This window comes from Streptomyces sp. CA-278952 (assembly GCF_028747205.1).
Classification (GTDB): domain Bacteria; phylum Actinomycetota; class Actinomycetes; order Streptomycetales; family Streptomycetaceae; genus Streptomyces.
This window is the reverse complement of sequence record NZ_CP112880.1, coordinates 3,264,141-3,488,745: the sequence shown is the minus strand read 5'-3', so window position 1 is coordinate 3,488,745 and position 224,605 is coordinate 3,264,141. Positions and strand designations below refer to the sequence as shown.

220 protein-coding genes and 6 pseudogenes (2 of these 226 only partly in view) are annotated in these 224,605 nt (G+C 72.1%); 115 read left to right on the top strand and 111 right to left on the bottom strand.

Annotated elements, in window-relative coordinates:
- On the top strand, positions 1-217 hold the 3' end of the coding sequence (locus N7925_RS15545) for a hypothetical protein (protein ID WP_274344180.1). It extends 272 nt beyond the left edge of the window; only the last 217 of its 489 coding nucleotides appear in the window; its start codon lies beyond the left edge, outside the window; the stop codon is at positions 215-217.
- A gap of 195 nt (positions 218-412) precedes the next feature.
- Positions 413-1,687 (top strand): mannosyltransferase family protein, encoded by a 1,275-nt coding sequence (locus N7925_RS15540; RefSeq protein ID WP_274344179.1) that lies wholly within the window; start codon positions 413-415, stop codon positions 1,685-1,687.
- An 89-nt stretch (positions 1,688-1,776) separates the two neighbouring features.
- Here the strand turns inward: N7925_RS15540 and N7925_RS15535 are convergent, their stop codons facing one another.
- Positions 1,777-2,709: an NAD(P)-dependent oxidoreductase gene (locus N7925_RS15535; RefSeq protein WP_274344178.1), complete on the bottom strand. Its 933-nt coding sequence runs from the start codon at positions 2,707-2,709 to the stop codon at positions 1,777-1,779.
- A gap of 144 nt (positions 2,710-2,853) precedes the next feature.
- Here N7925_RS15535 and N7925_RS15530 point away from each other — a divergent pair, with 144 nt between their 5' ends.
- A complete protein-coding gene (locus N7925_RS15530; protein ID WP_274344177.1) occupies positions 2,854-3,180 on the top strand; it encodes a winged helix-turn-helix transcriptional regulator in 327 nt (108 codons plus the stop codon).
- Between the two features lie 37 nt (positions 3,181-3,217).
- Here the strand turns inward: N7925_RS15530 and N7925_RS15525 are convergent, their stop codons facing one another.
- Positions 3,218-3,550, bottom strand: a complete 333-nt coding sequence (locus N7925_RS15525) for a cupin domain-containing protein (RefSeq protein ID WP_274346479.1) — start codon at positions 3,548-3,550, stop codon at positions 3,218-3,220.
- A 124-nt stretch (positions 3,551-3,674) separates the two neighbouring features.
- On the opposite strand from N7925_RS15525, the gene N7925_RS15520 reads away from it, so the two are divergent.
- Entirely contained in the window at positions 3,675-4,625 is a 951-nt protein-coding gene (locus N7925_RS15520) for a GlxA family transcriptional regulator (RefSeq protein ID WP_274344176.1), read from the top strand.
- A gap of 127 nt (positions 4,626-4,752) precedes the next feature.
- Here N7925_RS15520 and N7925_RS15515 read toward each other — a convergent pair whose 3' ends face one another.
- The 5 genes from N7925_RS15515 to N7925_RS15495 form a co-directional block, all read right to left on the bottom strand.
- A complete protein-coding gene (locus tag N7925_RS15515; protein ID WP_265600203.1) occupies positions 4,753-6,948 on the bottom strand; it encodes a tetratricopeptide repeat protein in 2,196 nt (731 codons plus the stop codon).
- Positions 6,945-7,343, bottom strand: a complete 399-nt coding sequence (locus tag N7925_RS15510; RefSeq protein ID WP_265600202.1) for a hypothetical protein — start codon at positions 7,341-7,343, stop codon at positions 6,945-6,947. Before N7925_RS15510 ends, N7925_RS15515 begins: the two co-directional genes overlap by 4 nt.
- 44 nt (positions 7,344-7,387) lie before the next feature.
- Complete coding sequence (locus N7925_RS15505; protein ID WP_274344175.1) at positions 7,388-7,996, bottom strand: DUF6879 family protein; 609 nt, start codon at positions 7,994-7,996, stop codon at positions 7,388-7,390.
- Positions 7,989-8,258: a hypothetical protein gene (locus tag N7925_RS15500; RefSeq protein ID WP_265600200.1), complete on the bottom strand. Its 270-nt coding sequence runs from the start codon at positions 8,256-8,258 to the stop codon at positions 7,989-7,991. The genes N7925_RS15505 and N7925_RS15500 overlap by 8 nt, the downstream gene beginning before the upstream one ends.
- Before the next feature lie 128 nt (positions 8,259-8,386).
- Positions 8,387-9,061 (bottom strand): TetR/AcrR family transcriptional regulator, encoded by a 675-nt coding sequence (locus tag N7925_RS15495; RefSeq protein WP_274344174.1) that lies wholly within the window; start codon positions 9,059-9,061, stop codon positions 8,387-8,389.
- A gap of 115 nt (positions 9,062-9,176) precedes the next feature.
- Here N7925_RS15495 and N7925_RS15490 point away from each other — a divergent pair, with 115 nt between their 5' ends.
- From N7925_RS15490 to N7925_RS15480, 3 genes are all read left to right on the top strand, one after another.
- Entirely contained in the window at positions 9,177-10,133 is a 957-nt protein-coding gene (locus N7925_RS15490) for an NAD(P)-dependent alcohol dehydrogenase (RefSeq protein ID WP_274344173.1), read from the top strand.
- 120 nt (positions 10,134-10,253) lie between these two features.
- The gene (locus N7925_RS15485) at positions 10,254-11,378 is read left to right on the top strand and encodes a hypothetical protein (RefSeq protein WP_274344172.1); all 1,125 of its coding nucleotides are present in this window, start codon (positions 10,254-10,256) and stop codon (positions 11,376-11,378) included.
- 181 nt (positions 11,379-11,559) lie between these two features.
- The gene (locus tag N7925_RS15480; protein WP_274344171.1) at positions 11,560-13,023 is read left to right on the top strand and encodes an MFS transporter; all 1,464 of its coding nucleotides are present in this window, start codon (positions 11,560-11,562) and stop codon (positions 13,021-13,023) included.
- Positions 13,024-13,185: 162 nt separating this feature from the next.
- Here the strand turns inward: N7925_RS15480 and N7925_RS15475 are convergent, their stop codons facing one another.
- From N7925_RS15475 to N7925_RS15455, 5 genes are all read right to left on the bottom strand, one after another.
- Entirely contained in the window at positions 13,186-13,782 is a 597-nt protein-coding gene (locus N7925_RS15475) for a DUF417 family protein (protein WP_265600195.1), read from the bottom strand.
- An 896-nt stretch (positions 13,783-14,678) separates the two neighbouring features.
- Positions 14,679-16,103 (bottom strand): GH1 family beta-glucosidase, encoded by a 1,425-nt coding sequence (locus N7925_RS15470; RefSeq protein ID WP_265600194.1) that lies wholly within the window; start codon positions 16,101-16,103, stop codon positions 14,679-14,681.
- A 156-nt stretch (positions 16,104-16,259) separates the two neighbouring features.
- Positions 16,260-17,171 carry a carbohydrate ABC transporter permease gene (locus N7925_RS15465; protein WP_265600193.1) on the bottom strand — a complete coding sequence of 304 codons (912 nt, stop codon included), beginning with the start codon at positions 17,169-17,171 and terminating at the stop codon, positions 16,260-16,262.
- Positions 17,168-18,145: a carbohydrate ABC transporter permease gene (locus N7925_RS15460; protein ID WP_018958775.1), complete on the bottom strand. Its 978-nt coding sequence runs from the start codon at positions 18,143-18,145 to the stop codon at positions 17,168-17,170. The genes N7925_RS15465 and N7925_RS15460 overlap by 4 nt, the downstream gene beginning before the upstream one ends.
- 301 nt (positions 18,146-18,446) lie before the next feature.
- Positions 18,447-19,751: an ABC transporter substrate-binding protein gene (locus N7925_RS15455; RefSeq protein WP_274344170.1), complete on the bottom strand. Its 1,305-nt coding sequence runs from the start codon at positions 19,749-19,751 to the stop codon at positions 18,447-18,449.
- A gap of 233 nt (positions 19,752-19,984) precedes the next feature.
- Here N7925_RS15455 and N7925_RS15450 point away from each other — a divergent pair, with 233 nt between their 5' ends.
- A complete protein-coding gene (locus N7925_RS15450) occupies positions 19,985-22,798 on the top strand; it encodes a glycosyl hydrolase (RefSeq protein WP_274344169.1) in 2,814 nt (937 codons plus the stop codon).
- A gap of 198 nt (positions 22,799-22,996) precedes the next feature.
- On the opposite strand, the gene N7925_RS15445 is transcribed toward N7925_RS15450, so the two are convergent.
- Positions 22,997-24,040: a LacI family DNA-binding transcriptional regulator gene (locus tag N7925_RS15445; protein ID WP_274344168.1), complete on the bottom strand. Its 1,044-nt coding sequence runs from the start codon at positions 24,038-24,040 to the stop codon at positions 22,997-22,999.
- Positions 24,041-24,300: 260 nt separating this feature from the next.
- On the opposite strand from N7925_RS15445, the gene N7925_RS15440 reads away from it, so the two are divergent.
- The 3 genes from N7925_RS15440 (at position 24,301) to N7925_RS15430 (ending at position 26,555) form a co-directional block, all read left to right on the top strand.
- Positions 24,301-25,983 (top strand): FG-GAP-like repeat-containing protein, encoded by a 1,683-nt coding sequence (locus N7925_RS15440; protein ID WP_274344167.1) that lies wholly within the window; start codon positions 24,301-24,303, stop codon positions 25,981-25,983.
- Between the two features lie 103 nt (positions 25,984-26,086).
- The gene (locus N7925_RS15435; protein ID WP_265600188.1) at positions 26,087-26,329 is read left to right on the top strand and encodes a hypothetical protein; all 243 of its coding nucleotides are present in this window, start codon (positions 26,087-26,089) and stop codon (positions 26,327-26,329) included.
- Positions 26,319-26,555 carry a hypothetical protein gene (locus tag N7925_RS15430; protein ID WP_265600187.1) on the top strand — a complete coding sequence of 79 codons (237 nt, stop codon included), beginning with the start codon at positions 26,319-26,321 and terminating at the stop codon, positions 26,553-26,555. The genes N7925_RS15435 and N7925_RS15430 overlap by 11 nt, the downstream gene beginning before the upstream one ends.
- An 87-nt stretch (positions 26,556-26,642) precedes the next feature.
- Here the strand turns inward: N7925_RS15430 and N7925_RS15425 are convergent, their stop codons facing one another.
- Together N7925_RS15425 and N7925_RS15420 are read right to left on the bottom strand one after the other, a co-directional pair.
- Positions 26,643-26,996 (bottom strand): PRC-barrel domain-containing protein, encoded by a 354-nt coding sequence (locus N7925_RS15425; RefSeq protein WP_265600186.1) that lies wholly within the window; start codon positions 26,994-26,996, stop codon positions 26,643-26,645.
- A 167-nt stretch (positions 26,997-27,163) separates the two neighbouring features.
- The gene (locus tag N7925_RS15420) at positions 27,164-27,334 is read right to left on the bottom strand and encodes a DUF5670 family protein (protein ID WP_265600185.1); all 171 of its coding nucleotides are present in this window, start codon (positions 27,332-27,334) and stop codon (positions 27,164-27,166) included.
- 236 nt (positions 27,335-27,570) lie between these two features.
- Between N7925_RS15420 and N7925_RS15415 the strand changes: the two genes are divergently transcribed.
- Positions 27,571-28,185: a Uma2 family endonuclease gene (locus N7925_RS15415; RefSeq protein ID WP_274344166.1), complete on the top strand. Its 615-nt coding sequence runs from the start codon at positions 27,571-27,573 to the stop codon at positions 28,183-28,185.
- On the opposite strand, the gene N7925_RS15410 is transcribed toward N7925_RS15415, so the two are convergent.
- From N7925_RS15410 to N7925_RS15385, 7 genes are all read right to left on the bottom strand, one after another.
- Complete coding sequence (locus N7925_RS15410) at positions 28,182-28,817, bottom strand: NADPH-dependent F420 reductase (protein WP_274344165.1); 636 nt, start codon at positions 28,815-28,817, stop codon at positions 28,182-28,184. The genes N7925_RS15415 and N7925_RS15410 overlap by 4 nt on opposite strands.
- Before the next feature lie 127 nt (positions 28,818-28,944).
- Entirely contained in the window at positions 28,945-29,280 is a 336-nt protein-coding gene (locus N7925_RS15405) for a helix-turn-helix domain-containing protein (RefSeq protein ID WP_265600182.1), read from the bottom strand.
- Positions 29,277-29,495, bottom strand: a complete 219-nt coding sequence (locus N7925_RS36090) for a type II toxin-antitoxin system RelE/ParE family toxin (protein ID WP_331618201.1) — start codon at positions 29,493-29,495, stop codon at positions 29,277-29,279. Before N7925_RS36090 ends, N7925_RS15405 begins: the two co-directional genes overlap by 4 nt.
- Positions 29,471-29,653: a hypothetical protein gene (locus tag N7925_RS36085; protein WP_322784788.1), complete on the bottom strand. Its 183-nt coding sequence runs from the start codon at positions 29,651-29,653 to the stop codon at positions 29,471-29,473. Before N7925_RS36085 ends, N7925_RS36090 begins: the two co-directional genes overlap by 25 nt.
- A gap of 231 nt (positions 29,654-29,884) precedes the next feature.
- The gene (locus tag N7925_RS15395) at positions 29,885-31,468 is read right to left on the bottom strand and encodes a PTS transporter subunit EIIC (protein WP_274344164.1); all 1,584 of its coding nucleotides are present in this window, start codon (positions 31,466-31,468) and stop codon (positions 29,885-29,887) included.
- A 50-nt stretch (positions 31,469-31,518) separates the two neighbouring features.
- Positions 31,519-32,490 (bottom strand): N-acetylmuramic acid 6-phosphate etherase, encoded by a 972-nt coding sequence (gene murQ / locus N7925_RS15390; RefSeq protein WP_274344163.1) that lies wholly within the window; start codon positions 32,488-32,490, stop codon positions 31,519-31,521.
- Between the two features lie 116 nt (positions 32,491-32,606).
- Positions 32,607-33,524, bottom strand: a complete 918-nt coding sequence (locus N7925_RS15385; protein WP_265600179.1) for a MurR/RpiR family transcriptional regulator — start codon at positions 33,522-33,524, stop codon at positions 32,607-32,609.
- A gap of 93 nt (positions 33,525-33,617) precedes the next feature.
- On the opposite strand from N7925_RS15385, the gene N7925_RS15380 reads away from it, so the two are divergent.
- Positions 33,618-33,989, top strand: a complete 372-nt coding sequence (locus N7925_RS15380) for a hypothetical protein (RefSeq protein WP_265600178.1) — start codon at positions 33,618-33,620, stop codon at positions 33,987-33,989.
- Entirely contained in the window at positions 33,986-34,267 is a 282-nt protein-coding gene (locus N7925_RS15375) for a DUF4031 domain-containing protein (RefSeq protein ID WP_265600177.1), read from the top strand. The genes N7925_RS15380 and N7925_RS15375 overlap by 4 nt, the downstream gene beginning before the upstream one ends.
- On the opposite strand, the gene N7925_RS15370 is transcribed toward N7925_RS15375, so the two are convergent.
- From N7925_RS15370 to N7925_RS15360, 3 genes are all read right to left on the bottom strand, one after another.
- The gene (locus N7925_RS15370; protein WP_265603891.1) at positions 34,200-35,480 is read right to left on the bottom strand and encodes a Cmx/CmrA family chloramphenicol efflux MFS transporter; all 1,281 of its coding nucleotides are present in this window, start codon (positions 35,478-35,480) and stop codon (positions 34,200-34,202) included. The two genes, N7925_RS15375 and N7925_RS15370, sit on opposite strands and share 68 nt — an antisense overlap.
- A gap of 160 nt (positions 35,481-35,640) precedes the next feature.
- A complete protein-coding gene (locus tag N7925_RS15365; protein WP_274344162.1) occupies positions 35,641-36,873 on the bottom strand; it encodes an outer membrane protein assembly factor BamB family protein in 1,233 nt (410 codons plus the stop codon).
- Positions 36,874-37,088: 215 nt separating this feature from the next.
- Positions 37,089-37,820 carry an HD domain-containing protein gene (locus N7925_RS15360; protein WP_265600176.1) on the bottom strand — a complete coding sequence of 244 codons (732 nt, stop codon included), beginning with the start codon at positions 37,818-37,820 and terminating at the stop codon, positions 37,089-37,091.
- A gap of 104 nt (positions 37,821-37,924) precedes the next feature.
- On the opposite strand from N7925_RS15360, the gene N7925_RS15355 reads away from it, so the two are divergent.
- From N7925_RS15355 to N7925_RS15345, 3 genes are read left to right on the top strand one after another with little or no spacing between them, the layout of a single operon-like run.
- Entirely contained in the window at positions 37,925-38,674 is a 750-nt protein-coding gene (locus N7925_RS15355; protein ID WP_274346478.1) for a LamB/YcsF family protein, read from the top strand.
- Positions 38,671-39,414: a 5-oxoprolinase subunit B family protein gene (locus tag N7925_RS15350; protein WP_274344161.1), complete on the top strand. Its 744-nt coding sequence runs from the start codon at positions 38,671-38,673 to the stop codon at positions 39,412-39,414. The genes N7925_RS15355 and N7925_RS15350 overlap by 4 nt, the downstream gene beginning before the upstream one ends.
- Positions 39,411-40,289 carry a biotin-dependent carboxyltransferase family protein gene (locus tag N7925_RS15345; RefSeq protein ID WP_265600174.1) on the top strand — a complete coding sequence of 293 codons (879 nt, stop codon included), beginning with the start codon at positions 39,411-39,413 and terminating at the stop codon, positions 40,287-40,289. The genes N7925_RS15350 and N7925_RS15345 overlap by 4 nt, the downstream gene beginning before the upstream one ends.
- A 54-nt stretch (positions 40,290-40,343) precedes the next feature.
- On the opposite strand, the gene N7925_RS15340 is transcribed toward N7925_RS15345, so the two are convergent.
- Positions 40,344-42,653 carry a heavy metal translocating P-type ATPase gene (locus tag N7925_RS15340; protein ID WP_274344160.1) on the bottom strand — a complete coding sequence of 770 codons (2,310 nt, stop codon included), beginning with the start codon at positions 42,651-42,653 and terminating at the stop codon, positions 40,344-40,346.
- 293 nt (positions 42,654-42,946) lie between these two features.
- Between N7925_RS15340 and N7925_RS15335 the strand changes: the two genes are divergently transcribed.
- Entirely contained in the window at positions 42,947-43,636 is a 690-nt protein-coding gene (locus tag N7925_RS15335; protein ID WP_274344159.1) for a copper homeostasis protein CutC, read from the top strand.
- 53 nt (positions 43,637-43,689) lie between these two features.
- On the opposite strand, the gene N7925_RS15330 is transcribed toward N7925_RS15335, so the two are convergent.
- Positions 43,690-45,855, bottom strand: a complete 2,166-nt coding sequence (locus N7925_RS15330; protein WP_274344158.1) for a HelD family protein — start codon at positions 45,853-45,855, stop codon at positions 43,690-43,692.
- Positions 45,856-46,265: 410 nt separating this feature from the next.
- On the opposite strand from N7925_RS15330, the gene N7925_RS15325 reads away from it, so the two are divergent.
- A complete protein-coding gene (locus N7925_RS15325) occupies positions 46,266-46,457 on the top strand; it encodes a hypothetical protein (protein WP_274344157.1) in 192 nt (63 codons plus the stop codon).
- 22 nt (positions 46,458-46,479) lie between these two features.
- Here N7925_RS15325 and N7925_RS15320 read toward each other — a convergent pair whose 3' ends face one another.
- Complete coding sequence (locus N7925_RS15320; RefSeq protein ID WP_274344156.1) at positions 46,480-48,123, bottom strand: DNA repair helicase XPB; 1,644 nt, start codon at positions 48,121-48,123, stop codon at positions 46,480-46,482.
- 91 nt (positions 48,124-48,214) lie between these two features.
- Positions 48,215-48,916 (bottom strand): YqjF family protein, encoded by a 702-nt coding sequence (locus N7925_RS15315; protein ID WP_274346477.1) that lies wholly within the window; start codon positions 48,914-48,916, stop codon positions 48,215-48,217.
- A 301-nt stretch (positions 48,917-49,217) separates the two neighbouring features.
- On the opposite strand from N7925_RS15315, the gene N7925_RS15310 reads away from it, so the two are divergent.
- Together N7925_RS15310 and N7925_RS15305 are read left to right on the top strand one after the other, a co-directional pair.
- A complete protein-coding gene (locus N7925_RS15310) occupies positions 49,218-50,582 on the top strand; it encodes an AAA family ATPase (RefSeq protein WP_274344155.1) in 1,365 nt (454 codons plus the stop codon).
- Complete coding sequence (locus N7925_RS15305; protein ID WP_274344154.1) at positions 50,563-51,153, top strand: RloB family protein; 591 nt, start codon at positions 50,563-50,565, stop codon at positions 51,151-51,153. The genes N7925_RS15310 and N7925_RS15305 overlap by 20 nt, the downstream gene beginning before the upstream one ends.
- 60 nt (positions 51,154-51,213) lie before the next feature.
- Here the strand turns inward: N7925_RS15305 and N7925_RS15300 are convergent, their stop codons facing one another.
- Positions 51,214-53,688, bottom strand: a complete 2,475-nt coding sequence (locus N7925_RS15300) for a helicase C-terminal domain-containing protein (RefSeq protein ID WP_274344153.1) — start codon at positions 53,686-53,688, stop codon at positions 51,214-51,216.
- A 54-nt stretch (positions 53,689-53,742) separates the two neighbouring features.
- On the opposite strand from N7925_RS15300, the gene N7925_RS15295 reads away from it, so the two are divergent.
- Positions 53,743-55,155: a hypothetical protein gene (locus N7925_RS15295; RefSeq protein WP_274344152.1), complete on the top strand. Its 1,413-nt coding sequence runs from the start codon at positions 53,743-53,745 to the stop codon at positions 55,153-55,155.
- Between the two features lie 82 nt (positions 55,156-55,237).
- Here the strand turns inward: N7925_RS15295 and N7925_RS15290 are convergent, their stop codons facing one another.
- Genes N7925_RS15290 through N7925_RS15275 form a run of 4 tightly spaced genes read right to left on the bottom strand, consistent with a single transcriptional unit; the run spans position 55,238 to position 59,229 of the window.
- Positions 55,238-56,218: an ABC transporter substrate-binding protein gene (locus N7925_RS15290; RefSeq protein WP_274344151.1), complete on the bottom strand. Its 981-nt coding sequence runs from the start codon at positions 56,216-56,218 to the stop codon at positions 55,238-55,240.
- Position 56,219: 1 nt separating this feature from the next.
- Complete coding sequence (locus N7925_RS15285) at positions 56,220-57,098, bottom strand: ABC transporter ATP-binding protein (RefSeq protein ID WP_265600161.1); 879 nt, start codon at positions 57,096-57,098, stop codon at positions 56,220-56,222.
- Positions 57,095-58,192 carry a FecCD family ABC transporter permease gene (locus N7925_RS15280; protein ID WP_274344150.1) on the bottom strand — a complete coding sequence of 366 codons (1,098 nt, stop codon included), beginning with the start codon at positions 58,190-58,192 and terminating at the stop codon, positions 57,095-57,097. The genes N7925_RS15285 and N7925_RS15280 overlap by 4 nt, the downstream gene beginning before the upstream one ends.
- Positions 58,189-59,229 carry a FecCD family ABC transporter permease gene (locus tag N7925_RS15275; RefSeq protein ID WP_265600159.1) on the bottom strand — a complete coding sequence of 347 codons (1,041 nt, stop codon included), beginning with the start codon at positions 59,227-59,229 and terminating at the stop codon, positions 58,189-58,191. Before N7925_RS15275 ends, N7925_RS15280 begins: the two co-directional genes overlap by 4 nt.
- Positions 59,230-59,395: 166 nt before the next feature.
- Here N7925_RS15275 and N7925_RS15270 point away from each other — a divergent pair, with 166 nt between their 5' ends.
- Complete coding sequence (locus N7925_RS15270; RefSeq protein ID WP_274344149.1) at positions 59,396-60,079, top strand: HAD family hydrolase; 684 nt, start codon at positions 59,396-59,398, stop codon at positions 60,077-60,079.
- A gap of 41 nt (positions 60,080-60,120) precedes the next feature.
- On the opposite strand, the gene N7925_RS15265 is transcribed toward N7925_RS15270, so the two are convergent.
- On the bottom strand, positions 60,121-60,360 hold the full coding sequence (locus N7925_RS15265) for a hypothetical protein (protein ID WP_274344148.1): 240 nt from the start codon (positions 60,358-60,360) through the stop codon (positions 60,121-60,123).
- A 176-nt stretch (positions 60,361-60,536) separates the two neighbouring features.
- Here N7925_RS15265 and N7925_RS15260 point away from each other — a divergent pair, with 176 nt between their 5' ends.
- On the top strand, positions 60,537-60,920 hold the full coding sequence (locus N7925_RS15260; RefSeq protein WP_015610403.1) for a cold-shock protein: 384 nt from the start codon (positions 60,537-60,539) through the stop codon (positions 60,918-60,920).
- A 47-nt stretch (positions 60,921-60,967) separates the two neighbouring features.
- Here the strand turns inward: N7925_RS15260 and N7925_RS15255 are convergent, their stop codons facing one another.
- From N7925_RS15255 to N7925_RS15235, 5 genes are read right to left on the bottom strand one after another with little or no spacing between them, the layout of a single operon-like run.
- Positions 60,968-61,594 (bottom strand): hypothetical protein, encoded by a 627-nt coding sequence (locus N7925_RS15255; protein ID WP_274344147.1) that lies wholly within the window; start codon positions 61,592-61,594, stop codon positions 60,968-60,970.
- Positions 61,595-61,620: 26 nt separating this feature from the next.
- Positions 61,621-62,481: a 1,4-dihydroxy-6-naphthoate synthase gene (locus N7925_RS15250; RefSeq protein ID WP_274344146.1), complete on the bottom strand. Its 861-nt coding sequence runs from the start codon at positions 62,479-62,481 to the stop codon at positions 61,621-61,623.
- A complete protein-coding gene (locus N7925_RS15245) occupies positions 62,471-63,190 on the bottom strand; it encodes a futalosine hydrolase (RefSeq protein WP_274344145.1) in 720 nt (239 codons plus the stop codon). The genes N7925_RS15250 and N7925_RS15245 overlap by 11 nt, the downstream gene beginning before the upstream one ends.
- A gap of 53 nt (positions 63,191-63,243) precedes the next feature.
- Positions 63,244-63,720, bottom strand: a complete 477-nt coding sequence (locus N7925_RS15240) for a DUF2771 domain-containing protein (protein ID WP_265600154.1) — start codon at positions 63,718-63,720, stop codon at positions 63,244-63,246.
- A 27-nt stretch (positions 63,721-63,747) separates the two neighbouring features.
- A complete protein-coding gene (locus N7925_RS15235; protein ID WP_265600153.1) occupies positions 63,748-65,187 on the bottom strand; it encodes an MFS transporter in 1,440 nt (479 codons plus the stop codon).
- A 416-nt stretch (positions 65,188-65,603) separates the two neighbouring features.
- Here N7925_RS15235 and N7925_RS15230 point away from each other — a divergent pair, with 416 nt between their 5' ends.
- The 3 genes from N7925_RS15230 (at position 65,604) to N7925_RS15220 (ending at position 71,313) form a co-directional block, all read left to right on the top strand.
- Complete coding sequence (locus N7925_RS15230) at positions 65,604-66,536, top strand: DUF3027 domain-containing protein (protein WP_265600152.1); 933 nt, start codon at positions 65,604-65,606, stop codon at positions 66,534-66,536.
- A gap of 450 nt (positions 66,537-66,986) precedes the next feature.
- Positions 66,987-70,193: a sacsin N-terminal ATP-binding-like domain-containing protein gene (locus N7925_RS15225; RefSeq protein WP_274346476.1), complete on the top strand. Its 3,207-nt coding sequence runs from the start codon at positions 66,987-66,989 to the stop codon at positions 70,191-70,193.
- Positions 70,194-70,431: 238 nt separating this feature from the next.
- Complete coding sequence (locus tag N7925_RS15220; RefSeq protein WP_265600150.1) at positions 70,432-71,313, top strand: calcium-binding protein; 882 nt, start codon at positions 70,432-70,434, stop codon at positions 71,311-71,313.
- 79 nt (positions 71,314-71,392) lie between these two features.
- On the opposite strand, the gene N7925_RS15215 is transcribed toward N7925_RS15220, so the two are convergent.
- Both N7925_RS15215 and N7925_RS15210 read right to left on the bottom strand, forming a co-directional pair.
- Positions 71,393-73,960 (bottom strand): HAD-IC family P-type ATPase, encoded by a 2,568-nt coding sequence (locus N7925_RS15215; protein WP_274344144.1) that lies wholly within the window; start codon positions 73,958-73,960, stop codon positions 71,393-71,395.
- A gap of 124 nt (positions 73,961-74,084) precedes the next feature.
- Positions 74,085-74,417: a DUF2530 domain-containing protein gene (locus N7925_RS15210; protein ID WP_265600148.1), complete on the bottom strand. Its 333-nt coding sequence runs from the start codon at positions 74,415-74,417 to the stop codon at positions 74,085-74,087.
- 212 nt (positions 74,418-74,629) lie between these two features.
- On the opposite strand from N7925_RS15210, the gene N7925_RS15205 reads away from it, so the two are divergent.
- Entirely contained in the window at positions 74,630-76,084 is a 1,455-nt protein-coding gene (locus N7925_RS15205) for an NCS2 family permease (protein WP_265600147.1), read from the top strand.
- Between the two features lie 30 nt (positions 76,085-76,114).
- Here N7925_RS15205 and N7925_RS15200 read toward each other — a convergent pair whose 3' ends face one another.
- Positions 76,115-76,324: a hypothetical protein gene (locus N7925_RS15200; protein WP_073740655.1), complete on the bottom strand. Its 210-nt coding sequence runs from the start codon at positions 76,322-76,324 to the stop codon at positions 76,115-76,117.
- A gap of 134 nt (positions 76,325-76,458) precedes the next feature.
- On the opposite strand from N7925_RS15200, the gene N7925_RS15195 reads away from it, so the two are divergent.
- Together N7925_RS15195 and N7925_RS15190 are read left to right on the top strand one after the other, a co-directional pair.
- On the top strand, positions 76,459-76,899 hold the full coding sequence (locus N7925_RS15195; RefSeq protein ID WP_265600146.1) for a MarR family winged helix-turn-helix transcriptional regulator: 441 nt from the start codon (positions 76,459-76,461) through the stop codon (positions 76,897-76,899).
- Positions 76,900-77,034: 135 nt separating this feature from the next.
- Positions 77,035-78,369: an MFS transporter gene (locus tag N7925_RS15190; RefSeq protein ID WP_265600145.1), complete on the top strand. Its 1,335-nt coding sequence runs from the start codon at positions 77,035-77,037 to the stop codon at positions 78,367-78,369.
- Positions 78,370-78,466: 97 nt separating this feature from the next.
- On the opposite strand, the gene N7925_RS15185 is transcribed toward N7925_RS15190, so the two are convergent.
- The gene (locus tag N7925_RS15185; RefSeq protein WP_274344143.1) at positions 78,467-79,051 is read right to left on the bottom strand and encodes a Uma2 family endonuclease; all 585 of its coding nucleotides are present in this window, start codon (positions 79,049-79,051) and stop codon (positions 78,467-78,469) included.
- Positions 79,052-79,153: 102 nt separating this feature from the next.
- Between N7925_RS15185 and N7925_RS15180 the strand changes: the two are divergent.
- Positions 79,154-79,369: pseudogene (locus N7925_RS15180) on the top strand (RNA 2',3'-cyclic phosphodiesterase); the annotation flags it as partial.
- Between the two features lie 206 nt (positions 79,370-79,575).
- Entirely contained in the window at positions 79,576-80,565 is a 990-nt protein-coding gene (locus tag N7925_RS15175) for an aldo/keto reductase (protein WP_265600143.1), read from the top strand.
- Between the two features lie 91 nt (positions 80,566-80,656).
- Here N7925_RS15175 and N7925_RS15170 read toward each other — a convergent pair whose 3' ends face one another.
- Positions 80,657-80,899: a DUF6411 family protein gene (locus N7925_RS15170; protein WP_265600142.1), complete on the bottom strand. Its 243-nt coding sequence runs from the start codon at positions 80,897-80,899 to the stop codon at positions 80,657-80,659.
- Positions 80,900-81,164: 265 nt separating this feature from the next.
- Between N7925_RS15170 and N7925_RS15165 the strand changes: the two genes are divergently transcribed.
- Complete coding sequence (locus tag N7925_RS15165) at positions 81,165-81,671, top strand: hypothetical protein (protein WP_274344142.1); 507 nt, start codon at positions 81,165-81,167, stop codon at positions 81,669-81,671.
- Here N7925_RS15165 and N7925_RS15160 read toward each other — a convergent pair.
- From N7925_RS15160 to N7925_RS15150, 3 genes are read right to left on the bottom strand one after another with little or no spacing between them, the layout of a single operon-like run.
- Positions 81,665-82,501 (bottom strand): phosphatase PAP2 family protein, encoded by an 837-nt coding sequence (locus tag N7925_RS15160; protein WP_274344141.1) that lies wholly within the window; start codon positions 82,499-82,501, stop codon positions 81,665-81,667. The two genes, N7925_RS15165 and N7925_RS15160, sit on opposite strands and share 7 nt — an antisense overlap.
- Position 82,502: 1 nt before the next feature.
- Positions 82,503-83,456: a YihY/virulence factor BrkB family protein gene (locus N7925_RS15155; RefSeq protein ID WP_265600139.1), complete on the bottom strand. Its 954-nt coding sequence runs from the start codon at positions 83,454-83,456 to the stop codon at positions 82,503-82,505.
- Positions 83,456-85,246, bottom strand: a complete 1,791-nt coding sequence (locus N7925_RS15150) for a diacylglycerol kinase family protein (RefSeq protein WP_274344140.1) — start codon at positions 85,244-85,246, stop codon at positions 83,456-83,458. Before N7925_RS15150 ends, N7925_RS15155 begins: the two co-directional genes overlap by 1 nt.
- A 205-nt stretch (positions 85,247-85,451) precedes the next feature.
- On the opposite strand from N7925_RS15150, the gene N7925_RS15145 reads away from it, so the two are divergent.
- From N7925_RS15145 to N7925_RS15135, 3 genes are all read left to right on the top strand, one after another.
- A complete protein-coding gene (locus N7925_RS15145; protein WP_265600137.1) occupies positions 85,452-85,625 on the top strand; it encodes a CsbD family protein in 174 nt (57 codons plus the stop codon).
- 220 nt (positions 85,626-85,845) lie between these two features.
- Complete coding sequence (locus tag N7925_RS15140) at positions 85,846-86,301, top strand: VOC family protein (RefSeq protein WP_274344139.1); 456 nt, start codon at positions 85,846-85,848, stop codon at positions 86,299-86,301.
- A gap of 10 nt (positions 86,302-86,311) precedes the next feature.
- On the top strand, positions 86,312-86,803 hold the full coding sequence (locus N7925_RS15135; protein WP_274344138.1) for a hypothetical protein: 492 nt from the start codon (positions 86,312-86,314) through the stop codon (positions 86,801-86,803).
- A 114-nt stretch (positions 86,804-86,917) separates the two neighbouring features.
- On the opposite strand, the gene N7925_RS15130 is transcribed toward N7925_RS15135, so the two are convergent.
- The 3 genes from N7925_RS15130 to N7925_RS15120 all read right to left on the bottom strand — a co-directional run bounded on the left by N7925_RS15130 (position 86,918) and on the right by N7925_RS15120 (position 90,719).
- On the bottom strand, positions 86,918-89,020 hold the full coding sequence (locus N7925_RS15130; RefSeq protein WP_274344137.1) for a serine/threonine-protein kinase: 2,103 nt from the start codon (positions 89,018-89,020) through the stop codon (positions 86,918-86,920).
- Positions 89,021-89,133: 113 nt separating this feature from the next.
- Positions 89,134-89,946, bottom strand: a complete 813-nt coding sequence (locus N7925_RS15125) for an SDR family oxidoreductase (protein WP_274344136.1) — start codon at positions 89,944-89,946, stop codon at positions 89,134-89,136.
- A gap of 155 nt (positions 89,947-90,101) precedes the next feature.
- Positions 90,102-90,719: a TetR/AcrR family transcriptional regulator gene (locus tag N7925_RS15120; RefSeq protein ID WP_274344135.1), complete on the bottom strand. Its 618-nt coding sequence runs from the start codon at positions 90,717-90,719 to the stop codon at positions 90,102-90,104.
- A gap of 36 nt (positions 90,720-90,755) precedes the next feature.
- Between N7925_RS15120 and N7925_RS15115 the strand changes: the two genes are divergently transcribed.
- Entirely contained in the window at positions 90,756-91,556 is an 801-nt protein-coding gene (locus N7925_RS15115) for an alpha/beta fold hydrolase (protein ID WP_274344134.1), read from the top strand.
- 36 nt (positions 91,557-91,592) lie between these two features.
- On the opposite strand, the gene N7925_RS15110 is transcribed toward N7925_RS15115, so the two are convergent.
- The 3 genes from N7925_RS15110 to N7925_RS15100 all read right to left on the bottom strand — a co-directional run bounded on the left by N7925_RS15110 (position 91,593) and on the right by N7925_RS15100 (position 94,866).
- Positions 91,593-93,140: a PucR family transcriptional regulator gene (locus N7925_RS15110; protein ID WP_274344133.1), complete on the bottom strand. Its 1,548-nt coding sequence runs from the start codon at positions 93,138-93,140 to the stop codon at positions 91,593-91,595.
- Between the two features lie 75 nt (positions 93,141-93,215).
- On the bottom strand, positions 93,216-94,022 hold the full coding sequence (locus N7925_RS15105) for an SAM-dependent methyltransferase (RefSeq protein ID WP_274344132.1): 807 nt from the start codon (positions 94,020-94,022) through the stop codon (positions 93,216-93,218).
- Complete coding sequence (locus tag N7925_RS15100; RefSeq protein WP_265600128.1) at positions 93,997-94,866, bottom strand: helix-turn-helix domain-containing protein; 870 nt, start codon at positions 94,864-94,866, stop codon at positions 93,997-93,999. Before N7925_RS15100 ends, N7925_RS15105 begins: the two co-directional genes overlap by 26 nt.
- Before the next feature lie 344 nt (positions 94,867-95,210).
- Between N7925_RS15100 and N7925_RS15095 the strand changes: the two genes are divergently transcribed.
- The 4 genes from N7925_RS15095 to N7925_RS15080 all read left to right on the top strand — a co-directional run bounded on the left by N7925_RS15095 (position 95,211) and on the right by N7925_RS15080 (position 99,170).
- Entirely contained in the window at positions 95,211-95,654 is a 444-nt protein-coding gene (locus tag N7925_RS15095; protein ID WP_274344131.1) for a hypothetical protein, read from the top strand.
- A 411-nt stretch (positions 95,655-96,065) separates the two neighbouring features.
- Positions 96,066-97,586 carry an FG-GAP-like repeat-containing protein gene (locus N7925_RS15090; protein ID WP_265600126.1) on the top strand — a complete coding sequence of 507 codons (1,521 nt, stop codon included), beginning with the start codon at positions 96,066-96,068 and terminating at the stop codon, positions 97,584-97,586.
- A 215-nt stretch (positions 97,587-97,801) separates the two neighbouring features.
- Complete coding sequence (locus N7925_RS15085; protein WP_265600125.1) at positions 97,802-98,434, top strand: DUF1707 SHOCT-like domain-containing protein; 633 nt, start codon at positions 97,802-97,804, stop codon at positions 98,432-98,434.
- Positions 98,435-98,507: 73 nt separating this feature from the next.
- Entirely contained in the window at positions 98,508-99,170 is a 663-nt protein-coding gene (locus N7925_RS15080) for an HAD family hydrolase (protein ID WP_274344130.1), read from the top strand.
- On the opposite strand, the pseudogene N7925_RS15075 reads toward N7925_RS15080, so the two are convergent.
- The 3 genes and pseudogenes from N7925_RS15075 to N7925_RS15065 form a co-directional block, all read right to left on the bottom strand.
- Positions 99,154-99,394, bottom strand: a pseudogene (locus N7925_RS15075) (IS5 family transposase); the annotation flags it as partial. The gene N7925_RS15080 and the pseudogene N7925_RS15075 sit on opposite strands and share 17 nt — an antisense overlap.
- Positions 99,373-99,612: a DUF397 domain-containing protein gene (locus N7925_RS15070; protein WP_274344129.1), complete on the bottom strand. Its 240-nt coding sequence runs from the start codon at positions 99,610-99,612 to the stop codon at positions 99,373-99,375. The gene N7925_RS15070 and the pseudogene N7925_RS15075, both read right to left, overlap by 22 nt.
- Complete coding sequence (locus N7925_RS15065) at positions 99,609-100,427, bottom strand: helix-turn-helix domain-containing protein (protein ID WP_274344128.1); 819 nt, start codon at positions 100,425-100,427, stop codon at positions 99,609-99,611. Before N7925_RS15065 ends, N7925_RS15070 begins: the two co-directional genes overlap by 4 nt.
- Before the next feature lie 82 nt (positions 100,428-100,509).
- Here N7925_RS15065 and N7925_RS15060 point away from each other — a divergent pair, with 82 nt between their 5' ends.
- Positions 100,510-100,935: a hypothetical protein gene (locus N7925_RS15060; protein WP_265600122.1), complete on the top strand. Its 426-nt coding sequence runs from the start codon at positions 100,510-100,512 to the stop codon at positions 100,933-100,935.
- 29 nt (positions 100,936-100,964) lie between these two features.
- On the opposite strand, the gene N7925_RS15055 is transcribed toward N7925_RS15060, so the two are convergent.
- The 4 genes from N7925_RS15055 to N7925_RS15040 form a co-directional block, all read right to left on the bottom strand.
- Positions 100,965-101,657 (bottom strand): HNH endonuclease family protein, encoded by a 693-nt coding sequence (locus N7925_RS15055; RefSeq protein WP_443032346.1) that lies wholly within the window; start codon positions 101,655-101,657, stop codon positions 100,965-100,967.
- 140 nt (positions 101,658-101,797) lie between these two features.
- Entirely contained in the window at positions 101,798-102,586 is a 789-nt protein-coding gene (locus tag N7925_RS15050) for a hypothetical protein (protein ID WP_274344126.1), read from the bottom strand.
- A 190-nt stretch (positions 102,587-102,776) separates the two neighbouring features.
- Entirely contained in the window at positions 102,777-103,055 is a 279-nt protein-coding gene (locus N7925_RS15045; RefSeq protein ID WP_274344125.1) for a type II toxin-antitoxin system RelE family toxin, read from the bottom strand.
- A 3-nt stretch (positions 103,056-103,058) separates the two neighbouring features.
- Positions 103,059-103,301 carry a type II toxin-antitoxin system Phd/YefM family antitoxin gene (locus N7925_RS15040; protein ID WP_274344124.1) on the bottom strand — a complete coding sequence of 81 codons (243 nt, stop codon included), beginning with the start codon at positions 103,299-103,301 and terminating at the stop codon, positions 103,059-103,061.
- Positions 103,302-103,520: 219 nt separating this feature from the next.
- Here N7925_RS15040 and N7925_RS15035 point away from each other — a divergent pair, with 219 nt between their 5' ends.
- A complete protein-coding gene (locus tag N7925_RS15035; RefSeq protein ID WP_274344123.1) occupies positions 103,521-104,678 on the top strand; it encodes a hypothetical protein in 1,158 nt (385 codons plus the stop codon).
- On the opposite strand, the gene N7925_RS15030 is transcribed toward N7925_RS15035, so the two are convergent.
- Positions 104,651-105,436, bottom strand: coding sequence for an SAM-dependent methyltransferase (locus tag N7925_RS15030; protein WP_274344122.1), 786 nt, complete (start codon positions 105,434-105,436; stop codon positions 104,651-104,653). The genes N7925_RS15035 and N7925_RS15030 overlap by 28 nt on opposite strands.
- A 378-nt stretch (positions 105,437-105,814) precedes the next feature.
- On the opposite strand from N7925_RS15030, the gene N7925_RS15025 reads away from it, so the two are divergent.
- Positions 105,815-106,717: a CPBP family intramembrane glutamic endopeptidase gene (locus N7925_RS15025; protein ID WP_265600117.1), complete on the top strand. Its 903-nt coding sequence runs from the start codon at positions 105,815-105,817 to the stop codon at positions 106,715-106,717.
- A 70-nt stretch (positions 106,718-106,787) separates the two neighbouring features.
- Here the strand turns inward: N7925_RS15025 and N7925_RS15020 are convergent.
- A pseudogene (locus N7925_RS15020) lies at positions 106,788-106,958 on the bottom strand (ABC transporter permease); the annotation flags it as partial.
- Between N7925_RS15020 and N7925_RS15015 the strand changes: the two are divergent.
- Positions 106,951-107,223, top strand: a pseudogene (locus tag N7925_RS15015) (GerMN domain-containing protein); the annotation flags it as partial. The pseudogenes N7925_RS15020 and N7925_RS15015 sit on opposite strands and share 8 nt — an antisense overlap.
- Positions 107,224-107,293: 70 nt before the next feature.
- Here N7925_RS15015 and N7925_RS15010 read toward each other — a convergent pair.
- Complete coding sequence (locus tag N7925_RS15010; protein ID WP_265600116.1) at positions 107,294-107,893, bottom strand: TetR/AcrR family transcriptional regulator; 600 nt, start codon at positions 107,891-107,893, stop codon at positions 107,294-107,296.
- A 258-nt stretch (positions 107,894-108,151) separates the two neighbouring features.
- On the opposite strand from N7925_RS15010, the gene N7925_RS15005 reads away from it, so the two are divergent.
- Positions 108,152-110,449 carry a glycoside hydrolase family 3 N-terminal domain-containing protein gene (locus N7925_RS15005; protein ID WP_274346475.1) on the top strand — a complete coding sequence of 766 codons (2,298 nt, stop codon included), beginning with the start codon at positions 108,152-108,154 and terminating at the stop codon, positions 110,447-110,449.
- On the opposite strand, the gene N7925_RS15000 is transcribed toward N7925_RS15005, so the two are convergent.
- A complete protein-coding gene (locus N7925_RS15000; protein WP_265600115.1) occupies positions 110,439-111,149 on the bottom strand; it encodes a hypothetical protein in 711 nt (236 codons plus the stop codon). The two genes, N7925_RS15005 and N7925_RS15000, sit on opposite strands and share 11 nt — an antisense overlap.
- Before the next feature lie 380 nt (positions 111,150-111,529).
- Here N7925_RS15000 and N7925_RS14995 point away from each other — a divergent pair, with 380 nt between their 5' ends.
- Both N7925_RS14995 and N7925_RS14990 read left to right on the top strand, forming a co-directional pair.
- Entirely contained in the window at positions 111,530-112,171 is a 642-nt protein-coding gene (locus tag N7925_RS14995) for a TetR/AcrR family transcriptional regulator (protein ID WP_265600114.1), read from the top strand.
- 176 nt (positions 112,172-112,347) lie between these two features.
- Positions 112,348-113,079 (top strand): N-acyl homoserine lactonase family protein, encoded by a 732-nt coding sequence (locus tag N7925_RS14990; protein WP_274346474.1) that lies wholly within the window; start codon positions 112,348-112,350, stop codon positions 113,077-113,079.
- A 51-nt stretch (positions 113,080-113,130) separates the two neighbouring features.
- Here the strand turns inward: N7925_RS14990 and N7925_RS14985 are convergent, their stop codons facing one another.
- Entirely contained in the window at positions 113,131-113,850 is a 720-nt protein-coding gene (locus tag N7925_RS14985) for a GDSL-type esterase/lipase family protein (protein ID WP_274344121.1), read from the bottom strand.
- Between the two features lie 58 nt (positions 113,851-113,908).
- Here N7925_RS14985 and N7925_RS14980 point away from each other — a divergent pair, with 58 nt between their 5' ends.
- The gene (locus tag N7925_RS14980) at positions 113,909-114,949 is read left to right on the top strand and encodes a WD40 repeat domain-containing protein (protein WP_274344120.1); all 1,041 of its coding nucleotides are present in this window, start codon (positions 113,909-113,911) and stop codon (positions 114,947-114,949) included.
- A 42-nt stretch (positions 114,950-114,991) separates the two neighbouring features.
- Here N7925_RS14980 and N7925_RS14975 read toward each other — a convergent pair whose 3' ends face one another.
- Both N7925_RS14975 and N7925_RS14970 read right to left on the bottom strand, forming a co-directional pair.
- Positions 114,992-115,396, bottom strand: coding sequence for a PPOX class F420-dependent oxidoreductase (locus N7925_RS14975; RefSeq protein ID WP_274344119.1), 405 nt, complete (start codon positions 115,394-115,396; stop codon positions 114,992-114,994).
- 31 nt (positions 115,397-115,427) lie between these two features.
- Positions 115,428-116,336 carry a TetR/AcrR family transcriptional regulator gene (locus tag N7925_RS14970; protein ID WP_274344118.1) on the bottom strand — a complete coding sequence of 303 codons (909 nt, stop codon included), beginning with the start codon at positions 116,334-116,336 and terminating at the stop codon, positions 115,428-115,430.
- 127 nt (positions 116,337-116,463) lie between these two features.
- On the opposite strand from N7925_RS14970, the gene N7925_RS14965 reads away from it, so the two are divergent.
- The 5 genes and pseudogenes from N7925_RS14965 to N7925_RS14935 all read left to right on the top strand — a co-directional run bounded on the left by N7925_RS14965 (position 116,464) and on the right by N7925_RS14935 (position 121,582).
- On the top strand, positions 116,464-117,609 hold the full coding sequence (locus N7925_RS14965; RefSeq protein ID WP_274344117.1) for an ATP-binding cassette domain-containing protein: 1,146 nt from the start codon (positions 116,464-116,466) through the stop codon (positions 117,607-117,609).
- Positions 117,606-118,448: an ABC transporter permease gene (locus N7925_RS14960; RefSeq protein WP_274344116.1), complete on the top strand. Its 843-nt coding sequence runs from the start codon at positions 117,606-117,608 to the stop codon at positions 118,446-118,448. The genes N7925_RS14965 and N7925_RS14960 overlap by 4 nt, the downstream gene beginning before the upstream one ends.
- A 71-nt stretch (positions 118,449-118,519) precedes the next feature.
- Complete coding sequence (locus tag N7925_RS14955; protein WP_274344115.1) at positions 118,520-119,041, top strand: GNAT family N-acetyltransferase; 522 nt, start codon at positions 118,520-118,522, stop codon at positions 119,039-119,041.
- Between the two features lie 644 nt (positions 119,042-119,685).
- Positions 119,686-120,108 (top strand): annotated as a pseudogene (locus N7925_RS14940) (class I SAM-dependent methyltransferase); the annotation flags it as partial.
- Between the two features lie 436 nt (positions 120,109-120,544).
- Positions 120,545-121,582, top strand: a complete 1,038-nt coding sequence (locus N7925_RS14935) for a MarR family transcriptional regulator (RefSeq protein ID WP_274346473.1) — start codon at positions 120,545-120,547, stop codon at positions 121,580-121,582.
- A 74-nt stretch (positions 121,583-121,656) separates the two neighbouring features.
- Here N7925_RS14935 and N7925_RS14930 read toward each other — a convergent pair whose 3' ends face one another.
- The 3 genes from N7925_RS14930 to N7925_RS14920 form a co-directional block, all read right to left on the bottom strand.
- The gene (locus N7925_RS14930) at positions 121,657-122,538 is read right to left on the bottom strand and encodes an NAD(P)-dependent oxidoreductase (protein ID WP_265600107.1); all 882 of its coding nucleotides are present in this window, start codon (positions 122,536-122,538) and stop codon (positions 121,657-121,659) included.
- A 190-nt stretch (positions 122,539-122,728) separates the two neighbouring features.
- Positions 122,729-123,190 (bottom strand): hypothetical protein, encoded by a 462-nt coding sequence (locus N7925_RS14925; RefSeq protein WP_274344114.1) that lies wholly within the window; start codon positions 123,188-123,190, stop codon positions 122,729-122,731.
- Positions 123,191-123,288: 98 nt separating this feature from the next.
- Positions 123,289-124,215, bottom strand: a complete 927-nt coding sequence (locus N7925_RS14920) for a hypothetical protein (protein WP_274344113.1) — start codon at positions 124,213-124,215, stop codon at positions 123,289-123,291.
- 330 nt (positions 124,216-124,545) lie between these two features.
- Here N7925_RS14920 and N7925_RS14915 point away from each other — a divergent pair, with 330 nt between their 5' ends.
- From N7925_RS14915 to N7925_RS14860, 12 genes are all read left to right on the top strand, one after another.
- Positions 124,546-125,223 (top strand): class I SAM-dependent methyltransferase, encoded by a 678-nt coding sequence (locus N7925_RS14915; protein WP_274344112.1) that lies wholly within the window; start codon positions 124,546-124,548, stop codon positions 125,221-125,223.
- 235 nt (positions 125,224-125,458) lie between these two features.
- Entirely contained in the window at positions 125,459-125,782 is a 324-nt protein-coding gene (locus N7925_RS14910; RefSeq protein ID WP_265600103.1) for a gas vesicle protein GvpO, read from the top strand.
- A 35-nt stretch (positions 125,783-125,817) separates the two neighbouring features.
- Positions 125,818-126,312, top strand: coding sequence for a gas vesicle protein GvpJ (gene gvpJ, locus N7925_RS14905; protein ID WP_274344111.1), 495 nt, complete (start codon positions 125,818-125,820; stop codon positions 126,310-126,312).
- A 1-nt stretch (position 126,313) separates the two neighbouring features.
- Entirely contained in the window at positions 126,314-127,099 is a 786-nt protein-coding gene (locus N7925_RS14900; protein ID WP_274344110.1) for a GvpL/GvpF family gas vesicle protein, read from the top strand.
- Between the two features lie 2 nt (positions 127,100-127,101).
- The gene (locus N7925_RS14895) at positions 127,102-127,368 is read left to right on the top strand and encodes a gas vesicle protein GvpG (RefSeq protein ID WP_265600101.1); all 267 of its coding nucleotides are present in this window, start codon (positions 127,102-127,104) and stop codon (positions 127,366-127,368) included.
- A complete protein-coding gene (locus tag N7925_RS14890; protein WP_274344109.1) occupies positions 127,361-128,356 on the top strand; it encodes a histone protein in 996 nt (331 codons plus the stop codon). The genes N7925_RS14895 and N7925_RS14890 overlap by 8 nt, the downstream gene beginning before the upstream one ends.
- Before the next feature lie 6 nt (positions 128,357-128,362).
- Positions 128,363-129,544 carry an SRPBCC family protein gene (locus N7925_RS14885; RefSeq protein ID WP_274344108.1) on the top strand — a complete coding sequence of 394 codons (1,182 nt, stop codon included), beginning with the start codon at positions 128,363-128,365 and terminating at the stop codon, positions 129,542-129,544.
- On the top strand, positions 129,541-129,930 hold the full coding sequence (locus N7925_RS14880; RefSeq protein WP_265600098.1) for a gas vesicle protein: 390 nt from the start codon (positions 129,541-129,543) through the stop codon (positions 129,928-129,930). Before N7925_RS14885 ends, N7925_RS14880 begins: the two co-directional genes overlap by 4 nt.
- Complete coding sequence (locus N7925_RS14875) at positions 129,927-130,769, top strand: GvpL/GvpF family gas vesicle protein (protein WP_274344107.1); 843 nt, start codon at positions 129,927-129,929, stop codon at positions 130,767-130,769. Before N7925_RS14880 ends, N7925_RS14875 begins: the two co-directional genes overlap by 4 nt.
- A gap of 2 nt (positions 130,770-130,771) precedes the next feature.
- Positions 130,772-131,008 carry a gas vesicle protein gene (locus tag N7925_RS14870; protein ID WP_274344106.1) on the top strand — a complete coding sequence of 79 codons (237 nt, stop codon included), beginning with the start codon at positions 130,772-130,774 and terminating at the stop codon, positions 131,006-131,008.
- Positions 131,005-131,301: a gas vesicle protein K gene (locus N7925_RS14865; protein WP_265600096.1), complete on the top strand. Its 297-nt coding sequence runs from the start codon at positions 131,005-131,007 to the stop codon at positions 131,299-131,301. Before N7925_RS14870 ends, N7925_RS14865 begins: the two co-directional genes overlap by 4 nt.
- A gap of 106 nt (positions 131,302-131,407) precedes the next feature.
- Positions 131,408-131,884 carry an Asp23/Gls24 family envelope stress response protein gene (locus tag N7925_RS14860; RefSeq protein WP_274346472.1) on the top strand — a complete coding sequence of 159 codons (477 nt, stop codon included), beginning with the start codon at positions 131,408-131,410 and terminating at the stop codon, positions 131,882-131,884.
- A gap of 23 nt (positions 131,885-131,907) precedes the next feature.
- Here N7925_RS14860 and N7925_RS14855 read toward each other — a convergent pair whose 3' ends face one another.
- The 8 genes from N7925_RS14855 to N7925_RS14820 form a co-directional block, all read right to left on the bottom strand.
- A complete protein-coding gene (locus N7925_RS14855) occupies positions 131,908-132,519 on the bottom strand; it encodes a Uma2 family endonuclease (protein WP_265600095.1) in 612 nt (203 codons plus the stop codon).
- A 170-nt stretch (positions 132,520-132,689) separates the two neighbouring features.
- Positions 132,690-133,808, bottom strand: coding sequence for a phosphoserine transaminase (serC, locus tag N7925_RS14850; protein WP_274344105.1), 1,119 nt, complete (start codon positions 133,806-133,808; stop codon positions 132,690-132,692).
- 106 nt (positions 133,809-133,914) lie between these two features.
- The gene (locus N7925_RS14845) at positions 133,915-135,144 is read right to left on the bottom strand and encodes a cytochrome P450 family protein (protein WP_274344104.1); all 1,230 of its coding nucleotides are present in this window, start codon (positions 135,142-135,144) and stop codon (positions 133,915-133,917) included.
- Positions 135,141-136,403, bottom strand: coding sequence for a cytochrome P450 (locus N7925_RS14840; protein ID WP_274344103.1), 1,263 nt, complete (start codon positions 136,401-136,403; stop codon positions 135,141-135,143). Before N7925_RS14840 ends, N7925_RS14845 begins: the two co-directional genes overlap by 4 nt.
- Positions 136,400-137,044 (bottom strand): GTP-binding protein, encoded by a 645-nt coding sequence (locus tag N7925_RS14835; protein ID WP_018961871.1) that lies wholly within the window; start codon positions 137,042-137,044, stop codon positions 136,400-136,402. Before N7925_RS14835 ends, N7925_RS14840 begins: the two co-directional genes overlap by 4 nt.
- Complete coding sequence (locus tag N7925_RS14830; RefSeq protein ID WP_003967208.1) at positions 137,025-137,396, bottom strand: DUF742 domain-containing protein; 372 nt, start codon at positions 137,394-137,396, stop codon at positions 137,025-137,027. The genes N7925_RS14835 and N7925_RS14830 overlap by 20 nt, the downstream gene beginning before the upstream one ends.
- Entirely contained in the window at positions 137,393-137,812 is a 420-nt protein-coding gene (locus tag N7925_RS14825) for a roadblock/LC7 domain-containing protein (RefSeq protein WP_006126641.1), read from the bottom strand. The genes N7925_RS14830 and N7925_RS14825 overlap by 4 nt, the downstream gene beginning before the upstream one ends.
- Positions 137,809-139,389: a sensor histidine kinase gene (locus N7925_RS14820; RefSeq protein ID WP_265600091.1), complete on the bottom strand. Its 1,581-nt coding sequence runs from the start codon at positions 139,387-139,389 to the stop codon at positions 137,809-137,811. The genes N7925_RS14825 and N7925_RS14820 overlap by 4 nt, the downstream gene beginning before the upstream one ends.
- Positions 139,390-139,730: 341 nt before the next feature.
- On the opposite strand from N7925_RS14820, the gene N7925_RS14815 reads away from it, so the two are divergent.
- Positions 139,731-142,619, top strand: a complete 2,889-nt coding sequence (locus N7925_RS14815) for an FAD-binding and (Fe-S)-binding domain-containing protein (RefSeq protein WP_443032155.1) — start codon at positions 139,731-139,733, stop codon at positions 142,617-142,619.
- Positions 142,620-142,634: 15 nt separating this feature from the next.
- Here N7925_RS14815 and N7925_RS14810 read toward each other — a convergent pair whose 3' ends face one another.
- Positions 142,635-143,525, bottom strand: coding sequence for a LysR family transcriptional regulator (locus N7925_RS14810; protein WP_274344102.1), 891 nt, complete (start codon positions 143,523-143,525; stop codon positions 142,635-142,637).
- Positions 143,526-143,684: 159 nt separating this feature from the next.
- Between N7925_RS14810 and N7925_RS14805 the strand changes: the two genes are divergently transcribed.
- Positions 143,685-144,644: an EamA family transporter gene (locus tag N7925_RS14805; protein WP_274344101.1), complete on the top strand. Its 960-nt coding sequence runs from the start codon at positions 143,685-143,687 to the stop codon at positions 144,642-144,644.
- 15 nt (positions 144,645-144,659) lie between these two features.
- Here the strand turns inward: N7925_RS14805 and N7925_RS14800 are convergent, their stop codons facing one another.
- The 3 genes from N7925_RS14800 to N7925_RS14790 all read right to left on the bottom strand — a co-directional run bounded on the left by N7925_RS14800 (position 144,660) and on the right by N7925_RS14790 (position 146,368).
- Complete coding sequence (locus N7925_RS14800; protein ID WP_265600087.1) at positions 144,660-145,094, bottom strand: type II toxin-antitoxin system VapC family toxin; 435 nt, start codon at positions 145,092-145,094, stop codon at positions 144,660-144,662.
- Positions 145,091-145,333, bottom strand: a complete 243-nt coding sequence (locus tag N7925_RS14795) for a CopG family transcriptional regulator (RefSeq protein ID WP_265600086.1) — start codon at positions 145,331-145,333, stop codon at positions 145,091-145,093. The genes N7925_RS14800 and N7925_RS14795 overlap by 4 nt, the downstream gene beginning before the upstream one ends.
- 78 nt (positions 145,334-145,411) lie before the next feature.
- Complete coding sequence (locus N7925_RS14790; RefSeq protein WP_274344100.1) at positions 145,412-146,368, bottom strand: oxidoreductase; 957 nt, start codon at positions 146,366-146,368, stop codon at positions 145,412-145,414.
- A 90-nt stretch (positions 146,369-146,458) separates the two neighbouring features.
- Here N7925_RS14790 and N7925_RS14785 point away from each other — a divergent pair, with 90 nt between their 5' ends.
- Positions 146,459-147,088 carry an acyl-CoA-like ligand-binding transcription factor gene (locus N7925_RS14785; RefSeq protein WP_265600084.1) on the top strand — a complete coding sequence of 210 codons (630 nt, stop codon included), beginning with the start codon at positions 146,459-146,461 and terminating at the stop codon, positions 147,086-147,088.
- Between the two features lie 187 nt (positions 147,089-147,275).
- On the opposite strand, the pseudogene N7925_RS14780 reads toward N7925_RS14785, so the two are convergent.
- Positions 147,276-147,590 (bottom strand): annotated as a pseudogene (locus N7925_RS14780) (NUDIX hydrolase); the annotation flags it as partial.
- Between the two features lie 752 nt (positions 147,591-148,342).
- Here N7925_RS14780 and N7925_RS14775 point away from each other — a divergent pair.
- From N7925_RS14775 to N7925_RS14720, 13 genes are all read left to right on the top strand, one after another.
- Entirely contained in the window at positions 148,343-150,565 is a 2,223-nt protein-coding gene (locus N7925_RS14775; RefSeq protein ID WP_274344099.1) for a glycoside hydrolase domain-containing protein, read from the top strand.
- 13 nt (positions 150,566-150,578) lie between these two features.
- A complete protein-coding gene (locus N7925_RS14770) occupies positions 150,579-151,046 on the top strand; it encodes a hypothetical protein (RefSeq protein WP_265600082.1) in 468 nt (155 codons plus the stop codon).
- Positions 151,043-151,786 carry a hypothetical protein gene (locus N7925_RS14765; protein ID WP_274344098.1) on the top strand — a complete coding sequence of 248 codons (744 nt, stop codon included), beginning with the start codon at positions 151,043-151,045 and terminating at the stop codon, positions 151,784-151,786. Before N7925_RS14770 ends, N7925_RS14765 begins: the two co-directional genes overlap by 4 nt.
- 378 nt (positions 151,787-152,164) lie before the next feature.
- Positions 152,165-152,668: a hypothetical protein gene (locus N7925_RS14760; RefSeq protein WP_274344097.1), complete on the top strand. Its 504-nt coding sequence runs from the start codon at positions 152,165-152,167 to the stop codon at positions 152,666-152,668.
- A 150-nt stretch (positions 152,669-152,818) separates the two neighbouring features.
- Positions 152,819-153,097: a transposase gene (locus N7925_RS36170; protein WP_443032345.1), complete on the top strand. Its 279-nt coding sequence runs from the start codon at positions 152,819-152,821 to the stop codon at positions 153,095-153,097.
- Positions 153,098-153,686: 589 nt separating this feature from the next.
- Positions 153,687-154,493, top strand: a complete 807-nt coding sequence (locus N7925_RS14755; RefSeq protein ID WP_274344096.1) for a TIGR03084 family metal-binding protein — start codon at positions 153,687-153,689, stop codon at positions 154,491-154,493.
- Complete coding sequence (locus tag N7925_RS14750; protein ID WP_274344095.1) at positions 154,490-156,223, top strand: acyclic terpene utilization AtuA family protein; 1,734 nt, start codon at positions 154,490-154,492, stop codon at positions 156,221-156,223. Before N7925_RS14755 ends, N7925_RS14750 begins: the two co-directional genes overlap by 4 nt.
- Complete coding sequence (locus tag N7925_RS14745; RefSeq protein WP_274344094.1) at positions 156,220-157,818, top strand: acyl-CoA carboxylase subunit beta; 1,599 nt, start codon at positions 156,220-156,222, stop codon at positions 157,816-157,818. Before N7925_RS14750 ends, N7925_RS14745 begins: the two co-directional genes overlap by 4 nt.
- 7 nt (positions 157,819-157,825) lie before the next feature.
- Positions 157,826-159,805, top strand: a complete 1,980-nt coding sequence (locus N7925_RS14740) for an ATP-binding protein (RefSeq protein WP_274344093.1) — start codon at positions 157,826-157,828, stop codon at positions 159,803-159,805.
- Positions 159,802-160,995 carry an acyl-CoA dehydrogenase family protein gene (locus N7925_RS14735; protein WP_274344092.1) on the top strand — a complete coding sequence of 398 codons (1,194 nt, stop codon included), beginning with the start codon at positions 159,802-159,804 and terminating at the stop codon, positions 160,993-160,995. Before N7925_RS14740 ends, N7925_RS14735 begins: the two co-directional genes overlap by 4 nt.
- A 163-nt stretch (positions 160,996-161,158) precedes the next feature.
- Positions 161,159-162,742 (top strand): 4-coumarate--CoA ligase family protein, encoded by a 1,584-nt coding sequence (locus N7925_RS14730; RefSeq protein WP_274344091.1) that lies wholly within the window; start codon positions 161,159-161,161, stop codon positions 162,740-162,742.
- Positions 162,743-162,779: 37 nt separating this feature from the next.
- Positions 162,780-163,514, top strand: a complete 735-nt coding sequence (locus tag N7925_RS14725) for an enoyl-CoA hydratase family protein (protein ID WP_274344090.1) — start codon at positions 162,780-162,782, stop codon at positions 163,512-163,514.
- The gene (locus tag N7925_RS14720; RefSeq protein ID WP_274344089.1) at positions 163,502-164,113 is read left to right on the top strand and encodes a TetR/AcrR family transcriptional regulator; all 612 of its coding nucleotides are present in this window, start codon (positions 163,502-163,504) and stop codon (positions 164,111-164,113) included. The genes N7925_RS14725 and N7925_RS14720 overlap by 13 nt, the downstream gene beginning before the upstream one ends.
- A 24-nt stretch (positions 164,114-164,137) precedes the next feature.
- Here N7925_RS14720 and N7925_RS14715 read toward each other — a convergent pair whose 3' ends face one another.
- The 5 genes from N7925_RS14715 to N7925_RS14695 all read right to left on the bottom strand — a co-directional run bounded on the left by N7925_RS14715 (position 164,138) and on the right by N7925_RS14695 (position 167,677).
- Positions 164,138-165,412, bottom strand: a complete 1,275-nt coding sequence (locus N7925_RS14715) for a serine hydrolase domain-containing protein (RefSeq protein ID WP_274344088.1) — start codon at positions 165,410-165,412, stop codon at positions 164,138-164,140.
- Between the two features lie 216 nt (positions 165,413-165,628).
- Positions 165,629-166,045, bottom strand: coding sequence for a nuclear transport factor 2 family protein (locus tag N7925_RS14710; RefSeq protein ID WP_274344087.1), 417 nt, complete (start codon positions 166,043-166,045; stop codon positions 165,629-165,631).
- Between the two features lie 62 nt (positions 166,046-166,107).
- Positions 166,108-166,491, bottom strand: coding sequence for a VOC family protein (locus N7925_RS14705; protein ID WP_265600069.1), 384 nt, complete (start codon positions 166,489-166,491; stop codon positions 166,108-166,110).
- Between the two features lie 97 nt (positions 166,492-166,588).
- Positions 166,589-167,179, bottom strand: coding sequence for a dihydrofolate reductase family protein (locus N7925_RS14700; RefSeq protein ID WP_274344086.1), 591 nt, complete (start codon positions 167,177-167,179; stop codon positions 166,589-166,591).
- Positions 167,180-167,269: 90 nt separating this feature from the next.
- Positions 167,270-167,677, bottom strand: a complete 408-nt coding sequence (locus tag N7925_RS14695; RefSeq protein WP_274344085.1) for a hypothetical protein — start codon at positions 167,675-167,677, stop codon at positions 167,270-167,272.
- 286 nt (positions 167,678-167,963) lie between these two features.
- On the opposite strand from N7925_RS14695, the gene N7925_RS14690 reads away from it, so the two are divergent.
- The 3 genes from N7925_RS14690 (at position 167,964) to N7925_RS14680 (ending at position 169,170) form a co-directional block, all read left to right on the top strand.
- On the top strand, positions 167,964-168,200 hold the full coding sequence (locus N7925_RS14690) for a DUF6243 family protein (protein WP_274344084.1): 237 nt from the start codon (positions 167,964-167,966) through the stop codon (positions 168,198-168,200).
- A gap of 116 nt (positions 168,201-168,316) precedes the next feature.
- A complete protein-coding gene (locus tag N7925_RS14685; protein ID WP_274346609.1) occupies positions 168,317-168,487 on the top strand; it encodes a hypothetical protein in 171 nt (56 codons plus the stop codon).
- A gap of 260 nt (positions 168,488-168,747) precedes the next feature.
- On the top strand, positions 168,748-169,170 hold the full coding sequence (locus N7925_RS14680; RefSeq protein WP_274344083.1) for a hypothetical protein: 423 nt from the start codon (positions 168,748-168,750) through the stop codon (positions 169,168-169,170).
- A gap of 115 nt (positions 169,171-169,285) precedes the next feature.
- Here N7925_RS14680 and N7925_RS14675 read toward each other — a convergent pair whose 3' ends face one another.
- On the bottom strand, positions 169,286-170,575 hold the full coding sequence (locus N7925_RS14675; RefSeq protein ID WP_274344082.1) for an MFS transporter: 1,290 nt from the start codon (positions 170,573-170,575) through the stop codon (positions 169,286-169,288).
- A gap of 88 nt (positions 170,576-170,663) precedes the next feature.
- On the opposite strand from N7925_RS14675, the gene N7925_RS14670 reads away from it, so the two are divergent.
- The 3 genes from N7925_RS14670 to N7925_RS14660 all read left to right on the top strand — a co-directional run bounded on the left by N7925_RS14670 (position 170,664) and on the right by N7925_RS14660 (position 172,727).
- Positions 170,664-171,647: an ArsR/SmtB family transcription factor gene (locus N7925_RS14670; protein ID WP_274344081.1), complete on the top strand. Its 984-nt coding sequence runs from the start codon at positions 170,664-170,666 to the stop codon at positions 171,645-171,647.
- A gap of 145 nt (positions 171,648-171,792) precedes the next feature.
- Entirely contained in the window at positions 171,793-172,383 is a 591-nt protein-coding gene (locus tag N7925_RS14665; RefSeq protein ID WP_274344080.1) for a DinB family protein, read from the top strand.
- A gap of 89 nt (positions 172,384-172,472) precedes the next feature.
- Positions 172,473-172,727 (top strand): DUF6332 family protein, encoded by a 255-nt coding sequence (locus N7925_RS14660; protein WP_274344079.1) that lies wholly within the window; start codon positions 172,473-172,475, stop codon positions 172,725-172,727.
- Positions 172,728-173,002: 275 nt separating this feature from the next.
- Here the strand turns inward: N7925_RS14660 and N7925_RS14655 are convergent, their stop codons facing one another.
- Together N7925_RS14655 and N7925_RS14650 are read right to left on the bottom strand one after the other, a co-directional pair.
- Positions 173,003-173,308, bottom strand: coding sequence for a YrhB domain-containing protein (locus N7925_RS14655; RefSeq protein WP_274344078.1), 306 nt, complete (start codon positions 173,306-173,308; stop codon positions 173,003-173,005).
- A gap of 38 nt (positions 173,309-173,346) precedes the next feature.
- On the bottom strand, positions 173,347-174,525 hold the full coding sequence (locus N7925_RS14650; protein WP_274344077.1) for a MarR family transcriptional regulator: 1,179 nt from the start codon (positions 174,523-174,525) through the stop codon (positions 173,347-173,349).
- A 580-nt stretch (positions 174,526-175,105) separates the two neighbouring features.
- Between N7925_RS14650 and N7925_RS14645 the strand changes: the two genes are divergently transcribed.
- From N7925_RS14645 to N7925_RS14625, 3 genes are all read left to right on the top strand, one after another.
- Positions 175,106-175,849, top strand: a complete 744-nt coding sequence (locus tag N7925_RS14645) for a DUF6879 family protein (protein WP_265600057.1) — start codon at positions 175,106-175,108, stop codon at positions 175,847-175,849.
- Positions 175,846-176,688 carry a helix-turn-helix domain-containing protein gene (locus N7925_RS14640; RefSeq protein ID WP_274344076.1) on the top strand — a complete coding sequence of 281 codons (843 nt, stop codon included), beginning with the start codon at positions 175,846-175,848 and terminating at the stop codon, positions 176,686-176,688. The genes N7925_RS14645 and N7925_RS14640 overlap by 4 nt, the downstream gene beginning before the upstream one ends.
- A gap of 922 nt (positions 176,689-177,610) precedes the next feature.
- On the top strand, positions 177,611-178,729 hold the full coding sequence (locus N7925_RS14625; protein ID WP_443032344.1) for a methyltransferase domain-containing protein: 1,119 nt from the start codon (positions 177,611-177,613) through the stop codon (positions 178,727-178,729).
- 73 nt (positions 178,730-178,802) lie between these two features.
- On the opposite strand, the gene N7925_RS14620 is transcribed toward N7925_RS14625, so the two are convergent.
- Complete coding sequence (locus N7925_RS14620; protein WP_274344072.1) at positions 178,803-179,969, bottom strand: alanine--tRNA ligase-related protein; 1,167 nt, start codon at positions 179,967-179,969, stop codon at positions 178,803-178,805.
- Between the two features lie 343 nt (positions 179,970-180,312).
- Entirely contained in the window at positions 180,313-180,957 is a 645-nt protein-coding gene (locus N7925_RS14615) for a helix-turn-helix domain-containing protein (protein ID WP_265600051.1), read from the bottom strand.
- Between the two features lie 118 nt (positions 180,958-181,075).
- On the opposite strand from N7925_RS14615, the gene N7925_RS14610 reads away from it, so the two are divergent.
- Positions 181,076-181,741: an SAM-dependent methyltransferase gene (locus tag N7925_RS14610; RefSeq protein WP_274344071.1), complete on the top strand. Its 666-nt coding sequence runs from the start codon at positions 181,076-181,078 to the stop codon at positions 181,739-181,741.
- A 42-nt stretch (positions 181,742-181,783) separates the two neighbouring features.
- Here the strand turns inward: N7925_RS14610 and N7925_RS14605 are convergent, their stop codons facing one another.
- Positions 181,784-182,380, bottom strand: a complete 597-nt coding sequence (locus N7925_RS14605; RefSeq protein WP_274344070.1) for a DM13 domain-containing protein — start codon at positions 182,378-182,380, stop codon at positions 181,784-181,786.
- Positions 182,377-182,715: a hypothetical protein gene (locus N7925_RS14600; protein ID WP_274344069.1), complete on the bottom strand. Its 339-nt coding sequence runs from the start codon at positions 182,713-182,715 to the stop codon at positions 182,377-182,379. Before N7925_RS14600 ends, N7925_RS14605 begins: the two co-directional genes overlap by 4 nt.
- Positions 182,716-182,838: 123 nt before the next feature.
- On the opposite strand from N7925_RS14600, the gene N7925_RS14595 reads away from it, so the two are divergent.
- Positions 182,839-183,036, top strand: coding sequence for a hypothetical protein (locus N7925_RS14595; protein WP_274344068.1), 198 nt, complete (start codon positions 182,839-182,841; stop codon positions 183,034-183,036).
- A gap of 7 nt (positions 183,037-183,043) precedes the next feature.
- Positions 183,044-184,168 (top strand): sensor histidine kinase, encoded by a 1,125-nt coding sequence (locus tag N7925_RS14590; RefSeq protein ID WP_274344067.1) that lies wholly within the window; start codon positions 183,044-183,046, stop codon positions 184,166-184,168.
- On the opposite strand, the gene N7925_RS14585 is transcribed toward N7925_RS14590, so the two are convergent.
- On the bottom strand, positions 184,143-184,652 hold the full coding sequence (locus N7925_RS14585) for a VOC family protein (protein ID WP_274344066.1): 510 nt from the start codon (positions 184,650-184,652) through the stop codon (positions 184,143-184,145). The genes N7925_RS14590 and N7925_RS14585 overlap by 26 nt on opposite strands.
- 155 nt (positions 184,653-184,807) lie before the next feature.
- Positions 184,808-185,908, bottom strand: coding sequence for a citrate synthase 2 (locus N7925_RS14580; RefSeq protein WP_274344065.1), 1,101 nt, complete (start codon positions 185,906-185,908; stop codon positions 184,808-184,810).
- Positions 185,909-186,239: 331 nt separating this feature from the next.
- On the opposite strand from N7925_RS14580, the gene pdxH reads away from it, so the two are divergent.
- Positions 186,240-186,881 carry a pyridoxamine 5'-phosphate oxidase gene (pdxH, locus tag N7925_RS14575; RefSeq protein WP_265603880.1) on the top strand — a complete coding sequence of 214 codons (642 nt, stop codon included), beginning with the start codon at positions 186,240-186,242 and terminating at the stop codon, positions 186,879-186,881.
- Between the two features lie 282 nt (positions 186,882-187,163).
- Here pdxH and N7925_RS14570 read toward each other — a convergent pair whose 3' ends face one another.
- Positions 187,164-188,654, bottom strand: coding sequence for a phytase (locus tag N7925_RS14570; protein WP_443032152.1), 1,491 nt, complete (start codon positions 188,652-188,654; stop codon positions 187,164-187,166).
- 549 nt (positions 188,655-189,203) lie between these two features.
- Here N7925_RS14570 and N7925_RS14565 point away from each other — a divergent pair.
- Entirely contained in the window at positions 189,204-190,622 is a 1,419-nt protein-coding gene (locus N7925_RS14565; RefSeq protein WP_265600044.1) for a PAS domain-containing protein, read from the top strand.
- 220 nt (positions 190,623-190,842) lie between these two features.
- Here the strand turns inward: N7925_RS14565 and N7925_RS14560 are convergent, their stop codons facing one another.
- Positions 190,843-191,598, bottom strand: coding sequence for an SIS domain-containing protein (locus N7925_RS14560; RefSeq protein ID WP_265600043.1), 756 nt, complete (start codon positions 191,596-191,598; stop codon positions 190,843-190,845).
- 266 nt (positions 191,599-191,864) lie between these two features.
- On the opposite strand from N7925_RS14560, the gene N7925_RS14555 reads away from it, so the two are divergent.
- Complete coding sequence (locus tag N7925_RS14555) at positions 191,865-192,557, top strand: metal-dependent transcriptional regulator (RefSeq protein WP_265600042.1); 693 nt, start codon at positions 191,865-191,867, stop codon at positions 192,555-192,557.
- A 669-nt stretch (positions 192,558-193,226) separates the two neighbouring features.
- The gene (locus tag N7925_RS14550) at positions 193,227-194,093 is read left to right on the top strand and encodes an alpha/beta fold hydrolase (RefSeq protein WP_265600041.1); all 867 of its coding nucleotides are present in this window, start codon (positions 193,227-193,229) and stop codon (positions 194,091-194,093) included.
- Positions 194,094-194,107: 14 nt separating this feature from the next.
- Here N7925_RS14550 and N7925_RS14545 read toward each other — a convergent pair whose 3' ends face one another.
- The 3 genes from N7925_RS14545 to N7925_RS14535 all read right to left on the bottom strand — a co-directional run bounded on the left by N7925_RS14545 (position 194,108) and on the right by N7925_RS14535 (position 197,352).
- Positions 194,108-195,745: a transporter gene (locus N7925_RS14545; protein ID WP_274344064.1), complete on the bottom strand. Its 1,638-nt coding sequence runs from the start codon at positions 195,743-195,745 to the stop codon at positions 194,108-194,110.
- Positions 195,742-196,581 (bottom strand): ABC transporter ATP-binding protein, encoded by an 840-nt coding sequence (locus tag N7925_RS14540; RefSeq protein ID WP_265600039.1) that lies wholly within the window; start codon positions 196,579-196,581, stop codon positions 195,742-195,744. Before N7925_RS14540 ends, N7925_RS14545 begins: the two co-directional genes overlap by 4 nt.
- Positions 196,582-196,665: 84 nt before the next feature.
- Positions 196,666-197,352, bottom strand: coding sequence for a bifunctional DNA primase/polymerase (locus tag N7925_RS14535; RefSeq protein ID WP_274346469.1), 687 nt, complete (start codon positions 197,350-197,352; stop codon positions 196,666-196,668).
- A gap of 290 nt (positions 197,353-197,642) precedes the next feature.
- On the opposite strand from N7925_RS14535, the gene N7925_RS14530 reads away from it, so the two are divergent.
- Both N7925_RS14530 and N7925_RS14525 read left to right on the top strand, forming a co-directional pair.
- Positions 197,643-199,025, top strand: coding sequence for a transcriptional regulator (locus N7925_RS14530; protein WP_265600038.1), 1,383 nt, complete (start codon positions 197,643-197,645; stop codon positions 199,023-199,025).
- A 187-nt stretch (positions 199,026-199,212) separates the two neighbouring features.
- Positions 199,213-200,895 (top strand): hypothetical protein, encoded by a 1,683-nt coding sequence (locus N7925_RS14525; protein WP_274344063.1) that lies wholly within the window; start codon positions 199,213-199,215, stop codon positions 200,893-200,895.
- Between the two features lie 63 nt (positions 200,896-200,958).
- On the opposite strand, the gene N7925_RS14520 is transcribed toward N7925_RS14525, so the two are convergent.
- Entirely contained in the window at positions 200,959-202,230 is a 1,272-nt protein-coding gene (locus N7925_RS14520) for an ABC transporter substrate-binding protein (protein ID WP_265600036.1), read from the bottom strand.
- Between the two features lie 174 nt (positions 202,231-202,404).
- Between N7925_RS14520 and N7925_RS14515 the strand changes: the two genes are divergently transcribed.
- Positions 202,405-202,851, top strand: coding sequence for an SCO4402 family protein (locus N7925_RS14515; RefSeq protein WP_265603877.1), 447 nt, complete (start codon positions 202,405-202,407; stop codon positions 202,849-202,851).
- A 28-nt stretch (positions 202,852-202,879) separates the two neighbouring features.
- Entirely contained in the window at positions 202,880-203,776 is an 897-nt protein-coding gene (gene purU / locus N7925_RS14510) for a formyltetrahydrofolate deformylase (RefSeq protein WP_265600035.1), read from the top strand.
- Between the two features lie 42 nt (positions 203,777-203,818).
- Here the strand turns inward: purU and N7925_RS14505 are convergent, their stop codons facing one another.
- Positions 203,819-205,210, bottom strand: a complete 1,392-nt coding sequence (locus N7925_RS14505; protein ID WP_274344062.1) for a zf-HC2 domain-containing protein — start codon at positions 205,208-205,210, stop codon at positions 203,819-203,821.
- Complete coding sequence (locus tag N7925_RS14500; RefSeq protein ID WP_274344061.1) at positions 205,207-205,800, bottom strand: RNA polymerase sigma factor; 594 nt, start codon at positions 205,798-205,800, stop codon at positions 205,207-205,209. The genes N7925_RS14505 and N7925_RS14500 overlap by 4 nt, the downstream gene beginning before the upstream one ends.
- A gap of 353 nt (positions 205,801-206,153) precedes the next feature.
- On the opposite strand from N7925_RS14500, the gene N7925_RS14495 reads away from it, so the two are divergent.
- Both N7925_RS14495 and N7925_RS14490 read left to right on the top strand, forming a co-directional pair.
- Positions 206,154-206,528, top strand: coding sequence for an STAS domain-containing protein (locus tag N7925_RS14495; RefSeq protein WP_265600032.1), 375 nt, complete (start codon positions 206,154-206,156; stop codon positions 206,526-206,528).
- Between the two features lie 84 nt (positions 206,529-206,612).
- On the top strand, positions 206,613-207,134 hold the full coding sequence (locus tag N7925_RS14490; protein WP_265600031.1) for an EF-hand domain-containing protein: 522 nt from the start codon (positions 206,613-206,615) through the stop codon (positions 207,132-207,134).
- A 103-nt stretch (positions 207,135-207,237) separates the two neighbouring features.
- Here N7925_RS14490 and N7925_RS14485 read toward each other — a convergent pair whose 3' ends face one another.
- Positions 207,238-208,809 (bottom strand): class I adenylate-forming enzyme family protein, encoded by a 1,572-nt coding sequence (locus N7925_RS14485; protein ID WP_274344060.1) that lies wholly within the window; start codon positions 208,807-208,809, stop codon positions 207,238-207,240.
- Between the two features lie 198 nt (positions 208,810-209,007).
- On the opposite strand from N7925_RS14485, the gene N7925_RS14480 reads away from it, so the two are divergent.
- The 4 genes from N7925_RS14480 (at position 209,008) to N7925_RS14465 (ending at position 213,286) form a co-directional block, all read left to right on the top strand.
- Positions 209,008-210,207 carry an amidohydrolase family protein gene (locus N7925_RS14480; protein ID WP_265600029.1) on the top strand — a complete coding sequence of 400 codons (1,200 nt, stop codon included), beginning with the start codon at positions 209,008-209,010 and terminating at the stop codon, positions 210,205-210,207.
- Positions 210,208-210,220: 13 nt separating this feature from the next.
- Positions 210,221-211,378, top strand: a complete 1,158-nt coding sequence (locus N7925_RS14475; protein WP_274344059.1) for an acyl-CoA dehydrogenase family protein — start codon at positions 210,221-210,223, stop codon at positions 211,376-211,378.
- 7 nt (positions 211,379-211,385) lie between these two features.
- A complete protein-coding gene (locus N7925_RS14470) occupies positions 211,386-212,381 on the top strand; it encodes an acyl-CoA dehydrogenase family protein (RefSeq protein WP_274344058.1) in 996 nt (331 codons plus the stop codon).
- Positions 212,382-212,788: 407 nt separating this feature from the next.
- Positions 212,789-213,286 (top strand): ATP-binding protein, encoded by a 498-nt coding sequence (locus N7925_RS14465; protein ID WP_265600026.1) that lies wholly within the window; start codon positions 212,789-212,791, stop codon positions 213,284-213,286.
- Between the two features lie 85 nt (positions 213,287-213,371).
- Here N7925_RS14465 and N7925_RS14460 read toward each other — a convergent pair whose 3' ends face one another.
- Positions 213,372-214,298: a cyclase family protein gene (locus N7925_RS14460; protein WP_274344057.1), complete on the bottom strand. Its 927-nt coding sequence runs from the start codon at positions 214,296-214,298 to the stop codon at positions 213,372-213,374.
- An 84-nt stretch (positions 214,299-214,382) separates the two neighbouring features.
- Here N7925_RS14460 and N7925_RS14455 point away from each other — a divergent pair, with 84 nt between their 5' ends.
- The 3 genes from N7925_RS14455 (at position 214,383) to N7925_RS14445 (ending at position 217,796) form a co-directional block, all read left to right on the top strand.
- On the top strand, positions 214,383-215,354 hold the full coding sequence (locus tag N7925_RS14455; RefSeq protein WP_265600024.1) for an SDR family oxidoreductase: 972 nt from the start codon (positions 214,383-214,385) through the stop codon (positions 215,352-215,354).
- 271 nt (positions 215,355-215,625) lie between these two features.
- Complete coding sequence (locus N7925_RS14450; protein WP_274344056.1) at positions 215,626-216,750, top strand: acyl-CoA dehydrogenase family protein; 1,125 nt, start codon at positions 215,626-215,628, stop codon at positions 216,748-216,750.
- Positions 216,747-217,796: a Zn-dependent alcohol dehydrogenase gene (locus N7925_RS14445; protein WP_265600023.1), complete on the top strand. Its 1,050-nt coding sequence runs from the start codon at positions 216,747-216,749 to the stop codon at positions 217,794-217,796. Before N7925_RS14450 ends, N7925_RS14445 begins: the two co-directional genes overlap by 4 nt.
- A gap of 10 nt (positions 217,797-217,806) precedes the next feature.
- Here N7925_RS14445 and N7925_RS14440 read toward each other — a convergent pair whose 3' ends face one another.
- The gene (locus tag N7925_RS14440) at positions 217,807-218,832 is read right to left on the bottom strand and encodes a GlxA family transcriptional regulator (protein ID WP_274346468.1); all 1,026 of its coding nucleotides are present in this window, start codon (positions 218,830-218,832) and stop codon (positions 217,807-217,809) included.
- A 73-nt stretch (positions 218,833-218,905) separates the two neighbouring features.
- Between N7925_RS14440 and N7925_RS14435 the strand changes: the two genes are divergently transcribed.
- A complete protein-coding gene (locus N7925_RS14435; protein WP_274344055.1) occupies positions 218,906-220,315 on the top strand; it encodes an MFS transporter in 1,410 nt (469 codons plus the stop codon).
- Positions 220,312-220,767, top strand: a complete 456-nt coding sequence (locus tag N7925_RS14430) for a ribosomal maturation YjgA family protein (RefSeq protein WP_274344054.1) — start codon at positions 220,312-220,314, stop codon at positions 220,765-220,767. Before N7925_RS14435 ends, N7925_RS14430 begins: the two co-directional genes overlap by 4 nt.
- Positions 220,768-220,920: 153 nt before the next feature.
- Here the strand turns inward: N7925_RS14430 and N7925_RS14425 are convergent, their stop codons facing one another.
- Positions 220,921-222,810: an ATP-binding cassette domain-containing protein gene (locus N7925_RS14425; protein ID WP_443032151.1), complete on the bottom strand. Its 1,890-nt coding sequence runs from the start codon at positions 222,808-222,810 to the stop codon at positions 220,921-220,923.
- Between the two features lie 265 nt (positions 222,811-223,075).
- The gene (locus N7925_RS14420; RefSeq protein ID WP_265600020.1) at positions 223,076-223,459 is read right to left on the bottom strand and encodes a winged helix-turn-helix transcriptional regulator; all 384 of its coding nucleotides are present in this window, start codon (positions 223,457-223,459) and stop codon (positions 223,076-223,078) included.
- Between the two features lie 101 nt (positions 223,460-223,560).
- Here N7925_RS14420 and N7925_RS14415 point away from each other — a divergent pair, with 101 nt between their 5' ends.
- Both N7925_RS14415 and N7925_RS14410 read left to right on the top strand, forming a co-directional pair.
- Entirely contained in the window at positions 223,561-223,962 is a 402-nt protein-coding gene (locus N7925_RS14415) for a RidA family protein (RefSeq protein WP_274344053.1), read from the top strand.
- An 82-nt stretch (positions 223,963-224,044) separates the two neighbouring features.
- Positions 224,045-224,605, top strand: partial view of an MFS transporter gene (locus N7925_RS14410; RefSeq protein WP_274344052.1) — the 5' end (the start) only. It continues 807 nt past the right edge of the window; only the first 561 of its 1,368 coding nucleotides appear in the window; its start codon is at positions 224,045-224,047; the stop codon falls past the right edge of the window.

The following is a 224,605-nucleotide window of genomic DNA, read 5'->3' as shown; positions in this document are numbered from 1 at the left end:
GCTGCGGACGCAGCCGCCGTCCCTGCCGCCGACGCCGGCCACCACGCTGCCGGAGGGCCGGTCCACCGGGCCGGGCAGAGCGCCCACGAGTACCGGCACGGGCACGGGCACGGGTACGGGTACGAGTACGGGCAGGGAGACGACCGCGAGCACGACGCGGCTGTCGCCGACGTCCACACCGTCGGCGACGACCGATGGGACGACGTCGATGCCCTGACACCGACCGACACCGACTGGCACCGACGGACACCGACTGGCACCGACTAATGCCGCGCCGCCGTCGTACCCGAGTCGGCCCGAGCCCCCACGCCTTCCTTCCTCTCTCCCATCCCGCCCCGGCGACCTCACCGGGCGATCCCTTACGCCTCGACGTATCCGCGTATCCGCGAGGCACGCCCGAAAGGCGCCTCAGTTGTCCACGCTCTCTCCCGGGCTGCGGCCTCCCGCCGGCCACCCCGTACCACCCGAGCCCCGGACGCCCTCGCGCTCCGGGCGCCGGATCGCCGAACCGGCCGAGCCCCCGGCGGGGCGGCTCCGCCGGGCGGCGGCCCGCCTGACCCCGGACGACCGGGCGGTGCTGTGGCTCTACCTCCTGACCCGAATATCCCTGTGGATCACGGCCTACTTCGCCCGCTGGCTGTTCCCCGCCCGCCCCGGCACGCGAGAGGCGGCGCCCGTACTCGCGTCCTTCCAGCGGTGGGACGCGAACCACTACCTCCACATAGCGCGCGACGGCTACTTCCCCGCCGACACGGGCCCGTGGACGAGCGGCTGGGACAACCGGGAGGCGTTCTTCCCCGGCTACCCCTTCCTGCTCCGGGCCGTGCACACGGTGGTGCCGGACTGGACGGCGGCCGGGCTGCTGATCTCGTTCGTCGCGGGGGCGGTGGCCGTACTGGCCCTGGCCCGTATCGCGCGGGCGTATCTGCCCGAGGACGCGGCGGGCCGCCGTACGGCTGTTCTCTTCCTGCTCTCGCCCTGCGCGGTGTTCCTGGCCGCCGGCTACACGGAGGCGCTGTTCCTCGCGTTCGCCCTGCCCGCCTGGCTCGCCGCCGTGCGGCACCGCTGGGCGCTCGCCGCCGTGCTGACGGCGCTGGCGACGACAGTGCGCGTCAGCGGCCTGTTCCTCGCCGCCGCCATCGCCCTGCTCTTCGTGCTGACCGCCCGGGAGAAGCGGGACCGGCGGAGCTGGCGAGCGGCGGGCTGGACGCTGCTTCCGGCGCTGCCCCCGGCCGCGTACAGCTGGTATCTGCATGCGCGGACCGGCGACTGGATGGCGTGGACGCACGCCCAGGAACGCGGGTGGCACCGGACGTTCCACACCCCGTGGGAGGCGTGGGCGAACACGTGGAGCGGGGCGTTCGGCCACACGCAGACGACCGGCTACGCGCTCATGTTCCAGGCGGAACTCCTGGCGATGCTGGTGGGGCTCGCGCTGGTGGCCGTGCTCCTGTATCGCCGCCGCTGGCCCGAGGCACTGTACGTGGCCCTCAGCCTCTGGGCCCTGGGCACCTCGTACTGGTACACGTCGATCCCGCGCGCGACGCTGCTGTGGTGGCCGCTGTGGATCGGCCTGGCGGCGCTGAGCCTGCGGAGGCCGTGGTTCAGGACGGCGTACCTGAGTGTGGCCGCGCCGGTGACGACGCTCGTCGCGCTGACGTTCCTGACGGGGAGGTGGGCGGGGTGAGCACGTCCGGCCTGCGGCACCCGTGCCGATGACGCGCCCCGGGGTGGGCCTCTGCGGCCCGCCGGGGCTCTATGCGGCCCGATGGGGCTCTACGCGGCGGGCCGGGGATCCTTGAGGATCTCCGTCAGCGCTGCGATGCTCTGTGTCCCGTAGCCGGCCTCCACCGCCCGCTCCAACAGCTCGTGGAACGGCTTGTGCCACTCCACGTCGAGCCCCGCCTCCTTCCCGAGCTCCGCATCGTGCGCTGCCCCGGCCACGAAGACGTTCACCGACGACAGCGGCTCGCTGTAGTCGCCGCTGTCGATCTCCCGGGCCAGCACGGGCAGCACCGAAGCGATCATCTGCAACCACTGTTCGCTGAACCGCACCATCGAAGCCGCCTCCAGGCCACGTGCCCGCAGCGCCGCCGCCCCCTGGAAGAAGCCGACGAGGGCGGGCAGCAGCGTGCCGCCCACCGCCATCTCGTACAGGGCGGCGAGGTCCGGGTCCGCACCGAGATACACGGTGTCCCCGCCCAGCACCCGCAGTACCGGCTCGTGCGTGGTGAAGACCGTGGCGTCGCCGCTGTAGTAGAGGAGCGTGTCCTCGGCGCCCACCGCCGGCGGTACGTTCTTGATCGCACCGCCGAGGTACCGTGCGCCGTGCCCTCGCGCCCACTCCGCCGTGCGGCGGGCGCCGGCCGGGGAACCGCTGTTGAGCGTCACGAGGTCCCGGCCCTCCAGCGCGGCGGCCGCCGGCCCCAGGGCCTCGATGGTGTCCTCGTACGTCGTCAGGCAGGTGATCACCAACGGGCCCGCCGCGACGGCCTCCGCCACGGTCTCCGGATGCGCGGCGCCCTTGGCGACGAGCGGGGCAGCCCGCGACGCGGTTCTGTTCCACACCGTGGTCGGGTGCCCCGCCGCCAGGAAGGCCGCCGCCAGTGCGCTGCCCATCGCGCCCAGGCCGATGACGGTCACGGGGGTCGGGCGCTGGTGCTGGTTCTGCTTCTGCTTCTCGTTCTGGCTCTCGTTATGCATGGGCATCTTCCGCTCCTGTAAGGGGAGTTGCGGGAAGCTCGGACGTCCCGGGCTTCGGTGATCTCCATGCTGTGGCGGCACGATAGATTGCACAAGTACCGACATTTTTGTTCGGTACCCACACTCTTGTCAGGGGAAGTGGGAGGGGCCGTGCGGAAGTACACCTGCGGATTCGACGCCGCCATCGCCGTCATGGGCGGAAAATGGAAAGGGCTGATCCTCTTCTGGCTCGGTGAGGAAGAGCGCTTGCGCTTCGGGGAGTTGCGGCGGACGGTCGCCGGGATCAGCGAGCGGATGCTGACGCTGCAACTGCGCGAGCTGGAGGCGGCCGGGCTCGTCCACCGAGAGGTGCACGAGCAGGTGCCGCCCAAGGTGGAGTACTCGCTGACCGACTTCGGCCGCTCACTGGTCGCCGCGCTGATGCCGCTCGGCGAGTGGGGCGAGGAGCACATGGAGCGCCTCGAAGACCTGCCGTGACCGGCCGCAGCAAGCGCGGCACCCGGGTCTCGGGCGCTCAGCCTTCGGGGTAGAAGACGAAGAGCGTGCAGCCCGACGTCGTCTGCGGGATGTGCCACGAGCCGGCGGGAGCGTGGATGAACGAGCCTGCGGGGTAGTCCCGTTGGCCGTCGTTGAAGACACCGGAGACCACGAAAACCTCTTCCGGCCCCGGTTCGTGCACGTCGATGCCCTCCCAGCACGTGTGCGGATCCATCTCCAGCAGCTGTGCCTTCGCGCCGTTCCCGCCGCTCCACAGGGGGCGCAGGCGAATGCCGGGGAAAAGCTCATGCGTGGGAGCGTCGTGCGCGGTGGACCAGACATAGCCGGGCAGCTGTCCGCTCGCCCGCATCGAAGTGTCTTCTGCCTGAGTCTTCTGTGCCGTTCGTGGCTTCTGCTTCGTCATGGGGCAAGCCTCGTCGACTGCCGACGCCCCGCCCAGTGTCTCGATTGACGTTCTCCGGTACTTTCCTGCCATGCACCGTGTAACGGCACTCGTCCACGCACCCCAATCGACCTTCGAACTCGCCTGTGCCGCCGAGGTGTTCGGCATCGCGCGACGCGAGCTGGCCACCCGTTACAGCTTCGGCGTATGCGCCGAGACCCCGGGCCCTGTCGCCACGCGCGCCGGATACGACATGCTCGTCACGGAGAGCCTTGACGCCCTGGACCGGGCGGCCACCGTCATCGTCCCTGGCTGGCTGCCCACCGACGAACCCCCGTCGCCCGCTGTCGTACGGGCTCTGCGCCGTGCGCACGAGCGGGGCGCACGCGTGGTCAGCATCTGCTCCGGCGCGTTCGCCCTGGCCCACGCCGGTCTGCTCGACGGCCGCTCGGCGACCACTCACTGGGCCCTGGCGGACGAGTTCGCCGCGCGGTTCCCGGCCGTCCGCCTCGACCCGGACGTACTGTACGTGGACCACGGCGACGTCGCCACGAGCGCGGGCGCCGGGGCCGGGATCGATCTGTGCCTGCACCTGGTACGGGCCGACCAGGGCGCCGAGTACGCCGCACACGTCTCCCGGAACATGGTCATGCCGCCCCACCGCGAAGGGGGGCAACTCCAGTACGCCGCGCCGCCCCACTCCTCCCAGGTCGACGGCTCGCTCGCGCCGCTGGTCGAGTGGGCGACGGGCCGCCTCGACGCACCGCTGGCCGTCGAGGACCTGGCCGCACAGGCCGGTTGCTCCACGCGCACCCTGGCCCGTCGCTTCACCGAGCAGCTCGGCACCAGCCCGGGACGGTGGCTGCTCGCACAGCGGGTCACCGCCGCCCGGGAGCTGTTGGAATCCTCCGATCTTCCGGTGGACACCGTCGCCCGCCGCGTCGGGCTCTCCTCGGCCACCAACCTCCGCAGACGTTTCCTCGACGCCCTGGGCACGACGCCGGGCGCCTACCGCCGGGCGTTCCGGGCAGAGCCGAGATGACGGCCTGCTGGGCGCAGCCGACTGGCCGCTGTTGTGGGTGGCCGGACCGGTGGCGACGCTCGTCGCGCTGACGTTCCTGACGAGGAGGCGGGCGGGGTGAGCGGCTGGACTCGGCGGACGAGGCAGGCTACGGCGTCTGTCCTTCGTCTCCACCGCCAGTGCTTCGGCCGTCGTCCAGGGCGTGCCGGCGCTCTGCGAGACGATCCAGCGACCACTGGGTCCATGGATGCCCGGCCCCCAGTACGCGCGCCCGTGCTTCCGCCACCAAGCCTGCCTGCTCTGCCGCCTCCTGGAACTGTCCGAGCTCGCCGAGTACGCGACTCAGCAGGGAACGGGCGGCGAGCGTCTTCGGATGTTCGATCCCATAGGTGTGCTCGGAGCCCGTGACCACGCCGCGGACGAGAGGAAGAGCCTGGGACTGGCGGCCGGCGGTGACGAGGGCGAAGCCGTGGTTCAGCTCGGCGTCCAGGGTGATGGGGTGCCCGGGACCGACCTCGCTGCGACAGTCCGCCACCAAGGCGGCTCCGGCGTCCGGATGTGTCTCAGGACCGGCAGTGAACTCCAGCAGGTACGTCCGCGCGATCAGCGTGGACGGGTGGGTCGGGCCGAGCAGGGCGGTGCGGCCCTCGACCGCGCGCCGCACCAGCGCCACCGCCTCGTCCTTCTGGTCGAGAACCCAGACGAGCACCGGTGACAGCCCCGCGCAGCTCTCCAGTGTCTCGACGGCGCTCGCACCGAACACGGCGGTGCAATCCGCCAGGGCGAGGCGATGGGCCGCCTCCGCCTCTTCATACCGCCCGAGCCGGTAGAGGGAACGGCCCGCGCGTTGGCGGATGGCGATCACCGCGGGGTGGCTCGCCTCCAGTACCTGCGTCCCGCGTGCCACCGCATCCTGCGCCACAGACAGGGCGGACGCGTAGTCCCCGGCTCGGTGGAGTGCGACCGCCAGTCGCAACGTGCATTCCAGTACGCGTGCCAGGGCCGCCGGCCCCACCCCCGCCCACTGGGTCGCCCGCCGCAGCAACGCCAGCGTGTGCGGTACGTACGGGGCGAGGGTCGGGTCCTCACGCGCCCACGGCCGCGACACGTCCGGAACGACCGCGCCGAGCAGCTCCGCGGCGGTCCTCACCAGCACGTCGTGCTGATCGGCCGGGGTGCTGCGGGCGATGCTGTCCAGCAGCACGCCGTGGGTTCGCAGACAGCGGGGCGGGCCGGGAGCCAGACGGGTGAGGGAGTGGTCGAGCAGGCCCCGGAGCGCCGACTCCACCCGCGCCCGGGGCACGACCGTATCGATGTCCGACCCTGTCAGCAGCTGGAGGGGCAGCGGGTCGTGGGACCAGCAGCTGAGCAGGCGGACCAGCATCGTGGCTTGCGGCAGCCCTTGAGCACGCAGAGCGTCCAGCGACAGTTCCCAGGTGGTGCTGGCGAGATGGCGGGAGGCGTCGCCGCCGCTGTATGCGGCCCCCTGATCAAGAAGCTCGATGTGGTCCACCTCGTTGCCGCGGTCGAGGGCCTGTCCGTACTCCGCCATGCTCCAGGGACTGATCACCTGATGTGCCAGAAAGCCGCCCGCGAGGGTGAGCGCCAGTGGCAGCCGGCCCAGCCGATCGGCGATCTCGGCCGCCTCCTCCGCGGTGCCCCTTTCCGGCGCCAGATCGCACAGCACTTGAGCCGCGTCCTCGCGCGGCAGTACCCCGACGTGATGAAGGGTCGCACCGGGCCACCAATGGGCGGCGACCTGGCGGGTGGTGACCAGAGTGATGCCGCGCGGACTGGTGCGCAGCCAGTTGCCTTCGCGCAGGATGGCCGGGGCGTCGGCGTTGTCGATCACCAGTAACCACGGCTGGTCGGAGCGGTCCAGCCTCTCCCACACCAGGTCCGCAGCCGCACGCAGCCCGTTGCGGGCAGCGGCGAGCTCGCCTTCGCCCGCACCTCGGTCGGCGGCGACGGCGAGCATTCCCGCGCGCAGTGAGGCCAGGTCGGGAGCGTTGACCCACAGGCCGACGCGGTCGCCTTCGCCGGTCGCGATACGAAAGGCCTCCGAGGCGACGGCGGTCTTGCCGCATCCGCCCAGGCCGTGAAGTACGTAGACCTGCTCCGCTCCGCCGTCCTCCAGGGCCGACCGCAGTTGTGTCATCAGCTCCAGCCGGTCGCGCAGGACGACCGGTGCGCGCCCTACCGCCGGTCGCCGCACGGAGTCGGGAGCGGGCCCGGGCGGGAACGCCCGTTGTCCATGGTGGTGGTGCTCGGTGATGTGCTGGTCACCGGCGCTCTGGAAGACGCGGCCGTTGCCCTCCGCCCGACCCTCGGTCGATCCGTTCACCGTTCGGTGATGTGCTGGTCCCGGCCGGCCTGGTAGACCCTGGAGTGCCCGGCGGCTGTGGCGCGTTGGGAGACGGTCGTGGAGGGCGCTGCCCCACCGGGGGCGAGCTCGTCGAGCAGCCCTCGGAGCTCCACCGCGATCTGAGGTCGGTCGATCAGCAAACGCCGGATCCGGCCCTGCCACTCGGCCGCCAGTTCGTCCTCGACGGTGGCGTCCGCTGCCAGATCCTCCCGGGTGTTGTCGAGTTCGGCGGCCACCGCGTCAGCGCGCTCGGGCCGGGCCCGCCGCCAGAGGGTGACGAAGCCGTCCCTGGTGTGCTCCCAAGCGTCGGTCGCCATCAGACCGACGAGCGTCACGCTCGCGCTCTGCGCGAGCGTGACCAGCTCCGGGTTCATGACGCAGGCTCCTTCCGTTGCGGTCGGCGTTGGCGTGCGCGCGGTCAGCGGACGGTGGGCGGGGCGAGCGGGGCGATCTCCCGCTCGAAGAACTCCGGGAACCCCTCGCCCATCGCGTACAGGGCCTCGAACTCCCGGGTCGTCCGGCTGATCTGGCCGGGGTCGGTGAAGCGACGGGCCCCCGCCCCCTGCAGTTCGTCGTCGTAGATCACGGCGTACATCACCGAATGCCCGAGGACGATGACCTCGGGCAGGGGCGCCTCCCGTTCCAGGTCGGAGATCTTCCGGGCGTCCAGCACGCGGATCTCCTCGCCCAGCTCCGATCTGAGCCGGAAGACGTTCATCTCCCACTGCAGATAGGGAGACACCGGGAACTCCACGACACGAACCCTGCGGAAGACGAGGCCGCGTTGGGAGGTATCCCGGAAGTAGGCGGCAATCGCATCCCGCTCGTTCTCGATCAGCCGGAGGGCCCCGGCCCAGTCCCCGGAGGCGAAGGCGTCCCAGCTGGGAGAGCCTTGCTCCTTGAACGTCTGGCCGCGCTCGATCTTGGCGAGCAGGTTGATGTCGCCCTGGTGGACCCGACTGAACTCGGCGAGGTAGTCGGCTCGTGTGAGGATTTCGCCGGCACCGCTGCGGAAGCATTCAAACATCAGGGATGTCCGCCTTCGCCGCGACGAGCATTCTGCGGGGGATGACCACGAGCCGCTCATCGGGGCCGATGGAGACCCCATCGGGCAGGCGCGTCCCCAGGGAGCCGGTGAGATCGCGTCCGATCACGGCGATGTCGCCGTTGTCCAGCTCCCAGATATCCGGGCATTCGGGTCCGGTGCTGGTGGCGCGCAGCTCCAGGGCCGACTTTCCGAGGCGTCTCTTGAAGCCGGTTTCAGGATCGGCTTCCCAGGGTCTGACCACGCTGCCGACCTCCCCTCCTGGGTGGTCCAACTTACCAGTGACGCCCAGGCCAACAACGGTGTCACGTCGGCTATTTGGCCAGTACGGGTGCGCTGTGAAGTACTGGAGTTCGATCGAGGGAAGGGTGTTTACCCCGGTGTTTGATAGAGCCGGTCCAACTCCAGCTCCGCGACCGGTGGGAGCGAGTGGTTCAAGGGCGTCGCCCGGAAGGATTCCAGCAGGTAGCCGACCAGTCGGCGGGACGCTGCGGCGGCCTCCGGGCCTGTCCCGTTCACCACGCCGCTGTTGGCCAGCAGTACCAGCACCACGTCGGAGACGTCGAAGTCCGGGCGCAGCGCTCCCGCCTCCTGTGCCCGCCGCACCAGCAGCGCGAGCCCTTCCTCCGCCCGGTCGCGCTCCCCGGCGTAGGCCGTCTCGCCCGGGAAGCGGGACAGGAACGCGTGGGTGAAGCCCCGGTCGGCGGCCTGCATCGCGCATACCTTCCGGAGCACCGTGCAGAAGCCGCGCCACGGGTCCGGGTCCTCCAGTGCCTCGTCCAGTACGCCCGCGCACTCGGCGAGCTGCTCGGCGAACGCCTCGGTGATCAGCAGGCCCCGGCTGGGGAAGCGCCGGTAGAGGGTGGCGACACCTACTCCCGCCCGCCGCGCGATCGCGCTGATCGGCACGTCGATGCCGTGCAGCGCGAACGCTTCGCGGGCGGCCCGCAGGATGCGTTCCCGGTTCTCCCGGGCGTCCGCCCGGAGGGCGTCGGTGGCAGGGCCCGAACCGGTCGGTGGCGGGTTGTGAGAAGGCTGAGCCAGCATGTCTCTCACTTTAGGGTAAATGGAGGGGGTCTTCCGTTTAGCCGCCTACCGTGGAACGCGAGGAAGGCGAAGAGGACGTACGACACACCGACGGAACAGGACAGGAACCTCCATCGTGAACGACATGCGCGCTGCGCTCTACGACAGCTATGGACCGCCCGAGGTCCTCTACGAGGGCCGGGTGCCGGTGCCGGTACGCGGGCCGGGCGAGGTGCTGGTCCGGGTCCACGCGGCGAGCGTCAACGGCGGCGAGCTGCACGGCCGTGCCGGGAAGATCCGCCTGGTCACCGGCCGCCGCTTCCCGCAGCGGGCCGGCCTCGACTTCGCCGGCGAGGTCGCCGAAGTGGACGCGTCGGTCACCGGTCTGCGAGCTGGAGACCGGGTGTGGGGCCTCCTGGGGCGCACCTTCGGCAGCGCGGCCGAGTACGTCTCGGTCCGCCCGCGCCAGATCGCGTACGCCCCCGAGAACGTCACCCTGACCGAGTCCGTCTCGCTCGTGGCCGGCGGCACCACTTCCCTCACCGCCCTGCGCGACAAAGCCCGTCTACGGGCGGGTGAACGCCTCCTCGTGCGCGGGGCCTCCGGCGGCGTGGGCAGCGTCGCCGTACAGCTCGGCAAGGCCCTCGGCGCGCACGTCACCGGCCTCGCGAGCGCGAAGAACCTCGGCTTCGTCCGTGACCTGGGCGCGGACGAGGCCGTGGACCACCGGGCGACTCCCCTGGCCGGCCTGGACCGTTTCGACGTCGTCCTGGACACGGTCGGCACCGAACACCGCGCGCTGCAGCAGCGGTTGGCGAGCGGCGGTCGGCTGGTGTCCATCGCGTTCGACATCGATCGTCCGGTCCGGAGCATCGGCTATATCGCAGGCTCGGCCGTTCAAGGCCGCCGGCGGGTCCGCTTCTTCAGCGGCAATCCGAAGCACGACCTGCTCGCCGAGCTGGCCGGGTACGTGGAACGAGGGGACCTGCGCCCCGTCGTCGACACGGTCCACCCGCTGGCGGACATCGCCGCCGCCCACCGCGCACTGGAGGCGGGTGGGGTGCGGGGCAAGCACGTGATTCACCTGACGTGAAGGACGCCACCGGCCTTTTCGCGAAGGGGGCCGGTAGGACGAGGGCGGATCACCGTGCGGGGGAGGCGGCTCGTTCCGGCGGTTGATGGCACACGGCTCTGCCGGTGCGATGTTCGGTCCATGGAGGCCGAAGCAGTAGCGGAGACAGGGGCCGAGGCGCGTACGAGGGCGCTCCGGCGCGCGGGGTGGCAGCGGTGGCGGTGCCGGGTGGACCGGGCCACGACCGTATGGGCGGTGGCGTACGCGGGCTTCGGCCTGGTGTGCGCGCTGGGGGGAACGCCACTGTTCTCCATGGGCGACACTCCGGCCTCCCCGGCGCTGAGCTGGGCGGTCGTGGTGGTGGGGATGCTGGCCGCGGCGGCCTCCGGCGCGGTGACGCGGTACGGGGTGCGGCCGGGCCTGCGCGCACTGCTGTGGGTGACCTGCGTACTGGCCGGGATCGCCGCGTTCGGCCTGCTGATGGACGTCATCACGCTGATGTTCGGCCAGGGGGTGGACAGTGCGCCGGCCGCCGCGAACCACGCCCTGGCGGCGACCGGGTGCCTGCTGCTCGCGACCACTGCCCGGGCCGCCGGCGGCCCTGGCGCCGCGACCGTAGCGGTCGAGGCCGAGCCACCGGCCCCGTCCGCTGCCACCCGGCCGGTGCAACTCGCCGCCTGCGCGGGCACGGTGGCCTTCCTGCCCTACGTGGCCATGAAGCTCGTATGGGTGTCCGGCGGCACCTTCGCCGGCAACACCGGCGAGCAGATGCTCGCGATCTCCGAGCACAACGGAGCCTCGGGGATCTGGCTCACCCTGGAGTCCTGGGGCCTGGACGGCACCGTGCTGCTGGCCGCGCTCGGCGTCTTCCTGCTGTGGGGTCTGGTCCGGCCATGGGGCCAGGTCTACCCGCGCTGGACACCGTGGCTGCGCGGCAGGCGCGTCCCCCGCAGGCTCCCTCTCGTCCCGGCCCTGGTGGGCGCCGCCACCCTGGCCCCGTACGGGGTGCTCGGCGCCGGCTACCTGGCTCTGGCCACCGCCGACGTGGTCACGGTGCGCCAGGGCGACTTCTCCTCGCCCGGCGACGCGCTGCTGGTCGGCTGGATCGGCATGGTCGCGTTCGGCGTCTACGGATGCGCCCTGGTCGCCGCCACCCGCTCGTACTGGGCCCGCACCCGCCCCGTCCCCGTCGCGACGGAGCGCGACAGGCCCGCCCCGGCCTCGGGGTGCGCTGTGCGGACCAGGACGGCCACACCGGAGGTATGAACGGCCTCACCGGAAGTATGAGACGGATCACGGCCGTACATGGCGCGGACCAGGCGGAGACCGGTGGTTAGATTGTTGGGCTCGGCCCCGTGGTCGAGGTGGTCGGACCCCGCCTTCCGGTGTCCGGTCCGAGGCTTGAAACCTCCGGCGCTCATCTGGACAGAACCCCGGAGGTTTCTTCATGTCTGTCCCCCTGCCCTCCCAGCCCTCCGCCCCCGATCCCCGCCGATGGTGGGCGCTCGCGGTGATCGCCCTGACACAGCTGGTGGTCGTGCTCGACGCGACCATCGTCAACGTGGCCCTGCCCCAGGCCCAGCTCGAACTGGAGCTGAGCGACACCGAGCGGCAGTGGGTCATCACCGCCTACGTCCTGGCGTTCGGCGCGCTGCTGCTGCTCGGCGGACGCGTCGCCGACTACTGGGGGCGCAAGCGCAGCTACATGGTCGGGATGCTCGGGTTCGGCGCAGCCTCCGTCTGGGGCGGTCTCGCGCAGAGCGGGACCGAGCTGATCGCGGCGCGCGGCCTCCAGGGCGCCTTCGCGGCGCTGCTGGCCCCCGCCGCGCTCGCTCTGCTGACGGTCACGTTCCCGGCCGGGCGCGAGCGCGGAACGGCGTTCGCGGTCTTCGGCACCGTCGCCGGCACCGGTGCCGCGGTGGGCCTGGCGCTGGGCGGCGTCCTGACCGAGTACGCCGACTGGCGGTGGTGCCTGCTGGTCAACATCGTCTTCGCCGTCGTCGGCCTGATCGGCGCGCTGCTGTTCGTCTCCGAGAGCCGGGTCGAGGGCGACAACCGGTACGACATCTGGGGCACCCTCGCCGTCACCCTCGGCCTGGCCGCCCTGGTCTACGGGTTCACCCTGGCCGAGTCCGGATGGACCGAGCCGGACACCATCGGCTTCCTCGCCGCCGGCCTGGTGCTGCTCGTGGTGTTCGTGTGGATCGAGTCCCGCGTCGCGCAGCCGCTGCTGCCGCTGCGGGTCGTGCGTGACCGCGCCCGGGCCGGAGCGTTCCTCATCCAGGCGGCCATCGGCGCCGTCTACATCGGGATGACTCTCTACCTGATGTTCCACCTCCAGATCGTGCTCGGGCTCTCCCCGCTGCTCGCCGGACTCGCGAGCCTCGCGATGACCTTCGCGACGATGATCACCGCGCCCGTGGCCGCCAGGCTGCTGCCCACCCGGGGGCCGCGTGTCCTGATGACCGGTGGGCCGCTGATCGCCGCGGCCGGGATGGTGTGGCTGACCTTCGTCACGGCCGACGGGAGCTACTGGACGGAGGTGTTCGGCGGCCTCGTGGTCGTGGGCATCGGGATCGCGTTCGTGATCATCCCGGTACAGAACGTCGCGCTCGCCGGCGTCGGCCACCACGACGCGGGCGCGGCATCGGCCCTGGTCAACTCCGCCATGCAGATCGGCGGATGCGTGGGTCTCTCGGTGTTCACCACGATCTACCTCGGCGCCGTCGAACGGTCCGCCGCGGCCGGCTCCGGCCGGGGAGCCGCCCTCACCGAGGGCTATTCCGCGGTGTTCCTCGCCACCGCCGTCACCCTGGTGGTCGCGGCGATCGTCGCGGCGACCATGCTCCGCGGCCCGCGCCCCTCGGTCACCCCGCAGCAGCTCGCCGAGGTGCCGGTCCACGCCGGCTGATCGCCGGCCCCGTCCCTGCCCCAGTCCCCGTCGCCGCCCCCCTGCCCCGTCCCCGTTGCTGTCGCGGGGGCGGGGCAGGGGCGGGGCTGGTGCTGGTGCTGCCATGGGTGCTGACACTGTCGTGCCGGAGCAGTCCGAGGGTGGGGGGGGGCCGGGCTCCCTTCACCCCGGCGGTGTTCGGTCGGTACCGTCCGGCCGCCGTGACGAGCTGGACCCGCTGCCCCACGCGTCAGCGGCCACGATCAGGCACACGGCCACCAGGACCACGTTCTTGACGACGTACTGCCCTTCCATGGTCGGCGCGGGGGAGTGGGGCTGCCACATCGCGTCGGGCAGGAGGACGAGCGTCGAGAACACGCCGCCCATGTGGAGGAAGAACGCGACGAGGGCAGGGCGCAGCAGGCGGCCCCCGGCGATCAGACCGATCCCGATGGCCGTCTCCACTGCCGCGAGGGAGAGCAGCAGCACTGTCTCCGGTACGAGGCCCAGGGTCATCTTCGTGGCCGCGTCGACGGCCAGTTGCTCGGCGGGGCTGGCCGAGGGGAACAGCTTCAGGACGCCGAAGCCGAGGAAGACGATCCCGACGGTCACCCTCAACAGGACGACGGCGCGCGCGTTGACGTGGTCGGCCAGCCGTTGAAGGGCTGCTCGGGCTCCGGTGGTCGCCGGGCGTTCGCGGGCGAACCGGGGCCGGTGGGACAGAGGTTCAGGTGCGCTGCCGGGCGGGGGAAGGCTCGGCTCGGCGGTGTGGCTCCTCATGTGCGATCTCCCGCTGTGTCCGTGGGGGTGGGAAAGCGTGCATGGGCGGTCCGCGCGGGTGCGCGGGCGCCTGTGGGGCGTTTGCGGGAAGCGTCGGCTCTTGTCGCTTCGGCGCACGGGGTGTCGGGCCTCTCGCTGTGCCCTGGGGTTCTCCTCGGCTGGAGGATCTGGGGGATCTGGGGGATCTGGAGGATCTGGAGGATTCGTAAGGTGAGGTCGAACGCGCCTGGCCGGGTATGTGGCCGAGGCAGGGGCGGCGCGTGACCACCACCGCCGACTGCCTCTCACTGCTTGGTCTAGACCATACGGACGGGGGTCCGGAGGTCAAGAGGCGTACGGAGCGGCCTCTGTCAGAGGCAACGGATTCGCGCCAAGTTGCACCGGGGCCAAGGGAGTTGGTTGGCCGCGCGCCCGACGCCCGCCAGATCAGCCGCGGAGACGATCGGAGCCGGCCGTGCCGATGGGGCCGCCACCCGGCTCACCGGCACGGACGGGCTCCGGTCCGCCCCTCGGCTGAGCAGCCCCGTTTCTCCCGGCTCCTGGTCCCGTCGCGAGCCGGGGGCGTCGGTCGGGCCCTGCTCCCACGGCCTCTTCGGGCCATGCGGGTGCGCCGTCGCCCTCCACACCTGCTACCCGCCCGTGCGGGGGACTTCACCGGTGCTTCATCCGGCCGAAATTAGCCCGGCCGATTCCGGGAGAAAATTCTCATCGCCCGTACTGTTCGGCCGGGCACACCGCCCGCAGGACCCGGGCGCACCCCGAGCAGCCCCCCGACACGCGTCGGGGCCCGGAGCGCATGCCGCCCCGAGCCCCTACGCAACCCGTACCCGTACCCGTAAGCCGTGACCGGCAGGCAGCAGGCGGCCGTCAGCCGCCCCGCACTCCCCGTCCCCGGTTCAGCGCTCCAGGCCGCCCCGCGCGATCACCTCCGCGTACCACCGCGCGCTGTCCTTCGCCGTGCGGCGCTGGGACGCGAAGTCCACGTGCACGATGCCGAACCGCTTGCTGTAGCCGTACGCCCACTCGAAGTTGTCCAGCAGCGACCACAGGAAGTATCCGCGTACGTCCACCCCGTCCGCGATCGCCCGGTGCACCGCCGCCAGGTGGGCGTCCAGGTACGCCACCCGCTCCGGGTCGTGGACCTCGCCCTCCGGGTCGGCGTAGTCGTCGTACGCCGCCCCGTTCTCCGTCACCAGCAGCGGCACGGAGGGGAGTTCGTCGCGGAGGCGGGTCAGCAGCTCGTACAGGCCGTTCGCGTCGACCGGCCAGTCCATCGCGGTGCGCGGGCCGGCCGCCGGGGTGAACGCCACGTGCTGTTCCGCGCCCGCCCACGGCGACGGGGACTCCGACGTGCCCGACGAAACCACGCTGGGGGAGTAGTAGTTGATGCCCAGCGAGTCGATCGGCGTCGACGTCACCTCCAGGTCGCCGTCCCGGACGAACGACCAGTCCGTCACCTCCGCCGTGTCCTCGACCAGGTCCTGCGGCAGCCGGCCGTGGAAGACCGGGTCCAGGAAGATCCGGTTCGCCACCGCGTCGATCCGGCGCACCGCGTCCCGGTCCGCCTCCGTGTCCGCCAGCGGGCGCAGCGCGTGGAGGTTCAGGGTGAGGGAGATCTCGGCGGTGTCCGGCAGGAGGTCGCGCAGGACGCGGGCGCCCGCGCCGTGCGCCAGGTTCAGGTGGTGGGCGGCGCGCAGGGCCGCGAGGTCGCTGGTCCGGCCGGGGGCGTGGACCCCGTTCCCGTACCCGAGGAAGGCCGCACACCAGGGCTCGTTGAGCGTCGTCCAGGTCGGCACCCGGTCGCCCAGCGCCCCGGCCACCAGGCCCGCGTACTCCGCGAACCGGTGCGCGGTGTCCCGCTCCGGCCAGCCGCCCGCGTCCTCCAGCTCCTGCGGCAGGTCCCAGTGGTAGAGCGTGGCGACCGGTCTGATCCCGGCCGCCAGCAGCTCGTCCACCAGGCGGCGGTAGAAGTCCAGGCCGCGCTCCACGGCCGGGCCCCGGCCGGTCGGCTGGACCCGGGACCAGGAGACGGAGAACCGGTAGTCGGTGACGCCCAGTTCCTTCATCAGGCGTACGTCGTCCGGCATCCGGTGCAGATGGTCGGCGGCGATGTCCCCGGTGTCGCCGTTGCGCACCTTGCCGGGCGTCCGGCTGAAGGTGTCCCAGATGGACGGCGTACGGCCGCCCTCGGTGGCTCCGCCCTCGATCTGGTAGGCGGCGGTGGCGGTCCCCCAGCGGAACGCGGTGGGGAAGCGGAGTTCCGCCACGGTGTCGGGGCGGGGACCCGCGGAGTTCGCCGGACGGGCATCGACAGCGGTCATGGACTGACACTCCAGAGGTGAGGGAGGGGGCGGGGGCCCGCAGGAGGGGCGGGGCCCGCAGGGAGAGCCGGGGCCCGCAGGGAGAGGCGGGGCCCGCAGCAAGGGCGGGCGGCCCCGCAGGGAGGGGGGTCCCGCAGGGCGGATCGGCGTTCGGCGTCAGCCCTTGACCGCGCCCTGCATGATGCCGCCGACGATCTGCCGGCCCAGCAGGCCGAAGACCAGCAGCACGGGCAGTGTGCCGAGCAGCGTGCCGGCCATGATCACCGACTGGTCGTTGACGTAACCACCGCCGAGCTGACGCAGCGCGACCTGCACGGTCGGCTCCTGCGAGGACAGCGCGATGATCGGCCAGAAGAAGTCGTTCCACGCCGTCATGAACGTGAGCATCCCGAGCACCGCCATCCCCGGCCGCGCGATCGGGATCACGATCGACCAGAAGATCCGGGCCGTCGACGCCCCGTCCACCCGGGCCGCCTCGATCAGCTCGTCCGGCAGCGACTGCACCAGGTACTGGCGCATGAAGAACACCCCGAACGCCGAGACCAGGCCCGGCAGGATCACCGCCTGGAGCTGGTTCACCCACTGGAGCTCGGCGATCAGCATGAAGAGCGGGATCACGCCGAGCTGCGGCGGGATCATCATCGTCCCGATCGTCAGCGTCAGCAGCGCGCCCCGGCCCCGGAACTTCAGCTTGGCGAAGGCGAATCCGGCCAGCGTGCAGCACAGGACCGTGCCGAGCGTGATCGAGCCGGACACGATCAGCGAGTTCAGCAGGGCCTTGCCGATGTCGGCCTCTTCGAGGACCGCGTCGAAGTTCTTGATGAGGTTCGGGCCGGGCAGCAGGCTCGGCGGCACCTGCGCCAGGTCCGCGTTGGACCGGCTGGCCGCGACGATCGTCCAGTAGAACGGGAACGCGGAGATCAGCAGCGCGACACCGAGGATGAGGTAGGAGAGCCAGCCGCCCTTCATCGTCCGGCCCGCGCCCTCCTTACGGATCCGCTTGCGCGGCGGGTCCTGCGGCGGGCGGCCCTTCCCGGGCGCGGTCGGCGGTGCGGCGAGCGCGGTCATCGGCCGGCCTCCTTGCGTGCGCGGCGGCGCACGAGCAGGGCGTTGGCCCCGACGAGCACCACGATCAGGACGAACATCACCCAGGCGATGGCCGCGGCCCGGCCCAGGTGGAAGAAGCCCCAGCCCTGTTCGTACATGTACAGGCCGAGGGTCTGGTACTGGTGCGAGATGCCGCCGGAGATCGATCCCTCGAACAGCAGCGGCTCGCCGAAGAGCTGGGTCGCCCCGATCGTCGAGATGATCACCGTGAAGACGATCGTGGGGCGGAGTCCGGGAAGGGTGACGTGGATGAACTGCCGCCAGCGCGACGCCCCGTCCATCTCCGCCGCCTCGTACAGCTCGTGCGGGATCGACTGCATGCCCGCCAAGTAGATCAGCGCGTTGTACCCGGTCCAGCGCCAGATCACGATGGTGGAGACCGCGATCTGCGAGGCGACCGTGCCCGTCTGCCAGTCCACCGGATCGAAGCCGACCAGCCCGATCACGTAGTTGATCAGCCCGAAGTCGCGGCCGAAGAGCTGTGCGAAGACGAGCGTGGCCGCGGCCACCGACGTGGCGTACGGGAGCAGGATCGCGGTCCGGATGAAGGTCCGGCCGCGCAGCTTGTAGTTGAGCAGGTGCGCGAGGCCGAGTGCCATCGCGAGCTGCGGGACGGTGGACAGCACGCCGATCGTGAACGTGTTGCGCAGCGAGATCCAGAAGTACTCGTCGGTGAACAGCGCCGTGTAGTTGGCGATGCCCCGCCACTCCATCTCGCCGCTCGTCTGGAGCTCGACCCGGTAGAGCGAGACGAACGCCGTGTAGAGGAGCGGGAAGAGTCCGAAGGCCAGGAAGAGGGTGAAGAAGGGGGCGATATAGGCGTACGGGGAGGCCTTGCGCCAGGTCCGCCGGAGGGCGGCGGCCCGGCCGTCGTCGGGGCCGGGCCCGGTTCCGGACGGGCGGGGCCCGGCCTTCGCGGTGGCGGTGAGGGACACGGTGCGGCCCTTCGGGATCGGGAGCGGGCTGGGGGCGGAGGAGAGGTACGGGGGTGGCGCGGAGGAGAGGTACGGGGGTGGCGCGGAGGAGAGGCGGGGAGAGGCGCGGGGGCGCGGCCGGCCCGTCCCCGCCCTGTGCGGGCGGGGAGAGGTGCGGGGGCGGTGCCGGCCCGTCCCCGCCCTGCGCGGGCGGAGAGAGTACGGGGGCGGGGCCGGCCCGTCCGCCGTGCGCGGGCGGACCGGCCCCTGGCCGGCGGGGGTGAGGCGGTGGGGCGGTGGGTTGGTGGGTCGGTGAGCGGCGTCAGCCGATCACGTTGTCCACGCCCTTCTTCGCCGTCTGCCACGCCTTGTCCGACGACACTCCCTTGCGCTCGACCTCGCTCAGCGCGTTCGTGATCTGCTGCATCACGTTCTGGTCGTGCACACCCAGCACCTGGACCGGGGACTCCTTGGCCGCCTCACCGAAGATCTGGCCGATCGGGGCGCCCGAGAAGTACTCGTCCTTCGCGCCCGCGATCGTCTCGATGGCGCCCGTCGAGGACGGGAAGTTGCCCTGCTTCTGGAAGACCGTCGCCTGCTGCTCGGGGGCGGTCAGCCACTCGATCAGCTTGTACGCCTCTTCCTTGTGCTTGGCCGCACGCGGGATGGACAGGTACGAGCCGCCCCAGTTGCCCGCGCCGCCGGGGAGCTTGGCGATGTCCCACTTGCCCTTGCCCGCGTCGCCGGCCTGGCCCTTGACGTAGCCGAGCATCCAGGCCGGGCACGGGATCGTCGCGAACGAACCGGCCGCGAACGCCTGGTTCCACTGCGGGGACCACTGGTCCAGCTTGGCGCTCAGGCCCGCCTCGGCCGCCGCCACGGAGGTGTCCCAGGCCTCCTTGACCGCCGGGTTCTTCTCGTAGATCAGCTCGCCGGAGGCGTCGTAGTACCGCTCCTTCTCCTGGCCGATCATGATCCCGTAGAGCGAGCCGACGCTGTCCAGCCAGGCGCTCTTGGCGGGGGCCTTCTTCTTGTACTGCTTGCCCAGCTCCAGGTAGCCGTCCCACGTGGCCCACTTCTTCGCGAGCTCCTCGCGGTCCGTGGGCAGCCCGGCCTGCTCGAAGAGGTCGGTGCGGTAGCACATCGCCTCGGGGCCGACGTCCGTGCCGAGGCCGAGGATCTTGCCGTCCTTCGTGGTCGCCGCCGACCACTTGGCCTCGGCGAACTCGCCCTTGAGCTTGTCGGCCCCGAACTCCTTCAGGTCCTGGAACTTGTCGGACTGCTGCTGGGTGACCGAGGCGATGCGGCCCACCTCGACGCCCTGCACGTCGGCGAGACCGCCGCCGCCCGCCAGCCGGGTCTGGAGCGACTTCCAGTAGTCCGCCTCGTCCTGGGTGTCGCTCTGCTTGATCGTGATGTCCGGGTTGAGCTTCTGGTACTCCTCGTACAGCCCGGCCTCCTTGAAGCCGAACGACCCGAAGAGGTCGACGTTGAGCGTGACCTTTCCGCCCGCGCTGTCGGAGGAGTCCGACGAGTCGCTGGATCCACAGGCGGCGAGGAGCGCCCCGGCGAGGACGACCGCGCCGAGGCGGGCGGTGGCTCTCTTGGCGGCTCGGGCGATGGGCATGGGAAGCCTCCCTTGGCTTCGGGATGAACCGAGCGCTTTGAGAGCGCTCTCAAACCTGCGTCTGGAGCGTCCCCCACCGCCCCCGCCCCGTCAAGACTCGAACGCATAACAGCTTGGGGTCGCACGCGACGCCCATCCAATTGCCGTCTGTGCGCGATCTATTGACACTTACGTTTCAGGAGTTTTACGTTCCTTGGCACCTGAGAGCGCTCTCGGAAGCGCTCGTCCCCCCCATGATCGAGGTGCTGCTCGTGCGAACCTCCCTCTCCAGACTCGCCTCCAGACCCGCTGCGGCGACGCTCCTCGCCATCGCCGTGGCCGCTGTGGGCCTGGGCCCCGCCGCATCGCCCGCAGCCGCCGCCACCATCCCCGCCGGCGCCGGCAGCTACTCCGACTCCCGCCCCGCCGGTACCTCGGGCCCGACCACCAACACCGGCGCGCCCGTCACCCCCAAGCTCACCGCCGCCGCCCGGGACAAGCCGGTCCCGACCAACGACTGGTGGTCCTCGCTCGCCTACCAGCGCTACGGCGACAACCCGTACAGCACCCCCATGTACGGTCACCCGCTCACCTACCAGGCCAAGGCGTCCGGCCTGGAGGTCGGCTATCCGACCACGCCCGCGATCGTCGGCGACGGCCGCCAGTACGAGTACGCCCACAAGGCCGACCTCACCGTCGGCCTCAGCGGCCTGAACTCACCCGACACCAAGGCCGACGCCTGGTCCGACTGGACGGTCACGCCCTACTGGGCCGACGGCTCCCGCACCTTCCGGGCCACCATCGGCCACGGCATGCCCTTCGTGTACGCCAAGGGCTCGGGAGGCGACGCCCGCATCACCACCGCCTCCACGCCCACGGTCTTCTCCGACCAGGGCAACGTCCTCGGCATCACCGTCGCCGGGCACCACTACGCCCTCTTCGCACCGACCGGCAGCGACTGGAACGTCTCCGGCACCGCGATCACCGCGGGTCTCGGCGGGAAGGACTACTTCTCGCTCGCCGTGCTGCCCTCCACGGACGCGCTCGCGACCTACAAGAAGTACGCCTTCAGCTTCGTCACCGGCTCCCAGGTGGCCTGGCAGTCCACCGGCGGCAACGTACGGGCGACCTACAGCCTGACGACCGAGGCCAAGGAGGGCACCGAACGCGGCACGCTCCAGGCCCTCTACCGCCACCAGTGGCTGCACACCACCGACGCGCTGACCCCTTACACGTACGTGTCACCGCGCGGCACGATGAAGGTGCGCGAGTCCGCCTCCTTCACCACCAGCCAGAAGAACAACGGCGTCGTGCCCGCGCTGCCCGCCTCCAGCGGCGTCGACAAGGCCCGGCTGGCCGGTTACCTCAACGAGGTCGCGAACGCCTCCGACCCGTTCTCGGGGGCCGCCGACACCTACTGGACCGGCAAGGCCCTCGGCCGCCTCGCCCAGCTGGTGCCCGTCGCCGATCAGATCGGCCAGACCGCCACCCGCGACAAGCTCCTCGGCCTGATGAAGGGCCGGCTCCAGGAGTGGTTCACGGCGGGCGGGGCCAGTGAGTTCAGCTACGACAAGGACTGGAAGACCCTCACCGGCTACCCGGCCTCGTACGGCAGCGACACCGAGCTGAACGACCACCACTTCCACTACAGCTACTACGTCTACGCGGCGGGGATCATCGCCCAGTACGACCAGGCCTGGGTCGCCGACTCCGCCTGGGGCACGATGATCAAGCACCTGATCCGCGACACCGCCAACGCCAGCCGCACCGACTCCGCCTACCCGTTCCTGCGCGGCTTCGACGTGTACGCGGGCCACAGCTGGGCCTCCGGCCACCAGGGCTTCGCGGCGGGCAACAACCAGGAGTCCTCCTCCGAGTCCATCAACCTCAGCGCGGGACTCGTCCTCTACGGCGCGGCCACCGGCGACACCAACCTCCGCGACCTCGGCAGCTATCTGCTGACCACCGAGTCCGAGGCGATCACCCAGTACTGGTTCGACGCCGACCAGCAGGTCTTCCCCGGCTCCTTCGGCCATGACACGGTCGGCATGGTCTGGGGCAGCGGCGGCGCGTACTCCACCTGGTGGACCGCCAACCCGGAGGAGATCCACGGCATCAACGTCCTTCCGGTGACCGGTGGTTCACTCCACCTGGCCCGCGAGAAGGCGGCCATCAAGCGGAACATCGCCGAGATGGAGCGCGAGAACGGCGGTCCCGCACAGGAGTGGCGCGACCTGCTCTGGCAGTTCGAGTCGCTGTCGGACCCGGCGGCGGCGAAGGCCAAGTGGGACGGGGTGAACGGGAACTACGAGCCGGAGCAGGGTGAGTCCAAGGCGCACACCTACCACTGGATCAACACCCTGAACACGGTCGGCGCGCCCGACATGACGGTCAGCGGCGACCTGCCGACCTCCGCCGTCTTCTCGAAGGACGGCGTCCGCACCTACACCGCCCACAACCACGGCTCCACCGCCCGTACGGTCACCTTCTCCGACGGGAAGAGCCTGTCGGTTCCGGCCCGTTCGACGGCCACGAGCACGGGCCCCGGCGGCGGCAACCCGGACCCCGACCCGGACCCGGACCCGCCGACCGGCAACACCTTCCGCCTCAAGACCGGCGGCGTCCTCACCACCGCCACCACCGACCCGGCGGGCGCGGACACCATCGCCTCGGCCGACGGCGTCAACCGGGACGGCACCCCGTACCGGCCGACCGCCTACGAGGTGAAGCAGGTCAACGGCAAGGTCGCTCCCGGCGCGGCCACCGCGTTCCGCCTCCGGGTCGACGCGGGCACGAAGGTCGGGCTCGCCCCGCAGGTCCGGGTCAGCTACGACCTCACCGGCGACGGCACGTTCGACCGGACCGAGACCTTCCGCTACTTCGCGACCGACCCGGTCAACGGGTGGGAGGAGTACACGCAGGCGGTCGGTGCGAAGGCTGTCACCGGGAGCCTGGGCGAACTGAAGAACGGCACCGTCCGCCTGGAGGTCTGGAACGCGCTCGGCAGCGGCACGTCCCAGGTGCAGACCGGCACGGACGCGGCCGTCCTGAAGATCCCGTACGTGTAGGTCGCGCGGGATCCCGTGAGCCCGGGTCGCGCGGGATCCCGTATGTCCGGGTCGCGCCGCCCCATCCGGACAACCGGACAGGTGGCGGGATCCGTACGTGTAGGGCGTGACCCGTACGGGAACGATGCGTGCGGCGGGTCTCCGGCTCCTCAGGGCGGAGGCCCGCCGCACTTCGGTGCGTCCGCGCTCACGTGGCGGTCAGGCCGAGGCCCGTCGCACCAGGGTCGTCGGGGTGATCACGGAGGCGGGCGCCGGGCCGCTGCCCGTACGGTCCCGGTCCAGTCCGCGCAGCAGCAGGCGGGCCATCAGCCGGCCCTGCCCCTCGATGTCCTGGTTGACCGTGGTCAGCGGCGGATCGGTGGTCCCGGCCACCGAGTCCATGTCGTCGAACCCGACGATCGCCACCTGCTCCGGCACGGCCACCCCGCGCTCCCGCAGCACGCGCAACGCACCCGACGCCATCAGGTCGTTGGCGGCGAACACCGCGTCCAGGTCGGGCCGTCGCTCCAGCAGCTCCGCCATCGCCCGGGCCCCGCTCTCCACGGTGAACGCGCCCTCGGCGACGAGCGTCGGGTCCACGTCCAGCAGGACGTCCCGGTAGCCGTCGAAGCGGTCCACCGCCGAGGTCTGGTCGGGCGGTCCGCCGATGTGCGCGATCCGCTGCCGCCCGAGGTCCTTCAGATACCGCACGGCCACCCTCGCGCCGCCCCGGTTGTCCGCGTCCACATAGAGGACGGCCTGATCCCCGGGATCGGCGGTCCAGCTGGGCCGGCCCCCGTACACCGTGGGAATCCCGGCCCGCCGGGTGATCGCGGGCAGCGGGTCGTCGGTGTGCAGCGAGAACGCGAGCGCCCCGTCGACGTGTCCGCCGGACAGATAGAGGGCGATACGGTCGAAGTCTCCGGGCCCCTCCACCAGCAGCAGGACGAGCTGGGTGTCGTGGGCGGTCAGCTCCTTGCTGATGCCCCGGATCTGCTGGGAGAAGAAGGGGTCGGAGAAGATCCGTATCTCCGGCTCCGCGATGACGACGGCCACCGCTCCCGTCCGCCGGGTCACCAGGGTCCTGGCCGCGTGGTTCGGGATGTAGCCCAGCTCGTCGACCGCCTTGAGCACCTTGTCCACGAGCGGCTTGCGGACTCCGTCACCCCCGTTGACGACCCGCGAGGCGGTGGCCCGCGACACCCCCGCACGTGTCGCGACGGCTTCCAGGGTGGGCCGGGACCCGGGGGGCTGCTCGGGCAAGGCGGTCGCTCCTCGTCGACGGGGGCGGCGATACGCGGGCTGGTGCGCGGGGTGCTGTGCGCGTACTCGGTGTCGCCGCCGGATCGCCTACAGCCTAGCGCCGGGAACTGACAGGCCTGAGAGCGCTTCCAGGGGAGGGCCGGAAGGTGCGAGGGGAGCCAAGGCACGCTACTGGGCCGTGAAGTGTGGGGATGCCCCCGCTCCGCTCTGGGCGACCTCCATACTTCATACGATCATCACATTTGACGTTAGGGGAACCCATGGGAGTCCTGCGAGGAGTTCGCGGCAGCGCGGCAGCCCGGGCGACCGTCGGCATGGCACTGCTCATGGGCCTGGTGGCGGCGGGGGGCCGGCACGAGGTGGCGGCCGACCCGGCGCCGCCCCAGCCGGTGCGCACCGTCTCGTACAACGCCTGCGGCGCGCACACCTGCCAGAACACCGTGGACAGCGCCGACACCTGGGCGGCGAAGTTCCTGTCGCGGATGAACGCCGAGGGCGGTCCCGCCGACGTGATCGCGCTGCAGGAGATGTGTACCGGCCAGTACGAGGCCCTGCAGAAGGTGTTGACCGGCTACAGCGCGCACTGGGCCGGCGAGCAGGAGCCCGCGGGGTGCGGCCGGTGGGGCGGCAGCTCGACGAAGTTCGGGCAGGTGCTGTTCGTCAAGGGCGCGGCCGCGGACTTCACCGCGTACCGAGCCCTCGCCAACCCCGCTGAGACCTCCATCGCCCAGCAGCGGTGGATGCTGTGCCTCAGGGGGCCGGTCGGTGGCCGGACCACTCTGGCCTGCGGCACGCATCTGTCCCCTTCGCTGCCGTTGAACGGGACGCCGGTGGTGCTCGCGAACATGGAGCGGTGGGCGGCGGGCGCACCTGCCCTGATCACCGGCGACTTCAACGCCATACCCGGCCACTCCGGGCTCGTGCCGATGCGGACGGGGCTGTGCGGCACGGGTCCGTTCGTCGAGGCGGACGCGGGGAAGAACGCCCCGACCGCCTATGCGAGCGCGGCGCCCTTCAGCTACCGCCTCAAGTACGACCACGCCTTCTTCGGCAGCAGGGATTTCACGGAACTACGCGCCAGGACCGCCGACATCGACCTGACGCCGGGCGAGGACCACAAGCTGGTGTGGGCGGAGGCGAAGCCCCTGGAGCGGGGCGCCACGCAGGTGCCGGGCGATCTGACCGGCGATCTCTGCCCCGACATGCTCGCCGTCCGCAAGGACGACACGCTCCGCCTGTATCCCGGAACGGGCCGGGGCGCCTTCGGGTCCCCGCGCGTGATCGGCAGCGGGCCCGAGTGGAGCGGCGCGGTGGTCAGCCACCGCGGGGACTGGGACGGCGACGGCGACGAGGATGTGGTCGCCCGCAAGGGCGACCAACTGCTGCTCCACCGGAACACGGGCACGGGCGACCTCGAACCGGGCGTGGTGATGAAGGTTTCGGAGACCGGCTGGGCCCACGCCTCACCGGTTGCGGCGGGCGACATCGACGGGGACGGCGGCCCCGACGTCCTGGCCACCAGTTCCACCGGACTGTGGCTCCACCGAGGGCGGGTGGCGGCGGACGGTGGTTGGCTGTCCTTCAGTGCCGTACGGATCGGCCCGGCGGAGTGGAAGGACCGGGAGGTTCTCGTCCCCGGTGACACGGACGGGGACGGAAAGGCGGAGGTCTGGGCCCGCGACACCGCGGGGACGGTCGAGCGGTACGCCTACGACAGCGGTACGCGGACCCTGGGCGCTCCCATCACGCTCGGCAGCCTCCCCAAGGAGTCCCGCCCGCTGGGGCTCTCGCTCGGTGACGTCGACGGCGACGGGCACGCCGACCTCTGGACCACTACAGTCGCCGCCGACCTGGTGTTCCACCCGGGCGGAACACCGTTCGCGGAGGCCGGCGGGGTGGCGGTGGGGACCGGCGGCTGGGGGTACTTCTCCCGGCTGGGCTGATCGCCCCGCGGTCCGGTTGCTCGAACTGCGCCTCTTCGGGGCCAACTGCGCGTTGGACACGCTGGGTATGCATGACCATCACTCAGAGTGGAAGGTGTGCGGCATGGAAGCGATGGAGCGGCGCAGGGCGGCGGCGGACCGGGTGCGGGTGGCGGAGGACGCCGTGGAGCGGTTGAAGGAAGGGCTTGCGGAGTTCGGGATGAAGCTGCCGTCCCTGCGGATCGATCCGGTCTCGTGTGCGGGTGACGAACCGGCGCCCCTGGTCGACCTGGGCCGCTGCAACATCGACACGGCGTTGCGGCTGTGCGAGGTGCTGGCGGAGAAGGAGAGCGGTCATGACGGGTGACGGGTGCGGGCCGGGTGTGCCCGAGGCGGGCGGATTCGTGGTGGACGCGCGGGACGGGCGGGTCGGCCGGGTGACGGGCCGGTCCGGGCCGAACGTGCGGCTGCGGCCGCCCGGTGGCGGGCCGGAGTGGGAATGCCCGCCGGAGGCGGTGCGGCCGGCGTCACCGGGAGTGGTGCTGCGGGCCCGGGTGACGGAGATCAACAGGGAGGGGCAGCTGCCGCGTTGAGGGCGGGCGGATCACCACGCGCGAGGCGGCGGGGCCGGCCCCTCCTCGGGGTCGGGCCCGCCGCCGCTCGGGGGGGCGCACGCCGGGTCACATGATGCGGTACGCCAAGTAGTACGCGGACAACTGCTCGTGGTAGCCCGGGTCGTCCGCCTGTCGGTGGCGGTCGAACTCCGGGGAGTCCTTGACCTGTTCCTTGGTGAGGTCGACGTAGACCTTCCGGTCCTCGGTGTCGATGCGCTTCACCGTGCCCGCGGGCAGCAGGACGTCCTTGCCGAAGATCCAGACTCCGGTGTCGACGAGCAGATAGGCCGAACCCACCTCGTCGGAGTACTTGTCGACCTTTCCGATACCGCCGTCGGTGGCCTCGACCGCATAGCCGGTCAGGTCGGCGCCCACGGTGTGACCGCTCGACGGCTGATAGCCCCACAGGGAGTCGCTCATTGTGGCTCCTTTCGTGAAGGTCGCCCAATTCATTAGTGTCGCGTATCGGCAATGCGTTATCGAGCGATCGCCGAACGATTACTTCCGCTGAACTCCGTGTGCCCGGGGAGAGACGGCGTACACCTGGGCGGTGCCGCCGGTCAGCGGCGGATGCTGGTCAGAGGTGACTACCAGCGGTACCACCGGCCCCGTCGGCCGCCGCTCGCGGCGGGACGGACGAAGAACCCTACGAGCCACAGCACCAGGACGATCACGGCTATCCACCAGAGAGCTTTGATCGCGAAACCGATACCGAAGAGAACCAGGGCGAGCAATAGAACGAGAAGCAGGGGAACCATGATGATCAACCTCCGGACATTCAGGTTCCCGCTTACATTTCTCCTACACATGAAGGGTGCCGATGAATTCCCCCCGACCGGTCAGGGAACGGGGCGCGATATCACTCGTGACCGGTGGTCGCCGCGCGCTTCCCTGCGCGGGGCCACTCGTTCGTGGGACGCTGGGAGGAGCGGCGGACAGCCGTGAACGCCCCGATCTAGCCTCGTCGGCAAGGCCACGGAAGAAGGGACCCGCGATGACCGCAGCGTTCGTCGAGAACGGCCCGGCTTCGGATGGGCGCGCGTGGGACTACCTTCTGCGGACTTGGCGTGAACTGGACGTGCCCGAGGGATGGCGCGCCGAGATCGACGACGAGCGGATCGTCTTGGGGCCACCGCCGCACGCGCACCACAACGGCATCGCCGCCAAGGTGCAGCGCAGGCTCTACGCGACGCTGCCCGATGACCTGGGGATCTACCAGACCCTCGGCGTCCACGTCGCCCCGCTCGGCAAGCTGTACGTCCCCGACCTGGTCGTCATGCCGACCGAGCTGATCGCGGCGGCCGATCCGGAGATCAGCGATCCGATGGACGCGGCGGAGGCGTTGCTCGTCGTCGAGATCACCTCGCGGGGGAACGCGCGGGAGGACCGCACCAAGAAGTACCGCGCGTATGCCCGCGCGGGAGTCCCGATGTACCTGCTGATCGACCGGTTCGACACCCGGGGGCCGATGGCCACGCTGTTCACGGAACCGAACGAGGACGGCACGTACAAGCACACGGACGCGGTGCCGTTCGGCAAGCCGCTGGCCCTGCCGTCCCCGTTCGACGTGCAGCTGATGACGGGGGAGTTCCCGGGGCCCGCCGTCTAGCGGGTGCCCGCCGGCGGGCGGGTGACCACCTTGATGTTGAAGGTGTGGGATCCCACCCCGCCCGCGATCCCCATGAAGAGGAACGCGAAGTGCTCCTGGCCGCGCGCCGTGGTGATGCCGCCGATGTCGAGCTGGGAGGAGTCCGGCCACCCGAGGTCCGTGAGCAGCCTGCCGGTGGTGCGCTTGGCCTCGGCGTCGTCGCCGGAGAGGAAGACCGTGCCCGGCTCGGTGAGGTCGCCCGGGGCGGTCATGGTGGTGGAGTCCATCGTGCAGAGCGTCTTGACGACCGGAGTCAGCGGGAACGCCTCCTGGATCAGTTCGCCCAGGCTGCTGTTGGGGTGGGTGAGCGCGCTGAAGTCGTCGGAGAGGCCGACGCCGACGTCGATCAGCAGCGTGCCGGCCAGGGCCGGGGCTCCGATGGAGTGCAGCAGGTCCACGGAGACCCCGCCAGGTGTGGCGTTGACGAGCACCTCCGCATGCGCGGCCGCCTCGTCGAGGCCGGCGACGGGCAGTCCGAGGCCGGTGCGTTCTTCGGGCCGACGTGATCCGAGGAGGACGTCGTGTCCTGCGGCGCGCCAGCCGTGGGCCAGGGCGCGGGCGACATTTCCGGTACCGAGAAGTCCTATACGCATGGGGGAGACGCTAGCCAGCGGGGCCCCGGGGCGTATCGGGCTGGAGACCGGGGCGGGGCGGCACCTGAGGCCTAGTCCGCAGGACGCCCCTGTGCGTGGGGCGACCCCGGGGCCCGCCCCGCACCGGTCACGCCGCTGTACGGGCCACGAAGGCCACCTCTTCCTGTTCCTCGTCGAGGGCGATGCTGAGGGAGGCGTCCAGGGCGAGCGCCAGTCGCCGGAGCAGGAGCAGGGTGGGCACCGCGTCGGCACCCTCGACGCGGGAGATCTTCGCCTGGGTCAGGCCCGCTCGCTCGGCGACATCCTGCTGGGACAGGCCGAGTTCCTTGCGACGGTCGTACACCGCCTTGGCGAAGGCCATGGCGAGCCGGACTTCCGCGCGCTCGGCGCGGGTCTCCTCGGACTCGTCGGGCCTGGAGGCGAGTTCCTGTTCGCGCTGCAGCTTCCAGCGGCTGTGGTTCATGAGGTCTCCCTGCTCTCTCCGCGTGTGTACGTCGTGTGGGCCGGTTCGTGTTCGGCCTCGCACAGCGCCCGGGCCCGCACGGCTCGAGCCACTTGGGCCGCCTCCCGCATCCGCGTCTTGCGGAAGACGGTCAGGAGCACGATGCGGCGTTCCGAGGCGAACCAGTACGTGCTTCTTGTGGCCTCGCCGTTCAGCGTCGGCCGAAGTTCGTACAGTCCGTCCCGAGGGGGCGACTGAACGGCATCGGAGTGCTTGTTCCCATCGAAGCGAGCAGGGCCGCGTACTCCTCCACTTTGACGTAGTGCTTCTCGGGGAGAAGCTCCAGCCAGTCACGAACTTCGGGCTCTACCTCGATGACGTGCATGTATGTCACGCCCGGCACCATAATATGTCGTGGACGACATGATAGTTCGATCCCGTTGGCTTCGCCTTTCCGGGTGGGCGCGGAACGTCAGGTTGACGCTTCCGTGGTCTCCCTGTGCTCCCGGCCCTCTTAGGCATACGGGAGGCGGCGCAGGACGCCCCCGGTCCTCCCGTCCGCCGGGAAGGCGGGGGAGGACCGGGGGCAGGTCGGGCAGGCCGGAGGGCGGGGCCGGGGGCGGAGTCAGACTCCCGCCGGAGCCTTGGCCGGGGAGGTGCCGGGGTCCGTGCCGTCGGAGGCGGAGCCCGTGCCGGCGGGGGCGGCCGGAGTGGTGGCGGGGTGGGTGTTGCCCGTGGCGGCGACCGTGGACGGGGTCGGTTCCTGGGAGACGTTGAACTCGGCCAGCAGGTCCTTGCCGAAGCCGAAGAAGTACGTCGCGACGAACCCGGCGACATACCCGACGAGCAGGCCGCCCGCGTAGATCGCGATCGTCGAGCCCAGGCCGTGGTTGCCGTCGAGGAGGGGGAACAGGGCCCAGCCGGACGGGCCGATGGCCGTCGAGCCGACCGTGTCGCCGAGCTGGTTGAACAGGCCGACGAAGCCCGCGCCGAACGCGCCGCCGACGCACGCCGTGACGAACGGGCGGCCGAGCGGGAGCGAGACGCCGTAGATCAGGGGCTCGCCCACACCCAGCAGACCCGCCGGCAGCGCCGACTTGATGGTGCGGCGGATCGACTCGTTGCGGGGGAGGCGGAAGTAGACGGCCACGGCCGCGCCCACCTGGCCCGCACCGGCCATCGCGAGGATCGGCAGCAGGACCGTGTACCCCTGCTGCTCGATGAGCGTGGTGTGGATCGGGATCAGCGCCTGGTGCAGGCCCAGCATCACCAGGGGCAGGAACAGGCCGCCGAGCACGAAGCCCGCGCCCGCGCCGCCGTTGGACAGCAGCCAGTCGGCGAACGTGCCGATCGCGGAGGACACCTCGCCCGCCACGTACATCAGGCCGAAGATCGTCACCAGGCCGGAGATCAGCACCGTCAGGGTCGGGGTGACCAGGACGTCCAGCGCCTCCGGCACCCACCGGCGGCACCACTTCTCCACGTACACCGCGAGGACCGCCGCGCCCAGCGCGCCGAGCACACCGCCCTGGCCCGGGGAGAGCGTCTGGCCGAAGGCGTCGATGTTCGCGACGCCCGGGAAGACGATGATCGCCGCCACCGCACCGCCCAGGATCGGCGTACCGCCGAACTCCTTCGCCGTGTTGTAGCCCACGAACACCGCGATCAGCGCCATGAAACCGGACGCCATCGCCGCCAGCGCGGGTGTCACGGCGGGCAGCCACTGGAGGTTCACCAGCAGGCCGTTGAGGCCCGCGATAATTCCGCAGCCGATGAGCGCCGGGATCAGCGGCACGAAGATGTTGGCGATCTTGCGCAGGAACAGCTTGAACGGGGTGGCGTTCTTCGCCTTCCGCTGGGCCTTGATCGCCGCGCCCTGGGCCGCCAGTTCCTCGGCGGAGACGGGGGCCGTACCGGGCGCGGGGGCCGGTTCGGGCGCGGCCTCGCGGGCCTCGTCGACCAGCTGCTCGAACTCCGGGGTGACCCGGGCGACCGTGCCCGGGCCCAGCACGATCTGGTACGTGTCGTCCTCGACGACGCCCATGACGGCGGGCAGGGCCTTCAGCGCCTCGTCGTCGACGAGGGACCGGTCGTGCAGACCGAGGCGGAGCCGGGTCATGCAGTGGGCGATGGAGGCGACGTTCGCCCCGCCGCCGACGAGCGGCAGGATCGCGGCGGCGGTGGCGCGGTTCTTGTCTTCTGTGGCCATGGTGCTTGGTGCCTTGCTGTGCGGGGGGTGGGGCGGGGTACCCGGATGGGTCAGGTGGTGCGTACGGCCGTGAGTGCGGCGCGCAGGTGGCCGTCCGCCTCGGTGAGGCGGGTGGCGGCGGTGGGGCCGTCGACCTGGCCGAGGATGACCAGGATCGCGTTCTTGACCTCGCCGTCGGTGGCGGCGAGCGCGGCCTCGATCTCGGCGTCGGACGCGCCGGTGGCCAGCGAGACGATGTGCCGGGAGCGGGCCCGCAGCTTCTCGTTGGAGGCGCGGACGTCGACCATGAGATTCCCGTACGTCTTGCCGAGCCGGATCATCGTGATCGTCGAGATCATGTTCAGGACGAGCTTCTGGGCCGTGCCCGCCTTCAGCCGGGTCGAGCCGGTGAGCAGCTCGGGGCCGACGACGACCTCCAGGCCGTGTTCGGCGGCGGCGCCGAGCGCGGAGTCGGCGTTGCAGGAGAGCCCGATGGTCAGGGCGCCCCGCTCGCGGGCGTGCTCGACGGCGCCGATCGCGTACGGCGTGCGGCCGGAGGCGGAGATGCCGACCACCGTGTCGTCGGCGTTCAGCTTCAGCCCGTCGAGGTCGGCGGCGGCCAGCTCCTTGCTGTCCTCCGCGCCCTCGACGGCCGTGACCATGGCGGAGGGGCCGCCCGCGATGAGGCCGATGACCTCGGACGGGTCGGTGTTGAAGGTGGGCGGGCACTCGCTGGCGTCCAGCACCCCGAGGCGGCCCGCGGTGCCCGCGCCCGCGTAGATCAGCCGGCCGCCGCGGGCCATGCGCTCGGCGGTGGCGTCGATGGCCGCGGCGATCTGCGGCAGCCGCTCGGCGACGGCGGCCGGGACGGTGGCGTCCTCGCCGTTCATGATGCGCGCGATCTCCCGCGTGGGCTGCCGGTCGATCTCGGCCAGCTCGGGGCGGAACGCCTCGGTGGTGAGGGTGGCCAGCTGGGCGCGGAGTTCGCCGTAGGTCCCGGAGGCCTCGGGGGTGTCGGTGTTCGCGTCGGTGGTGGAGGTCATGAGGTGCGGCTCAGCTTTCTCGGTGTTCTCGGTCTCGTACGCGTACGGGTGGTGCGTGGCCCTGGCCCTGGCAGTGGTCGTGGCCCTGGCCCTGGCCCGGGTCGTGGCCGGGGCGGTCAGCGGGTGCGCGGGTTGTGGCGGTGGGCGAGCGCCTCGTAGGAGGCGGCCAGGGCGGGCGCGGCGGTCTCGTACGTCCGCTGCGCGACGCCTATGAACAGGCAGTCCACGACGAGCAGCTGGCTGGTGCGGCTCGACATGGCGGCGGGGCGCAGCTCGCTCTCGCGCGCGGTGGACGTGGTCAGCACGTGGTCCGCGTACTGCGTCACGGGTCCGTCGGGCCGCCCGGTGATCGCGATCGTCGTCGCGCCGTGGTCGAAGGCGACCCGCAGGGGTTCGATGACGTCGCCGGTGGAGCCGGAGTGCGTGATCGCGATGGCCACGTCGCCGGCGCGCAGCTGCACGGCGTTGGTCACCGCGAGGTGCGGGTCCATGTGGGCGTGGGCGATCAGTCCGATCCGGAGCAGCTTCTGCGCCAGGTCCTGGCCGACGAGGGAGGACGCGCCGACGCCGTAGACGTCGATGCGGCGGGCGGTCGACGCGGCGGCGACGGCGGCCCCCAGCTGTACGGTGTCGAGCCCGGCGGCGGTGTCGGCGAGGGTCTGCTGCTCGTCGTAGGCGAGCTTGGCGACCACGTCGGCGATCGGGTCGTCCACCGCGATGTCGGCGGTGACGGCCGGGGCCCGGCCGGACTCCTGGTGCGCGGCGAGGCCGGCCAGCGCCAGGCGCAGATCCCGGTAGCCGGGGTAGCCGAGGAGCCGCGCGGTGCGGACGACGGTGGCTTCACTGGTGCCGGTGAGCTCGGCGAGACCGGTGACGGTGAGGGCGGCGCACCCGGCGGGGTCGCCCGCCACGGCTTCGGCGACCAGCTGCATCGAGCGGGTCATGGAGGGGGCGAGGGTCCGGACCTTGGCGGCGAGGGCCGCGGGGGCCGGCGGGGAGTCGCCGCTGAAAATTTCCTTCACGTCACTGGTCACATCTGAAAGATATTTTCAACCTCGGGGTCCGTCAACCCCCCTTTGGTCCCTACCTCTGGCGGGGCCATTCCCGGGCGGGCGCACAATGGGGGCATGGAGTTGAACCCCCTGGAGCAGGCCCTGCACACCGCCCGCGCGCTCGTCATGGCCGACCTGGCGGCGGGCGGCGTCGCCGAGGCGGACATCGTCTCGCTGGTCGAGGACGCGGTGACGCACCGCCGCTGGTGGGTGGAGCAGTGGCCCGAGGGGGCGGAGTTCCTGGCCGGGCTGGTCGCCCAGGACGTGCAGGACGCGCTGCTGGAGCGGTACGGGCGGTGGCCGCTGTGCCCAGCGTGCTCGGCGGAGGAGGAGCCGCACGCGCTGGACGTGGAGCCGGAGCTCGGGCCCGACCCGCACTGGGTCTGCACCAAGGCGGCCGTGGCGGTCGCGCCGGTGGGGGCGCTGGGCGAGGTGCTGCGGCGGTGACGCTCTACATCGACCCGCCCACCTGGCCCGGACACGGCCGCCTCTGGTCGCACCTGGTCAGCGATGTGTCGTTCGAGGAGCTGCACGCCTTCGCCGCCGCGATCGGCTGCCCGCCGCGCGCCTTCGAACGCGACCACTACGACGTCCCCCAGGCGCACTACGCGGACGCGGTGCGCGCCGGGGCGCGGGAGATCGGCTCGAAGGAGCTGGTCAGGCGCCTGACGGATGCGGGACTGAGGAGGCCGAAGGGGCGGCCGGCGCCGGGCGGCCGTCCTTAGGGACGTCCGCCTCACGGGCCGCCGCGCCCTTCGCGATCAGCCGCGACCGAGACCCGCCGCTCTCGCCGCCGCCGCGCTGGAGGCGCAGCGCCACCCCCACCGCCGCGAGGGCCAGGGCCGTCATCGCCGCGCCCGCCCACGCCGTGGACGCGAAGCCGAAGTCCAGGTCGATCACCGTGCCGCCGAGCCACGGGCCGCTCGTGTTGCCCAGGTTGAACGCCGCCGTCGTGGTGGCCCCGGCCAGCGTCGGGGCGGCTCCGGCCACGTTGAACATCCGGGCGTTCAGCGCGGGGGCCGTGAAGAAGGCGGACAGGCCCAGCAGGAACGCCAGCGCGATGACCGCGACCTGGCTGGAGGCGAAGAGGGCCAGCGCCACCAGGAAGACCGTGGAAGCCGTGATGCCGCTCAGCAGCACCCCGAAGAGGTGCGCGTCCGCGACCCGGCCGCCGATCACCGTGCCGATCAGCGCGCCCGCACCGAACAGGCCGAGGATCCACGGCACCCAGCCCGAGTCGAGGCCCGCCACGTCCGTGAGCAGCGGCGCCAGGTAGCTGAACGCGCAGAACACCCCACCCGCCGCGAGCGCCGTGATCACGATGGCCAGCCAGACCTGCCGGTCCCGGTAGATCGCCAGCTCCCGCTTCAGCTCGGGCTTCTTCTCGGGCAGCGGGATGTGCGGGATGCGCGTGGCGACGCCGACCAGGGCCACCGCCGAGGCCGCGCCGACCGCCCAGAACGCCGAACGCCAGCCGAAGTGCTCGCCGAGGAAGGCCCCCAGCGGCACGCCCAGCACGTTCGCGACGGACAGCCCGCCGATCATCACGGCCATGGCCCGCGCCCGCGAGTTCACCGGGACCATCGCGATGGCCACGGCCGCACCGACGGCCCAGAAGCCCGCGCAGGCGAGTGCGCTCAGGACCCGGGAGACGAAGAGGATCTCGTACGTCGGGGCCAGCGCACCGGCGATCTGGCCGAGGCCGAACACCGAGATCAGCGCGATCAACGTGGTGCGGCGTGGCAGCCGGAGCGTGGCGACGGCCAGCAGCGGGGCGCCGACCACCATGCCGATCGCGAACGCGGATATGAGGAGTCCGGCCTGCGGGATCGACACGTTCATGTCGTCGGCGATGGGCGGGAGCAGGCCCGACAGCATGAACTCGCTGGTGCCGAGGGCGAAGACCGAGAGGCCGAGAATGTATACGGCCAGCGGCATGGGTGCGCGGCGGGAGGGAGAGTCGGGCATGACTCGTCCCAACGCCGGAGAGCGCCTCCGCATTCCCGGCGTCGGACGAGAACGTGCCTGTTCACACGTGCTTCACACCCGCGTCATGCGGGAAGGCTTCCTACCCGCGTCATGCGGAAGGGCGTGCGGCTTACGCAGGAAGGGCGTGCAGCTTCTTGCCGTGCAGGGCGAAGACCCGCTTGCCGTCGGTGGCCACCAGCCAGGCGTGGTAATCGCCGGACTTGTCGTTGAACGTCCAGCGGAGTCCGCCGGCCTTCGCGTCGAAGGCGTGGACGCCGCCCTGCTTGTCGAGGTCGGTGGCCCCGTAGAGCGTGCCGCCCACCTTGACGAACTGCCGGGGCACCTGCCCGCCCGCGTCCTTGAGGGCCGTGGACTGCCAGACCTTCTTGCCGGTCCCCGGCTCGACGGCCCACAGCGTGCGGCCGCTGTCCGCGATGTAGAGCACGTCCTCCAGGAGGGTCGGCTCCCGGAAGGTGGTGAACTCCTCGGCCCGCACGGACCACTTCTCGGACCCGTCGGACAGCGCGAAGGCCTGGAGCCGCTGCCCCTGCGGGACGATCACCAGATCCTGGTGGACGACGAACGGCCCGTAGCTCGTCTTCGTCGTCTTCTGTGTCCACACCTGCTTGCCGGTGGCGGTGTCGCGGACCGTGAGGTTGTTCTTGAAGTCGGTGTAGACGAGATAGCGGCCCTGTACGGCGGCGTGGACGCCGTTCTGCTGGGTGCCGAGGTCGCGCTGTTCCTTCCAGGCGACCTTGCCCGTACCGCTGTTCAGCGCGGCGATCACATTGGTGCGGGACGAACCGTCGGCCTCCAGGATCTCGGCGATGACGTACACCTGCTCCGCGTCCACCGCGACCGGCCTCGGCTGCCGGTACTCCTTGCCGAGGCGGCTGCGCCAGGCCTCCTTGCCGGACCCGGGGACGTAGCCGGCGACGCTGCCGTCGTACTTGCCGCTCTCCAGGTACAGCGTGCCGTCGCCGAGCAGCAGCGGCGCCCCGGGCACCGCGCCGCCCGGCAGCGACCACCGCTCCTCGCCGGTCGCACTGTCGAAGGCGGTCAGCGGATCGCCGCTCGCGATCACCACGCCGTCCACGGCCACGAGCTCGTCGTTGTCCCCGTAGGTCTGGGCCGACGTCGACTTCGTCCACAGCGGCTCGGGGGCCTTCCCGTCCTCGGGCGCCTTCCCGTCCTCGGGGGAAGCGCTGGGCGGCGGCGTGCTGTCTTCGCCGCCCGTCGCGAGCTCGTCCTCGCAGCCGGTCAGCCCGGCTCCGAGCGCTGCCATCGTGATCCCGCCGCCGGCCAGGCGCAGTACGCGCCGCCGGGAGGATCTGCCGACCGTCGTGCCGAGTCCCTTGGACATGTCGCTGTACCCCCGTGGAGTCGTGTGTGCATCTGCGATGCGAGACGTTAGCGGTCGCCGGGCCCCACCGGTCGGGCCAGGGCGCGACCGGGACGACACCGTGAACGAACCGGAACATTCACCGGGTGATCGTCACCGGGCGATCGTCACCGGTCGGTCGTCGCCGGGCGGTCGTCACCGGTCGGTCGTCACCGGTCGGCGGGGCGGACAGACGGTCAGCCGGCGCCGGACGACGTCAGCAGGTCCAGCTCCGTCGCCAGGTTGTGCCGGGCCCGGGCCTCCCACTCCGCCGCGCCGTGCGGGGTACGGAACAGCCTCGGCAGGTCGAGGAGTTGCCGCAGCACCGCCGCCCGGCCCTCCCGGAACGCTCCGTCCGGGACGAAGCCGTACTCCTCCCGGACCCGGGCCGCGTACGCCCCGTACTCCTGCGGGCCGCCCGCCAGGACCGCGAGGTCGGCGTCGCACAGCGCCTCGCCGTTGCGGTCGCCGTCCACCGGGTCGTGCGTGACGGTGAGGCGGACCAGCCGGGCGACCTCCGCCACCACCGCCTCCGGCACCCCCGCCTCGGACAGCGCCCGCTCGGCGAGGGCGGCGCTGCGCTCCTCGTTCTCCGTCCGGTCGGGCCGGTACACCGCGTCGTGGAACCAGGCGGCGAGGCGTACCGCGTGCACGTCGTCGGCGTGCCCGGCCAGGGTGTCGATGCCGTCCAGGACCGCGGCCAGGTGGGCGGTCGTGTGGTAGCGGCGCTGCGGCTCGGCCCAGCGGGCGAGGAGGTTCTCGGCGTACGGCAACGGATCGGGGCCGTCCGCCCCGGCGCGCGCGGCGAGCAGCGTGTCGCGCCACCGGGCGCGGAGGCGGGCGTCGTGGGACGAGGCCTTGTCGAGTCCGGTGCCGCCGGGGTCGGCGTCGCGGGAAGGGGAGTCGTGCGGGCGGGGGCTGTCCGTCATGGGACGACTCTAGGACGGGCGGCTCCGGGACGGGGGCCGCCCGTCCGGCCCCCGGATGGCCCCTTGTCGCCCCGCTGGACTGTCATTACCGTGCGCCCGTGATGATGGATCTCAACGCGGACCTCGGCGAGGGCTTCGGCCACTGGACCCTGACCGACGACGACGCGCTCCTCGCCTGTGTCACGAGTGCCAACGTGGCCTGCGGCTTCCACGCGGGCGACGCCTCCGTGATGCGGCGGGTCTGCGACGCGGCGTCGGCCGGCGGGGTACGGATCGGGGCGCAGGTCTCCTACCGGGACCTGGCCGGGTTCGGGCGCCGGTCGATGGACGTGCCGCCCGCCGAGCTGACCGCCGAGATCGCCTACCAGATCGGCGCGCTGCGGGTCTTCGCGGAGGCCGCCGGGTCCACCGTCTCGTACGTCAAGCCGCACGGCGCCCTCTACAACCGGGCGGTCTGGGACGACGACCAGGCCGCCGCCGTCGTCGCGGGCGTCCGGCTCGCGGGCGGAGACCTGGCCGTGCTCGGGCTGCCCGGATCGCGGCTGCTCGACCGTGCGGCCGAGGCCGGACTGCCCGCCGTTCAGGAGGCCTTCGCCGACCGCGCGTACACCCCGCGGGGCACCCTCGTCCCGCGCGGTGAGCCGGGCGCGGTGGTGCACGACCCGGACGACGTCGTACGCCGGAGCGTCGGCATGGCCGTCGAGCGGGCGGTGACCGGGGTGGACGGCACCCGGATCCCCGTCGCGGCGCGTTCGCTCTGCGTCCACGGGGACACCCCGGGCGCGGCGGCCCTCGCCCGCCGGGTGCGGGCCGCGCTGGAGGAAGCGGGCGTCGAGGTACGGGCGTTCACGTGAGCGCCCGCGAGGTCGGCCCCGGGCCCGTGCGCGTGCTTCCGGGGGAGGTGCGGGTCCTTCCCGCCGGGCCGCACGCGCTGCTCGTCGAGCTGGCCGACGGCGAGCACGCCGAGGCCTTCCACGCCGAGCTGCTCCGCCGCCGCGAGCGCGGTGAACTCCCCGCCGTACGCGAGATCGTCCCGGCCGCCCGCACCGTCCTGATCGACGGGATTCACGACGGGATTCACGACGGGATTCACGACGGGGACGGGGCCGGGATCGGGGGGCGCACGCCCGGGGCGCGGGACCGTTTCGCCCGGGACCTCGCCTCGTGGCGGGTGGAGCCGCCGCGCCGGGAGGGGCGCGACCCGGTGGAGATCCCCGTCGTCTACGACGGCCCCGACCTGGACGAGGTCGCCGCGCTCTGGGGCGTCCCTGCCGGGGAGGTGGCCGCCCTGCACTCCCGTACCGCGTTCCGGGTGGCGTTCTGCGGGTTCGCCCCCGGGTTCGGCTATCTCACCGGGCTGCCGGAGCCGCTGCACGTGCCCCGGCGCACGACCCCGCGCACCCGGGTCCCGGCCGGGGCGGTTGGCCTCGCCGGGCCCTACACCGGGGTGTACCCGCGCCCCTCGCCCGGCGGCTGGCAGCTCGTCGGGCGGATGCCGGACCCGGGGGCCCTGTGGGACCCGGCCCGGGAACCGGCGGCGCTGCTGGTGCCGGGTACGCCGGTCAGATTCGTGCCGGTGGGGGCGGGCGCGTGACGCCGCCCGCCGGTTTCCGGCTGTACGTCGTCCGGGCCGGGGCGCTGACCACCGTGCAGGACGCGGGCCGGCCCGGCTGGGCGCACCTCGCGGTCGGGCGCGCCGGGTTTCTGGACGCGCCCGCCGCCCGGCTGGCCAACCGGCTGGTGGGCAATCCGCCGGACGCCGCCGTCCTGGAGACCACGCTCACCGGATGCGCGGTCCGCCCGGACCGGCCGGTCGTGGCCGTCGTCGGCGGGGCGGGCTGCCGGGTGACGGTCGACGGGCGGCCCGTGGCGTGGGGTGCGCCGGTGCGGGTGCCCGCGGGCGCGGTGCTGGACGCGGGCCCCGCCGAGGGCGGTCTGCGCGGCTACCTGGCGTTCGCGGGCGGGCTGGTGCCGGAGCCGGTGCTGGGCAGTCGTTCGGCGGACCTCCTCTCGGGACTCGGCCCCGCCCCCCTCGGCGAGGGCGACGTGATCCCGCTGGGCGATCCGGCGGCGCCGGGCGGTCCGCTGCCGCCCGCCGGCCCCGTTCCCTGGCCGGGGGCCCCCGCCGAGCTGGTGCTCCCGGTCCACCCGGGGCCCCGCCACGACTGGTTCACCGAGGCCGCGCTCCGTACGTTCCACACCGCCGCCTACCGGGTCTCGCCGCACAGCAACCGCATCGGCCTGCGTACGGAGGGCCCGGCGCTGGAGCGGTCCCGTACGGGGGAACTGCCCAGCGAGGGCATGGTCCTGGGCGCCGTCCAGGTGCCGCCCGACGGCCGGCCCGTCGTCTTCCTCAACGACCATCCGACGACCGGCGGCTACCCGGTCGTCGGCGTCGTCCCCGAACGGGCCCTCGCCGGGGCGGCGCAGGCGGTGCCGGGAACCCGGCTGCGTTTCGTACGCGCGTGAGCGCGGCGGGACCGGAAGGTCCCGCCGCGCCCAGGTGTCGTGCTGCTTCGGGCCTCACGCGCCCTTGAAGGTGCGCAGCCGCAGGGAGTTGCCGACCACGAAGACGGAGGAGAAGGCCATCGCCGCTCCGGCGATCATCGGGTTGAGGAGCCCGGCGGCGGCCAGCGGCAGGGCGCCGACGTTGTAGGCGAAGGCCCAGAAGAGGTTGGTGCGGATGGTGGAGAGGGTGCGGCGGGAGAGGCGGATCGCGTCGGCGGCGGCGTTGAGGTCGCCGCGGACGAGAGTGAGGTCGCCGGCCTCGATGGCGGCGTCGGTCCCGGTGCCCATCGCGAGGCCGAGGTCGGCCTGGGCGAGGGCGGCGGCGTCGTTGACCCCGTCCCCGACCATCGCGACCGAACGGCCCTCGGCCTGAAGGCGCTTGACCACGTCGACCTTGTCCTGCGGCATGACCTCCGCGTACACCTCGTCGATGCCGACCTCGGCCGCGACCGACTCCGCCACGGCCCGGTTGTCGCCGGTGAGGAGGATCGGGGTCAGACCGAGGGCGCGGAGCCGGCGGACGGCCTCGGCGCTGGTGTCCTTCACCGCGTCGGCGACCTCCAGCACCGCGCGCGCCTCGCCGTCCCAGGCGACGGTGATGGCGGTGCGACCGGCGGCCTCCGCGGCCTTCTTCGCCTCGGCGAGGTGGTCGGGGAGACGGATCTCCCACTCGGCCAGGAGCTGTTCGCGCCCGACGAGGACGGCGTGGCCCTCGACGACGCCCTGGACGCCGAGTCCGGGGACGTTCTGGAAGTCCTCCGGGGTGGGGAGAGGGCCGGTGGCGTCGGCGGCCGCGGTGGCGACGGCCTGGGCGATGGGGTGTTCGGAGGCGTTCTCCAGCGCTCCGGCCAGCCGCAGGACTTCGGCTTCGGTGGTGGTGTCGGTCGTGTGGGTGGTCTGGAGGGTCATGCGGCCGGTGGTGACGGTGCCGGTCTTGTCGAGGACGATGGTGTCGACGCGGCGGGTGGTCTCCAGGACTTCGGGGCCCTTGATGAGGATGCCGAGCTGGGCGCCGCGGCCGGTGCCGACCATGAGGGCGGTGGGCGTGGCGAGGCCGAGGGCGCAGGGGCAGGCGATGATGAGGACGGCGACGGCGGCGGTGAACGCGGCGGTCAGTCCGGCGTCGTTGCCGAGCCAGAAGCCGAGGGTGCCCAGGGCGAGGGCGATGACGATGGGGACGAAGACGGCGGAGATGCGGTCGGCGAGGCGTTGTGCGGAGGCCTTGCCGTTCTGGGCGTCCTCGACGAGGCGGGCCATGCGGGCGAGCTGGGTGTCGGCGCCGACGCGGGTGGCTTCGACGACGAGGCGGCCTCCGGCGTTGAGGGTGGCTCCGGTGACGGTGTCGCCGACGGTGACCTCGACGGGCACGGACTCACCCGTCAGCATCGAGGCGTCGACGGCGGACGCGCCCTCGACCACGGTCCCGTCCGTCGCGATCTTCTCCCCGGGACGGACCAGGAAACGGTCCCCGACCTGGAGCGCGGCGGTCGGGATCGTCGTCTCGACGCCGTCGCGCAGGACCGTGACCTCCTTCGCCCCCAGCTCCATCAGCGCCTTCAGCGCCGCCCCGGCCTTCCGCTTCGAGCGTGCCTCGAAGTAGCGCCCGGCGAGGATGAACGCCGTCACCCCGGCCGCGGCCTCCAGGTAGATGTTCGCGGCGCCGTCGCTGCGGGCGATGGTCAGCTCGAAGGGGTGCGTCATGCCGACCATGCCCGCGGTCCCGAAGAACAGGGCCCACAACGACCACAGGAACGCGGCCGACGTGCCGACGGAGATCAGCGTGTCCATCGTCGCCGCGCCGTGCTTCGCGTTGGTCCAGGCGGCCCGGTGGAAGGGCCAGGCGGCGTAGACGACGACCGGTGCGGTCAGCGTCAGGGAGAGCCACTGCCAGTAGTCGAACTGGAGGGCCGGGATCATCGCCATCGCGATCACCGGTACGGCGAGGAGGACCGCGGTGATCAGTCGCTGGCGCAGGGAGGTGAGCCCGTCGTCCTCGCTCTCCGCCGCCGCGCCCGCCGTGTCCGTACCCTTGCCCCCGGGGGAGGCGGTGGACGCGGGCGGTGCGGGTGGCCGGGCGGTGTAGCCGGTGGCCTCGACGGTCGCGATCAGGTCCTCGACGGAGACGTCGGCGCCCAGGTAGGTGACCTTCGCCTTCTCGGTGGCGTAGTTCACCGTGGCCTCGACGCCGTCCATCCGGTTGAGCTTCTTCTCGATACGGGCCGCGCACGAGGCGCAGGTCATCCCGCCGATCGCGAGCTCGACCGCGGCGGTGTCGGCATCGGAGCCGGCAGCGGTGGGGGCGGTGGTGGCGGAGTGCGCGGACACGGGGTCCTCCCTGAAGCCGTCCGGATACCCCTAGGGGGTATCTCTTTCTCTCTCATGTATACCCCCCGCCCCTATGAAGCGCAAGGGATGATCGCAGCGAATGCGCCCGTTCTGCGCCGCTGTGCGCCCGTTCCGCCCCGGTGGGCGCGAGGTTACGCGTCACTCGTCTGCGGGGCCGGCTCGCGCGTCGTCGCGGTCGTGCGTTCAGATAGAGGGCTGCGCTGCCCGTCTACCGACCCGTAGGCTGGCCATTGGACTAGACCTATAGCTGCGTATCGGAGGAATGGGGACCCATGAGCAACCGTGCAGTCCTGGAGGTGATCGCTCTCGACGCGGAGGACGCGGTCGCTGCCCAGGCCGGTGGTGCAGACCGCCTCGAACTGGTCACCGACATGGCCGCCGACGGTCTGACCCCGTCGCGGGAGACCTTCGCGGCGATCAGGTCCGCCGTGGACATCCCGCTGCGCGTGATGCTCAGGGTGGCGGACGGCTTCGCCGCCGGTGACATCGATGTACTGGTCGGCAAGGCCCGCGGGATGCGGGAGGCGGGAGCCGACGAGTTCGTGTTCGGCTTCCTCGACGGGGAGGGCCATGCCGACCTCGTCGCCGTCGAGCGGCTCGTCGCCGAGCTGGACGGCTGCCGGTGGACGTTCCACCGGGCCATCGACCGGGCCGCCGACCGCGACGCCCTGCGCAAGCAGCTCGCGGAACTGCCCGGCCTCGACACGTTCCTCACGGCGGGCTCCCCGGACGGGGTGGACTCCGGCATCCCGGTCCTCCTGGCCGAGGCCGCCCGTGCCGGCGAGCCGGGGTACCAGGCGCAGGTCCTGGTCGGCGGCGGCCTCCACCTGCGGCACCTGCCCCGGCTGCGGGCGGCGGGGATCGACGCCGTGCACATCGGCGGCGCCGCCCGGCCCGGGGGCTGGACGGCCCCGGTGGACGCCGCAGCGGTACGGGAGTGGCGCGAGGCGCTGGACGCCTGAGCCGCCGAGTCGGTGGGGCGGGAACCGCAAGGGCCCCGCCCCACCGCGGGTCCTCAGGCCAGCGCCCGCGGCAACGGCGCCGCGTGCAGCACCGTGAGCCCGGAGACCGCACGGGTCAGCGCCACGTACAGCCGCCGCAGCCCGGTCCGCTCGTCCGGCTCGCCGTCGACCACCGCCGCCGGCTCGTCCAGCACCACGTAGTCGTACTCCAGGCCCTTCGCGAGCGACGCGGGCACCAGCGTCAGCCGGGACGCGGCGGTCGTCTCCTCACCAGGGGAGAGATACGCGTGACCCGCCGCCGTCAGGGCCGCCCCCAGCGCCGGGATCCGGGCGTCGGCGGCGATCAGCCCGATCGACCCCAGGTGGCGCAGGGACTCCTCGCAGGCGGCGACGACGGCAGCGTTCAGCGCATCCGACGCGTCGGCCGGGTCGGCCGGGTCGGCCGCGTCCAGACCGTCCGTACCGTCCGCACCGCCCGCCACCTCCCGTACGACCAGCGAACCGGGCGACTCACGCACCGACTCCACCGCCGCGAGCCCCGGCGAGATCACGGGCAGCAGCCGGGAGGCGTACGCGATGACCTCGCGCGGCACGCGGAAACCGGCGGTCAGCTCCTCCACCACCGCGTCCGCCTTGCCCAGGTGGAACAGCGCGTCGCCCCAGCTCTCGGTGGACCACGGGGTCGTCCCCTGGGCGAGGTCCCCGAGGACGGTCGCCGAACCGGTCGAGCACCGCCGCCCCACCGCCCGGTACTGCATGGGGGAGAGGTCCTGCGCCTCGTCGAGCACGACATGGCCGAGGGAGTGCGTACGGGCGACGAGGTCCCCCGCCTCGTCGATCAGCACGGCGTCGGCCGCCGACCACTTCGCGGACTTCACACTGCGGGCGGGCTTCGCCCACAGCAGCCGCTTCTGCTCGTCCCCGTCCAGCAGGCCCTCCGCGTGGGCGGCCAGGAACTCCGCGTCGGAGAGCAGCCGCAGCACCAGCTTTGCCGGGTCCACGGCGGGCCAGACCGCCTTGACGGCCGCCTTCACGGCAGGGCTGCGGGCCACGGCGTTCTGCACCCGGTCGTCGGGCGCCTCCCCGGCCTCCTCCATCCGTACGAGGACGGCGTGCGCGATCCGCTGCGGCAGCGCCTCGTGCGCGGCCCCGTACCGCATGTCGCGGGCCAGCAGCTCGTCGACCATCTCCTGGACCTCGTACGCGGGCACGCGCCAGCGCCGGGACCCGCGCACCACGACGACGGGCTCGGCGGGCGGGGTGACGTGCGAGCGGATGGCCCGCCGCAGGACCTCGGCCATGCGGGCGTCGCCCTTGACGACGGCGGTGGCCGCCTCGTCCTCGCCCCGGACCTCGACGCCGGTACGCACCAGGTCGTCGACGGTGGCCTGCTTCACCTCCAGCTCGCCGAGGGCGGGCAGGACCTGCTCGATGTAGTGCAGGAAGGAACGGTTCGGCCCGATGACGAGCGTGCCGGTGCGGGCGAGCCGTTCGCGGTGCGCGTACAGCAAATACGCCACCCGGTGCAGGCCGACGGCGGTCTTCCCGGTGCCGGGCCCGCCCTGCACGCAGACGGTCCCGCCGAGACCGCTGCGGACGATCTCGTCCTGCTCGGGCTGGATGGTGGCGACGATGTCGCGCATCGGGCCGACGCGCGGCCGCTCGATCTCCGTCTGGAGGAGCCGGCTGGTGTGCTCGGCCTCGGCGGGGTCGGTGAGGTGCTCGTCCTCGTACGCGGTCAGCTCACCGGCGGTGTAGCCGAAGCGGCGGCGGAGCCCCACGTCCCGGGGGTTCTTGCGGGACGCCTGGTAGTAGGGCTGGGAGACCGGCGCACGCCAGTCGATGACCATGGGGTCCCCGACGGCGTCGTGGACGTGCCGGCGCCCGATGTAGAACCGCTCGCCCTCCGCGCCCTCGGCCAGCTCGCCGCCGACGGCGTGCAGATAGTCGAGGCGGCCGAAGAACAGCGGGGTGTGCGAGAGGTCGGCGAGCGCCTTGATGCGGTCGTCGATCTGGGACTGGAGCACGGCGGCGTTGACCCAGTTCGCGGTGACGTCGCGGATGTCGAGGGCCTGAGCGTCCTCGCGCATCCCGCGCAGGGCGGCGCGGGACGCGGCGAGATGGGCGCGCTCGTGCGCCAGGGGGTCGGTGACGCCGGTGGGGTCGGTGGCGCGGGTGGGATCGGGGGTGGAATCGCTCTCTGCTACGTGCGCGGGCACGGTGTTGCCTCCGGCTCTTCAACGCAGGACGGCGGACCGGACGCGCTGCGGTGCCATGGCGTGCGGCACGCGGAGCGGCGGGGTCCGCTGGGAAGGTACGTATCCGTTGGGTGTCGGCCGGTTTCCGTCCGGTCGGCGGCGCTCCCGGGGCCGATGACACGGCGCGGGAGGCGGGCAGATCCGCGATTGTAGCCACGGAGCGGGTCGGCGGCGAACCGGAATACGGCCCGCGCGGGCCGACCGGGCCTCTGACCTCTGGCCCCTGCCGGGCGCTTCCCGGGGCGGAGACGCCCGGGGTACCCGTAGGGGACGCGCGCACCGGGAGCGGTACCGGAGGGCTACCCGCCCGGCCCCGGGGTTCCCTCTGCGGACCGACGCGCCCGAACAGGTGACAGGAGCACCATGGAGGCATGAGCACAGCCACTCTGAACCCACGCAGGACCGGCCCCGCGCACGGCGCGACCGCGGCCACCGGTCACCACCGACCCCACCGCGTCGGCGACGCGGTGCGCGCCGTGAAGGTGTTCGTGATGGCGGCGTTCGGCGTCGTCGTCCTGGGGGAGTACGCGGAGGAGGCGGGCGTCGCACGCCGGGGCCGCTGACCGCCCGCCCCTCCCGGGAGCCTCAGCCGTCGGCGAGCAGCTCGTCCGCGTCGACGATGCGGTACGCGTACCCCTGCTCGGCCAGGAACCGCTGGCGGTGCGCCGCGAAGTCCTGGTCGATGGTGTCGCGGGCGACGACCGAGTAGAACCGGGCCTCGTGCCCGTCGGCCTTCGGCCGCAGGACCCGGCCCAGCCGCTGGGCCTCCTCCTGCCGCGACCCGAAGGTCCCGGAGACCTGGATGGCGACGGTCGCCTCGGGCAGGTCGATGGAGAAGTTGGCGACCTTGGACACGACGAGGACGCTGATCTCGCCCTGGCGGAACGCCTCGAAGAGCTTCTCGCGCTGGGCGTTGCTGGTCTCGCCCTTGATCACGGGGGCGTCCAGATGCTCACCCAGCTCGTCGAGCTGGTCGATGTACTGGCCGATGACGAGGGTCTGCTCGCCCTGGTGCTTGCGCACCAGCGCCTCGGTCACCTTCCGCTTGGTCGCGGTGGTGGCGCAGAACCGGTACTTCTCCTCCTTCTCGGCGGTCGCGTAGGCGAGCCGCTCCGCGTCGGTGAGATTGACCCGGACCTCGACGCAGTCGGCGGGCGCGATGTAGCCCTGCGCCTCGATCTCCTTCCACGGGGCGTCGAACCGCTTCGGCCCGATGAGCGAGAACACGTCGGACTCCCGCCCGTCCTCCCGCACCAACGTCGCCGTGAGCCCCAGCCGCCGCCGGGCCTGGAGGTCGGCGGTGAACTTGAAGACGGGCGCGGGCAACAGGTGGACCTCGTCGTAGACGACCAGGCCCCAGTCGCGGGAGTCGAACAGCTCCAGGTGCGGGTAGACGCCCTTGCGCCGGGTGGTCAGCACCTGGTAGGTGGCGATGGTGACCGGCCGGATCTCCTTCCGCGTCCCGCTGTACTCGCCGATCTCTTCCTCGGTCAGCGAGGTCCGCTTCACCAGCTCGTGCTTCCACTGCCGGGCGGAGACGGTGTTGGTGACGAGGATCAGGGTGGTGGCCTTGGCCTCGGCCATGGCACCGGCGCCCACGAGGGTCTTCCCGGCCCCACAAGGCAGCACCACGACGCCCGACCCGCCGTGCCAGAACCCTTCGACGGCCTGCTTCTGGTACGGCCGCAGCGACCAGCCGTTCTCGGCCAGCTCGATCGGATGGGCCTCGCCGTCGACGTACCCCGCGAGGTCCTCGGCGGGCCACCCCAGCTTGAGCAGGGTCTGCTTGACCTGCCCCCGCTCGGAGGGGTGCACGGCCACGGTGTCCGGGTCGATCCGCGTCCCGACCAGCGGCTGCACCTTCTTCGACCGGAGGATCTCCTCCAGCACGGGCCGGTCGGTGCTGGTGAGCACCAGCCCGTGCACGGGGTGCTTGGACAGGGTGAGCCGCCCGTACCGTGCCATCGTCTCGGCGATGTCGACCAGGAGCGCGTGCGGCACGGGGTAGCGGGAGTACTCGACCAGGGCGTCGACGACCTGCTCGGCGTCGTGCCCGGCGGCACGGGCGTTCCACAGCCCGAGCGGGGTGACCCGGTACGTGTGGATGTGCTCGGGTGCACGCTCCAGCTCCGCGAACGGTGCGATGGCACGACGGCAGGCGTCCGCCTGGTCGTGGTCGACTTCGAGGAGCAGCGTCTTGTCGCTCTGGACGATGAGGGGTCCGGTCACGCGCTTCGGCCCTTTCTGCGGGGTGCGGCCACGGATGCGGCCAAACGTCCAGTGTGCCGCATCGCGGGGCGGGGCGGGGTGGGCCGTGCGGTCAGCCTCCGGCGCGGGGCCTGCGCTGCGGCCCGAAGCGCACCGGGACGCCCGGGGAGTACAGCACGCTCATCGGCTCGCCGACCGGCGCGGGCAGGCCGCCCGCCGCCACCAGGTCCTCGTCGCACTCCAGCAGCTCCGCCCGGTGCAGGGGCCAGCGGGGATGGGCGTTGGGCAGATAGGCGGCCCGCCCGAAGAACGAGCTGTGCAGGGCCCACCGGGCGGTGAGGAAGTGCTCCAGGGGCGTCGGCTCGTCGATCGCGTCCCCCGCCCGCAGCACGATCCTGCTCCGCGCCCCGCGAGGACCGGGCCAACGCCGGGTGCTCGTGTACGTGAGGGTGTCGCCGGAGCGCTCGATGTCCATCCGGGACCAGACGTACGGCAACCGGAACGCGGCCCGCGCCACGAGGACCGGGATGAGCCGCGAGGCGTCGAGCGAGCGGAAGACGACCCCGCGCCGGCCGTGTTCGTCCACGGAGTACAGCCGGACGTTGGTCTCGGGGAAGGTCCCGAGGTACGGAAGCCCCGGCAACCCGAGCCCACCCACCCGGTACATCCGGAACGCCACGAGCCCCACGTAGGTCGCCCCGTCGAAGGTGTCCGGCACCGTCCCCGGCGGCAGCAGCGGTGCCACGTCCGCCGGATCGACCGCCCAGTGCAGGAACGCCAGGTCCAGCCAGGACTGGGTGAGCAGGGGCGGCATCGGGGCGGGGGGCGGATCCGGGGACACGGACTCGGGCGGCACCCGATCGAGGGGGCGCCGGGAGGCGGCGAACATATGCGCAGCATCCCAGACGGGCGGGGTGACCGGTGCGGGTCGCTTCGTGGAACGCAGGAGCAGCAGAGCGAGCGCGCCGGCGGGCGGCGGTGCCTTCGTCAGGACGGACCAGGGGCCCACACGTACGAGTGGTAGCTCTATGCAACGTCGTTTCACTGGCACTATCGTCAGGCTATGACGATATGAGCGCTGGAAAGACATCTTTCGATGCTTGGAGAGGCTGGCCATGCTGCTGCGGTTCCAGGTCACGAATCATGCTTCGCTGCTGGACGAACAGGAACTGTCGCTCGTCGCCGCCGACCGTCACCCGGAGCGGGCCGAGTTCCCGTCACCGGGCGGAGGCGAGTTCGCGGTTCCTGTCGTCGCGGTCTACGGCACCAATGCCTCGGGGAAGTCGAACGTCATCGACTCCATCCGCTGGATGCGTTCAGCGGTTCTCAGCTCGTTCCGCCGCTGGGATCCCAGCGGCGGAGTTCCACGTCGGCCCTTCGCACTCGGTCGCGGTGCTGCCGAACGGCCCAGTTCGTTCGCGGTCGATTTCGTCGTCGGTGGGGTGCACCACCAGTTCGGCTTCTCGGTCGACGGCGAACGGGTCACCGAGGAGTGGTTGTACTACTACCCCGAAGGGCGTCAGCGCCGTCTGTACGAGCGTGGTGCCGACGACCGGGTCACCTTCGGGCGGTGGCTCACAGGCCGGCGCAAACTGATTGCGGAACTGCTCAGGCCCAACAGCCTCTATCTGTCCGTCGCCGCGGCGCAGGGGCACGATCAGCTCGGTGAGGTGTTCCGGTGGTTTCGATCCGGTCTGCGGATGGCCACCGACCATGATTTTTCCCAGCGTCTCGATCACACGGTCCGGCTCTGTCTCGAAGGAAGGGGCGGACAGGAGTCACAGCCGGTGCTGGACCTTCTTCGCTTCGCCGACCTCGGCGTATCCGGGCTGGAGATCCAGGACTGGGACGAAAGTATCCGAGAGGACCATGAGCGGATCACGCAAGCGCTCCGCGAGGCGCTCGGGGACAAGGTGCGCGTCCAGGAGGACGCCAAACACCGGGTCAGGGTGGAGCACCGCACCGCGGAGGGCGTTTACCCTCTCGATCTCGCGTACGAGTCGAGCGGCACGCGTACGTGGATCGGCCTCATCGGCCCCGTCACCACCACTTTGGCCCACGGTGGGGTGCTCTGCGTGGACGAATTGGATGCCCGCCTGCATCCCTACCTGGTTGACGCTCTCGTCGGTATGTTCCAGTCACCCGAGACCAATCGTACGGGGGCGCAACTGGTCTTCAGTACGCACGAGGCAGCACTGCTCGGGCGCAACGTACGTACCGAACTGTTCAGGGATCAGGTCTGGTTCACGGAGAAGGATCCGCTGACGCTGGCCACGAGGCTGTTTCCGCTGACCGACTTCTCGGTGCGGGCTTCGGCCGACAATCTGGAGAGGCGCTATCTGGGAGGGCGCTACGGAGCGGTGCCGCATTTGGACGATGACCTGCTGCGGGAAGTAACCGTGGCGTTCCGGCATGGGGGTGGGCGTGAAGCGGGGAAGGCCGCTGAAGCGGACGAAGGGCGTGCGCCCGGAGCAGCGTAGGTTCCTGATCTACTGCGAGGGGGAGCGCACCGAAGTCCAGTACTTCAAGGGCTTGCGTGCGGATTTGCGGACCCTGCCCGTGTCGATCTGCCTCGGCGGGGAGCACGGAGAACCTCAGTCACTCGTCCGCGCGGCGGTCGAGCACAAGAAGCGTGCCCCTCAGTCCCCTCGCGACCGTCGTACAGCTTACGACGAGGTCTGGTGCGTGATCGATGTCGAAGCGCCGAGGCCCCACGACGGCTTGGACGAGGCGTTGGAACTCGCCCGGCAGCACGAAGTCGAGGTGGCGCTCACCAACCCCTGTTTCGAGCTGTGGGTCATGCTGCACTTCAGAGACGTCACGGGCTACAGCACATCGGACCAGGCGCAGCGAGCGCTGGAGCAACTGAACGCCTGCGGATACGCTGCCCATCGAAAAAACGTGGAGTACGACGCGTTGCGCGATGGCTTCGCTCAGGCGCGAGACCGTGCGGAGGCGCTGAGGCTACGGGCATCGAAGGGGTACCGGCAGAACCCCTGGACAGACGTGGATCGGCTGGTGGCCCTGCTGAGAGCAGCGCGGCATCCATGAGACCGGTGCGGCAGGCACTCCTTCCCGCGCACCCTGCGGAAAACCGCACCCGCGCGGCCCTCAGGGCTTCCCGTCGTCCGCCAGCTCCGCCACCCCCGTGATCCGGTGCAGCGGGTACGTGCGGACCTCGTCGGCCGTGTGGTCGTAGGCCGTGACGAAGCCGCCCTCCACGCGGACCGGGGCGATCACGCGCTGGCTGGCCGCGCCGTCCGCGTTGACGTAGCCGATCCAGACCGCGGAGCCCGTCATCGCGGCCGCCTGGACGGTGGCCAGGGTCTCGGCGGAGGTGGTGCGGGGGAGGGAGCCGGAAGGCGTGGGGGACGACGGGTCCTCGGACGTGTCCTTGCGGATCACCGTGGCGGCCGTGTCGCCCGCGCGGATGGCGCGTACGGCCGCACCGAGCAGGGTGTCGTCCGGGACCGGAGGGCCCTCGGGGACCGGGACCGGGGGCGTGCGGGGCGGGGTGCGGCGGGCGCCGGCGCGGGTGATCAGGACGTCGCCCTCGGCGGATTCGGCGGCCGGCGCGTAGCCCATGTCGCGCAGGGCTTCCAGGAGGGAGCCGGGGTCGGCCTGGGAGGCCAGGACCGTGGGGGCCAGGCGGCGGAGGCGGAGCCCCGTGGAGCGGCGGTCGGCCAGGATCTCGTTGAGGACCGCCTCGTCGTCGCAGCGTACGTACGCGGACGCCGACCCGATCCGCAGGTGGCCGTGGCGGCGGGCCACGTCGTCGATCAGGTAGCTCAGCGGCTGCGGAACCGGCGTACGGCTGTGCGCGGCCAGGAACGCGTGCAGGTCGGTCGCCGCCTGCCCGGCGTCCAGGGCGCGGCGCACCGAACCGGGCGTGAAGCGGTACACCGTCGCCCCGCCCTTCGACTCCACGTCGGCCAGGACCGACAGCGTCTCCGCCAGGGGGCGTTCCAGCGGGCCCGGCGCCACCGCCGTCAGGTCGGCCTGGAGCAGGACGTGGTCCAGGGGCTCGGGGACGAGCGGCGCGAGGAGGGCCGCCGCCGCGTCCGGGCCCTCGTCCAGCAGTGCGCGGGCCTGTGCGGAGAGCGCGCACCGGCCCGTGATGCCCAGCAGCTCCGCCTCGTTGAGCGTCCACAGGGCGAGGCGGGAGCGGAGGTCCGTCCCCTCCGTCGAGGCCCCGGAAGGGGTCGCTCCGCCGCGCAACGGGCGTTCCCAGCGCAGCCTTCGCAGGAGCGTCTCGGCATCCGGCGCGGTGCCCGGCGGCAGTTCGGCGAACAGGGCCAGGACCCGGCGGCGTACGTCGGGGGCGGCCGAACGGTCCAGCTCCGGGCCGAGTGCGGACAGCGCCCGGCCCTTGGCGTCCTGGCCGCCGACCAGGCCCGGGGTCCGGGTGGCGGCGAGCCAGGCGGTGGCGAGGTGCGTCCAGCGGTCCTCGGCGGGCAGGTCGAGCCACTCGTCGGAGGCCGGCGTCGGCGCGTACCGCTCCTCGGGCTCCCCGTCGGAGGCCAGCAGGCCTGCCGCGTAGGCCAGTTCGATCCAGAACGCGGCGATCGGCTCGGTCACGTCGAGGGAGTTCGCGGCGCGCTTCAGCTCCCGTACGCTCAGCCCTCCCGCGCGCAGGATCGCCGGGCCGCCGCCGTTCCAGAGCTTCAGCAGCTCCTCGACCGTGGAGAGTGCGGTGAACGCCTGGCTCGCCGCCGCCCTGTCCACAGCCTGTGGATCGCGTGTCGCGGCCGCCGCGACGGCCGGGGGGACCGGTTCCGGTACGCGGTGCGCGCGTCCGGCGCGCAGATGCAGGGCCGCCTCGCGCGGCAGGACCACCGTACGGGTGGAGACCGGCAGCAACAGGCCCCGGTCGCGCAGCCACTTCACGGGGGGAGTGGGGTTGGGCGTGACCTCCCCGTACGGCGGGCCCCACACCAGCCGGTCCAGGACCGACAGCGCCTCCACCGGGGCGGTGTCCAGCAGTTCCGCCATCCGCGTCCGGTCCGTGAACAGGGCGGCGAGCGCGGCCACCGCGGACACCGGGTCGTGCGTGGCGGGCAGACCGGTCGTCGCCAGGATCTCCTGGAGCCGGCCCGGCGACATCCCGGCCGTCGCCTCGGAGACCGTGGGGCCCAGGCCCGTGGGCGAGGGGTGCTGCGGGGACGGGGCGAGCAGTTCCCGGGCGGTGCGCACCAGCCGCAGCCGGTCGTCCTCGCCCCAGATCAGGGCCTGTTCACGCAGCGTCGAGAGCGCGCCCGGCAGTGCGGCGGTGATCGCCGCCCCCGCGTCGTCGCGCTGGTCGCCGTCGTCCAGGCCGTCGCCGGTGAGCAGGGAGAGCAGCGTGTCGTACGGGGCCGGGTCCGGGGCCACCGCCAGCGCCTCGGCGGTCTGGAGTGCGAACCGGTCCAGGTGTTCCAGCGCCCGGACGACGGACGCCCGCGTGCCGGCCCGCGTGGCGAGCTGGGTGATGTCGTTCGGCACCGGGTTGAGGAGATCGGGGCGGGCACGCAGCAGCCCGGCCAGCGATTCGTCGCCCCGGGCGCGCAGGGCTTCGGCGAGCGTGCGCGGTGGTGTGGTCGTCCCCATCCGTCCCACGGTAGCCGCTGGAACGCTACCGTCGGGGCAGGGCCGGTAGAGGGGATGCACCGCGTGGGGATCGAGAGCGACCAGCTCGTCTACGACTACCTGAGCCGGGTCGGCGACCTGGCCCAGCAGCAACACCTGTCGTCGGGCGCCCGGATGCGCCTGGTTTCGACACTTCGGGGTGAGATCGACCGGCAGCGCGGTATGGAGGGTGCGGACTCCCCGGCGACCGTGCGGCGCATCATCGGCAGGCTGGGCAGCCCGGACGAACTGGTCGCCGCGGCGGCGGAGTCGGCCGACGGCACGGTCACCCTGCCGGCCGCCGGGCCCGGGACGGGGGGCGGCGAGCAGCAGCGGCGGGCCTCCCTCCCCCGGCCCCGGGGCGGACTCCTCCGCAAGGAGCCGAAGGAGCCGAGGGAGCCGAGGAAGCCGAAGGAGCCCGCTCCGGGGGCGGGGGACGGCCGGGCGGCGAAGGCCCTCAGGAAGCCGAAAGCCGGTTTCGGGTGGGGCGCGTCGCGCCGTGATCCCGAGGACGGCGGCAGTGCTCCGGGGGGCGATCACGGCCGCGCGCCCGGCGGTGCTTCCGCCCGCGCATCAGATGATGTTTCCGACCGTGCTTCCGGCGGTGTTCCCGGCCGTGTGTCCGGCGGTTCCGACCGTGCCTCCGGCGGCGAGTCCGGTGCGCGGTCCGCCGCCGTGCCCCGCCCGGCTCCCGCCCCCGACGACCAGGCGGCAGACGACGAAGGCGTCCCCGTCCGCGCCTGGCCCGACCCCTCCGCCCCGCACATGCTCGGCCAGGACCAGCAGGGGGACGCGGACGCGACCGACTGGTGGCGCCTGGAGCCGGGCCCCTTCGACGAGGGGACCGCCGTCCCCGGGTTCTTCGGCGGCATCGAGGCCCCGGAACTGCTCGGGAGGCGGTCGCGGCCCCTCGAGAAGGACGGGCAGGACGGGCAGGACGAGAAAGGCGCGGCGGGCGGGGCCGACGTAGCGGACGGGAAGGCCGGGGCCAAGGGGGAGGAGGCCGGGACCGCCGGGCGCCGCCGTGCCCTGCGCCTCCTGAAGCTCCGCCGCCGCAAGACCGCCGCGGTGGTCGCCGAGCCCGAGGCCGCCGCCTCCGGCCCCCGTGGCGGCTTCACCCACCCGCTGCTGCTCCTGGCCGCCGTCCTGCTCGTCGCCGGTGTGGTCACCGGGTCCTGGCTGCCCCTGGCGGGCGGCTGGCTGATCGCGTACAGCTCGCGCACCCTCTCCCGTACGGAGGCGAAGTGGGCCGCGCTCGGCCTGCCGGGCGTGGTGGCGGCCGGGGCCCTCGCGTGGGTCTGGGGGCGGATGGAGGGGCGCTGGGGCGAGCCGATCCGCGAGGGCGCGATGCGGGACGTCCTGCTGGAGACCTGGCCGGTCGTCGTCCGCATCGCCGCCGTCGCCTCCGCGCTCTACCTGGTGTGGCGGGCGCGGAGGCGGGCCGGCTGAGTCGGCCGCCCACGGCGTGCTCCCGGCGCCGGGCGGGCGGCCGGTTCGGCCGGCCCGCCCCGGCGAGACACCCGACGAGGCGCTACTTCGTCATGCTGGTCTCGAACTCCTCCAGGATCTTGCCGGCGGCCGTGTAGCCGATGCCCGCGATCCACAGCCGGTCGTCGACCTTGAAGACCTTGTCGTTCTTGGCCGCCTTCAGCCCCTTCCACAGGCCGCTGTTCATCGTCTTCGTCGTTCCGGCCTTGCCCGGGTCGCCGTACGTCGACGTGAAGATGACGTCCGCGTCCGCGAGGTCGATCTTCTCGGGCGACACGTCGTACGAGAACCCGTCCTTCGCCTTGTCGGTGATCGCGGGGCGGCCGGTGCCGATGTCGGCGAGGATCGAGCCGATGTAGTTCTGCTTGCCGTAGATGCGGATCTCGGCGCCCTCGACGAAGCGGACGAAGTTGACGTCCGTCGCGGCCGCCTTTTCCTTGCCGCCAAGCGCCTCCGTCACCTTCGCCACCTGGGTGTCGTACGTGGCGAGGATCTTCTCCGCCTCGGCCTGCTTGCCGAGCGCCTCCGCGTGTACCTGGAAGTTCTCCTTCCAGGCGCTGCCGGTCGCCTCCGTCATCACGGTCGGGGCGATCTTGCTGAGCTCCTCGTAGCGCTCCCCGTCACGGACCTTGCTGGTGAGGATCAGGTCCGGCTCGAGCGCGGCGACGGACTCCAGGTTCGCGTTGGCGATCTCGCCGACCGGGGTGATGTCCTTCGTCTCGCTCGCGGGGAGGTAGGAGGGGAAGGCGTCCTCGGACGCCGAGTGCGTCGCGCCGACCGGCCGGACGCCGAGGGTGATCGCGGAGTCCAGCTCGCCGGAGTCCAGGACGACGACCCGCTTCGGTGACGCGGGCACGTCGACGTCCCCGTTCGCGGTGGAGACGGTGCGGGTCTTCGCCGGGGAGCCGGAGGAGGAGTCCGCCGCCGGGTCGGAGGAGCCGCACCCGGCGAGGGTGAGCGCGGCGGTCACGGCGAGGGAGCCGGCGACGAGGGTGCGGCGGCGGTCGCGGAGGAGGGGAGTCATGTCACAGACCTTTCTGGGAGGGGGAAACCAGCGGGGACGGGGCCCAGGGAGCGCTGGGGACGACGAGTGGCGAACCCGTCACCGGGTCCGGGACGATCACCGCCTCCAGGCCGAAGACCTCGGCGACGAGCCCGGCGGTGACGACGTCCCCGGGCCGGCCCTCGGCGACGATCCGGCCCTCCTTCATGGCGACCAGGCGGTCCGCGTAACGGGCTGCCTGGTTGAGGTCATGGAGGACGGTGACGACCGTGCGGCCCCGGGTTCCGTCGGCGGCAGGGGAAGCCAACTGGCGTACCAGGTCGAGGACCTCCACCTGGTGAGCGATGTCGAGATACGTCGTCGGCTCGTCGAGCAGCAGCAGGTCCGTCTCCTGGGCCAGCGCCATCGCGATCCACACCCGCTGGCGCTGACCGCCCGACAGCTCGTCCACCGACCGGTCGGCCAGCGCCGTGACGTCGGTACGGGCCATCGCGTCGGTCACCGCCCGCTCGTCCTCGTCCGACCACTGCTGCCACCAGCTCTGGTGCGGCTGACGGCCCCGCGCGACCAGGTCGGAGACGGTGATCGCCTCGGGCGCGACCGGGGTCTGCGGGAGCAGCCCGATGGACCGGGCGATCTGCTTCGTGGGAATCCGCGCCAGCTCCGTACCGTCCAGCAGGACCGCCCCGCCGCGCGGCTTCAGCAGCCGGCCGAGCGCCCGCAGGGTGGTCGACTTGCCGCAGGCGTTCGGGCCGACGATGACGGTGACCTGCCCGTCGGGCACGGTGAGGTCGAGTTCGTGGACCACGGTGCGGTCCTCGTACGCGAGGGTCAAGGAGCGCGCGGCGAGCCTGCCGGTCCGCTGCGCCGTGTCGTTCGTCGGGCTCGGGCTCGGACTCATGCGGTGCCTCCACTGCGGCCGCGGTGACCGCGGATGATCAGCCAGATCAGGTACGGGGCGCCGACCGCCGCCGTGAGGACGCCCACCGGCAGTTCGGTGGGCGAGAACAGCCTGCGGGCGAGCAGGTCGCCGAGGACGACGATCACCGCGCCCAGCAGGGCCGAGGACAGCAGCGGGATCTGCGCGGTCCGGGTCAGCCGGCGGGCGACCTGCGGGGCGAGCAGCGCCACGAAGTCCACCGGGCCCGCCGTGCCCGTCGCCACGGACGCCAGGACCACACCGAGCGCGACGAGTCCGAGCCGTACGCGCCCCAGGCGCACGCCCAGCGCGATGGCGGTGTCGTCGTCCATCGCGACGGTGCGCTGCGCGCGGGCCGCCCAGGCGATGGCGGGCAGCAGGATCAGCAGCGTCCAGCCGATCGAGGTGGCCTCCGACCAGCCGCGCCCGTTCAGCGAACCGGTCATCCAGATCTGCGCCTGCTGGGCGACCAGGTAGTCGCCCTTGGTCAGGAACAGCTGGGTCACCGACCGCAGCGCGATGGCGAAGCCGATGCCGATGAGGACGAAGCGGGTGGCGTGCAGGCCCCCGCGCCACGCGAAGACGTACACGAGGGCCGCCGCCGCGATGCCGCCGACGACGGAGAGGTAGGGCAGGACGGTGTACGAGGTGATGCCGAAGGTCATCGCACCGACCGTGAGCGCGCTCGCGCCCTGGCTGATGCCGATGATGTCGGGGCTGGCCAGCGGGTTGCGGGCCACCGTCTGGATCAGCGCCCCGGCGATCCCGAACGCGGCGCCCACCAGCAGCCCGACGACCATGCGCGGCAGCCGCAGCGTGCCCACGACCAGCTCGGCCGACGACGGCTGCCCGAGGATCACCTTCACGACCTCGCCGGGTGCGACGAAGCTCTCGCCGACGCAGAGGTAGACGACGCAGACGGCGGCCAGCAGCACGACGAGGGCGGCCGCGACGACGGAGGCCCGCCGGTGCAGCAGGAACCGGCCGCGCGGACCGGCCTTCACGACGGAGTAGCCGGCGGGCCGGACCCGTACGGCCTTCACGGGCGCGGTCACGGCCGTTGAGGTCTCGCTCATGCGGGCACCGCCTTCCGGCGTACGAGGGCGACCAGGAACGGCACCCCGATCAGGGCCGTCATCACGCCCGCCGGGACCTCGCTCGGCGGGAACACGATCCGGCCGACGACGTCCGAGACCAGCAGCATCACGGGCCCGATCAGCGCCGCCATGGGCAGCACCCAGCGGTGGTCGTTGCCGACGACCGCGCGAGCGATGTGCGGGACGGCGAGACCGATGAAGGCGATCGGCCCGGCGGCGGCGACCCCGACCCCGGTCAGCACGGTCGCCCCGAGTCCGCCGACGATCCGGACCGCGGCGACGTTCTGCCCGAGCCCCTTCGCCACGTCCTCGCCGAGCGCGAGCGCGTCCAGGCCGCGGGCGACGGAGAGCACGAGGACCGCCCCGAGGAGGAGGAACGGCCACACCTGCTGGACGACGTCCGCCTCCCGCCCCGCGATCGAGCCGACCTGCCAGAAGCGGAACTCGTCCAGCGCTGCGGCGTTCGTCGTGAGGATCCCCACCGTCACCGACACCAGCAGCGCGTTGATCGCCGCACCGCCGAGCGCGAGCTTCACCGGGGTCGCGCCGCCGCGCCCGCTGGAGGCGATGGCATACACGGCGACCGAGGCGATCGCCGCGCCCGCGAAGGCGAACCACACGTACCCGGTGAGCGTGTGGACCCCCGCGAACGCGATGGCCATCACCACCGCCACCGAGGCGCCCTGGCTGATGCCGAGGATGCCGGGGTCGGCGATGGGGTTACGGGTGATCCCCTGGAGCACCGTGCCCGCGAGGGCCAGCGCCGCGCCGACCATCAGCCCGATGAGCGTGCGCGGCACCCGCATCGTGCGGATCACCTCGGCGGCGTCGGAGTGCCCGCCGTGCAGCAGGACGTCGAACACCTCGCCCGGAGGAATGGAACGCGCCCCGACGGCGAGGCTCAGCAGGACCGCCAGCAGCAGGGCGAGCACGGCCCCGGCGGTCGAGGCGGCGCGTCGGGAGAGGCGGGGTGTACGGGGTGGCGCGGCGGTCCGCACGGGCGCTGACGCTGACATTTCACCCAATCGGGACGGACGCGGACGTGACGGGAGGTGAGGGAACGCTGGGGCGCGGGCCAGGACGGTAAGGCTTGGCTAAGTGCGCGTCTCAGTCTAAGCGGCTGGATTTCGCGGCCGACGGGGGCTTCGGGACCGCCCCCGGCCGGTCGGCACAATGGCAGGCATGGCTTCCTCGGATCAGAACACTCCCCAGCACCCGCTCGAGCACTCCCCTGAGCTCTCTCCCCGACGCCCTCTGACGGTCGGCTTCGACCTCGACATGACGCTCGTCGACTCCCGGCCCGGTATCGCCGCCGCCTTCCGGGTCCTGTCCGCGGAGACGGGGGTGGAGATCGACGTCGACCTGGTGGTGAACCGCCTCGGCCCGCCGCTGGAGACGGAGCTGGCGCACTGGTTTCCGGCCGACGGGGTGTCCGCCGCGGCCGACCGCTACCGGGAGCTCTACCCCGACCACGCGATAGCCCCGAGCACGGCCCTCGCCGGGGCGCGGGAGTCGGTGGCGGCGGTTCAGGCGCTCGGCGGCCGGGCGATCGTCGTCACGGCGAAGTTCGCGACGCACGCGAAGCTGCACCTGGCCCACCTCGGCATCGAGCCGGACACGGTGGCCGGCTGGCTGTGGGCGGAGGCCAAGGGCGAGGCGCTGCGCGAGCACGGCGCGCAGGTGTACGTCGGCGACCACACCGGCGACGTACGGGGGGCCCGGGCGGCCGGAGCGCTGTCGGTCGCGGTGACGACGGGCCCGTGCGACGCGGCGGAGCTGCGGACGGCGGGCGCGGACGTGGTGTTGGAGGACCTGACGGGCTTCCCGGCCTGGCTGGCCCACTTCGAGGCGACCCGGGTGGCGTGACGCGCTTCGAGGCGGCCCGGGTGGCGTGACCCGGAGGGGCGTCAGGCGCGGTTCGCGGCCCGTTTCGGGGAGTTGGACCAGGCCGAGCGCACGACGCCCGCCCCGGCGATCAGGAACCCGACGCCCATCAGCATGCAGACCGCGTACGCGACCGGAGGGAACGGGTCCGTGCCCAGGAACAAGGGGGCCACGGTGACCAGAGTGGCCAGTGCGCCGAGGAAGAAGACGATCGCGCCGACCCGAACGAGCCGGTCACCTGCGCCTGAAGGAGTAGTACTCACGCGACCAGGGTAGTTCCCAGCCCGGAGGAACTCTCCGGCGACGTCTTGTCACCGGCCGGGGGCCCATTAGCCTGGGACCGGGCGGGTCACGGTGACCCGCTGCACTGCTATCCGGAGCCGTTTTCCCTGGGGACCGGCTCTTCCGCACACCGACGAGTACGAGGACGAGGACAGACGTGCCCACCGGCAAGGTCAAGTGGTTCAACAGCGAGAAGGGCTTCGGCTTTCTCTCCCGCGACGACGGCGGCGACGTCTTCGTCCACTCGTCGGTTCTCCCTGCCGGAGTCGACGCCCTCAAGCCCGGCCAGCGCGTGGAGTTCGGCGTGGTCGCGGGCCAGCGCGGCGACCAGGCCCTTTCCGTGGTGGTCCTCGACCCCACCCCGTCCGTCGCGGCCGCGCAGCGCCGCAAGCCGGACGAGCTGGCGTCGATCGTGCAGGACCTGACGACGGTCCTGGAGAACATCACGCCGCAGCTGGAGCGGGGCCGCTACCCCGACAAGGCCTCCGGCGCGAAGATCGCGGGCCTGCTGAGGGCGGTCGCCGACCAGCTCGACGTGTAGCGGGACGCACCCCGCCGAGGCGCTGTCGTAGCGCGGCCCCCGCCGGGTCAGGCCTGGCTCTCCGCGAAGAGCCGGGTGGACCTGCCCAGGGCCGCGCGCACAGCGCCCGAGCGGGTCAGCGGCGCGCGGTCGACACCGGCGAAGAGCGTGACGAGCACGATGTCCGCGGCCACCGCCCGGCCCGTCGCCCGCACCACCAGCCTCTTGCCGCCGCCGAGCCCGGACAGCTTCGCCGTGAGGGACGCACCGGGGCCCTCGGCATCGGCCCGGCGGGTCAGGACGAACTGCTTCCGGTTCACCGCCCGCAGCCGGTAGTGGTCGCCGCCGTACCGGAAGTGCAGGGCGCGGGCCCGGTGGGTCAGCCCGAAGCGGTTGCGGCTCAGGTGCACCGGGGCGTCGCCGACGCGGAGCACCGACCGGTTGAGCGTCGGCAGGTCGGCGGCCTCGGTGTGGATGCCGCGGGTCTCGAACACCGCCGTGGGGACCGACGGGCCGCGCACCTCGGAGACCACGCTGCCCGGGGTGTGCTTCCGGGGCAGCGGGGCGGTGAGGACGATCTCGCCGAACTCCGCCGCCGTGCCCCGGTAGCCCGCCCGCCGCTCGTGGGTGCGGCCTTCCTTCCAGAACACCAGGGTGAACGGGGCGGTCGACGCGGCGGTCGACGTGTTGTGCACCGTGGGTCTCCTTCCGGTCCGCTCGGTCAGGGAAACGCGAGTGCGTCCGGGCCCAGCGGGGGGACGAGTCCCTCGGCCGCCGCGCGGGTCAGCAGGCCGCGGATCGCCGCGTAGCCGTCCTCGCCGAGGTCGGCGGTGAACTCGTTCACGTACAGCCCGATGTGCTGGTCCGCGACGGCCGGGTCCATCTCCTGGGCGTGCTCCAGGACGTACGGCCGGGAGACCTCCGGGTGATCCCAGGCGAGGCGGACGGAGCTGCGGATCGTGTCGGCCAGGCGGCGCAGGGTCTCCTGGCCGAGGGAGCGCTTGGCGATGATCGCGCCGAGGGGGATCGGGAGGCCCGTGGTGTCCTCCCAGTGCCGGCCCATGTCGGCGAGGTTGTGCAGACCGAAGTTCCGGTACGTGAAGCGGGCCTCGTGGATGACCAGGCCGGCGTCGACCTTGCCGTCCCGTACGGCGGGCATGATCTCGTCGAACGGCATCACGACGACCTCGCCGACGCCGCCCGGGACCGTCTCCGCCGCCCAGAGCCGGAACAGCAGGTACGCCGTCGAGCGCTCGCTCGGCACGGCGACGGTCCGGCCGGTCAGGTCGAGGCCCAGCTCCTTGGTGAGGACCAGCGGACCGCAGCCCCGGCCCAGCGCCCCGCCGCACGGCAGCAGCGCGTAGTCGTCGAGCACCCACGGCAGCACCGCGTAGGACACCTTCAGGACGTCCAGCTCACCGCGCTCGGCCATGCCGTTGGTGATGTCGATGTCGGCGAAGGTCACGGCCGGCGCGGGCGCGCCGGGGACCCTGCCGTGCGCCCAGGCGTCGAAGACGAAGGTGTCGTTGGGGCAGGGGGAGAACGCGATCTCGATCGGGTCCGGGGTCGCTTCAGTGGTCATGCCGGTTCCAGCCTTCCAGTACGGGTGCGATCTTCCCGAACGCGTCCGTGAGCGCCGCCAGCGCGTCGCCTATGCGCCAGGCGTCCCGGTCGCGGGGGCCCACGGCGTTCGATACGGCCCGCAGCTCCAGCACGGGCACATCGGCCCGGGCGGCGGCCTCCGCGACCCCGAAGCCCTCCATCGCCTCGGCCAGCGCCCCCGGGTGCGCGGCGAGCAGGTCCCCGGCGCGCTCGGCGGTGCCGGTCACGGTGGAGACGGTGAGGACGGGTCCCGCGGCGGCGCCCGCGGCGGCCGCCACCTGCCGTACGAGCGTGGGCGGGGCGGCGAAGCGGTCCCGGCCGAAGCCGAGCGCGGTGACCGGCAGGAAGCCGTCGGGGGTGTCGGCGCCCAGGTCGGCGGCGACGATGTCGCTCGCCACGACCAGCGAGCCGAGCGGCGTCAGCGGGGTGAACGCCCCGCCGATCCCGGCCGAGACGACGAGTCCGTACGGCGTGGATGTCGGCGTGGATGTCGGTGTGGATGCCGACGCCAGGGCGAAGGCGGTGGCCGCCGCGGCGGCGGCCGGGCCCGCACCGCCCGCCAGGACGTCGAACACACCGGCGCGGTGCAGCTCGCCCCCCGGCAGCGCCACCGTCTGCGGCGTGCCCCCGAACGCACGCGTGACCGCGTCCCGTTCCACCGGGACAGCGGTCACGACCAGCACACGCACGGGTACAGCCTCAGGGTCGAGGACGGGGGGAGGGGCGCTCTCGGTCGAGCGGGTCAGTCCTTCTTGAGCTCGAACTGCCAGATGCCCGTGAGCTTCTTGCCCTTGGTCTCCACGATGGAGATGTTCGTCTTCTCGGCCGGCTTGCCCGTCTGGCTGGCGAAGAAGGCGCTGCCGGGGATCGTCCGGTAGGTCTTGTCGTACGGCTCCTGCTCGGCCTGCTGGCCGTTGATGAAGAGCGTCCAGCCGTTCTCGGCGATCTCCGGGTCGACGCCGAAGCGGACCTTGTCATCCATGGAGACCGTGAGGGACTTCTCGGCCTTCTTGTTCAGGCAGCCCTGGATCAGGGACTCCTTGATCGCCTCGCCGTCGTTGTAGCAGGCGGCCTCGGTGTTCACCGAGTCGCTGCCGACCGTCACGGTGGCGAGCGGCGTCGGCTTGTCGCAGGCGGACAGGACAAGGAGTCCCGCGGACACGGCACCAAGAGCGACGCCGATTCGACGGCCCTTACCGGAGAAGAACGCAACGGTCATGGGCCGAAGGCTATCGGTCGCCCCGGCTCATGCCACGCGGGGGTGCGGCGTGCCGCGCCGCGCGGACCCCAGGAGGCCCCGTACGGACGTGGCCGCGCCGAGCGCGAGAATGCCCGCGGCGACCGACATGCCGAGCACCGCGTTGAGCGGCAGGAGAATGCCGATGGCGCCGCCGACCACCCACGCCATCTGGAGCAACGTCTCGGACCGGGCGAACGCGGAGGTGCGGACCTCCTCGGGCACGTCCCGCTGGATCATCGCGTCGAGCGACAGCTTGGACAGGGCCTGGGTGAAGCCGGCGACCGCGCCGAGCGCGGCGACCAGCACGGTGGAGAAGAAGACCGCGGCCAGGACCGCCACGCTCAGCGCGATCCCCAGCACGGTCGCGATGATCATTTCGGGGCCGCGGGCCCGGAGCCAGGAGCCCACCGCCGTACCGCAGGCGTTGCCGACGCCCGCCGCCACGCCGACGATGCCGAGCGAGACCGCCGCGCTCTGCCCGGCCAGCGGGTGCTCGCGCAGCAGGAACGCCAGGAAGAAGATGAGGAAGCCGGAGAGGGCCCGGTGCGCGGCGTTGGCCTGGAGCCCGTGCAGGACGGACCCGCCGACGGACCGCAGGCCCGGTGGCCGCTCCTTGGCCGGCTTCTCCCCGTTGCCGCCCCTGCGGAGGCCCGCCCGGGTGCTGCCGCCCCTGCCGGGGGCGGGCCGCGGCGTGGCGTCCTCGTGGTGCGGGACGATCAGCCGCGCCCGGCGCTCGCCCTTCGCGGAGTCGACCTTGGGCGGCAGGGTGAAGGCGAGGAACGTGCCCGCGACGAAGATCGCGCAGGCGCCGTAGAGCGGCCAGGGCGAGCCGATGGTCTGGAGACCGGCCCCGATCGGGGCCGCCACCCCGGTGGCCAGCAGCCCCGCCAGGGTGACCCGGGAGTTGGCCTTCACCAGGGAGAACTTGGGTGGCAGCAGCCGTGGCACGACCGCGCTGCGCACCACGCCGTACGCCTTCGAGGAGACCAGGACGCCCAGCGCGGCCGGATACAGCTCCAGACCCCCCGTGGCGACCGCGCCCGACATGGTGATCGCCAGCAGCGCCCGGGCCAGCATCGCGCCCGCCATCGCGGCGCGCCGGCCGTGCGGCAGCCGGTCCAGGAGCGGGCCGATCACCGGGGCGAGCAGAGTGAAGGGGGCCATGGTGATGGCGAGGTAGAGGGCCACCCGGCCCCGCGCCTCGTCCGTGGGCACCGAGAAGAAGACGGTGGAGGCGAGCGCGACCGTGATCATGACGTCGCCCGCGCCGTTCACCGCGTGCAGTTCGATCAGTTTTCCGAGGCCGGATTCCCCCGCGCCGTGGGCGTGCGTCGCCTTGCGGATACCGCGCGCCGTGCCGGTGAACGGGGCGCGCAGGGCATGGCCCGTCGCCCGTCCCGCCCTGCGGAGCGGGCCGGGACCGTCGTGCGACCTGGCGGCAGTCACCCCGTCATAGTGCCCCAACCCTGGCCGGTATGAACGGCGATCGGCCGCGGACGCGCGTGTGACGCCCTGTCGGACGAGCCCGCCGGAACCGTCCGGGGCCCTGCCGCCACCGCCGTCCGATCGGCATCCGCGGGGAGCCGGCGGGAACGGATACGGCACGTTTGGGGCGGGCAGGTGGGCGCAGCGCGGCGGAGAGGGTAGCGTGCGTAACGCGCCACCGGCGGTTGTTCTTGGCCGCGCGCCTCTCGGCGATCCCGCAGAATGGATGGCAGAAGGCGCGCCCGAGGCAGGCACAACGGGTGTGGACGTCGACGCGGCCCCCAGGTCCGCTCCGCCCGCATCTGTCTGGCCGAAACGGCAATCGTGCAGCAGCTGGCGCGCTCGTGAGACTGGCGTATGGAGAGAAGCGAAGACCTGTGAGTGCTGCGACGACGACGCGAAGCCGTACGGCCCGGACCCCCGTTCCCGACCGCCTGTGCGCCGAGGCGGTGGACCTCGCGCGTGCGGCCGCGGAGGAGGCCGCCGCGCCCGGTGTGGTCGGTGAGCACATCGGCGTGGTCTCCGAGGGAGACCGGGTCGTCACGCACTACTTCGAGGCCAAGGAGCCCGGGTACCGGGGCTGGCGCTGGGCGGTGACGGTGGCGCGGGCCTCCCGCGCGAAGAACGTCACCCTGGACGAAACGGTGCTGCTGCCGGGGGACGACGCGATCCTGGCGCCGGAGTGGGTGCCGTGGAGCGAGCGGCTGCGCCCCGGCGACATGGGCCCCGGCGACCTGCTGCCCACCGAGGCGGAGGACCTGCGCCTGGAGCCCGGCTGGACCGGCGAGGACGAGCCGCCGCCGAACTCCGTGGTCTCCCGGGAGCTGGCGGAGCTGGTCGACTCGGAGGACGCCGAGCTCACGGACCGGCCGGTGGCCGCCACCAGCCGCGGGTCCATCGCCGCGGTCGCGGACGAGCTCGGTACGCGGCGGGCGCGGGTGCTGTCCCGGTACGGGCTGTACGCGGCGGCCGACCGCTGGGACGAGGAGTTCGGCCCGAAGACGCCGATGGCCCAGGCGGCCCCGGCGACGTGCGTCAGCTGCGCGTTCCTGATCCCGATGGCGGGCTCCCTGAAGCAGGCCTTCGGGGTGTGCGCGAACGAGTTCGGCCCGGCGGACGGGCATGTGGTGTCGCTGGCGTACGGCTGCGGCGGGCACTCGGAGGCCGCGGTGATGCCGACGCCGCCGAAGCCGGCGCCGCACGCGATGGACACGATGCGGGTGGACACGTACTCGCTGCGGCCGGAGCGCGGCGGGGGCTCCGTGCCGGCCGAGACGGACGGGGCGTCGGAGGACCTGGGCCACTCCTGAGGGGGCGCGCACGTGGTCCTCAATCGCCGGACGGGCTTGATTTCCGAGCGGTGCCCCCACCAGCGGTGTGCGGTGACCCCTGCAGCCCGTCCGGCGTTTGAGGACGGAACCGTTGACGTGGTGACGGCTGCCGCTGCGAGGGTGCTGGGCTCCAGGGACCTTCTTCGTGCACGCCCAATCGGGCAAGGGTTCCGTCCTCAATCGCCGGACGGGCTGGGAATGCCGGGCTTGCCGGTCACCGAGATGCCGGACGGGCTGGGAATGCCGGGGCTTGTCGGTCACCGAGGTGCCGGACGGGCTGGGAATGCCGGGCTTGTCGGTCACCGAGGTGCCGGGCGGGCTGGGAATGCCGGTACGGCGGAGGCGGCGCGCGCGGTACCTTCGGGCGCACACTGGGCCGCACAGGCATACGCGGTCACCCACCCAGCGGACGGAGTCGAGAGCGTGAGCATGAAGGCGACCGAGGGGGCCGATCCGTTCGGGACGGCACGGCTGCGGCGCGGCGTGCTCGACGCGTGGGGGGCCGGGCCCGCCCGGTTCCGGGAGGACGCCAACGCCGAGGAGGACCTCGCGCTCGGCGGCTACCGGGACCGCCTCGTCGTCGAGCTGGCCCAGAACGCGGCCGACGCCGCCGCCCGCGCCCGCGTCCCCGGCAGGCTCCGCCTCACCCTGCACCCCGCGGCCCCCGGCGATCCGGACGACCGCTGCGTGCTGGCCGCCGCGAACACCGGCGCGCCGCTCGACGCCACCGGTGTGGAGTCCCTGAGCACCCTGCGGGCCTCCGCCAAGCGCGAGGGCCACGAGTCCTCCGTCGGCCGCTTCGGCGTCGGGTTCGCCGCCGTCCTCGCGGTCAGCGACGAGCCCGCCGTGCTCGGCCGGCACGGCGGTGTGCGCTGGTCCCTGGCCGAGGCGCGCGAGCTGGCCCGGGAGGCCGCCGTCGGCAGCCCCGGCCTCGGCGACGAACTGCGCCGCCGCGACGGACACGTACCGCTGCTGCGCCTGCCGCTGCCCGCCGAGGGCTCCGCGCCCGACGGGTACGACACCGTCGTCGTGCTGCCGCTGCGCGACGGCACCGCCGAGGACCTGGTGGCCCGGCTGCTGGCCGCCGTGGACGACGCGCTGCTGCTCACCCTGCCCGGTCTGGACGAGGTCGTCATCGAGACCCCGGACGGGACGCGGACCCTCAGCCGTTCGGCCCACGGCCCGTACACGCACGTCGACGACTCCGCCCGCGGTCTGGGCCGCTGGCGCACCGTGCTCCACCACGGGCCCATCGAGCCCGCCCTGCTCGCCGACCGCCCGGTCGAGGAGCGGCTGCGCCCGCACTGGTCGGTGACCTGGGCGGTCCCGGTCGACGAGGCGGGCGCCCCGCTCCACCCCCGTACCGCACCCGTCGTGCACGCCCCGACGCCCACCGACGAGCCGCTCGGCATCCCCGCCCTGCTCATCGCCTCCCTCCCGCTGGACACCGCCCGCAGGCACCCCGCGCCGGGGCCGCTGACCGACTTCCTGGTGGAGCGGGCGGCCGACGCGTACGCGGAGCTGCTGGGCTCCTGGCGGCCGGTGTCGACCGGGACCATCGACCTGGTGCCGGGCCCGCTGGGCAAGGGCGGCCTGGACGGGGCCCTGCGCGGTGCGATCCTGGCCCGGCTGCCCCGGGTCGCGTTCCTGGAGCCCGCCGCGCCCCGGGACGTTGAGGCCGAGCCCGGCTGGGCGGACGACTGGGACCGGGACGGTACGGAGAGCGCTGCCGACACCTCCGCCCTGCGGCCCGTGGAGGCCGAGGTCGTCGAGGGAGTCGGGGCCGAGACCGTACGGGTGCTCGCCGAGGTGCTGCCCTGTCTGCTGCCCGCGGGCCTGGAGCGGCGCACCGAGCTGCGGACCCTGGGCGTCGCCCGCGTCCCCCTGACCGAGGCCATCGACCGCCTCGCCGGTCTGGAGCGCGACCCCGCCTGGTGGCACCGGCTCTACGACAGCCTCGCGGGCACCGACCCCGACCGGCTCACCGGCCTCCCCGTCCCCCTCGCGGGCGACCCGGACGACGGGCGGGCGGGCCGTCCGCCGCGCACCACGATCGGACCGCGCCAGGTCCTGCTGCCGCTCCCGGACGCGCTCACCGGCCCCGTCCTCGCCCGGCTCTCCCGGCTCGGCCTCAAGGTGGCCCACCCGGACGCCGCACACCCGCTGCTGGAGAAGCTCGGGGCCCTGCCCGCCACGCCGCGCGCCGTGCTGAGGACTCCCCAGGTGCGGGCGGCCGTCGCCGGTTCGCTGGACGCGGGGGAGATCTGGGACGAGGATGCGCTCGACGGCGACGAGCTGGCCGAGACCGTGCTCACCCTGGTCCGGGACGCCGAGCTGGCCCCCGGCGACGAGCCCTGGCTCGGCGCGCTCGCCCTCCCCGACGAGGACGGCGAACCGGCCCCGGCCGGTGAACTCGTCCTCCCCGGGAGCCTGTTCGCCCAGGTCATGCGCGAGGGTGAACTCGCCCTCGCCGACCAGGAGCTGGCCGACCGCTGGGGCGAAGGGCCCCTCACCGCCTGCGGGGTGCTCGCCACCTTCGCCCTCGTGCGGGCCACCGACGTCGTCCTGGACCCGGACGAACTGGAGCCCCGCGACAGCGACTTCGCCGAACCCGACGACGCCGGGCTGCTGGACGCCGTCGACGTGTGGTGCGAGGACCTCCTCGACCAGTTGCCCGAGACCCCGGTGCCGCCCGTGGCCACCGAGATCGTCGCCGTACGGGATCTGGACCTGGTCGACGACGACGCCTGGCCGCAGGCGCTCGCGATGCTGGCGCAGCCGCCGCTGCGCGACGCGCTGACGCAGCCGGTGCGGGTGCTGCTCCCGGACGGGACGACGCAGTCGTTGCGCCCGTACACCGCGTGGTGGCTGCGCGACCACCCCGTGCTGGACGGCCGCCGCCCGGCCGGACTGCGCGCGGCGGGCGGCGACCCCCGGCTGGCCGGGCTCTACGACGCGGTGGACGCGACCGGCTTCGACGACGCCCAGGTGCTGCGGGCCCTCGGGGTGCGCACCTCGGTCGCGGCCCTGCTGGACGAGCCGGGCGGTGCGGCGGAGCTGCTGGGCCGGCTCGCCGACGAGGACCGTCCCGTCACCCCCGTACAACTGCACGCGCTCTACACGGCGCTCGCCGAACTGGACCCGGACCAGGTGACGTTGCCCGACGAGCTGCGCGCGGTGGTGGACGGGGGCGTGGCCGTGGTCGACGCGGCGGACGCCGTGATCGCGGACGCCCCCGACGTGCTGCCGCTGACGGAGGGGCTGCCGCTGCTCCCCGTAGCCCCTTCCCGGGCCGCCGAGTTGGCCGAGCTGCTCCAGGTGCGGCGGCTCGGCGAGACGATCGAGGCGGGTGTGACGAGCGAGGGCGAGGAGCACCGCGTACCGGAGCCGGTCCGCGTCCTGCTCGGACCCGGCACCCCGGACACGTACGTCGAACACCCCGAACTCCGCGCGGGCGGCGTCGAACTGGACTGGCGCCGCACCCCGGACGGGATCGTCCACGCCGCGACCCTGGAGGGCGTGGCGGCCGGCCTGGCCTGGGCGGCCGGTCAGTGGCCCCGCCGCTTCGAGGTCGCGGCCCTGCTGGAGGACCCGTCCCGGACGGAGGAGCTGGCCCGGGACCGCTGGTTCGACTGAGGGCCGGAGGTTCCCGGCAGTGAGCTGGTGAGCCGGCTCGCTGCCCAAGTTTCCGGGCAGTGAGCTGCCCAGGTTCCCGGCAGTGAGCTGCGGGTTCACAGAAAAGTCACAGGTTCGCACAACCGTTCACCTTGTTCGCCCGTCTGTTCCTGTGAGCCAAGAGGCTCATGGATCAGATGGGCCCCGCCGGGCTGACGACGCAAGCGCGCCCCGGGGCCCCTTCTCCACTTGGGGACACATGCGTATTCGTGCCACCGTGGCTGCCGTCACCGGCGCCCTGGCCCTTTCCGCTCTCGCAGTACCGGCCGTCCAGGCCGACGAGAAGCCCGACGCCGGTCTGAGCGTGCCGTCCGGCGCCGACGTCTTCGCCTCCGAGCCCGGCGGCGCGCCCGCCGCCAGGGCCCGCGCCGCCAAGGCGGCCGAGACGCCCGTGATCAAGAAGGTCGTCGTCAACGGCGGCAAGGACATCGTGGTCGGCACGCAGTCCAAGAAGAAGTTCACCGTCGCGATCACGGCCTCGTCGCCTTCCGGCATCGCCGACGCGTTCGCCTACCTGTGGCACGGTCACATCGACGAGGTCGACGGTTTCCTCGCTCCCACCCAGGAGTTCGGCAGCTGCAAGGTCTCGGCCGACCCGACCACCTCCACCTGCACCGTCTCGATCACGGTCGACCCGCGATCCGACGACCTCTACACGAGCAGCCTCGCCGGCACCTGGAAGGTCGGCGCCGGAGCGCTCGCGGCCACCGGCAGCGACCAGGACTTCATCTGGAACGACACCCAGGCGAAGACCCGCGTCCAGCGGTTCTCCAAGCTGACCGTCAACGCCTCCCCGGAGCCCGTGAAGAAGGGCAAGACCATCACGGTCACCGGCAAGCTCACGCGCGCCAACTGGGACACCAACACGTACAAGGGCTACACCAAGCAGCCCGTGAAGCTCCAGTTCAAGAAGAAGGGCGCCAAGAGCTACACGACGGTCAAGACCGTCAAGACGAGCTCCACCGGCACCCTGAAGACCACCGTCAAGGCCTCGGCCGACGGCTACTGGCGCTACAGCTTCGGCGGTACGTCCACCACCCCGGCCGTCTCGGCCAAGGGCGACTACCTCGACGTGAAGTAGTCCGGACAGTCGGAAGCGCCCGGAAGCCCCCGGGAGGACAACGGTCCTCCCGGGGGCTTCCGGCTGTCCGCGCCCGCATCTACATCCCGAAGCGCCGCCCCACCCAGCGCCAGACGAACTCCAGCAGGGCGGCCGCCGCCACCGCGATGCCGACCGCCGTCCACGGCATGGTCGTGCCGACCAGCTTCAGCGCGAAGAAGTCCTGGAGCCACGGCACCACGAGCACGATCAGGAAGCCGAGCCCCATCGCCGCCACCAGGCCGACGCGCCACCAGGTGTACGGGCGCGCGATGATCGCCAGGACCCACATCGAGACCAGGAACAGCGTCAGCGTCGCGGCGCTCGTCTCGGCCGCCAGCGCGCCCTCGCCGCTGTAGTGGTGTCGCGCCACGAGGTACGTCGTGAAGGTGGCCGTCGCCGCGATGACGCCCGAGGGGATCGCGTACCGCATGACCCGGCGTACGAAGTGGGGCTGGGCCCTTTCCTTATTGGGCGCGAGCGCCAGGAAGAACGCGGGGACGCCGATGGTCAGCGTCGACAGCAGGGTCAGGTGCCTCGGCAGGAACGGGTACTCCACCTGGGTGCAGACCACCAGGATCGCCAGCAGCACGGAGTAGACCGTCTTGGTGAGGAAGAGCGTCGCGACGCGGGTGATGTTGCCGATCACCCGGCGGCCCTCGGCGACCACCGAGGGCAGCGTCGCGAAGCTGTTGTTCAGCAGCACGATCTGCGCCACCGCCCGCGTCGCCTCCGAGCCCGAGCCCATCGAGACGCCGATGTCGGCGTCCTTGAGGGCGAGGACGTCGTTCACACCGTCGCCCGTCATGGCGACCGTGTGGCCGCGCGACTGGAGGGCGGCCACCATGTCCCGCTTCTGCTGCGGGGTGACCCGGCCGAAGACCGCGTTCTGTTCCATGGCCGTGGCCATCTCGTCCGGATCGGTGGGCAGCCTGCGGGCGTCCAGCGTGTTCTCGGCGCCCGCGAGGCCCAGCTTCCCGGCGACCGCGCCGACCGAGACCGCGTTGTCGCCGGAGATGACCTTGGTGGCCACGTTCTGGTCGGCGAAGTAGGCGAGCGTGTCGCCCGCGTCCGGCCGCAGCCGCTGTTCCAGGACGACCAGGGCGGTGGGGGCGGCTCCGGCCGCCGCGCCGGGAGCGTTCAGCTCGCCCTGGGCGCGGGCCAGCAGCAGCACCCGCAGGCCCTGCTCGTTGAGGTGCTCGATCTCGGTGAGGGTCGCGTCGCCCTCGGACAGCAGGACGTCGGGGGCGCCGAGCAGCCACGCGGAGGCCGTTCCGTCGGCCTCGGCGAACGCCGCGCCGCTGTACTTGCGCGCGGAGGAGAACGGCATCGCGTCGGTGACCGTCCAGCCCTCCACGCCGCCGCCGGCGGCCGGGAGCGCGGCACCGTCGGCCGCCGGGAGCCCGGCGCCGTCGGCCACCGGGAGCACGCCGCCACCGCCCGCCGGGGGCGCGTCTCCGCCTCCCGCCGGATACGCGTCGATGATGGCCTGGAGGCTGGCGTTGGGCCGTGGGTCCGAGGAGCCGAACGCCCCCAGCACCCGCGTCACGTACGCCTCGTCGCTCCCGTTGAGCGGCCGGACCTCCGTGACGTCCATGCCGCCCTCGGTGAGGGTCCCCGTCTTGTCCAGGCAGACGACGTCGACCCGGGCGAGGCCCTCGATCGCGGGCAGCTCCTGCACCAGGCACTGCTTGCGGCCCAGCCGTACGACGCCGATGGCGAAGGCGACGGAGGTGAGGAGGACCAGGCCCTCCGGGATCATCGGGACGATGCCGCCGACGGTCCGGGCGACGGAGTCCTTGAAGTTGTTGTCCTTCACGACCAGCTGGCTGATGATCAGCCCGATCGCGGTCGGCACCATCATCCAGGTGACGTACTTCAGGATCGTGCTGATGCCGCTGCGCAGCTCCGAGTGGACGAGCGTGAAGCGCGACGCCTCCTCGGCGAGCTGTGCGGCATACGCCTCGCGGCCCACCTTGGTCGCGGTGAACGCGCCGCCGCCCGCGACGACGAAGCTGCCGGACATCACCGGGTCGCCGGCCTGCTTGACCACCGGGTCGGCCTCCCCGGTGAGGAGCGACTCGTCGATCTCCAGGCTGTCGGCCTCGGCGACCGTGCCGTCCACGACCACCTTGTCCCCGGGACCGAGCTCGATCAGGTCGCCGAGGACGATCTCGGAGGTGGAGATCTCGGCGGCGGCCCCGTCGCGCCGCACGGTCGGCTTCGCCTCGCCGATCACCGCGAGGCTGTCCAGGGTCTTCTTGGCCCGCCACTCCTGGATGATGCCGATGCCGGTGTTGGCGACGATCACGAAGCCGAAGAGGCTGTCCTGGATCGGCGCGACGAACAACATGATCACCCAGAGCACGCCGATGATCAGGTTGAACCGGGTGAGGACGTTGGCCCGGACGATCTCGGTGACCGAGCGCGAGGAACGTACGGGTACGTCGTTGACCTCGCCGCGCGCGACCCGTTCGGCGACCTCGGCGGTGCTCAGCCCGTCCGGCCGACGGGCCGGCGGTGGCTTCATGGGGTGCACGGGGTCGAGTTCCGCCCCCGCGTCGATCATGGCCGGCCGGGAGGTCCCGGGGGTCTGCTCCCCGGAGGAGTCGAGTGCCCGCTGCGTCATGGTTCCGACGGTACGGGCGGGCGCGCCGAATCACCCACCGGAGGGTCGAAGATCCGACCAGGGGAGGACGAAGACGGTCCCGTGGTCGTACGAGGGCTTCGCGGGGTGTCCTACGGGGACGGAGTCAGGCGGTCCGGTCGGCGCGGCCCGCCGGGTCGCCGCCCAGCGCGCCGTCGGTCGCCGCGGCCCCTGCGGCGTCCTTGGCCTCGACCGCGGCCGCGTGCCGCTTGAGGGCGGCGTCGCGCCCCCGGACGTACCAGATGCCGATCAGGCCGAGCCCGGCGCCGGCCAGCGGGGTCCACACCCACCAGGTGTGGCCGCGGTCGGCGAACCAGCCGTAGAAGGGGAGCTGGGCGAGGAAGAGGACGAACCAGAGGATCGTGCCGCCGACGACGGTGGCGACGACGGGGCCCTCCAGGGGTTCGGGCGCCTCGTGCTTCGGTGTCCACTTCTCCATGAGTTCAGTGTATGGGGCCCACCTGATCGGGGGGTGTACGGCCCGGTCGGCCCAAGGGGCCACGCGGGTCTACGCGCGGAGATAGCGATCTTCGCTTCATGTATTCATACTGAATCTGCTTTGGGTTGGCTCGATTCGTTCGTCTGAACATCCAATTTCGATCGCCTTCTGTCCCATAGCGCCCACCCCTCTACGTACGACTGAGGTCACCCATGCCCCCCTCGGCCACCGCTCCGGTCGACTCCCCGCCCCCCGCGACTCCGCAGTCCCAGGGCAGCCTGGACCGGTTCTTCAAGATCTCCGAGCGGGGGTCGACCGTCGCCCGCGAGTTCCGCGGCGGATTCGCCACGTTCTTCGCGATGGCGTACATCATCGTGCTCAACCCGATCATCCTGGGCAGCGCGAAGGACATGTACGGCAACCAGCTCGACAACGGCCAGCTGGTCACCGCCACCGTGCTCTCCGCCGCCTTCTCCACCCTGCTGATGGGCGTCATCGGCAACGTGCCGATCGCACTCGCCGCCGGTCTCGGCGTCAACACGGTCGTCGCGCTCCAGCTCGCTCCCCGGATGAGCTGGCCGGACGCGATGGGCATGGTCGTCCTCGCGGGCATCGTGGTGATGCTGCTGGTCGCCACCGGGCTGCGGGAACGCGTGATGAACGCCGTGCCCAAGTCGCTCCGCAAGGGCATCGCGATCGGCATCGGCCTCTTCATCCTGATGATCGGTCTCGTCGACTCGGGCTTCGTCTCGCGCATGCCGGACGCCGCGCACACCACCGTGCCGCTCCAGCTCGGCGGCAGCGGCCACCTCGACGGCTGGCCGGTGCTCGTCTTCGTCCTCGGCGCGCTGCTCACGCTCGCGCTGATCGTGCGCAAGGTGCCCGGCGCGATCCTGATCTCGATCATCGCCATGACGGCTCTCGCCCTGGTCATCGACGCGGTGGCCGACCTGCCCGACGGGTCGTGGGGCCTGACGACGCCCGCCTGGCCGGGCAACCCGGTCTCGGCGCCGGACTTCGGGCTGCTCGGCGAGGTCAGCCTGTTCGGCGGCTTCGAGAAGGTCGGCGTCCTGACCGGGGCCCTGTTCGTCTTCACCGTGCTGCTGTCCTGCTTCTTCGACGCGATGGGCACCATTCTGGGCGTCGGCGACGAGGCGAAGCTGATGGACCAGGAAGGCAACTTCCCCGGCATCAACAAGGTGCTGTTCGTGGACGGCATCGCGGTCGCCGCGGGCGGCGGCAGCTCCTCCTCCGCCACCACGTGCTTCGTGGAGTCCACCGCGGGCGTCGGCGAAGGCGCCCGCACCGGACTGGCGAGCGTGGTGACCGGTCTGCTCTTCTCGGTGGCGCTGTTCCTCACACCGCTGGCGACCATGGTCCCGTCGCAGGCGGCCACCCCCGCCCTGCTGGCGGTCGGCTTCCTGATCATCGCGGGCTCGGTGCGGGACATCGACTGGAGCGACTACACGCTCGCGGTCCCGGCGTTCCTCGCGATGGTGATGATGCCGTTCACGTACTCGATCACCAACGGCATCGGCATCGGCTTCGTCGCCTTCTCCGTGCTGCGCCTGGTGGCCGGGCGCGGCCGTGAGGTGCCGGTGGCCATGTACGTGGTCTCGGCGGTGTTCGTCTTCTACTACGCGATGCCGGCGCTCGGCCTGACGTGATCGGTTTCGCCGTGATGCCGCCGGCCGGTCTCACGTGATCGGTGGCGTCACGCTCCCTCGGGCGTCGCCGTAGAACTTCTCCGTCTCCTCGACGGCCGCCGTGAAGCGTTCGTCGAAGTCGTCGCGAATGAGCGTCCGGACCACATAGTCCTGGACGCTCATTCCGCGTTTCGCGGCGTGCTGCCGGAGCCGGTCGAGCAGCTCACCGTCTATCCGCAGGCTGAGCACTGTCGATCCCATGGTCAGCAGGGTCGCCGCCCCGGGGCGTTCTCCGCGTCACTTTCCGCTTCTAACTCACTCGTTCGGGTGATCGGTTTCTCGCGCGTGTACCACCGGGTGGTATTTAGTTTGGGTAATGAGTTACGCTAACAAACATGCCTGACCTGATCCACGACGGCGACAGTGCCGCCGCCGTGAGCTCCCTTCGCTCCGCCGTGATGCTGCTGGGCCGTCGACTGAAGCACCAGCGTGTCGACGAGTCGCTGAGCCCCACCGAGATGTCGGTGCTCGGCACCCTTGCCCGTTGCGGCTCGGCCACCCCCGGTGAGCTGGCCCGCAAGGAGCACGTGCAGCCCCCGTCGATGACCCGCATCGTCGCGCTGCTGGAGGCGAAGGGGTTGGTCAGGCTGGAACCGCACCCCGATGACCGTCGGCAGAAGAGGGTCAGCCAGACCGAGCAGGCCGAGGCCATGCTCGCGGAGAGCCGCGTCAAGCGGAACGCCTGGCTGTCCCACCTCGCCGAGGGCCTGGACGAGGACGAGTGGGAGACGCTTCGGGCCGCCGCGCCCGTGTTGGAGAAGCTCGCCCACCTGTGACCCCGCGGGCGCGCCGACGGTGATCCGCCGCCGGACCGGAAGCACCAGCCGGTCCGCCCCGGATCACCGCCGGAGCGCCCGTCGTCACGTCCTCGTCGGACCGAACGCCGCAGACGCCCGAGGAGGCGAACCCTTTTGAGTACGGGATCCGGAGCAGACTCCGCCCCCGCACCGACTTCCACCCACGAGAGCAAGACCGGCGGGACCTTCTCGTCGCTGAAGATCCGTAACTACCGCCTGTTCGCCACGGGCGCCGTGATCTCCAACACCGGTACCTGGATGTCCCGCATCACGCAGGACTGGCTCGTGCTGAGCCTGACGGGTTCCGCGACGGCCGTGGGCATCACCACGGCCCTCCAGTTCCTCCCCATGCTCCTCTTCGGCCTGTACGGCGGCGTCATAGCCGACCGCCTGCCGAAGCGGCAGATACTGCTCGTCAGCCAGGCCCTGCTCGGCCTGTGCGGCATCGCGCTGGCCGTCCTGACCCTGTCCGGTGTCGTGGAGGTCTGGCACGTCTATCTGGTCGCCTTCCTCCTCGGCATGGTGACCGTCGTCGACAACCCGGCCCGTCAGTCGTTCGTCTCCGAGATGGTCGGCCCCGCGCAACTGCGCAACGCGGTCAGCCTGAACTCGGCGAACTTCCAGTCCGCCCGGCTCATCGGCCCCGCCGTCGCGGGCGTCCTGATCACCACGGTCGGCAGTGGCTGGGCCTTCCTGCTCAACGGCCTCTCCTTCCTGGCCCCGCTCGTCGGCCTGCTGATGATGCGCACCAACGAGATGCACGCCTCGGTGACCGTCCCCCGCGCCAAGGGCCAGCTCCGCGAGGGCCTGCGCTACGTGAAGGGCCGCCCCGAGCTGATCTGGCCGATCGTCCTGGTCGGCTTCGTCGGCACGTTCGGCTTCAACTTCCCGATCTGGCTGACCGCCTACGCCGACGAGATCTTCGACGGCGGCGCCGGCCTGTACTCGTTCTTCAACATCCTCATGGCGGCCGGTTCGCTGGCCGGCGCGCTGCTCTCGGCCCGCCGCCGCTCCACGCGGCTGCGGATGCTGGTGATCGCGGGCACGGCGTTCGGGCTGCTGGAGATCGCCGCCTCGCTGTCCCCGTCGGTCTGGATGTTCTCGATCCTGCTGGTCCCGATCGGCATGCTCGGCCTGACCACGAACATCACCGCGAACACGAGCGTCCAGATGGCCGCCGACCCGGAGATGCGGGGCCGGGTGATGAGCCTGTACATGATGGTCTTCGCCGGGGGTACGCCGGTGGGCGCCCCGATCGTCGGCTGGATCAGCGACACGTACGGCCCCCGAACCGGCTTCGCGGCCGGCGGCGCGATCTCGGTGGTCGCCGCCCTGGGCGTCGGCTTCGCCCTCGCCCGCGTCGGCGGCCTCCGCCTGAAGGTCGACCTCCGCCCGGGCCGCCCGCACGTCCGCTTCGTCCCGCGCGAGCAGCTGGCGACGGCGGCGTGACCCGCACGGAACCGCCCTCCTCCCGGACCGGGAGGAGGGCGGTTCTCGTATGCCCGGGCGGGGTCGGTCGCCAGGGCGGACGCGGGTCAGTCGCGGGTCAGTCGCGGGGGAAGGCGTCGGTCGCGAGGACGAGGCCGACGACGGTCGAGGAGAGGTCGACCGGGGTGCCGAAGTCGAGACTCAGGACACTGCGGTACTCGTCCTCCTTCGGGAGGGTGTGCAGGTGCCAGGTGCCGGTGTACGGATCGACGATGAGGTAGACGGGGACACCGGCGAGCGCGTAGGTGGCCTTCTTGGAGCCGTAGTCGTTGGCGGCGGTGCTCCGGGAGATCACCTCGGCGACGAATTCGATGTCCTGGTAGCGCCAGCGGCCGTCGGCGGTCTTGGCGGCGCCTGCGGCAAGGGCTGCGACATCGGAGGCGAAGCCGTTGAGGAGGCCGGGGAAGTCGATGCGTACGTCGGAAAGGAGCCGGTCCTCCTGATAGCGGGGCAGCAGCTGCCTGATGATGCCCAAGATGATCCGCCAGTGCGTGTCCCGCTGTGGCGACATATAGACGTTCCCCTCGACGATCTCGACCTTGAATCCCTCGGGGACGGGCTCAAGCCACTCGAACATCATGTCCAGGGTGCGCTCGTCGCTGATGTCGGCCATGTCGATCCTGTCGGTGTCTACGACGGTCATCGTGCCGCTCCTCCCCGCTGCCGCACGGGCGTGCGGGCAGCCGCGTAGTACAACGATAGGCCCGGCGCCCCGGACACGCCCGGACCTGCGAGACTCGCGCGCATGAGCAGCCACCGCCGCTGCACCCCGCACCTCACGCCGGCCCGGAGCCGGGGCGAGGCGGACCTGCGGCCCTTCACCGCGGCGCCGGCGGGGTTCGAGGGGGAACGCTGGGAGGCCGGTGAGCTGAGTCTCGTACGGAGCGATCCGCCGGTGTCCGGGGTGCCGGGGGAGCGGCCGCGCTACGAGACGGTGCGGGCCTGGGCGCTCGGCCGGTGAGCGGTGCCGTTACGCTCGAAGGGTGGACCCGAAGACCAGAAACCGCATCATGGCGGCCGTGCTCGTGCTGATGTTCGTCGTCGTCGCCGTCGGGGCCGCCCTGGGCGGCTGATACCGGCGGGCCGCCGGGAAGCCGTGCCCGCACGGCGCGTCCGTCGGCGTACATGCTTGCCTGGAGTGGACTCGAAGGAGTTGGCTGGGGCGTCATGAAGTACACACAGCTCGGACGCACGGGACTCAAGGTCAGCCGGCTCGTCCTCGGGACGATGAACTTCGGCCCGCAGACCAACGAGTCGGACAGCCACGCCATCATGGACTCCGCGCTCGGCGCGGGCCTGAACTTCTTCGACACGGCCAACGTCTACGGCTGGGGCGAGAACAAGGGCCGCACCGAGGAGATCATCGGCACCTGGTTCGCCCAGGGCGGCGGTCGGCGGGACAAGGTGGTCCTGGCCACCAAGATGTACGGGAACATGGCCGCCGACGGCGATGCCTGGCCGAACCACGACAAGCTCTCCGCCGTGAACATCCGGCGCGCGGTCGACGCCTCGCTCAAGCGTCTCCAGACCGACCACATCGACCTGTACCAGTTCCACCACGTCGACCGGAACACGCCCTTCGACGAGATCTGGCAGGCGATCGACGTCCTGGTCCAGCAGGGCAAGATCCTGTACGCCGGTTCGTCGAACTTCCCCGGCTACAAGATCGCCCAGGCCAACGAGCAGGCCGCCCGACGGGGCTCGCTCGGCCTGGTCAGCGAGCAGTGCATCTACAACCTCGCCGAGCGCCGCGCCGAGATGGAGGTCATCCCGGCCGCGCAGGACTACGGCCTCGGTGTCATCCCGTGGTCGCCGCTGCACGGCGGCCTGCTGGGCGGAGTCATCAGGAAGACGACCGAGGGCGGCCGCCGCGCCTCGGGCCGCGCCGCCGACGCCCTGGCCGACCCCGCCACCCGGTCCCAGCTCCAGGCGTACGAGGACCTGCTCGACAAGCACGGCCTGGAACCCGGCGAAGCGGCCCTGGCCTGGCTGCTGACCCGCCCCGGCATCACGGGCCCGATCGTCGGCCCGCGCACCGCCGACCAGCTGGACAGCGCCCTGCGCGCCCTGGAACTGGACCTCCCGGAGGCCGTCCTCACGGGCCTGGAGGAGATCTTCCCTGGCCCGGGGCCTTCGCCGGAGGCCTTCGCCTGGTAGGGGCGTGAGCGGGGAGAAGGGGGCCTCCGGTCGCCGTGCCGGGAGGCCCCCGCTTCTTCCGTTGCCGACCGGACTCGTTCGTCGGCGTCTCTCAGAACGGCATGTGGCCGCGGGTGCGCCGGCCGGCCGAGCCGCTCCGGCCGACGGCCTTGGAGCTGCTGCGGAACGGCTTGCTGAAGAGGCGGCCCAGGACGCCGGGCGCCTTGCCGCCCGCGCGGGAGCCCAGGCCGAGCGTGCGCTGCGTACCGCGCTCCGGACGGCGGGAGAGCCGCGGAACGAAGAAGGCGAGTACGGCGAGAACGACACAGACTGCGACAATCCCTACGACGATCATGGCAACTCCTTTTCACGGTGATGGTGTTCGCGGGTGGTGTCTGCGCCGTGTGCCCCGTCGGCGACTTTCGAACCCGGCGCCACGTCGCCCGGCGCTCTCGGGCGGTGCCGGACGCGTCCTTCCGCGCGAGGTGGCAGAACGGTCTGACGAGGAGATACCCGGGCAGGAGAAGCGGGGTCACCGGGGGAGCCGAGCTTTGCCCGGGGGCCGACCAGCGCCGAGACCGTGACCACGGCCCGGCGGAAGCCGACGAAAGGACGCACCGATGTCTCCGGTGACCGAACAGTGGGACGAAGTTCTCCGCACGCATCTGGCTCTCGGCGAGGAGAGATCGCCGGTCCTGGCCGCCGCGGCGTTCTCGGCCGAGGCGGGGTTCTTCGCCGTCGCGGGGCGCGGCGGTGCGGACGGGTGGCCGTACTTCCGGTCGATGGCGCAGGTCGCGGGAGCCGGCGGCACGGGTCCGGAGCGCGGGGCGCCGGACGACGTCGAGGCCCTGGGCACGGTGTGCGAGGAGGCCGTCCACCCCCGTGGCCTGTGGATCGCGGGCGTGCCCTGGCAGCGCGAGAGCCGGGAGCTGGTCTCCGACGCCGTCACCGGGCGTGACCTGGAGCTCGCGCTGCTGCGCGAGGGCGACCGGGCCATGTGGGTCGTCCGGACGGAACAGAACGTCTGCGCGTTCGTGCTGGTCGACGGGGACAGCGAGGCGCACCTCTCCGAGGCCCGGTCACTGACGCTGGAATTCGACTCGTTCCTGGTCGGCCAGGGCTACTGATCCCGCGCGCCGCGCCGGATGCCGTACGTCTCCGGCTCCGGGTGCTCGTCCACCAGCTCGGGTTCGAGGCCTTCCGACGCGTCCGTGCGACGGCGGCCGGCATCGCTCCGCCAGGCTTCGAAGGCCCAGCCGGTCAGGACGACGACCGCGCCTCCCAGCAGCCATCCGCCGATGACGTCGCTGAACCAGTGCACGCCGAGCGCGATCCGGGTGAAGCCGACGCCCAGGACGGAGATCCCCGCCGCTCCCCAGCACAGCCCCCGCCACCTGCGCGGCACCAGCGGCAGCAGCACCAGCAGGAGTACGGCGCACGACGTGGCGGCCGTCATCGCGTGGCCCGAGGGGAACGAGTAGCCGGGCGCGCGGGCCACCGGGTCCTGGAGCGAGGGCCTGGCCCGCTCCACCACGACCTTGGCGAGCACCCCGGTCAGCGCGCCGCCGATCGCGGTGGTCGCGGCCCACGCCGCCAGCCGCCACGCCCGCCGGTACAGCAGCCACGCCGTGAGCAGGGCGACGGCTGTGCGCAGTGTGGCGGGGTCCCAGACCCAGTCCGACAGGATGCGCAGCGTGGCCGTCCACCCCGGGTGCTCCAGGGCCACCTCGTGCAGCCGGCGGGCCGCACCGGCGTCCAGGCGCTGGAGGGGAGGCCACGTCCCCTCGACGAGGATCACGAGCAGCGCGAACGGCACCGCCGCGACCGCGCCGGCTCCGACCGCCGCCGCCAGTCGTACACCGAGGCGGCGGTCCGCGCGGCGGGTCCGGTTCCGCTCGGACCGGGGCTCCGCGCCGTGCGGCTCCGGGGTGGGTGGTTCGGAGGGGGATCGTGGCACGTCATGCTCCGGGGTCGGCGGTGACCGGTCCGGGCCGGCGGGCCCGGACGGCCTCCAGCTGGGCGGCGAAGGACAGCCCGACGAAGAGGGCTATGGAGGTGAGATAGGCCCACAGGAGCAGCGACATGAACGCGCTGAGGGGCCCGTAGACGGTGTCGAAGGAGCCGCTGATCCCGAGGTAGAGGCTCAGGAGCCAGGTCAGTACCGTCCAGAGGGCGAGGTAGACGGCGGCCCCGAACGCCAGCCAGGTGTAACCGGGCTGGCGGCGGCGCGGGGAGCGGCGGAAGATCGCGCTCGCAGAGATCAGCGCGAGCAGGAAACCCAGCGGCCAGCGCAGCAGGGTCAACGTCTCCCGGGCCGTGTCGCCCAGACCGTACACGGAGTCCGCGGCGGCGACGAGCTCTCCGCCGGCCACCATCATGACGGACCCGATACCGAGCGGGATGCCGGCGCTCAGGGCCATCACCAGCCCACGCGGGTACTTGTGGTGGAAGACGCGGTCCCGCTCCACCCCGTAGATCCGGTTGGCCCCCCGCTCGATCTGGCACATGGCGGTGGTGACGTTGGCGAGGGAGAAGGCCAGCCCCAGCCAGAGGGCGACCTCGGGCCCGTCGCCGTCGCTCCGCCGGTGGCGGTTGAGGGCGTCGTCCACCACCTGGGCGCTCGGGCCCTCGCTGATGCCGCGGATCGTCAGCTCGGCGAGCCTGCCCACGCTCTCGCTGTGCAGCTCGGCCGACAGGCCGACGAAGGCGATCACCAGCGGGACGATCGCCAGGATCGTCTGGAACGCCAGCGCGCGGGCGTGGCTGAAGCCGTCGGCGTAGCGGAAGCGTGCGAAGGCGTCGCGCACGAGCGGCCAGCGGCCGTACCGCCGCAGCGCTGCGAGCGCCTCGTCGCCGGACAGCTCGTCCCCGCTCATGTCGCGGGTCACCGGGACCCGGGTCGCCGTCCCCATCACCGCTCCCGGGCGGGGAGCAGGACGGTGAGGGCGCCGGGCCTGACCTCGGCGGCGAGGCGCAGGCCGGGTCCCACCGGGTCCCCGTCGACCTCGCGCGGCTGCGGCCGGGTGAAGCGCAGTTCGGCGCGGCGGAAGGTGTGGAACTCGACGGGGCCCCGGGCGGAGTCCGCGGCGCGGGAGGTCCCGGCCGTCCGCCGACCGCCCGTCCCCGGGACCGGACCGTTCGCGCCGGGCTCCTTCGCGTCCCGGCCCCCTCCGCTGCCGCGCAGCAGCACCCCGGCCGTGCGCAGCCAGCCGCCCGCGCCCCGGGGGTCGAAGACCGCTAGGTCCAGCGTGCCGTCGTCGGGCCTGGCGGCGGGCACCGGTGCCGCACCCCCCTGGACCGTCCCGATGTTGGCGATGAGGACCATACGGGCGGTGCGGTGCAGCTCCGGGCCGCCGTCCAGGCTGACGGTCAGCCGCATCCGGGGAGCGCGCAGCCCCTTGACCCCGGCCAGCACGTACGCGGGCCAGCCCAGCGCCGACTTGGCGCGGTCGGAGGTCTCCTCCAGCATGGCCGCGTCCAGTCCGGCCCCGGCCATCGCCGTGAAGTGGACGGCGGGGAACCCGTCCCCCTCGATCAGGCCGAGATCCAGGGCGCGGGGCTCGCCGGTCAGACCGGCCGCCAGCGCGTCGGCGGGCCGCAGCGGCAGTCCGAGGTTGCGGGCCAGCAGATTGCCGGTGCCGCACGGTACGAGGACCAGCGGGACGCCGGTGCCGGCGAGCGCGTCCGCGACCGTGCGGACCGTGCCGTCGCCACCGCAGACGACGATCAACTCGGCCCCCGCGCGCAGGGCCCCGGCCGTCTGGCCGCCGCCGGGGTCCTGCGCGGTGGTGTCGATGAACGGGGTGTCGTGGTACCCGTGCTGGGCCAGCACCAGCCGGAGCCGGTCACGGGTCGCGGCGTCGGTCACCGTCGGATTGACGATGACGGCGGCGTGCTTCCGCACGGGGGCGGACCGGCGTTCGGCGGTGGCCACGGCGATGCCCATCGCATCGGCCGGGGGCCGCGCCGCCCAGGAGTGCCCGGCGAGCGCGGCCCGGCCCACGACGAGCAGGGACAGCGAGCCGTTCATCAGCCCTGCGGCCACGTCGGTCGGGTGGTGCATGCCGCGGTAGAGCCGTGCCAGCCCCACGAGGAGCGGAACGAGCAGCAGGAGAGCGGCCAGGGGTGCCCGCCACGGGGAGCGGACCCGGGACAGGACCAGGACGGCGAGGCCGGCGTAGAGGGCGGTGGCGGCCCCGGTGTGCCCCGAGGTGTAGCTGGAGGTCGGCGGTGAGTCGTCCAGGCGCTCCACGTCCGGGCGCGTCCGGTCCACGGAGGCGGTGATCAGCAGGAAGACCGCCGACTGGAGGGACACCGCGGCGGCGAGGAAGACCGTCTCGCGCCACAGGGGCAGCCGCGGCACCAGGACCAGGGCGGCGCACGCCAGGAAGGTGAGGCCCACCACCGTGCCGGTGTCCCCCAGGGCGGAGACGATCGTGGAGGCCGTGGTGAGCGTGGCGGTGCGGGCGCCTACGAGGGCCTCGACGACGGCGTCCTCCTCGGTCATCGGCCACAGCCCACGGGCCGGTCCGGTGACCAGCAGGCCGGCCCCTGCCACGAGGGCCGCCTGGCAGACCGCGAAGGCGGCGACCCGGGCCGCGGCCCGGGCGGCGCCACTGGAGAGGGCGGGGGAGCGGCCGGGGCGCCGAGGGGCGGGTGCCCCTGGCCCGCCGGTCCCTCTCGCCGGAACGGTGGTCTCCATCTGGTCCCCCCACGTCTGCTCCGCCGTGCGGCGGTTCTGCCGGAGCCGTTTCTCCGGGCGCTACGCCGTATGCCCTGCCGTGCGCAGGTCAGGCCTGGGGCCCGGCGGCCGTCGTGGTCGAGTGCCTGGTCGGCATGTTTGAAGCGGCCTGCGGGGGTCAGGCGCTGGGAGACCGCAACGCCGAGCCCAGCGAGAGGTGAGTGACATGGCCGCCGACGAGAAGAGCCGGGCCAAGACCGAGCAGGCCAAGGGCAAGATGAAGGAAGTCGCCGGGCGCACCGTCGGCAACGAGCGCCTCACGGCCGAGGGCAGGGCCGAGCAGGCCAAGGGGGATGGCCGCCAGGCCAAGGAGAAGATCAAGGACACCTTGAAGGACTGACGGCGTCACTGTGCGACGACACCGATGTCGTCACTGTGCGCCGACACCGGGCCCCGCGGAGTCTCTCCTCCAGCGGGGCCCTGTCCTGTCGTGCCGCGTCCGTCCGTCCGTTCCGGGCCCTCCGGGCGAGGCGGGCGGGCGGGTAGTGGGCGGTGGGCAGCGGGCGGTGGGTCACTTTACGTGGATGCGATCGCCCGGGGCCTCCCGTACGGTCCTGCCCATGACGACAGCACGCATCGATCTGACCCTTGACGCCGTCGACGCCCAACTCCTCGCCGCCTTCTGGAAGTCGGCCCTGGGCTATGTGGACCTGCCCCCGCCGCCGCCGTACGCGACCCGGGAGGAGTGGCTCGCCCAGTTCGAGCTGCCGGAGGGTGAGACGGTGGACGACGGGGCCTGGCTCTGCGACCCGGACGGCGTCGGCCCCCGGCTCTCCATCCTCAAGGTCCCCGAGCCGAAGACCGCGAAGAACCGGCTGCACATCGACGTGCGGATCGCGGGCCACGGCACCCCCGCCGAGCGGTGGGCCCGCGTCCGGGCGGAGGCCGCGCGGCTGGTGGCGGCCGGCGGGTCCGTGCTGGCGGAGGTCGACGAGAACCATGTGGTGATGGCCGACCCGGAGGGCAACGAGTTCTGCGTGGCGGCGGCCGGCGCGCCCACCCCGGCGGCCGCGTAGCCTGGACGCCGTGAACGCCGCTCCCCGGATCCTCGCCGTCCTCGATGAACTGCTCGCCTCCGCCGAGCCCGGCGCGCGTGGCGCGCTGTGGCATCTGGCCGAGCAGGGGCGGGAGTTGGACGCCAACCTGGTGCGCCTGCCGGCGGGCGCCGCGGTCGGTGAGCATCAGGAGGACGTGCTCGATGTGCTCCTCGTCGTGCTAGAGGGCCGGGGGAGCGTCAGGACGGCGGAGGGCGGAGGGGCCCTGGAGCTGGGGCCCGGCGCCGTCCTCTGGCTGCCCCGCACGTCACGGCGGGCGCTGGTCGCCGGGCCCGCCGGGCTCGTGTACCTCACCGTCCACCGCCGCCGCCCCGGCCTCGCGATCAAGCCGCCGGCCGGGGCCTACGAGGGCGGCGAGGGGCCCTGCATGCTGGACCGGGTCTGCCCGGAGTGCGGGCGGCTCTCCCAGGACCCCGCACCGGTCTTCTGCAGCCGGTGCGGGGAGCGGTTCCCCGAGCGCTGAGCCCGGGGCGGCCCGGGCCGGAGCCTTGGTGCACCGTCGGCTCGCGGGCCGGAGCCCTGGTGCACCGTCGGCTCGCGGGCCGGAGCCCTGGTGCACCGTCGGTCCCGCGACCCCTCAGAACCCCTCGCACTCCGTCAGATCCGGGCGGCCCGGCGGATTGTCCTTGCCCACCAGGTCGGCCAGGTTCTCCGTGTACATGTCCTCCCAGATCCGGCCGGCCAGGATCGTCCTGAGCGCCGAGCACACCTCGCCCTTCAGGAGCGGGCTCTTCGGCCGCATCGCCACGCCGTAGCCCTCCGCGCCGTTGATGGGCTCCAGCTGCCGCACCTTGCCCGGGTTGGCCTTCACGTATCCGGCGAGAATGATGTCGTCCGAGGCCACCGCGTAGACGTCGGACTCCGGGTCCAGCAGTTTGTCCAGGCAGTCCTGGTAGGTGTTGGGCTGCGACTTCGCCATGGTGAAGCCCCGCTTCGGCAGCTCCGTCTCGTACGTCGACTCCCGCGCCGTGCACACCTCGACGCGCAGGTCCACCAGGTCGCTGGAGTCGTTGATCGTGTACTTGCGCGACTTCTCGCGGACCAGGAAGCTCCGGCTCGCGTCGTAGTACGGGCCCGCGAAGTCGACGCTGTAGCCGCCGGGCGAGGCGGTCTTGCGGTCGTCGGTGATGCTGTACGACGCGATGACCAGGTCCACCTGCTTGGTCTTCAGCGCGGTGCTCCGGTAGTCCGTGGCGACCGTGGTGAAGGCGACCTCGCCCTTGCCGTAGCCCATGCTCTCGGCGATCGCGTACGCCAGGTCGACGTCGTACCCCCGGTACGTACGCGTCTTCTTGTCGAACTTGCTCAGGCCGGGCTGGTCGTCCTTGACGCCGATCTTCAGGGTGGGGTGGGTGTCCTTCCACCGCTCCTTGCTGCCGCTGCCGGCGGCGCCCCCGTCGTCACCCTGGCCCTGCACCGAGCCCGCCCGGTCGTCGCCGCCCCCGCCCTTCTCGCCGTCGCCCTGGGAGACCAGCCAGCCCGCGCCGGCCAGCAGGGCCAGGCACGCCACCGCCGCGGCCGCCTTCCAGCCCCGGTACCGGCCGGGCGGCCCGCCCGACGCCTGCGCCGGTGCGGGCGGCGGGACGGCGGGGCCGGGCGCCGGCACCGGCGCGGGCGTGGGCGTCGAGGGGTTCGGAGTGGAAGGGTTCGGAGGGGAGACGGCCGTCGGCGGGTGCGTCGCCGCGGCGGCGGCCCGGGCCGCGTTCGGCGCGGCGGGGTCCCCGAGCACCTCGCGGAGCATCGCCTCCGCCTCGGCGGCGTCCAGGCGCTCCCGCGGGTCCGTGATCAACAGCCCCTGGATGACCGGGGCGAGAGGCCCCGCGTAGCGGAGGGCCGGGTCGGGGGACTGTCGGATGTTCTCCTGGACCTCCCACACCTCGTGCCCGGCGAAGGGCACGCGGCCCTCGACCATCTCGTACAGGGTGATCCCCAGCGCCCACAGGTCGGAGGCGGGGGTGGGGCCCGGGGAGGCGGGGGCGAAGAGTTCGGGTGCCAGGTAGGAGGAGGTGCCGATGACGCTTCCGGACCGGGTCACCCGGTCCGCGCCCTCGAAGGTGGCGATGCCGAAGTCCACCAGGATCGCGAGGCCGTCGTCGCGGACGAGGACGTTGCCCGGCTTGACGTCGCGGTGGACGACCGATGCCGCGTGGACCGCTTGCAGGCCCTGGAGGACCTGGAGGCCGATGTTCGCGGCCCTCGGCACGGGGAGGACCCCGTCGCCGCTCAACAGGTCCCCCAGGGACCTCGCTTCGAGCAGCTTCATCACGATCCAGACCTGGTTGTCGGTCTCGACCTGGTCGTGGACCGTCACCACGTTCTGGTGCTCGATCTTGGCGATGGCCTCCGCCTCGCGCCGCGCCCGTTGCAGGGCCGCCGTCTGCGTCGCGGCGGTCATCGAGTTCCGGTCGAGGAGGCCCTTCACGGCGACGAACCGGCGCAGCCGCCGGTCGTGGGCCTTCCAGACCTCGCCCATCCCACCGCTGCCGATCGGCTCCAGCAGCTCGTAGCGGCCGTCGATCACGGTCCGGGGGGAGGGCGGATCGTCGTGCGGCGGAGGCGGCGTGCTCGGCCACTCCTGCGGCGCCCCGGCGTCCGGCCGTCGGGGGTCGTCGTCCGACCGGCGGTCCTCGGGACCCCTGGCCTCGTCGCCCGCTCTGCCGGTCCTGTCTTCGTTGTGCATACGACCCCCTGTGCACTACATGGACCACGCCAGATTAGACGTTACGTCCTGCTCGGACGCGCTGGCGCGAGGTGCCGGTTCGCGCCCGGGCGATCGGCGGTACGGAGGGGAGCCTAGGACGCCGCGCCGCCGTTGCTCTTCAGCAACTGGCCGTTGACCCACTGGCCTTCGGGGGAGCACAGGAACCCCACCAGGTGGGCGGTGTCCAGCGGGGTGCCGAGACGGCCGAGCGGGGTGCCCCGCGCCAGGGTCTCGCGCAACTCGTCGTTCATCCAGCCGGTGTCCACCGGGCCGGGGTTGACGACGTTCGCGGTCACCCCGAGGTGGCCCAGCTCGTGCGCGGCGGCCAGCGTGATGCGGTCCAGGGCCCCCTTGCTGGCCCCGTAGGGGAGGTTGCCCACGGTGTGGTCGCTGGTGAGCGCGACGATCCTGCCCGTCGGGGTGCCGGGGACGGTGCCGGGCGTGCTGCGGAAGCGGAGCCCGTACTCGCGGATCAGCAGCCAACTGGCCCGGGAGTTCACCGCGAAGTGCCGGTCGAACGCCTCCACGGTGGTGTCCAGCAGCCCCGAGTCCACCGACTCCGCGTGCGAGAGGACGAGTGCGGTCACCGGCCCGCCGAGGCTCTGTTCCGCCTCGTCGAAGATGCGGGTCGGCGCGTCGGGGTCGGTCAGGTCCGCCTCGATCGCCGCCGTACGGGCCCCTGCCTCCGCCAGCTCCTTCTCGATGGACGCGGCGGCCCCGGGCTCGGCGCCCCAGTCCATGCGGCGGTCGTACGGCGTCCAGTAGGTGAAGGCGATGTCCCAGCCGGTGGCCGCCAGCCGCCGCGCGATGCCCGCGCCGATGCCGATGCTGCGGCCGACGCCGGTGATGAGGGCGATGGGGCGGCCCGGTCCGGAGGCGGGCGGGGGCTGTTCGGTGTTCGTCACGCGGTGATCCTTCGTGACCCGTACGCGTACGTCAATGGCCTTTCCGGACACGCGGGCGACGCTCTTGCGCCTGCGCTGAGCTGCGGGCGGACCGTTCGCCCGGGGGCGTCGCGGTGTGGTGCGACCTCCCCCGTCCGGGCCGGCCGCCGCGCGGGTCACGCGGCCGGCCCCCGGCGCCCGCAGATCAGCTCGTGGGCGAGCCGTGCCGTCGCGAGGAGACTCTCGCGGTCCGTACCGAGGTTGGCCCGCGCCGACAGTCCGTGCCAGAGGGACTGGATGAGTCCTGTCAGGGCCTCCGCGTCCGTGTCGGCGGGGAGTTCCCCTTCCTGGACGGCGCGTTCGACGCGGGCTTTCAGGGCCCGCTCGTTGGAGTGCTGGAGTTCGGCGAAGTAGGCGCTGGTGTCGAGTGTGCCGGTGCTGTCGGCCATGGCGGCGCTGCTGAGCAGGCAGCCGGGGTGTTCGTCGTCGGGCCGGGTGAACTCGTGGACGGAGTCGACGAGGACGCGTTCGACGGCGGCCCGGAAGTCCGTTGTAGCGAGGGCCTGTTGGTAGATCTCGCGGTAGCGCTCCGCGTAGGTCCGTACCGCTTCCTCGAACAGGCCGGCCTTGCTGCCGAAGGTGCCGTAGAGGCTGGAGGTGGAGAGCCCGAGCAGTGCGGTCAGGTCGCGGGTCGAGGTCCCCGAGTATCCGCGTCGCCAGAAGAGGCGGGCGGCGTCCAGGAGGGCGCGGTCGCGGTCGAAGGCTCGTGGGCGTCCACGTTTCGGCTGGGGCACCCTTGCATTGTAGAGCGATCGCACCATAATGAATTTATGGAGCAATCGATTCGGAAAAGGTTCTCGGTGGCCGGCGGCAGCTGGGTCACGGTCGACGTGTACGGGGAGCCGGACGCGCCGGGCCTCGTCGTCGTCCCCGGGGCGATGAGCGATGCCTACGGCTGGCGTACGGTCGCGACCGCCGTGGACGCCTGGCCGTCGGTGGCGGTCGTCAACCGACGGGGCCGCGCGCCTTCGGGGCCGATGACCAGCGCGTACTCCCTGCGGACCGAGGTGGCCGACCTCGGCGTGGTGCTGGACGGACTGGGCGGCGCCCAAGCGCTCTTCGGCTGGAGTTACGGCGGGCTGATCGCCCTGGTGGCCGCCGACGAACGGCCCCTGCGCCAGGTGATCGCCTACGAGCCGGTGATGCGCCCGTTCGGCCTGGACGTGCTGCCGGGACTGAAGGCCGCACAGGAGGCGGCGGACCCGGGCGGGGCGGTGGAGATCGTGCACCGGCGCCTCGCCGGCCTCGACGGGGCGGCCGTCGACGCCCTGCGCGCCGACCCCGAGGTGTGGGCGGCCCTGTGCCGGCTCGCCGGGCCGCTGTACGCCGAGCTGGCCGCGCTGTACGGGGAGCCCGCGCCGGAGGCCCTCGCCCGGCGGGCGGACCGCGTCGACCTGATCGTCGGCGGGACCAGCCGCGGAAGGGCCCCGTACGGCACGTCGTTCGACGACGTCGCGCGGCGCGTTCCCCACGCCGGGGTCCATGAGCTGCCCGGCCAGGGGCACATGGCACACCTCCAGGCACCGGCGGAGCTGGGCCGCCTGATCGGTGGCCTGGCCGCCGCCCGCTAGGCCCTGTCGTGCAACCGGCCACCCGCTCGACGTCCGTCACAGGCGGCGGTAGGTGCGGCCGCCGCGCCGGGGGAGCGCCGTCGGGTCGTCGGGACCGTTCCGGGTGGCCTTCAGCGCGAGGTGGACCTCGGCGCGCACGGTGGCGTCGGCGAGGTTGCGCGCGAGGTGGTCGGCGCACCGGGTGAGCCAGCCGGCCAGGGTGGTGCGGTGGACGTGCAGTTCGGCGGCGGCGGGGGCGGTTCGGGCGTGGTGGCGCAGCCAGCAGGCCAGGGCGATCCGCAGGTGCGGCTCCAGACCGCCGACCAGGCCGGCGGCCCAGCTCCGGGCCGCCTCGGTGTCCAGGAGTTCGTCCGGCAGCGCCTCCAGCCGGGCGGGACCGGCCGGACGGCCGCCGCTGCTGCGGTTACGGCTGCTGCTGAGGCGGATGCCGGCATCGGCGTCGGCTCCGGCCCCGGCGTCGGCGAGGTCCAGGTCGGGGGCGGGGGCTGGGGCGCGGAGGGCGAGCAGCAGATGCGCCTGCACGGTGGCGTCCTCCAGGTCCGCGCCGAGCAGCCGGGACAGGTCGCGTATCCGGGCCCGGACCGTGCCGGCGGACAGGCCCAGCGCGGCGGCGGCGCGGGGCTTGCTGCCGGCGCGGAGCCAGACCAGGAGCAGGTGCTGGTGGGCCGGGGACAGCGGGCGCAGCACGGACGCCGCCCAGCGGGCGTACGGGGCGGCGGGCAGGAGGGGGGCGAGCCGGGAGGTGCCCACGGCGTCGGCGGGGACGATGCGGGAGTCGGGGGTGGCACTGTGCCGGGCGGCGGCGGCGTCGCTGTGGGCGGTGGGCGTCTCGGCCAGGGGCAGGGGCCCGGCCATGCCCGCGAGCAGGTGGTGCCGCTCACACAGCCGGGAGACCAGGCGCAGGATCCGCCCGTCGTCGCCGCCGTGGTGGAGCTCGGCGACGACCAGCTCGCCGTCCGGCCGGCCGATCAGGGTGCAGGCGTCGGCGTGCGGGGCGAGGGAAGGGCGCACGGCCCGCCAGAGCACCTCGTGGGCGGTGGGCAGGTCGGGGCCCGAGAGCCGGTAGACCGTGACATGCGTGAGCCTGTTCCCGCCGAGGGTCTCGGTGACGGCGGCGGTGTGGCCCGCGAGTAGCAGCCGGATGAGGGTGGTGTGCAGCCGCATCTGTTCGCCCCGCAGCTCCGCCGCCCGCTGGCCGCGCACCTCCAGGAGGGCCGCGGTGGTCGTGGCGACGTGGCAGGCGTGCCCCGGGGGCACGGTGGGCGCCGGGGCCAGGACGAGGACGGCTCCGGCCGCCGGGTGCTGCGTGCAGTGCGGGTGTTCCAGTGGCGCGGCGGCCGCGTGCACGCCGTCGGCCGCAGCGGCTGCGGGGGTGCTGTAGACGGCCCCGGCGATGGGGTCGGCCAGTACCGCCCACCCCTGGACCAGGGACGCGGCCTCGGCGATCAGGTGCGCACCGGAGCGCGTCGCTGCCCGCAGCAGCCGGGCCGCAGCCTCCCACTCGTGCCTGGCCGCAGCCTCCCGCTCGTGCCGGGCATCCCGCGGGCCGGTGGCCCCGTGGCCGGTCGTGCCTGTGCTGCTCATGGGCGAGCCTCTGCGGGCCGTGCGCGCGCCGCGCGCGGGAAGTTCCGCGCGCGGCGCGGCAGTTGCGGACGTGGGTCAGGGAATGCGGGCGACCGCGCCCCACCCGGCCCGGGCCGTGGTGGTGCCGGTGTTCGCGTCGGGCCGCCAGTTGGGCCAGGACACCATGCCCGGCTCCACCATCTCCAGCCCTTCGAAGAACGCGATCGTGGTCTCCGGCTCCCGGAAGATGTACGGGATCGCGCCGCTCGCGTTGTACTCGTCCTGGACAGCCCGGTGGGCGTCGTCCGAGGCGGTGGAGTGGCTGAGCGAGAGGTAGCTGCCGGAGGGCAGGCGGTCCACCAGCCGCCGCACCAGGGACAGGGCGTCGTCCCAGTCCACGATGTGCCCGAGGACGTCACTGATCACGAGGGCGACGGGCTGTGTCAGGTCCAGGGTCTTGGCCGCCCCGGTGAGCACGGTCTCGGTGTCGCGCATGTCCGCCTCGACGTAGGCGGTGGCGCCCTCGGGGGTGCTGGTCAGCAGCGCGTGGACGTGCAGGAGCACCAGGGGGTCGTGGTCGACGTAGACGATCCGGGAGTCCGGGGCTATCCGCTGGGCGACCTCGTGCGTGTTGTTCGCGGTGGGCAACCCGGCGCCCACGTCGAGGAACTGGCGGATTCCGGCGTCCCGGGCGAGGTGGGTGACCGTACGGCGGAGGAAGTCCCGCGACTCCTTCGCGAACGTCTCGATCAGCGGGTACTTCTCACGGTAGGCGTCGCCCGCCGACCGGTCCGCCGGGAAGTTGTCCTTGCCGCCGAGCCAGTAGTTCCAGACACGTGCGGAGTGCGCGACGCTCGTATCGATCTGCGCGGGCAGTTCAGGCCCATTTCCGGTCGTACTCATCCTGTAACACCTCTCCTGTTCGGGCCGGCCGCATCGCCATCACGCACGACACGTCCAGCATTCCCTGATACGTCTGCACGGGGTGGGGGCTGTCCCACACCTCCGCCGTGCCGGGGAGTCCGCCCTCCCGCACCACATGGTCGGCGATCTCCCGGATCTCCACCCGGTAGAGGGTCAGCGCCGGGACGCCGGTCAGCGGGTGCGGCGGCGCGTACTCCGGATGCAGCTGTACCGTCACATCGCCCCGCTCCGCCAGCCGTTGGATGCTCCTGAGCTGCTCACGCATCACGTCGTCGCCGCCCACCCGGACGCGCAGCGCGGTGACGGGGAGCACGGCCCAGAGCCGGGTCTGCTGTTCCTGGAGCCGTTTCTGACGCTCGACCAGAAAGTCCGCCCGGCGCCGGCGCCCGGCCGCGTCCCGGTCGGGGCACCTGATCTCGTCCACGGCCATCGCGTAGGCCGGGGTCCGCAGCAGCAGCGGAACCAGCGCCGGGTCCCAGGTGCGTACGACGCCGGCCGCCGACTCCACGCTCATCAGGTCCATCAGCCAGGGTGCCATCGCATCGCGCCACGGATGCCACCAGCCGGGCATGTTGGCCGCGTTGAGCCGCCCCATGATGTCGTCGGCCTCCGCCGCACCCGCCCCATAGGCGGCGAGCAGGGCGGACACCTGCCCCACGTCGAGGGAGGTCTGCGCCTGTTCCAGCCGCCGCAGCGTCGTGGGATGCCACCCCAGCTGCGTGGCGGCCTGGGGGACGGAGAGACCGGCGCCTTCACGCAGTCGCCGCAGGCGGGCCACGAGAACCAGATGCCGCGCCGTCCGCCCCGACCTCTCGCGCGCCACGGCTTCCCCCTCCCCGTTCCGGTCCCGTCCCGATCCCGCTGCCGTACCGCTCCGGTCCCGTTTCGGCTCGATCTACCCGACATTCCGCGCAGTCTGCGCACAGTGCACACAGCGCATCTTGCGACGGTCGCACGGCGCTCTCAAGGTAAGCATGTCCGACTCGACCACACGCCAACTCGGTGAGACCGGACCGATCTTGCCCCCACCGCCAACACCGTACGCAGCCAGCCCCCGTCCTCGGCCCCAGCAGCTCCCGCCCCAGCCCCGCCGCCCGCCCCAGCCGTTCCGTGCACTGCCGTTCCGCGCACCGTCGTTCCGGCGGCCCGTTCTCTGGAGCCCACCGCATGAACAACATGACTGACCTGACCGACCTGACCGACCTGAACCACCTGAACCACCCGTCCCACCTGAACCGCCCGTCCCACCCGAAGCTCCGGTCCGTCGTGGGGATCCCGAGTCCCACCCCGGCCCGCCCGCTCGACCTGCGCGTCCGTGCCCAGCGGATCCAGATCGACGAGCTCGTCGTCGACGACCCCCGCCAGGTACTCGCCCACGCCGGCCAGGCCGCCCTCAACGACCCGGACACGGCCGCCCTGCTCGGGCACAATCCGGCCACCCCGCTGTCGCTGCCCGCCGCGGCGGCGCTCCTGTGCGCGCTCTACGACACGGACGCCCTCACGGCCATGGGGCTGCGCCTCAGCCGCCAGACCACCCGTGTCTCCGCCTCCAACCAGCAGACGGAGCCTGTCTCCCTGGTGCTGTCCACCACTCAGTGCCAGGACGACTGAGATTTCCGGAATAGCCGGATAGCCGGATGGCCGATTGACCGGGAGGGTCGGACAGCCGGACAGCCGGACAGCCGGACGGCCGGACGGCAGCGCTCAGGTCGGAATTCTGTGCAGAATTTCTACAAGCTTTGCGCGAGTGACACAACTCACGTCCGCGAAGCGGTTTTTGCCATGCTTTACTCGTCGGCTTTCACTTGTTCGGATCTCCCAGCGGCTGATTTCATTCGATGATCGGCAATGCCCGGGCCAGGGGGTGGATTTCTTTCGGCGGGATCACGCCGACGCGTCGATCCGTATGACGACGGGAGGGACGTCGGGCGGGTCGGGCACCGAGCAGCTCGTCGCACCAGCCGCAGCGGACGACGCTCCCTCCCCGTCGTCCTTCGTACTACAGCAAGGATGATCCCGCCCGTGCCCCGCAGACGTACACGCACAAGCACCCGCCTCGCCATACTCGGAACGGTTCTGGCAGCCACCGCGAGCTCTGCCGCCTTCACCGGCACGCAGGCCGTGGCCGTCGCCGGTTCCGCGGCCCCCGCTGCTCTTCAGGCATCCACCGCGCGCCTCCACATCGGTGACCGCGAAACCGCCCGCTCCTGCTCCGGCGCGCTGGTCGACCGCCAGTGGGTACTGACCGCGGCAAGCTGCTTCGCCGCCGCCCCCGGCGGATCGGTGGAGATCCCCGCGGGCAAGCCCGCGCTGAAGACCACGGCGACCATCGGCCGCAGCTCGCTGTCGGGCACCGGCGGACACGTCTCCGAAGTCGTCGAGTTGATTCCCTCCGCCGGACGCGACCTGGTCATGGCCCGTCTCGCCGAGCCCGCCACCGGCAGCACGCCCTTCACGGTGAGCGCCTCTCCCGTGGGCCAGGGCGACACCCTGCGGGCGGTCGGCTTCGGCCGCACCAAGACGGAGTGGGTGCCGGGCACGGCCCACGCGGCATCGATGACGGTGGGTTCGGTCTCCGCCACCGAGCTGTCCGTGTCCGGCGCCACCGCGAACGACGCGCTGTGCAAGGGGGACACCGGGGCCCCGCTGCTGAGCGAGACCGCCGGCGGCGTCGAGCTCCGGGGCATCGCCACCCGCTCCTTCCAGGGCGGCTGCCTGGGTGAGACCGAGACCCGCACCGACGCCCTCGCCACGCGCACCGACGACGTGACCGACTGGATCGCGACGACCGTGAAGCGGTCGTGGGCGCTGCTGATGACGTCCACCGACTTCAACGGCGACGGCAAGGGCGACCTGCTCGCCGTCGACGCGGACGACGATCTCCTCTACCTCCACCCCAGTGACGGCCAGGGCGGATTCGGCGCGCCCGCGAAGGTCAGCCCGGGCCGGTGGAGCGGGATGCGCATGCTGAGCACCGCCGACTTCACGGGAGACGGCAAGCCGGACATCCTCGGCTCCCACACCGGCGGCAGCCTCTACCTCTACCCCGGCAACGGGACGGGCGGCGTCACCGGGTCCTCGATCGTCGGCACCGGATGGAACCACTTCCGCCTGCTCGGCGCCGGTGACTTCAACGGCGACAAGAAGGCCGACCTGATGGCCCTCCACACCAACGGCACCCTCTTCTTCTACGCGGGCAAGGGCAACGGCTTCGCCCCCGGCGTCCAGGCCGGTACCGGATGGGGCGGCATGCGCCTGATCGCCGGCGGTGAGTTCACCGGCGACGGCCGGATCGACATCTACGCCGTACACGACAACGGCAGCCTGAACCTCTACGAGGGCAAGGGCAACGGCACCTTCAGCGCCGGCGTCAAGACCGGTGACGGCTGGCAGAACATCCGCCTGCTCGACTCCTCGGACTTCAACGCCGACAAGAGGCACGACCTCGTCGCCCTGCACGCCAACGGCAACATCCTCGCCTACCCGGGCAAGGGCAACGGCAGCTTCGGCACCCCCGTCCTGACCCCGCCGCCGGCCAACTAGTCCCACCGGCACAGCACGTCGTACTCCGTACGAACCGCCTCCGCCACCAGCCTCGAACGGCTGGTGGCGGAGGCGGTTGCGGTAGTCGTCCCTCGGTGCCCTGGGGGCGGCGGCGCGGACGGGGAGAGAGCCGGTATACCCCGGGCAGGGTGCGCCCAGGACCTTCGCGGGTTGTCTCTGCGCAGTCGCCGCGCCGGCTGCCTATCCTTGCGGCTATGACAGCCCAGTATCCGGAGCCCTCCCCGCGCCCGGTTCCTCCAGGTGGAATCCGTGCCTCTCACGACGACCGGGAAGCCGTGGTGGAGCGGCTGCGTGATGCGGCGGCCGAGGGGCGCATCGATTTCGATGAGCTGGACTCACGCCTGGAGCTGGCGCTGACGGCCAAGACGCACGGCGAACTGGCGACCCTCACTGCTGACTTGCCGGTGCCGCACTCCTCCTCGGCCACCGCCTCGGCCTCCGCAGCGGGGAGCCGACCGCCACTGGTGCTGAAGGGCGGCATGTTCGGCGCGTCCCTGGGCCCCGGGCGCTGGGAGGTTCCGGGACACGTGATCGCCCACGGAGGCGTGGGGGGCGTGACCCTGGACTTCACCCGGGTCGAGTGCCGTCTCGCGGAGGTCGTCGTGGAGGCTTACGCGGAGACATCCGGGGTCACGGTCGTCATCCCCGACGGCTGGGTCGCGGACACCAGCGGCATCGACCCCGGCATCGGCGGGCTGACGGACAAGACCACCTCCGACCGGCTCCCGGGAACCCCGCTGATCCGGCTCACCGGGTCCGGCACCATGGGCGGAGTGGTCATCCGCCACCCCAACAAGCGGGAACGACGCAAGCTGGACGCCTCCTAGCTAGGGCGTGTATCGGGAGTACGTGGGGTACCCCCGGATCTGGCGTCTTGCGTGGCGGTGACATCCTTGACCGGTGTTCTCATCCGATCGTGCGGGCGTCGTGTTCTTCGATGTCGACGGCACCCTCGTCCCAGGCACGAGTTCGTCGGTCTTTCTGGCCGGCTTCCTCGGCCATCGGGACGAGTTGGCCAAGGCCGAGGATGCCTACGCCTCCGGTGACCTGGACAATCGACAAGTCTCGGAGCTGGATGCCAAGGGCTGGGCGGGTGTGTCCGAAGAGCAGGTCTCTGGCTGGCTCGTTGGACTTCCCTTGGTCTCGGGCATCGCGGAGACCGTGGGCTGGTGCCGGCGGAACGGGTTGGTGCCCGTGCTGGCCACTCTGGCCTGGTCGCCGGTTGGCAGTTACCTGTCCGACCGCTTCGGCTTCCACGCGTTCAGCGGACCTCGGCTGGAGACAGACGGGGGCCGGTTCACCGGTCGCGTCGCCCGCCACTTCGACGAGTACGACAAACGAGACTTCGCCCTCGAACAGGCCCGAGAGCTCGGGGCGGATCCATCCTCGTGCGGGGCCGTCGGAGACAGCCGCTCCGACCTGCCCTTGTTCGCCTCCGTCCCACTGAGTGTGGCGTTCAACGCCTCGGTAGGAGCACGGGCGGCGGCGACCGTCACGGTGGATGGCGACGATCTGCGCGGTGTACTCCCCGTCCTGAACCGCTTGGTCACAGCCACTCGTTGATGGCCGCTACGAGGACGGTCGCCTCGTAGCGGACCGCGAGTTTGTCGTATCTCGTGGCTAACGGCACGGTGTCTTTTGAGGCGATTGATGCCGCACTCGACTGCGTGAAGGGCTCTGTAGTCCTCGGCGTCGAACGTGGGCGGCCGGCCACCACGCGAGCCCAGGTTCTTGCGGTTGCGGGCCTGGTCCGCCTTGTCCGGAATCAGGAGGCGGCGAACTCCACGAAGGACGTCCAGGAGGTGGGGGAGACGGCGAGCGCGGGGACGGCGAGGTCCTTGGAGTCCCGGATGTGGACGGTGTGGGGGCAGGTGGCGACCTCTATGCAGTCGCCGCCCTCGCTGCCGCTGTAGGTGGACTTGGACCAGGTGAGCGCCACCTCTACGCAGTCGCCGCCCTGGGGGCCGCTGTAGCTGGACTTGAACCAGTGGAGGTCGGTGCTCATAGTTCCTCTGCCATCTTCTCGATCGTCTCCAGCGTCCTCTCCGGAGTGTATGCCTGGGCTCGCGTGACGCCATACGTGCCGAACAGGTTGCCCAGCTCCGGATGTTCGGTGACGAAGAAGCTACCTCCCTGACCCTCGATGTAGGCGAGTTGCTGACGCTTGTCGGTCTCCAACAGGACGAAGGGGCCGTCCAGCGCCGCGTGGTCCTCGCGGTCTGGATCCATCAGCTGGATCCGCACATGCCGGAGCCGCGCCACGTCGGCGAGGTGGTGGAGCTGGGCCTTCATGACCCGGCGGCCACCGATCGGCCGGGTGAGCACGATCATCTCCAGGACGAAGCTGATGTCGGGCAGCGGCCTGCGGGACAGCAGCTTCTGCCGTTCGAGCCGCGCCGCGACCTTCGCCTCGATCTCGTCGTCGTCATAGGTGGGGTAGTGGATCGTGAAGACCGCCCGTGCGTACGCCTCCGTCTGGAGCAGACCTGGCATGACCTGGTTCTCGTACGAGTGCCGGGCCCACGCCTTCTCCTCCTCTTCCGCGAAGGGCGTGAACCACTCCGGCAGCGGGCTGCGCTTCTTCGGCGGCTTCGGTGCCGCGACGATCAGTGCACCTTGTGCACCCAGCACCTCGTCGGCCCGCTGCACGAAGACGCCTGTCGGCGGTCGCGCGCCCCGTTCCACCATCGCCACTTGCGACTTGGAGTAGCCGATCCGCTTGCCCAACTGCTCCTGGGACAGTCCGGACCGCTCGCGGAAGTGCCTGAGCAGCAGGCCGAACATCTCGGCGGTGCTTTCGGGCTGATCACGGGAGTGCACGGGCTCACCTCGTATGTACACCACTGTCCACAACTCGCTTGTGACCCTGGTCACGGTACGTGTTCGGCATAAAGCTGAGCGCATGGAACTGAAGAATTCACCGGATCCGGTGCCCTCCTGGATCCCCGCCGCCGGCCACGCCCTCCGTCACGTCGGCATCCACTTCGACGCCGTCCGTGCCGTCGGCCTGCTCGGCGAGGAAATCGCGTACGAGGTCATGCAGTTCACCGACTTCCACGCCGGGCCCATCGTCCGCTCAGGTATCGGCGAGCGCAGCATGTACTTCCTGCTCGCGCCCGGCACCGCTGCCGGGCACCGGTGGCCCCCCGGGGTGGAGGCGATGAGCAGGAACGCGCGCGGGGCCGCGTTCGTGGGTGTTCCGGCGCTGGACGGGGGGACCTGGCCGCTGGACTGGCGGTCGCGGCCCACCGCCCAGGATCCCTTCGTGGACGGTGGGTTGCTGCACGAGATGGCCTGGCTGCGGGCGGGGTGCGCCGTGAGGGAGTGAGCGAGGCCGGCTTGTCGTTCTCGGGTGGGTCAGACCGCGGGTGCGTAGCGGACGATGGCGTCCTCGCACGGCCCCTCGGCGTACACCTTCAGCGCTTCCAGCTCGCGGTCGTCCGCGGTGAGCTGCCAGCGGAGCTTGGTCGACACCCACTCCGCGGTATACCGGCACTGGACCTCCGGGGACGGCGGCATCCAGTCCGCCGGGTCCTTGTCCGCCTTCTGGCGGTTGGTGCGCGATGTGACCGCGACCAGGGAGACGTCCGACCCCTGGTCGTTCGCGTAGGCCTCCCGCTGCTCCGCGGTCCAGGCGGAGGCGCCGGAATCCCAGGCCTCGGCGGGCGCGACGAGGTGGGCGACGTCCAGGGACCCGGCGTCGGTGACCTCCTGGCCGTCGAAGTAGGACGTCCACCTGCCGCCGGTCAGCTTGCAGCCGGACCCCACGGTCGGTGCGACGACCGCTTCGGCGAGGAGGACCTCGGCCCGGGTGTCGCACCCGTCCGTCGGGTCCTCACCCGCGTTCCAGTGCCGGAAGGACGAAGCGGTGTAGCCGGAGCGGTTCTCCTCGGTCACCTTCAGCAGACCGACCGCGTCGGCCAGGGTCGTCACCTCCGCCACCGGAGCGGCGGGAGCGGCCGGAGCTGCCTGAGCGGCGGGAGATGGGAGAAGGGGGGCGAGGGCGAGGGTGAGCGCGCCGATAGCGCGCGCGAGGTTCTTGATCACCAGCGCGTTCTACCGGCCGCGCTCCGGCTTCGCGTAGCCTGTGCGTCCGCAATCACCCGTACGGGCTCGCGAGTTCACCGGAGGAACGCTTCCGCAGCCCGCGCTCAGCGACCCCGGTCACCTCGCCCCCGACACGCCCCCGTCTACCGGATGGCGACCCGGTCCCCGGTCGACGAACTCGCGCCGGACGTCGTGTTGCCGTAGTACGTCCACCGCCACGTCCCCGCGCCGGTGGCCTTCACCGTGGTCTTCAGCGCCCCTGTCTTGCTCGACGTCGCCTTCTTGACCGTCTTGTACGAGGAGGAGCCCGCCGCCTTGAACTGGAGGCTCACCGAGCGGCCCCCGTACCCCTGGTACGTGTGGGTGTCCCAGTTCGCCCGGCTGACCTTTCCGGTCACGGTGAGCGTCTTCCCCTTCACGATCGGCTCCGGCGAGGCGTTGACCGTGACACGGGTGGCCCGCTTCACCTGCAACGGGAGCTTCTCGTCGTCGATGTCCTCGGCGCCCTTGGGGAGGTACAGCTGCGCGGCCGTCTTCCAGGCGCCGGCGTCCTCGTTCCCGAAGTCGTAGTGCCGCGGGTCGATGGTCAGCCACTCCTCGAAGTCGCAGATCCCTTTCGCCTTGTTCACGACCACGCAGTCGTTGACGAGGATGGAATTCCACAGCGTTTCGCTGGAGCCGAGCTTGCCCCGGTAGGGGAACACCGTCGGGTAGGACTTGTGCTTGAGTTTGGTCGTCATCCGGAAGGTCACGTACAGCTCGACCTCCTTCTTGACCCCGATCACGATCGGCTTCCCGCCGTTCACCGTGACCCGGGAGAAAGCGACCCCGCCCTCCGCCGCCCCGGCCGGCACCGCCGCCACCCCGGTCAACACGGCCGCGGCCGCGCCGGCCACCACCGCTCTCCGCGTCGTTCTCTTCACGCTCTTCACGTCGATCCCGTCCTCTCCCCAGCCGCCCGGGGCTGCGCGCGCAGGCGCGCGCGCCCGAGGTTTTCCTCGCGGCTGACCAGGAGACCAGGGGCGGGGGTGTGCGGTTGTGCGCGGTGCGGCAACGATTTGATCACCAGGGCCCGGCCGCGCTCCCACTCGGTGCCGGGCCAAGGGGGGGCGAACGGTGAGCTCAGCGGGATCGATAGATCTCGCGCTGGTGGCCCACGGCGAGTACCCAGACGATGAGCCGACCGCCCTCCACGGTGTAGACGGCCCGGTAGCCACCTAGTCGGAGGCGCCATCGTGCCTCGTGGCCCTGGAGCGGCTTGACGTCGAACGCCGAGAGGTCTCCCGTGTCCAAGGCTTTTTGGAGGTCTGACAGGCGGCCGAGGACGCGTCGGGCTTCCGGCAGGGGAACCTTGAGAAGGTCACGCTGTGCGTGGGCCGTGAATCGTGTGACGTGGCCCATGGGTCAGTTGGCCGACCGGAGGAGTGCGGCCATCTCTTCGAGGGATACTGATCCATCGGTTCCCTCGGCCTCGGCCTCGTCCGCGAGTCGGTTGAGCCACTCGTCCTCGTACCGCTCGGCGGCCTCGCGCAGGCGCCGGTATTCACTCTTGCCTCGGCGGGTGATGATCGTGGGCGTCTCGTCACGGCGCGCGCGGTCGATGACGTCCGCGAGGTGCTTGCGTACCTCTGCCATGGATTCGGTCACGGGCTCACTTATGCACGCCAATGTGACAGATGTGGCAGATGTACATATGTCTCACCTGGTCGAGCGGAGAGTGTTGGGGGGGGTAACTCTCTGCGGTACGGTGATCGTGACATCACGCTCCGTGCGCGCAGCTTTTCGCAGCGCATAGGGCGGCCCCCGGGGGTGTTTGCGCACCTACCCGAGGGCCTTCACCACTAGTGGATCAGGAGTCCACCCGCGATGCTTTCGCATGTTATCCCGCCCCCTCGGGGCTATACGAAGGCCCCCAACAGCCTCGTGCGTCATCCGCGTCTCGGCAGCGACGCGAAGGTCCTGGTCCTCTACGTCCAGGGGCTGCCCGAAGAGGACCGCGACAAGGCTCTGGGCGAGCACGCCCGCGCTCTCCGTATGACCGGTCGTGCCTACCAGAAGGCCAAGTCCGACCTCGTGACACACGGGTACGTGCATGAGAAGCGGGAGAGCCTCGACGCAGGGCGCTGGCGTACCGTCCAGGTGTTCAGCAACGAGCCGCTGACGGCCGATCAGGCTGCACGGGTCCGCGCCGGTGTTCCCGCCGACGGGTACGGGAACGTGGGCCCTTCCGCCCGCCCGGACGCGTGGCCCGCTCCGAGTACGCACTCTCCGACGGTCGGTGAGCCGACCGGTCGGACGGCCGGTGGTCAATTACCCGCAGACGAAGAACGGGGCGAAGACTCTTCCCACCCACCCACCGAAGTGACCGTGGAGACGGAAAGCGAGTCGCAGGAGCAGGAGCAGGAGCAGGAGCAGGAGCGGGAGCAGGAGCAGGACCCGGGCCAGGGTCGGGACCTGGACCCGGACCTGGTCCAGGACCCGGACCCGGCTGAAGTTCTCCTCGCTGAGCGCGTGTTGCTCTCGCTGCGGCACCAGACGCGTGAGCTCTCGCTCGGGGTGCGCGAGGCCCGCAAGCTCGGCGCGCTCGCCGCCGAGTGGTTGCGGCGGGGCGTCAGCGCCGGAGACCTGCGGCTGGCGCTGAGCAGCGCGCTGCCGGAGGGCGGGGTGCGTTCGGCGTTCGGGTTCCTGGCGCACCGGCTGGTGGAGAAGCTGCCCCCGCACCCGGAGGAGGCGGCGGACCTGTTGGTGGCGGCAGAGCCCGCACCGTCGCCACCGCTGCTCCCGATCGCCTGCGACGGGCCCGGCGGAGAGCACATGTTCCGCCCGCACGCGTCGTGGGTCACCACGTGCGGGCCCTGCCACCGCGAGCAGCAACGTGCCCACTGGGCCGACGCGTTGGCCCGCGCCGAGGCCGACCCCGAACCACCGCGTCCGCCCTGGCGGGAGCTCGTCGCCGCCGAGGCCAGGGCGGGCGGGGGCGTTGAGGGGCCTCCCGGTTACGGGACCCGGGCCACGGCCACGTAGATGCCGCTGAACTCCTGGGTGGGCGCTAGCGTGCCGTTGAACCACTCCGGGGCCTTCACCAGGCCCGGGGCGACGATCTCCAGGCCCTCGAAGAATCGGGAGAACTCCTCGCGGCTCCGCAGGGCCAGCTGGATGCCGCCCTTCTTGTACTCGTCCTCGCTCTGCTGCCCGACCTCCTCGTTCACGTCGGACGCGCCGTGGGACAGCACGACGTAGCTGCCGGGGGCCATGGTGCTCGTGAACGTACGGATGATGCCGATCGGGTCCTCGGCGTCCGGGAGGAAGTGGAGCAGGCCGAGGAGGGACAGGGCGATCGGGCGGTCGAAGTCCAGGGTCTCGCGGGCCGCGTCGAGGATGATCGCGGGCTCGCGGACGTCGGCGTGGACGTAGTCCGTCACGCCCTCCGGGCGGCTGACCAGCAGCGCTTCCGCGTGGCGCAGGACGATGGGGTCGTTGTCGCAGTAGACGACCCGGGCGGAGGGGCGAATCTCCTGGGCCGTCTGGTGCAGGTTCGGCGCGGTGGGGATGCCGGTCCCGATGTCCAGGAACTGCGTCACGCCCTCGCCCGCCAGCCAGGCCGTCGCGCGGTTCATGAAGGAGCGCTGCTGCCGGGCGCCGACCTTCGCCTCGACGGGCAGGAGCTCCGCCACCTGCTGGTCCACGGGATAGTTGTCCTTGCCGCCGAGCAGCGCGTCGTAGACCCGGGCCGAGTGGGGCTTGCTGGTGTCGATCGGGGGGTGGGGCGTCGCTGCCGTCATGCCGGACTCCTGATACACGTGGTGTGGACCAATCGGTCGACGCAGTCTGCCACAGCAATAGCGTTGCAGCGGAAGGGTGTTCGGGCCTCGGTGCGTCCCCGCGCCCGCCCTGCGGTTACGCCCGGCCGCACGCGGGTCCGTCCCGCCGGGCATCCGCGTTGACCCGTCCCCGGGCGGCAACCGAAGATCGCTGGTGTGAACCCGCCTCCTGACGTGCCCCAGCCTCCGAACTCGTCTCCCTCGCCGCCCCCGTCTCCCGCGCCTCCCCCCTCTCACTGGTCCCCGCCGCCGTCCTCGGCCGAACCGCCCCGTCCGCCCGACTCCGCCTGGCAGGGCTGGGACCGGCCCCCGGAATGGAGCCGCCCGCCGACCGGGCCGGTGCGGGCACCCTCGGGCTCCCGCTACGAGGAGCAGGGGCGCAACGGGCAGGGTGGACGGTTCGGCTGGCTGGGCGAACTGGTGTTGGCGGTGCTGCTGGTCGTGCTGGGCGTCCTGGTGGTCAGCTTGGTCGGCGCGATCATCGCCGGGGTGCTGGACGCGGGGCCCGCCTCACCGGACAGCGAACTCTTCTTCGAGGACCCGGTCGCCGAACTGGCCATCTCGCTCGTCGGCATCGCGGTCGGCATACCCATCGTCCTGTGGGTGGCCCACGGTCTCGGCCGACGGCCGGCCGGGACCGTGTCCTCCGTCGTCGGGCGGCTGCGCTGGGGCTGGCTGGGGCGCTGCGCCGCGGTGGGCTTCCCGCTCATGGCCGTCCAGATCGGGCTGCTGATCGCCTGGACGTGGGACGCGGAACCGCTCACGGAGTCCGGTACGGGCTTCCCGGGCTGGCCCTACTTTCTGCTGAGCCTGGCCGTGGTGCTGGCGCTCGTGCCGTTCCAGGCCGCCGCCGAGGAGTACGTCTTCCGGGGCTGGCTGGTCCAGGTGATCGGCCGGGTCGTGCGCTCACCCTGGCCCGCGGTCGTGCTGGCGTCCCTCCTGTTCGCCCTGGCCCACGGGTTCGGCGAACTCTCCGGCTTCCTCCTGCTGCTCTACTCGGCGCTGTGGTGGGGCTGGCTGGTGATCCGTACCGGCGGTCTCGAAGCGGTGATCGTCCTGCACGTCGCCAACAACGTGCTGGCCTTCGGCCTGGCGGCGGGCTTCGGGGAGCTCGACGACACCAGCACCGCCGCCGACGCCCCCTGGCAGGCCCTGGTCCTCGAACTCGTCTTCGCCCCGCTGTACTGCCTGACCATGGCGAAGATCGCGGAGCGTCGAGGCATCGAGCGGGTCAGCCCCTGACGTCTGCCCTCCTGAGGCCCGTCCTCCCGAGGTCTGTCCTCCTCAGCTCCCGTTCTCACGTCTGTCCTCCTCAGGTCGCGTTCAGCGCCACCGTCGGGTGCAGGCGCGAGGCGCGGATCGCCGGGTAGAGGCCCGCGACCACGCCGATCAGCAGGGTCGCGGCCAAGCCGCCCGCCAGGGACCAGGGCGGGACCACCGTCGTCCACCCCTGCGCCCGCGCGAACCCGTACGTGGCCGCCGAGCGGCGCGAAGGGCTGACCACCCTGCTCCACCCTCCCAGCGGCTACACCGTGACCGGGGACGGGACCCGCGTCACCGTGGAGCTGGAGGGCTCGTACTGGGCGGAGGCGCGGGAACAGGTGACGGGGCAGCTCGTCTGCACGCTCGCCAGCTTCCAGTCCGTGCGCGAGGCCGGGGTCCGGGCGGACGAGGTGGAGGTGATCATCCGCCCGGGGGAGGGGCCGGTGCTGGGGCCGCTGCGGTGCGCGGGGTATCTGGGCGGCTGAGGATCGCGGCGGGCGGGCCCGGCCGTGGGGCGGGGCGGGCGGGCCTGACCGTACGGTTCTGAAGCGGGCGTCAGAACCGTACGGTCAGCTGCGTCTGGACGTGCGCCCGCAGCACGGCCGCCATGTCCGTCGCGCAGTCGCTGATCAGCCACTGGATCTGGAGGCCGTCCATCAGCGCGATGAGCTGCTGTGCGGCGGCCGACGGGTCGACGTCCTCCCGGAGTTCGCCCGCCTCCCGGGCCTGACGGTAGGCCAGTTCGGTGTTGGCGAGCGAGGTGCGGTAGCGGGCCTCGAAGTACGCGTGCGCCGGGTGGTCGGGGGAGGTGGCCTCCGCCGCGACCACCGAGAACAGCTCGACGATCCCGCGCCGCTTGGCGTTCAGCTCCGCGAGGTCGGTGAGCCGGCGCAGATGGTCGACGCCCCGGGTCGGGCCCAGGGCCAGCCACGCGTCGTCCACGTCGTCGCGGTGCTGGAGCACGGCGAGGAGCAGAGCCTCCTTCGTCGGGAAGTGGTGGAGGAGACCCGGGTGGGAGATGCCGCAGCGGGTGGCGATCACCCGGAGCGACGCACCCCGGTAGCCGGCCTCGCCGAACAGGGCCATCGCCTGGTCGAGGATCTCGGTCCGCTTGGCCCGGCCCTTGGCGTAGCCGCGCGGCGTCCCGGAGGTCACGCGCGATCACCCGCCGAACTCGCCAGGCTGCCCGCCGGGCCCGTGGAACCCGCCGAACCCGCCAGGCCGGCTGAACCTGGGGAACCCGCTGAACCCGTACTCACCGTCGTCATCGGAATCGGACACCTCTCTCGCACCGCCGCTCCCTCCGCTCCGGCCCAGATTCTCACAGGAGCGAATCCCGGTTCCCTCAATACTTACCAAGCGGTCGGGATTGAGCGTACGGTACGGCGGAGTGCTTTCGTGAAAGGAACTCCTGTGGGCCTCAAGCCGCCGTACCTCGACCCCGCGCTGCCCGTCGCGGAGCGGGTCGCCGACCTCCTGGGGCGCATGACGCTGCCCGAGAAGGTCGGCCAGATGCTCCAGCTCAACGCCAAGGAGGGGGTGCGGCACCTCGTCGAGGACCTGCACGCGGGCTCGATCCTGCACGCTTCGCCGGAACGGGTGAGTGAGGCCGCCGTGCTCACCGGGAAGACCCGGCTGCGCATCCCGCTGCTCGTCGCCGAGGACTGCATCCACGGGCACTCCTTCTGGGAGGGGGCCACGATCTACCCGACGCAGCTCGGGATGGCCGCCACCTGGGACCCGGAGCTGGTGGAGCGGATCGCCCGGGCCACGGCGGTCGAGGTCGCGGCGACCGGGGTGCACTGGACGTTCTCGCCGGTGCTCTGCATCACCCGGGACCTGCGGTGGGGCCGGGTGAGCGAGACGTTCGGCGAGGACCCGTTCCTGATCGGCGAGCTGGCCTCCGCGATGGTGCGCGGCTACCAGGGCGACGGCCTCGGCGACCCGACCGCGATCCTGGCCTGCGCCAAGCACTTCGCCGGGTACTCGGAGACCCAGGGCGGCCGGGACGCCAGCGAGGCCGACATCTCGCGGCGCAAGCTGCGCTCCTGGTTCCTGCCGCCGTTCGAGCGGGTCGCCAAGGAGGGCTGCCGCACGTTCATGCTCGGCTACCAGTCGATGGACGGCGTGCCGATCACCGTGAACAACTGGCTGCTCAACGAGGTGCTGCGCGGTGAGTGGGGCTACACCGGGACCCTGGTCACCGACTGGGACAACGTCGGCCGCATGGTGTGGGAGCAGAAGGTCTACGCCGACTACGCGCAGGCGTCGGCGGCGGCGGTCCGCGCGGGCAACGACATGGTGATGACCACGTCGAACTTCTTCGCGGGAGCCCAGGAGGCCGTGGCGCAGGGCGCGTTGACGGAGGCCGAGATCGACGCCGCCGTACGCCGGATCCTGACGCTCAAGTTCGAGCTGGGCCTCTTCGAGGACCCGCGCCACCCCGACGCGGCCCGGCAGGCCGAGGTCATCGGCAGCGGGGCGCACGCCGTACTGAACCTGGAGGCGGCCCGCCGCTCCCTGGTGCTGCTGACCAATGACGGCACGCTGCCGTTCGCGGGCGGCCTGACGGCGGACGAGGCGGGCCGGGGCAGGCCCCTCGCCTCCGGCAGCCCCCGTCCCCGTACGGTGGCGGTCATCGGCCCCAACGCGGACGACGCGCAGACCCAGTTGGGCGACTGGGCAGGCTCCTCGGGCCAGGCCGACTGGCTGCCGGAAGGCCAGCCGCGCGCCATGATCCGTACCGTCCTCGACGGCTTCCGCGACCACGTGCCCGCCGACTGGACGGTCGCGTACGCGCCCGGGGCCCGGATCCTCGACGTGGGCCCCGATCCGGAGGGCGCGTTCTTCCCGGACGGCCAGCCCCGCCCGGAGGTCGTCGTCCCGGCGGCCCCCGACGTCCGGCTGATCGCGGAGGCGGTCGCCGCCGCCGAGGCCGCCGACCACGTGGTGGCCGTCGTGGGCGACCGGATCGAGCTGATCGGCGAGGGCAAGTCCACCGCCACACTCGAACTCGTCGGCGACCAGGTGGCGTTGCTGGACGCCCTGGCGGCGACGGGCAAGCCGCTGGTGGTCGTGGTGATCAGCTCGAAGCCGCTGGTGCTGCCGCCGTCCGCGCTCGGTGCGGCGGCGATCGTGTACGCGGCCAACCCGGGGATGCTCGGCGGCCGGGCGGTCGCGGAGCTGCTGCTCGGCCTGATCGAGCCGACCGGCCGGCTCCCGCTGTCCTTCGCCCGGCACGCGGGCCAGCAGCCGACGTACTACAACCAGGTGCGCGGCCAGCACGGCTCGCGCTACGCGGACCTCACCCAGCGCCCGGCGTTCGCGTTCGGCGAGGGGCTGAGCTACACGACGGTCGACTACACGGACCTGGAGGTGCTGACGTCGGTGGTCGACGCGTCGGAGACCGTACGGGCCAGGGTCACGGTGACCAACACGGGGACGCGGCCCGCGCTGGAGACCGTGCAGGTGTACGTGAGCGACACGGTGACCTCGGTGACCTGGGCGGAGAAGGAGCTGAAGGCCTACCGGCAGGTGGCGCTGGCCCCCGGGGAGGCGCAGGAGGTCCTCTTCGAACTCCCGGCGGCCGACTGCACCCTCGTGGACGCGGAGGGCCTCCGCGTCGTGGAGCCGGGCCGCTTCGAGCTGCTGGTGGGCCCGTCCTCCCGCGACGGGGCGCTGCTGCGGGGGGAGTTCACGGTCAAGGGCTGAGCCGGGAGCCATGGCCGGCGGGGCTGCACGCGTCGGGTTCGCGGCTACCGCCGTCGATGTCGGCGTCGACGCCGACATCGACAGCGGTGACCCGGCCGTCGGCCGTGAAGGTGAGCGTTCCGCCGCGCCCGTCGGACCAGCATCCGACGAGATCCGCCGAGGTGACCGACGGCGGGCGGTACTCGGGAATCAGTCCCGTCGCCAGACCGACGCCGCCGAGGACGGCGGTGAGGACCACGGCGACCAGACCCCAGAGCGTCACCGGCCCGAAGACCCGCTCCCGGCGCGACCGCCAGAGCAGCGCCGGAACGGTGAGCGCGGCCGTGGTCAGCAGCCAGGCCACCGCGATGCCGGCCGGCCCCGTACCGCCGGACAGAGCGACGACGAGCACGAGGGAGACGGCCGCCGCCACCGCCGGCACCCACCACCACGCCTCCCGCCCGCCGAACCGGCGTCCCAGCACGCCGCTCAGCCAGGCGGTCGGGAAGACGAGGAGCACGGACAGCATGCCCGCGACTGCGAGCCCGAACAGGGCGAGCACAGGCAGGAAGAAGAGGAACAACACCGAACCGCCGCCCGCGTTCGGCGACTCCTGCGTGAAGCCGTACACGACGGACACGATGAGCGCGATGACCGCTTCGATGAACAGGGTCAGCATCGAGAGGAGCAGCGACAGCCCGTACGGACGCTTCTTCTCCACTGTTTCAGTCCCCCTTGCGCACAGCGATGCACGCGGCACGTCCCCATCGGGGCGGCAGCTACGGCCCATGGTGGCAGAGCTGTTTGAACGCGTTCAAGGCGGGGGTGGCGGGGCTCTGCCGGGGCTCGCTGGGCCCTGCCGGGCTCTGCCGGGCTCCGCGAAGCTGTCGCGGGGTGAGTACCGGACGAGTACCGGGCGAGTGCGGGGTGAGTTTGGGGCGCATCCGGGGCGCGTAAAGAAGAAGCGTTTCCGCGTGCGGGTATTCCCCCAAATGGGTGTGGCGTGGCCGTCCGGACGCCGGTGGGGCGAGCACAATGGGGCGGCGGTTCGTGCAGAGGCGCGCAGGCCCCTCTCCCGCACCTTGCGCTCAAGGAGGACCGGTGGCGGAGAGCTGGACGGTTCAACGGACCGGGCCCGGGGATGCCGCGCGCACACAGGCGCGCGAACAACTTCTGGAAGCAGCCAGGGAGTTGTACGGCATCAACGGATACCGGGCCACCGCCGAGCACGATGTGTGCGCGGCGGCCGGTGTGCCGGTGGAGGTGCTGCGTCAGGAGTACGGCTCCCGGGAGGGGCTGCTCATCGCCCTCCACAACCGGGTCACGACGACCGGACTACGGGCTGCGGAGCGCGCCCTGTTGGCCGATGGCATCGAGAACCGCTCGATCGCGGAGCGGGTCCAACTGCTCTTCGACGCGTACGTGGAGGCCGTCACCAGGGACCCGCGCGAGGCCCGGGTGACGTTCGTCGAAGTGCTGGGTGTGAGCGCCGTGGTGGACGAGCACTGCAAGCTCTGGCGGGCCCTGTGGACGGAGTTCCTGACCGGGGAGGCCGAACGGGCGGTGGAGCGCGGCGAGGCGGAGGACCGGGACCACCGGGTCGACGTGATGGTGATGGTCGGCACGGTCCACGAGCTGATGGCCCACCACACCCGCCGCAGCCGCCGGGCCCGCCCCGGGGAGGTCTCGGGGGAGCTGACCCAGCTGGCGCTGTCGATGCTGGGTGCGCAGCGAAGCGGGTGAGCGGGCGGGGTGAGCCCGGGGCGGTTGAAGCCCGGAGCGGTTGAAGCTCGGGGCCCAGCCGTACGCGCCGGGGCGCGGGAGCCGGGGTGGCCGAGGCTCCCGTGGCCGGCGGGAACGTCGGCGGCGCATCGGCGCGGGCCTTGCTCTGGGCCGACCGGGCGGAGAGTCTGGTGGGCATGAAGAGCAACCCGACCGCCGTTCACCGGATGGACCTTGGCTACTTCGTCCGTCCGGCAGCGGAGACCGGAGGCCCGCAGCCGAGGGTGGAGCCGGTACTCGCCTACTTGGTGGAACACGAACGCGGGCGGCTCCTCTTCGATACGGGCATTGGCGCGGGGGACCCCGGGGCCGAAGCGCGTTACCGTCCCCGGCGCCGCCGGCTGGAGGGCGCGCTGGCCGCCGTGGGAGTGGCGCTTGAGGATGTGACCGTCGTGGTGAACTGCCACCTTCACTTCGACCACATCGGCGGCAACCCCCTGCTGGCCGGGGTGCCCATCCTGGTCCAGGAGAGCGAGCCGGCCGTCGCGCGCCGGAGCGGGTACACCATCGACGCACTGGTCGACTTTCCCGGCGCGGTGTACGAGGAGCTCAACGGGGAAGCGGAGCTCTGGCCGGGGGTGTATGTCGTCCCGACTCCCGGGCATACGGCCGGGCATCAGTCGCTGGCCGTCCGCCGGGGCGACGGCACGGTCGTCGTCCTCGCCGGCCAGGCCCACGACTTCGCCTCGCACTACGCCTCCGACGAACTGGCCCGCCGCGCCGCGCTCGATGGAGCGGCACAGCCGCTTCCTCCGTATCGGCCCTGGATGGACCGGATGGCCGACTTCGACCCGGCGCGGGTGCTCTTCGCGCACGACTGCTCGGTGTGGGAGCCGGCGTCGGGGAAGGTCGGCGCACCGACCGAGTAGCACCGCGGCCGCGTCCGGCCCGTGCGGGGCCCTTCAGCCGGCGCCCGCGCTTCAGACCGAGACCGAGGCCGGGGGTGAGGAGGCCGGGAGCGGTGCCGCGTACGGGCCGCCCAGCTCCCACGCCTGGTGCATCGCGTCGGCGAAGGCGGCGGCGAGTTTGTGCTCGCCCGTCGGGCCGGGGTGGGTGCCGTCGTAGGTGTCCGTGCGGATGTCGTACGCCGTGGGGTGCGAGGCCAGCAGGAGTGGTGAGGACGGTTCGTCGAGGTCGGCCACGGACTTGGCGAGGAGCTCGTTGAAGTGAGCGCAGGAGGCGGCGAAGGGGGCGTCCGTCACGGCCCGGATGTTCGGTATCACCGGGAGCAGCACCATGCGCAGGCGCGGGTTGGCCGTGCGGGCCGCCGTGATGAACGCGCGGGCGTTGGCCGCCGTCTGCTCGGCGTCCGTGTAGAACCCGAGGTCTATCAGGCCGAGCGAGACCAGCAGGACGTCCGCCTCCGCCGCGCGCACCGCGTCCGCGATCACCGGGGCCATGTGCAGCCAGCCCTCGCCCCAGCCGGACAGGTGACGGCGGGCGGCGGGCGGGAAGGACGGGTCGGCGTACGCGTGGGAGACCGGGGCGTCCGCCTCGACGTCGTACAGCGTCGCGCGCGGGCCGACGATCTCGTACCGGAGGCCGGGGAACGCCTCGAAGTGCTGCCACATCCGGTAGCGCCAGGTGAAGTCGCCGGTGGCGCCGATGGTCATGGAATCGCCGACCGGGAGAAAACGCATGGCGTCATCATGGCCGATCACGGCTCCGGCCTGCGACGTGACGGTGGACACTTGGGCCATGCCCTCGTATCCGACCGGCCCGGTGGGCCGCGCCGCCGCCACCCTCGCCGCCGCTCTCGCCGTCGCCCTTCCGCTGTTCGCCGGGGCCGGTCCGGCCGTGGCCGACGACGGACGGCCCGACCGTGACTTCACGATCGAGGACCCCCGTATCACCGAGTCCAGCGGCCTCGCCGCCAGCCGCGCGCACCCCGGCGTCTACTGGACGCACAACGACAGCGACGACGGCCCCTACGTCTACGCCGTCGACTCCCGCACCGGGAAGACCCTCGCGACCATCACGATGCGGGGCGTGGGGGAGCCGAGGGACGTCGAGGGCATCTCGATCGGGCCGGACGGCGACCTCTACGTCGGGGACATCGGCGACAATCTCGACGGCACCTGGGACCACGTCTGGATCTACCGTTTCCCCGAGCCGAAGACCCTGCGCGACGCCACGGTCACGGCCGTGCAGTACGACGTGACGTACGCCGACGGGGCCCGCAACGCCGAGGCGCTGATGGCCCACCCGAAGACCGGCCGCGTCTACATCGCCTCCAAGAACGAGGACGGCGGCGGCCTTTATGAGGGCCCCGCGAAGCTCACCGCCGACTCTCCGAACGTGTTCCGGCGGGTCGGCGAGGTGCCGTGGGTCACGGACGGGGCCTTCTCGCCCGACGGGACCCGGCTGGTGCTGCGCTCGTACTTCAGCGCCCGCGCGTACGCCTTCGAGAACGGCCGCCTCGGTGAGGACCGGTCGGTCGCCGCCCCGTTCCAGCGGCAGGCCGAGTCGGTGACGTACACGGCGGACGGATCGGCCTTGATGTTCGGCTCGGAGGGGGCCGGCAGCGAGGTCGTCCGCGTGGAGACGGAGGGCGGGCCGGGGAGGGGTTCCGGGCCCGGCGGTGGGTCCGGCGAGGGTTCCGGGGCTCCCTCGAAGGGCGGCGACCGGAAGGGCGCAGGCGATGCGGGCGAGGGCGGCAGCGGCAATGCGGCCCTCGGGGCCGCCGTCCTCGTCGGGGCCGTGGCCGTCTGGTTCGCGTTGAAGCGGCGGCGTAAGTAGGCGAAGCTTCCAGCGGCCGGGGGGCTCGCGGCTCGCTCGGGCTCAGGTGTCGTCGTCCGTCACCGGCCACACCTCGTAGTGCAGGGTCCGGTCCCGCTTCAGCCGGTGCGCGAACGGGACGAGCACGCCCTGCACCACCGGGTACTTCCGCGACAGCATCCGCGCCGCGTGCGTGTTCTCCTTCGTGCCCGGCCGCAGCAGCCGTGCGTGTGCCCTGATCTGCGGTCCGGTGGGTCTGCCCCGGACCGTGCAGGGGGCGATCTCCACCTGCGGGTGGTTACGCATCCGCTCGACCTTCCAGGCGGAGGAGAACGTGCGGATGAACGCGTGATCGCCCTCGACGGCGATGTTGACCGGTGTGCCGACGGGCGTCCCGTCCTGCCGGTGGGTGCTCAGCAGGACGGCGTACTGCTTGGCGAAAGGAGCGAGCTCCCGGCTGGCGTCCATATATCCATTGGGGCACGGGCCGGTGGCGCTGTCACTTCCGGGCTGCGGTCCGCTTCGTGGTCCCGTCCGTGGTCGCGTCCGTTGTCCCGTCCATAGCCGGGTCCGTGGCCGGGTCCGTGGCCGGGTCCGTGGTCCCGTCCGTGGCCCAGTCCGGAGCCCGCTCCGCGACCAGGGCCTCGAAACCGGCGATCAGCCGTCGCAGCCCGAACGCGAAGTGGTCGAACTCGGCGCTGAAGGCATCCTCCGACAGGCCCGCCATCATCGGGTACGCGCCGCTGAGCATGGCCCGCTCCAGGTAGGGGCGCTGGTTGTCCCAGAACTCCTGGTCGCTCAGCCCCGTCTCCCGTACCGCCTCCGCCGCGTCGGCCTGGGTGCGGGCGAGGCCCTCCACGAAGCTGTTGACCGTGATGATCACGCCGATCAGCTCGGGGTCGCGCAGGCCCATGGACCGCAGGGCGGTGAGGGAGAGTTCGAGGCCGCGCAGGGCGCTGGGGCCGAGCACCGTACGGGCCTGGTTGATCTTCAGCAGCCAGGGGTGGGCGCGCAGGTTGTCCAGGTAGGTGCGGGCCATGGCGTCGATGGACGCCCGCCAGTCGGCGGGGGGCGCTTCGACAGGATGCTCCGTGTCGGTGGGCAGGGGCTCGCCCAGCACCCGGTCGAGCATCAGGTCCAGCAGTTCGGCCTTGCCGGGGACGTACCGGTAGAGCGACATCGTGCCCGTGCCGAGCTCGGTGGAGAGCCGGCGCATGGAGACGGCGGCCAGCCCTTCCGCGTCCGCGACGGCGATGGCGGCGGTGACGATCCGGTCCAGCGAGAGCCCCGGTTTGGGGCCGCGGCTGGGGCGGTCCCCGGTGCCCCACAGGAGTTCCAGGCTGCGCGCGATGTCGCCGCTCCCGGTGGCCGTGCCGTCCGTCGCCGCTGTCGATCCGTCTTTCGCCATGGGGTCAGCGTAGTGCTCCGGAACAGATGTGGGTACGCCGTACTCGTATTGGAGTACGCTGTACCCAATACGGGGTACGGTGTACCCAGTTAGCTTCCGATCGGTTCGAGAAACAGGGGGTTGCGCCATGCTCATGTCTAAAACCGGGTCGGGGTCCGCGTCCGGGTACGCGGTGCTCGCCGAAGGCGTCGTGAAGCGGTACCGGGGGCGGGGCAAGGGCGGGACGGAGAAGCGGGCGCTCGACGGATTCGACCTCGCCGTGCGCCCCGGCACCGTCCACGGCCTGCTCGGTCCGAACGGGGCGGGCAAGACCACCGCCGTGCGGGTCCTCGCCACGCTCCTGCGGTACGACGCGGGCCGGGCGGAGGTCGCGGGGCTCGACGTGGCGCGCGAACCCCGCCGCGTACGGAGCCGGATCGGGCTCACCGGCCAGTACGCGGCCGTCGACGAAGGCCTCACCGGGCGGCAGAACCTGGAGATGTTCGGGCGGCTCTTCCACCTCGGCAACCGCCGGGCCCGGCAGCGCGCCGGGGAACTGCTGGACCGGTTCGACCTGGCCGAGGCCGCCGACAAGGGCGCCAAGGAGTACAGCGGCGGCATGCGGCGACGGCTCGACCTGGCCTCCTCGATGATCCTCCAGCCCGACGTGCTCTTCCTGGACGAGCCGACGACCGGGCTCGACCCGCGCGGCCGGGGCGAGGTCTGGGACGCGGTCCGGGCGCTGGTGGCGGGCGGCACGACCGTGCTGCTGACCACGCAGTACCTGGACGAGGCGGACAGGCTCGCCTCGCACATCACCGTCATCGACCGGGGACGGGCCATCGCCGACGACACCCCGGACGCGCTGAAGAACCGGATCGGCGGCGACCGGATCGAGGTGGTGGCCACCGACGCGGGAGACCTCGGCGCGGTGGCGAGGGCCGTCGACCGGGTGGCCGGCGGCGGGCTCGTCGTCACGGACGCCGCCGCCCGTCGGGTGCACGCCCAGGTTGCCGACCGGGTGGCCGCACTCACCGAGGTGGCCCGGAGCCTCCAGGACGAAGGGATCGCGGTGGAGGACATCGGGCTGCGCCGGCCCAGCCTGGACGACGTGTTCCTGCGCCTGACGGGCCACGGCACGGCACCCGACGCCGGGGGGCCCGACGCCGAGGGGCCCGACGCCGAGGGGCGCGACGCCGAGGGCCGCGACACCGGGCGTCGCGACACCGACAACCACGACACCGACAACCACGACACCGACAATCACGACACCGCGGAGGTGGCGGCGGCATGACCGCACTCGAAACGAACCCCGCCGAGGCGACGGGCCCGGTCCGCGACCGCGCCTCTGTCCTCTGGGCGGTCTCCGACTGCTGGAACATCACCCGCCGCACCCTCACCCACTACCAGCGCCACCCCTCCGCCGTCGTCTGGCAGCTCGGCTTCCCGATCCTCTCCGTCCTGCTGTACGGATACGTCTTCGGCAGCGCGATGAAGGTGCCCGGGGGCGGGGACTACCGGGAGTTCCTGATGCCCGGCATGTTCGCCATGACCATGGCCATGGGCTTCATGAACACCGCCGTGGCCGTCGTCACCGACGCCGCCAAGGGGGTCGTCGACCGCTTCCGGTCCATGCCGATGGCCCCCTCCGCCTTCGCCTCCGGACGCGGAGCGGCCGACCTGGTGGTGGCCGCCGCCGAACTGACCATCCTGGCCGTCACCGCGGTGCTGATCGGCTGGCGCGCGGACGGCGGGGTGCCGGCCGCCCTCGGGGCGTTCGGGCTGCTCCTGCTGCTGCGGTTCAGCCTGATCTGGGTGGGCGTCTGGCTCGGCATGTTGGTGCCCACGCCGGAGGCGGCGGGCGGGCTGTACGCGGTGGCCTTCCCCGTCACGATGATCTCCAGCACCTTCGTGGCCCCGTCCCTGATGCCCGGCTGGCTGGGCACGATCGCCGCCTGGAACCCGATCTCCTCGACGGCGACGGCCGCCCGCGAGCTGTTCGGCAACCCCGTGGCGGGCGGCGGCACCTGGGTCGAGGAGCACGCCCTGCTGATGGCCGTGGTGTGGCCGCTCGTGATCACGCTGGTGTTCCTGCCGCTGGCGGTGCGCCGCTTCCAGCGCCTGAGCCGGTGAGGGCCTGAGGGGCTGGGGGCAGGGGGGCGGGGACGTGCGCGGGGCGGGTCGGGCGCACGTAAGGTCGGGCCGTGTCCACTGTCGCGCCCCTGCCCTTCGCCACCGCCCGCCTCGACGCGCTCCCCCTCGAACCGGCGTACGCCGAGGAGATGGCGGTCGTCCTCGCGGACCCGGCGCTGTACGTGTTCACCGGCGGCGGCCCGCCGGACCCGGCCGCGCTGCGGTCCCGGTACGAGCGGCAGAGCGCCGGTTCGCCGGACTCGGGGGAGCTGTGGTGGAACTGGGTGCTCCGGGTCCGCGCGGACGGAAGCCTCGCCGGATACGTGCAGGCGACCGTACGGGGACCCCGGGCGGAGATCGCCTGGGTGGTCGGGGCGCCCTGGCAGGGCCGGGGCTACGCGAGCGAGGCGGCGAGGGGCCTCACGGCCCACCTGGTCGCGGCCGGAGGCATCCGGGAGCTCGTCGCCCACATCCACCCCGACCACGCCGCGTCCGAGGCGGTGGCCACGGCGGCGGGCCTGCGGCCGACCGGGGAGTGGGAGGACGGCGAGCGACGCTGGGCGGGCAACCCGCCCGTACCGGAGGTCAGTTAAGGCCGGTTCCGATGCGGCACGCCGCGACACCACCGGCCAACTCGGAACGGGTTCTAGGGAGTACGAAGCAGTGGGGCGACCCGACGCCGAACAGTTCTGGCTTACCGTGACCGGCCGGGTACAGCAGGTAGGGCTCCGGTGCCCCGAGGAAGTGGTCCGGCCCACCAACTCCTGCACCAGCAACGGGTACGTAGGGACTCTTGCGCGGTGCTCACGGCTGAGGGAAGCGCTGGGGACGGCTGCCGTCGGTGGACGGCTTTGGCTCCGAAGTCGGCACCGCGTGGCCGAGGTGGACGTCGCGCGAGGTCAGGTCGATGCCATGTGTGATGACAAAACTGGCGCGCCTTCGTCCGCGCGGCCTGCTCCTGGGAGGAGAGGTCGGAGAAATCTAGGGTGCTCCGGGCTGTTGGCTCGTCGAGCAGCTGCGAGACCGTATGGTCCGCACCCAGTCCGCTTCATCGGGCATGCACATGACACCAGTGACGGACCCACTCAAACGGCTTATGGCGGATATAGGCCCAGTACCAGGCCGACATGCCAACCCTTTACAGCAGTGCTGCGTTGAGGTGAGCCTGTACGGGCTCGAACAGTCCGTACGGCACGTACTGCACGATCTCGCCGTGGGTCACCCAGGCGAGCTCTAGATCTTCTCCGAGCACTTCCTGGAACACATCGACTACCCGCGCTCGGCCAAGTCCTACGTCCGCGAGGCCCACCGCGTCCTCGCGGACGGCGGCCGGATCATCACCGGCGTTCCCGACGCCGCCTTCGCCCTAAACCAGTACGCCGGCCCCCTGGGCGCCACCGACGAGACGATCGACCGCTGGTACGCCAAGCGCAACTGCCGCGGTGACATCAACACGCGACTCGACCTCGTCAACATCGTCTTCCGCGACCAGGACGACGACCCCACGTACACCCCACACCTGTGGGCCTACGACCACGAGAAGCTCGTCCAGCTCTTCACCGAGGCCGACTTCACCACCGTCGAGCCCTGGACGTTCGACCCCTCCATTGCCAACCCGAAGCGCCGCTGGGGCAGCGTCTACGTCGTCGCCACAAAGTAGCCCCTCAAACAGCCCGCGAGTCCGGGACGCCCCGCCCGGAGCTCGGGTCCCGAGTCCCGGGCTTCGGGGCGGTCGGGTCACTCTTCCGGGGGTACGTGAATGAAGCCCAGGCCCGAAGCTCGGGTGCCGGGACTCGGGCTTCGGGATACGGGACCCGAGGTTCGAGCGCCTTCTCTAACCGGTAGGTAGAAGAGGAAGGTTGGGGAAACCTCCCCTACCTCCCTGCCCCGTCACGGTCAGCAAGTATGACTAATCGTGACAGCTTGCGGCACAGCGTCACGACTGCTTACGGTGCGAGAACCAAACGACCCCGACCGGTGTTGCCACACCAGGCCGGGGTCTCACCGCAAGATCGATACCCTAGAAAGACGATCCCTTGGCTACCCAGCACACTAGCTCCGCCCTGCCCGCCCCCGCACTCTCCGCCACGTACCCGATGGCCAAGCCCGGCTACGGCAAACGCTCAGCGCCGGACCAGCAGGCCCGTACGCGCCACGACTTCGCTCACCTGCCGACCCGCGAGCGTTACGTCGCCGGGTTCATCGACCACCTCCCCGAGGGCGCGGCGATGAGCGTGAAGACCCTGGCGAAACAGCTCCCGCTCTACGGCCAGCAGGCCGTCTCCACGTCCCTGACCGACCTCTCCGTCGCCGGCCACCTGCGGCGCGTCCGGTGCCCGGTCGGCGTGGGCGACGAGACGCGCTGGGTCTTCCGCACCTTCTGGTCCCGCACCGCCCGCGACAACGAGTGGTGGAACACCTACCTCGCCACCGAACAGGCCGCCCAGGCCGCAGCCCCCGTACCGAAGACGCCTGTCCCCGACACGGCACCGCCGCCACCTTGGGCCCCGGCCGAGGAACCCTCGTTTCCGCCCGCTCCGGAGCGCCCCGGTACCGATCAGGCTCCCGAACCCACCGCCGTACCGAGGCAACGCACCCCGGTTCAGGCCCCGGACACCGAGCCCGCGCCGCCCCCAGCCACCGTTCACGCGAGGTCCCCGGCCTCCGAAGCCGGCCGGTCTCCCGCCTACCTCGCCCTGGCCCGCCTCGGCCGCGAAGACCACCGTCTGGCCCTCTCCGCCGACGACTGCGCCGCCCTGGAAGCACAGGGGGCGGAGTGGCTCGCGCGGGGCGTGAGCGTCGACTACCTGACCAGTGCGCTGACGGCGGGGCTCCCCGCCCAGGTCGACAGTCCTCTCGGCTTCGTCCGCCGCCGCCTCACCGACAAGATCCCACCCCGGCTTCCCACCGAGAACATCCAACCCGCCACCCCCGCCGCCCCAAGCCGCCGCCTCCTCCTCGTGGAATGCACCGACTGCGGACGCCCCGGACGGCCGGAAGCCCTCCCCGACGGCCTCTGCCGCTCCTGCCGCGTCGCCCACTCAGCGGGCGAAGGGAACTCGATCCGCCCAGCCGAGATCCCCGACGTCAAAGCACACATGAGCAACCTCCGCGACCTGCTCAAACCCGTCTGACCTCGCCTTGCCTCGGCGAGCAGGCTCGGCCCGCCGTCCTGGCGCACGGTAGCCATCGGGCAGCAAGTGGCCGGTCAGCGCACCAGCAGGTCGATCACGCCCGTCAGGTCCTCCTCGCCACTGCCCTCGGCCAGGCGGCGCCGCATCAGCTCGAAGTAGGGGTCGAGCAGTTCGGGGCTGACCCCCTGCTGCGCGGCGGTGTCCAGGAAGGTCGGCGTGCCCGCCACCTGCATGGCCAGGTTGGAGACGACACCCTTGGTGTAGTCACCGCTCCGCAGTTGGTCGGCGGTCTGGTGAACCGACGGGGCCATCGCGACGAGCCAGTCGGCGAGCAGCGGGGCGAGCGTCGCGGGGTCGATGTCCTCCTTGCGGATCAGGGCGAAGGCGTGGGCGGCCCCGGCGAACATCCCGTACATGGCGCTGAGCAGGGCCACGTCGTGCAGGGCCGCGAATCCCGCGTCCTCGCCGACGTAAGTCGTGCCGACCGGTACGCCCAGGGCCTGCCGGTGTCGCTCGAAGAGTTCCGGCGAGCCGCTGTAGAAGACGTAGCCGCCGGCCTCGGGGACTCCGATCATGGGCGGGACGGCCATGATCCCGCCGTCCAGGTAGCGGGCGCCACGCTCACGGGCCCACTCGGCGCGGGCGCGGGCCTGGGCAGGGGTGCTGGTGGTCAGGTTGACCAGGTCCTTGCCGGCCAGGTCGGCGCCCGCCAGCGCCTCGGCGACCGAGGCGTCGTCCAACAGGCAGACGACGACGAGGGTGTTCGCCGCGACCGCTTCAGTGACGGTGTCCGCGACCTCTGCCCCCTCGGCGGCGAGCGCCTTGGCGCGGGCCGGGGAACGGTTCCAGACGGTGAGCGGGTGGCCGGCCGCGAGCCAGGTACGGGCCAGTGCGGTGCCCATCGCGCCGAGGCCCAGCAGTGTGACGGGGGTCTTCTCAACAGTGTTCTTTGCCATGCGGATCATGCTGGTCGCAGGCCTGGAGGTGATCAAGTACCCACTTGTTAGTGGGTGGTTACCCCGAGGTGAGCAAGCGCGTCGGAGCCCTGCGGCGGGACTCCGACCCGCTGATCCTCGTGCGCCGCGGACCGGGGCGTGGCCCTCCGTCCTGACCGGCTCAGAGAGTGAGCCGGTCAGGACGGGCGGTTCAGGAGTCGAGGATCCAGTCCCCGCACGACCTCTCCGAGATCCACTGGTGGGAGCTGATCCCGTTGTCGACGCGCTCTCCGCTGCTGAACGTGTAGCCGCCGAGGTCGCTCATGTACTTCTCGCCCTTCGTGAGGCAGGTGTAGCCGCCGCCCCAGTCCTGTCCGGTCCCGTTGATGACCTGTACGGCCAGCCCGGACGTGCCCTTGTGCAGGATCGACTGGGCGTTGTTGGTGTCGCCGCCCTGGAACGGTCCGGAGCTGTTGCCCCAGTCCGAGTCCCAGCTCGTGGTCTTGCCCAGGTAGCCACTGCAGTGGTCGCCGGAGTAGGCGTAGAAGTAGCCGCCCAGGGCCGTCTGGTAGGCCCGGTTGCATGTGTCGGACGCTTGCGCCCCTCCGGCGGGAAGGACAACTCCGAGGCCGGCGAGTGCCAGGGTGGCGGCCGTGGCCAGGGTCTTGCGCATGGTGCATCACTCCTTGTGTGTTCGGGTGTTGTGCGGAACCCGCGGCACGGGGCCGCGGAAGTCGTCATCAGCGGGGCGCCCGCCCCGCGGCCGCTCGGTCAGGCGGTCGCGCCGGTGATGTCCTCGGCCCGTGCAAGAGCGGCGAGACCCATCCGCCGGTGCGCGGCGACGTCGTCGCCGTACTCCGCCAGGAGGGGGGAGCGGTACTCGGCGGTCAGCGCCCGCAGGGTCGCGGCCAGTGGCGTACGCGTCGCGCAGCGGGCCTCGGTGACGGCCAGGCCGTTCTCGACGGCGAACGCCTTGGCGGTGGTCAGCCCTTCGGTGAGCGAGGGAAGGCCGGCGCGGACCGACGGCGGGTCGGCGTAGTCGTGGCCCGCTTCCCGCATGCACGCGGACCACGCCTCCAACGCCGTCGCGGTGCGACCGTCCTCGATGACCTCCGCCGCGTAGAGGCGGGCCAGGTGGGTGACGGTCTTGTCCGCCCGGTACCAGGTCTGGAAGTCGCCGTACAGCCGGCCTTTCGCATCCGACAGGCAGCTGTCCCGTGGGATGCCGACGGTTCCCCCGCCGGGCAGTTCGGCCGTCACCACGCCGTCCGACGAGTCCCCTTCGAGCGCCTTGGCGTAGCGAGCGCGTTCGTGCTCGGGGAGCGCGTTGGCGTAGGCGTGGTTCGGGTCGTCGCGCTGCAGCCGCTGGAGCCTCTCACGGACCCGGCTCCCGTACCCGTTGCGCTTCGCCCAGGCGGCGTCGGTCAGCACGTAACCTCCGCCCCGCAGATCGTCGGGCGTCGGCAGGACACCGGCCCAGTAGCTGAAGCCGGCCTCCTCCATGCACTCCTTCACCATCAGCTGTTCCGCGCGCTGCACCAGAAGCTCTTCGGCGGGGGACAGTTCCCCTCCGGTGACCTGCGCCTCAACCGCCGGGTGGGCGCGCTCCGGTGCGGTACCGGCGTCCGCGTCGCAGCCGGCGAGGAGGGCCGCCATGGCCGCCATCCCGGCGCACGTGGACACGTACACCCTCTTCATCGCCGCTCCCTTCGACACGGCGCCGGTACCTCGGCGCCTTTCCGTCGCCGGGGCGCACGACCGGAGTCGAGTCCTGGAAGTCCGGGGACTCTCCTCCGGTCGGGGCACCCCGTCCACGGGAAGAATCGCCCAGGTGGCAGTGGCCCGGCCATGCTGTTGCGGCTCACCGCAAAAGCCGAGCCACCAAGGGTGGAAGCAGATGCTCCGCTTCTGTTCCGGCGCAGCCGGCCCGCACGGGACAAGAGCCCGGAGCCTCGCGCTGGGAGTTGCAGGTCACGCGCTCAGCCCGTGCGGAGTCGCGGTATCAGGCCTGTCGTAGGGTTCCGGTCCATGAACTCCGAGCCTGACTTCCTGAACGCCACCCGGTCCTCGTACGACGCCATGGCCCCCGCCTACGTCGATTTCGCCCGAGGCGAGTTGGCGGCCAAGCCCCTGGAGCGTGCGCTGTTGAGCGCGTTCGCCGAGCTCGCGGCGGCGGGCGGCGGCGGCCTCCCGGTGGCCGATGTCGGCTGCGGGACGGGGCGGGTGACCGCGCACCTCCACGGACTGGGCCTGGGGCTGGACGTGTTCGGGATCGACCTCTCCCCGCGGATGGTCGCCGTGGCGCGGGAGGAGCACCCGGGTCTGCGCTTCGAGGAGGGTTCCATGCTGGACCTCGGGCTGCCGGACGCCTCGCTGGGCGGGCTGCTCGCCTGGTACTCGACGATCCATGTTCCGGACGCGGAACTGCCGCGCGCCTTCGGGGAGTTCAACCGCGTACTGGCCCCGGGGGCGCACGTACAGCTGGGCTTCCAGGTCGGGGACGAGCCGCTGCGGTTCACGGAGGCGTGGGGCATGGAGGTCTCGCTCGACTTCCACCGGCGGCAGCCCGAGCGGATCGCCGAGCTGCTGCGGGACGCGGGCCTGGAGGTGGTGTCCCGGGTGTGGCGGGAGCGGGAGACGGACGGGCCGTTCCCGGAGCGGGTGCCGCAGGGGTTTGTGCTGGCGAGGAGGCCGCCCGCGGCCTGACCCCGGCTGTCGTCCGTCTCCGCCTGCCTTCTGCCCTGCCGGTCTCTGCCCCCGGCTGTCGTCCGTCTTGGCCTGCCTTCTGCCCTGCCGGTCTCTGACCCCGGCTGTCGTCCGACCTCGCCCGCCTTCTGCCCTGCCCGGCCGCCCTGCCTGCTGACCGGCCCGGGCGGGCGGGATGTCGCACCACCGGCTCACTCAGGATGCGAAGTCCCCCGTGGTGACCAGACTGGTCACCATGGCAGAACAACGTTCAGCGCGCGCCGAACGCTCCTCCCCGGGGACCCGGAAGAAGTCCTCGGCCAGGAAGGGGCCCGAGCACGCGGCCCGCGCCGCCTGTCAGAGCCTGGAATCGCTGATCAGCCACCCGGCCGAGGGCGTCTCCGCGATCCGACGATCCGACGACGACGGCTGGTGCGTCGTCGTGGACGTCCTCGAAGTGCCCCGCATCCCGGACACGACCAGTCTCCTCGCCTCGTACGAGGTGCGGCTCGACGGCGCCTGCGAACTCGTGGAGTACACCCGGGTTCGCCGCTACCGGCGCGGTGCCGCCGACGAGTGACCCCACTTCGTCCGACAGCTGGAAGGACCCCCCCCATGACGACCACGACCTACGTCGACGGCGCCGCTCCGTGCCCGCCCCGCGCCGGCACGCTCTACGACGTGCTGGAGCTCATTCTCGACCGGGGCATGGTGATCGACGTATTCGTACGCGTCTCCCTGGTCGGCATCGAGATCCTCAAGATCGACGCGCGCATAGTCGTGGCGAGTGTCGACACCTACCTGCGCTTCGCCGAGGCGTGCAACCGTCTCGACCTCGAACGTGACTCCGGCAGCACCACCGTCCCCGAGCTGCTCGGCGGCTCCGCCGCCCGCTCCATCGGCAAGCGGAAGGTGCGCAAGGCCGCGGAGTCCGTCGGCGACACCGTGCGCAAGGCGGTCGGGGCCGGCGGCCGCGACGATGACGACGAGTACGACGATTACGACGAGGAAGAGGCGGAGGAACGACCGGCGCGCCCGAAGAAGCGTCGCGCCCCCGTCCGCAGCAGCGGCAGCGGTGGCACGAGCCGTCGCCGCAGGGCAGAGGCCTGACGTGCGCGTGGACGGCCCGGGGACGGGCCAGGCCGCCGGAACGGGGCTGTACGTGTACGCGGTCGTCCGGGCCGGAACGCCGCTGCCCGGGAAGTCCGGAGGCGTCGGCAGCCCGCCCGCCCCGCTGCGGACGGTCGCAGTGGGCCCGGTGGCCGCCGTCGTCAGCGCCGCCCCCGCGCAGTTGCGGGCCCGGCGGCGTGATCTGCTGGCTCACCAGGAACTCCTGACGCGTCTGGCGGACAGCGGACCAGTCCTGCCGATGCGCTTCGGCATGGTCGCACCGGACGAGGATGCGCTGCGCGCCCAGCTGGCCGGGGCGGAGGCGGGCCACCTCACCGCTCTGGACCGGGTCGCCGGGCACATCGAGATGAACGTGAAGGCCCTGCCGGCCCACGACTCCCTCGCCGCACTGGTGGCGGGGGACGCCACCGTACGGCGGCTGCGCGAGGAAACCCGTCGGCGGCCCGGGTACGAGGCCAATGTGCGGCTGGGGGCGGCCGTAGCGTCCGCCCTGGCACGCCGGGCGGGCGAGGCGGGACGGCGGGCGCTGCGCGATCTGGCCCCGATGGCCCGGGCGACGGCCGGGGGCCCCGAGGTTCCCGGCTGCGCGCTCAACGTGTCGTTCCTCGTGGCGCGGGCGGACAGCGACCGCTTCCGTGCAACGGCCGAGCGTTTCGCGGCGGCCCACCGCGACCACGTCGAGCTCCGCCTCGCGGGGCCGCTGCCCTGCTACAGCTTCGTCGACGCCGGGACCACGAGGCCGCCCGCGCCGGTCGGTGGAGGCTGACGATGGGGCTGATCTCCGGACTGCTCATGCTCCCCCTGGCACCCGCCCGGGGCGTGGTGTGGGTCGCGGAGCGGTTGCAGGACGCCGCCGAGCGCGAACTCTACGACCCCGGGGTGATCCGCGCGCAGCTGGCGGCCCTCAACCAGGAGCTCGACGAGGGGCACATCGGGCTGGAGGAGTTCGAGGCGCAGGAAGAAAGGCTGCTCGACCGGCTGTACGCAACACAGGCCGGCCGGACACCGACGACAGAAGGTGACAGACATGGATGATCAGGCAAAGGTGACGCTCGCGGCCGCGGTAGTGGGCGGATATGTGCTGGGCCGGACGAAGAAGGGCCGGGTCGCGCTGAGCGTCGCGACCTATCTGGCGGGGCGCCGGTTCGGACTCGAACCCCGCCAGCTGGCGGCCGAAGGAATGCGCAGGCTCGGTGAAGTCCCGCAAGTCGCCGAGTTGCAGGAGCAGTTGCGCGGCGAGGTCCTCGACGCGGGACGCCAGGCGGTGACGGCCGCCGCCAACCGCTCCATGGCCTCCCTGGCGGACGCCATCGGCGACCGGACGGCCCGGCTCACGGCGACGCCGGACGACGAGGCGGACGAAGAGGACGAGGGCGAGCACGACGGCGAGGGCGAGGAGGAGCCGGAGGGCGAGGAGCCCGAAGAGGACGAGGAGGAGGACGAGGAGCCCGAGGGGCCCGAGGAAGACGAAGAGGACGAGGGCGAGGACGAGGAGCCCGAGGAAGACGAAGAGGAGGAGGACGAGGAGCCCGAGGGAGACGACGAAGACGAAGACGAAGACGAAGAGGACGAAGACGAGCCCGAAGAGGAAGAGGCGGCCCCGCCGCAGCCGTCCAGGGCGCGGAAGTCCTCCGCCAGGAGGGCGTCCCCGGCCAGGAAGCAGGCCGAGAAGAAGGCCGCTCCGGACAGGAAGACAGCAGCGAAGAAGGCCGCACCCGCGAAGAAGGCGGCTCCAGCCAAGAGGGCGGCTCCCGCGAGGAAGGGCCCGGCCAAGAAGGCTGCTCCAGCCAAGAAGGCGGCTCCCGCGAAGAAGGCTCCGGCCAAGAAGGCTCCGGCCAAGAAGGCTGCTCCAGCCAAGAAAGCTGCTTCAGCCAAGAAGTCCGCTCCGGCCAAGAAGACGGCGAAGAAGACCGCTCCGGCCAGGAAGTCCGCAGCCAAGAAGTCCGCCCCTCAGAAGTCTGCCGCGAAGAAGACAGCGACGTCGAAGCGGTCAGCATCCAAGCGCGCCGATCGCCGGAGGTAGTCAGCCATGGCAACGACGGACAGGGACGAATCCGAGGCTCCTGCGGAGTCGGGTGTCGGCCGCATCAAGGAAGAGCTGTCGAAATTCGCCGGTGCTCAGGTCCAGCAGCTTGCCGAGAAGGCGGGCAGCAAACTCTCCGACCTCACCAGCCAGTTGACCGACGCAGCCGAGAACGGCGGCTCACTGCCCGCCATCGGTTCTCGCGTGCTTCAGGGTGAATCGCCGGTGAAGGCGTTCGTCTCGGAGAAGGCCAAGGGCGCGAAGGACGCGGTGGTGGACAAGGCGAAGAGCGCGTTCGGCGGCGGCGGCGGTGGCAAGGGCAACCGCAAGGCCGGCGGCGGCAAGTTCATGAACATCATCGAAGTGATCGACGTCGGTGTGCCGCTGCGTACCGCCTACGACGCCTGGACGCAGTACGAAGAGTTCAGCGGCTTCATGAAGGGCGTCCAGAGCGTCTCCAAGGGCGAGGACGAGGAAAGTGACTGGAAGGTCAAGGTCGGCCCCTCCACCCGCAGCTTCAAGGCCACGGTGCAGGAACAGGTGCCGGACGACCGGATCGTCTGGACCTCCGAGGGCGCCAAGGGCAGCACGCGCGGAGCCATCAGCTTCCATGAGCTGGCCCCGAACCTGACCCGCATCGTGCTGGTCCTGGAGTACTACCCGTCAGGGTTCTTCGAGAAGACGGGCAACCTCTGGCGCGCCCAGGGCCGCCGCGTGCGGCTGGACTTCAAGCATTTCCAGCGCTATGTGACCCTCACCGAGGAAGAGCCCGAGGGGTGGCGCGGCGAGATCCGCGACGGCGAGGTCGTGGTCAGCCACGAGGAGGCCGTCGAGCGCGAGGAGGCGGAAGAGGCCGAGGACGGGGAGGACGAGGACGAGGAGTACGGCGAGGAGGAGCCTGAGGACGGCGAGGAGGAGGACGAGGACGGGGAGGAGGACGAGGAAGAGCCTGAGGAAGGCGAGGAAGAGGAGCCTGAGGAAGGCGAGGAGGAGGACGAGGAAGAGGACTACGACGAGGAGGACGAGGAGCCGGAGGAGGACGAGGAGGAGCCGGACGAGGACGAGGAGGAGCCGGACGAGGAGGAGCCGGAGTCTGAGGAGGACGAAGACGAGGACGAGGACGAGCCGGAGGAGCCGCCCGCCAAGAAGCGCGCGAGCCGCAGGCGCCGGTCCGGGGCCTCGCGGTGACCGACCTCGACTTCCGGCAGGGAGGACCGCCCGCCAACGGCCCTCAGACCACCAACCTCGCCGACATCCTCGAACGCGTCCTGGACAAGGGCATCGTCATCGCCGGGGACATCAAGATCGATCTCCTCGACATCGAACTCCTCACCATCCGGCTCCGCCTCTTCGTGGCATCCGTCGACACCGCGAAGAAGGCGGGCATCGACTGGTGGGAGACCGATCCCGCCCTCAGCTCCCGAGCCTCGCGCAACGCCCTGGAGGACGAGAACCGCCGACTGCGGGAACGCCTCCAGGCCCTCGAACCGGGGGCGGACGCGGACGAGGACCCCGGCCCGCACCCGAACCGAAGCGCCGACAGAAACGACAGCAAGGAGACCGCGCAGAGATGACCTATCGCGCCCAGCGGGACCAGGCGCCGGACACCGGTGTCACGTACGTGTTCGCCGTCTGCCGGGGCACCCGTGCCACGCACACGGCCGATGTCACCGGTCTGGTCGGCATGCCCGGCGGCGCGGCCGTCCGGCTGCTGCCCTCCGGGCCGCTCACCGCCGTCGTCCAGACCGTCCCGGCCGCCGACTTCACGGACGAGGTCTGGCAGGCGCGACTCTCCGACCCGCGGGAGATCGAGCGGTACGCCCGGGCCCACCACGAGGTCGTGTCCGCCGCGGCCGCTCACGGGCCCGCCGTACCGCTGCCCCTCGCCACGCTCTACCACGACGACGACCGGGCCCGCCGTGCTCTCGACGACGAGGCACACCGCTTCCACCGGGTGCTGAAGCGCATCGCGCACCACGCCGAGTGGGGCGTGAAGGTGTACGAGCCCGCGACAGCCTCCGAGGAACCCGCGGCAGCCTCCGAGGAAACGGAACCCGTCACCTCCGGAGGCGGCGGGCGCGAGGCTCCCGCCGCCGGCGCGGGGCTCGCCTATCTGAACCGCAGACGCGGGGTCCAGGAGCGACGCGAGCGGCGCCGGGAACAGGCCCTGTCCGTCGCGGAATCCGTGGACGCCGGACTCCGTGAACTGGCTGCCGCGTCGCGCCGCCTCCGTACGCACGGAGCCGTGCCGGGAGGCGACGGCCCGGTGCACGTGCTCAACGCCACGTACCTCGTGGCCGAGCACAGATCGGAGGAACTGGGCTCTCTGGTACGGGGCTTGGGCGAGCGGACCGGGGCGCGGATCGAGCTGACCGGCCCCTGGGTGCCGTACTCCTTCGTCGGGGAGGTGTAGCCGTGGCAGCGTCTGAGCGCGCGGTGGTCCCCTGGGACAGCCCGGAGCCCCTGAGCGGTCCCATCGGGGTGCCGCTGGTGGACCTGCTGGACCGTGTCCTGGCGACCGGTGTCGTCGTCAGCGGGGACCTGGTGATCGCCATCGCCGACGTACCTCTGGTACGGGTGTCACTGCACGCCCTGCTCTCGTCGGTCAGCGAGCGGGTTCCGGCACCCTGGTCTGACGGGGGGCCGTTGTGACGGGCGCGGGCCGGGCCCCGGGTTCACGGGTCGATCTGGACTCGGAGCAGATGGGGCGGGACCTGGTGGCCCTGGTCCTCACCGTGGTCGAGCTGCTCCGGCAGCTGATGGAGCGGCAGGCGATCCGCCGGGTCGAACAGGGCGACCTCAGCGACGAGCAGGTCGAGGAGATCGGGACCACGCTCATGCTGCTCGACCAGCGGATGAAGGAGCTCTGCGACCAGCACGGTGTGCGACCCGAGGACCTCAACCTGGACCTCGGACCGCTGGGGACGCTGCTGCCCCGCGACTGAGTCCCGGTACCCCGAATGGCGGATGGCCATGGGCGGGCGGAGAGTGAATGAGGGGGCCGCACGGGCGGGAGGAGCGCCCGTGGTCATCACTCTCTGTGAGGCGGACATGGTCGACATCGAATCTCGGAGCGGAAACCCGGCGACGAGCGGCGGGAATCAGGGAAGCGGCGTGCGCGGCAGAACCACCATCGCCGACGGCGTCGTGGCCACCATCGCGGAAATCGCCATCCGCGAGACCGAAGGCGTTCATTCGGTGGGCAAGGGCGCGTCGAAGGCGCTGGGCGCCGTGACGGGCAGGATGCCCGGGTCCTCGGGCAGGGGCCGGACCGTGAAGGTCGAGGTGGGCGAGAAACAGACGGCGCTCGACGTCGACGTCGAGGTGGAGTACGGGGTTCCGATCCATGAGCTGGCCGACCGGATCCGCGCGAACGTCGTCGACGCCGTGGAGACGATGACGGGGCTGGAGGTCGTCGAGATCAACATCAACGTCTTCGACGTGCACATCCCGGGCGAGGACGACGAGGACGACGCGGACGGCTCGGACGACGCCGATTCCGGAAGAGGCGGTTCCCGCGTGCGGTGAGACCGGACCGTGGACCCGCGTCCTCAGCGTTTCGAGCGGCCCGCGCGCACGATCTCGTCGACGTCCAGGGAGACTTCGGCGCCGATCGAGGCGGGGAGCGGGGCCTGCTGGCCGGGGGCGTAGACCTCGTGGCGGTCGTAGCCGCCGGGAAGCGGTTCGGTCAGGACGTGGACGCGGCCGTGCTTGCGGTCGACGATCACGTAGACCGGGATCTTGGCCTGGGCGTAGGCGGTGACCTTGTGGCGCAGGTCGGTCTGGTAGTTCCCGGAGGTGACCTCCAGGACCAGGCGGAAGCAGGCGGGGTCGTAGCTGTTGTTCTCGATCGGGTGCTCGCCGTAGTCGGCGTCGACGACCGCCAGATCGGGGATCACGTAGTCCTCGGGTCCGCTGGGGAGCCAGAGACCGATGCCCTGGAGGACTCTCGACTCCTCGCCGTGCAGACCGGCGGCGAGGAAGGGGACCGTGAGTGTGGTCAGGGCGTCGGCGTGCGGGCCGTCCGGGGGTGGTGCCACGGTGACGAGGCCTCCGATGATCTCGACGCGATGCCCCGGAAGCTGCTCGGTGAGACGGTTGGCCGTTTCCAGCAGCGTTTCCGGCTCATCGTCACAGGGGTGCTCGACTGCTGCTGCAGACATTGCGGGCCTCCTGGAATGGGCTGGTGTCGAGAGCATCATCGTAGGGCGGAGTGGGCCGAGATCGCGCTTCTGGCATATGCCACCCGGTCGAGTGAAGCAGAAACGGCCCGGCACACCGCGTGGGTGCCGGGCCGTCTCCGTACAGCCGCCGAGCCGTGAACCGGTAGGAGCTACAGCTTCTCGATCACGTAGTCGACGCACGCCGTCAGCGCCTGCACGTCCGCCGGGTCGATCGCCGGGAACATCGCCACGCGCAGCTGGTTGCGGCCCAGCTTGCGGTACGGCTCGGTGTCCACGATGCCGTTGGCGCGCAGCACCTTGGCGACGGCCGCCGCGTCGATCTCGTCCGCGAAGTCGATCGTGCCGATGACCTGCGAGCGCTTCGCCGGGTCCGTGACGAACGGGGTGGCGTACTTCGACTCGTCGGCCCAGCCGTAGAGGTGACCCGACGAAGCCGCCGTGCGGCCCGTCGTGAAGTCCAGGCCGCCCTGGGTGTTCATCCACTTCAGCTGCTCGTTCAGCAGGAAGAGGGTGGAGAGCGCCGGGGTGTTGTACGTCTGGTTCTTGAGGGAGTTGTCGATCGCCGTGGGCAGCGAGAAGAACTCCGGGATGTGCCGGCCCGAGGCGTGGATCCGGGCGGCGCGCTCCAGCGCGGCCGGGGAGAACACGGCGATCCACAGGCCGCCGTCGGAGGCGAAGGACTTCTGCGGGGCGAAGTAGTAGACGTCGGACTCGGTGATGTCGACCGGCAGGCCGCCCGCACCGGAGGTGGCGTCCACCAGGACGAGGGAGCCCTCGTCGGCGCCCGCGACGCGCTTGACCGGGGCCGCGACACCGGTGGAGGTCTCGTTGTGGGTGAAGGCGTAGACGTCGACGCCCGCCTCGGCCTTCGGGTCCGGGTGGGTGCCCGGGTCGGAGGCGATCACGGTGGGGTCGGACAGCCAGGGCGCGAGCTTCGCGGCCTTGGCGAACTTCGACGAGAACTCGCCGAAGTTCAGGTGCTGGGACTTCGACTCGATCAAACCGTGCGTCGCGACGTCCCAGAAAGCGGTGGAGCCGCCGTTGCCGAGGACGACCTCGTATCCCTCGGGGAGGGAGAAGAGGCTGCGCACGCCGTCCCGTACCTCGCCGACCAGGTTCTTGACCGGGGCCTGGCGGTGGGACGTGCCGAGGAGAGAGGTGCCGGTGGCGGCCAGCGCGTCGAGCGCCTCCGTCCGCACCTTGGAAGGACCGGCGCCGAAGCGTCCGTCGGCGGGCTTGATGTCAGCGGGAATCTGGATGTCGGCCACGGGACGGAGCGTAGTCCCTCGGTGGCACGGCTCAGCAACCGTGTCCGTCGGATGAGACGCGCGCTCCGGCCCGTGGACGTCACCCATCGTCACTCACGACGAGCGATCAGGACGTGTGGCCGAACGGGCAGCCCAGCTCCACCGGCAGTTCGTGCAGGTCGTTCTGGGTCACGATCGGCTTGTTGCGCAGCTCGGCGGCCGGCACCGCCAGGTCCAGTTCCGGGAACCGCTCGTACAGGGCCGGGAGCGCGATGCCCGCCTCCAGGCGGGAGAGCGCCGCACCGGGGCAGATGTGCGGGCCGTGGCCGAAGGCGATGTGGCGGTTCGGGGTGCGGGTGGCGTCGAACTCGCCGGCCGTCGGGCCGTACTGCTCCTCGTCGCGGCCCAGCGCGCCGAACGAGACGATCAGCCCCTCGCCCTTCGGCAGGACCTTGTCGCCGACCTCGATGTCCTCCGTCGCGAAGCGGATCAGCACGTGTGAGGTCGGGGTGTTCCAGCGCAGTGTCTCCTCGATCACGCCGTCCCACCCGATCTCCCCCTCCAGCACCTTCTTGCGCTGCTCGGGGTGGGTGGCCAGCGCCTCCACGACGTTGACGATCAGGCTGATCGTGGTCTCGTGCCCGGCGGCGATGATCAGTTGCAGCGTGTTGACGATCTCCTCGTCGGAGAGGTGGTCGCCGTCCTCGGAGGCCGCGATCAGGGCGCTGGTCAGATCGTCGCCCGGGTTCGCCCGCTTGGAGTCGACGATCTTCGTGAAGAGGGCCCCGAGGTCCGCCATCATCTGCGGGACCTCCTCCGGCGGCGTCTGCGTCGAGAAGAACTTCTCGAACAGCTCCTTCAGCCGGGGGTGGTCCGCCGCGTCCACGCCCATCAGCTCGCTGATGACGTTCATGGGGAGCGGATAGGCGAACTCGGCCTTCAGGTCGACAGGCTGTCCGGCCGGGAGGGCCGCCAGCCTCTCCAGGCTCGCGTTCGTCAGCGCCTCGATCCCGGTGCGCAGCCGCTCCACCCGCTTCACCGTGAGCGCCTGCGCCACCAGCGTACGGAGACGGCGGTGGTCCGCCCCGTCGACCGTCAGCATCGAGCGGCCCGGGTTGGCCAGGCCGATCAGCGGCCAGTCCATGGGTATCTCGCCGCGCTGCCAGGCGGTCCAGACGTTGATGTCCTTGACCAGGCGGCTGTCGGTGAGCAGTGCGCGGGCCTCCGCGTGGCGGGTGACCGCGTACACGTGTACACCGCCGGGCAGTTCCACCTCGGCCAGCGGGCCGGCGGCCCGCAGCGCGGCGCTCTCGCCGTCGAGGTCGGTGACGAACGGGTCGAGCGCGATGCGGGTCATGCGGGGCCTCCGAGGCTTCCGGGTCTTCCTACGGCGGGGGTGGGTGTGAAGAGCACCGGCAGGTCGGTCAGCCCGCGCAGCCAGGGCGAGGGGCGGCGGGTGAGCTGCTCGGCGGGGACGGCGAGGTCGACGTCGGGCAGCCGGTCGAGGAGGACCTCGATGCCGGTACGGGCGATGACCTCGGCGGTCTCCTGGGCCGGGAACGGGCAGCGGTGCTCGCCGTGGCCGAAGGAGAGGAAGGCGTTGTTGCCGCCGGTCAGCGTCGAGCCGTCGGTCCGCACCTGCGGGTCGCCGTTGGCGGCGGCGAGGCCGAGGAGCAGCAGGTCGCCGGCGCGGATGTGGCGGCCGCCGAGGTGGGTGTCGCGGGCGGCCCAGCGGCCGGCCACGTTCTGGGTGGGGGTGTCCTCCCAGAGGACCTCGTTCATCGCCTCGGCGACGCTGTGCCGGCCGCCCGAGAGCGAGGCGGCGAATCGGTCGTCGGTGAGCATGAGGCGCAGCGAGTTGCCCATCCAGTCGGCGGTCGGCTGGTGGCCGGCCGCCATCATCACCATGAGGTCCTGGGCGACCTCCTCGTCGGTGAAGCCGCCGGGGTCGGCGAGCATCCGGGTGGCGACGTCGTCGCCGGGCTCGGCGTGCTTGTCGGCCAGCAGCTGGAACATCGACGTGCCGAGGTGCTGCTGTCCGGCGAGCGCCCGCTCCCGGCCGTCGATCATGTCGTTGATCGCGCCGACCAGCGGGTGGGCCTTCTCGTCGGAGAAGCCGTAGATCCTGGCCAGCACGAGGGCGGGCAGCAGCTTGGCGTACTCCGCGATGATGTCGACCGAGCCCTTGGTGCAGAACCGGTCGATCAGCTCGTCGGCGAACTCCTCCGCGTACCGCTTCAGGGAGAACGGGTCGACGCCCTCCAGCGCGTTGCTGATCATCATGGCGCGGACGCTGTGGCGCTCGCCGACCGTGTAGAGGATCGAGGGCTGCTTGCGCCCGATCATCGGCAGCAGCGGCCAGTCGTCGGGGATGCGGTCCCACTGGTTCCACAGGTCGGAGTCCCGGCTGAAGAGGACCGGGTCGCCGGTGACCTGGTGCAGTTCGCGGTAGCCGAGGACGAGCCAGGCGGGCACGGAGCCGTCGAGGACGACCGGGGCGATCGCCCCGTGGTCGCGCCGCAGGTCCCGGTAGAGCTGGACGGGGTCGCTCTGGAAGCGGGGCCCGGACAGGGGGACGGACCCGTGGGTGACGGGGCAGCCGGAGACAGGGGTCACGGGGCGGGCTCCGGGGTCGGGGCGGCCGCCGCCAGGGCCGCCTCGGGGGCGCGGAGGCGGGCGGCGGAGAGCGCGGCGAGGTGTTCGACGAGCGTGATGAGCACGTACTTGCTGGACGAGCGGTCGCGCGCGTCGCACTCCACCAGCGGCACGTCCTCCGAGAGGTCCAGGGCCTCACGGATCTGCTGCTCGCTGTGGAGCGGCCCGCCGAAGTCGTTGCACGCCACGATGAACGGTGTGCCGTGGTGCTCCAGGCGGTCGATGGCGTACCAGGAGTCGGCGAGCCGCCGGGTGTCGACGAGGACGACCGCGCCCAGCGTGCCGGAGAACAGCCGGTCCCACAGGAACCAGAAGCGCTCCTGTCCGGGCGCGCCGAAGAGGTACAGCACGGAGCGTGCGTCGAGCGTGATCCGGCCGAAGTCGAACGCCACGGTGGTGGACGACTTGGCCTGGATGCCGTCGAGGTGGTCGACGGCCTCGCCCGCGCGGGTCATGGTCTCCTCCGTGTTGAGCGGACGGATCTCGCTCACGGATCGGACCATGGTGGTCTTGCCGACCCCGAAGCCGCCGACGACAACGATCTTCAGTCCGTTGTCGGCCGTCGCGCTCAGGGCGGCGCGGTCAGAGGTTGCGGAGTCCAACGAGCACCTGTTCCAGGATGTCGGGGTCGGGGAGCCGGTCCGCGACACGGGCTGTACGGGGGTGGCGGGCGCTGATCCGGCCGGTGTCGAGCAGGTCGCACAGCATGATGCGAACGATGCTGACCGGCAGGTTCAGAGTCGCGGCTATCTCGACGACGGCGGTGGGGCCCTGGCACATCCGCAGGATCGCGACGTGCTCGGACTGCATCCCGGGGGCCGGGTCGCACTCGGCGACGACGAGCGTCACCAGGTCGAACGCGGCGGAGTCGGAGCGGCTGCGGCCCCCGGTGAGGGTGTACAGCCGGTCCGGGTCCTCGTCGCGGCCCGGCCGGGGGCGGGGTGCCGTCGTCATACGGCCGGGACCTCGGCGGGTTCGCGCGGCGGCGCGACGAGGTGCTCGCCGAGCTGCTCGACGAGCTCGCTCATGTTGTGGCCGACGAGGCCCACGTCGGAGTCCTCGTCGGCGACGACGGCCAGGTGGGCCCCGGCCCCCGCCTCGACGATGAACAGCACGCCGCCGTAGAACTCGGCCATCGCGGACCGTACGCCGCCGGTGCCGTCGCCGAATTCGATGGACGCGCCGTGCGAGAGGCTCTGGATCCCGGCGGAGATCGCGGCCAGCTGGTCGGCCTGGTCGACGGAGAGCTCGGGGGTGCGGCACAGCTTGAGGCCGTCGCGGGAGAGGACGAGGGCGTGGCGGGTACCGGGGGTGCGGTCGAGCAGCCCCTCCAGCAGCCAGTTGAGCTTCTCGTCGGTGGTCGCGGTCATCGGGTGTTGCCTTCCGGGTGCGTGGAGTTGGCCCGTACCGCCTTGCTGAAGGTGCTGAAGCGCGCTGCCTGGACCTTCGGGTCGGTGGTGCGGGCCCGGGGGGTGTCGGCTCCGCCGGGGGTGGCGTTGCCGGTACGGGACTCGGCGGCGGCCAGCGTGCGGCCCCGGCGGCGCTTGGGCAGGCCGCTCTCGCCGAACGCGGGCACGGCGCCCGTGGTCTCGGACTCGGACTCCGAATCCGCCGAAGAGCCCGAGGGCTCCGACTCCGCCGCCGGGGTCAGGGGCCTGGAGGCGTCGTCCTCGGCAAGGGACCGGGCCGCGGGGGCGGCGCCGGCGGTGTCCGTTCCGGCGGCCGAGGCGTGCGAGGGCTCCGGCTCGGCGGGGGCGGTGAGGGCGGCCGGGGCGGCTGCCGGGGCAGCGACCGACTGGGCCGGGGTCGTCGCGGTCGGTGCGGGCGAGCGGGAGATGAGGTCCTGGGGGAGCATCATCAGCGCGCCGGTGCCGCCCCGGGCGGACGGCCGGAAGGAGACGGTCAGTCCGTGCTTGCGGGCCAGCCTGCCGACGACGGCGAGCCCGAGGCGGGTGCCGGAGAGGTTGGTGAGGTCCTGGTTCTCCGCGGAGACCGCCTTCTCGGCGCGGCGCAGCTGCACCTCGCTCATGACGAGCCCGCTGTCCTCGACGGTGATGACGATGCCCGCCGGGACCTCCTCCACGTACACGTGGACCTCGGCGGTGGGCGGCGAGAAGTTGGCAGCGTTGTCGAGGAGTTCGGCGAGCGCGTGCATGACGCCCTCGGCCGCGTGACCGGCGATGGCGACATCGCTGGTGGAGTGCAGGCGGACCCGCTGGTAGCTGCCGATCCGGCCCATCGCGCCGCGCAGGATCGACTCCATGACGATCGGCTTCGCCCAGCGCCGGCCGGAGCGGGCCCCGGTCAGCACGGCGATGGAGTCGGCGAGGCGGCCCGCCTGGGCGGTGCGGTGGTCCAGGTGGAGCAGGTCCCCGAGGACGGACTCGTCGGAGTGCCGGTGCTCCATCTCGCGGAGGTCGGCCAGCATGCTGGTGGCCAGGGCCTGCATCCGGCCCGCCGCGTTGGCGCAGGCGGCGACGGCCGCGGAGCGCTCGGTCTCGGCGCGGGTGGCACGGGCGGTCAGCCGGTCGACGGAGACGGCGAGCCGGCCCTGCTCGGCGGCGGCGGCCGCGGCGATCCGCTCGTTCTCGGCGCGGGCGTCGGCGACGACCCGGGCGGTCTCGGCGGAGGCGGCGCCCTTGATCCGGGCGGTCTCCGCGGTGAAGCGCTGGGCCTCGACGGCGGAGGCGGAGACCAGGCGCGAGGTCTCGGAGGTGAACCGCTGTGCGTCGGCGGCCCGCAGGGCGCGCAGGGTCCGCGCGGTCCCCAGGGTGTGGACGGTGACGGCCACGCAGACGCTCAGCAGCACGGCGGCTGCGCCCGCGCCCCAGGCCAGCGGGGTCCGTACCGCGTCGGGGGCCGCGGCAACGCCCCACAGGGTCAGCGTGCCGGTTGCGGCTGCCGAGATCAGCAGGGCGAGTGCGGTGGGCCGGTGTGAGGGGCGCAATCGGAGTCCTCGGTGGCGGACGGTGCGGGACGGTATGAGGCGGTGCGAGGCGGTGCGGAGTCTGCGGGGCGGTGCGGCGTCATGCGGGGCGGTGCGGCGTCATGCGAGACAGCTCGGAGTGGTGTGAACCGGGTGAAATCGACCAGTCGAATTCAGGACAGTTCGGCACGGGTGTGGGCGATCCTGCGCAACTGGAGCTGCCAATTCCTGCGCAAGTCTTGGTCACTATAGGAGACTTGACGGTCTGTTTGGGAAGATCTTGTGGGCTTTTTTGTACTGCTTACGTGCTTTGGTCCGCCCGTATCCCAAGAGTTCACCTGTCCCGACGGCATGCTGGGACCATGGCCGAACAGCATCGACCGCGTACCGACACCCGACCGGCGACTCCCCGGGCGGCTTCCCCGGCTTTCGTCGCTGCCCTCCGCTCCGCCGTACGCGGCACGAGCGACTTCGGGGCCGCCGCACGGGCGCTGACGACGATGGACGCCTCCAACTACCGCCGGGTGCCGCTCGGTGTGCTCGCCCCGCGTGACGCCGACGACATCGCCGCCGCCCTGGCCGTCTGCCGGGACCACGGGGTGCCGGTGGTGGCGCGTGGCGGCGGCACCTCCATCGCCGGACAGGCCACCGGCACCGGACTGGTCCTCGACCTCACCCGCCATCTGCGCACGATCCTCGACCTGGACCCCGCCGCCCGCACCGCCGTCGTCCAGCCCGGAGTGATCCTGGACGACCTGCGGGCCGCCGCCGCACCCCACGGCCTGACCTTCGGCCCCGACCCCTCCACCCACAGCCGCTGCACTCTCGGCGGAATGATCGGCAACAACTCCTGCGGCGCCCACTCGGTGGCCTGGGGCACGACGGCGGACAACGTGCGGAAGCTGTCGGTCGTCCGTTACGGGGGCGAGGCCCTGCACCTGGAGCAGGGGAGCGGCGAGGGGCCCGAAGGCGTCGGCGCACTGGTCGCCGCCCACCTCGCCCTGCTGCGCACCGGCTACCCCGGCCTCCCGCGCCGCATCTCCGGGTACGCGCTCGACGCCCTGCTCCCCGAACACCCCGGCGGCCCCGACCCGGTCCGGGCGTTCTGCGGCAGCGAGGGCACCCTCGGCATCGTCACCGAGGCCACCGTCCGCCTGGTCGAGGCCCCGCGCGCCCGCGCCCTGGCGGTCCTCGGGTACGCCGACGAGTCCGCCGCCGCCGACGCCGCCCCGGGCCTCCTCCCGTACCGCCCGCTCACCGTCGAGGGCATGGCCGCCGACCTCGTCACGGCGTCCGCCGGGCTGCCGCGCGGGGCCGCCTGGCTGTTCGTCGAGACCGGCGGCGACACCCCGGCCGAGGCGAGGGCGCACGCCGAACGCGTCCTGCGGGGGGCCGACGCGGTGGACGGGGCGGTCGTCACGGACCCGGCCGGGCAGCGGGCCCTGTGGCGGATCCGCGAGGACGCCGCCGGAACCGCGACCCGGATGCCCGACGGATCCGAGGCCTGGCCCGGGTGGGAGGACTGCGCGGTGCCGCCCGCCCGGCTCGGCGCGTACCTCCGCGACTTCCGGGCCCTCCTCGCCGAACACGGCCTGCGCGGCACCCCGTACGGCCACTTCGGCGACGGCTGCGTCCACGTCCGTATCGACTTCGACCTGATGACCGACGCCGGGGTGGCCCGCTTCCGCCGGTTCTCCGAGGAGACGGCCTCTCTCGTCGTCGCGCACGGCGGCTCCCTCAGCGGCGAGCACGGCGACGGCCAGGCCCGCGCGGAACTGCTGCCCCGGATGTACGGGGACGAGCTCGTCGCCCTCTTCCACCGTTTCAAGGACCTGTGGGACCCGGACGGCGGCCTGAACCCCGGCATCCTCGCCCGCCCCGCCCCCCTGGACGCCAATCTCCGTTTCGCCGTCCTCCCGAAACGCCCGGTGGACGTGGAGTTCGGCTACCCGCAGGACGGCGGGGACTTCGCGGGCGCGGTCCGCCGCTGCGTCGGCGTCGCCAAGTGCCGTACGGCGGAGGCGAGCGGCGCGGGCGTCATGTGCCCGTCCTTCCGGGCGACCGGCGAGGAGGCGCACTCGACCCGGGGCCGGGCCCGGCTGCTCCACGAGATGCTCGCGGGCGAGGTCATCACGGACGGCTGGCGCAGCGAGGAGGTCCGGGACGCGCTCGACCTGTGCCTCTCCTGCAAGGGCTGCCGCAGCGACTGCCCGGTGGGCGTCGACATGGCCACGTACAAGGCGGAGTTCCTGCACCACCACTACCGGGGCCGGCTCCGCCCCGCCGCCCACTACGCCATGGGCCGCCTGCCGCAGTGGCTGCGCCTGGCGCGGCCCTTCGCCCGCCCCCTCAACGCGCTGGCCCGGCTGCGCCCCCTCGCCGCGCTCGCGAAGCGGCTGGCCGGGATCGCGCCCGAGCGCACGATTCCGGTGCTGGCGACGGAGACGTACAGCCGGTGGCTGCGCCGCAGGCAGGGCAAGGGGACGTACGTCCTCTCCACCGACCGGGTGGTGGCGCTCTGGGCGGACACCTTCACCGAGCACCTCTCCCCGCAGGTGGGCCGGGCCGCGGTCCGGGTCCTGGAGGAGGCGACCGGGCGTACGGTGCTGCCGCCCCCGAGCGGGCTGTGCTGCGGCCTCACCTACGTGTCGACGGGACAGCTCGACGCGGCCCGCCGCGTGATGCGCCGCACCCTGGACCGCCTCCACCTCCCGCCCGGCCACCCGCTCGTCGTCCTCGAACCGAGCTGCGCCGCCACGCTCCGCACCGACCTGCCCGAACTCCTCCCCGACGACCCGCGCGCCGCCGAACTGGCCGCTTCGGTACGGACGTTCGCCCAGTACCTGGAGGAGTACGCCCCTGACTGGACCCCGCCCCGCCTGGACCGGCCGGCCGCCGGCCAGACGCACTGTCACCAGCACGCGGTCCTCGGCGACGCGGCGGAACGCGGGCTGCGCGAACGGATGGGCCTCACCGGCGAACTCAGCGGCGGCTGCTGCGGGCTCGCCGGGAACTTCGGCTTCGAGAAGGGCCACTGGGAGGTGTCCGTCGCCTGCGCGGAGGAGCGGCTGCTCCCCGCCGTACGGAACGCGGAACCCGGTACGGAACTCCTCGCGGACGGCTTCTCCTGCCGTACGCAGCTCGACCAGCTGGCCGGGCGGCGGGCCCGGCACCTGGCGGAGGTCGTCGCGGAGGCCATCGAGGAGGTGGCTGCGACGGCCGTCGACGAGGGGCCGGGGGGCGGCGGGTAGGGCCCGGCCCGGGGCTCAGCGCGTCGTGCCCCGGGTGACGATCTCGCGGGCCAGCGCGGCCAGCTCCGGCAGGGCGGGGTGGCCGGGGGCGTCGCGGCGGGCGAGGAGGACCGGGACGCCCGGGGCGTCGTCGAGCGGGACGTAGACGACCCCCGCGTGCGGGTGCAGGGACGCGGTCGAGGCCGTGGACACCCCGCTGCCGCGGCCGGCGGCGATCGCGGTGAGCCAGTCGTCGGTGTTCCCGACGGTGACGGTGGTGGCCGGCCGGGCGTGCGGCGGCCACAGGCCGGCGGTGGTGGTGCCGGAGACGGTGTTCAGGACGACAGGACCTTCCGCGAGGTCGGCGAGGGCGAGCGAGGCCCGTCCCGCGAGCGGCCCGTCCGCGGTCACCGCCGCCACCCGGACCTCGGTGAACAGCACCTCGGCGACGAGTCCCGGCGCGTCCACGGGCCCCCGCAGCAACGCCGCGTCGACTTCGCCCCGGGTCAGGCCGGCGGTGCGGTCGTCGATCCGGAGCAGCTCCAGGGGGGTCCCCGGGTGGCGCTCCTGCCAGGCCCGCAGCAGCGGCGTGGTGTACGGCCCGAACGCGGACCAGGCGTGCCCGAGCCGCAGCGGCCAGGTGCGCAGCCGGCCGGGGTCGAGGGCCTCGTCGAAGGCGGCGACCGCGGCGGCGGCCTTGTCACGGAAGGCGACGCCGTCGGGGGTCAGGGCGAGATGGTGGGTGGAACGGTCGACGAGCCGGACCCCCAGGTGCCGCTCCAGCGCCGCGAGGGTGCGGGACACGGCGGGCTGGGTGAGCCGGAGGCGGGCGGCGGCACGCGTGATGTTCAACTCTTCGGCGACCGCGAGGAAGGCCCGTAGGTGCCGGAGTTCCACGGGGCGGCCGGTGGGGGGCGCTTCGTTCATGCGTGGGGAGCATAACGGGAGCGTGATCGGTATTTCACGGAACGCGCGGGCGTCCTTACGGTGAAGGGAAGCCGACGGCGGAGCAGTATGCCTTGCCGTACCGCTAGTCCATTACAGTGTACTGAGCCGTCTCGTCCCCGTTCCCTCGGAAGGTCCCCCGTGAACGACCAGCGCAGCGCCGCCGAACCGGCCGCCGCAGCCGTCGCCGTACCCGAATCGGTGACGGCACTCGAAGGCGCCGCGCCCGCCGGGCGGACCGGGGCCGAGCGCCGGGCGGCGCTGACGCCGATCGTGCTGGTGGTCGCCGGCGGCCTGTCCGTCCAGTTCGGCTCGGCCGTCGCGGCGCTCCTGATGCCGAAGGCGGGCGCGCTGGGCGTCGTCACCCTGCGGCTGGCGGCCGCCGCGCTGATCCTGCTGGTGATCTGCCGCCCGAAGCTGCGTGGCCACTCGCGTGCCGACTGGGGCACGGTGCTCGCCTTCGGCGTCGCGATGGGCGGCATGAACACGCTCTTCTACCAGGCGTTGGACCGGATCCCGCTCGGCATCGCCGTCACGCTGGAGGTGCTCGGCCCGCTGGCCCTCTCGGTGTTCGCCTCGCGCCGCCTGATCAACCTCGTGTGGGCGGGCCTCGCCCTCGTCGGCGTCGTCCTGCTGGGCGGCGGGGGCTTCGACCGCCTCGACCCGGTCGGCGCGGCGTACGCCCTGGGGGCCGGGGCGATGTGGGCGGCGTACATCGTCTTCAGCGCCCGCACCGGCCGCCGCTTCCCGCAGGCGGACGGGCTGGCGCTGGCGATGGTGGTCGCCGCGGTCCTCTCGCTGCCCCTGGGCATCATCGAGTCCGGCGCGAAGCTCACGGTCCCGTCCACCGTGGCGCTCGGCGCGGCGGTGGCCCTCCTCAGCTCGGTCCTCCCGTACACCCTGGAGCTGATGGCGCTGCGCCGGCTGCCCGCGCCCACGTTCGCCGTGATGATGAGCCTGGAGCCGGCCATCGCCGCCGGCGCGGGCTTCCTGATCCTGGACCAGGCCCTTTCCACCACGGACGCCCTCGCCATCGCCCTGGTCATCGGGGCCAGCGTCGGCGCGGTGCGCAGCCGGACGGGCCCACGCCGCGAGGGGTGAGCCGCGGCGGGGCCCTCAGCCGTCGGCGGGCAGGATACGGAAGGCTTCCAGTCCGGGAGTCAGCGGTGACATGGCGCGGAAGTCGCGCTGGTCCAAGGTGAAGATGCGGTCCGTTCGGTACCGGTCGGCGAGGACCACTCCGACCGCGTCGGCCAGGTCGAGCCGGAGGCCTTCGTACTTCTGACGGACTTCCTGGGCGGTACGCAGGTCCGCGAGCCTCAGTTCGGCGAGGCGGTACTGCCCGTCGTCCATACGGGAATTCAACGCCTCCATCACTTGCATGGCCGCAGGGAACCCCAGGTCCCGGTGGACCAGGTGGTCCAGCTCGGTGACGACCAGGGGGGAGATGGCGAGCCTCTCGTTCTCCAGGATCCGGGCCGCCTCCGAGTGCTCTGCCTGTGCGGCGTCGAAAGCGGCGTAGAGAGCTGAGGTATCGGCAACGATGATCAACGACGTGCCGTCCGGTCCTTGATGTGTTCGTACACCGATTCGTCCATCTCGTCAGGCGTGCGGGAGCGTCCGCTGTCGAAGACGGGCAGTTCCCGGGTGCGTTTCGGCCGCTCCGCGCTGTCCAGCAGCAGGGCGATGCTCCGCCGGATGAGCTCGGCCTTGCTGACGCCGGTCGCGGAGGATTCGGCATCCAGTCGCACTTCCAGTTCTTCCGGAAGGTACACGGTCGTCTTTCTCATGCCGCTGATTTTACCACCCTGCCCTACGTAGGGCAGGGTGACGCCGCGGGTCCTGGGGCACCGGGGCCCCCGGCCCCGTCACTCGGCCGCCGGGAAGGGGAAGCGGACGTCGGTCAGCCGCCCCGAAACCTCCCACAGCCGTTGCCCGGTCGCGGCGTCGACGGCCGCCGGGGCGAGGGCCACCCGGGTCGGTCCGCCGCGCAGCTCGCCGGGGCCGTCCGGGCCGATGAGGTCGCCGCCCCGCGCGTCCGGGGCGGTCGCCGCGTACAGCTGCGGGAGGGCGCCCGCAGCGGGGTGCTGGGCGAGGGGCCGCAGTACGCGGCCGAACAGCAGCTTCACCAGACCGGTCGGCCCGCTCGTCTGGAGGTTCGTCGCGGTGTAGCCCGGGTGTGCCAGCAGGCTCCGGACCGGGCTGCCGGACGCGGTCAGCCGCCGGTGCAGCTCATGCCCGAAGACGGCGTTGGCGAGCTTCGACCGGTCGTAGCAGGCCATCGGCCCGTAGTCGCGTTCGCTGTTCAGGTCGTCGAAGCGCAGGTGCGCCTTACGGTGGTTGACCGAGGTCACCGTGACGACGCGCGGGTCCCGCCGCCCGGCCGCCAGCAGGTCGAGCAGCAGCCCGGTGAGCGCGAAGTGGCCGAGGTGGTTGCAGGCGAACTGGAGCTCGTGCCCCTGCGCGCTGGCCGTGCGGGGCGGTGCCATGATCCCCGCGTTGTTGACGAGCGTGTCCAGTCGCGCGTGGTCGGTGTGCAGGGCGTCGGAGAACGCCCGTACGGAGTCGAGGTCGGCCAGGTCCAGGCGGCGCACCTCCAGCGAGGCCCCCGGCCGGTCGGCGGTGATGTCGGCGACGGCCCGGCGCCCCTTCTCCTCGTCGCGCACGGCGAGGATCACGTGCCCGCCCCGGCGGGCGAGGGCCTGGGCGGTCGCCAGGCCCAGGCCGCTGTTGGCCCCGGTGACCACGGATACCCGGCCGGCCTGGTCGGGGATCCGCTCGGCGGTCCAGCGCGGTTTCTTCTGCTTCCCGTCCTGTTCTGTCATGTGGCACACGTTGTCGTGAGTGTCACTCGGTGTCAAGGCGATACCAGGCGTCAAAAAGGTACCGGGTGTCGAGCGTGGCATGGCGCTACGATGGTGGGCGTGAGCACCCGCCCCGCAGTGACCATGGCCCAGCGCAAACGGCAGCTCGTCACCGACGAACTGACCGAATCGGCGCTCCAGTTGATGGCGCGCGAAGGGTTCGACGCGGTCACGGTCGACGCGATCGCCGCCGACGCCGGCGTGTCCAAGCGGACGTTCTTCCGGTACTTCGCGTCCAAGGAGGACGTGGTGGTCCAGTTCCTGGCCGACATGGGAACGGGCATGCGCGCCGAGCTGGCCGCCCGCCCCGAGGCCGAACCCCTCTCCGCGGCCCTGCGGCACGCCGTCTGGGTCGCCATGGCGGCCTGCGCCGACGGTGCCGAGCACTCCGGCCGGGCCCTGCGGGTCGTCCAGCTGATCCTGCGCACACCTGCCCTGCGCGCCCGCTTCCTGGAGCACCAGGCCCAGTGGCGCGACGACCTCGCCGTGGAGACGGCCCGCCGCCTCGGGCTCGACCCGGAGACGGACCTCTCCCCGCGCCTCGCCGCCGGGGCCGCGCTGGCGGCGTTCGACACCGTGCTGCGGCGCTGGAGCGACAGCGACGGGGTCGAGGACCCCGCCGCGCTCACCGACCGGGCCTTCGCCTTCCTCGCCCCGGCGCTGGACAGCGACAGCCCCTAAGGGCTGTCCCGCAATTCCCGGCGGGCGCACGACGGCAGCTACGGCACCTCGCCGCGTTGTCGGAACGTCCGCATACATCCAGTATGCGGACGTCCCTCCGCCTTGCGATGCACCGCATCTGACGCCGCGCGCTGATCCACCGGGAATTGCGGGACAGCCCTTAGCCAGGAGCGTTTCCGCGGGCCGCTCACCAACTGCACGGCCGGTGCAGTTCGGTGATGGAGTCGGCCAGTTCGGCGGGGCGCCCTGGCCACCCCGTCCGGTGCCAGTGCTCGATGCGCCAGGACAGCCGCCGGGGCCAGAGCGGGGTGCCGGGCAGGTGCTCCACCGGTATCCAGACCGGGGCGCCGCCGTAGTTGTCCAGCGTCTCCGGTGGGCCGATCTCGCCCGTCGTGGACACGGTGAAGTAGTGCTCGCGGCGTCCGCCCTTCCAGACGCGCGCCACCTCGGGCCCCACGGTCCCCGCCAGTCCGGTCTCCTCGTCGAGCTCACGCAGGACGGCCGCCGTCGTCGCCTGGGCCATGGCGAGACTGCACACCGGAGCACTAATCCGCTTGCAGTACGAAGAACAGGAAGCACAGGGCGCGGCTCGGCCGCGATGGCCTCGGGGAACAGCTCGCGGGCGGCGGGATCAGGCTCCGGCTCGCTGATGACCGTAATCCGGAAACCGGCCCCGGTGAAAGCCTCGATCATCGCGTGCAGCGGCCGGTTCCAGCGACTCACCAGGGTGGTCTGGCCGCCCATGCTCCACTCTACGGTCCAGTTGGCGGTGTCGACGTAGTCGCACTCGGCGACTCAACGAACTTCGGCCCGGCCCGGGCGCAGTTGACCCGCACGTGATCACGAAACCACACTGGAGTGCTGGCGGAGTGGCTCGATCCGCCGACAGGGCCCTCACGACGTCGGGAATCAGCCATTCCCCGCGCCCGGAAATGAAAGGCCCCCACCCGCGAATCTCGACGACGGCGCCATCGAAGGCGCCTCACACTCACGTCTTCACGTCAATGGATTTTTTCGGGACATGGAGGAAGTCATTCAGATTTCGCACTCCCCCATGGGTTCGGTCAAACAACTAGGTTGACCGGGCACGCCGCAGCCTCCGCAGAGCCTCGGCGCGCGGCGACGTACGAGCGGGGGCGAGCGTCACGGGGTGAGTCGGCCGGGCCGGAAAAGGCCGGCCACGCACTCCACACCTCTGTGCCTCCTCTCTCGGCCGCCTGCAACGTCTCTCCCAGCGTGACCGAAGGAGCCCCCGTGGCCGACGAGATGGTGCGCACGGCGCAGCAGTTCATCAATGGCGTATATGGAGGAAAGCTAGGCATCGGCCGTCTGCCGGAGACCGGGGAGACCGGATGGTCGACCATGTTCGCCCTGACTCGCGCCCTCCAGTACGAACTGGGCATCACCAGTCTGTCCGACGCGTTCGGGCCCACCACGCTGACGACCCTCACCTCCAAGTACCCGGTGCTCAACGGGGACACGGTCCCGTCGCAGAACTTCACCAAAATCATTCAGTCGGCTCTTTATTGCAAGGGCTACGACGGCGGTGACATCGACGGCACCTACAACTCGCGAGTGGCCTCGTCGATGGCCCGTCTGAAGCAGAACATGGGAGTGGACTTCGTCTACCCCGGCGGCAACCTGGTGCCGAAGGTCTTTAAGGGCCTCCTCAACATGGACGCCTACGTGACCGTCAACGGCGGCACGGAAACCGTGCGGGCGGTGCAGCGGTGGCTCAACGGCTCGTACGTGTCCCGCAGGGACTTCTACATCATCCCGGCCGACGGCAACCACTCGCGCGATGTCGCCAAGTCGATGCTCTTCGCGGTGCAGTACGAGCTCGGAATGGCCGACGGCACGGCCAATGGCGTCTTCGGCCCCGGCACCCAGAGCGGGCTCAAGAGCCACACCGTGTCCACGGGTGACTCCGGCCCCTGGGTACAGCTCTTCTCCGCCGGCATGGTGCTCAACCAGCGTCCGGGAGTGACCTTCTCCGGGACCTTCACCAGCTCCCTGGCCTCGGCTGTCTCCACCTTCCAGTCCTTCGTGAAGCTGGCCGTGACGGGCACCGGCAACTTCTCCACATGGGCTTCGCTCCTGGTGTCCTACGGGGACCAGTCCCGCAACGGTGAGGCCTGCGACGGAGTAACCAAGATCACCGCAGCGCGCGCTGCCACCCTGAAGGCCCAAGGCATCACCTACATAGGCCGCTATCTCACGAACCCGATCCCGGACGACCCCGAGCTCCCGGAGAAGGAGATCCAGCCCGGAGAACTGCAGACGATCGCCGAGAACGGGTTGCGCTGTTTCCCGATCTACCAGACCTTCGGGCGGGCCGCAGCGAACTTCAGCTATCCGCAGGGGCGCGCGGCGGGACAGGCAGCGATCAACGCGGCGCTGGATCACGGTTTCAAGCCGGGCAGCCGGATCTTCTTCGCCGTCGACTTCGACGCCCTGGACGAGGACGTCACCAGGAACGTCCTGCCGCACTTCAAGGGCATCCGGGACGCCATAGCCGACGACGGCAATCGCTTCGGCGTCGGCGTGTACGGGCCGCGCAACGTCTGCACCCGTGTCGGGGAGGCGGGCCACGCCACCGCGTCGTTCGTCTCCGACATGTCCTCGGGCTTCTCCGGCAACTTCGGCTACCCCCTGCCGACGAACTGGGCCTACGACCAGATCGTCACCCGCACCGTGGGCAGCGGGGCCGGATCGATCAACATCGACATCAACATCGCCTCGGGCCGGGACACTGGCCAGGGCTCGTTCGACGCCCCCCGGGGCCAGCTCCCCGACACCTCGCTGGACTCCGACCTCATCACTGCCATGCGGACCGACGTCGGCAAGTACATGGAGTCGATCGGCTTCCCCAACGACGGGGGCCTGCGGTCCCACACTCACGAGGAGTGCTTCCGCAGGGTGGTCCTCGAATACGACAGCGTCACCACCCTCCTCGCCTACCGCTACAACATGCGCAAGGCGCTGATCCAGACGACCGCGTACTGGGAGATGCGGCACATCGACCCGGTCGACCTGTCCTGGGACGCGGAGATCGCCCTCGAGTTCCTGACGACCAGGAGCTTCCGGGACAGTTCCACGGGCCTCGCGCAGATCTTCGGCAAGACAGCGGTGCTGGCCTGGAACAACGCCGTCAGGAAAGGCTACGCGGAGGGCACCATCCGCGATGTCACCAACGACGAGGCCAAGTACAACATCTGGGCCGACTGCCGACACGACGACCAGTTCTCCATGTCGACAGTGCCGCTGATCCATCTGTGGAACGCAGACGGGGCACCGGGCGCGGACCCCGAGGAGACGCCGCTGCGCTCGATGCGCCTGAACTACACCGATTCGGAGGTCTTCCAGATCCTCCGGCGGTACCAGGGCACCAACGCCGAGGCCGTGGAACACGCCAGACAGCGGATGGCTCTCTACCAGATCATGGAGAAGTACAACTCCATCTCCCGGCACAACTGACAGGGCCCGCCGCATGCTGGTGACAGACACCTCGGACGACCTCTACATCGGTCTCGTGTTCCTGCTGACGCCGCTGGGTATCGGTCTGACGCTGTGGATGACCGTCCGCGGTCTGCGGCTGCTGCTCGGGAGACGCGGCGGGCGCGACGCCCGCACCCTCGTCCGGGGCGCCGCAGCCGTCGCGTGGGCCTGCGCGTTCGGTTTCTACACCTGGGGGCTGCTGCATTTCGTGACCCTGGACGAGAGCCGCCAGGCCCAGGCCTGTGAAGAGCGGCTGGGAGCCGAGCGGGCACGGTCCGTCGACGGATACGAATACGCCTTCCTCCCTGTGAAGTTCAGGTGCCACCTCACCGGCGGGCAGACGTACGACGCCGTCGTGCCCGGATATGTGAATCCCGCGGCGGGGCTGTTCGGCGTGACCGCCGCCGCACTGACCTACGCCGCTCGCCCGAAGAACTGGCTCGAGGAGACGAAGAAGTGACCGTGAACATATCCCGCCGGACCGCGCTGACGCGTGCGGCGCTCGTGGTGGCCGCCGCCGCCGTCGGATCGCAGGTGCTGTCCGCTCCCGCCCGCGCCGCGGACCGCGCCCCCGACCCGGAAACGCTGCGCAAGGAGATCGCGGCGGCACAGGAACGCAACAAGCGGGTCCTGAGCGGTATCCCGTCCGAGAACGGCTGGGAGATGGAGAAACTCGCCGACGACCGCGGCAGCGTCTACACCAGACCCGTCCCGGGGACCCCTCTCGAAGGCGTGCGGATGCGCATGGGGGACGTCGAGACGGTTCTCGTCCATGTGGTCACCCGGTTCCACTACGAGATCGACGCCCTGCGCGCCGGGGAGGTGACCGGCTGGCGGGCACCGGGTTCCGTGCGGAAGGGACTCCCGGAGTCCAATCTGGCTTCCGGCACGGCGGTGCAGATCCGGCCCCGGTCCTACCCCTCCGGGGCCCGTGGGGGATTCTTCCCCTTGCAGGAGCTGGTCGTCCGCGACATCCTCGCCGAGTGCGAGGGCGTGGTGCGCTGGGGCGGTGACGACCGCAAGCCGGACGAGTCGCTCTTCTCCATCGACGTGCCGCCGGGTGACGAGCGCCTGAAGAAGACCGCAGCGAAGATCCGCGGCTGGAACCACACTCCGGGGCTCGGCGCCGGGGCTCAGGTGGACCCGGCACAGTCGCAGCGGCGCCGGGCCGCCGAGCGCCTCGCGGCCCGGCAGGCCTGAGCCTGCGCCTACCGGATCATGGAAGGCCATGCCCCTGCCGGGCATGGCCTTCCGCGGCGACGGGCGCCACGACGTCGCCTTCAGCGGCGGGTGAACCGGGGGAGGGCGGTTGAGTAACGCCCCATGGTGACAGGGCTGAACCGACGGTAGCTGCAGCTGCTGCCAACGTTTGCGGATCCGGCTACACCATCTCTGTCGGGGCTGCCCGCTAAAGGACAACTACACTTCCACGCCCGATGTTCAGGACTTCGGTACGTACAGCACCTACGCCGGGCCGGTATACCAGAACAAGGGCTACTGCGGCGTGGTGTACTCCTACATGAAGGTCGGCAGCAAGGTGGTCGTCGACAACACCCTCGGTGTAGGAGCCTGCAACTAGTGCCAGACTTCAACTTGCTGCTGCGCCCCATCTTCTGGGGCGCAGCACTGGTCACTACCGCGCTGGTAGTCACCGGGTGCTCGAACGGCGAGAGCCCTCTTCCTGATTCATCGGTTACTGCCCCTGCCTCTGTCTCTACCGCGCCGAGTAGTGCCCCAAGTGCTCCGACGGCAGCTGAAGTCAGTCAGGAGCCGTCGCCGGTCATCAGCTACCTGGGGAAGACGAAGGTCGTGACGCTCGGCGACACTGAGGTGCGAGCCACTCGCGATGCGATCGGCATCAGAGTTGCCTGCAACGCCACCAATAAGACTGACTTGAATCACAATATTAGGGTCACTGTCAGCATAGGCAACGGAACGGACTGGGTGCAAACCACAAAGTTTGAATTCAAGCAAATAGCGCCAGGCCAAATTGGCAGAGAGTCCGTACTTATGGGAGATGCCTACGAGGGTGTCTTGCCGGATGACCCGAAGATCTACATCGATTCAGTCATCTACTACTGAGCGACTCTTTCGGGGATCTTGGAGTTCTCGGTACGGGGGCTGTTGGCGCTTGGAACCTTTCGGATGGTCCTCCGTAGTTCCGTCCTCCTGGGGTGATCAGTGTCCGTTCGTCCGCGGTCCGGTGCGGTGGCTCCCGAGCTCACAGCCCAGATGGCGCGGGCCAGTAACCCCAGCGGCACCACGGCGATGTGGGTACGTGATCACCTCGATGGTCTCTGGGACGACAGGGACTTCGCTTTTTGGTACCCGCGCGATGGCCGCCCCGGACTCTCGCCGGCCCAGCTGGCCACGGTCTGTGTCCTGCAGTTTCTGCTCAATCTCTCCGACCGGCAGGCGGCCGAAACCGTGCCGCATCGACTTCACGTACGCACACGCCCTGGACCTGGACGACCCGGGATTCCACCACAGCGTGCTGACGGACTTCCGTGATCGCCTGTGCGAGGACGACCGCGCGGACCAGCTGCTCCTCCTGTCGCTGACACGGATGCGGGAAGCCGGCATGGTCCCCGGACGCGGGAGGCAGCGCACCGACTCCACCCGAGTCCCGGCCGCCGCGCGAGACCTCACCCGCCTGGAGCTCGTACTCGAAGCGGTGCGCGCGGCCTTGGAAGAAGCCGCCCAGCGGGCACCGGACATCCTCGATGGCCTGGTGGATGCCGAGTGGGCCACCCGCCACGGGCGTCCAGTCCGACTCCCCAGTCAGCCGAGTCACCCTGTCACCCGGCTCAAGCAGGCGGGAGCGGACGCCCGCCGGCTCCTAGATCGCCTTCCGTACCACGGGCGGGGCCTCGCGCGGAAGCGTTGCGACAGATCGTCGTGCAGAACTTCCTCCTCGACGCCCGTGGCGGATTACGTCCTCGCGCCGAGAAGGACGGACAGCCCACCTGCGCGTCACCCCGCACACCCGCACACCCGCACCCCGCACACCCCGGTCAGAAAATCATGCAAGCGTGCTTGATTGTTTCCTGGTGCGCTGCCATGCTCCTGGGCACCACACCCGGTCCCGAGGGGAGCGCACGTGTCCGCTGTCATAGCCGTGATCGACGATCTGCGCGCAGAGAGCGACGAACTCGACGCACTCGTACGCGAGTTGGACGTGCCCGGCTGGCGCGGGCCGACCCCGGCCGAGCGGTGGACCGTGGCCCACCAGATCGCCCACCTCAGCTGGACCGACGAGGTCGCGCTGCTGGCGGCCACCGAGCCGGACCGGTTCGGGGACGAGGTGGTCAAGGCCCTCGCCGCGCCCGAGACCTTCGTCGACGAGGCGGCCGAGGCGCTGGTCGCCGCCCATGACCCGGACGCCCTGCTCGCCCGGTGGCGGCAGGGGCGGCACCGGCTCGACAAGGCCCTGAGGGACGCCCCGGCCGGCACCCGGATCCCCTGGTACGGGCCGCCGATGAGCATCGCGTCCATGGCGACCGCCCGGCTCATGGAGACCTGGGCGCACGGCCAGGACATCGCCGACGCCCTCGGGGTGACCCGGACCCCCACCACCCGGCTCCGGCATGTGGCGCGGATCGGCGTCCGGGCCCGGAACTACGCCTACGGGGTGCGCGGGATCGCCGCGCCCGAGGAGGAGTTCCGCGTCGAACTGCACACCCCGGGCGGCGAGTTGATCACGTACGGGCCGGAGGAGGCCGTCCAGCGGATCACCGGACCGCTCCTCGACTTCTGCCTCCTGGTCACCCAGCGCGCCCACCGCTCCGACCTCGCGGTCACCGCCGAGGGGCGCGACGCCGACCAGTGGCTCGGGATCGCCCAGGCCTTCGCGGGGCCTCCCGGGCCGGGCCGCCCGCCCCGCGCGGAGCAGGGCGACCCCCAGTGAGCGCCCCCGCGCCCCTCCGGATCGGCAACGCCTCCGGCTTCTACGGCGACCGGTTCGACGCGCTGCGCGAGATGCTGATCGGCGGCCCCCTCGACGTCGTCACCGGGGACTACCTCGCCGAGCTGACCATGCTCATCCTCGGCCGGAGCCGCCTCAAGGACCCGGACAAGGGCTACGCCACCACCTTCCTGCGCCAGTTGGAGGAAGGGCTCGGCCTCGCCCACGAGCGCGGGGTGCGGATCGTCGCCAACGCGGGCGGCCTCAACCCGGCCGGACTGGCCGACGCGGTGAGGCAGTTGGCTGCAAAGGTCGGCGTGCCCGTCACCGTCGCCCACGTCGAGGGCGACAGCCTGCCCGTCCCGGACGGGTTCCTCACCGCCAACGCCTACCTCGGCGGCTCCGGGATCGCCGCCTGTCTGCGGGCCGGGGCGGATGTCGTCGTCACCGGCCGGGTCACCGACGCGGCCCTGGTCACCGGGCCCGCCGCCGCCCACTTCGGCTGGGGCCCGGACGACCTGGACGCGCTCGCCGGAGCCGTCGTCGCCGGGCACGTCCTGGAGTGCGGCACGCAGGTGACCGGCGGGAACTACGCGTTCTTCCGCGAGCACGACGCCCGCCTCCTGCGCCGCCCCGGCTTCCCGCTCGCCGAGATCCACGCCGACGGCTCCTCGGTCATCACCAAGCACGACGGTACGGGCGGGGTCGTCGACGTCGGCACCGTCACCGCCCAACTCCTCTACGAGACCGGCGGAGCCCGGTACGCGGGCCCCGACGTCACCGCCCGCCTCGACACCGTGACGCTGACCCCGGACGGCCCGGACCGGGTCCGTATCGACGGCGTACGAGGCGAGGCCCCGCCGCCCAGCCTCAAGGCGGGGCTCACCCGGCTCGGCGGCTGGCGCAACGAGGTCGCCTTCGTCCTCACCGGCCTGGACATCGAGGCCAAAGCGGGCCTGGTGCAAGCCCAGTTCGCCGATGCCCTGGCACGGGTCGGCGGGCGCCCGCCGGCCGAGGTGCGCTGGGAGCTGGCCCGGACCGACCACGCCGACGCCGACACCGAGGAGCGGGCCAGCGCCCTGCTGCGGCTCGTCGTCCGCGACAGGGACGCCGACGCGGTCGGCCGGGCCGTCTCCGGGGCCGCCGTGGAGCTGGCCCTCGGCAGCTACCCGGGCTTCCACGTCACCGCCCCACCCGGAAGGGGCGCGCCCTACGGGGTGTTCGAGGCCAGGGCCGTGCCGGCGGCGGACGTCGAGCACACCGCCGTACTGCCGGACGGCCGCAGAGAAGTACAGGAACCTCCCTCCCGCACCCAGGAGTTGGCCGAACCCGACGCGCCGCCGCTCACCGAGCCGTATCCCGCCTCCACCCCCACCCGGCGCGCACCCCTCGGTCTGATCGCGGGCGCCCGCAGCGGCGACAAGGGCGGCGACGCCAACGTGGGCGTCTGGGTGCGCGACGACGACGCCTGGCGCTGGTTGGCGCACGAGTTGACCGTCGAGCGGCTGAAGGAACTCCTGCCGGAGACCGCCGCCCTGACCGTCGTGCGCCATGTGCTGCCGGGCCTCCGCGCCCTGAACTTCACCGTCCACGGCCTGCTGGGCGAGGGCGTCGCCGCGCAGGCCCGCTTCGACCCGCAGGCCAAGGCGCTGGGGGAGTGGCTGCGGTCCCGGTCGCTGCCCGTCCCCGTACCGCTGCTGGAAGGCGTCCCCCTCCCGGAGGTGACCGCATGACCGGCCTGCCCACCGGGCTCGACACCGACGGCCCCGAGTACGCGGCCAACCGGGCCACCATGGTGGCCAAACTCGCCGAGCTGGAGACCGAGCACGCCAAGGCGCTCGCGGGCGGCGGCGAGAAGTACGTCGCCCGGCACCGGAAGCGCGGCAAGCTCCCGGCCCGCGAGCGGATCGAGCTGCTCGTCGACCCCGACACCCCGTTCCTGGAACTGTCGCCGCTGGCCGCGTGGGGCAGCGATTACGCGGTCGGCGCCTCGCTCGTCACGGGGATCGGGGTGGTGGAGGGCGTCGAGTGCCTGATCACCGCCAACGACCCGACGGTACGCGGCGGGGCCTCGAACCCGTGGACGCTGAAGAAGGCCCTGCGCGCCAACGAGATCGCCTTCGCCAACCGGCTCCCTGCCATCAGCCTGGTGGAGTCCGGCGGGGCCGACCTGCCGTCCCAGAAGGAGATCTTCATCCCGGGCGGTGCCCTCTTCCGCGATATCACCCGGCTCTCCGCCGCCGGAATCCCCACCGTGGCCGTCGTGTTCGGCAACTCCACGGCCGGAGGCGCGTACGTCCCCGGCATGTCCGACCACACCGTGATGATCAAGGACCGGTCCAAGGTCTTCCTCGGCGGACCGCCCCTGGTGAAGATGGCGACCGGCGAGGAGAGCGACGACGAGTCCCTCGGCGGCGCCGAGATGCACGCCCGCATCTCCGGGCTCGCCGACCACTTCGCCGTCGACGAGCACGACGCGATCCGGCAGGCCCGGCGGATCGTCGCCCGCCTCAACTGGCGCAAGGCACACCCCGATCCGGGCCCCGCCGAACCGCCGAAGTACGACGAGGACGAGCTGCTCGGCATCGTGCCGGGCGATCTGAAAGCGCCCTTCGACCCGCGCGAGGTCATCGCCCGGCTCGTCGACGGCTCGGACTTCGACACGTTCAAACCGCTGTACGGGACGAGCCTGGTCACCGGCTGGGCTCGGCTGCACGGCTACCCGGTCGGGATCCTCGCCAACGCCCAGGGGGTGCTGTTCAGCGAGGAGTCCCAGAAGGCCGCCCAGTTCATCCAGTTGGCGAACCAGCGCGACATCCCGCTCCTCTTCCTCCACAACACCACCGGCTACATGGTCGGCAAGGAGTACGAGCAGGGCGGCATCATCAAGCACGGCGCGATGATGATCAACGCGGTCGCCAACTCGAAGGTCCCGCACCTGTCGGTCCTGATGGGCGCGTCCTACGGGGCCGGCCACTACGGCATGTGCGGCCGTGCCTACGATCCGCGCTTCCTCTTCGCCTGGCCGAGCAGCAAGTCCGCCGTCATGGGACCGCAGCAGCTCGCCGGGGTCCTGTCCATCGTCGCCCGCGCCTCCGCCGCCGCCAAGGGGCAGCCGTACGACGACGAGGCCGACGCCGGGCTGCGGGCGATGGTGGAGCAGCAGATCGAGGCGGAGTCGCTGCCGGTGTTCCTGTCCGGGCGGCTGTACGACGACGGGGTCATCGACCCGCGCGACACCCGGACCGTCCTCGGCATGTGCCTGTCCGCGATCCACACCGCACCGGTCGAGGGCGCCCGCGGCGGCTTCGGCGTCTTCCGGATGTGAGGCCCAGATGACCATCGACACCCTGCTCGTCGCCAACCGGGGCGAGATCGCCTGCCGGATCTTCCGCACCTGCCGCGACCTGGGCATCACCACGGTCGCCGTGCACTCCGACGCGGACGCCGGCGCCCTGCACGTACGGGAGGCCGACCTCGCCGTACGCCTGCCGGGCGCGGCCCCCGCCGACACGTATCTGCGCGGCGACCTCCTCGTGGCCGCCGCGCTGGCCGCCGGGGCGGACGCCGTGCACCCCGGCTACGGCTTCCTCTCCGAGAACGCCGCCTTCGCCGCCGCCGTGCGGGACGCGGGCCTGGTGTGGGTGGGCCCGCCGGTGAAGGCCATCGAGCTGATGGCGTCCAAGACCCGGGCCAAGGAGCTGATGGGCGGGGCCGGGGTCCCGTTGCTGGCCCCCGTGGACCCGGCGACGGCGGACCCCGACGATCTGCCGCTGCTGCTGAAGGCGGCGTCCGGCGGCGGCGGACGCGGCATGCGGATCGTCCGCGAACTCGACGCGCTCCCCGGCGAACTGCTCGCGGCCGCCGCCGAGGCCGCGGCCGCCTTCGGGGACGGAGAGGTCTTTGCCGAGCCGTACGTGGAGCGCGGCCGGCACGTCGAGGTCCAGGTGATGGCGGACGAGCACGACACCGTGTGGGCGCTCGGCACCCGGGACTGCTCGCTCCAGCGCCGCCACCAGAAGGTCATCGAGGAGGCCCCCGCCCCGGGCCTGGACGACGCCCTGCGCACCCGGCTCCACGAGGCGGCGGTGGCGGCTGCCCGGGCGGTCGGCTACCGGGGCGCGGGGACCGTGGAGTTCCTGGTCTCCGCCGAAGGCCACCCCTACTTCCTGGAGATGAACACCCGCCTCCAGGTCGAACACCCGGTCACGGAGGCCGTGTTCGGGATCGACCTGGTCGCCCTGCAACTGCGGGTGGCGGAGGGCGAGCCGCTGGAGCCGGCGCCCCCGTCGCCGTCGGGCCACGCGGTCGAGGCCCGGCTCTACGCCGAGGACCCCGCCCGGGACTGGCAGCCGCAGACCGGCGCGCTCCTCGCCCTGGACGTCCCGCAAGCGCCGGGCCTGCGCCTGGACACCGGGTACACCGGCGGCGACACCATCGGCGTGCACTACGACCCGATGCTGGCCAAGGTGATCGCCCACGCCCCGACCCGCGCCGGGGCCGTCCGGCTGCTGGCCCGCGCGCTGGAGCGGGCCCGGGTCCACGGCCCGGTCACCAACCGCGACCTGCTCGTACGGTCGTTGCGCCACCCGGACTTCGCGGCGCCGCGCCTGGACACCGGGTTCTACGACCGGCACCTGGCGGCCCTGACCGCCCCGGCCCCCGGCCGGGACCCGGCGACGGCCGCCCTCGCCGCGGCCCTGGCGGCAGCCGTCCGCACCACCGCCTCCGGCGGCCCCGCCCCCACCCGCTTCGGGGCCTGGCGCAACGTGGCATCCGGGCCGCAGGTCAAGCGCTACCGGAGCGAGCCCGACGGGACCGAGTACGAGGCCGCCTACCGCACCCCGCGCACCGGCGTCCCGGAACCGCACGACGCCCCGGGCGTCCGGGTCCTCACCGTCACCCCGGACCGGGTCACCCTCGAAGTGGGCGGCGTGGCACGGCCCTTCACGGTCACCGCCGACCGTGACGGCGACCGGGTGTACGTGGACACCGCCGACACCTCGTACGCCTTCACCGCCCTGCCCCGCTTCACCGACCCCGCCACGCACACCGAACCGGGCTCCCTGCTCGCCCCGATGCCCGGGACCGTCGTCCGCCTCGCGGAGGGCCTGGCCGCCGGGGCCCCCGTCGAGGCCGGGCAGCCGCTGATCTGGCTGGAGGCGATGAAGATGGAGCACCGCATCCTCGCCCCCGCCTCCGGCACCCTCACCGCCCTGCACGCCGCCCCCGGACTCCAGGTCGAGGTCGGCGCGCTGCTCGCCGTGGTCCAGGAGGACCCGGCCGCCATCCCCGTACCGGAGGAGACCGCATGAGCACCGCCCGCACCGCCGCCGGCACCACCCTCGAGACCGAAGAGCACCAGGCCCTGCGCGCCGCCGTCGCCGCCCTCGGCAAGCGGTACGGGCGCGACTACATGACCACCGTCCTCCGCGAGGGCGCCCACACCGACGAGCTGTGGGCGGAGGCCGCCAAGCTCGGCTACCTCGGGGTGAACCTCCCCGAGGAGTACGGCGGCGGAGGCGGCGGGATGGCCGAACTCTCGATCGTCCTGGAGGAGTTGGGTGCGGCCGGCTCGCCCCTCCTCATGATGATCGTGTCGCCCGCGATCTGCGGCACGGTCATCGCCCGCTTCGGCACGGACGAACAGAAGCGGACGTGGCTGCGGGGCCTCGCCGACGGAAGCCTCACCATGGCCTTCGGCATCACCGAGCCCGACGCCGGCTCCAACTCCCATCGCATCACCACCACCGCCCGCCGCGACGGCACGGGCCCGGACGCCGACTGGCTGCTCACCGGCCGCAAGGTCTTCGTGTCCGGCGTCGACATAGCCGACGCCACGCTGATCGTCGGCCGCACCGAGGACGCCCGCTCGGGGAAGCTGAAACCCTGCCTGTTCATCGTCCCGCGCGACGCCGAGGGCTTCGGCCGGCACCAGATCGACATGGAACTCCACGCCCCCGAGAAGCAGTTCGAGCTGGTCCTGGACGACGTACGCCTGCCGGCCGACGCCCTGGTCGGCGACGAGGACGCGGGCCTCCTCCAGCTCTTCGCGGGACTCAACCCCGAACGGATCATGACGGCCGCGTTCGGCATCGGCATGGGCCGCTTCGCGCTCGGCAAGGCCGTCGAGTATGCCCGTACCCGGCAGGTGTGGAAGGCCCCGATCGGCTCCCACCAGGCCATCGCGCACCCGCTGGCCACCGCGCACATCGACCTGGAGCTGTCGCGCCTGATGATGCAGAAGGCGGCCCGGCTGTACGACGAGGGCGACGACGTCGGGGCGGGCGAGGCGGCGAACATGGCGAAGTACGCGGCCGGGGAAGCGTGCGTGAAGGCGGTCGACCAGGCCGTGCACACCCTCGGCGGCAACGGCCTGACCCGCGAGTACGGCCTTGCCTCCCTGATCACCGCGTCCCGGGTCGCCCGGATCGCCCCGGTCAGCCGCGAGATGATCCTCAACTACGTCTCGCACCAGACGCTGGGCCTGCCGAAGTCGTACTGAGCTTCCCGGGCCCTTGGCCCTTGGCCCATGGCCCTTCCCGATCCGCTTCCGTCCGACCTCTCCCCATCCCTCCCCACAGGGGCGATTCTGACCCTCCACACCCGCACGGCGACCCGCGCCGCCACCCGGGCGGCGCGGGCATCCGCGACGACAGGGGACCGCCATGGTGTTCCGCAGCGAGTACGCAGACGTACCGGCCCTCGACACGCCCATCCACGACGCGGTCCTCGGCGAGGCCGCCGGGTTCGGTGACACCGTCGCCCTGATCGACGGGACGAACGGCGCCACCCTCACGTACGCCCAACTCGACGGCTTCCACCGGCGCATCGCCGCCGCGCTCGCCGAGGCCGGTCTCCGCAAGGGCGACGTCCTCGCCCTCCACAGCCCCAACACCATCGCCTACCCGGCGGTCTTCTACGGGGCCACCCGCGCCGGGGCCTCCGTCACCACCGTCCACCCGCTGGCCACACCCGAGGAGCTCGCCAAACAGCTCGCCGACAGCGGCGCGAAGTGGATCGTCACCGTCTCCCCGCTCCTGACGACCGCCCGCCGGGCGGCCGAACTCACCGGCGGCATACGGCAGATCTACGTCTGCGACCAGGCGGAGGAACACACCTCCATCCTGGACATGCTCTCCTCCACCGCCCCCGTTCCGGAGATCGCCATCGACCCCGGCGAGGACATCGCGGCGCTCCCGTACAGCTCCGGCACGACGGGCACGCCCAAGGGCGTGATGCTCACGCACCGCTCGATCGCGACCAACCTGGAGCAGCTGAGACCGTTCATCCCGATGGGCGAGGGCGACCGCATCCTGGCGGTGCTGCCCTTCTTCCACATCTACGGTCTGACGGCGCTCATGAACGCCCCGCTCCGCTGCGGGGCGACGGTCGTCGTCCTGCCCCGCTTCGATCTGGCGCAGTTTCTGGAGGCCATCCAGACGCACCGGATCACCGGCCTGTACGTGGCCCCGCCGATCGTGCTGGCCCTGGCGAAGCACCCGCTGGTGGGGGAGTACGACCTCTCCTCGCTCCAGTACATCGTCAGCGCCGCCGCCCCGCTCGACGCCGACCTGGCCGCCGCCTGTTCGGCCCGCCTGGGACTGCCGCCGGTGCGGCAGGCGTACGGGATGACGGAGCTGTCGCCGGGGACGCACGTGGTGCCGCTCTCCGTCGAGCAGCCGCCGCCGGGGACGGTCGGCAAGCTGCTGCCGGGCACCGAGATGCGGATCGTGTCGCTGGAGGACCCGGCGACGGACGCGGAGGAGGGGGCCGACGGCGAGATCCTCATCCGCGGCCCCCAGGTGATGAAGGGCTACCTGGGCCGCCCCGACGCCACCGCCGACATGATCGACGCGGACGGCTGGGTGCACACCGGCGACGTCGGGCGGGTCGACGCGGACGGCTGGCTCTTCGTCGTCGACCGGGTCAAGGAGCTGATCAAGTACAAGGGCTACCAGGTGGCCCCCGCCGAGTTGGAGGCCCTGCTCCTCACCCACGAGCACCTCGCGGACGCGGCGGTGATCGGGGTGTACGACGCGGACGGCAACGAGGTCCCGAAGGCGTTCCTGGTCCGGGGCCCGGCGGCGGACGGCCTGACGGTGGAGGACGTCCTGGCGTACGTCGCCGAACGCGTCTCCCCGTACAAGAAGGTGCGGCAGGCCGAGTTCGTCGAGGCGGTGCCCCGGGCGGCGTCCGGCAAGATCCTCCGGCGCGAGCTGCGCGACCGGGAGAAGACGGAGGAGAAGTGACCTTGATCGGACGGACGGCAGACCGGACGGAGGAGAAGTGACCCTGATCGGACGGACGGCGGACCGGGGAGTGGCGACGCTGACCCTGGACTCCCCGGCGAACCGCAACGCGCTCTCCGCCTCCCTGGTGGGCGAAGCGCGCGCGGCACTGGCGGCGTGCGCGGCGGACGACACCGTACGGGCGGTGCTGCTCACCCACACCGGCACGACGTTCTGCGCCGGGGCGGACCTCAAGGAGCCGCCGGACCCGGAGGCGTTCGTGGGCCTGATGCGGGAGATCGTCGCGCTGCCCAAACCGGTCGTCGCCCGGGTGACGGGCCATGTCCGGGCGGGCGGCCTGGGCCTGCTGGCGGCGTGCGACATCGCGGTGGCGGGCCCGGCCTCGACCTTCGCCCTCACGGAGTCCCGCCTCGGCCTGGCCCCGGCGGTCATCTCCCTCACCCTGCTGCCGCGCCTGGACCGCACGGCGGCGAACCGCTACTACCTCACCGGTGAGCGCTTCGACGCGGCGGAGGCGGCCAGGATCGCCCTGGTCACGGTGGCCGCCGAGGACGTCGACCAGGCACTCGTCCCCATCCTGGACGGCCTGCGCCGGGCTTCGCCGCAGGGGCTGGCCGCATCGAAGGAGCTGGTCACGGCTACCGTGCTGAGGAGCTTCGACCAGTACGCCGAAGACCTCGTCGCCCGATCCGCCGCGTTGTTCGCCTCCGACGAGGCGAGGGAGGGGATGACGGCCTTCATCGAACGACGGGACCCGGCATGGGTGCGGTGACACCACCTTCCAGCCCTCTGAAATCCGCCCACGCGCCGAAGCAGGACCGCAGCCGGGCGACCCGGCAGCGGCTCCTGGAGGCGGCGGTGGCCTGCCTGGCCGAACACGGCTGGGCGGGCTCCACCGTCTCCGTCGTCGCCGAGCGGGCCGGCGTCTCGCGCGGCGCGGCCCAGCACCACTTCCCGACCCGCGAGGACCTGTTCACGGGGGCGGTGGAGTACGTCGCCGAGGAACGCTCCGCCGCGCTGCGCACGCTCCCCGTCCAGGGCCGCGCCGAGGTGGTCGCGGCCCTGGTCGACCTCTACACCGGCCCCCTGTTCCGGGCCGCGCTCCACCTCTGGGTCGCCGCCTCCAACGAGGCCCAGCTCCGGCCGCGCGTGACGGAACTGGAGGCGCGGGTGGGCCGGGAGACGCACCGGATCGCCGTCGAGCTGCTGGGCGCGGACGAATCCCGCCCCGGGGCGCGCGAAACGGTCCAGGGCCTCCTCGACATGGCCCGCGGCCTCGGCCTCGCCAACCTCCTCACCGACGACGCCGCCCGGCGGGCCCGGGTGGTGGCGCAGTGGGCGGCGCTGGTGGAGGAGGGGCTGGGGCGATAGCCCGGACGGGGTCCGGGGGTGGCCTCAGGAAGTGGCCGGGGCGGCCGGCTCCCGGGAGGCGCTGCCGTCGTAGACGTGGTCCGGGGTGGCGATCCGCGTGACCGCGCGGGCGAGCAGGGTGGACGGCTCCTGGCCATCGCTCAGGGAGTCCGTGTTGATCATGATGACCAGAGTGGCCTTCTGCGAGGGCAGGTAGACGGTCACGGTCTCGTACCCCGGCAGGGAACCGTTGTGCCCGATCCACCCGTCGGCGTCGAAGATGCCGAGGCCGTAGCTGAGCCCCGGGAAGCCGGTCGGCTGCGTCCTGAGCCGCTGCGCCTGGGTAGCGGGGCTCAGCAGCTCCCCGGTGGCGACGACCTTGGCCCAGCGGCGCAGGTCGTGCAGATCGGAGATCATCGCGCCGGCCGCCCACGCCCACGAGGGGTTCCACTCCGTGGCGTCCTCGGTCTCGCCGCTCAGCGTCTGGTCGGTGTAGCCGCGGGCGTGCGGCTCGGGGAACTCGGCCCCGGTCGGGAAGAGCGTGTTGTGCAGGTGGGCGGGGCGGAGCACCCGCTCGTGGATGACCTCGCGGAGCTTCTGGCCGGTGACCTTCTCGATCACCAGGCCGAGGAGGACGAGGTTGGAGTTGGAGTACTGGAACTCCGCACCCGGCTCGAAGGTGTTCTTGTGCTTCATGCCGTACGCGAGCACGCCCCGCGGGGTGAACGAGCGGTACGGATCGCTCAGCAGGTCGTGCACGAAGTCCGCGTCGGCGGTGTACGGGAACAGGCCGCTGCGCATCCCGGCGAGCTGGCGCAGCGTGATCCGGTCGCCGTTGCGCACGCCGGAGACGTAACGGGAGATCGGGTCGTCCAGCTTGACGAGCTTGTCGTCGACGAGCTGGAGCAGCGCGGTGACCGTGAACGTCTTGGTCTCACTGCCGATCCGGATCCGGGTGTCGGCCGACATCGGCTCACCGGTGGCCGTGTCGGCGACGCCGTCGGCGTGGACGTAGCTGCCCTTCCCCGGCATCCACAGTCCGACGACGACGCCGGGAATACCGGCCTGCTCGCGGACGTCCGCGATGGCCTGGTCCAGCTTGGCGGTCAGCTCGGGACCGAGACCGCCGGGCGGACAGTCGTCCTGACCGTGCCGGTCGTGTCCGCCGGGTCGGTCGTTCCCGGTGTGCTGATGGTGCTGATGGTGCCGGTCGAGCCCAGCGGCGTGGACCGCCGGGGCGGGAGTCACGGCCATCGGGACCAGTACGGACGCCGCGAGCAGCATCGCGGCGTACAGGCGTCGGGTGGGGGAGCGTCGCACAGGGGGCCTCTTCCGGACCGGGAGGGGGAGGGAGGGGAGCGGAGCGACGGCAACGACACCACCCTGCCCCCGGCCTCCGTACCGCATGCCGGCCGCGCCCTGCGAAGTCCACTCGTTCGGCGCCGCGCGGCACGGAGCCCTCGGGGCCGTCGGGACGGGCGGCGTCGGGGCCGTCGGGACCGGCGTCGGGCGGCGTCGGGCGGCGTTGGGCCGGCGTCAGCCGGAGTCGGACGGGGCGCGGTCCCGGGGCTCCTCCCCGGCCGGAACCGGCGTCGCCTGGTGGTAGTACATCCGCCACGACGTCTCCCCGGCCCGCCGGCGCCACAGCGAACTCCGGCGGGCCCGGTCGCCGCCGATGACGGTCTCGTACGTGAGGTGCACCAGCCCGGGCCCCAGCACCACTCCGGTCATACCGGAGGGCTCGTAGCGCGGGCTGTCCGCGCCTCCGCCGTCCAGGTCGGGGAGGGCGATGAGCACCTCCTCGTACGTCCACCGCCTTCCGGAAGCCCCGATCTCGACGAACTCCGGGTCGAGCAGTGTCTCGGCGATGGACCGGGAGAGACGGACGGCGGGGTCCATCAGCCGCAACTCGCCGTCGATCGCCGCACTCACGTCTTCGTGTTCCTGACTCATTCGGCCATCGTCGCCGACGAGGAGGCCCGGGCGGGCGTCATCCGTCCCGGACGCCGTGAGCGTCAGGAGAGCATGGCGGCTCGGTCGGACTCACTCCGCAGGACGCAGAACTCGTTGCCTTCGGGATCGGCGAGGATCGCCCAGCCCGAACCATCGGGATTCCGATGATCGCCGACGAACGTGGCGCCGAGCTCCAGCAGCCGGTCCACCTCCTGATCGCGCGAGGTCTCCGGGCGCAGGCACAGATGGAGCCGGTTCTTGATCGTCTTGGCCTCGGGCACCTGATTGAAGTGCAGCACCGGGCCCTCCGCCAACAGCACCTGGGCCTCCCGGACGCCCGGCCTGTCCTCCGGGTGCAGGGGACGGCCTGTCACACCGCTCCAGAACCGTGCGAGCCCGTAGGCGTCCGCACAGTCGATCGCCACGTTCTGTACTACCGAAACCATGCGCCCCAGCCTTCCCGATCTCCCCGCCGAACGTCACAGAGCCGCGCCTGTTCCTTGTGCGCGAGCAGCAGTGCGTTCGCTGCCGCCGATGAGGCTCTCACTCTTCGGCGGGGCGGCGGTAGGTGTTGATCAGGACGCCGGACGGTGTCGGCTCCGTTGCGGTGAGCTTCAGGTGACGAGGGCCCCCGCCATCGGCGAAGAGCCGCTTCCCACCGCCCAGGAGGAGAGGGAAGACGAGCAGCCGGTACTCGTCGACGAGGTCGTGCTCGATCAGGGTCGCGAGCAGCTCTCCGCTGCCCAGCACCACCGTCTCGCTCCCGGACGCGGCCGTGATCCGGCTGATCTCCGCCACCGGATCGGCCCCGAGGAGGATGGAGTTCGCCCAGTCCAGCTCCTTGAGCGTGCGGGACGCGACGTACTTGGGCATCGCGTTCATGGCTGCCACAGCGGGGTCGTTCGGGTCGGCGTACGGCCAGGTGGCGGCGAAGATCTCGTAGGTCCTGCGCCCCAGGAGCAGAGCGCCGGCACCGGCCGTGGCCTCGCTCATGAACCGCTCGACCACGTCGTCGACGTACGGCATCACCCAGCCGCCCTGATCGAACCCACCGCCCCGGTCCTCGTCGGCCGAGAGGACCGACTGCATGACGCCGTCCAAGGAGACGAAGTTGACCACGACCAGCTGACCCATGTGCTGCTGCTCCTGTCGGTGCGGTTGCCTTCGTGCGGTTGTCTTCGTGCGGTTGCTCTCACCGATGCTGACCGCATGGGGGAGCGGAACTCATCGGTCGCGGCGGCACCTGAAGGAGCCCCCCGGGGGCTGCGTGACGTGCCGCCGAAGACGTTCACGGCGAAGGCGACGCCGACGCCGGTACGTGGCGATCCGCTCGTAGCCCTCGTCACCCGCGACCAGGATCACAAGCACCGCGCAGAGCACTGCCAGGACCGCCTGGGACGCGTGGGCCACCGGCAGATCAGCCTCGGCCTCGGACAGGCCATAGCTGATCAGGGCCGAGGAAGTCGCCCCCAGGCTCAGTGCGAGGATGAGCCGGCGCGTGCGGCCCGGAACCGTCCCTCCCTTGGTGGCCCACAGTTTCAGGCCTTCGACGAACCAGAAGACAATCAGCGCCCCCGCCACGACCCCCGACAACAGGACGGCCAGTCCAAGATCCAGGACCCACTTCGGCATGTACACCATGGTGCGGCGGACGGGCAGCCACCCGCCTGAGTACGGCTACTCACCTGAAGCGGCCATAACGGCTGACCCCGGGTTCTCGCCGCAGGCTCGGCCGATGCCGGACCCACCGAAACGGGTGGTGTGCGGGGGGCGACGGAACCGGGTAACGTCTTTGTCATTCCAGACGCCGATTTACGAGTGAGCGTGTGATGGGCCGCCGCTGACGTCCTGCCGACGTCGCCGCCCGTCCCCCACCGGTGAATCCGTAGATCATTTCACATCACAACCGGGAGAACCCGTGACCGTGAGCAAGAACATCAACAACCCTGTGGGCCAGGGTGGCGGCCAGCGCAAGAAGCTGTCCCGCGCCGAACGGCAGAACAACGGCCCGCACCGCAATCTCGACCGCCGGAGTGCCGCCGACCAGAAGGCGGAGCTGGTGCGCAAGATGCGCGAGAAGACCGGCACGGCCGAGGGCACCGGCCAGACGGGCGACGACACCGCACAGTCGGGCGACGACACCGACCAGGGCTGACGCTCCGCCGTCGCAGGGCGGCACCGCACGGGGGCCAGGGCGGCACCACACAGGGCGGGGCATCCTGCGCCCCCAGCGGCGTCCGAGTGATCGTTCGTCTTCGCGCGGCGTCCCGCATGAACGAGGCCGCCAGAGTGCGGCTGCGTGAGCTGGCGACCGAGGTACGCGCCGAAGTCCACAAGGGCATCAGCGACGAGGAGTACGTGGCCGCGCTCCAGGTACTGCGCAAGATGATCGCCAACGTCGAGGGCGACGCGCATTCGGGGGCGACGCCTCGAACTTCATGATGGTCGGGCCTCGCTGGGCTACGGGGCTCCGGCCCGGGGGCAGGGCTTCGGGGCAGCGCGGGACGGGGGTCGTCGGCCGTGGCCGTGGCCGTGGCCGTGGCCGTGACCGTGAGCGGGGGACGCTGGATGCGATGGGCTGATTACCTCGGAGGTAATTGAGGCCCTCCGTGGGGCCGCCTACCTTCAGCAGTGTTCGGAGGCCCCACGGAGGGGGCCGCTTCCATCCGGGCAACTCCCTGCTGCACGAGAGGAAGACGACCATGACTTCGACGCCGTACGACGGGGTTACCGCATACGCGAGGGCGACGGGATCCGACGGTTTCGCGAGGCTGGCGCTCAAGCTGGACGCGGTGGTCACCGGCCTCAACGGGATCGCGTACCTGGCACTCGCCACGGTCCTCGACTCCTTCTTCGGTGTCACGACGGCAGTCCAGTACCCGGTGGGGGTCTTCCTGCTCCTCTACGCGCTGGGAGTGCTCGCCATCGGGACGCGGAAGGAGATCAACCGCACGGGACTGACGGCGGTCATCGTGGCGAACCTGCTGTGGGTCGTCCTCAGCCTGGTGGTCGCGGTCTCCGGTGTGCTGTCCCCGACCGGCGTCGGCACGGTCTGGATCGTGCTCCAGAGCCTGACCGTCGGCGGCTTCGCAGCCCTCCAGTACGTCGGGCTCAAGCGGCTGTGAGCCCGTCCGGATCGGTCCGGGGAGCCCCGGGTCGGATCCGGGGGACGCGGGTCGGGTCCGGGGGAGCCACGGGGAACGCACCGGGCCCCGGTGCCGGGAACACCCGCCGACCACGTCAGCGCCACGTCGTCGAGGTGGGCGGTTGCCAGGTGAGGATCCAGCCGGCGGTAAGCATCACCGCGCCGCCCGCCAGGGCGATGGCGCCGCCTGTCCCCATGCCCGCGGCCACCGCGCCCAAGCAGACCGGTCCGACGCCCTGCAACGTCATGCTGCCGGAGCCGAGCAACCCGAAGGCCTGGCCCTGACCGTCCTGAGGCAGGGCGTCCAGGAACGGGCGTTGCAGGCCGAGACCGTAGGCGTATCCGAGGCCGCTGAGCAGCAGCAGACAGGACGAGACGCCCACCCCGGGCTCGGCGGCGAAGCCGATCAGAGGCAGCCCGGCCAGCGCGACCAACGGGACTACCAGTCGCTCCCGGGCGCGGGGCCGCAGCAGCCGACCCACCAGCAGGTCCCCGACGAGCATGCCGACCGGTAGACAGCCCATCAGCACCGCGTACCAGCCGGGCGCGAAGCGGCGTTCGCCCGCGTAGGCGACGATGAGGCCTTCCGCGCCCGCCACGAGCGCGACGGGCAGCCACTGGGCCAGCATCAGTCGTCGCACCGTGCGTCCGCGCAGCAGTAGGCCCGCACCATGGAAGCTTGCACGGACGGCCCCGCCATCCGCCCCGCCATCGGCCCGGCCATCCGCCCCGCCATCGTCCCCGCCGCTGCCGGGTGTGCCGCCGAACTCCCCCGGCAGCAGCCGAGGGAGCCGGATGCGGACAGCGAGCGCGCAGCCGAGGTAGAGGACGGCACTGACCGCGAGCGCCCCGCGTGGCCCGAGTACCGCGACGGCCGCACCTCCCAGCGCCAGGCCGAACAACTGCGCGCCGGCGCCGGCGATGTTGTTCAGCGAACGGCCCAGCACGTAGGCGTCACCCTCCAGCGACTGAGCGACCAGCCGACTCGACGCGCCGTGAAACACCGGTGTGGCGAGTGAGACCAGCGCCACCACACCGAGGCTTGCCGCGACCGGCATCCGCACCAGGGCGAGCAGCAGGGCGGTGGCGCACGTCAAGGCGTAGCCGCCGGTGATGAGCGCGCGGGGCGGCAGCCGGTCGGCCAGTGAGCCCAGCAACAGTGAACCGAACAGCTGCGGGATGAAGCCGATGCCGAAGGCCACTGCGCTGAGCAGCGCGGAGCCGGTGGACGAGAAGACCAGAACCGAGAACGTGGTGATCCGCAGCGCGTCCGCCGTGATCGCGACGGCGCGGGTGGAGAAGAGCAGTCGGAATCGCGGCTCGGCCAGTACCTCCCGGTAGGTGGCACGGTGGTTGCCCTGCGCGGGCTCGGCGGTTGGGGTCATGACGCGCAGCCTCACCCTGTGCCCACGTCACTCACCAATGATTCGTCGCTGGACGAATCGGAGCCACGTCCCGCGGTAGCGTGGCAGGGTGCTGCGCTTCGAAGTCTCCGTCGAGGACCTGCTGCGCAGCCGCTTCGCACTGTCGCCCGCGATGGATCTGTGCTTCCTGCTGGGCTCGCTCGCGGGCGGCCGGGGCGGGCCGCTGCCGCGAGCCTGGGCCGCCCGGCTCCTGCCGGCCTTTGAACGGCTTCGCCGAGAGAGCGAACTGGACGCCGCCCTTACCCTGTTCACCCCGCAAGGCGGACCGAACTTCGTCGCTCCGCCCCCGCGCGGCCTCAACCAGACCTGGGCGGACGACCTGGCCAGGATCCGGGCCACACCGCCGGAAGCGGCCCGCCGCGAATGCGCCGCCAACGCGACCGGCCCCTCCGCCCGTGATCCCCGCGTACGTGCGGTGCTGGACTCACCGGACGCCGTCTCCAGGATTGCCGAGGCGATGGACCGGGCGTGGCACGAACTGCTCGCCCCGGACTGGCCGCAACTGCGCGCGATCTGTGAGCGCGACGTCGTGCACCGGGTGGGGGTGATCGGCGATCACGGATGGGCCACGACCATCGAGAGCCTGCATGCGAGCATCACCTGGCAAGCCGGCGGCATGGAGGTCGGCCACTTCCCCCGAGTCGGAGTGGTCCGCCTCGTCGGCGACGGACTCCTGCTGATCCCTTCGGTCTTCGTCAGGAATATCGCCGCCCACACGGAAGACCCCTGGCCCCGGACCTTGATCTATCGCGCCCGCGGCACCGCCGCCCTGTGGGGCGAACAGGAGGCCGCCCCCCGACCGGACGCCCTGACCGCCCTGGTCGGCCGGGCCCGAGCCCGGCTGCTGTCGGCGCTGGACGCCCCGGCCAGTACCAGCCACCTCGCCCGAAGCCTCGCCATGGCACCCGGCGCGGTTGGCGACCACCTCGCCGTCCTGCGGAACGCGGGGCTGCTGGTCCGCGCGCGGTCCGGCCGGTCGGTGCTCTACCGGCGTACCCCACTCGGCGAGGCACTGGTCGCCGGATCGGGCTGAGGGCTCAGACAGACACCGCCTTTCGGGCGAGCTTCTCGAAGCAGGTCAGGGCGGTGGCTATGGCCCGGCCTCGGCTCTGCCAGTCGTCTGCGGGCCACGTACGGAATCTTGAAACCGCGAGCAGCCGGTGGCAGGCTCGCGCCCCATGATCGATGGATTCGCGAAGGACAACCTGCACAGGAGACTGCGGCGGGACCGCGAGGCGCTGCTCTGGAAGCTCGACGGCCTGTCCGCATACGACGCCCGCCGACCTCTGACAGCGACCGGGACCAACCTCCTCGGCCTGGTCAAACACGTGGCTACCGTCGAGGCCAGGTACTTCGGCGAGGTCTTCGGCCGCCCTTCCCCGGAACCGTTGCCCCGGTGGCAGGACTCCGACGGCAGCGATCAGTGGGCGGCCGAGGACGAGACCCGCGATCAGATCGTCGGGTTCTGCCGGCGTACGTGGGAACACTCGGACGCGACGATCAACGAGCTTCCCCTCGACGCCCCCGGCCACGTGCCGTGGTGGCCGCAGCCTCACACCAACACGAACCTCTTCGCCGTCATGGTCCATGTCCTCGGCGAGACCAACCGGCATGCCGGGCACGCCGACATCCTGCGCGAGCGCATCGACGGCCGGACCGGCCTACGTGCCGAGCACGAGCAGCAGATCGACGAGGCAGCCCGGGCGGCCTACTGCGCGAAGATCGAGCGGACCGCCAGGACGGCGGCACTGCTCAAGGCTGAGATGTGATCCCCCTGGGAAGCGGCGCCCCGGCCGGTGGGGGCCAAACGCCGTATGAACCGGGTGCCGGGGCTTGACCGTGCTGCGAGACTTCCGGCATGGACAGGGGGCGCGAGTCGCGGTGGGAGAAGGATGCGATGACGGTGGAGATCGCCTTTGCCCTGGTGACCGCCGCTGCCCTTGCCGCGGCGGTCTTCGCCGTCGCGCTGACCCTCACTCTCGTCTTTGACCTCTCCGATGCGGCGTCCACAGGTGTACGGACGGGGGGAGCCCTGGTCGGAGGGGCGGTCGGCGTGTGGCGTCTGGTAGGGATTCTGTGTCGCTTCGACGCAGAGCGCCGCAAAGGCCACTGACGGCACTGCTCGACGCAGGGCGGCAGAGCTTGTCGGGGAGGGCCTCGGACAGCGGCAGGTGGAGCGGGCCGGCTCCACCTGGAGCGGCTACGGCCTCAGCGGTACCGGGTCACGTGCAACGCGTGGACGACGGTCGGGTCGAACGACACGGGTTCCTCGGACGAGCCGTCGAGGAGCAGTACTCCGGTCGCTGTGGTGACCCCGTTGACCAGCCAGCGAGCCCGCGGTAGGTGCGGGCGAGCCAGGCTGCGGCCTGTTGGTCGGGGCGGAGCAGGCTACTGCCCCTTCCTGGACGGCCAGTTGCCCGAGGCATGGAGGGCCATGTACTCCGCGGCCGGCATGGAGGTGGGAGCGAAGTCGGCTGCGGACCCGTCGTGCGGAACAACGACCACGGAAGTGAACGGCGCGTACGAGGGATCGCTTGTTTCCAGGTGCTCCTTGAAATCGAAGCGGACGGTCCAGCCGTAGGTGAATTCAATAGCAGTATCCGGGCGCATCACGATGGAGTCCGCTCGGTCCGGGTATACGACCTGCTGGAGGAATGTTTGGGCACTTCGCACTGCTTCGTCTTTGGTTACCATCCAGGAAGTTCCTTTCCCTCTCTGGGACATGCTCAAGGTCAAGGGGCTCTGAGCATGTCACGGAGGACGGCGACGTATGCCCCGATGTCGCGGGCGCCGGCCGCTGCCTCGGCGGTCCCTACCGGGGAAGCGCCCGCCCCGGGGCGGTGGGCGGCGCGGCAGGGGCGGCAGAGCCCGTCGGGGAGGGCCTCGGGGCGGCCGGGGGCGCCGCAGTCGGTGCACTCCACCAGGACGCGGTGGGCGGGCGCGTCGGGCAGGGCCCGCTCGTCAGGCAGCCGGGGCGGGATCTTGTCGGCGAGTCGGCGGCGGACGAAGCCGACCGGGGAGTCGACGCGCTCGGGAAGCCCTGCGGCGAGGGCGGCGGTCAGGTAGTCCGCGTCCACACCCCGGGCGAACCAGGCCGCAGCCCCCGCCTCCAAGGCGGCGCAGTCGTCGGCGGACAACGCCAGGCGTTGGTCCGTGCGGCCGAGTCGGGCCAGGGCGAGGTAGGCAGGGGAGTGGGGTGCGGCGGTCGGAGCCGTCGGGCCCGTCGCCGGAGCCGGGCTCCGGGCCGGGCCCGGCGCGGGTGCCGTGTCCGGGGGGTCGGCCGGTGTGCGCTGGTGCGGTACGGAGGTGGGGGCCGGGGTCTCCGCAGGCTCTGCGGGCCCCTGGGCGGCGTCCGCGTGAGATGGCTCCGGCGATTCCTGGGTGGCTTCTCCTTGGGGCCTGTCCGGCAGCGCGGGCGGGGGCGGGTCCTCGGCCGGGACCCAGGGAGGCGGAGAGGCGGCGGTGGATGAGGCCGTCACTCCGGGCGCGGGGCGTGCGGCCAGGGCGGCCTGCTCGGTGGCGAGGTAGGTGTTCCACCACTCGTTGTCGCGTGCGGTGCGGGACCAGAAGGTGCGGAAGACCCAGCGGGTCTCGTCGCCCGCGCCGACGGGGCATCGGACGCGCCGCAGGTGGCCGGTGACGGAGAGGTCGGTCAGGGAGGTGGAGACGGCCTGTTGGCCGTAGAGCGGGAGCTGTTTGGCCAGGGTCTTCACGCTCATCGCCGCGCCCTCGGGGAGGTGGTCGATGAACCCGGCGACGTAGCGCTCGCGGGTCGGCAGGTGAGCGAAGTCATTGCGCGTACGCGGGTGTTGGTCCGGCGCGGAGCGTTTGCCGTAGCCGGGCTTGGCCATCGGGTACGCGGCGGAGAGTGCGGGGGCGGGCAGGGCGGAGCTAGTGTGCTGGGTAGCCATGGGATCGGCTTTCTGGGTTATCGATCTTGTGGTGAGACCCCGGCCTGGTGCTTGCTACACCGGTCGGGGTCGTTTGGTTCTCGCACCGTAAGCAGTCGTGACGCTGTGCCGCAAGCTGTCACGATTAGTCATACTTGCTGACCGTGACGGGGTAGGGAGGTAGGGGAGGATTTCCCAACCTCCTTCTTCTACCTACCGGTTAAAGAAGGCGCTCGAATCCCGGGTCCCGCATCCCGAAGCCCGAGTCTTGGCACCCGAGCGTCGGGCCGGGGCCCCGCTCACGTACCCCCGGAAGAGTGACCCGACCGTCCCGAAGCTCGAAGCCCGAAGCTCAGGGCTCGGGACCCGAGCTTCGGGACGCGCTCGTCCGATCACCGCCAGACAGCCCCAGCGCTATGACGAGTCGGATCCGCACCGTGACGTACGTGAGTCCCTCTACAGGCTCATCGAGTGCTCACCTATGGCCAGTTGTACGCGACTGCGCTGCCTTGATAAGAATCTGCAATTCCGCGCAATCTGTCCTCGGTCTCGCGCCATCCGCTGCATCCTGGATTCCCACCCAGCGTAGACGGAGGCCACTATGACGCTTCTCAGGTTTCTCGGTACCACCAGCGACGAGGGAGACTGCCCCACTCTGTACGAGGTCGAGGGCACCACCGACATCCTTGTCCAGGGTGACCGGGTTACCGACCCCGAACACCTGGCGCAGCTCCGCGATGTGAAAGACAGCGAGACAGTCGTACTCGTGCCACGTGACCTCCTGGTCCGCTTCGCCCCACGCACTACCGATCCTGAGATGGTGCCGTTCTCCGAGGTCGCCCCGCTGTTCCGCGAATTCAGGCACACCGCGTTCCGACTGGAAACCCGACACGGATACGCCTCCGACCGCAACAGTCCGAAGTGGGGACAGTGGAAGAGCGGCGAGGACATCTCCGCTGAGCCGGACAACGCATGGCGCGAGAACGTCCGGGCGCAGACGACTCAGGGGAAGAGGTTCGAGCGGGTCCGGCTCGTTGACCAGCCTCTGACCGAAGGGCAGCAGTTTCTTCTTGCCAGTGGCCAGGGCAACGTGGCAGCTGGTGAGGACATCCGCAACCTGCCACGCACCCAGGCAGCCCGACTTGGCCTGCCCGGCCACGACTTCTGGCTGTTCGACTCCCGCCTGATCGCCCGGTTCGTCTTCGCTGAGGACGACACCACCCTCGGCGTCGTACTCAGCGAGGACCCAGCCGAAGTCGCTCTCGCGTGCCAGGCGCGAGACGCGGCCTGGCACCACGCGACGCGCACTGCGGACTTCGCGAAGGCAGTAGCTTCGACCGGGTGAGCACCGACTTCCAAACCGCCCGCGTCGCCCTCGGAGCGCGACTCCGCGAGCTACGCAGCGAGGCCGGCCTCAACGGCAAGGGCGTGGCCGAGGCGCTCGGCTGGCAACGCTCGAAGGTGTCGCGCCTGGAGACAGGAAAGCAGACCCCCACCGCGAGTGACCTCTTGGAGTGGGCCCGGGCGGTGGGGCGGCCTGGTGTCGCGACCGAGTTGCGGGCGCGGCTCGTCGGACTGGAATCGCAGTACCGGTCGTGGCGACGGCAACTCGCCGGTGGTCATCGGGCGCGCCAGGAGCTGGCTGTCACCGAGACGATGGCTACGCAGCTCATCCGGGGTATGGAGGTGTCCCGCATTCCGGGACTGTTCCAAACTGCGGACTACGCCCGGCACGCGTTCGAGGCGAACGCCGAATTCCGCAGAATCCCCAGAGACGTCGAGGCAGCAGTCCGGGCGCGCATGCGCCGCCAGGAGGCGTTGTACGAGGCCGGCAAACACTTCCGGTTCGTGGTGTGGGAGGCGGCACTGTACGTACTGACGTGCCCCCGCGAAGTTATGGCCGCACAACTGGACCGGCTCATCGGGCTGATTGGTCTGGACACCGTCGAGATCCGCGTGCTTCCACTCGGAGTGCAACTGAAACGTGCGCCGGGCCACGGGTTTTGGATCTATGACCGCCGTCGTGTGATCGTCGAGACGATCAACACCGAGATGTGGCTCGACGACGAGGAGAACGTCGGCCTGTATGAGCGGGCGTGGGATCTTATGGCCGAAGCCGCGGTCCAGGGGCCGCAGGCACGCCGTTTGATCGGTCGTGCACGGGCGTCGTTGGAGCCCGATTAGCCAACCGTGTCCAATGCGCACAGGGGAATTCGCAACCAGACGCAATCACCCAGCGCATCTTGTCCTCAGCTCTCTAACGTGCCGGTCATGGCCACGCGGATGCGTGCAGCTCCTGTCCACACCGGCCCGAAGGAAGTGCCATGAGCGCGCTGACCATGCCCTCCCCCAAGCCCCAAGCTGCATACCGGATACTTCTTGACCACACCACGACCTGCATCGCTTGCCTTGCCGGAACCGCCTGCACCACCGCTGTCGACCTTGCCCGTGCCTGGCGGGAGGCGCGAAGCGCATGAGGTGCTACGTGAAGGGGGAGGCGCACGGGTCGTCGATCGAGGACGAGTCGGGTGCTTACTGCCCGGAGCATGAGGTGACGCTGTTGTGGCGGGGGGACCCGATCACGGCCGCTGATGTACCTCAGGGGGCGGGTGTTGACCTGGACGGGTTGTCGGCGGGCGCGGATGGTCCGTACGGCGTTGCTTGCCGCAGTGCCTTGGTGACGGGTCTGGCCGACGTGCACGCCCTCTGCCTGCGGCCTGATTGTGTCTGTCCGTGCCATGCGGCGGCCACCGCTCTCCGGGAGGCCGGATGAGCGTCAGCCTGTCGGCTGCGGATGCGCGTACGTGTGAGGCGTGTTGGCGTTCCTCGGTGACCGCCGCCCGGCACACCGCTCACGGCCGGGAGCTGCTGTGCCGGGCGTGCGCGGAGAGTGGCTGTCCGCGCCGCGTCGACGTCTTCCCGCCGTACGGCATCTACCGGCTGCACCACCGCCCCGCCAATAGAAGTGTTCCGAAGAACAGAGGAGATGGACAATGATCACTACCCCCGTATCGGCCGATGCCGGTAAACACGGTGGGCCGCCCTCGGACAAGCCGTGGACGCCGCCCCAGGAGCCGAAGCCGACTCCGGACGGCAGTCGCCCTCAGTGCTTCCCGCAGTGGTGAGCGCCGCACACCAGGCACCCACCTACCCGTCTCTGGTGCAGGAGTTGGCCGATCGTGGGTTGCTGACCGGCCGGTGGCGGCGGGTGTTCGAGGCTGTTCCGCGTAGCCGGTTCGTTCCGGAGGTTGTGTGGCGGCAGTTGCCCGATCGGTGTGAGCCGGTCGTGGGGGCGGATGCGTGGCTGGCGTTGGTGAACAGCGACGAGCCGGTCATTACCCAGCTCGACGACGGGGGCGAGGGCGGACCCGGCCTCGCTACGTCGTCTAACTCGATGCCCTCGATGGTCGCCCGGATGCTCACGCTCCTCGAAGTCGTCGACGGGCAGCGTGTGCTGGAGATCGGCACTGGCACCGGGTATGTCGCGGCGTTGCTGTGCGAGCGGCTCGGTGACGATCTGGTCCACAGTGTCGAGCTGGACCCGGTGGTGGCCCGGCAGGCGGCCGACGCCTTGGCGCAGGCCGGGTATCGTCCGCACCTGCGGGTCGGCGATGGTGAGGAGCCGTGGCCCGGTTTGGGACCCGTGGATCGGCTGATCGCTACCTGCGCGTTGCGGTATGTCCCGTACGCGCTGCTCCGCCAGGTCCGGCCCGGTGGGGTCCTCGTGGTTCCGCTCGCCCGGGAGTTCTGGTCCGGGGCGCTGGTCCAACTTCGCGTTCAGGGCGACGGCACGGCGGTGGGGCCGTTCTGCGGCGGGGCCACGTACATGCCGATGCGAGCCCATCGCGTGCCTGACCTCCACGAGGTGCGGGGCAAGGGTCGGGCCCGTGCCGCTGGTCTGGACCCCGCCCGGCTCCTCGATCTCGGATTCGCCCTGTATGCGGGGGCCCGGCTGCCCGGCGTGCGGCTCATCCACCAGGAGACCGTCGACGGGGCGCGGGTCTGGGTGACCCGGGAGGACGGAGGCGCTGCGACGGCCGCCTCGGGGGAGGAGGTGTGGCAGTACGGGCCCGGGTTCCTGTGGGAGGAGATCGAGCAGGTCTGGTGGGAGTACGAGTCGGCAGGGCGACCCGACGCCGAACAGTTCGGGCTGACCGTGACCGACCGGGGCCAGCAGGTATGGCTCCGGGACCCCGGCGAAGTTGTCCGGCCCAGCAGGGCGTGACCTGTGCGTCGGGCCCAGCCGTGCGCAAAGCCGGGCCGCTCGTCGCCGGGGTCGGGCGATCCGCTTGACGTCCTCACTCCTCGCGCAGGCTCAGGACCAGCTCGCGGGGCAGTCCATGGGTGTCGTGGAGGTAGTGGAAGTCCTCCTCGGTCAGCGGGCCTTGGAACCGGGGCCTGGCGAGCACCCTTCGGCCGCGCTCCAGGAGCCCGCGGAACCGGTGCTCCTCCTCGAGCAGCATCCGGAGCACGTCGCCCGGGCGCAGGTCCTGCCGGAAGTGGTCCAGGGTGTGCTCGACCAGTTCCTCCGGCAGGTCCCCGACGCTGCGCGAGGGATCGTCGCGCCACAGCACGGTGAGTACCCGTCGTACCAAGCGACGCAGCACGTAGCCACGCCCCGAGTTGGCCGGGCGTACACCGTCGCCGAGCACCACGACGGCCGAGCGAAGGTGGTCGCCGACCAGGCGCAGTGACGGTTCGTCCAGCGGCCACAGGGCGGGCACCAGGTGGCGCCAGGGGGCGAAGACGTCGCAGGCGAAGACGGACGACTCGCCCTGGAGCAGGGAGGCCAGCCGTTCCAGGCCGAGGCCGGTGTCGACGTTGCGCTGGGGGAGCGGGACGAGGGAGCCGTCGCCGAGGCGGCGGTGGGTCATCGTGACGTGGTTCCACACCTCGACCCAGCGGTCGTCGCGGGTGGGCGTCGACTGCGGCGGGCCTTCGCCGGTCCACAGGAAGATCTCCGAGTCGGGGCCGCAGGGGCCGGCCGATCCGTTGGGCCACCAGTTGTCCTCCACGGTGAGTTCCACGGGGACGCCGAGGCCCTGCCACAGGTCGACGGAGGCGGTGTCCGGACCGGTCCGGTCGTCACCGGCGAAGGCGGTGGCGTGCAGCAGACCGGGATCGACGCCCAGGCCCTCGGTGAGCAGCCCGTACCCCCAGTCGAGACTGAGCGGGCCCCCGTAGTCGCCCAGCGACCAGGTGCCGAGCATCTCGAAGACCGTCAGATGTGTGGCGTCCCCGACCTCGTCCAGGTCCGTGGTGCGCAGGCAGCGCTGTACGTTCACCAGTCGCCGGCCCAGCGGGTGGGGGCGGCCCTCCAGGTAGGGCGTGAGCGGGTGCATGCCGGAGGTGGTGAAGAGCACGGGGTCGCCGTCGGGCGGCAGCAGGGTCGAGCCGGTGATGCGGCGGTGGCCGCGCTCTTCGTAGTACTCGACGAACGTGCTGACCAGCTGGTCCGTACGCATGGGGGTGGCTCCTTCGCGTGCAGCGGGAAGGCGCCGGAGAACGGGACCGTTCGGTCACCCGGCCGGGGCCAGAGGCGCCACGGCACTGCCGACGGACCGTTTCCGGTCGCCGGGGGGAGTGAAGGTCAGGCGGCGGCAACCGGCGAGCTGGTCGCTCGCGCGGTCGCGGTGGTGTTGAGGCCGGTGACGTTCATGCGGCCGAGCCTAGCTCGCCCCGGCCACCGGGGCACGTGAATTCAGCGGGGCGGCGGGTGGCTGCCGACGGGTGGGCCGGTGCCGGTGCCCGCGCCGGGTGGCTGCCGGTGCCCGTGCCGGTGCCCTTGACGTTGGCGGGCGGCGGGGCTCAAGCCCTGCCCTCGGCCGGCCCCCGCTCCGGCCCCTGGCGGGCCCTCAAGTGGGCCCGCTCGCCCTGGTGGCCGAAGAGGACGAGGAGTTCCACGGTCCGGTCATCGTCGGGGCCGAGCCAGTGCGGCACGTGGGTGTCGAACTCGGCGGCCTCGCCCGGCTTCAGGACCAGCGTCCGTTCGCCCAGGATCAGCCGCAGCCGCCCGGCCAGCACGTACAGCCACTCGAAGCCCTCGTGGGTCCGCAGGGTCGGCTCGGTGTCCGGGCCCGGCGGGATCAGCAGCTTGTGGGCCTGGACGCCGCCGGGGCGGCTGAGCGGTACGTAGGTGAGGCCGTCGCGGGTGACCGGGCGGAGGTGGATGCGCGGGTCGCCCGTGCGGGGTGCGCCCACCAGTTCGTCCAGCGGCACCGCGTGGACCTCCGCCAGCGGCAGCAGCAACTCCAGCGTCGGCTTGCGTGTGCCGCCCTCCAGGCGGGACAGGGTGCTCTCGTTGATCCCGGTGCGCTCGGCCAGCTCGGCGAGGGTCATCCCGTGCCTGCGCCGCAGGTCGCGGAGGCGGGGGCCTACCGCCGCCAGGACGCCGTCCTTGGCGTTGCCGGTGTCCTTGGGCGTCTGTCGTACCGCGTCTTCTTCGGCTGCCATGTCCGCCAGGTTGCCGAAACAGCATGGGAACTTGCAAGCGTGGCGGACCGCGGCGCACCTTTCTGTCCAGCGGGGCGGCTCGTCCGGAGCGGCCCCGACGGGCATGAAGGGAACAGCCATGGGCAGCGACACCACCGGCGTCACCGACTCCGCCGCCTTCTGGGAGAACCACTACGCCGGCGTCGACGCGGAGTGGGGCACCCGCCCCAACGCCGTCCTCGCCGAGGCCGTCACCGCCCTGGCCCTCGCGCCGGGCGACGGCGGACGGGCGCTGGACCTGGGCTGCGGGCACGGCGGCGACGCGCTCTGGCTCGCCTCGCTCGGCTGGGACGTCACCGCCGTCGACGTCTCGTCCACCGCCCTGGGCCGGGTCGCCGCCGGAGCCGCCGCGGCCGGGCTGACCGACCGCGTCCGCCCGAGCCGGCACGACCTGGCCCGGACCTTCCCCGACGGGACCTTCGGCCTGGTGACCGCCAGTTATTTCCACACCCCTGTGGAGATCCCCCGCGAGCAGGTGCTCCGGCGCGCCACCGAGGCCGTCGCCCCCGGCGGCCTGCTCGTGCTGGTCGAGCACGCCTCGCTCGCCCCCTGGTCCTGGCGGGACGGCCACCAGGACGTACGCTTCCCCGCCCCCGACGACGTACTCGCGTCGCTGCGGCTCGGCGACGGATGGCGGACCGAGCTGTGCCACGCGCCCCGGCGGACCGCCACCGGCCCCGGCGGTGAGACCGCGACCGTGACCGACAACGTCATCGCCGTCCGACGCGCCGATACCCGGGACTGAGCCGCCCTCGGGCGTGGCAGGCGGACGTCCGCCGGAGCGGGGTCAGGCAGGGGCGAGTTCGGCCGCTCCGAAGGAGACGCTGAACCGGGCGCACCAGATGCTCACGCCGGTGAACTCGTCGAGGTCGATGCCGGCCGGCAGGGCGTAGTTCTGGTCGCCCTTGTTGCCCTTGAGCTTGCCGAGGCTCTCGTAAGCTCCGTCGTCGAACACGCCCCAGCCCTCCCTGCCTTCCTTGACCGGAGCGTCGGTGATCCAGACGTGCAGATCGGGGCCGTTGCTGGTGTCCAGGCCCTCCAGGCGCAGCGTGCGCGAGCCGTCGGGCAGGCGGACCACCTTGACCGTGCCCCTCGTGCGGTGTTCGTGGCTGATCAGCTCACCCGTCGCCAGCGTCTCCGGTCCCGGTGGCGCCGTGGACCGGGAGGCGCCGGGGGAAGGCGGCGCGGTCTCCGACGGGGCGGTGGGGACGGCCAGTTCCTCGCGTACGGTCTCGTCCTGCCACAGCTTCCACGGCTGGAACCAGTACAGACCCACGCTCACGGCCAGCGTGGCGGCGATCAGCGCGGCGGCGAGCACCGGCCCGCGCGATCGCGATCGCCGTCGCTTCGGAGCGTCCGCGTGCTGCTGATCGTGCGTAGTCATGATGTTGCCTCTCTTCGGCTCTGCCGGTCGTCGGGTGCGAGCCGTAACCCGGTGTGCATCGGTACGGGAAGGACGCCCGCGCGCCACTGGACCCAGTAGACGCGCCCGAACAGGGCCCACCAGGGTCTGCGTACGCCGACGACGATTCCCGGGTTGTCGCCCTCGCGGTAGTGGAACACCTCGTCCCCGGCCCGTAACGCGACGGGGGCGGGCGTCCCCGACAGCGGAGTCGCGGACGAGGAAGAGGGCGGGGATGAGGAAGAGAGCGGGGGCGGGGACTGCTGGGAGGCGCTGCGGCAGGGGGCGCCGGCGTCGCTGGACACCGTGAAGGGCATGGCCACCACTCTATGAACGCGAAGCGGGCATAAGGGACTTCAAGTTCTTACGGAAGCGGGACGTCGACGGCTGGAGCAGGGCCGGACGCCCCGGCCGTCGCCGAGCGGTGCGAGGCTGGGGCCATGCAGACACCACCGCCGGACGCAGGGCTTCGCGTGCTCCTCGTGGATGACGGCCCGACCGTGGCCGGGGCCGTCGCGGGGCACCCGGGCCGCACCGTGGACGAGGTCCCCCGCGCCGACGGCGGACCGGCGGCCCCGGCGTGCGCCGCGCGGCACAGGTCCGGCCGGCCGGGTCACTCCACGACGACCGAAGGCTGACGGACCCATGCTGGACATCCTCATCATCGCCCTGCTGGCCTTCTTGGGCGCCGCGGTCGCCGGTCTGCTGGGCGCCCTGGCGCTGCGGCTCCTGCGGCACCGTTCCCTCGTGGTCATACTCACGGTCGTCACCGCCGTCGCGGTCCTCGCGATGCTGCTCGGAACCCTGGCCGTGGCCTGGGAGATGTTCCTGTCGCCGCACGACCTGAACGTGATCGTGATCGTCGTGGCGATGGCCGCCGTGGTCTCCCTGGCCACCGCGCTGCTGCTCGGCCGCTGGGTGGTCGCCCGCAGCCTGGCCCTGACCGAGGCGGCCCGCTCGTTCGGCGACGGCGGCAGCTTCGCCGCGCCCGCACGGGCGGCGACCGCGGAACTGATGGCGCTCAGCGCGGAGTTGGAGTCCAGCAGCGCCAAGCTGGCGGAGTCGAGGGACCGTGAACGCGCCCTGGAGGCATCACGGCGAGAGCTGGTGGCCTGGATCTCGCACGACCTGCGTACGCCGCTCGCGGGTCTGCGCGCCATGTCCGAGGCCCTGGAGGACGGTGTGGCCGCCGACCCCGACCGCTATCTGCGCCAGATCCGCTCCGAGGTCGAACGCCTGGACACCCTGGTCGGCGACCTCTTCGAGCTGTCCCGCATCCACGCGGGCGCCCTCGCTCTGAGCCGCGCCCGGATCTCCGTCTACGACCTGGTCGCCGACGCCATGGCCGGGGCCGACCCGCTCGCCCGGGAGCACGGAGTGCGCCTGGTCGGCGAGGCGGTCGACTGTGTGCCGGTGGAGGTCGACAGCAAGGAGATGAGCCGCGTTCTGGGCAACCTCCTGGTGAACGCGATCCACCGCACGCCCTCCGACGGCACGGTCGCGGTGGCCGCGCGGCGCACCGACGACGGTGTCGTCCTGTCCGTCACCGACAGCTGCGGCGGTATCCCCGAGGAGGACCTGCCACGCGTCTTCGACACCGGCTGGCGCGGCAACCACGCCCGTACGCCGCCGGCGGGAGCGGGACTCGGCCTGGCCATCGTGGCGGGCATCGTCGAAGCCCACCAGGGCCGGGCCGCCGTCCGCAACGTGATGGGCGGCTGCCGCTTCGAGGTCACCCTGCCTCTCACCCTGCCTCCGGCACCTGCTTAGGGGTGGCCGCCGGAAGCTCCGCCACCCGGTCCTCCGCCCCGATGTTCCGGGCCTGTTCCGCCACCCACTCGGGGCTGATCGCCGGAGTCTGGCCCGGGGCCGGGTCGTTGACGAACAGGCAGAACGGATGGCCCACCGGGTCGAACAGCACCCGTACGTCGTGCTGCGGCTGGAACTCCGCAGGTGTCGCGCCCTCCGCCACCGCGTGGGCCACGCCTGCCTCCAGGTCCGTCACCTCGAAGTCCAGGTGCAGCATCATCAGCTGGTCGCCGGGGGACGCGGGCCAGACCGGAGGCACGTACGCCTTCTCCGTCTGGAAGCCCAGGCCGGAGCCGCCGCCGGGCGGGAGGAGCTTCACCCAGCCCGGCTCCTCCTGCACCGGCTCCCACCCCAGGAGGCGGCGGTAGAAGTCCGCCAGCTCCGCCGCGTCCGGGGCGTCGAGCACTGTGCTGGAGAGGGTCAGAGACGGTCGGGGGGTGGTCATGGTGAGCCTCCTCGCTCGGGAGATGGTGAGGTCGAGATGCGCGGGGGGTGCGGGGGTGTGCCGGTACGCGTACCCCGTACCCGGGGTGCGCCGGTACGTCTACCCCGTACCCGCGCGTTCACCAGCCGCGAGCCCCGCGTCCGCCCCCGCCCCTCTCACCCCGTGATGTCGTCGTACCCCTCGATCTCGCGCGGGTCCCGCGTTCCCGGGCCGATGTACGTCGCCGACGGGCGCACCAGGCGGCCCGTGCGCTTCTGCTCCAGGATGTGCGCCGACCAGCCCGCCGTACGGGCACAGGTGAACATCGACGTGAACATGGGCGCCGGGACCTCCGCGAAGTCCAGCACGATCGCCGCCCAGAACTCCACGTTCGTCGCCAGGACGCGGTCCGGACGCCGCGCGTGCAGCTCCTCCAGCGCCGCCTTCTCCAGCGCCTCCGCCACCTCGAAGCGCGGGGCGGCCAGCTCGCGGGCCGTGCGGCGCAGGACGCGGGCGCGGGGGTCCTCGGCGCGGTAGACGCGGTGGCCGAAGCCCATCAGGCGTTCGCCCCGGTCCAGGGCCTGCTTCACGTACGCGCTCGCGTCACCCGTACGCTCGATCTCCTCGATCATGCCGAGGACCCGGGACGGGGCGCCGCCGTGCAGCGGGCCCGACATCGCGCCCACCGCACCGGACAGGGCGGCTGCGACGTCCGCGCCCGTCGAGGCGATGACCCGGGCCGTGAACGTCGAGGCGTTCATGCCGTGCTCGGCCGCCGACGTCCAGTACGCGTCGACCGCCTTCACGTGCTTCGGGTCCGGCTCGCCGCGCCAGCGGATCATGAACCGCTCCACCACCGACTGCGCCTTGTCGATCTCGCTCTGCGGCACCATCGGCCGCCCCTGGCCGCGCGCCGACTGGGCGACGTAGGACAGCGCCATCACGGCCGCCCGCGCCAGGTCGTCGCGGGCGGTCGCCTCGTCGATGTCCAGCAGCGGCTTCAGACCCCAGACGGGGGCCAGCATCGCCAGCGCCGACTGCACGTCGACCCGGATGTCACCGGAGTGCACGGGGAGCGGGAACGGCTCCGCGGGCGGCAGCCCGGGGTCGAACGCCCCGTCCACCAGCAGGCCCCACACGTTTCCGAACGAGACATGGCCGACGAGATCCTCGATGTCGACCCCGCGATAACGGAGCGAACCGCCTTCCTTGTCCGGTTCGGCGATCTCCGTTTCGAATGCGACGACTCCCTCAAGACCGGGTACGAAGTCGGACATCAGGCGGCTCCCTCAGTTCGGCGGACGGCGGGCGGGCGGCAGACCCGGTTCGGCGGCCGTGGCGTACGGAGTGTGCATGTACCCGAAGGCGCGTGCGTGTACCCGGGAGGCCGCCGCTGTGCGAAGACCACAGGGGCCTGCCCCAAGATATTGGCGGGTTCCCACGGAGCGGGGAAGCGTGACATCCGGCACAGGACCCCATTTCGGCGGTGCGTGGTTACGGGCCCTCCCCGCCGGGCACACTCTGCCGCTGCGGCAGGATGGGCCTGTGCCCATACGAGAAGATTCCTCGGGACCCCTCCCCGACGATTGCACCACCGATCCGGCGGCGATGCGCGAGCAGTACCGCTCGGAGGACTTCACCGAGCGCGACCTCAGCCCCGATCCGATGGACCAGTTCGCCCGCTGGTTCCGTCAGGTCGCCGTCGGCGGCGTGCTGCACGAGCCCAACGCGATGATCGTCTCCACCGCCGCCCCGGACGGCCGCCCGTCCTCGCGCACGGTGCTCCTCAAGCAGTACGACGAGCGGGGCTTCGTCTTCTTCACGAACTACGACTCCCGCAAGGGCCGCGAGCTGGCCGCCAACCCGTACGTCTCGCTGCTGTTCCCCTGGCACCCGATGGCCCGCCAGGTCATCGTCACCGGCACCGCCCTGCGCACCTCCCGCGAGGAGACCGTGGGCTACTTCCGTACCCGCCCGCACGGCTCCCAGCTCGGCGCGTGGGCCAGCGCCCAGTCCACCGTCGTCGGCTCCCGCGAGGAGCTGATCCGCCGGTACGAGGAGCTGGCCGCCCGCTACCCGGAGGGCGAGAAGGTCCCGGTCCCGCCGCACTGGGGCGGCTTCCGGGTGGCGCCCGAGACGATCGAGTTCTGGCAGGGGCACGAGAACCGGCTGCACGACCGGCTGCGGTACGTGAGGGAGGGCGACGAGCCGGGCGCCGGAAAGTGGCGCGTGGAGCGGCTCTGCCCGTGACCCTGCCGCCGTGAGCCGTGAGCCGTGAGCGGGGGCCGGTGAACGCAGAAACCCGCAGGCTCTGGTTCCTCCGTGCACAGAGGAGCCGGCCGGACTTACCGGCGAGCCTGCGGGTCGGTGACTGCTAGGGATTGGCCGGCGTCCGGCCATGCACTGCAAAGAGCGCGACGACGGGCGTCAGCCCGCAGTCACCTCACGAGTCCGAGAAGAAATCACTTCCGGAACACCTCCTTTCTTCGCTGCCCACAGCCTAAAAGCGTCCCGGCTCGCGGTTCAACCGATTTATTCGGTGACTCTCTCCGAGCCGGTCTTTCCCCCGGCGCCCGTGAGGCCCAGAGCGCCCCGGACCTTCCGCAGATCGACGAACTTGAAGCCGGTGGCCTCCCGTCCGTCCTGCGCCGGGGTGGCGCTGCCGTCCTGGACGACGAGCAGGCCGCCGGGGTACCGGCTGCCGAGCGGTGCGTTCAGCACCGCCGCGCCGTCGCAGACCTCGGACCCGTCGAGCGTCGCCGAGGCCGCCGTCACGCGGAAGCCGCCCGCGTACCGGGGGAGGGCCCCGTGCCCGCGCCCGGTCCGGTTCTCGCTACCGGCCTCCTTCTCGTGGTCGGTCCGACGGGCGTACGCGGCGAAGGTGTCGTCGCCCTGGCTGGAGGCCAGCAGATACCGGTCGCCGTTGCGCTCGGGGAGCAGGGTCAGCCCTTCCACGTCGGCCGAGATCCGGCTGCCGCCGAAGCCCGGGTCCTCACCGGGGGCGCACTCCTCGCTCTCCTCGTCGTACGTCCCCGGCACGCCGTACTCGCGGACCTTGTCGACCAGCACCGGCTTCCCCCGCAGGTCGGCGGGCATCCGCCAGATACCCACGTCCTCCTGGCCGGCGTAGAGCGTGCCGTCGGCCGGGTCGACCACCATCCCCTCGACCTGGGGCAGCTCGCCCGGTTCCCCGCACGGCGTCCAGGACGTGCCGTCGGGCAGCCGGAATGCGGAGGGCAGGTCGAGGCTCCGGACCTTGCGGTACGTCACGGTGCCGGACCGGGTCGGGAGCAGTTCCAGCAGCGCGACCGAGGTGCGGTTGCGCCGGCTGGCCAGGGCGTACGAACGGCCGCTGCGGCGGTCCGTCCAGGTGGCCAGGCCGTACGCCGTCGCCTGCTCGTTGACCTCGTCCTGGTCGGCGGAGAACACCCGGGGCGCGGCCGGGTCGGTGACGTCGGTCAGCGGGCCTCCCGGCCTGGACGGGTCGATGCGGTGGATGCGGAGCCGGTCGTGGCCGCGGTCCGAGGTGACGGCCAGGTCCGTCGCCCCGCCCGGGGACAGGCGCAGTCCGTGCACCAGGTCGACGTTGTTGAAGCGGCCCGGGGCGTCGTCGGGGCCGGGCGCGGCCGGCGCGGGGAGCGACTGCACCAGCCGGGCGTCCAGACCGTAGACCCGCAGCCCGCCCTCCTTGGCGGTGGCGATCACCAGGCTGTCGTCCGGGGCGACGGGATTGCGCCAGATCGCGGGGTCGTCCGCGTTGGCGTTGCCGCCCTGCTCGTCGTCGTACAGCGTGGCGGTCTCGGCGCGCGGGGTGACGGCGGGGAGCGGCCCGGGGCCGTCCTGCCGGGCGGCCGGGACCAAGGGCGTGGTGCCCGCCACGGGCGTGGTGGGCACCAGGGGCGTGGTGGGCACCAGGGGCGCGGCGGGTGCGGGCGCGGCGGCGACGAGTGTCGCGAGGGCGGCGCAGACGGCGAGGGCCGTCGTCGCCGTCGCCGTCGGGCGTGCGGTGCGGTAAGGCGTCACGGAGGAGCTCCTTGCGGTCGAGGGTCGGCGGAGCGGGGCCGGGAGCGGCCGGGAGAGGCTGAGCCGGCGGGCTGTGCGGACGGGGTGGCGCGGGCGGGTGGGGCTGCGGCCCGGGAGCGGTCGGGGCCGCAGCGTGCCGAGATGCCCGGGGCGACCCGCGACGCCCGCGACGCCCGGGGCGACCCGGGGCGATGCGAGGACGACCCGGGGTCTGCGAAGACGTGTAAGACGACGTGTACGAAGACGTGTGCGAAGGCGTGTGCGAAGGCGACCCAAGGATGGGCGGGGCCGGTGGACTCCGTGTGACGTCGTCACCACGCACCGCCGTGCCGCCGGTGAACTCCCCACGCCGGCGGGCTCGACGGGGTCCGGCCGCGTTCGCGGTGTGGCGCGAAAGCGATGAGAAGCGATCGGGAATCCACCGCTGGGGGAAATGATTTCGGCGAAGTTGATGTGTGCTGGGTCACGTTCGAGTTGAATGATCTGACGTGCAGCAATACACGCGGCGACGCGTGGGAGAACGGCCGACACGTGTCGCGGGGGTGCGGAGTGGGTGCTTTCAGCAGCAGAGGGGCCACCGACGAGCTCGGGCCGGACGAGGATCCGGGCGGCGGGCCCCCCGGGGGCTCCGCCGACCCCGGGTCCCCGGACGGCGAGGGCGGGACCCCCGGTGAGCCTCCCGGGTCCGAACTGCTGGCGGCGTTGCTCGACGGCATGGACGCCGCGCTCTGCGCGTTCGACGCGGCCGGCACGGTCACCCACTGGAACCGCGAGGCCGAACGCGTCCTCGGCTGGACGGCGGCCGAGGCCGTGGGACGTGCCGGCTTCGCGGGCTGGGCGGTGCGCAGGGCCGACGCGGACGAGGTGCGGGCGCGGCTGATGTCGGCCATGGACGCGCCGGGGCGGCAGGTGCACGAGTTCGCGCTGCTGCGCAAGGACGGCGGCCGGGTGCTGGTGCGGACCCAGTCCGCCGGGGTGCGCGGCGCGGACGGGAAGCCGGCCGGGGTCTACTGCGCGTTCAGCGAGGTGCACGCCCAGATCGACCTGGAGCGGGCCATCGCGCTGAGCGAGGCCCTGCTGGAGGACGCGTCCTGGGGTGTCGTCCTCGTCGACGTCGACCTGCGTCCGACGGTCGTCAACGCGTACGCGGCCCGCGCGCTCGGCGGGGGCCGCACCGCTCTCCTCGGCCGTCCGCTCGGCGAACTGGTGGTCCAGGGCGTCGAGGAGCTGGAGGCGGCCCTGCACCATGTGCTCGCCGAAGGCGCCCCGACCGCCCCGGCCGAGCTGTGGGTGACCCTGCGGGCCGCGGAGGGCGAACGACGCCGGTGCTGGCGCAGCGGGTTCCTGCGGCTGGCCTCGCCGCTGACGGAGGCACCGGTCCCGCTCGGGGTGGGGTGGCTGTTCCGGGACGTCACCGCCGCGAAGCTCGCCGAGCAGGAGGCCGACCGGCTGCGGTTCCGGACGAGCCAGCTGCACCGCGCCGCCCGTACGGCCTCCGAGTGCGAGGACCCGATGGAGGCGGCGACCGCCCTGCTGGACTTCGCGCTCGCCGGGTTCGCCGACCATGTCCTGGTCGACCTGGTGGCGGGCGAGCGCCTGGTGCGCACGGCCGCCACGCCCTACGACGCTCCCGGCCCCTGCCTCCCGGTGTCCGGCGGCTCCGTCCCGGCCCGCTACGGCCCCGGCCACCCGGCCCTGCGGTCGGTCGAGCGCACCGGCTCGGTCCGTACGAGCGCGGGCGCCGGGGACGCGGCGCAGGCCTGGGCCGCGGAACGCCGCTGGCCCCGCGACGCGGCGCACGCGCTCTGCACGGTGCTCCGGAGCCGGGGCCGGACGCTGGGCGTGCTGACGTTCCTCCGTGCGGCGAACCGGTCGGCCTTTGAACGTGCCGACGCGGCGTACGCGGAGACGGTCGCGGCCCGGGTCGCGGGAGCGGTCGACCTCGCCCAGGTGACGGCGGGAACGTAAGCGGGCTCTCGCCGCGCGCTTCCGGCAGGCGCTTCACCGCCGGTCCCGCTCGACCACCGGCGAACCCGGCACGGGAACAGGCAGCGGTGGGAGCCCGCTGGCTGTCTGCTTCCGGCAACCCGCCCCGGAGCCCCGGCTCAGCGGCGGGGGCTCAACGGCGGGGCTCGACGGCGGGGCTCGACGGCGGAACGCCGGGTGGTGCGACGCCGCGCGCCGGCGCTCAGTGGCGGTAGAAGATCCGGTCCCGGTACTCCGTCATGACCCGGCCGTTCCACTCGTGGCCGCCGTCGACGTTGCCCGAGCGCAGCATCGGCGGCTCGATGCCCCGGGCCACCAGCTGTTCGACGGCGGCGGCCAGCATCGCCTGCATGATCGCGCTGGTCACCACGGTCGAGGCGGGGGCGAAGGGGGCGTCGACGCCGGGGGCCGTCAGCTCCGCGTCGCCGATCGCGATCTTGCTGTCCAGGACGATGTCGCAGTGGTCGCGCAGGAAGCCGCCCGAGGCGTGCCGGGAGCGGGTGCTCTCCGCGTACGCGACCGAGGTGAGGCCGATGACCTTCAGCCCGAGGGCACGGGCGTTCTGCGCCATCTCGACGGGCAGGGCGTTGCGCCCGGACAGCGAGACGATCACCAGGAGGTCCCCGGCGGTGGCGGGGCTGGAGTCCAGGACGGCCGAGGCGAGCCCGTCCACCCGCTCCAGCGCCGACCCGAGCGTGGCGGGCATGACGTCCACGCCGACCACGCCGGGCACGGTGAGCAGGTTCATCAGCGCCAGGCCGCCCGCGCGGTAGACGACGTCCTGGGCGGCCAGCGAGGAGTGGCCCGCGCCGAAGGCGAAGAGCCTGCCGCCGGACTCGACGGTGTCCGCGACGGCCGCGCCGGCGGCGGCGATGCTGTCCGCCTCCTCGTCCCGCACCCGCGTCAGCAGGCCGATCGCCGCATCGAAGAACTGACCGGCCAGCTTGCTGTCGCTCATCGGGAGAGCCCTTTCGACGGGGACGGGGACGGGGTGGGACGGGTGGTGCGGCAGGCGTCCCGCGGTGCGGGAACGCATGCGGGAATGCCGGTGCCGCCGATCACGTTGCGGTCTGGACCAGTGGACTGTCAATAGCGCCTTGTGACCCCGGCCGCACGCACTTCCACCGGTCTTCCACCGGGACGGCACGGTTGTCGGCGCTATGCGTCAGAATTGGTGCAGGGCCATCGCACGACGTTTTCTAGTCACAGCATCGAGGGGCACGTATGTCCGGACTGATCGACACCACGGAGATGTATCTCCGCACCATCCTCGAACTGGAAGAGGAAGGCGTGGTCCCCATGCGCGCCCGCATCGCCGAACGGCTGGACCAGAGTGGTCCGACCGTCAGCCAGACGGTGGCCCGCATGGAGCGCGACGGACTGGTCCAGGTCGCGGGGGACCGCCATCTGGAGCTGACCGAGGAGGGCCGCCGCCTCGCCACCCGCGTCATGCGCAAGCACCGGCTCGCCGAGTGTCTGCTCGTGGACGTCATCGGCCTGGAGTGGGAACAGGTCCACGCCGAGGCCTGCCGCTGGGAGCACGTGATGAGCGAGGCGGTGGAGCGGCGGGTGCTGGAGCTGCTGCGTCACCCGACGGAGTCGCCGTACGGGAATCCCATCCCGGGCCTGGAGGAGCTGGGCGAGAAGGCCGGGGCCGACCCGTTCCTGGACGCCTCCATGGTGAGCCTGGCCGAGCTGGACCCGGGCGTCGAGGGCAAGACCGTGGTGGTGCGGCGGATCGGGGAGCCGATCCAGACCGACGCCCAGCTGATGTACACGCTGCGCAGGGCCGGGGTGCAGCCCGGGTCCGTCGTCAGCGTGACCGAGTCGCCCGGCGGGGTGCTGGTCGGCTCCAGCGGGGAGGCGGCCGAGCTCGACTCCGAGGTCGCCTCGCACGTCTTCGTCGCCAAGCGCTGACCCCGCTGCCGCCCGGTGCCGGCGCGTTCGGCGCCCGGGTCGGCCCGGTGGCCGGCCGTGCGTCGGCCGCGGCAACACAACCGTGATGTGCGCTCGCCGATTTCCGTCCGGAACGCCAGCGGCCGGACGCGTCACATGCCAGGCTGAGGCCAGGCAGAGGACCTGAGGGGTGTCGGCCGGCTCCGGCCGGCACGGTCGGGGAGGGAGCAGGGAATGCGCCCGTCGTACCAACGCGCGCACCGCACGGTGCCCGGCGCGCTTCTCCACGCCCTGAGGAATGGCCTGAGGAATGGCCTGAGGAATGGCCTGAGGAACGCCCCGATCCCGGCAGGTGAGGGGCGGTTCGTGCCGCGGCCTGCCATCGTTGTCGAGGGTCTCGGGCGCGGTGCCCGGACAGGGGGCGGCCCCGGCGTCCGAAGGCGCCGGGGCCGTTCCTCCCCTGTGCTGACCTGGAGCCCCGAGCTCTCAAGGTCAGCTCCCGCGGGCCCCTGTCCCCGAGCGGCCCGCCTCCCGCTGAAGATCTCCCCAGGCCGGTCGGCATCAATCCTTGACCGGTGTCACTCGAACGTGGGGTCTTGGGTGGCAGAACCTCATTTTCGAATAAGAGTTCGATAGCCTGGCGGGGTGCGACCACACGGTGATCGAGGACCAGAAGGGGGTGCCAGGACTATGGTGCGGCGCATCGATGTGACCGGAACCGACGGCGTACGCCTCGCGGCATGGGAGTTCGCCGATCCGCCCAAGGAGCGCGCGGAAGCGGACAGCGCTCCCGGGGTCTTACTGCTGCACGGGCTGATGGGCCGGGCCTCGCACTGGGCCCCGACCGCCCGCTGGCTGGCCGAACGGCACCGCGCGGTCGGCCTCGACCAGCGGGGCCACGGCCGCAGCGACAAGCCCGCCGACGGGCCCTACAGCCGCGACGCCTACGTCTCCGACGCCGAGGCCGCGATCGAACAGCTCGGCCTCGGCCCCGTCACCGTCGTCGGCCACGCCATGGGAGCGCTCACGGGCTGGCAGCTCGCCGCCAAGCGCCCCGACCTCGTCCGCGCTCTCGTCGTCTGCGACATGCGGGCCTCCGCCCTCGGGGCGGCCTCCCAGCGCGAGTGGAGCGACTGGTTCGACTCCTGGCCGCTGCCCTTCGCCACCCTCGCCGACGTACGGAAGTGGTTCGGCGAGGACGACCCCTGGGTGGAGCGGCCGAACCCCTCGCGCGGCGAGTTCTACGCGGAGGTGATGGCCGAGCGGGAAGACGGCTGGCGCCCCGTCTTCTCCCGCCACCAGATGCTCCGCACCCGCGCCACCTGGGTCTTCGACGCCCACTGGGAGGAGCTGGCCCAGGTCCAGTGCCCCGCGCTGGTGCTGCGCGGCCTCGACGGGGAGCTGGGCCGCGCCGAGGCCCAGGAGATGGTCCGGGTCCTGCCCCGCGGCCAGTACGCGGAAGTGGCGGACGCGGGCCACCTCGTCCACTACGACCAGCCGGAGGGCTGGCGGGCCGCGGTCGAACCTTTCCTGGAACAGCTGAGGGCTGTCCCGTAGGGCCTGTCGGCGGCTCAGCCCTTGCTGACCGCCGCCAGGATCTCCGGCAGCCGGGCCGCCGTGCGCCGCGCGGCGATCCGCAGCCCCGCCCACCCGACGAGCGCCCCGTACACGACCCCGCCCGGCACCAGGAGCCACAGAGCCCCGTGGTGGTCCGCGACGTGCATCCAGATGGTCGGCACGATCACCGGCGCGGCCAGCAGCGCGGCGGCCACCATGCCGCCGAGGATCGAGATCCAGGCCAGGCCGGCCTGGCCCGGCACCACGTTCTTGAACGCGCCCTCCTGCGGAATCGAGTACGGGAACAGCGCCGAGGCCACCGCGCCCGTCGCCAGCATCGAGCCCAGCAGCGCGAACGACAGGCCGAGCGCCCCCGGCAGCGCCTGCCAGTCACCGATCACCGCCGCCGTCACCGCACAGACGAGCAGCGTGAACGGCAGGGTGAGCAGCAGCAGGACCAGCGCCCGCGCCCGCAGTTCGACGTACGCGTCCCGGGGCGAGGAGATCGTCAGCGCCACCATCCAGAAGGCCGAGGTGTCCTGGCCGAACTGGTTGTACATCTGCATGCCGAGCATCCCGGCCGCGAAGCACGCGAAGTAGACCGAGCCGGTGCCCTGGACCGCGTTGAGCAGCGGCACGATCGCCCCGACCGCCAGCGCCGTCACCCAGGCCGCCTTGGTCTTCGGGTCCCGGGCCACGTACCGCAGGCTGCGCTGCATCACCGTCGCGGTGCGGCCCTCCGGCAGCAGCGCCGACAGACCGCCCCGGCCGGACTCCTTGCGGGCCGGCTCCGCCGCCGCCAGGGTCGAACCGTCCGGTGAGGTCATCAGCGTCACCAGGGTCCGCCGCCACATCCACATCAGCGCCGCCAGGGCCGCCACCGTGATCAGGAGCTGGGCGAGGGCGACCCCGTACGCGCCGTCCGAGGCCGCGTCCACCGACGCCACGGCGGAGGCGCCGGGCAGCCAGCGGACCACGTCGCCCGCGGGTTCCAGCGCGGACAGCCCGCCGGCCTGACCGAGCCGCTGCGCGCCGAAGTTGACGAACTGGATGCCCACCGCGATCACCAGCCCGCTGAGCACCGCGAGGTCGCGGCCCTTGCGGGAGTTCAGCAGCCGGACGTTGGCCGTGGCCACCGCCCGGGACAGCGCCACGCAGAGCAGCATCGTCAGCGGGACCGCGAGCACCGCGAACACCACGCCCGCCGCCCCGTGCGCCAGCGCGATGACCGAACCGACCACCAGGCAGAGGGTGAACAGCGGGCCGATGCCGATCACCGAGGAGACCAGCAGGGCCCGGATCAGCGGCTCCGGCCGCAGCGGCAACATCACCAGCCGGGTCGGGTCGAGGGTGTCGTCACCGCTGGGGAAGAACAGCGGCAGCACCGCCCAGCCGAGCGCCACGACACCGGTCAACAGCACCACGACGGTGCCCGCGTGCTCGTTGCCGCGCAGCAGCACCAGGCCGAGCACCTGACCCGCGGCGAGCAGCAGCGTGAAGACCAGGGAGGTGATGAACACCGCCTTGCGCCCGGAGGACTGCCGCAGTCCGTTGCGCAGCAGCGTCAGCTTGAGCCGGACGAAGATCGGGGTCAGGCCCGTCGTCGGCGCCGCGGGGGCGGCCGAGGTGACCGGGGCGTCCAGCACGCTCATCGGGAGCCGCCCAGCCAGTCGAGGGAGTCGCCGGCGTCCCGGCCGCCCGCTCCGACCAGTTCGAGGAAGGCGCTCTGGAGCGAGGGGGCGTCGCCGCGCACCTCGGCCAGGGTGCCCTGCGCCTTGATCCGGCCCGCCGCCATCACGGCGACCCAGTCGCACAGCGACTCGACCAGCTCCATCACATGGCTGGAGAAGACCACGGTCGCCCCGGACCGGGTGTAGCGCTCCAGCACCCCCCGGATGGTCTGCGCCGAGACCGGGTCGACGCCCTCGAACGGTTCGTCCAGGAAGAGCACTTCGGGGTTGTGGAGCAGGGCCGCCGCGAGCCCGATCTTCTTCCGCATGCCGGTCGAGTAGTCCACGACCAGCTTGTGCTGCGAGCCCGCGAGATCCAGTACGTCCAGCAGCTGGGTGGCCCGCTTGTCCACCTCGTCCCCCGGCAGGCCGCGCAACCGCCCGTTGTAGGCGAGCAGTTCACGACCCGAGAGCCGCTCGAACAGCCGCAGCCCCTCCGGCAGCACCCCGATCCGGGACTTCACCTCGACCGGGTCCGTCCACACGTCGTGGCCCGCGACCTCGATCTTCCCCATGTCGGGCCGCAGCAGCCCGGTGACCATCGAGAGCGTCGTCGTCTTGCCCGCCCCGTTGGGCCCCACCAGGCCGACGAACTTCCCCGCGGGCAGCTCCAGATCGATCCCCGCGACGGCGACCTGATCCCCGAACCGCTTCCACAGCCCCTGCACGCGGACGGCGGGCCGCGCCTCCTGGGCACCGCCCGCCGTCGCGGCTGTCTCCGCGCCTGTCCTCGTACGTGCATCTGCCCGGTCCGGCATGGCACAGCCTTTCGATATCCCCATAGATGGGGACCACCCTACGAAAGGCCTGACCGGGGCCCGGGAAGACGCCGTCCGGGCTCCTTACGGAACGCGCGTACGGGCGTCGGCCGCCTCGCGTGCGCAGGCGTACGCCAGCGGGCTGATCAGCTCGTCCACATCGGGCAGCCAGCGGTTGGCATGGGTGGGCTTCCGGGCCCACTGCACGGCTCCCCGGGCGCCGACCCGGGTGGGCGGCGCGGCGACGTAGTGGCCCTCGCCGAGACCGGTCAGATCGATCGCCTCGGCGCTCCAGCCGAGCCCGCGCACCAGCTCGGAGGCCTTGGCGGCGGCACCCGGCAGCACGAAGAACAGCATCCGGCGGTCGGGCGTGCGGGTCACCGGGCCCAGCGTCAGGTCCATCCGCTCCATCCGGGCCAGCGCCAGGAACCCCGCGGACTCCGGGACCTCCAGCGCGTCGAAGGTCCGGCCGGTCGGCAGCAGCACCGAGGCGCGGGGCTGCCTGCTCCACATGCGCCGGGCGGCGGCCCCGCTGCCGGTCGCCCGGCCCGCCCAGTCGGCCTGGTCCGCGTGGGCTCCCGGCAGGGCGCAGCCGGCGTCGCCGCACGAACACCGCTCCCCGCCGCCCACCGCCTCCAGCCAGGCGCCGGGGAACACGTCCCAATGACGCTCTTCCGCATACCGCACCGCGGCGTCGAGCAGATGCTCGCCCCGCTGCTGAGGGACCTGTGCGGCTTCCATGACTCCGATGGGCTCTTCCACGCCCAGCACAACTCCCGCCGTCACCTGGGGTTACGGCCTCCCCTGAACAGGGACCCGGCGCATCGACCCCGCACGCGGGGCGCATCGGAGCACGAGCGGGGGCGCGCGTGAGGCGTCATGCCGAAGGGCGGGTAGCCACCTCCAGGACCGCCGCCGAGGGCCGCTCCCGGACCTCCGCGATGGTGCAACGCGCCATGGCCGTACCGAATGCCGATGGAATATGCGCATTTCTTGAGTATGTGACGGGCAGTGATCCCTTCCACCGATCACTGCACATAACCGACGTTTCAGGGGGACATATGGCTGCAAGGCCTCTCGTAGCCCGCCAGCCCAACGAACGGCTCCAGACGCTCATCCAGGAAGCCGCCTGTTCCAACGCGGGCCTCGCGCGCCGCGTGAACATGGTCGGGGCCGAGCGGGGTCTCGACCTGCGCTACGACAAGACCTCCGTGGCCCGTTGGCTGCGGGGGCAGCAGCCCCGGGGCCGGGCCCCGGGGATCATCGCCGAGGCGCTCGGCCGCAAGCTCGGCCGTACGGTCACGATCGACGAGATCGGCATGGCCAACGGCAAGAACCTGGCCTCCGGCGTCGGCCTCCAGTACGCGCCGACCGTCGCCGGGGCCGTCGAGCAGGTCTGCGAGCTGTGGCGCAGCGACGTGGGCCGCCGCGATCTGCTCGCCGGGTCGGCGGTCGCCGCGTCCGCGCTGGTCGAGCCCAGCCGGGACTGGCTGATCTCGGGCCCGGACCCACAGGTCGAGCGGACGGCGGGGGCCCGGGTCGGCATGTCCGACGTGGAGGCGGTGCGGGCGATGACCGCCGCGCTGACCGACCTCGACCACCGCTTCGGCAGCGGTCATGTGCGGCCGGTGCTCGTGCACTACCTCAACAGCGTGGTCTCCGGGCTGCTTTCGGGGGCGTACCGCGAACAGGTGGGGCGGCAGCTGTTCGGCGCGGTGGCCCGGCTCGCCGAGCTCGGCGGCTACATGGCGGTCGACACCGGCCAGCCCGGCCTCGCCCAGCGCTACTACATCCAGGCGCTGCGGCTCGCGCAGGCGGCGGGCGACCGGGCGTACGGCGGCTATGTGCTCGCCGCGTCGATGAGCCATCTCGCCGCCCAGCTCGGCAACCCCCGCGAGATCGCCCAACTGGCCCGCGCCGCGCAGGAAGGGGCCAGGGGGCACGTCACGCCCCGCGCCCAGGCGATGTTCTACGCGGCGGAGGCCCGGGGCCACGCGCTGCTCGGGGACGCCAGGACCTGCCACGCGGTGTCGGGGCGGGCGGTCGCCGCGCTGGAGCAGGCGGGCCCGGAGTCCGGCGACGACCCGGTCTGGATCGCGCACTTCGACGCGGGCTACCTCGCGGACGAACTGGCCCACTGCCACCGCGACCTGGGGCAGCCGGAGCAGGCGGCCCGGCGGGCGAAGGAGGCGCTGGCCGCGCTGCCGGAGACCCGGGCCAGGCGTCGGGGCATCGCGCTGGTGCTGCTGGCCTCGGCCCAGGTGCAGCAGCGGGAGGTGGAGCGGGCGTGCCACACGGGCACCCGGGCGATGGAGCTGCTGTCGACGGTGCGCTCCAGCCGGGGCGCCGAATATCTCGACGACCTCCAGCAGCGGCTCGTGCCCTACGGCGAGGAGCCCGCGGTGCGGGAGTTCGGCGAGCGGCTGGAGCTCCAGGCGGCTTGAGGGCAGGGGGTCGCCGATGCGGTCCGGGCCGTGTTCGTGACGGTCCGGCCGTTAACAGCGTCGCGGGGCAGCGGGGTGTTACCGGCCCTGTGAAGGGGGCGTGAGGGGTACCACGCGCTTGGCGGAGGCGGGTGACCACCCGATAGCGTGAGCCGACGGTTCCGTAGGTTCACACGTAGGAGTCCTGGTGACGCAGAGCGGACAGGGCGGCGAGCACGAGCTCCCCGCCGCACGACCCGCGCACGAGGGTGTCGTGCTGCCTGCCGACGGCGGAGCCCCCTGGACCGCCGGGGCGCCCGGGGCCGGGCAGGGCGGGCAGCAGGGTGAGCAGGCGGCGCCCGCGGGCGGTCAGCCGTGGGGCGGGCAGTGGGGGCCGCCGGGACCGCAGCAGCAGCCGGCCGGGGGCTACGGCTACCCGCCCGCGCAACCCCTGCCGCCGCCCGCGCAGCAGTCGCCGGGCCCGGAGGCGTACCAGCAGCCCGGGGCGTATCAGCAGCCCCAGCAGCCGGGTGCGTACCAGCCGCCTCAGCAGCCCGGCTCCTACCAGCAGCCGCAGCAGCCCGGCTCCTACCAGCAGCCGCAGCAGCTGCCGCACCAGCAGCCCGGCGCGTACCCGCAGCAGTACCCCCAGCACCAGCAGAACCAGCAGCCTCAGCCGTACGCGCAGCCGCTGCCGCCGGAGGCAGGGCCGGGCGCCCAGGGCGGTCAGGGCGGTCAGGGTGTTCCCGGCGGTGACGCGGACGCCACGCAGTACATCGCGCCCGTTCCGGGCGGTCCCGGCCCCGTGGGGCCCTCGCAGGGCGGCGGGGACGCGGACGCCACGCAGTACATCGCGCCCGTCCCGGGCGGTCCCGGCCCTGTGGGGCCCTCGCCGGGCGGCGGTGACGCCGACGCGACCCAGTACATACCCCCGGTGCCCGGAGGGGCCCCGTACGGGATCAGGCCGGGCGCGCCGGGGGACCGGCAGCCGCCCGCGGAGTTCGACAACCTGTTCCGTTCCGAGGAACCCGCGGGCGCCACACAGCAGATACCGCAGTTCGACGCGGGGCAGCAGCCCCCGCCCCCGTACCAGCAGCAGGGCTATCAGCCCCAGCAGCCCCACCAGCCCCAGCGGCAGCCCCAGGGCGGCCAGTTGCCCCCGCAGGCGCCCGGGGGCTACCAGCCCGGCCTCCAGGGCTTCCAGGGCCGCGGGGAGCAGGACGGACCGGTTCCGCAGCCGAGCGGCGACGCCCCGCGCCGGCGGTCCGCACATGTTCCGCTGATCGCTGCGGTCGTCGTGGGCTGCGCCGTCATCGGACTCGGCGCGGGCGCGCTGCTGAGCGGCGGCGACGACCCCGGTGAGGACGACAAGCAGCCGGTCGCCTCGCAGAGTTCACCGGCCACGGAGCCCACCGCCGAGGCGGCACCCGACCCGGCGAAGCCGCAGGCCGAGGCGTTGGACAAGCTGCTCGCCGACAGCAACGACAGCCGGGCCGCGGTGATCAGCGCGGTCGAGAAGATCAAGTCCTGCAAGGACCTCGACCGGGCCAACGACGACCTCAAGGGCGCCGCCCAGCAGCGCCGCGACCTGGTGACCCGGCTCGAGGGGCTGACCGTGGACAAGCTCCCGCAGAACGCGGAGCTGACCGCCTCGCTGAACCGGGCGTGGAAGGCCTCGGCGGCGGCCGACGACCACTACGCGACCTGGGCGCGGCAGGCCAAGAAGCAGAAGCACGTCTGCAAGGGCGGCCAGGCCCGGTCGACGAGCGAGACGGCCAAGGCCAACCAGCAGAGCGGGGTGGCCACCCAGGCCAAGCGCGAGGCGTCCAAGCTCTGGAACGTGATCGCGGCGAAGTACGGCCTGACCAAGCACGGGTTCACCGAACTCTGAGCCCTGGGCCCGGTCCGGTCCGGTTCCGGCCTGATCCACACGGGAGGCCCCGCGGGGCAGCTCTCAGCTGCGCGGGGCGTCCGTGAGGGCGTCGGATACGTCCACGAAGCCCTTCTTCTGGGCGGTGAGACGTCCCTCGCGCACCACTTGGAACGTCACCTTCGTGTTGACGATGCGCGGGTAGTTCAACGTGCCGACCAGGTCCTCGAAGCGCCAGCGGAGCGTCGGGGTCAGGCCGCCGGTGTCGACCTCGACGCCCCGGTTGAGGGCGGCCACGACCCGGCCCGGTGTGACCTTCTCGTCGTCGATCGCCCGGACGGCCGCCCGCAGCGCCGTGTACGCGATCCAGGTCGTCTGCACGGCGGTGTCGTCCGGGTCGATGCGGTTGTCCCCGAAGGCGTACTGACCGACCACCTGGCGCATCTCCTTCCAGCGCGCGTTCCTCGCGTCCGGGTACCAACCGGTGACGTAGGCGCCCTCGAAGGGGCTGTTCGGGCCGCCCGTGCGGTCGACGAGCGGCTGGCTGACGCTGCCCAGCACGGAGGAGATCCTGACCTGCTCGCCGTCCGGCTCCAGACGGCGGAAGGAGTCGAAGAACGTCTCCGTACGGGCGCCGAGCACCGCCGTCACACAGCCGCCGTCGGACCGTTCCAGCGCCTGCGTGGCCTGCTCGTCGTAGGACGTGGCGTCCAGCGGGGCCAGGATGTCGGTGGAGGCGGGCCGGCCGGCGGCCATCAGCCCGTTGTTCAGGAGCGGCGGCATGCCGTCGCCGCCGATCGAGTCGGGCCGCACCAGCGAGACCCGCTCGCAGCTGCGGCCCAACTGCTGCCCGTGACCGGCCAGCAGCGCCGACTGGCCACCGTTGACGGGGTACGAGAGGTAGCTGCTGAACTCCTCCGTGGAGGCGCCGTAGCCGCCGATGTACGGGACGCCGCCCGCCTCCAGCGCCGGCATGAAGCTCTGGCCGTGGCGGCTGTACGAGCCGACGACGGCGGCCACCTTCTTCTCGACGGCCTCCCGCGCACACCGCTCGGCGCCGATCGCGGTGTCGCCCTCGTCGCAGACGACCACCTTCAGCTCGCGCCCGTCGATGCCACCGGTGTCGTTGACCCAGCGCGCGTACGTCTGGGCCATGGCGGGCACCCCGGACATCTTCACCGCGTTGATGTCCTCCGACCGGTCGGGCGCCCACGTCATCACGGTGACGGGCCCCCTGGACCCCCCCGAGGCCCCAGGGAGCACGCCGCAGCCGGACAGCAGCACCGCTCCCGCCGCCGCCGCGCTGATGACGCCCGGGAAGGGGCGGGGAAAGGTGGGGCGTCGCCGTCCGGTCATGGGACTGGACCCTTCCGGGCCCCGGGTAACGGCGCGGTGTGCCGTTCTCAACGCACGGTGACGTCCAGGTGAATTACGGGGGCCCGTGCGGAGACGCGGTGAAGGAACGTACGATCGACGACCGTGCAGCAAGGTTCGGAGAACTCTTCCCGTCGCGGCCGTCGCTCGTCCACCATGGGCGGCATGCCGCTCACTGACATGCCGTGGTGGCGCTGGCGCACCAACGTGCGCTCGGCGCTGCACATGCTCTCCGACCCCGTCTTCCATCACGAGTGCTGGCTCGCCGGCCGGGAAGGGTACGGGGACGTCACCGACGCCGTGTACCGCCTGGTCGAGGACACCTGGCTCGACAACTGGTCCGCCGAGAAGTACGTCGGCACCATATTCAAGGACTCCGCCGAGGCCGCCGCCGTGGACGCCGCCGCCCTGCGCGTGCTGCGGATCATGCACCAGGTCGGTGCGGACGCCCCCGTCTCCGCCTATCTGGAGCACCCCGGCTGGCCGGAGGCCGTCCTCGCGGCCCGCGAGGCCCATGTGATGCTCGCCACCAACGACGCGGAGGATCCGGACATACCGCCCCGCTCGCTGGACGTCATCCGCATCATGACCAGGGCCGCCTGAGACACGGCGGGTGTGGCACCCTACGAGGATGACCGCGCCGCAGCCCGCCCCCTCCGCCGCCTCGGACGCCGCCGCGACCGAGCAGTACGTCCTCACGCTCTCCTGCCCCGACAAGCAGGGCATCGTGCACGCCGTGTCGAGCTATCTCTTCATGACCGGCTGCAACATCGAGGACAGTCAGCAGTTCGGGGACCACGACACGGGTCTGTTCTTCATGCGGGTCCACTTCTCGGCCGACGCCACCGTGACGGTGGACAAGCTCCGCGCCAGCTTCGCCGCGATCGGGGAGGCCTTCCGGATGGAGTGGCAGATCCACCGGCCCGCCGAGCGCATGCGGATCGTGCTGATGGTGAGCAAGTTCGGCCACTGCCTCAACGACCTGCTGTTCCGGTCCCGCACCGGGGCGCTGCCGGTCGAGATCGCGGCCGTCGTCTCCAACCACACGGACTTCGCCGAGCTCGTCGCCTCGTACAACATCCCCTTCCGGCACCTCCCGGTGACGCAGGACAACAAGGCGGAGGCCGAGGCGCGACTGCTGGAGCTGGTCCGCGAGGAGGACGTCGAGCTGGTCGTCCTGGCCCGCTACATGCAGGTCCTCTCCGACGACCTGTGCAAGCAGCTGAGCGGCCGGATCATCAACATCCACCACTCGTTCCTGCCGAGCTTCAAGGGCGCCAAGCCCTACCACCAGGCGCACGCGCGCGGCGTGAAGCTGATCGGCGCGACCGCGCACTACGTCACCGCCGACCTCGACGAGGGCCCGATCATCGAGCAGGAGGTCGAGCGCGTCGGCCACGGCGTGACGCCGGACCAACTGGTCGCCATCGGCCGGGACGTGGAGTGCCGGGCGCTGGCGCGTGCGGTGAAGTGGCACGCGGAGCGGCGCATCCTGCTCAACGGCCGCCGTACGGTGATCTTCGCGTAGGACCCGGCGCCGTTCGGCAGGTCCCGCAGCCGGCCGCAGGACCTACAGCCGGCTGAGCGAGGCCGTCGCGAACAGTACGTCGCGGATGGCCTCGCGGTCGCCCTCCTGGCCCGCCGCCGCTTCCACCGGCGAGATGTGACCCGCGGCGAGCCGGCAGAACTCGACCCCGTCCAAAGCCACCTGCGCCACCGTGCGCTCGGGCGAGCCGAGGGCGGCCGGCGAGTCCAGTGCGATGTACCAGTCGCCCCCGCCGTGGCCCTCGATCTCCAGATGGACCGAGCGGCCCGGCGCACCGGCCGTGACGAGGTCCTTCGCGGGTCCGGCCAGTCCGGCGCGGCGGCGCCCCGCCATGGCGGCCGGAAGCAGCCGGGCCGCCAGGTCGATCATCCGGTGCAGATGGGCCGCCGACGGGGCCTCGTACGGGTAGTCGACGGCGTCGGCGATGTCCCCGCCGTGCACCCAGCACTCGAAGGCGCGGTCCAGCAGCGCGTCCTGGAGCGGCAGGGCGAAGGCCCCGTAGGAGACGGAGGCCTCGGCGACGTTCCGCCCGGCGAAGGACGCCGTGCGGATCAGCTCGTGGCTCTGGGCCCGCCAGGGCTCGCGGACGGCCCGGGTGGGCGGCCGGTGCGCTGACGACCAGTGCCTCTCGGTGCGCTCGGAGGGGTCCAGCGGCACCTCGCCGCCGCCGAGCGGGTCGTCGAGGCCGAGCGCGGCGGACAGCAGCCCGTCGACCGCCGTCAGGTGGCCGATCACCCCGGCGACCGTGGTTTTGCGGCTGACCTCGCGCTCCTCCTCGAACCACCGCAGGCGCACCGGCGCGTGCCACTCCGAGTCCGCGATGTCGCGGAGCAGCGCGTCGAGCCGGGCGGTCTCGGCGTCGTACGGGGCGGCGTACTCCGGCACCGGGATCCGGGCCGGCCGGCGGCTCAGGCAGCCGTCCATCACCCGGGACCGGAGCGTCGGGTCGAGATCCAGGGAGCCGTCGGTGTGCAGCAGCCCCACCGCGTCCCGCAGCCGCAGCGCCTCGTCCGCGCACGGGGCGCACGCGGTGAGATGGTCCTCCACGGCGGCGGTCTCCTCGGCCGAACAGGCGGACAGCGCCCAGGCGCCGAGGAGGGCCTTGAGCACCCGGTGGGGGAGGTCGATGCCCGAGGCGGAGGGCGAGGCGGAGGGCGAAGCGGAGGCGGAGGTCATGAGCGGCTCCGGGGCGGCCTGTTCGGGGAGGGCCTCTTCCGGCTGTTCGGGGAGGGCCTCTTCCGGTGCGGACTGCTCCGGCACGGCCTCGTCCGGGGCCGCCGATCCGGGCGGCGGCAGGTCAGGCCGGGGCACGGACTCCAGGTCGAGGTCGTCCGCCGCCCCGCGCGGGCCCGGTATCCGGCGGGCGCCGCGCACCTCCTCCTCGCCTCCCTCGCTCTCGCGTCCGTCGCCGCTCACCGGACCCGTCCGTAACCGGGTGGCGAGGACCCTTCGAGCGGGCGGGCGTTGGCCGTGGAGAGCAGTTGGAGCCCCAGCCGGAGCCGGCGGCGCGCCTCGTCCTCGGTCACCCCGAGGTCGGCGGCGGTCTGCCGGTAGTCCCGGCGATGGATGTACGCCAGCTCCAGCGCCTGCCGCAGCGGGGCGGGCATGGAGGAGACGATGTAGTCGGCGCGGGCGGCGGCCGTGGCGCTGCGCACCCGCCGCTCCAGCTCCTCCGGGTCGGGCGCCGCGCCCTCGCCGTGCTCCGCCGCGTACGAGGAGACCGTCGCGCGGCGCAGCCGCTGGACGGACTGGCGGTGGGTGAGGCGGGCCACCCAGGAGCGCATCGAGCCCTGCTTCGGGTCGTACGCCTCGGGGTTCTCCCAGACCTGGGCGAAGACCTCGCGGGTCACCAGGTCGGCGGCGTCCTCGTCATCGAGCATCCGGTGCGCCTGGCTGTGGACGAGGGCCGCGAACCGGTCGTACAGCTCGCCGAGCGCCGCCGCCTCACCGCAGGCCAGCCTCTGCTGCATCCTGCGGTCCCAGCGGGGTGCCGTCTCCTTCGCCATGAACCCCCCAGCCCCCGGCCCTGTCCACCCGAATCCGTGATCCACCCTGTGCCCGTGAGGACCGAATGTAGTCCGCCGGGCGGGCGGCGCACGCGCCTTTGCGGCAACTCTCTTCTTGCGGCGCGTGGCCGACGACGGTAGTCGATTTTCGGCCCGGCTGCCTCGCTGTCCGCTCGCTTTCGGCCTGCTGCCCGCTCTGAGCAGCGGAAACGGCCCGACGTGCGCCTTTCCGCAGGAAACCTCCTGGGCGTCGGCAGGCGTGTCGGTGTTTCATGGGGGTGCGGTGGGGCAGCCGCGAGGAGGAACGGAAACTTCCGGAGTGCCGGGAGCCCCGGAACGAGAGGTCCAGTCGCGTGACGCTGAAGGTGGACGAGGCGGAGCAGGGCTCCTGGACCGTGCTGAGCATGAGCGGCGAACTCGACCTGGTGACCTCACCCGTCGTGCGCCAGTCCGTCCACGAGGCGGTGGCGGAGGGGCAGCACGATGTAGTGCTCGACCTGTCCGAGGTGTTCTTCTGCGACTCCAGCGGCGTCGGTGTGCTGATCGCCTCGCGCCGGCTGATGAAGTCCTGCGGCGGTCGGCTGCGGCTGATCCTCCCGGCCCGGGGCGCGGAGGACGGTTCGCACGTCAACAAGGTGCTCGGGGCGCTCGGGGTGCGCCGGCTGTTCGACGTCTACCCGGACGCGCTGTCCGCCACCGACGAGGAGTGCAGGCCGCTGAGCGCCTGAAGCGGGTTCCTCCGATGCGAGGTTGTCACACAGGAGGCGCTGCTCGGTGACGTGTGAGCGCCCCGGGCGTCGTACGCTCCCCGCATGGACAGCGCAGAGTACGAGCGAAAGATCGCGCACCGCTTCGCAGCCTTCGACCAGGACGGTAACGGCTATATCGATCGTGCCGATTTCAACGCCGCGGCGGCCCGTCTGCTCACCGAGTTCGGTACGACGGCCCGCTGCGACAAGGGGCAGGCGCTCTACACCGGTGCCGAGGCCTTCTGGCAGGGCATGGCGGGCATCGCCGATGTGGACGGGGACCAGCGGGTCACCCGTGAGGAGTTCGTGGGCGGGGCGGTGAAGCGGCTCCGGGACAATCCCGGGCGGTTCGCCGAGATCGCCCGGCCGTTCCTGCGGGCGACCATCGCGGTCGCGGACGGCGGGAACGACGGCAGGGCTTCGGTTGCGGACGTGGAGCGGGCGCTCCGGGTCCTCGGAGCCAGCGCCGAGATCGCGGGCATCGCCGCCCAGAGCCTGGACACGGACCGGGACGGGTTGATCGCGGAGAGCGATGTGGTCGCGGCGTTCGCCGTGTACTTCACGGTGATCGAGCCGGACGCGTAGCGATCCGGGGCGTTACGGGGACGGCGCGTCGCTCCCGTAACGCCTGCCGCTCCCGTAACGCCTCCCGCTCCCGCGGCGCCTGTGGCCCTCGGCCCCGCTCGCCTCACCCGCCGAACCGTTCCCGCAGCCGGTACTTGAGCACCTTGCGCAGCGTCTCGTTGCGCGGCAGCGCGTCGAGGACCTCCAATTGCTCGGGCACCTTGTGGACGGACAGGCCCGCTTCCCGCAGATGGGCGGAGAGCGCGGTCAAGGTCAGGGGCGGGGCGCCCGGCGGCTGTTCGACCACCGCGCAGACGCGTTCGCCGCGCTCCGGGTCGGGCAGCCCGATGACCGCCGCGTCGGCGACGGCGGGGTGCGTGTGGAGCAGGTCCTCGATCTCCTTGGCGGAGATGTTCTCGCCCTTGCGGATGATGATGTCCTTCAGCCGCCCGGTGAGCGTGAGGTGACCGCTCTCCCGGAGCCGCCCCAGGTCCCCGGTGATCAGGAACCCCTCGGCGTCGAAGGCCGCGGCACGGGCCCCGGCGTCCAGATAGCCCCGGCAGACCGCCTCCCCGCGCAGCCGAACCTCGCCCTCGGCACCGTACGGGAGCGGCTTGCCGTGTTCGTCGGCGATCCGGATCTCCATACCCTCCGGGGGCCGCCCCTCGGTCAGGGCCAGGTTCTCCGCCGTGTCGTCCGGGGCGCCCATGGTGATCATCGGGACCTCGGTCATGCCGTAGCCGTGGGTGAGCTGGACCCCCATCTCCCGCACCACCGCGTGGTACACCTCCGGCGGTTTCGGCGCTCCGCCGCCCGCCAGCAGACGGAGGGTCGGGATGAGCGGCCGGCCGGGGGCCTTGCGCTGTTCGGCCAGGAACATCGCGTAGAAGGCGGTCGAGCCGCCCGCCACCGTCACCCCGTGCCGCCGGTACTCCGCCAGCGCGTCCGGCAGCGCGAACTGCTCGAACATCACCGCGGGGAAGCCGTACAGCAGCAGCATCACCGTGTAGTCGGGCCCGGCGACATGGGCGTACGGGAACGCCATCGAGCCCACGTCGTCGGCGGAGAGCTTCAGGGCGTGGGCGAGACAGGAGCCGCCCGCGATCAGGGAACGGTCGGTGTGCAGGACGCCCTTGGGGTCGGAGGTGGTGCCGGAGGTCCAGTAGATCCAGCGGACCTCCTCGCCCGAGGAGGGGGCGGGCGGGGGCGGCAGGACCGCCGGGTCGCCGTCGGGGAGGGTGTCGTACGCCTCGAAGACCCGCGGCGGGCGGTCGAGTTCCCCGGCGATCCGCTCGGCCATCGCCGTGTGGTCGAAGCCGCGCCACACGCCGGGCACGGCGAAGAACGCGGCTTCCGACCCGCGCAGCGCGAACCGCACCTCGCGGTCCCGGTAGAACGGGATGACCGGCGTCTGTACGGCCCCGAGCCGGGTCAGGGCGAAGGAGAGCAGCGCCGTCTCCAGCCGGGTCGGCAACTGCCAGGCCACCACGCTGCCCGCCCGCACGCCCATCCCGTACAGCCCGGCGGCGACCCGCTCGGCGCGGTCCCTCAGCTCGCCGAAGGTCAGGCGACGGTCCTCCTGGAGCAGGACCGGGCGGTCGGGGGTGAGGGCGGCGCGGCGTTCGATCAGCTCCCAGAAGGTGCGGGAGGCGCCCAGGGCGTGGGCGGATGCGGTCACGTCGTTCACGGCGGTCACAGCGCCTCCTCCGAACTGACGGCCAGTCAGATAATGCGGAGAGCGTAGGGCTCCGCGCCTTGTCGGTCCAGGGGTGCGGAGCTAGCCTGAGTGCTGCGACCCCATCTGACGGGCCATCAGAAAACCCGGAAAACTATCGGAGACCGCCCGCACCCGGGACCGCGCCGGGCACGCCGGGCGCGCCGGAGGGACGACACCATGACGGATACGGAACTGCCTCGGATCGTCAGCGTCGACGACCATGTGATCGAGCCCGCGCACCTCTTCTCCGCCTGGCTGCCCGCGAAGTACCGCGAGCGCGGGCCGCAGCCGCTCACCGCGGGCATCGGGGAGCTGGCGTACACGGGCGGGAAGTACGTCATCACCATGGACCCGGACGGGCCGCCCACCGACTGGTGGATCTACGAGGACCTGAAGTTCCCGTACAAGCGGAACATCGCCGCCGTCGGCTTCGACCGTGACGACATGACCCTGGAGGGCATCACCCGCGCCGAGATGCGGCCCGGCTGCTGGGACCCGGCCGAACGCCTCAAGGACATGGACCTCAACCACGTCGAGGCCTCGCTCTGCTTCCCGACCTTCCCGCGCTTCTGCGGGCAGACCTTCGCCGAGGCGCACGACAAGGAGGTCGCCCTCGCCTGCGTGCGCGCCTACAACGACTGGATGGTCGAGGAGTGGTGCGGCGACAGCGGCGGCCGGCTGATCCCGCTCTGCATCATCCCGCTCTGGGACATCGGCCTCGCCGTCGCGGAGATCCGGCGGAACGCGGCCCGGGGCGTCCGCGCGGTCACCTTCTCCGAGATTCCCACCCACCTCGGGCTGCCGTCCATCCACACCGGCTACTGGGACCCGTTCTTCGCCGTCTGCCAGGAGACCGGCACGGTCGTCAACATGCACATCGGCTCCAGCTCCCAGATGCCCGCCGCCTCCCCGGACGCACCGCCCGCCGTACAGGCCTCGCTCTCCTTCAACAACGCGATGGCCTCGATGATGGACTTCCTCTTCAGCGGGGTCCTGGTGAAGTTCCCGACGCTGAAACTGGCGTACAGCGAGGGCCAGATGGGGTGGATCCCGTACGCCCTGGAGCGCGCCGACGACGTCTGGGAGGAGCACCGGGCCTGGGGCGGGGTGCGCGATCTGATCCCCGAGCCGCCGTCCACGTACTACTACCGGCAGATGTTCTGCTGCTTCTTCCGCGACAAGCACGGCATCGCGTCGCTGGACGTCGTCGGCCGCGACAACGCCACCTTCGAGACCGACTACCCGCACGTGGACTCGACCTTCCCGCACACCAAGGAGGTCGCCCTCGACCACGTCAAGGGACTCGACGAGGAGACCGTCCACAAACTGATGCGCGGAAACGCGATCCGGATGCTCGGCCTGGACCTGGACAAGTAGGGCGGGCGCGGCGGTGGATCTCGCGTACACGGAGGCCGAGGAGGAGTTCCGGCGACGGCTGCGGGAGTGGCTGGCCGGCGCCCTCCCCGGCCTGCCCCCGAAGCCCTCGCCCGACGACTGGCCCGCGCGCCGGGCGTACGACACCACCTGGCAGCGGATGCTGTACGACGCCGGGTACGCGGGCCTGCACTGGCCGGCGGACGCGGGCGGGCGGGGCGCCACCCCGACCCAGCACCTGATCTACCTGGAGGAGACGGAGAAGGCCGGGGCCCCCTACGTCGGGGCGAACTTCGTCGGGCTGCTGCACGCCGGGCCGACGATCGCCGCCGAGGGCACGGCCGAGCAGCGGGCCCGCTGGCTGCCCCCGGTGCTGCGCGGCGAGGCGGTCTGGTGCCAGGGGTTCAGCGAGCCGGACGCGGGCTCCGACCTGGCCGCCCTGCGCACCCGGGCCGTGCGCGACGGCGACTCCTACGTGATCAGCGGAGCCAAGACCTGGACCTCGCACGCCGAGGTCGCCGACTGGTGCGAGCTGCTGGTGCGCACCGATCCGGACGCGCCGAAGCACCGGGGGATCAGCTGGCTCGCGATGCCGATGGACGCCCCCGGCATCACGGTCCGGCCGCTGCGGACCCTGGCCGGGTCCAGGGAGTTCGCGGAGATGTTCCTCGACGAGGTCCGGGTGCCGGTGCGCAACCGGGTCGGGGCCGAGAACGACGGCTGGCGGGTCACCATGGTCACCCTCTCCTTCGAACGCGGCACGGCCTTCGTCGGCGAGGTCGTCGCCTGCCGCCGCACCCTGGACGCCCTCGCCGACGAGGCCCGGCGCAACGGGCGGTGGGACGACGTGGTCCTGCGCCGGCGCCTCGGCAGGCTCAACGCCGAGTTCCGGGCCCTGTGGCGGCTCACCCAGTGGAACGTGGCGGAGTCGGAGCGCACGGGGGGAGTCCCCGGCACCGGCGGCTCCGTCTTCAAACTGCGCTACTCCGGGGCCCGCCAGGAGCTGTACGGGGCGGCGGCGGAGGTGCTGGGCGGCGGCGACGCGTTCGACCTGGACCGGGAATGGGTGCTGGACCGGCTCTCCTCCCTCTCCTACACGATCGCCGCTGGCACCTCCCAGATCCAGCGGAACATCGTCGCCGAGCGCATCCTCGGCCTGCCGAAGGGGCGCTGAGGCCACCGTGGACTTCCAGCTCTCGGACGACCAGCGGGCCCTGCGGTCCGGTATGCGCGACCTGCTCGACGCGGTGTTCGACCGGGACCGGCTGCGGGCGGCGGTGGAGCGGGGCGGGACCCTGGACCGTGCGCTCTGGCGGGGGCTGGGCGCGGCCGGCTTCTTCGCGCTCCGGGTGCCGGAGGAGGCGGGCGGGGTGGGCCTCGGGCTGCCCGAGGCGGTCCTGCTCTTCGAGGAGGCGGGCCGGGCGCTGCTCCCAGGGCCCCTGGTCGCCACCCACCTCGCGGCGGGCCTGGTGAAGGGCGCCGCCGAGGGCGAGGCGGTGGTGACGGCCGTGGACGGGGACCTCCCGGTGGCCCACCTGGCGGAGGCGGACGCGGTGCTGGTGGGCGCCGATGTCCTGGTCGGGGAGCCGCTGCGCGCCTTCGTCGCCGCCGCCCGGCCCGTACGGTCGATGGACCCGCTCACACCGCTGCACCGGGTGGCGGGGCGCACGGCGGAGATAGAGGCGTACCCCGGCGCAGTCCCGTACGAGGGGGCGCTTCTCACTGCTGCCGAACAACTCGGGAGCGCCACCCGGACCACCGACATGGCCGTTCAACACGCCGGGGACCGGCAGCAGTTCGGATCGCCCATCGGATCGTTCCAAGCGGTCAAACACCTCTGCGCCGACATGCTCGCCCGCACCGAACCGGCCCGCGCCGCCGTGTACGCGGCCGCGGTGACCGGCGACCCGGTGGAGATCGCGGCGGCCAAACTGCTCGCCGACGAGGCGGCCGTACGCAACGCGCGCGACTGCCTCCAGATCCACGGCGGCATGGGCTTCACCTGGGAGGCAGATGTTCACCTCCACCTGAAACGGGCCTGGCTCCGGGCCGCGGCCCGGCTCGGCGGGGCCGCCGCGGAGGAGCTCCTGGCCGCCGGCCTGGGGACCGCGCGGCCGCGTTCCGGCAGCTCGGCGGCGTCCGGCGGAGGGACCCCGGAAGCAGGGGGTGGAGGGTGACGCAGCGCAGCCGTGCGGCGTCGGTACCGGCTTGTGTCCTTTGCGCGATTCGTCACCGGGTGGAGTCGGTGTCCGGCTCGGGTACGCTCCGTGGAATGCGAGTGGTTCTGGAACCGGGCGATCCGGGGGCGGCCTGTGCGGCGGCCCCGGTCCGGGGCGAGGGCTCTCGTCGGAGATGTGCCGGGCCTGCCCGAAGAGCGTTTCTCGCGGTCTCTGCGCGCTCCTGTTCGACTCCCCGCAGCGTGCGTCGCACAGTATGCACCACGCGTACTCCTTCGCGCTGGAATATGCCCGAAGCGCTTGTTGCGGTGACTGTACGTCAACCATGCTGTCGCGTAAGGGAATCACGTTCCGTGACCCTGAGGAGGCGCGAGGCGATGTGTCCGCCGGTTCGGATGGTGTGAGCGGTGCAGGTGCTTCAGGTTCAGCTGGAGGTCGGTCCGGATCCCGCGGAAGTGGGGCGGGCCCGTAGGTGGGCGCGGTCGCGCCTGGTCGGTTCCGGGATAGGGGATGACGAGCCTCTCGCCGAGACGCTCATCCTGCTGATCTCGGAGCTGGTCACCAACGCCGTCGTCCACACGGGCTGCCCCGCGGTGCTGCGGATGCTCTTCGGCGGGACCGGGGCGTCCGGCGCGGCCGGGACCGTCCGGGTCGAGGTCGCGGACGCCAGCGACCGCCCGCCGCTCCAGCGGCACGCGGAGGGCGACGAGACGGGCGGCCGGGGCCTGGAGCTGGTGGACGGCCTCGCGGACCGCTGGGGCTGGCTGCCGGAGGGCGCGGGGAAGCAGATCTGGTGCGAGGTCGACCGGAGCGGCCCGGTGCGGCTTCCGGAGGCGCCCTCGGGCGTCGGCCAGGGCGGCGAGCCGTGCGCATCACCCTCCTGTCTCTTCACCTCGCCAACCTGAAGTGACGTGACCTGACCTGACCTGACCTGATCTGAGCCGTCCTGTCCTGTCCTGAGCCGGGCCCGTTCCCTCCTCGGGGCGGCCTTCACAGGATCGCGACCGGGGCGACCGGCGAGCCGGTCGCCCCGGCGAACGGCTCCGGGGACGCGGTGAGCAGGAAGGCGTGCCGGCCCTCCTCGGCGCAGGCCTCGGACAGCGCCTCCAGGTTCCAGTTCTGGCCCTGCGGCATGCCCATCTCGACCAGATGCAGCGCGTGCACCGGCATCCACAGGTCCTCGATCTCCGGCGGGAAGATCTCGAAGGTCAGGGTGTCGTTGGCGACGGCCGCGGCATCCCGGGCGCGGAACCACTCGGGCGTGCGCACCGAGAGCCCCGGCGACGGATAGCCGTACGCCTGCCGGTCCCCGGCCAGCGCGAGGCGCACCTGCCCGGTCCGTACGAGCACGATGTCCCCGGCCCGTACGCGTACGCCCCCGAAGTCCTCCGCCGCGGCCAGGTCGTCCGGCGTCACGGCGTGATCGCCGGGCAGCCGGTCCACCCCCCGGGCCCGGGCCACGTCCAGCAGCACCCCGCGCGAGACGAGGTGCTCCACGGTGGCGATCGAGGAGAACCGGGCCCCGCCGTGGGCGGTGATCGTGTCCGCCGGGCGGCCGTTGTAGATCTTCCCGCTGTGCGAGACATGGGTCAGGGCGTCCCAGTGGGTCGCGGCCTGGAGCCCCATCGTGACGGCGTCGTCGCTGGTGGCGACCGTGCCGGGGCCGAAGATCTCCTGGTTGATCTGGACCATCGTGTGCAGTGGATTGATCCGGCCCGGAATGAGTCCGCTCTGCACCCCGTCCTGCCGGAGCGGCAGCGCGAGCGGTATCCGGCGGCCGGTGCGGGCGGTGGCGACGGCCTCGCGCACGACGGCGTCGGTGATCAGGTTGAGCGTCCCGATCTCGTCGGCCCCGCCCCAGCGGCCCCAGTTGTTCACGCGCTTCGCGATCTCGTGGAACTCGGCCGGCAGGGACATGGGGACCTCCTGGGTCTTGTGCCGGAGCGTCTGACTGCCCGTAAAATCTAACGGACCGTCAGAAACCGCGGGAAGGGGCCGGGCATGGGGAACTTCTTGGCAGGCAGGGTGGTCGCCGTGACAGGGGCCGGCCGGGGCATCGGGCGGGCGGTCGCGCTCGCCGCGGCGGGGGAGGGGGCGCGCGTCGTCGTCAACGACTACGGAGTCTCCGTCGAGGGCTCCGAACCGACCAGCGAGATCGCCCGGTCCGTCGTCAAGGAGATCGAGGCGGTGGGCGGCGAGGCGGTCGCGGTCGCCGACGACATCTCCACCATGGCGGGCGGGCAGCGGATCGTGGACACCGCGCTGGCGGAGTACGGCCGGCTCGACGGGGTGGTCTGCGTGGCCGGGATCCTCCGTGAGCGCATGCTGTTCAACATGGCCGAGGAGGAGTGGGACCCGGTCCTCGCCACGCACCTCAAGGGCACGTTCACCGTCTTCCGGGCCGCCTCGGCGGTCATGCGGAAGCAGGAGGGCGGGGGCACGCTGATCGGCTTCACCAGCGGCAACCACCAGGGCAGCGTCTCCCAGGCCAACTACAGCGCGGCGAAGGGCGGGATCATCTCGCTGGTGCGCAGCGCGGCGCTGGGCCTGCACAAGTACGGGGTCACGGCGAACGCGGTCGCACCCGTCGCCCGGACCCGGATGTCGGCCGGGGTGCCGATGGAGCTGAAGGAGATCGGGGAGCCGGAGGACGTGGCGGCCCTGGTGGTCTACCTGCTCAGCGAGCGGGCGCGGGCCGAGCGGATCACCGGGCAGGTGTACACGATCGCGGGCCCGAAGATCGCGGTCTGGGCCCAGCCGAGGGAGTTGCGGGCGGCGTACGGGGAGGGGCCCTGGACCCCGGAACGGATCGCGGACTTCCTGCCGGGGACGGTGGGGGTGGACCCGATGCCGATGCTGGCGCGGCTGGAGGAGATGGCGACGGCGGCGAGGTCGGGCGACCGGCCGAACAAACCAAGCGCTTCCGGCGATTGGGGAGCGGGGCCCGAGCAATCCAGCCGCCCCGGCGTTTGAGGAGGAGGGCCCGAGCAATCCAGCCCCTCCGGCGTTTGAGGAGCGGAGGTCCGGGGGCGGAGCCCTCGGGGCGCTGCCCCGGACCTCGGTCCTCAAACGCCGGACGGGCTTGATTTGGGGGCTCCGCCCCCGAACCCCCGGTCCTCAAACGCCGGACAGGCTGGAGTTGTTGCCCCGGTCCTCAGACGCTCGGCCGAGCCCATTCAAGCCCCTCCGGCGATTGAGGAGCGGGGGTCTGGGGGCGGAGCCCCCAGGAACACAGGAGGCACGCATGGACTTCCGTACCGAGGCGCGCAGCTGGCTGCACAGCCACCTCGCCGACACCCCCGCCCCCGACCCCCGCACCTGGGAACGCGAGCTCGGGCGCGCCGGGTGGATCGGGATCGGCTGGCCCGGCGCGGACGGGGAGAGCTACGGCAACCGCCGGGCCACCCTCGCCCAGCAGGTCGTCTGGGCCGAGGAGTACGCCCGCTCCGCGGCCCCCGCCCGGATCGGCCACATCGGGGAGAACCTCCTGGCCCCGACCCTGATCACGTACGGCACCGAGGAGCAGAAGCAGCGCCATCTGCCCCCCGTGGCCCGGGGCGAGACGCTGTGGTGCCAGGGGTACAGCGAACCGGGTGCGGGCTCCGACCTCGCCGGGGTGCGCACCGCGGCCGTGCCGGACGGGGCCGGCGGCTACGCCGTGACCGGGCAGAAGATCTGGACCTCGCTCGCCCTGACCGCCGACTGGTGCTTCGTCCTCGCCCGCACCGACCCCGGCTCCGCCCGCCACCACGGGCTGTCGTTCCTGCTGGTGGAGATGGACCAGCCGGGCCGGATCGAGGTGCGGCCGATCCGGCAGCTGACCGGGACCAGCGAGTTCAACGAGGTGTTCCTCGACGGGGCGCGGGCCACCGAGGTCGTCGGGGGCGAGGGCAACGGCTGGCAGGTCGCCATGGGCCTCCTCGCCCTGGAACGGGGGGTCTCCACCCTCGCCCAGCAGATCGGGTTCGCCGAGGAGCTGGACCGGGTGGTCGCCGCCGCCGTGGCGAGCGGGGCCGCCGAGGACCCGGTCATCAGGGCCCGGCTCGTCCGGCAGTGGGCGGAGCTGGACACGATGCGCCGCCACGCCCTGCGCACCCTCGGCCGCACCGGCGACCCGGGCGCGCCCAGCGTGGCGAAGTTGCTGTGGGGCGGCTGGCACCAGCGGCTGGGCGAACTGGCCGTGCAGGTCGCGGGCGAGGCGGGGGCCGTCGGGCCCGAGCCCTGGTCGGAGGGGCGACCGTACGAACTCGACGGCGCACAGCACCTGTTCCTCTTCAGCCGGGCCGACACCATCTACGGCGGCTCCGACGAGATCCAGCGGAACATCATCGCCGAGCGGGTGCTCGGCCTACCGAGGGAGCCCAGATGAGAGGCGTCGTCTTCGACGGCACACGGACCGAGGTCGTGGACGACCTGGAGATACGGGACCCGGGCCCCGGGGAGGTGCTGGTGGCGGTCGCCGCCGCCGGACTCTGCCACAGCGATCTGTCGGTGATCGACGGCACGATCCCCTTCCCGGTCCCCGTCGTCCTCGGCCACGAGGGCGCGGGCGTGGTGGAAGCGGTCGGGCCCGGCGTCGGTCACGTGGAGCCCGGTGACCACGTCGCGCTCTCCACCCTCGCCAACTGCGGGGCCTGCGCCCCGTGCGACCGGGGGAGGCCGACCATGTGCCGGAAGGCCATCGGGCGGCCGGGGCGGCCGTTCTCGCGGGGCGGGAAGCCGCTGTTCCAGTTCGCCTCCAACTCCGCGTTCGCGGAACGCACGGTGGTGCGGGCCGTCCAGGCCGTGAAGATCCCGGACGACCTGCCCCTCACCTCGGCGGCCCTGATCGGCTGCGGGGTCCTGACCGGCGTCGGGGCCGTCCTCAACCGGGCCAAGGTCGGCCTGGGCGACACCGTCGTGGTCATCGGCACCGGCGGCATCGGGCTCAACGTGCTCCAGGGGGCCCGGCTGGCCGGCGCGCTCACCGTCGTCGCCGTCGACAGCAACCCGGCGAAGGAGGCGGTGGCCCGGCAGTTCGGCGCCACGCACTTCCTGACGAGCGCGGAGGGCGTGCGCGACATCCTGCCCGAGGGGGCCGACCACGCCTTCGAGTGCGTCGGCCGCACCGAGCTGATCCGCCAGGCGATCGACCTCCTCGACCGGCACGGGCAGGCCGTGCTGCTGGGCGTGCCGGCGGCGAGCGCCGAGGCGTCGTTCCTGGTCTCCTCGATGTACCTGGACAAGTCGATCCTCGGCTGCCGCTACGGCTCCGCACGGCCGCAGCGCGACATCGCCCTGTACGCGGACCTCTACCGGGAGGGCCGGCTGCTGCTGGACGAACTGGTCACCGAGACGTACCCGGTGGAGGACTTCGCCAAGGCGGCCGACGACGCGCACCACGGGCGGGTGGCCCGGGGGGTCCTGGTCTTCTGAGCCGCGTCTCCTACGGGTGCTCCCGGGCCGAGGCGCGAGGACCTCGGGGCGCGATGTCTGCCGAGGAGCGGAACGTACGCCGGTAGGCCGTCGGCGGCACGCCCAGCGCCGCCTGGAGGTGCTGGCGCAGCGAGGTCGCCGTGCCGAAGCCCGCGTCGCGGGCCACCTGGTCGATGGACAGGTCCGTCGACTCCAGCAGGTGCCGGGCCCGCTCCACCCGCTGCTGGGTGAGCCACTGGCCGGGGCTGATCCCGACCTCCTCGCGGAAGCGGCGGGTGAACGTCCGTACGCTCATCGCCTCCTGCTCCGCCATGTCCCGCAGCAGGATCGGCCGGTCGAGACGGGCCAGCGCCCAGGCCCGGGCGCCGGTGGTGGTCGCGAACTGCGGCTCGGGGACGGGGCGGTGAATGTACTGGGCCTGCCCGCCGTCCCGGTGCGGGGGCACGACCGTGCGGCGCGCGATCTCGTTCGCGACGGCCGTCCCGTGGTCGCGCCGCACCAGGTGGAGGCAGAGGTCGATCCCGGCGGCGACCCCGGCGGAGGTGAGGACCTCGCCGTCGTCGATGAACAGGACGTCCGGGTCGACGCGGACCTGCGGGAAGGTCCGCTGGAAGTGGTCGGCCGACGACCAGTGCGTGGTGGCGGGTCGGCCGTCGAGATAGCCGGCCGCCGCCAGGACGTAACTGCCGGTGCAGATGGAGACCATCCGGGTGCCGGGCCTGACCAGGGCGAGCGCGGCGGCCAGCTCCTCGGTGAGGCGGCCCTCCTCGAAGACCGGGCCCAGCTCGTAGGAGGCGGGGATGACCACCGTGTCGGCGGTGGCGAGCGCCTCCGGGCCGTGCTCCACGAGGATGGAGAAGTCCGCGTCGGTCCGGACCGGGCCCGGCGGGCGGATGGAGCAGGTCACCACGTCGTACAGCCTCCCGCCCTTCCCGCCGGACTCCGTGCCGAGACTGCGGCCGAAGATCCGCTGGGGGATGCCCAGTTCGAAGGGGAGCAGTCCGTCGAGGGCCAGAACGACGACGCGGTGCTGCACGACGGCCTCCTCGAAGATCACAGGAAATTGCTGTAGTGGTATAGACCACGAGCTGGTACAGGTTAGCGACGTGATGGAGAAGCCGACAGAGCGCGCGTCCATTCCCGACGCCGCGTGCGACACCCGAACGAACACGAACACGAACACGAACACGAACACGACCACGAACCCGCTCCCGGATTCGAGCCCGCTCCCGGCCCTGCCCCCGCTCGCTCCCGGCGGACCGGGCGGCCCCGCCGGGACGGGCCTGAGCGCCGGGTCCTCCTTCGGTTCCGCCCCCGGCCCCGCGCCGCTCTGGAACCGCAACTTCCGCTACTTCTTCGTGGCCCGTACGGTCGCGCTCTTCGGCGACGGCATGATCCCGGTGGCCCTGACCGCCGGCCTGCTGGGCGCGGGGCGGCCCGCCTCCTCGGTCGGCTTCGCGCTCGCCGCCTGGATGGGGCCGCTGGCGGTGTTCGTCCTGTTCGGCGGGGTGCTCGCCGACCGGTTCACCCCGCGCCGCATGATGATCATCGCCGACGCCCTGCGGCTGATCGGCGCCTCCGTGCTGGCGGTGACCTTCGCGACGGGCAACCCGCCACTGTGGTCGGTGTACGTCCTCAGCTCGGTGGCCGGCGTGGGCGCGGCGCTCTTCCAGCCCGGGGTCGCCTCGACCGTGCCGCGCGTCTCCACCGACGTCCAGCGCGCCAACGCGGTCCTGCGGGTCGCCGAGGCGCTGATGACCATGGCCGGGCCCGCCTTCGCGGGAGTGCTCGTCGGCCTCGCCAGCGCCGGCGCCGTCTACGCGGCGAACGCGGCGACCTTCGCGGCCTCCGGGGCCTGCCTCTTCCTGATGCGGCTGGCCCCGGCCCCGCACGACGAGGCGGCGCGCGGCACGTTCGCCGCGGAACTGGTCGACGGGTGGCGGGAGTTCCGGGCCAGGTCCTGGCTGTGGGGAGTGATCGCGGTCTGGACGGTGTACGGCTTCGCGGTCCTCGGCCCGATGCTCCCGCTGACCGCCGTCCTGGTCACCGAGGAGCACGGCTCGGGGGCGTACGGAACGCTGATGGCGGTCAACGGGGCGGGCAGCGTCGTCGGCGGACTCCTCGCCCTGCGGCTGCGCCCGTCGCACCCGCTGGCGGCGGGGGCGGTGGCGCTGCCGCTGGTGGCGGTGAGCCTGCTGGTGCTGGCGCTCGGGATGCCGCTGCCCGTGCTGGCGGCGGGGCAGTTGCTGGCGGGCGGGTCGGCCGCGTTCTGGCTGGTGATGTGGTCCACGACGGTCCAGACGCACGTCCCGCCGGAGGCCCTGAACCGGCTGCACGCCTACGATGTGGCCGGCTCGCTCCTGATGGTCGCGGCGGGCCGAGCCCTGGCGGGCCCGGTGGCCGAGGCGGTCGGAGCGCCCGAACTGCTGGTGGCGGCGGCCGTGATCAACATGGGGGTGGTGGCGGTGCTGCTGGTGGCCCGGCCGATCCGGCAGCTCAAGAGGATCGGGCTCGGATGAGGCCCGCGGCCCGGCCCCCGGAGCGCACGGACGACTCCACGACGCGACGCACGCCCCCGGCCCGCTCCTCCCCGGCCCGCCCTTCCGCGGTCCGTGCGGTCGCGGCGGGGGCGGCCGTCGTCACCGTCGCCGCGGGCCTGGCCGTGCGCGCCGGGGCGGACGGCGCCTTCGCCAAGTACGCGGGGAGCGCGCTCTACACGGTGCTGCTCTGCACCCTCGTCGCCTTCTGCGCGCCCCGCGCGCGGCCGGCCGTGGTGGGCGCGACGGCGCTCGGCCTGAGCTGGGCGGTCGAGTTCGCGCAGCTCACCGGCGTACCGGCGGAGCTGTCGGCGCACAGCGCGGCGGCCCGGCTGGTGCTCGGCTCGACCTTCAACGCACCGGACCTTCTCTGGTACGCGGTGGGCGCGGCCTGCGCGTGGGCGATACTCCGGGCGGCCGGACAGCGCCGCTGACCGCCCGCAGCATTCCTGCTGTGGCCCGCCCTCGGCCCACCCCCTGGTGCGGACCCGCTCCTCGCCCGCCCGCGCCTCCGGCACGGGCTCGGGCGGAGTCCGGTCGGGGGTGGAGGCGCGGGCGCCGGGTGGTCCGGAGGGAAGTGCTCGCTGTCACCGGTCCTTGGCCAGGGCGACGAGCTCGGCGAACAAGCCACCGCCCCTGACGAGGTCGTCGTACGTTCCGTGCTCGATGACGCGGCCCTCGTCCATGACAAGCACCCGGTCGGCAAGGCGGGTGTTCTCCAGTTGGTGGGTGACGACGATCGTCATGCGGCCGGCGGCGATCCTCTTGATCTCCAGGAACAGGGCGTGCTCCCCGCGCGCGTCCATCTGGGACGTCGGCTCGTCCAGGATCAGCAGGGGTGTCCGGCGGTACAGGGCTCGTCCGCACACCAAGCGCTGCCACTGGCCGCCGGACAGTTCGGCTCCACCGAACATCTCCCTGGTGAGGAGCGTGTCCAGCCGCTGGGGCAGCTTCTCCACCGCGTCGCGCATACCGACGGCGTCGACGACGTCCCACACGGCGTCGTCGTCGAAGGTGCGGGGCTGGCCGAGCGTGATGTTCTCGCGGACCCGCAGGGGCCAGCAGGCGAAGTTCTGCGGCACGAGTGCTGTCCGGTTCCACACGGCGTCGGGACTGGCCTGGGCCAGGTCGATGCCGTCCCAGAGGACGCGGCCCTTGTCGGGGAGGAGGATGCCGGTGATCAGCCTGGTCAGTGTCGACTTGCCGGAGCCGTTCTCGCCCACGATGGCCAGGATCTCCCCACGGCGCAGGGAGAGCGAGACCCCTGCGACGGCGGGTTCGTCCTTCCCGGGGTACTGATACACGGCTTCGTCGATCCTGATCTCTTCGACGACCTCCGGGATCGTCAGCTCGCCGCGCTTGGGTGCCAGCTCCTCGGCCATGTCGAGGAACGCGCGCATGTCGGCCAGGTAGAGCGAGGTGTGGAACAGCGCTGCCCCGTAGATCACGAAATTGCCGAGGGCGGCGAGTGTGGCCTGCACGGCGACGACGGCGGTAGCGGCGATGGGCAGTCCCACGCGACCGGTGGCGGCGAGCCAGGCGAGGGTGGCCCAGGTGCCGCAGAGGAACACTCCGCCGAGAGCGCTGGTGGCGAGCGTGATGCGCAGCAGGCGGGGGGCCGTGGTGAGGGTCCGCTGGTCGATGCGGTCGGAGAGGGCCCGGTACCAGTAGATGAGGTAGCCGGTCATGCCGTTGGCCCGTACCTCGTCCCCGTGACGGGAGAAGGTGGCCCACGACCGCATGAGCGCACGGACGTTACGGTCGCCGACGTTGAGGTAGTGGGTCTCGTAGTCGACGCGCGCGGACAGGACCGCCCCGGCGCCGGCGGGAACGACGGCCAGGAGCAACAGCGGCAGCATCAGGGGGTGGAGAGCCGTGATGACGGAACTGGCAGCGATCATGCGAACCAGAGCGGACATGAACCGCTGCGCGTCCTGCACCATCATCGAGGTACGCGTCACACCGACCTCCGCGGCCTCCTGCCGGTCCTTGAAGCCGTCCTGGCCGTAGGCCGAGGATTCGACCCGGCACACGGCGGCTACCAGGGCGACGTCTGCCTCGGTCATCAGCCGCGGAGTGATCCGGCCGTTGGCATAGGAGGACAGGGCGCTGCTGACGCGCCCGATTCCGGCAGCGGCCGTGACGACGATCAGAGCGGGCAAGGCGTTGTGCAGGCGTTCGGACACCTCGTCGTTGCCCAGAATGTGGGTCATGGCCTGTGCGGTGAACGCGAGGACGACGCCGGCCGAGACGCCGGTGAGGAGCTGGCAGGCGAGGAGCAGCAGAGCTGCTGCTCTGTCGACGGCCCACGCCATGCGCGCGGTGCGCCCCAGCACGGAGGGGAGGCGGCGGCACATGGCGCTGAAACTGGCGTCTGCCAGCGGGTTCTTGCCGTGCTTGCCGTTGAAGGTGATGGTGGCCGGGGGTGGCGGGGGAGGTGTCTCGGAGGATTCGGTCGAGGCGGCGGTCACAGTCACCTGTTCCCTCCCGTGGGGATCGACGCCGCGCCTGGATGGCCCGGGCAGTGCACGGCATAACGACGCCGCCGCGGAATCGAACGCACTCGATTTCGGACGCGTGGGCGCCCATACGTAGCAACGGGGTGGGCGTGTGCGCACCGGTACGGAGCCGCGCTCCGGACGCGTCAGTTGGCCGAATCGCCGACGCTGGAAACCCCTGGGGCAGATGAGGTTTCGAAATCAAAGGAATCGCGCGACGCGCGAGGGTCTCGCTGCGTGTCCGTCAGGCGTCGAAACGGCCGCGTGCCCTCTCGATGTGACCGAGGTGCTGGTGGGTCCAGCCGCATAGGGCGTCGACCGCGGTGCGCAGGGCCCGGCCCGGCTCGGTGAGGGTGTACTCGACGCGCGGCGGCACGGTGGGGTACACCTTCCGGTCGACCAGGCCATTGCGCTCCAGCATGCGCAGGTTCTGGGTGAGCATCTTGTGGCTGACGCCCTCGACCTCGTTCCGCAGCTCGCTGAAGCGCAGGGTGCGCTCGCCGAGCGCCTCGATGATCAGGAGCGCCCACTTGTTGGCGACGTCCGAGAAGATCTCCCGCGCCAGGGAGTCCGCCCGCCGCAGGTCAGCGTCCTCGGGCAGGCCCTTGAGCAGTTGCTTGGTCACCATGAGGTTCCTCAGTCACCGAAAAGTGCGTTCTTCCAGGTCAGCCTTTACTCTCCTACAGTTTCCGAGTAACTACAAGAGAGCGCAACGGAAGGGCGAGCACCGTGGCCACCATCGATGCCTTCACCTACGACGTACCGGCCGAGAGAGACTTCGGCTACTCACAGGCGATCAAATCCGGCGAGCTGATCCACGTCTCCGGACAGCTCTCCTTCGATGGGGCGGGAGAGTTCCTCCACGCGGGCGACTTCGCCGCCCAGCTCGAGCGGACCTACGCCAACATGGACAAGGTCCTGGACCACTACGGCGCCACCCGGAACCAGGTCGTCTCGCAGACCCTGTACGTGGTGAACCTGCGGCAGAATGCCGCGGCGACGGCGGAGGGCAACCTGGGGTACTTCGGCGACCACCGTCCGGCCAGCACGGTCCTGGGTGTTACTGAACTGACCCTGCCCGGCCAGGTCGTCGAGATCAGCTGCGTCATCGACACGAGACTGCCTGCTTGAGGGCGGGCCATGGCCCGATCCCTGCGAACCGTGTCCGCCCGGCCACTCGTGGCGAAGGGAGCAGGCCACGAGGCTGTTCCCCGTGACCGAGACCATCGAAAGCACCGCCCGGGACGACGGCCGGCGGCCGGCCCGCGAGGCGCGTCGCCGCCCCCGTCCCCGCCCCCGCGTCCACCGGGCGTGGATCGTCGCCGCCATCACCTTCGTGACGATCATCGGCGGTGCGGCGTTCAACTCCCTGCCCGGGCTGCTCATCGACCCGCTCCACGCCGAGTTCGGCTGGACCCGGGGCGAGATCGGGCTCGCGGTCTCCCTCGACATGGCGCTGTACGGGCTGACCGCGCCGTTCGCCGCCGCGCTCATGGACCGCTTCGGCATCCGGCGGGTCGTGGCGATCGCGCTCACCATGGTGGCGGCCGGGGCGATCGCCAGCGTCTGGATGACCGCCTCCTGGCAGCTGATGATCTACTGGGGACTCCTCGTCGGCCTCGGCACCGGGTCGATGGCGATGGCCTTCGCCGCGACCGTCACCAACCGCTGGTTCGTCGCCCGCCGGGGCCTGGTCACCGGCATCCTCACCGCGGCGGGGGCCTCCGGACAGCTCGTCTTCCTTCCGCTCTGCGCCTGGATCGTCGACAGACAC

Coding starts and splice junctions, on each gene's coding strand:
- N7925_RS15355 (WP_274346478.1), top strand. CDS start 37,925: ATGGATCTCAACGCGGACCTCGGCGAGGGCTTCGGCCACTGGACCCTG.
- N7925_RS15110 (WP_274344133.1), bottom strand. CDS start 93,140: ATGAGCAGCACAGGCACGACCGGCCACGGGGCCACCGGCCCGCGGGAT.
- N7925_RS15140 (WP_274344139.1), top strand. CDS start 85,846: ATGACGACAGCACGCATCGATCTGACCCTTGACGCCGTCGACGCCCAA.
- N7925_RS14585 (WP_274344066.1), bottom strand. CDS start 184,652: ATGACCACCCCCCGACCGTCTCTGACCCTCTCCAGCACAGTGCTCGAC.
- N7925_RS14860 (WP_274346472.1), top strand. CDS start 131,408: ATGGTCGACATCGAATCTCGGAGCGGAAACCCGGCGACGAGCGGCGGG.
- N7925_RS14790 (WP_274344100.1), bottom strand. CDS start 146,368: ATGACAGAACAGGACGGGAAGCAGAAGAAACCGCGCTGGACCGCCGAG.
- N7925_RS15420 (WP_265600185.1), bottom strand. CDS start 27,334: ATGGTTCCCCTGCTTCTCGTTCTATTGCTCGCCCTGGTTCTCTTCGGT.
- N7925_RS14970 (WP_274344118.1), bottom strand. CDS start 116,336: ATGGCGAAAGACGGATCGACAGCGGCGACGGACGGCACGGCCACCGGG.
- N7925_RS14815 (WP_443032155.1), top strand. CDS start 139,731: ATGGCCGAACAGCATCGACCGCGTACCGACACCCGACCGGCGACTCCC.
- N7925_RS15095 (WP_274344131.1), top strand. CDS start 95,211: ATGAACAACATGACTGACCTGACCGACCTGACCGACCTGAACCACCTG.
- N7925_RS14580 (WP_274344065.1), bottom strand. CDS start 185,908: ATGTCCGACTTCGTACCCGGTCTTGAGGGAGTCGTCGCATTCGAAACG.
- N7925_RS15335 (WP_274344159.1), top strand. CDS start 42,947: ATGAGCAACCGTGCAGTCCTGGAGGTGATCGCTCTCGACGCGGAGGAC.
- N7925_RS14830 (WP_003967208.1), bottom strand. CDS start 137,396: ATGACGACGGCACCCCGCCCCCGGCCGGGCCGCGACGAGGACCCGGAC.
- N7925_RS15495 (WP_274344174.1), bottom strand. CDS start 9,061: ATGCTGGCTCAGCCTTCTCACAACCCGCCACCGACCGGTTCGGGCCCT.
- N7925_RS15215 (WP_274344144.1), bottom strand. CDS start 73,960: ATGACGCAGCGGGCACTCGACTCCTCCGGGGAGCAGACCCCCGGGACC.
- N7925_RS14980 (WP_274344120.1), top strand. CDS start 113,909: ATGCCCTCGTATCCGACCGGCCCGGTGGGCCGCGCCGCCGCCACCCTC.
- N7925_RS14520 (WP_265600036.1), bottom strand. CDS start 202,230: ATGACCGGACGGCGACGCCCCACCTTTCCCCGCCCCTTCCCGGGCGTC.
- N7925_RS14910 (WP_265600103.1), top strand. CDS start 125,459: ATGGCAGAACAACGTTCAGCGCGCGCCGAACGCTCCTCCCCGGGGACC.
- N7925_RS14590 (WP_274344067.1), top strand. CDS start 183,044: ATGCTGGACATCCTCATCATCGCCCTGCTGGCCTTCTTGGGCGCCGCG.
- N7925_RS14420 (WP_265600020.1), bottom strand. CDS start 223,459: ATGGTGACCAAGCAACTGCTCAAGGGCCTGCCCGAGGACGCTGACCTG.
- N7925_RS15130 (WP_274344137.1), bottom strand. CDS start 89,020: ATGCACAACGAAGACAGGACCGGCAGAGCGGGCGACGAGGCCAGGGGT.
- N7925_RS14620 (WP_274344072.1), bottom strand. CDS start 179,969: ATGCGTACGGACCAGCTGGTCAGCACGTTCGTCGAGTACTACGAAGAG.
- N7925_RS14665 (WP_274344080.1), top strand. CDS start 171,793: ATGATCGATGGATTCGCGAAGGACAACCTGCACAGGAGACTGCGGCGG.
- N7925_RS14960 (WP_274344116.1), top strand. CDS start 117,606: ATGACCGCACTCGAAACGAACCCCGCCGAGGCGACGGGCCCGGTCCGC.
- N7925_RS14915 (WP_274344112.1), top strand. CDS start 124,546: ATGAACTCCGAGCCTGACTTCCTGAACGCCACCCGGTCCTCGTACGAC.
- N7925_RS15035 (WP_274344123.1), top strand. CDS start 103,521: ATGCTTTCGCATGTTATCCCGCCCCCTCGGGGCTATACGAAGGCCCCC.
- N7925_RS15450 (WP_274344169.1), top strand. CDS start 19,985: ATGATCGAGGTGCTGCTCGTGCGAACCTCCCTCTCCAGACTCGCCTCC.
- N7925_RS15240 (WP_265600154.1), bottom strand. CDS start 63,720: ATGACCGTTGCGTTCTTCTCCGGTAAGGGCCGTCGAATCGGCGTCGCT.
- N7925_RS15185 (WP_274344143.1), bottom strand. CDS start 79,051: ATGACCGTCGTAGACACCGACAGGATCGACATGGCCGACATCAGCGAC.
- N7925_RS14650 (WP_274344077.1), bottom strand. CDS start 174,525: ATGGCTACCCAGCACACTAGCTCCGCCCTGCCCGCCCCCGCACTCTCC.
- N7925_RS14435 (WP_274344055.1), top strand. CDS start 218,906: ATGGAGAAGCCGACAGAGCGCGCGTCCATTCCCGACGCCGCGTGCGAC.
- N7925_RS14730 (WP_274344091.1), top strand. CDS start 161,159: ATGGTGTTCCGCAGCGAGTACGCAGACGTACCGGCCCTCGACACGCCC.
- N7925_RS14680 (WP_274344083.1), top strand. CDS start 168,748: ATGACTTCGACGCCGTACGACGGGGTTACCGCATACGCGAGGGCGACG.
- N7925_RS14430 (WP_274344054.1), top strand. CDS start 220,312: ATGAGGCCCGCGGCCCGGCCCCCGGAGCGCACGGACGACTCCACGACG.
- N7925_RS14710 (WP_274344087.1), bottom strand. CDS start 166,045: ATGAGTCAGGAACACGAAGACGTGAGTGCGGCGATCGACGGCGAGTTG.
- N7925_RS15210 (WP_265600148.1), bottom strand. CDS start 74,417: ATGGAGAAGTGGACACCGAAGCACGAGGCGCCCGAACCCCTGGAGGGC.
- N7925_RS14740 (WP_274344093.1), top strand. CDS start 157,826: ATGACCATCGACACCCTGCTCGTCGCCAACCGGGGCGAGATCGCCTGC.
- N7925_RS14930 (WP_265600107.1), bottom strand. CDS start 122,538: ATGGCAAAGAACACTGTTGAGAAGACCCCCGTCACACTGCTGGGCCTC.
- N7925_RS14825 (WP_006126641.1), bottom strand. CDS start 137,812: ATGACCGCGACCACCGACGAGAAGCTCAACTGGCTGCTGGAGGGGCTG.
- N7925_RS14700 (WP_274344086.1), bottom strand. CDS start 167,179: ATGGGTCAGCTGGTCGTGGTCAACTTCGTCTCCTTGGACGGCGTCATG.
- N7925_RS14455 (WP_265600024.1), top strand. CDS start 214,383: ATGGGGAACTTCTTGGCAGGCAGGGTGGTCGCCGTGACAGGGGCCGGC.
- purU (WP_265600035.1), top strand. CDS start 202,880: ATGACCGCGCCGCAGCCCGCCCCCTCCGCCGCCTCGGACGCCGCCGCG.
- N7925_RS14560 (WP_265600043.1), bottom strand. CDS start 191,598: ATGAGCGACAGCAAGCTGGCCGGTCAGTTCTTCGATGCGGCGATCGGC.
- N7925_RS15465 (WP_265600193.1), bottom strand. CDS start 17,171: ATGACCGCGCTCGCCGCACCGCCGACCGCGCCCGGGAAGGGCCGCCCG.
- N7925_RS15030 (WP_274344122.1), bottom strand. CDS start 105,436: ATGACGGCAGCGACGCCCCACCCCCCGATCGACACCAGCAAGCCCCAC.
- murQ (WP_274344163.1), bottom strand. CDS start 32,490: ATGACCTCCACCACCGACGCGAACACCGACACCCCCGAGGCCTCCGGG.
- N7925_RS14595 (WP_274344068.1), top strand. CDS start 182,839: ATGCAGACACCACCGCCGGACGCAGGGCTTCGCGTGCTCCTCGTGGAT.
- N7925_RS14855 (WP_265600095.1), bottom strand. CDS start 132,519: ATGTCTGCAGCAGCAGTCGAGCACCCCTGTGACGATGAGCCGGAAACG.
- N7925_RS14490 (WP_265600031.1), top strand. CDS start 206,613: ATGGACAGCGCAGAGTACGAGCGAAAGATCGCGCACCGCTTCGCAGCC.
- N7925_RS14450 (WP_274344056.1), top strand. CDS start 215,626: ATGGACTTCCGTACCGAGGCGCGCAGCTGGCTGCACAGCCACCTCGCC.
- N7925_RS15520 (WP_274344176.1), top strand. CDS start 3,675: ATGCACCGTGTAACGGCACTCGTCCACGCACCCCAATCGACCTTCGAA.
- N7925_RS14545 (WP_274344064.1), bottom strand. CDS start 195,745: ATGAGCGTGCTGGACGCCCCGGTCACCTCGGCCGCCCCCGCGGCGCCG.
- N7925_RS15370 (WP_265603891.1), bottom strand. CDS start 35,480: ATGCCGCTGGCCGTATACATTCTCGGCCTCTCGGTCTTCGCCCTCGGC.
- N7925_RS14890 (WP_274344109.1), top strand. CDS start 127,361: ATGGATGATCAGGCAAAGGTGACGCTCGCGGCCGCGGTAGTGGGCGGA.
- N7925_RS15170 (WP_265600142.1), bottom strand. CDS start 80,899: ATGATCGTCGTAGGGATTGTCGCAGTCTGTGTCGTTCTCGCCGTACTC.
- N7925_RS14935 (WP_274346473.1), top strand. CDS start 120,545: ATGGCCAAGCCCGGCTACGGCAAACGCTCAGCGCCGGACCAGCAGGCC.
- N7925_RS14720 (WP_274344089.1), top strand. CDS start 163,502: ATGGGTGCGGTGACACCACCTTCCAGCCCTCTGAAATCCGCCCACGCG.
- N7925_RS15300 (WP_274344153.1), bottom strand. CDS start 53,688: ATGGGGACGACCACACCACCGCGCACGCTCGCCGAAGCCCTGCGCGCC.
- N7925_RS15155 (WP_265600139.1), bottom strand. CDS start 83,456: ATGGGGACGGCGACCCGGGTCCCGGTGACCCGCGACATGAGCGGGGAC.
- N7925_RS15360 (WP_265600176.1), bottom strand. CDS start 37,820: ATGACGGACAGCCCCCGCCCGCACGACTCCCCTTCCCGCGACGCCGAC.
- N7925_RS14695 (WP_274344085.1), bottom strand. CDS start 167,677: ATGCCGAAGTGGGTCCTGGATCTTGGACTGGCCGTCCTGTTGTCGGGG.
- N7925_RS15380 (WP_265600178.1), top strand. CDS start 33,618: ATGGAGTTGAACCCCCTGGAGCAGGCCCTGCACACCGCCCGCGCGCTC.
- N7925_RS15295 (WP_274344152.1), top strand. CDS start 53,743: ATGCACCGCGTGGGGATCGAGAGCGACCAGCTCGTCTACGACTACCTG.
- N7925_RS15425 (WP_265600186.1), bottom strand. CDS start 26,996: ATGAGCGACTCCCTGTGGGGCTATCAGCCGTCGAGCGGTCACACCGTG.
- N7925_RS14875 (WP_274344107.1), top strand. CDS start 129,927: ATGACCTATCGCGCCCAGCGGGACCAGGCGCCGGACACCGGTGTCACG.
- N7925_RS14810 (WP_274344102.1), bottom strand. CDS start 143,525: ATGAACGAAGCGCCCCCCACCGGCCGCCCCGTGGAACTCCGGCACCTA.
- N7925_RS14685 (WP_274346609.1), top strand. CDS start 168,317: ATGAACGAGGCCGCCAGAGTGCGGCTGCGTGAGCTGGCGACCGAGGTA.
- N7925_RS14770 (WP_265600082.1), top strand. CDS start 150,579: ATGCTGGTGACAGACACCTCGGACGACCTCTACATCGGTCTCGTGTTC.
- N7925_RS14745 (WP_274344094.1), top strand. CDS start 156,220: ATGACCGGCCTGCCCACCGGGCTCGACACCGACGGCCCCGAGTACGCG.
- N7925_RS15310 (WP_274344155.1), top strand. CDS start 49,218: ATGCTGCTGCGGTTCCAGGTCACGAATCATGCTTCGCTGCTGGACGAA.
- N7925_RS15250 (WP_274344146.1), bottom strand. CDS start 62,481: ATGACCACTGAAGCGACCCCGGACCCGATCGAGATCGCGTTCTCCCCC.
- gvpJ (WP_274344111.1), top strand. CDS start 125,818: ATGACGACCACGACCTACGTCGACGGCGCCGCTCCGTGCCCGCCCCGC.
- pdxH (WP_265603880.1), top strand. CDS start 186,240: ATGCGCGAGCAGTACCGCTCGGAGGACTTCACCGAGCGCGACCTCAGC.
- N7925_RS15200 (WP_073740655.1), bottom strand. CDS start 76,324: ATGGGATCGACAGTGCTCAGCCTGCGGATAGACGGTGAGCTGCTCGAC.
- N7925_RS15395 (WP_274344164.1), bottom strand. CDS start 31,468: ATGGCCACAGAAGACAAGAACCGCGCCACCGCCGCCGCGATCCTGCCG.
- N7925_RS15280 (WP_274344150.1), bottom strand. CDS start 58,192: ATGAGCGAGACCTCAACGGCCGTGACCGCGCCCGTGAAGGCCGTACGG.
- N7925_RS14735 (WP_274344092.1), top strand. CDS start 159,802: ATGAGCACCGCCCGCACCGCCGCCGGCACCACCCTCGAGACCGAAGAG.
- N7925_RS14990 (WP_274346474.1), top strand. CDS start 112,348: ATGAAGAGCAACCCGACCGCCGTTCACCGGATGGACCTTGGCTACTTC.
- N7925_RS15480 (WP_274344171.1), top strand. CDS start 11,560: ATGTCTGTCCCCCTGCCCTCCCAGCCCTCCGCCCCCGATCCCCGCCGA.
- N7925_RS15410 (WP_274344165.1), bottom strand. CDS start 28,817: ATGCGTATAGGACTTCTCGGTACCGGAAATGTCGCCCGCGCCCTGGCC.
- N7925_RS14660 (WP_274344079.1), top strand. CDS start 172,473: ATGGACAGGGGGCGCGAGTCGCGGTGGGAGAAGGATGCGATGACGGTG.
- N7925_RS36170 (WP_443032345.1), top strand. CDS start 152,819: ATGGCGCGGGCCAGTAACCCCAGCGGCACCACGGCGATGTGGGTACGT.
- N7925_RS15045 (WP_274344125.1), bottom strand. CDS start 103,055: ATGGGCCACGTCACACGATTCACGGCCCACGCACAGCGTGACCTTCTC.
- N7925_RS14460 (WP_274344057.1), bottom strand. CDS start 214,298: ATGTCCCTGCCGGCCGAGTTCCACGAGATCGCGAAGCGCGTGAACAAC.
- N7925_RS15415 (WP_274344166.1), top strand. CDS start 27,571: ATGACCGCAGCGTTCGTCGAGAACGGCCCGGCTTCGGATGGGCGCGCG.
- N7925_RS15150 (WP_274344140.1), bottom strand. CDS start 85,246: ATGGAGACCACCGTTCCGGCGAGAGGGACCGGCGGGCCAGGGGCACCC.
- N7925_RS15070 (WP_274344129.1), bottom strand. CDS start 99,612: ATGAGCACCGACCTCCACTGGTTCAAGTCCAGCTACAGCGGCCCCCAG.
- N7925_RS15290 (WP_274344151.1), bottom strand. CDS start 56,218: ATGACTCCCCTCCTCCGCGACCGCCGCCGCACCCTCGTCGCCGGCTCC.
- N7925_RS15175 (WP_265600143.1), top strand. CDS start 79,576: ATGAAGTACACACAGCTCGGACGCACGGGACTCAAGGTCAGCCGGCTC.
- N7925_RS14920 (WP_274344113.1), bottom strand. CDS start 124,215: ATGAAGAGGGTGTACGTGTCCACGTGCGCCGGGATGGCGGCCATGGCG.
- N7925_RS14785 (WP_265600084.1), top strand. CDS start 146,459: ATGGTGGGCGTGAGCACCCGCCCCGCAGTGACCATGGCCCAGCGCAAA.
- N7925_RS15485 (WP_274344172.1), top strand. CDS start 10,254: ATGGAGGCCGAAGCAGTAGCGGAGACAGGGGCCGAGGCGCGTACGAGG.
- N7925_RS15365 (WP_274344162.1), bottom strand. CDS start 36,873: ATGTCCAAGGGACTCGGCACGACGGTCGGCAGATCCTCCCGGCGGCGC.
- N7925_RS15225 (WP_274346476.1), top strand. CDS start 66,987: ATGAAGGCGACCGAGGGGGCCGATCCGTTCGGGACGGCACGGCTGCGG.
- N7925_RS14645 (WP_265600057.1), top strand. CDS start 175,106: ATGACGCTTCTCAGGTTTCTCGGTACCACCAGCGACGAGGGAGACTGC.
- N7925_RS15475 (WP_265600195.1), bottom strand. CDS start 13,782: ATGAGGAGCCACACCGCCGAGCCGAGCCTTCCCCCGCCCGGCAGCGCA.
- N7925_RS14985 (WP_274344121.1), bottom strand. CDS start 113,850: ATGCGTTTTCTCCCGGTCGGCGATTCCATGACCATCGGCGCCACCGGC.
- N7925_RS15315 (WP_274346477.1), bottom strand. CDS start 48,916: ATGCCGCCCCTGCTCACCCAGTCCTGGCTGGACCTGGCGTTCCTGCAC.
- N7925_RS14480 (WP_265600029.1), top strand. CDS start 209,008: ATGACGGATACGGAACTGCCTCGGATCGTCAGCGTCGACGACCATGTG.
- N7925_RS15325 (WP_274344157.1), top strand. CDS start 46,266: ATGAGCACAGCCACTCTGAACCCACGCAGGACCGGCCCCGCGCACGGC.
- N7925_RS15145 (WP_265600137.1), top strand. CDS start 85,452: ATGGCCGCCGACGAGAAGAGCCGGGCCAAGACCGAGCAGGCCAAGGGC.
- N7925_RS15105 (WP_274344132.1), bottom strand. CDS start 94,022: ATGAGTACGACCGGAAATGGGCCTGAACTGCCCGCGCAGATCGATACG.
- N7925_RS15195 (WP_265600146.1), top strand. CDS start 76,459: ATGCCTGACCTGATCCACGACGGCGACAGTGCCGCCGCCGTGAGCTCC.
- N7925_RS15275 (WP_265600159.1), bottom strand. CDS start 59,229: ATGTCAGCGTCAGCGCCCGTGCGGACCGCCGCGCCACCCCGTACACCC.
- N7925_RS14445 (WP_265600023.1), top strand. CDS start 216,747: ATGAGAGGCGTCGTCTTCGACGGCACACGGACCGAGGTCGTGGACGAC.
- N7925_RS14965 (WP_274344117.1), top strand. CDS start 116,464: ATGCTCATGTCTAAAACCGGGTCGGGGTCCGCGTCCGGGTACGCGGTG.
- N7925_RS15525 (WP_274346479.1), bottom strand. CDS start 3,550: ATGCGGGCGAGCGGACAGCTGCCCGGCTATGTCTGGTCCACCGCGCAC.
- N7925_RS14925 (WP_274344114.1), bottom strand. CDS start 123,190: ATGCGCAAGACCCTGGCCACGGCCGCCACCCTGGCACTCGCCGGCCTC.
- N7925_RS14615 (WP_265600051.1), bottom strand. CDS start 180,957: ATGGCAGCCGAAGAAGACGCGGTACGACAGACGCCCAAGGACACCGGC.
- N7925_RS15115 (WP_274344134.1), top strand. CDS start 90,756: ATGGAGCAATCGATTCGGAAAAGGTTCTCGGTGGCCGGCGGCAGCTGG.
- N7925_RS14885 (WP_274344108.1), top strand. CDS start 128,363: ATGGCAACGACGGACAGGGACGAATCCGAGGCTCCTGCGGAGTCGGGT.
- N7925_RS14540 (WP_265600039.1), bottom strand. CDS start 196,581: ATGCCGGACCGGGCAGATGCACGTACGAGGACAGGCGCGGAGACAGCC.
- N7925_RS15510 (WP_265600202.1), bottom strand. CDS start 7,343: ATGAACCCGGAGCTGGTCACGCTCGCGCAGAGCGCGAGCGTGACGCTC.
- N7925_RS15505 (WP_274344175.1), bottom strand. CDS start 7,996: ATGTTTGAATGCTTCCGCAGCGGTGCCGGCGAAATCCTCACACGAGCC.
- N7925_RS14555 (WP_265600042.1), top strand. CDS start 191,865: ATGTCCGGACTGATCGACACCACGGAGATGTATCTCCGCACCATCCTC.
- N7925_RS15285 (WP_265600161.1), bottom strand. CDS start 57,098: ATGAGTCCGAGCCCGAGCCCGACGAACGACACGGCGCAGCGGACCGGC.
- N7925_RS15470 (WP_265600194.1), bottom strand. CDS start 16,103: ATGACCGCTGTCGATGCCCGTCCGGCGAACTCCGCGGGTCCCCGCCCC.
- N7925_RS15165 (WP_274344142.1), top strand. CDS start 81,165: ATGTCTCCGGTGACCGAACAGTGGGACGAAGTTCTCCGCACGCATCTG.
- N7925_RS14705 (WP_265600069.1), bottom strand. CDS start 166,491: ATGGTTTCGGTAGTACAGAACGTGGCGATCGACTGTGCGGACGCCTAC.
- N7925_RS14500 (WP_274344061.1), bottom strand. CDS start 205,800: ATGGCGAAGGAGACGGCACCCCGCTGGGACCGCAGGATGCAGCAGAGG.
- N7925_RS14895 (WP_265600101.1), top strand. CDS start 127,102: ATGGGGCTGATCTCCGGACTGCTCATGCTCCCCCTGGCACCCGCCCGG.
- N7925_RS14675 (WP_274344082.1), bottom strand. CDS start 170,575: ATGACCCCAACCGCCGAGCCCGCGCAGGGCAACCACCGTGCCACCTAC.
- N7925_RS14845 (WP_274344104.1), bottom strand. CDS start 135,144: ATGACCCGCATCGCGCTCGACCCGTTCGTCACCGACCTCGACGGCGAG.
- N7925_RS14610 (WP_274344071.1), top strand. CDS start 181,076: ATGGGCAGCGACACCACCGGCGTCACCGACTCCGCCGCCTTCTGGGAG.
- N7925_RS14530 (WP_265600038.1), top strand. CDS start 197,643: ATGGCTGCAAGGCCTCTCGTAGCCCGCCAGCCCAACGAACGGCTCCAG.
- N7925_RS14515 (WP_265603877.1), top strand. CDS start 202,405: ATGGGCGGCATGCCGCTCACTGACATGCCGTGGTGGCGCTGGCGCACC.
- N7925_RS15430 (WP_265600187.1), top strand. CDS start 26,319: ATGACGGGTGACGGGTGCGGGCCGGGTGTGCCCGAGGCGGGCGGATTC.
- N7925_RS15060 (WP_265600122.1), top strand. CDS start 100,510: ATGGAACTGAAGAATTCACCGGATCCGGTGCCCTCCTGGATCCCCGCC.
- N7925_RS15455 (WP_274344170.1), bottom strand. CDS start 19,751: ATGCCCATCGCCCGAGCCGCCAAGAGAGCCACCGCCCGCCTCGGCGCG.
- N7925_RS15220 (WP_265600150.1), top strand. CDS start 70,432: ATGCGTATTCGTGCCACCGTGGCTGCCGTCACCGGCGCCCTGGCCCTT.
- N7925_RS14605 (WP_274344070.1), bottom strand. CDS start 182,380: ATGACTACGCACGATCAGCAGCACGCGGACGCTCCGAAGCGACGGCGA.
- N7925_RS15405 (WP_265600182.1), bottom strand. CDS start 29,280: ATGAACCACAGCCGCTGGAAGCTGCAGCGCGAACAGGAACTCGCCTCC.
- N7925_RS15535 (WP_274344178.1), bottom strand. CDS start 2,709: ATGCCCATGCATAACGAGAGCCAGAACGAGAAGCAGAAGCAGAACCAG.
- N7925_RS14550 (WP_265600041.1), top strand. CDS start 193,227: ATGGTGCGGCGCATCGATGTGACCGGAACCGACGGCGTACGCCTCGCG.
- N7925_RS14795 (WP_265600086.1), bottom strand. CDS start 145,333: ATGAGAAAGACGACCGTGTACCTTCCGGAAGAACTGGAAGTGCGACTG.
- N7925_RS14600 (WP_274344069.1), bottom strand. CDS start 182,715: ATGCCCTTCACGGTGTCCAGCGACGCCGGCGCCCCCTGCCGCAGCGCC.
- N7925_RS15440 (WP_274344167.1), top strand. CDS start 24,301: ATGGGAGTCCTGCGAGGAGTTCGCGGCAGCGCGGCAGCCCGGGCGACC.
- N7925_RS14975 (WP_274344119.1), bottom strand. CDS start 115,396: ATGGACGCCAGCCGGGAGCTCGCTCCTTTCGCCAAGCAGTACGCCGTC.
- N7925_RS15205 (WP_265600147.1), top strand. CDS start 74,630: ATGCCCCCCTCGGCCACCGCTCCGGTCGACTCCCCGCCCCCCGCGACT.
- N7925_RS14655 (WP_274344078.1), bottom strand. CDS start 173,308: ATGGTAACCAAAGACGAAGCAGTGCGAAGTGCCCAAACATTCCTCCAG.
- N7925_RS15435 (WP_265600188.1), top strand. CDS start 26,087: ATGGAAGCGATGGAGCGGCGCAGGGCGGCGGCGGACCGGGTGCGGGTG.
- N7925_RS15085 (WP_265600125.1), top strand. CDS start 97,802: ATGACAGCCCAGTATCCGGAGCCCTCCCCGCGCCCGGTTCCTCCAGGT.
- N7925_RS15270 (WP_274344149.1), top strand. CDS start 59,396: ATGGCTTCCTCGGATCAGAACACTCCCCAGCACCCGCTCGAGCACTCC.